Raw genomic sequence first — 228,498 nt, 5'->3', positions numbered from 1 at the left:
CTCCTGTCATGACAAACAACGCATGTCGGGAGCTTATATAGTGACTGCTTTGCGGGTTTGAAGCTTTTGATGCGCCGATCTTCATTGGCAGACGTCGACCCAGGTCGCCTGGGTGAGTTCGGCCAGGCGCTGCGTCGATATGCGAACGGCCGAATTGGTGGAACCGGCCGCCGGCACGACCTCATCGAATCGCCTCAGCGAGACGTCGCAATAGATCGGCAACAGCGTCGGCAATCCGAAGGGACAGACACCACCGACCGGATGGCTGGTAACCTCCACGACCTCTTCGGGCCCAAGCATCCGGCCCTTGCCTCCGAAGGTATCCTTGAACTTCCTGTTGTCGAGCCGTGCCAGACCGCCGGCCACGACCAGCATGGTTTCCTCCCCGACACGCAGGCAGATCGTCTTGGCGATCTGAGCCGGATCGACCCCATGCGCCTCTGCAGCCAGCGCCACCGTCGAAGAGCTTTCAGCGGTTTCGATGATCTCGATATCGGGAGCATGTGCGCTGAAAAACGCGCGGACGGTTTCTAGACTCATGCGTAAAAGCTAGCGCAGGATCCGATGCAATTGAACCCTAAATTCAAGAGCGTCTATCCATGCGCTGATCCGGTCTCGATCAACTTCACGCTGTTTTCCTGACAGAGGCGACGGATCGACGGCGTAATGCACCGGTCGGTGATGAACGTATGCACCTGCGAAAGCTGCGCGATGCGAACGGGCGCAGTGCGCTCGAACTTCGTCGAATCGGCCACCAGAATGACATGCCGAGCATTGGCGATGATCGCTTGCGCGACCTTCACTTCACGAAAGTCATAATCGAGCAGCGCGCCATCCTCATCGATCGCGGATGCGCCGATAACAGCATAGTCCACCTTGAATTGCCTGATGAAATCGACCGCCGCCTCGCCCACGATGCCACCATCGGAGCCGCGCACGACCCCACCTGCTATGACGACCTCGATGGTTGGAAGCAGCCTTAGTCGGTTGGCAACGTTGATGTTGTTGGTAATGACCATCAACTCGTGATGGTTCATCAGCGCCTCGCCAACGGCCTCCGTCGTCGTGCCGATATTGATGAAAAGCGAAGCGTTGCTGGGGATAAGCCCGGCGGCGGCTACACCGATCGCCTGCTTTTCGGTTGCTGCGATCTGGCGTCTCGCCTCATACTTCACATTCTCGGTGCCGCTTGGAAACGTGGCGCCGCCATGGACGCGCGTCAAAATCTGCGCGTCGCAGAGATCGTTCAGATCCTTGCGGATCGTTTGCGGTGTGACGGAGAAATGGGCAGCCAACTCCTCGACGAAAACGCGGCCGCTCGATTTCGCCATTGCGACTATTTCCGTTTGGCGGTCGCTCAGGAACATGGGGTCGGTCTCTTTCACTTGCGTTTCGTTTGGCAGGGTGAGAATGCTAAACAGAGGCTCACGCGTCTGCAAGCGATCATGACGCTTCAAGGCAACGCACATCTTGTGTTTGAGTGCCGCCAATGCCTGCTTTACCAGCGAGCACGGCCAAGCCAGAACGAAACTGGCCGGAATTTGAACCACTGGGTAGATATCGGGCTTGCAAGGAGCGTCAATACGAAGATAGGAGACAGTTGCGTTGAATTTGCAACTGCACAGGACGCGCCCCGACCATTCGCGTTTGCCGTGGTCGAAGCATGGTCGCTGCCGCCACAATTGTGGATACACACGCAGAAGCTGTTGTAGATAAGAATGGTCGGAAATAAGATCCGTTCAAGTTAATCGAAAGCGGTCGGCGCCGGTTGCGGGTCTCCTTTAGGGCCCTAAAAGCAGAAGGCAGGGTAAGGGTCAAAGAGTGCCACTAGTAACGCGGATCAGATGCTCAAATTGAAACCGGCAACAGGGACGAAGCGTTTGCAGCGTTTGATCGGTGCCTACGTGATCAACATGGACAGCTCTTCAAAGCGATGGGCGGAAGTTTCGTCGCAGGCTGCCGTGGCCGGGATGCAGATCGACAGAGTTCCAGGCGTGGACGGACGTTCGATCCCTGCGGCAGAAAGATCCGGGTTTAACGAGAGAGAGTTCCTGCGTCGGAACGGCCGGCAGATGCTGCCTGGGGAATACGGCTGCTATCGTGCTCATATGAAGGCATTGGAGGCCTTTCTTTCAAGCAGCTACGAAAACGCCATTATCATGGAAGATGACGTGGAATTGCGTGAGGATTTCACGCTGAGGGCAGCTGCGATATTAAGAGCAGTCCCGTGCGCCGAGGTGGTGAAGTTGCTCAATCACAGGTCAAAATGGTGCCGGACAGTAGCCATCTCGGAGTACGGAGATGTTATCGGGCGCTGTTTGCACGGTCCGCAGGGCTCTGCGGCCTGCTATCTGATCACGCGCGAGGGCGCCCGAAAACTGCTTGAAGGCGCAGGCAAGATCGAATTCCCCTTCGATATGACCCTTGAGCGCGGATGGAAGACCGGCGTCAACATCTATACCGTTCGGCAAAATATCGTCGAACTGTCCGAGCGCTCGGCCGAGAGCCAGATCGCCAACCGGGCTCAGTACCGTGCGGTGAAGCTGCGAGGTGTCCGCAAAATGGGAACGCACTTTCTCCGCTTGATCGAATATGCGCGCCGAATAAGGTATGCACTCTCATGACAATATCGATACCTCGCGGTCTGACGGCGGCGGCAACCCGCAACGTCGTCATCGCCATATTATGGCTAGCGATGATGTCCGTCACATTGGTAGAAAGCGATGTCTATCGATATGCTGCCATCCTGCTCATGGTCTTCACCCTTACCCTTCGCAAGGTGCCTCTTCGCGCATCGTTGACCGACTGGTTGGCGATCGTCTGCGTGGCCTGGGGTTTTTTGGCCTTGTTCAGGTTTCTCTTCGGGTTGATCGTGGAGGGTGAAAAAGGCGCCTCGGAGTGGCTTTACGCTTTCGCGATCTTTTTTCCTGCGATGGGCGTGGCGCTGCATACGAGCTGGAGCCTCGTCAGGCCAATTTTACTGACTTTCTTCTGCGGCGCGCTCATCGTCTTGATCATCTCGACGCCACTGTCGGCGATCTTGGCAGGGGAGCGAAACTCCCCGGCTTTCCATCATAATTCGATTCACGGCGCGGTCGGATGCGGTTTTGTCTTTATCGGGGCGTTTTACTGGGCCCTGCATCAATGGGAGATCGGCTCTTCTGCCCGGACCAAAGCGATTGTTTCGGCGATTGCCGTGATGGTGATCGGTCTGGCGGTTCTCAATATCTACGGTGCCAAGTCCAAGGGCGTATGGTTGGCGCTATTGCCGGCTCTTGGCCTGATGGTTGCCGCGACACTTTTCTACCTCCGACGAAAGACGGTACTCGTCGCCGCTGTCAGCGGCCTTCTGGCTCTGTCCTGGGGGATCTACGAGGTTCGCGACAACCTGGCGCACTTCGGGGCAGCGACGCTTTCTTCGACGGTCGGGATCATTGGAAAGCTCGATAGTGCGGCTTCCCTGGATCGCGTCATGCACGATGCGATCGTGTCTCCAGACACGCCGGCATCCCTGGACGAGCGGCTGCAATTGTGGGCCGATGCAATCGACGTCATATCCGTCGCACCGGTTATCGGTAGCGGCAACTCCTGGCTCACCCTCTGGCAGACGACCCCTTATCGCGACGTCACTTACACGTTGATGCATAATGGCTACCTCGAGATCCTCATCCGGTATGGTTTTTCCGGTCTCGCGATATTGGCGCTGATCGTTGTTGCATCCATCCATCGTGTTTATCGGGCTTCCTCGAAAGGCGTGATCAGCAAGAGTGCTTTTGCGTGCTATCTGACATTCGCGGTCTACTTTGCCTTCACCATCCTCAGCAATTCGAATAACCGGCTTGCTCTGGGCGAATGCTATTCCCTGCTGTTTGCGGCCACATGTTTTGCCTGTTCGATCAGACTGCGTTCAGGCTCCGTTGCCCTGAGCAGCGACATAGCTTTGCGCGCCGAAGGTCTGTCTGGCGCAGTTCCCGCCCGCGCAGAGGGATAGGGCAGATGCGAGCGGTTTCCGACAGGTACGTTCGAAGCATTCTCGATCTGCCACGGCCGGCGAAACGGGTGTTGGCCCTGCTGGTCGATTCATGCCTTTGCATCTTGACCATCTGGCTCGCCTTTTGCTTTCGCCTGAATGACTGGGTGACGCTCACAGGGATGCAGCTTGTAACGATCCCGGTGTCGCTTCTTGTTGCCCTGCCGATCTTCATCACGATGGGCCTTTACCGGGCAATCTTCCGTTTTCTCGGTTGGTCGGCATTCATCACGGTCATCAAGGCGATCACGATTTACGGCCTTGCGTTCATGGCCATCTTTACCGCCATCAGCTTTCCGGGAATACCACGCACGATCGGCATCATGCAGCCTTTGTTGTTAATGCTGGCGATCGGCCTGTCCCGCTTCACGGCAAGATATTTTCTGAGTGAGGCCTACAAGCGGATCCTGCGACAGAACACGCAAACGAACATGCTCATCTATGGCGCCGGATCCGGAGGCAGGCAGGTCGCCGGCGCGCTCAGCGGCAGTGCTGATTTCAAGGTCGTCGGCTATCTTGACGATGACAAGAGCCTGCATGGAAGCCTCATCGGCGGCATCGTCGTCTACGATCCCGAGAAAATCGTTGAGCTGAGCGCGCGCCTGAACGTACGCACGATCCTCCTGGCTCTTCCCAAGATCGATCGCTCACGCCGCAACGAGATCCTGGAGCAGCTTCGTGGGGCCCGTGTTGCCGTTCGCACCGTCCCTGACCTCAACGCTCTGGCCGGCGGCCAGGCAGAGTTCACCGACCTGCAGGAACTGGATATTGAGGATCTGCTCGGCCGCACGCCGGTTCGCCCGGATCAGGCACTGCTGGAACGCAACATTCGCGGTCGGGTCGTCCTCGTAACGGGCGCTGCCGGCTCGATCGGCAGCGAACTCTGCCGGGGACTGGCGCGGCTGAAACCGGCAGCATTGCTGATCCTCGACCAGAATGAATACGGGCTTTATGCCTTGGAAAACGAATTGCTCGGCAGCAACACGGATAGCGGGCTGCAGATCGTGCCCCTGCTTGCAAGCGTTTGCGACGAGCTTCGCATCCAGAAGATCATGGAGACCTGGCGACCAAACACCGTCTACCACGCCGCAGCCTACAAGCATGTGCCGCTTGTCGAAAAGAATCCCGTAGAAGGGGTAAAGACAAACGTTTTCGGCACTGCTGCGGTCGCGCGAGCAGCGATCAGGACAGGCGCCGAACGGTTCATACTGATCAGCACGGACAAGGCCGTCAGGCCGACCAATGTCATGGGCGCGACCAAGCGACTGGCGGAAATGGCGCTTCAGGGATTGGCGGCAGAGGGCGCCACGACCGTCCTCACCATGGTGCGGTTTGGCAACGTGTTGGGATCGTCCGGCTCGGTTGTTCCCTTGTTCCGCCAGCAAATTCGCCAGGGTGGCCCCATTACGCTGACGCATCCCGAGATCATTCGCTATTTCATGACGGTGCCGGAGGCAACGGAGCTGGTGGTCCAGGCAGGCTCCATGGCCAAAGGCGGCGACGTCTTCGTCCTCGACATGGGTGAACCTGTGAAGATTATCGATCTCGCCCGGCGCATGGTAGAGCTATCCGGCCTGACCATCAAAGACGACCGAAACCCGTCTGGCGACATCAGCATTGTCACGACTGGCCTGCGTCCGGGAGAAAAACTGTACGAAGAACTGCTGATCGGAGACAATCCCGAGCCGACCGAACATCCCAAGATAATGCGTGCACGTGAACGCTTTATCACCTGGGAGACCCTGTCGCCGAAGCTTCGGCAATTGGGCCTTGCGGCCGACGGAGGAGATGTCGAGGAGCTGCGCCGCATCCTGAGCGAGCTTGTGCAGGACTATCGCCCATTCGACGGGGTGGTTGATCTCGTCTCCCTTCGCCAGGGCGTCTCCCAATGACGGCCGGCGCCAAGGGATCATGTTGCCTATTGCCGTCGGTTCGGGGTTGAATAATGCTCCTCGTTACCGGCGCGACCGGCTTTGTCGGCCGAAATCTCCAGCAGGCACTTCGCACCCGCAATGTCGCCTATAGGGCTGCTTGCCGTTCAGCTCAGCCGGGATGCGCCACCATTGGGGAGATTGATGGCGCAACCGATTGGACGGCGGCCTTGCCTGGCATCGATTGCGTCATCCATCTCGCGGCAGCAAACCAGAACGTCATCGATGCACCAAGCATTGCGGCCGACATTTTCCGGCGGGTGAACACCGACGGGACGATCAACCTTGCCAGGCAAGCGGCCGCCTCAGGTGTCAAACGGTTCGTCTTCATCAGCACCATCAAGGTGAATGGAGAACAATCGATCAAAGGGCGTCCGTTCACACCGCATGATGTGCCGGATCCGGCTGGCGAATACGCGGCCTCAAAGCTTGAGGCCGAACGAGCGCTGATTGCACTCTCCAGGACGTCTGGCATGGAGATCGTCATCATTCGTCCGCCGCTGGTTTATGGGCGAGGAGCAGTCGGAAGCTTCCGAGCTCTGACGAAGCTTCTTCAAAGCGGAATTCCGCTGCCCGTGGCGTCAATCGACAATCGACGATCCATGGTGCATGTGGAAAATCTTGCCCATCTCATCATGACCGCAGCATTTCATCCGGCGGCAGCCGGACAGATATTGCTGGCAAGCGACGATGAGGCAATCTCGACACCGGAATTGTTAAGGCGGCTCGCGGCGGCGATGGGCCGTTCGGCACGACTGGTTCCGTTTCCTCCTGCCATCCTGCATCTGCTGGGCCGGGCAACTGGCAAAGGAGATCTGGTAAGCCGCCTTACCGATTGGCTGGAGGTGGACATGTCACATACGCGCGCGCTATTGGACTGGACGCCGCCCCTTGACATGCAAACAGCCCTGAAGCGCTCGTTTTGAGAGCTTTGGCGATAAAGTCTGATGTAGGAACTTGAATCTCCCGATGCTCAACGGCTTTAACAGATCTCTGAAGCGACTGTTTGATATCTGCGCTGCAGGCCTCGGACTTATCGTTCTGTCTCCGGTCTTCATTGTCCTCGTGCTCCTTGTACGCAAGTCGTCGCCTGGCGGCGCGCTTTTTCTTCAGGAACGCGTGGGCATGAGCGAGGTACCATTTGTCTGCATCAAATTCCGGACAATGGCAGCCGGTTCTCCCAACGTCGGCTCTCATGATGCTGCCTCGTCCTGGATCACGCCGCTCGGTCGCAAGCTGCGAACCTACAAGCTCGACGAACTGCCGCAACTTATCAACGTCTTGCGCGGCGACATGAGCTTTGTCGGACCTCGCCCGTGTCTGCCGTCGCAACATGAGGTCATTGCCGCGCGACGCAAACGGCAGGTATTTTCGGTGAGGCCCGGCATAACCGGACTGGCCCAGCTTCAGGGTATAGACATGTCGACGCCTGAGGCTCTCGCGGAAGCCGATGCCCGCTACATTCAAAAGGCTGGCTTCTGGCAAGATGTTATGCTCGTACTTGGCACTCTGGCCGGCCGCGGAACTGGAGACGCTGCCGCAAAATAGCTGCCAGCCAAGGTCGCGCCGGCGACCGACCTTAAGCTATCCCGGGCTATCTGCGTCAGAAGATGAGGAATAAGGAGTAGCGGAGGATAGAATTGCCATGGCCATGGACGAAATACAGCAACCCATTTCGAATATAACCCGCGGTTCTTGCCATTGCGGAGCGGTTCACTGGGAGTTTCGAGGCGCCATCCCTGATGCCACGATCTGTAACTGCACCGTTTGCCGGCGGTACGGCGTTTTGTGGGCTTATGAGTATGACGGCCAAGGAATTCACGTCGAAGACAAGACCGATGCACTCACGGCTTATGTTTGTGGTTCGCGGACCCTTTCCTTCAACTTCTGCCGTCATTGCGGCAACCTCGTCAGCTGGCGCGCCTTGAGGCAAAGCAACAACGGCCAGACAAGAATTGCAGTCAACCTTCGCCTCGCCGAACCTGAAGACGTCGCCGATATTTTCCTGCAACGCTTCGATGGTCTTCATAGTTTCGAGGATCTGTCGCCAGACGCACGCAAGGTGGCCGATGTTTGGTTCTAGGCCAGGGTCGTCAGTCGCCAGGCAAGGTAAAGACGGCGCAGGGCTCGGCAATTCCCCTCAAGGCATGCTTGCCGAGGGGAACCAAGGTCGCAGAGACCTCCGCTGCGACCGCGCCGGACAGCAACACGGTGTGCCCAAGCGGTTTGCATAGCCCCTCAAGCCGGCTGACCAGATTGACCGCCGGCCCGATCGCGGTAAAGTCCAGCCGGTCGGCAGCCCCAATATTGCCCCAGAGAATCTCCCCGAAGTGAAGCGCCACGCCAAAGGGAAGTGACGGCAATCCTTGGCCCTGACGGACGATATCGAGGTGGGCCATGCCGGCGCGAGCCGAACCGACCGCACGCAATGCTGCCTCGCACGCGTTTCCTGGCGTGCCTGTCACCGGAAAAATTGCCAGCACGCCATCCCCCATGAACTTCAAAACCTCGCCGCCGAAGGCGTGGACTGCACCTGCAATTCGATCAAACCAGCTATCAAGTGTCGCAATCATCACCGCCGGTTCTGTGGCTTCCGAAAGCGCCGTGAAGTCGCGCAGATCTGCGCATAGCAGCGCGGCACGTATCGTCTCACCCGAGCCGCGAGACAAAGCGCCGGCCTGCACCCGCAAAGCGCTCCGGCGGCCGAGATAGGCCTCGAGAAGCGCCCCCAATCCTGCGCGTGCCGCAAGTGCTGCCAAGGAAGGAGCGGCAAAGCGTGCCGCCAGGCGCAACTCGTCTATCTCTTCAGGGCTAAACGCTCGTGTTCCCGCCCATCCGAGCAGCGGCCCATCCGGCGCCAGACCCACAGTGTCTTCCTGGACCGGTCCAAGCCCGCTCAGCCATTCATGCGCTGCCTCATTGGGCACGGTATCGACGAAGCTCAGCGCCTCGATAACAGCGCCGGTTTCGGCCCGCCACAGCCATGTACGGCGGGCGATGATCGGGTGCGGCGCCACAAGCGTCAGAGCGCCGCCCGCCAGCGGCAATCCATCCACCATGAGCCGGGCTCCGATTTCGGCCAGAAACCTCTCGGGATCGGGCGATGTGCCAGCTTCATCGACCAGCCATGCGAGCGAGGTGGGCAATTCCATGCCGGGATCATGCCATTTTGATTGAAAACTGTCACCGGCGGCTCTCTCTCGTCAGCGCCAGGCCGGAACATGGCTACGACGTGCGACCGGCAAAGCGATCTGGACCGGGATCGCGTCCAGCTGCGTATTCCGCCAATCTGCCAATATAGTGCTCCCAACCTTCGGCATGGCCTGCACATTGCTCGGCATTCGGCAGCCCGCTATGGGTCAGGCGCAACAGGGTTCCGTCCGGCTTTTCGATCAGATCGATCTCCACAAGACTTGAGCCGGGCGGGACAATCTCGCTTCCATCCCACCCAAAGCTGTAAGCAAGCCGGTGGACAGGTACAACCTCCCGGAAAGAGCCGCGCGCGAAGCGAGCACCGGTGACATTGACGAGATAAAGGCCTCCCGGCTGCGGCTCGACTTGTGCCTCGGTTCCCATCCAGCGCAGGATCTTTTCCGGATCCGTGAGCAAGGCAAAGACTGCCGAGGGCGGCGCCGAAATATGCGTCTCACGGCGGACGACAAAAGGCTCGGACATCAACTTCTCCTTCGACCGCAACGCGCCACCACGCCGATGGGCCAATCGGCGCCGCTCTGAGACCTGTCAATGAAAAGAGGTAGGAACGAAGGCTCTGCCAGCAAGTGCGCACTCATGTGAAAATGGCACCGTCTTGACAAAATCAATCGGAGATTGATCTCAGCCGTGGCGTGAAGGTTGTGCGACAAAATTGAAACGACGGTGGAAGGCGATGTTACCGGGCTGACATGGGCCACGAATAAAGAGGCTGCGACAAGCGACGCCGTGGCCGGCCACCAGCATCCGGTTTTCGATACCGGACGGGGAAGAAGAAAAGACCGAGTTGGTGATGCTCGGGATGAGAACCCCGATAACAGGACGTCTGCCGGCCTTGCCAACGGCGGGCGTTGATCGATAGCCAAGCTCGGCAGCGGCACGCCGAACACGCCGGTTCATCGTATCGCTCACGCACCCCTTGAGACCAAGGGCTCGGCTTGCGGTGGCGAGTGACAACCCGCTCTTGCCGCCACTTGCTGTAAGGCGGTCATGCTCGTTTTTCCCAGTCACAAAGCAGCCTCAATGCTTGAGGCTATTTCGGCCTTTGAGATGAAGGTTTTATGTCGGCGGAAACGCTCACGGCGTGGTAGGAAAAGAATCCCGCCAACGATCGCTGCTAAAATGCTTGCCCAAGCGATCGGAACGGCGCGCTTGACGAGGTCTTCGGTTGCGGGGGAGTAGACCGACGGGCCGGGTTGTGGCGTATTCTTCGAAGGGATTGTGAGGACCTGAAGGATGAACTCGGAAGTGGCCTTGCCGCAACGCCCCAGGTTGGAACTCGTGCGCCGGGAATGGCTGCTTGCCGCCAGCATCGCGACCAGTGTCGTGTTCTTCCTTTTCAGCGACGCGATCTTTGGATTGCTTTCAAATCCCCTATGGCTGGCGGCCATCTTCACATGGCTTTTTTCAATTGTGCTTGGTTGCGCATTGTCAGTCGTGCGTCACGCCGATCACCTTGCGGAGCGACTGGGAGAGCCTTACGGGACGCTTATTCTGACGCTTGCAATCACGTCGATCGAGGTGATGGCTATTACGGCGGTCATGCGGCATGGCGAAAACAACCCGACGCTGGTGCGCGACACTCTTTTTGCTGTCGTGATGATCATCTTGAATGGCATGGTCGGCCTGTCCCTGCTCGTCGGTGGCTGGCGACGGCACGAGCAGCACCACAATCTGCAGGGCGCCAACGCCTATCTCGGCGTCATCGTGCCCCTTGCAACGCTCAGCATGATCATGCCGAATTTTACGCATCCGGCAAACGGACCGCCCTATTCAAACGTCCAGCAAACGGTGCTTGCCTTCATATCCGTCGGGCTCTACGGCGTGTTCCTGACCCTGCAGACCGGTCGCCACAGAGGCTTCTTCATCGATGATGCGGGTGAGACGACGGGAGGGCACGTCAAAACCGCAGAAGGACCTCTGTGGCTTCCTGTCACTCTGCTTGTTGCCTATATGGCGCTCGTCGTTTTCCTGGTCGAGCAGCTGGCCGCGCCCGTCGACTACTTCATCGAGACCCTTCATGCCCCGGCAGCACTGGGCGGCGTCATGATGGCTGTCCTTGTCGCGACACCGGAGGCAATCAGCGCCGTGCGAGCCTCGGTCGCCAACCATCTGCAACGGTCGGTCAACATCTTCCTCGGATCCGTCCTGTCCACGATCGGGCTGACCGTACCCGCGATGCTGGTCATCAGCCACCTCACGGGGCATCACGTCGTGCTCGGCCTGGAGCGCACCGACACCGTGATGCTCGTTCTGACACTCGCTCTCAGCATCATCACCTTTGCGAGCGGTCGTACGCACCTGATGCAAGGTGCCGTCCATCTCGTTCTCTTCGTGGCCTATGTCCTGCTGATATTCGAAGTTTAGCGAGCCGGTTCCGATCACCGCCTGTCAGTCCGATCACCGCCTGCCAGCCTGCGCCACACCAACACGACCGCACCTTCGCGATCAGTGCCGATCGCGCGTCAAGACCCCACGGTCATCTGGCGGTGGGTGGTCAGTTCAGATGCCCACCGCCGCGGCGACCGGATCATGTCTGGCCTAAGCGTGGGCGTGCGGATGATGAACGTCCCAGACTGCCCACAGCGACACGGCAGCAACGAGCACACCGAGCACGACGACCGTCCACATCGCACTCGCACTGGCCGTAAAGCCAAGCAGCCAGGGCGACGCAATCAGCCAGAGGCCGAGCACGAGATTTGCCCATTCCTCCCATTCGGAAAATACCGACAGTGCTGCTGTGGCCAGCGCACCAAGCATAACGGCAACGATCCAGGCGTTCCAGCTCGGCATTGCTTCAGCCGCAAACCCCATGACCCATGGCGAAACGAACAAGCAAACCGCCAGAACCAGGTTAGCCCAATCCTGCCTTTTCCTTCCTTCCATCAGAGTGATTGCCATGATGACCTCCTATTATGAAGCCTGTTAGGCGTCGCGTGAAGCTTCACGCTTAAGTATATGATTTGGTGAGCTGTATGGCTTAAATCAAGACATCACCGGATAATAGTTGAGGCGCCGCATATGCGCTTCACGGCCGCGCAAGGCATTGCATCAGAGAAAGTTGCAACGCGCAGCCTGAAACAACCCTTGGAAGGCCATTTCGACGATAGAAATACGAGCGCAACCAGGAGCGCCTGGACGGCATGCCCCTCGAATCCGGCCGAACCGCAATGCCACCGATCAGGCGTGAACGGCGCGTTTGTCCCGTCGATGATCGCCAAGCGCAAGAGCTTGTCGCTTTGCCAGTTCGATCAGCCTTTCGCGCGCCGGCTGCGGTGTCAGATTGTGGTCGGCGTCAGGAAACAGATGCAGTTGCACGTTCGGGTAAGCGGACAGTTTTTCGCCCGCGGTGCCGAAGTTTACCCGGAACATTTCCTGCCCCTCGTCTCCTTCGGTATAGATGATCGACAACTGCGTGCCACGGCTGGCGAGTAGATGAAAATCACCATGCACCTGTCTTGTGAGCTGCGTGAGCGGCCTGGCCGGCGCAAAGACGGGAGACAGGCTACCCGCCATCCGGTCGACCAGACGCATGGAGATGTTCCTGGTCACCGCCGCAAGATCCACGTCGCCTGCCCACAGGCGGCGAACCGTTTCGAGATCCAGCACATTTCTGAGATAGGCTTTCAGGGTCTTCGGCAAGCCTTTGAAACGCCAGCGGAAAGCCACGGGATTGACGATCAGGCAGGCATCCCAGCGCGGATCGTCAACTGTACTTCTGAACGCAACATAGGCACCACTGCAGCGTCCGATCAGAAGGGTGCGTTGGCTACTGCCGAGGCTGTCAACATAGTCTCGAGCGATTGCGACATCGGCAATTTGGGCCTCGTCGTAGAGGACCTGTTTGCGCCGCCATGAGACCGGGGGGCTGTCCCCGACACCGGCACTATCAAAACGCAAGGACGCGACGCCAACCGTTGCGAGCTCGCGTGCAAGCTCGACGGCGGAACGGGCCCAACCGGCCGTATGATCGTAAGCAGTCGTTAAAATCACGGCGCTCACGCCGGCGGATCCGCCAGTCGGTTCGCACAAGACCCCGTAAAGCCGGTCATCTGGCCCGAAGCGAACGGATGTTTCGCGAATTCGCCCCAGCCGGACCGATGCATTCGAGCTGGGCTTTTTTGCCGGCAGTGCACTGCGGCCCCGATATTGCGGCAGCGATTGCAGCCAGTCGATCAGCGCGTCAACAAGTGCGCCGGGAATATCCTGGTTCAGCGGGTTGGAAACGAGCGCATCATATCCCGCAAAGGCTATCGCGCGAAGCTTGCAGCCGGCAGCCTCCAGCTTGTCGCGAAACGTGGTATCGGCCTCGAATCCCGGCCGCTCGGCAAGGAAAATGGCGGGCTTGTTGGTGATCTGGAGGCCGTTGAGGTCGATTGCCTTGATATCGTCTGCAACGGCGCGCGGCATGCGTAATCCAGCGATTGATCCGGCTGCGCTGTCACGCAGCTCCGGCTTTATGCCAAGTCCATCGTCGATGAGCCTCGAAAACAACGAAAGCTCGCGCAGATAGACACGCCCTTTCAATACCGGCGCCAAAAGGGCAATCGCTATAAGAGATGGCTCGCAATGGGCCTGCATGAGAGCAAGACTGGCACCAATGCCCTGACCGACAAAAATCACGCTGCGGGCGCCCGAAAGCGCCTTGAGTTCGAAGGCGGCCTTGCCGATCACCTCTGACCACGCCGACAGTCCGCGCTCGGTTGCGGTGTCGTCGAGCGAATTTGCTGTTCCCGGATAATCGAAGCGCAGACTTGCAACACCGATGTCGGCGAACCGTTCGGCCAGGATGCGGTAGAACCGGCGTGTGCACATTTCCTCCATGCCCCAGGGGTTGAGGAGAAGCACCGCAACATCGCTCTTGGCTGCGTCACGACCGGCTGCCGTAAACAGGCCAATATGCGACCCGAAGGCAGTCGGCTGCGAGGCGGAACGCCCCTTGCCTTCTTCCTGGTTCATAGCCGTCTGTTTCACCATCACCTTACCCTGCAAAGCGTCCCGATCGAATGCCGGTCGAATGTATTCCTCACTGATATACTTGATGCGTTAAGAAATTAGGAGAATCTGATGGGTGTTATTCTGGCTATCGGTTGGTCATAGACCGTATTTCCAATCAGGCTGGCCGCAGCCGCCGGGTCAGCGCCAGGCGGACGCCGGACAGATTGAGTGCGAATGCGGCAGATGCGTAAACGACGACACCCGTCACGATCGGCACGCTCAGGTCGAAAACGGCATTGCCGGTCGGATGCCTGCCGACGATGAACGTCGGCACCGCCATTGTTGCGGTTGCGAGACTGACCTTGACGATCGGACGAAGTTCGAGCGGCAAGCGATGGGCACGATAGGAGAGGAAGTAGCCGGCGATGACGCCCCCAATTTCAGCAATCAACAGCGCCCATGCGGCGCCAACCAGTTGGAACCGTGGAACGAGGACGAACATGCCGATGATGTTGATCGCCAGAATGATCATACCCTGCGCGCCCATCAGGCCCGGTTTCTTTGCCAGCTGGAAGCTCACATGCACGAACTGATAGGAGATCGAGCGAAATAGCCAGGCAAAGACCAGGATCGGGATGAGGGTTGCCGCGGCATCACGAAACTCGGCGCCAAGGATCAGACTGGCAAAGCCCGGCGCGACCAGCGCCAGTCCGACGACCATCGGCATCAGCACCGTCAACAGCACCTCGGCTGTTTCCATCAGATGCCGGTTGGTGGCCTTGTGGCCCTCCTGCGCCAAAAGACGGATCGCCACGGGAATGGTTGCCGAACCGATCGCGACACCGGGAAACAGGATGATCTGCCGGACCAGATCTGCTGCCGCACCATAGACGCCGGCGGCCGTCTCACCGATATAGGTCACGATGATCATGCGGTCGAGAACCGTGTGCAGCACGAAGATGAAGGACGAAGCCGTCATCGGCAGGCCAAAGCGCAGCATATCCTTCAGCAATCCGGTATCGAACGGATGGCGCGGTCGGCGCCACACGCCAGGCGCATATACCAACAAGGTCACGAGATAAGAGCAGGCGACGCTCGCAAGCAGGCCCTGCCCCCCCATGCCGAACACCATGACCAGGGCTGTGGAGAAGACGAGGGTCAAGACCGCGCGCAAGATGACCGACCACATGTAGGCGCCGGTCTCTTGACGGGCGCGGAACACTTCCTGCACAAATTCGAAAAGTCCGACCATGAAGGCAACGAAGACGGCAGGTACGACATAGGTCGAGGAATCCTCGGCGATCAGCCAGGTTGCCAGAATGACAAGCGGACTGAAAAGCATCAGTCCGATATAGCCACAGAGCGCGGTGGTGCGGACGTCCTTCGATCCACCCTCGGAATCGAAACGCAGCACCGAGAATTTTATCCACCCGAACAGCAGGGTCGTTATGACGCCGGCAACGCCTGTGCCCACGACATAAATACCGTATTCGTGAGGGCTCAGCATGCGGGTGAAGAGCACGACTGAAACGAACCCGAACAACGCCGAAACGGCGTTGGCAATCATATAAGTCGAGATCTGGCGAAACATCATTCGGCCGCACGCGTGAATTCGTCGATTACCGTCATCAGCGCCTTGGGCCGACATCCGGCATCAAGCGGCAGCGGACGGTTGGGCTTGCCGTCATCGCGCTTGAACCACATCGGCACCCAGGTATAGCGATCGGTGATGCCCCAGGTCAGGATGGCACTCGGCCGTGCTGCGTCAAAGATTGCGCCGAGGAAGTCGTGCGCTCGTGCGGCAACAAGCTGGTCACGGTCATATTCGAGAGCCGGCAGCTTGTTGTCGATCACATCAAGTTCGGTCACGAGAACCTCGAGCTGCATTGCCTTCACCGCTTCGACGAATTTCGAAAGGCCCTCCTTGTCGATTTCCATGTCACCCGGCAGATGGCCCTGGATGCCAACGGCATGGAGCGGCACGTCGCGATCCTTGAGATCGCGCAGGAGGTCGAGCAACGCCTGGCGCCGGTCACGGCATTGCTGCGTCGGGTTTTCGATATTGTAGTCGTTGATGACGAGCTGTGCGGAGGGATCAATCGCGGCCGTCGTGCGCAGTGCAAGCTCGATGTAGCGCTTGCCGAGACGCTCCTGCCAGATTGAACCACGGATCGTCGCGCCGCTCTCGGGATGTTCGGCGATCGCCTCGTTGACGACATCCCAGCTTGGAATCCGACCCTGGTAGCGTGCGACGACCGTGGTGATGTGATGGACGAGTTCGCGCTCGGCTTGCGCCGCGCTTGCGATGGTCTGCGTCCATTCCGGCATGGCGCCGTACCAGGCAAGCGTGTGACCACGCATTTTCATGCCGTTCTGATCGGCAAAAGCAATCAGCCGGTCAGGCTGGTCGAACACGAACTGGTCCTGGCTGGGGCGCAAATCGAACCACTTCAGCCCACCCTCGCCGACGACAAGCTGGCAATGGTCGACAATCGCCGCCTTGTAGTCATATTCCGTATCGAGAAGATCGGTGCGCACCGCCGCACCGTAAGGAATGCCCCCTCTTGCATAGGCTGCCCTGGCAGTTCGCTCAGTTCGGACAAAAGGGTCGAGTGCGCCGGAGGATGCCAGTCCGGCACCCAATGCGCCGAGAACGAAATCCCGCCTGCGCATGAATGGATATCCTTGAGATTGCTTATAAATGAACCAGAATTTCGACCGCGCGCGCGGGCAAGACCTTCATTGTCTACTGTTTAGTCGAGACTTGCTTCGCGCGCACGCGACAATTGAAATCGCTATTAATGGATACTTAAGGAAAATCAGGTCTCTTAACCATGGATTTGCGCTTTCGCGCCGTGTCAATCAGAACCCGCCGCCAGAACCCGCCCCCATGTACGAAGCTGCCCCCCGACATCAGACTCCGGTCATCAGTACACGAGGCTGGACGAGGAGCCGGGAGCCACGCGATGACGTTGTCACGCAACCGCGGCCAGTCCTCAAGCTTGCCGAGCCGCCTGCGAGCCAGGACAGCTCCATTGTCTTCCAGGAACTCTTTCGGTTCGACCTCACACGCGTCCTCGATTGGTTGCGCCGGGGTCTCGTCTGGATCGTTGCCTTTGCCATTCTCGGCATGGTCGCGGGCTACGCCGTGGTGTTTGTGATCAAGCCGCGCTTTATGGCCGGGATCGATCTTCTCGTCGACCCGTCGAACCTGCGGGTGGTCGCCGACGACATCTTCTCCGAAAGCATGCAGAGGGATACGCAGCTGCTCGATGTCGAAAGCAAGTTGCGGGTTTTAACGTCGGGCAACGTCTTGAGCCGCGTGATCGGCGATCTGAAGCTTACCGCTGATCCGGAGTTCGTTGCACCGAATTCCAAGGACCCGGCCGGCGACGCACTTCGTACACTTGCAAAGCGCGTGACGGCCCGGCGCGACGAACGCTCTTTCATCGTCAACATTGCCGTGTGGACACAAGACGCCGCCAAGTCCGTCGCCATCACCAATGCTATTGCCAGCGCCTTCCAGGAAGAACTCGCCAGGGCCGAATCGGAAGGTGCCGGGCGGGCGGCGAACTCGCTGTTTGCGCGGCTCGGGGATCTGAAGACAGAGGTTGCCAAGGCAGAGGCTGCCGTCGAGGCATTCAAGCGCGAACAGGGGTTGCAGTCGAGTTCAGGCGAGCTTGTCAGCACGCTGATGTCAAACCAGACGAATACGCAGCTGATCGACGCCAAAGCGCGCGTCATACAGGCGCAATCACGTTATAACGAGCTCATATCGACCAATCCGAGGAACCGGCTGAACGCCTCTGCGCTGCAATCGGAAACGATGACCATGCTGCGCACGCAATATTCGACGCTGCGACAACGCGTAACCTCTCAATCCGCCGTGCTTGGGCCACGCCATCCAATGATCCTGTCGCTGCAGCCCCAGTTGAAAGCGCTGGAAGGCCAGATCGATGCCGAGACGGCGCGCATTGTGCAAGCCGCGAAAGCCGAACTCGATCAGGCAAGGTCAGCCCTTGACGCCTTGAACGCCGAAGCCAACCAGATGAAATCCTCGGTCTTCCAGGATACCGCCGCGCAGATCCATCTGCGCGAACTGGAACGCGAGGCACGCGCCAAGGCGACAGTGTACGAAACATTCATGGCGAGGGCTGGAGAAGCTGCCGAACGCCAGCAGATCGACACGACCAATGTGCGGATCGTGTCGCCGGCAGTCGTCCCGACGGCCCGCAGCTTCCCGCCACGCGGCTATGTGCTGGCCGGCGCCGGTGGCGTTGCAGGCCTCGGGCTCGGCATTGCCATCGCAGTCCTGTCCGGGCTTTGGCGCGACTATCGTCGGCTGAGCACGGCGCCGGGCCAAGCCGATGGCTGACACGGGCAAGACTGCCAAGCTTGAAAGGAGGGCTGCCTTCGCAGCCTTTTTGTTCCTGGCCGTCTTCGGCTACTTCTGGGTCGGATTGAACCCGTTTCCCGATCCGAACGCCACCAGCCTTTCGACGCCGTACGGCGGCACTTCGAACGTCCTCAACCAGTTGATCGTCATCGCCATGTCGGCCGTGGTGCTGCATACCGTGCTTCAAAGCCCGGCCCGCCATCTGCTGCTGCGCCCCTATGGCTTGCTGATCTGCCTGCTCGTCTGGCTGCTCTTCACCGGCCTTTTTGCCGGCGATCCAAGTGCCGCATTCCGACGCATTGTCTTTGCGATCCTGGTCTGCCTCTGCGCAAATGCGGTGCTGCTCATTCCAAGAGATGGTCAGCAGTTTGCAAAGCTCATGTGCATCGGCCTGACCATCACTACCGGGCTTTCCTATTTTGGCGTCATCGCGCTTCCACACCTTGCCATCCACCAGGCAACAGATGCACTGGAGCAGTCGCTTGCGGGCGACTGGCGCGGTCATTTTGGCCACAAGAATGTTGCTGCTGCCGCAATGGTCTATGCCGTTTTCTTCGGGTTTTACATCGCAAAGGCAGGACAGGGACGGCTTGGGATACTGATTGCGTTGTCTGCCGGCTTCTTCGTTCTTCATGCAGGGGGCAAGACCTCGGCTGCGATGCTTCCGGCAATCCTGCTGCTTGCCTGGATTTTTGAACGCTGGACCGGTTTCGGAACGCTGCTCCTGGTCGGCGGCCTCGTGAGTTTGAATGCTATGTTGCTGACTGCGGCCATGTCTTCGAGTTTCAGCGCTCTGCTTGCCTCAGCCGGCATTGATCCGACCTTCACCGACCGCGGCTCGATCTGGCGTCTGGCCCTTTCGGCAATCGCCGAGCGACCGATCCTCGGCTACGGCTTTCAGTCGTTCTGGCAGACCGACGCGCTGTTTAACAGCGGCCAGGCGATGACCACGTGGGCGGTGACCGCCGCCAATTCCCACAACGGCTACGTCGAGCAGCTGATCAATGGCGGCATCCCGGCGCTGGTAATGGTCGTCATCTGGCTGGTGATCCTGCCCATCGGCTACGCTCGCCGCGCGCTTGCCGGCAAAAACGACGTCGCATTGACGCGCCTGTTCTTGCGGATCTGGCTGTTCTCGCTATTTCTTGCCTGCCTTGAAAGCCCGTTTTTCGGCAACAGCGGACCGATCTGGTTCACCATGCTGATTGCCGTCTTCGGCCTGAGATTGCAGGCCAATGCCGGTCTCGTGGTCAGCGCGCCGTCATCGCCGGCACTCAAGGCGAGCCTCGATCCCTCATCCCCGGTCGACGCACTGGTCATTCTGAAGTCGCGTTAACCTCATGCTCAGCCGTCAATTGTAGAATGCGCGCCAGCCATTTACAGCTTCACCGCCGATTGTCGGCGACGTTGCCCTGTGCGGCAACGACAACCCGCCGATTGAGGTTTGGATGATGCAGCAAAGCAAAGGGTCCGTTGAGGCAGTCGTCTGCGTCCCGACTTTCCGTCGGCCGGCATGGCTTCAACGCACGCTGACATCCTTGGTCGACCAGGTTACCGATTTTGGCTTTGCCATCGTCGTTGTCGACAACGACGCGGCCAACCCGGCCGGCGCGGTCTATGCCCGCGAATTCCTCGCCACAGCAGACCGGCCATTCCTGGTCCTGACGGAGGAACGACAGGGCAATTGCTACGCCATCAACCGTGCTTTCGGCGAGGCAATGGCGGCGTTTCCCGACGCCGAGTTTCTTCTGATGATCGACGACGACGAAATGGCCCTTCCCGGCTGGCTTGGCGCAATTGTCGGTACGGCCAAACGCGAGAGCGCCGACATCGTCGGAGGACCGGTCGTACGGGAGTTCGAAGTGCCGGTGTCCGACGCTGTCACGCGCCACCTGCTCTTCGGCTCGATTGAGGGCTCGACGCGCGCAATCGACCAGATCCACGGCTCCGGCAACTGCCTGATCCGCCGGCGCGTATTTGCCGGTCTCGCCTCGCCGCTCTTCGATGTCCGCTTCAACTTTCTAGGCGGCGGCGACATGGAGTTCTTCACCAGATGCCGCAAAGCCGGTTTCAAGACCTGGTGGTGCGCGGAGGCGGTGATCCGCGAGTTCGTACCGCAGGAGCGTGTGTCGGCCCGTTTCCTGATGACGCGCTCGCTGCGCACCGGAAGCATCAACTATGTCATTGATCGGATCCACAGTGCGTCAGCAACACGTGTTCTCGCAAAGAACGCTCTCAGTATTGGCGCCGGCTCACTGCGATCGATAGCGCTGTTTTTGCAGACCCGGCGACTGCTGCCGGCAAGTCATCCGCTTTTGGTGTCGCTCGGCCGCACACTGGCAAGCCTCGGGTTCTTGCCGACCCCTTACCAGGCCAGCAATTAGGCTGCATCAACCAAGCGCAACCTCGCGGATCACCTTAATTGGTGTGCGCGTATGCGACTGAACGGCGATCGTTGTCTGCCCGGGCTTCAACCCATCCATGAACGCGGCCAACCCGGCCGCGTCGAGCGCCGGCCCCTCCCAGTAAGTCAGGCACGGGCTTTGCGAAACACGTTCGTGCCTTTCGGCAAGCTCAGGGTCATTGGCCACTGCGACACCATAAAGCAGATATTCGGAAAAATGCCTTACGCGGGCGAGCGCATGCCACCAGGGAAGGCCGCTTGTACCTTCGATGCGCTTTACCATGGAGGCGACCGTGCGCTGCTCCCACACCACCATCTGGCTTATGAAATCGTCACCCGGCAGCGCCGGCGCCCGCAGGCCAAGCAGCCGATGGGCATTTTGCCACCAGCGGACATGGCTCGGCCGTGATGGATTGACATCGCCCGGCGCTACATAGTGCGCGAGCTTCGGTGTCGAGGCGATCACGCTCAGGTCGAGCGGACGGCAGAAACAATTGTCGGAATCGATGCACATCACACGTTCGCTCGGCTGCGCCAGGGTCATGGCGATCTTGCGCATCTGCTGCAGGTGCCAGCCGTAGACGGGCAAGCGAAGGTGCGGTGCCCACCAGTAACGTCGTCCGCGCCACTTTGGCAACGACCAGAGTGGTGGAAGCAGGGTGGACGAGACGATGACCTGGCGCCTTTTTCCCTCGAAGGAGGCAAAGGCTTCAGCATCCTCGTCACCGATCACGATGTAGTGCATATCGTAGCCGGTGACGTATCGGTCGATCGAGTCACTCAGAAGACGGCAGCTCTCAAGGTCGCCGCGATAGCTCGGTGTAATCAGCGAAATTGAAGGGTTCATGATCGTCGTCCCGATCAACGACCTGCAGACAAGGCCCGCAGCGAATGGCGGAGCATCGCATAGATGGCAACCGGATTGGTGGTCAGATAGCGCGTTGTCAGCCGACGCGGCTCAAGGAGCATGCGGTAGAGCCACTCAAGGCCCATCTTCTGCATCCAGTCAGGTGCGCGTCTCTTGCTGCCGGCCAGGAAGTCGAACAGACCGCCGGAGGTCTTGATCAGACCGACATTGTGCAATTTGTGGATGTTTCGCACGACAAACTGCTGCTCCAGCGGTACGCCGAATCCGATCCACAGAATGTCCGGAGCGGCCGCATTGATCGCCTGGACAACAGCCTCCTCCTCGGCGCGGTCGAAATAGCCGTTGCGCCGGCCGGCAAAACGAAGCCCGGGATAGGCCTTGGACATGTTCTCGACTGCTCGGGCGTTCACCTCCTCGCTGGCACCGAGGAAGTAGAAACTGACCCCGGCCTGCGCGGCGCGCTCCGCAACGGCATGCACGAGATCGGTCGTGGCGACACGCTCCGGCAATGGTTCGGCAGACGATAGTCTCGAGAAGATCACGACCGACATGCCGTCGGCATGAATCTGGTCGGCCTGACGCGTCATCGAGCGAAAATTGGCATCGTGTTCACAAAGCGCGATCACCTGACCGTTTGCCGAGGTGGAATAGAAGGGGCGCCCACCGGCGCCCCTGCGCTCGAGCGCGAGCCGAATGAAGGCATCGGCGGAATCCTCCATCCCGGCCCGCACGATCGGCAGGCTTCCGAGCCGGTTGGTCGGCCACTCGTTCATCGAATAACTCAGACGCGCTGACGCACTGCTATGCCTAGTCATTCACGCACCTTCGAAACGGGGATCAGTTCAGGAACAGAGCCGATAGTTAGCCGTTTCGGCGAAGGATCGCTGCAAAACCTCTTCGTATAGTTAACCCCTGATAGACACGTGATAATCGCAGGAACTCCGGCTGAAGATGGGGCAGGCTCGAGGCAAAAAAATTGTAAGCCGGCCTTTACGAAAAGACGGTATCAACGCTGTGTGGCACGCCCGTTGCCCATCTGTTGAAAAGGTCCCCTATGGCGAAACGTCGCTATCTCGCACTGGTCTCCGACGCAGCCCAAACCTGCGGGGTCGAGGAGTTTGCGCGGCAGACTGGTCTGCGGCTTTGCGAACGGGCTGACCGGCATGTGCTTGACGGCGATATCCGTCGGCTCAAGGCGGCGCTTGTCGATGCGGACGCCGCCATCCTCAACTTCCCTGTTGTGGCCTGGAAGAAGAAACTTGCCGAACCGATTGTCGCAGCGCTCAGCACGCGGCTGCATCAAAAGGAACTCATCGTAGTGCTTCACGAATGGGATGCTCTCGATTGGAAACGCCGCCTGGTTTTGGTCCCGGTGGTGATGCTCGCGACACGGATCCTGTTTTCAGCGCCTGAAGTAGCCGCCGAATTTGCCAAGAGCCCGCTGTCTGCCTTGTCAACCCGACGGCGCGGCGTCATTCCCATCCCGCCGAACCTTGCCTTGCCCGACAAGCCGCATGATGGCTCTGTTGCCCGCACGCTCGATGAACAGGGCAAGGCCGGACGACTCATCCTTGGACAGTTCGGCTCGATCTACCCGAAGAAGCAATCCACGGCGGTTCTGGAAATTGCCGCGCGCCTTTTGGCCCTCGGTCACGATGTCGGCGTCGTGTTTGTCGGATCGTTCATCCGCGGCAGCGACAATGTGGAGCGCGATTTCTATGCGCTGGCCGACAAGCTCGGCATTTCCGGCCGCGTCGCGGTAACGGGCTATGTTGCCGGCGCCGAGGAGCTGTTTGGCATTTTCAAGCACGTCGACGTCTTCTGCTATTTGTTCTCCGAGGGGCTGACGGCACGTCGGGCAAGCGTGCTGGCGGCGAGCTTTTCGGGAAAGCCCGTCGTCGTCAACCGGCCGCAGCGGCACGATGCCCTCTCGCACCACAGCCTCTTTCGCAAGCTGGTCGACGGTGGTGCGATACGCCTGGTCGACACCCATGCCGACGCAGCCGCGATGGCCGAGGCCGTGTTGGAGGCAAGCCGGAGCAATGTCGCATCGATTGACGCCAAGGCGGAAGTCGACGCCTTGTGGGGCGCCGTCATCGACGCGCTTGATGAAGAGCGGGTGACCCAGCTTTCTTGAGCATTCTGCCGATACTCTTGAGGGAACAATGGCTCGCGAGGATCGTTTCCTGGTTAAGCGACAAATGCGTCGCCAAGCCAGCTGAAAGGACGTGATTCGACATGGAAATGACGGAGGGCCGCCGGATTGCAGAAGAATATCTCCGGCTCGGCGGGAAGAGGCGCGTCAAGATCGACGACAACCAGCAGACTGTGCGCGCATGGGAGGCGGATCCGCCTGCCGCAGAAAAGTTCTGGCATGATCGTGTCGAGGGTTTGGAAGCACGCCGCCGCAGAGAGGTCGAGTTCTTCCTGCCGTCGATCAATTCCCCTTAACCGGCGTGGGGAGCCGGAAGGCTACTGCATGTCTGGCCCGGACAGCCGATCCCGGCCAGAATAATAAGCTATTGCCGTGGCGAAAGGCGCATCCAACCGGGATGAAACCCCTTGATCTGACACCAGTGATCTGACACCGGCACACCAACCGTCCGCGGCGACGGGCACAGCGATCAACACGTCTTCGAAAACCGGGGGCGTCAGCTATTGAAAGGGTGGATGCCCTTCATTGACGCCCCCGGCCTCAAGAGGGCAGTCGCGTCCTAAACCATGAACGCCTGCGCCTCTGCCTCCTCGCTTGCGAAGTCCGGGTACTGGAAATCAGCTGACGGTGGCAGCTGGGGCTTCATTGCGTCGACAAACTGATCCTTGGTGATCGACCCGGCGCCGTCCGTATCCATGCTTTCGAACAATGCTGTTGCCTGCTCCTCGCTCACATCGTCGGGCCGTCCGGCAGCAAACTCTGCCTGGCTGATGACGCCGTCGCCGTCCGTATCCAACGAGCTGAACAGGTCGGAAAGTGAATCGTCCGACGACGACGGCGGCGGAGAGCCAGCGCCGATCGGCGGCGCATTTGCCGACATTGCCTCCTGCAACCGGTCGGCCGTCAGCGAGCCGGAACCTTCCGTGTCAAAGCTGTTGAAGAGATTTGCCGCCTGCTCCTCGCTTACATCGGACGGACGCCCTGCAACGAACTCTTCCTGGCTAACGACACCGTCGCCGTCCGTATCGAGTGAGGTAAACAGATCAGAAGACGACCCGTCCGACGAGGATGACGATGACGACCGCGCAGGCGGAGGTCCTGCGCCCATCGGCGGCGCATTTGCCGACATTGCCTCCTGCAGCTGATCGACCGTCAGCGACCCCGAACCTTCCGTGTCAAAGCTGTTGAAGAGACTTGTTGCCTGGTCCTCGCTTACATCAGATGGACGCGCTGCAACGAATTCGGCCATACTGACCTGACCGTCGCCGTCCGTGTCCATTGATGTGACGCGATCATCTTGCGCCGTGTCGGTGCCGGGCTGGTCGCCACCGGATGTGGTTTGGCCTTGCTGCATACTCATCAGCATGGACATCAACTGAGACAGCAGCTTTTGCGCGCTGTCGATCGACGCGCTGTCGTCCGACGCTGTGGAGGAAACTCCGCCCGAGCTCCCGGCAGCGGCAACATTAGAGGAAATTGATTGACTTTCAGTGGTAGCCGAAGCGAGTTTCGTGTACCGGTAGGACGTGGTGGCCGATGTCGACGCGATTGTTGTCATAGAGCGCTCCTATGCGACGAAGATGGGTGGGGCGACGCATTACAGAACTAATGAGTTCTCTAATGGGAGTCGGTTCAACTCGCAACAACAAGGCTGCTGGCAAGAAGTCGTAGTTGACATTGCCGGCTCAGGCGAGCCGCCGATTCGGGAGCCGAAATTCTGTAGGCCGGTGATTTATATGGATGATTCAGGCAATTTCCCTGCAATTGGACAACTGGCTCGACCCCGGGGTCGACCGAAGGTCTCCAGCGATGAAGACAAGAGGACCCTCATCGTCGAGGAGGCACGCAAGGTTTTTGTGGAGCATGGTTACGCCGGCACGACGACGGCACTGGTCGCGCGTCGTTGCAACATCTCCAAGCAGACGCTGTACAAGCTCTTTACCAGCAAGGAAGAGCTCTTTGCCGCGATCGTTGTGGCCCATCGTAGAATGATGTTGGCGCTCCCCCGCCCGCAGGAGGAAGACCTGCCAATCGCCGAAGCGCTTCATCAGATCTTCATGATCGACATCGGGGATGCGGAAGACGAGGAGCGCGCTGCATTCATCCATCTCGTGATGCGCGAGTTTGGACAATTTCCCGAGCTGCGCGATGTCCTTCACGAGGAAGGAATGATCCGGTCAAGGCAAATGCTGGCGCAGTGGCTCGCCGAACAGGAAGCGCGCGGCAAACTGAAAATAGCCGATCACGAAAGCGGCGCGCGCATGCTGATGGACATGATCTTTGGAGGCATGGGGCCGCCGGAGGGACAGGCACAGGCCTGGCCCGACCGCAACGCACGCAAGGCCCATTTGGAACGATGCATAAGCATATTTGCGCGCGGCGCCGCTGCGCGGTGATTCGGTATTAGCTTAAGTGCCGCCAACAATTGCCGCCGCGGTTTCCACAAATACAGAACCAATTCGTACTAAAAATTATTCCTTTTTCGTCGCAAAGCCATAAAATTCAGTCTTTTCAATCTGAAAGGCAGCTATTTTAACGATCTGTTTAATCCTATGGAGGATCGTCTCGCCAAGGCCTTTCAATCCGGTGAACATGATGTCCACTCTTCTTATTCGGCATGATCAGCGACTTGTCGCGATCTTGAACTTGCAGCAGGCGCGACGATCTGGTCGCTGCCCCAGCCCATATCCCGGCCCGGCGTTGCGTTCAGGGCCAATCGTGCGGCCGAACTAGTCCGCACGGAAGCTTGCATCCCCAACCGTCCATTCAACGCTGCAGGGTTTGCGCATGCAGCGAGGGCATCTTTTTCCTTCTTGAGGCACTCATGACCCGCCATTCTGGGAATCCGAATATCAAATCAATGGCCGAGCACCTGTCTGTACTCGGAAATGCGAACCGTCTGGCCATACTCGACCATCTCGCCTCCGGCGAGCTTCACGTCAGCGCGCTTTCCAAGATGCTGAACCTTGGTCAGTCGGCATTATCCCAGCATCTCGCCATCATGAGAGCCTGCCAGTTCGTCACACCACGGCGGGTATCACAGGCAATATTCTATTCGGTTCGCAAGGACCCCATCCTGCTCACGCTCGAGCGCACGCGTGACCTATTGCTTCGCCAATCTGGCGATTACGCTGACGAAGGGCATGCCGACGCAGCCTTCGAAGACAACGCAATGCTATGATAAGAAATGCTGGCGATCCGTCAGGGAATCATTTATAGAACCAATGGGTTCTGTAATGAATTACAGGCTGTGCGCCTTGATGACGATCGTGTCTTTCTGGCGCCTGCTCGGCCAATGCAGCGGCCACCCAAGCATTGAGCATACGGCAGGTGAACATGAAGCCCCGGCAACGCCTTGCGGCGGCAGCCGCGCCGGCTTTTGCGTTGGCCTGCTCTGTCCGGGGGGGTCATGGTTTCTACCTATCTCAACTATCTTAGCGTCACGAACAATCTGAGCAAGACGCTTTCGGCGGTAGCCTCGAAAGGTGCGGTTGCGAACGAGACCGCCTACTACAAGGAAAACATCGGCAAGGTGACCACCGTCGATGAATTCATGGATAACTACCGCCTCTATTCCTATGCAATGAAGGCTTATGGTCTCGAAGACATGACCTATGCCAAGGCCTTCATGAAAAAGGTCCTTGAAAGCGACCTTAGCGACTCATCGAGCTTCGCAAACACCTTGAGCGATAGCCGCTATACGCAATTTGCTGCGGCATTCAAATTCGTCGGCGAGGACGCGACTGCCCAGACCGATGTGCAACAGACTTCCCTTCTTGACGACTACGAGAGTTCGTTCGACGAGGAGACGGAAGCGACCGCCACGGAAACCGACTATTATGACAGCACGATCGACGAGGTGACCTCCGTCGATGAGCTTCTCGGCAGCAGCCGGCTTCGCAACTACGTGCTGAAGGCGTTCGGCCTTAGCACCGACTACACCTCCACCAGCTTCCTGCGCAATGTTTTGACCAGCGACGTCGACGATCCCGATAGCTTCGTCAACCAATTGGACGATGACGTGTACGTCAATCTCGCCAAGGCGTTCAATTTCGACACCGACGGTACGGCAGGCGATCCGGTGCAGAGCGATGACCAGAAGTCTCAGGTCGAAAGCATGTATGCGATTTCCGTATCGACCTTCGCATCGAGTTCGGTCGGCGACGCCTATACCACCTACTTTGAAGACACGATCGGCAACATCACGTCCGTCGCCGACTTGATGGCCGACGACAAGCTCGTCGCGTACCTGCGCACCGCTTATGGTGTGAGCGATTCGGATCCCGACAACTACATCTCGGCGGCATTGAAGAGTTCGTCGCTTGCGACGGCCATTGGGCTCAGCGATCTGCATGATGCGTTCAATTTCGATTCCGACGGTGAACTGGCAGACGGAACGACAGCCCAAACCAGCGATCAGACCTCAGAGACAACGGCTGCCTTCTCGGAAAATTACGTCACCAGTATCGACAGCTGGATTGATGGTTCGGTTGACAACTACAAGAGCCGCATCGCGGACGTCACCAGCATCGACGACTTCCTGACGTCGAACGCCGATGATGATGACGACGACAACGACGATGACGCCGAATTGTGGCAGATGGCGCTACGCGCCTTTGGAATCGACTCGTCCGAAGTCACAAAGACCCAGTTCCGAAAAATACTGGAAAGCGATCTGGACGATCCGAGCAATTACGTGAACCAGCTCAATGATGACAGGTTCACGGCGCTGCGCGCTTCATTCAATTTCGATTCCGACGGCAACACCGAGGTTCCGCACCTCGCCATGTCGCAATCGGTCATCGACGACTTCGTTGCCGACTACAAGGAAAACAAGATCCGATACCTCACCGGCACGGAAGCGACGGACGCCTCGGACGCTGCTGACACCGAGATGACCTATTTCAACACGCAGATGGCAACATTGAAGACGGCCTCTGACGTGTTGGCGGACGACCGTCTCGTGAATCTGATCCTGGTAGCAAAGGGCATCGATCCTGATGATGTGACGGACGACGAGTTGGAAAAGATGTTCGCATCCGATCCGGACGACCCCGACAGCTACGTCAATAGCCTGTCTGACAATCGGTTCGCGGAGATCGTTGCCTCGTTCAACTTTGACACGGACGGGAACCTGTCCTCCGACCCGGAAGGGACTGTCCAGCAGCGTGGCGACGTGCTTGAGACCGTGAACAACTATATCCGGCAAACGCTGGAGAGCGATCAGGGAGACAGCAATACCGGCGTGCGCCTGGCCCTTTATTTCGAGCGCAAGGCGCCGACGATTTCCAGCGCCTACGACATCCTCGGCGACGACGCGCTGTTTGAGTTCTTCACGACGACCTTCGGCCTTTCGAGCTACGTCTCGAACATGGATGTCGACAAGCAGGCCGACATGATCACGAATTTCATCGACATCGATGACCTGGGCGATCCCGACAAGGTCCAAGATCTGATCAAGCGCTTTACCGCGATGTACGACATGAGCAACGGGACCACGACCTCGAGCGCGGCAACCATCCTCAGCGGCAGCGCCACGTCGATCAGCGCGGACACGCTGCTTGCTGTTGCTCAACTCAAGAGTTCTTAAGAGGCAGCGCATGATGTCCAATCGGAACCTGGATTTGGTGATGACGCAAGAAGAGGACCTGGAAGGCGCGGTTCGGCTTGCCTCCGATCTCATCGATCTCTTGCCGTTCTCAGGTCAAAAGTCTCACCCGCTGCAAAAGCGCGCATGGCCTCGCACCGGTGTGTTTGACGCGCAGGGCGACGAGATTGTCGGAATTCCGCCCGAGGTCGAACGTCTATGCGAAGCGATCGTTACATGTTTGGTCGCAGATATCTGCTTCGATATGCAGACGCTGTCGGCCGCTATCGCCCCACTGCTGAAGGGCGATTGCGCAAGCGCCCGGCTTCATTGATGAAAGTGACAGGCGAAGTGGCTTTGCCTGCCAAAGTCAGTCTGCCTGCGACAGTGCCCTTGCCAACTGGGCCTGTATCGCCATCAGACCGGTCAGAAAGTCGACATCATCCTGGCTGAGGCGGCGACTTTTGGTCGCTTCCCAAAGATCGGCAATCTGGAGCGCGATGCTATTGGCCCGACGGAACAGCTCAAAAATTTCATTGTGGTTTTCCCAGGTCACGACGACTTGAGAGACCTCGGCGTGGATTGACGGAAATTCACAGGAAAAGGCCGGCCGCGCCGCGTCGCGTCGCTGCGACGAAATGGCAGTGAAATGCAACACGTCGTCCAAGGACAGGTCTCCTTTTCTCCGGGCCACGCAACTTGCTGTCTGCTTGTTGGTCGTAGATAAATGGGAAAAAATCCCATTTGTCAAGAAGTCAGCAGTTTGCCGACGCCAGCGTCAATGCCGACAGGACGGTGACGTGAGAGATGTTGGCGGTCAGTCAGGCGGTGGACCTGGTGGTGGCCCAGGAGGATCGCCCATTTGCGACGGCGCCCCCTGGGGCGGGGGCCCGCCCGCTCGGTCAGGCATCGAACGTCCCGTCCCCGGTTGTCCCGGTGGTGGGCCGCCCGGTCTGTCCGGATCGAACCGGGGAGGTCCGTCGGGCCGACCAGGTCCACGTGAATGAGGCTCGAAAACGCCACCCGAAATCGGCACATCGAGGAATGCGCGCCCATTGTCTGATAAAGCGCCTGCACCCCTTTCGCCCACATGGATCCCGAGCCCTGCCCGCATGCCAGAACCGTTGCGCTCGACAAAGGTCTCGACATTGACGCTACCAGCGGTCAGGCCCGGCACAACCTCTTCTGCGTCAACACGTTCTGGTCGCCACTCTCCGCTGATTATGGAGAACCCCACGACGACACGCCGTCCAATCAATTGAGTTGAACGTCGCCCGATCGGAAATCCGGCAACGCGAACCTGTCCGTTCTGACGCTCCGCAACACCCCTCAGTAGCGGAGCGGCAAACCGCTTACGCTTTTCGATCCGGCTCGCGACAATGGTGCCGTCCGGCTTTCGAATTCCAAAGACCGCGACGACCTGTCCTGGCTTCAGACGTGGCAGGGGCAGCGCCTCGCTCAAATCGATCCGCTGCGCAAGGACGGTCATCTGCCGCTTGTTGATCGCTGACACAGGCCCAACGACCTCACTGGTGATGTGGATCGCCTGAGCATTCGGTCCACCAAGCAGCACGCGAACGACGTGGCCGACGCGCATCTCGTTCGGATCGACGCGCCGACCGTCGATAAAGACCGGGACGTTGCGCGCATATGGAATACGCCGGCCATTGACGATGATGCTGCCGAAGCCCTGGATGGTGCCAACGATACCGGTCCCGCCGATGCCATGATCATCACCACCGACGATGGATTGACCGGTTCCTCCGATACCATGATCGTGAGGCCTAGGCTTTTCGGCGGCGTTGGCCGCCTGCGTGATCGGCAGGCAAGCAACCCCCAGCAAGAATTGACGTCGCAACAGGATCGACGGCTTCATTCGTCGACCTCGCCTGCGACCGGGCCGACCGGGCTATCTTGCGCTTGCATGACATAAACACCGGCGATCCAGCGCCGATCTCCGCCGGGATCGCCCTCGATCGCCTGATTGGCGAGCCGATTGAGCCGGAGAAGCATCGCCATGGCTTCTTCTCGGCTTGCCTTGTCCAGACGTTCGGCGAGCGCTTCGGAAATGTTGTTGTAGTGGACGGCCCGCTCGAAAAACGGGGGCGCGTCGGCAAGGATGTTCTCCACGGCTGCGGCGGCATGGTCGTGAAGATTGCGCGTAAAATAGTGCCGCTGCGCTTCCGCATCTGTGTTGGAAATGAGCGAGGCGGCGCTGAGGTGGACGCGATCCTCTTCATCGATGATTGCAAGTCCGCGATCGACCCATTCATCCAGGACAGCTCTTGGATGGACATCCTTCGTAACAGCCGCAACGAGACGCTCGAAGGAAAACTCTCCGTCGGACGAAACGCGCGGCAGCGCCTTGGCAATACCCGCCTCGTCGCAAGCGCGCGAATCAGCAAGCCAGCGAGCGATGATCCGGCTCGTTCGCGAGGCCGGCGCGGGCAAGGGTTCGACCGTCATTTCGCTTGTTCGAAGACGGCTGACGTCCTTGCGGTGGATGCCGGTCAGTAAGGATATGCGGCTGTCGGTTTGCTTCTTGTCCTTGAGAGCAAAGTCTTCTTCTGCAACGTCAATGAAGAGGCGCCGCATCAGGGCAGAAAATGCCACAAAGTTCAGGCCGCTCGCCAGGCACAGCCGCACGATCGGCCTGAGGACCCGCAGGAGGGTGCGCTGAAGCGCCGCTTCTGAAAAGGGAGCCCTGGGTCGCTGCTTCACTCTCTGACCGCTCTTTGCATGCGTTGCAGCCCTCGACGATCAGCGGGCCAAAGCCTCCTGAACGCTCACAAAGGGGTTTAGTACCTATACGTACCGAAAATCAAGGGACCGCGCCCCTCAGGAAGACCTTAATGCACAGCCCAAGATGTTCCCGCTTCCTTTCGGGACTGCTCCATCCGTCAGGTGGGTACATTCCCCCAAACATCATGTCCATCAACAGGCGCGCAGCACTTGGCGGATCGTCAAGGTAAAGCAGGCCTTTTTCGACCTGCGCACCTAGCCAGTCGGCAAGATCATGCCTGGCGAGAAAAATCGCGTCTCTGCTTGCTTGCGCCAATTCCGGAGCAAGAGACGAGTCCCTGATGATCGTCCGGACAAATGTGGCCCGATCATCCTCAAGATCATCACCCTGCTCGGTCTTGAATATCCTGGCGATCGTCTCCTCGATCGACGCTTGCTCATCCATCGGTCTTGGTAGCGCCAGGAGTGTCTGTTCTGAGACTTTGGCTGCAGCAACAAACAGCTCCTGCTTGCTGGGAAACAAGCGGTACAGGGTCTGCTTCGATATCTGACAGCGCGTGGCGACCACATCTGTGGTTGTGCCTGCATAGCCAAGTTCAGCAAATGTCTGCCGCGCAATTTCTATGACCTGCATGCGGCGCGTTGCATCATCGGAACTCGGAGGACGACCCCGGGGCCGTTTTTCTTCCTGTCGTTCAAGTTTCTGTTCGGGCACGTTCACAAGCTCAGTCAATCCGGGCGGATACATTGGCACAAAGTGATTGGCGCGGGATGCGGCAGCTCGTCGCCCAGGCATAGCGCACAGCTTACAGATCACAGTCTTGCGAGCAGCGTCAACCACTTACAGCTAAATAAGCAAACGCCGCCAGAGCTTTCCACGGCTTTGCGCTGTCGCTCGATCGAACCAGAGCTCACGAGCCTGGCTAGAGCAAATCATTGATGATTTCTAGGGTTGAAGAAGTTAGCGCCATGTTTACGGTACCCTTAAGTTCTGTAATGATTCACCGCTGCACATTCCGACACGGGCAGATCCAGCGGTGCGTGCGGATGATCCGCAGCGAACTCGCCTAGTCCTCATCGCGCCTTGGGCCATCACACACGGCACACGTTTGCCGTGCGGCCTTGCGCGCGCCCTGCGGACGGCATGTCCCCTTGACGTCTCACGAAAGGAAAAATGCCATGAGCATCTTCGGCAGCATGAAGACCGCGGTATCGGGAATGACGGCCCAGGCGAACCGCTTGAGCACGGTTGCGGATAACATAGCCAACGCCAATACGGCGGGCTATAAATCGGTGTCGACGTCCTTCTCGTCGCTCGTTCTCCCCTCTACATCCGGCAACTACAATTCTGGCGGCGTACAGACGTCGGTGCGTCAGGCCGTCGCCGAACAGGGCGACATCTCCTACACGACCTCCGCTTACGATCTTGCGATTTCCGGTGACGGCTTCTTCATCGTCACCGGTGCGGACGGAACACCTGTGCTGACACGTGCCGGAGATTTCTCTGTCGATTCGAGTGGCAATCTCGTCAACAGTGCAGGTTACACGCTGATGGGCTACTCCTATGACTCGGGCGCGCCGGCGGTCGTCGTCAACGGCTTCGATGGCCTTGTGCCGGTCAACGTATCCCAGTCCGCTCTCAGCGCGATCGCTTCGACCTCGGCCTCTTTCAGCGGCAACCTGGATTCAAGCGCCGAAGTCGTGTCGGACACGACCACGCTACCGAGCGCCAATGACGCGACGACCATCACCGACGATACCAAGAAGATGTCGCTTGTCGCCTACGACAGCCTCGGCAATACGGTGCAATACGACTATTACTTCACCAAGACCGCTGAAACGACAGACGCAAATGGGGCCATCACCGGCACCACCTGGGAAGTTGCCGTTTACCGCAACGCGGACGCCACCACCGGTGGCACGACGTCCTTCCCCTACTCCTCGAGCGCCGTCAGCGTCGCCAGCCTCAGCTTTGATGCTGACGGCCAGCTGACCTCGGCAACCAATACCGACATTGTCGATCCGGTGACCGCCAAGACGATTACGATGGACTATTCCGGCTTTACCCAGCTCTCGTCGGACTTCGCCGCAACGGGCACCGCCGACGGTCAGGCGGCAAGCACGGTCAGCTCCGTCAGCATCGGCACGGATGGCGTCGTCACGGTCGCCTATTCGAACGGAACGACAAAACCGCTTTATCAGATCCCGCTTGCAACCGTTGCCAGCCCTGACAATCTCACATTGCTGAGTGGCAACGTTTATAGCGCCAATGGCGCGTCGGGGGTGACGGTCACCGGCTTCCCGCAATCGAATGGCCTTGGCTCCATCCAATCCGGTGCTCTGGAAAGCTCGAATGTCGATCTCGCCGGGGAATTGACCGAAATGATCGAATCCCAGCGCTCCTACACGGCCAATTCAAAGGTGTTCCAGACCGGTTCCGATATCATGGACGTCCTCGTCAACCTGAAACGATAAGGGCGAGCCGCCATGTCACTGTCTGCTTAGCAACACGACGAAAGGCATATTCAGCACGACGAGCTATCAAAGCAGCATCGTTTCAACGAATATCGCCAACTCGAGCAATACCGACTACGTTCGACGAGAGGCCTCGGTTACCACCTCGCTCAATGGCGCGCAGGTGGTAACCGTCTCGCGCGCGCAGGAAGATCAACTGCTGAAACAATATCTGCCCGCAAGCGCGACCGACAGTGGCCGACAGACCTTGCTCGACGGACTGCAAGAGTTGAAATCGATACTTGGGGCCAACGGTTGAAGAGAGCTTCATGCCCGTTGGAGCCGTGAGCGTGAACGGCGAACGGTTACCGCGCCAGCCATCCGCCATCGACGGGCAGGACGATGCCGTGGACATAGTCGGAGGCCCGTGATGCCAGAAAGACCGCTGAGCCGCCGAGTTGCTCAGGATCACCCCAATGGCCGGCCGGGATGCGGGCAAGGATGGCGGCATTGCGGTCCGGATCCTCTCGCAAGGCCGCAGTATTGTTGGTCACGAAATAGCCCGGCGCAATGGCATTGACGTTGATGCCCCTGGCCGCCCACTCGCAGGCCAAAAGACGCGTCAATCCGGCAAGTCCACTCTTCGAGGCCGTATAGGAGGGAATGCGGATGCCGCCCTGGAAGGACAATAGCGAGGCGATGTTGATAATCTTGCCGCCACCTCGTTCCAGCATATGCCGGGCAGCAGCCTGCGACAGAAAGAAGACGCTCTTCAGGTTGATGTCGATGACCGCATCCCAATCGGCCTCGGTGAAGTCGATGGCGTCGGCGCGGCGGATAATGCCGGCATTGTTGACCAGGATGTCGAGCTTCCCGAAGGTCGCCACCGTTTCGTCGACGATGGCCTTTACCGGCTCGATCGAGCCGAGATCGGCCCTGATGGCGTGAAAGCCTGCACCGGTCTTGCGAACCGCAACCTCGGTTTCGTCCATCGCCGAGCGGCCGACGGCAACGATCGAAGCACCGGCTGCAGCCAGCGCGACAGCGATCGCCTGGCCAAGGCCGGTATTGGCACCGGTGACCACTGCCACCTTACCGGAAAGGTCGAACATCGTCATCTGAGCTTCACCTCAGGAATTCGGCGCGATGCGGTGTGAAGGTATCGATCAGCCGGCCCTTTTCCAGCGCCTTGACCCCATGCACGAGGTTGGGAGGAACGATGAAGCTTCCACCCTGATCAAGGATTTCGGTGCGGCCATCGATCGTCACCTCGAAACGGCCTTCGGCCACATAGCTTGCCTGAATATGCGGATGCGAATGCTGTGCCCCGACGGCATCCTTTTCGAAGGCGACCTCCACCATCATCATCTCTGGCAGATAGGTCATGACGCGGCGGGTAACACCCGGTTCCGGATTGACCCACTTGACGCCCTTAGCCGATACGAACAGATCACTCGCTGTCATCATCTATCCTCACTTCAGATCTTCGATGGCGACGAGATCGACGTCGGTGTAGTCGACATTGTCGCCGGCCATTGCCCAGATGAAGGCGTAGCTCGACGTGCCGGCCCCGGAATGGATCGACCAGCCAGGCGACAGGATGGCCTCCTCGTTCTTGACGATGAGGTGGCGCGTCTCGTCAGGCTCGCCCATCAGATGCAGGACGCGGGCCTTTTCCGGCAGATCGAAGTAGAGATAGGCCTCCATGCGTCGGTCATGCACATGGCAGGGCATGGTGTTCCAGACCGACCCCGCCGCAAGCGTCGTCATGCCGACGACGAGCTGACAGGTTCTGGCGCCCTCTGGATGGATGAACTGGAAGATCGAGCGTTCGTTGCTGGTTGCCTGCGAGCCCAGATCGACCCGCTTGGCAGCGGCGATGCCGATGTGTTTGTGAGGGTGGCGGACATGGGCCGGAGCGCTCAGCAGGTAGAACTTTGCCGGCTGCTCGGCGGCAAGCGACTGGAACGTCACCGAACTCCCCATGCCGGCATAGACCATGTCCCGGGTGTCGGCCCGCAACGCCTCGCCGTCGACGGTAACGATACCCGCACCGCCAATATTGACTGCGATCAGCTCGCGCCGGGCAAGTAGCGCGTCGGTGCCGGCCGGCTTGATCGTTTCCAGTGCCAGTGGAGCAGAAGTCGGCATCGCGCCACCGACAATCATCCGGTCGTAGTTGGTGTAGTGCAGCTGAATGCGCCCTGGCACGAAGAGCGGCGGCAACAGGAAATTCTCGCGCAACTCGGCTGTGCTGAACCTTGCCGCCGTCTTCGGGTCGATCGCGAAGCGGCTGGTAAAATCGGTGTGGTCCATCATGCCCTCCCGGAACCCTCGGTTAAATTCATCATACATATTGATCACAACTTGGCAACCGATCGCTCAAACTGCATCCGAAACGAGATTGGCACCCCATCGATGCGTACCTATTGATTATATTTTATATTTTCGCGACAGGCCTTTTATGTGACAATTTTTGTATGATGACTTTCGGAGAAGTTGTCTTGATCGGTCGATCGGGGTATACTGCGGCATCATTCACGAACATGACGACGCCCTTGAACACCGCACCCCCTCCGGTCGACTTTAGTCCATCCCGAAGACAGAAGCTTTCCGAGCGAATTGCCGGTTCGCTTCGCCAGGATTTTCTCTCGGGCCAGATCGCCCTTGGCCAGAAGTTGCCGACAGAAAGCCAGCTTGCCTTGACTTTCGATGTCAGCAGAACCGTCATTCGCGAAGCAATCGCCGCGCTTGTGGCCGATGGATTGCTGGAGACCAGACAGGGTGCCGGCATCTTCGTGGTCGGCCATCAGCCGTTAGGCCCAATCTTGAGGCCGGACAGATCAAGCAACATATCGCACGCGTTAAACGTGCTGGAAGTTCGCATCGCGCTTGAGGCTGAAAGTGCGGCGCTGGCTGCAGCCCGCAGAAATGCGTCGCAGGAAGCGCAGATCCAGGAGAGCTTTTTCGAATTCGATCGCCTCCTTCAGCTTGGCAAGCCGACGGGCCAGGCTGACTTCGCCTTCCACCGGTCGATTGCCGAGGCGACCAACAATCCTTTCTACGTCGAGGTTCTCGACGCGCTCGGCGAGCGAACCATTCCGTGCGACGTCAATTCGCCCCACGCCACCGACGATGTACTCTCGTTTGGCTATCAGGCCGGATTGCAGAGAGAGCATCTCGCAATATTGAACGCAATTTCTGCAGGCGACGCTACGGGTGCGCGCGATGCCATGCGCGCTCATCTGTCGGCAAGCCAGGAGCGATATCGCGAACGCCTGCGTGATCGGCGAACGCGATATCAAAGCGTTGTCGACGCGACCTGACAGACCGCCGCGCTCGAACGGTCCCAGTCAACTTGCCTGATCGTGATCAGACGGCCGGGAACGGTCCATCAAATATGCCAATCAGTGCCTGCACCGGCCTCGGCGGTCGCCTGCACCGGACTGTCAGCAAGCGCATAGGCCCTGATGTAGTCGATGTGCATTTCCGAACCGTTCACCAGGCCGTTCGACGGCGTTCCCGCAGACCCGCCGACAGCGAGGTTGACCAGCATGTACATGGGATCGTGCATGTCCGCTGGCGTGTCCGTTTGCGCAACGGCGACATCGTCGAAGTACCAGGTGATGTGATCCTCGTCCCAGAGGACACCATAGTTGTGGAACCCTTCCGTGCTCGCCACCTTGACAGGAAAGGACGTCATCGTATGCGCGCCGCTGTGGTCGCTGTGGACCGTGACATTGACGGTGTTCGGGTCCTGTCCGCGCATCTCGACGACATCAAGTTCTGGCGGCCAGGACCCATCCTCCGGGAGGAGCCAGAAAGCCGGCCAGACACCCTGCTCGGTCGGCATATCGGCGCGAATTTCGAAGTAGCCATAGGTCTGGGCAAAGGATGAATGTGTGTTCAAAAGACCGGATGTGTAGTCATAGCCGTCGATCTGCGATTGGATCGCCTGCGAGGCCGGCTCTGCCGAGATCGTCAGTACGCCGTTGCTGACCGAGAACGGATTTGCCGCTGCGGTCGGCGCGTAGGACGGATTGATGTACCACTGAAGCTCGCCATTGCCCGTCAATGAGCTGCCGCGTTCCGGCGCCCACCAGAATTTCGCATCCCATGTCCCTTGATCGCCGCTGCGCAAGGACAGGCTATTGAACTCGTCGTCGAAGGTCAGCGCCAGATTGGAACGGTCGAGCGTCAATTGAAATTGGCTGGCATGCAGATCCGATGCCTGGGTATTGGCGAAAACGAGGTTCTCGCCACCACCGAGATCCAGCCGCAAATTGGCGCCCTCTTGAGTGGTATGAGCCAGAACCTGTTCAAACGACGAAAACCCGTAGCTGTTCAGCCGCACGGTATCGTCACTGCTGAAATCGACGATGAGATCGCTCCCGTGGCCCCTCGTGACGATGAAGGTATCCGCCCCGCCTCCGCCGATCAGCACGTCGTTGCCGGCGCCGCCGTCGATCGTCTGGCTTCCCGAAGCTCCGGAGATGATGTTGTCCAGCGCGTTACCGAAAGCATAGCGCCCGTTGCCTGTCACGGTCAGGTTCTCGAAATTCTCAGGCAAGGTATAGCTCATCCAGGTGTTGATCGTATCGACCCCTGCGCCGGGTTCTTCGACCGCACGGTTGATGCTGGAATAGAGATAGTAGATGTCATCGCCTGTTCCTCCGTGCATCGTCACGTTGACAGAACTGTCACCCCATATGGAATCGTTACCCGACGTGCCGTTGAGCACGGGGCCTGAACCGGTCGCGGAGAACCATGCGGTTGAGGCGCCACTGTAAAACAGCGGCTGGCCGACGGCGTTTTGTATTGACTTTGCCATTATCAACTCCTTCAGGTTTTGATGCGTCTCGAGGTCTTCCTCCTCCTGTGGCTGTCGCTACTCCTCCCGAAATGCACGGGCCAACTGGTCCGTGAACGGCTTTGCGAGATAGCCGAGCGCGGTGCGCTCGCCCGTCTCGATGAAGGCTTCGACCGGCATTCCGGCAACCGGCGCCAGCGCGCCAAGTCTTTGCCATTCGCTCTTAGGCACCGCCACGCGAAGCGTGTAGTAGGATTGACCGGAACGTGTGTCCGTCGTCAGGTCAGCGGAGATGGATGCAACGCGCCCCTGCAGTTCGGGCGTGGTCCGATAGCTGAAGGCGGTAAACCGCAGGCTGACTTGCTTGCCGACGGCGACCTGGTCGACGTCCTGCGGCGACAGCTTCAGTTCGGGTGTGAGCAAGTCATGATCGGGGACGATCTGCATAATGGCTTCAGCGGGCGCGACCACTGCGCCCGATGCATGGACGGCGAGCTGATGGACGATCCCGTCCTGCGGTGCCCTGATGTCGACGTGCCGCAACTCGTCCTCCATCGCAACGCGCCGTTCCTGATATTCGCCACTGTCGCCCTCGGCCTGTCTGAGCTGCTCGGACACCTCGCTGCTGTTATCGTCACCTACCTGGATGATCTGCAGCTCCGTTTCGGCGATCTTTCCCTTGATTTCGGCCGTGGAGGCAACGAGACTGCCAAGCTCTCCGGTCAAATCGGCCGCATCGCGTTGCAGCGAATAGACCCGTGTCGCCGGGATGACGCCCTCTCGAAGCAGCGGCTCCAGACTTGCAAGTTCCTTGTTGATGATGGCGATCGCGCGGCGCTTGCCCTCCTGCTGGGCTGTCAGGCCTTCTGCCTGCTCATCAAGCTGGTGAACCCGCTCGCGCAGTTGCGCCGTCTTTCCCCTCAGCGATGCGCGACGGTCATTAAACAGCCGCTGCTCGGCACTCACGAGGGCTGCAGCCTGCGTCGCATCGGTGGCGCTTACCACAGCCGGAAACAGGATGGCATCACGGCCGTCGCGCTCTGCCGAAAGCCTTGCGGATCGCGCCGCGAGCTCCCTTATCCGCCGCGATATGATCGCCAGATTCGCCTTCGCCTGGGTGTCGTCGAGATGGACGAGGATCTGGCCAGCCCTGACGCGATCACCATTGCTGACGAAGACCTGCCCAACCGTGCCACCCTTCTGATGCTTCACCGGCTTGACGTAGCTGTCGACGACCAGCGTGCCCTGTGCAATTACCGCGCCGTTGATGCGGATCGCCGAGGCAAGTCCGCCAAGCACGCCGACAAGGAGGATCCCGGTGGCAACGGCAAGCAGAGTGAGGCGGCGGATCGCCTTTTCGGTCGATGTTGCGGCAGCTCTGATCATGACGACGCCCCCTCGCCCGCGCGCAACAGTCGGACGAAGGAACCAGTGGCGGCCACTGGCTTTGGTCCCGTCTTGAGAACATCGCCCTTTGGACCGAATGCTTTGGCGCGACCACCCTCGAGAACCAGCACCTTGTCGACGACAGAAAGTGCGCTCGGCCGGTGGGCGATGATCAACACCACCCCTTGACGCGAGCGAACACTTTCGATCGCCTGTGCGAGTGCCAGCTCACCTTGAACATCGAGATTGGAATTCGGTTCGTCGAGCACGACGAGGAACGGATCGCCATAGAGTGCCCTTGCCAACCCGATACGCTGCCGCTGGCCGGCCGATAGCGCCGCGCCCTGCGCGCCGATCAGTGTGTCGAAACCATCGGAAAAGCCGACGATCATGTCATAGACGCCTGCTGCCCGGGCAGCTGCAATGACCAACTGCGAAGACGCTTGTGGATCAAAGCGGGCGATGTTGTCGGCGATCGTCCCCTCGAACAACGATACGTCCTGTGGCAGATAACCGATGTGGCGCCCGAGGGCTGCCGGCGTCCATTGCGAAAGCGACGCTTTGTCCAGCCTGATATCGCCGCCAAAGGCCGACCATAGCCCGACGACACCGCGCGCCAGCGAAGACTTGCCCGATGCACTCGCACCGATGATGCCAACGGCTTCACCCGCTTTGACCTCGAACGACACGCCGCGAATGATCGGGATTTTCGAGCCTGGAGCTCCAAGGTGAAGGTTCTCCACTGTCAGCGATTGCCGAGGTGCGGGCAGCGCGACGTCACGCGGCCTCTCCTCAGAGAGGTGGACCTCGCGCTCGAGCCTGGACCAGGCCTGACGCGCAGCAGCAAAACCTCGCCAATGTGCGATGGCAAGCTCGATCGGGGCGAGCGCGCGGCTCACGAGAATGGAACTTGCAATCATGATGCCGCCGGTTGCTTCCTGGCGAATGACCAGTATGGCGCCCACCGCCAGCACGGCCGACTGCAGCAACATGCGCGCGGAGCGCGACAGCGTTGAAAGCGAGTTGACGACAGCGGCAGTGCGCAAGTGACTGTCGAGGTGGCGCAGGTTGACCTCAGCCCAACGTGTCGAAAGCGCTGTAGCAAAGCCCATTCCGACCACCGCTTCGGAATTGCGCCTTGCAGTTTCGGCAAATGCCATTCGCTCAGCCAGGATCGTGACCGTCTCCCTCGTCGGTTGGCGCGACTTGAGCTCGGCAAGCAGCGCCAGGCCCGTCAGGATCAAGGCGCCAGCTGCGGCCGTGGCGCCAATCCAGTGATGAAACAGCAAGCAGAGGCCAAGATAGAACGGCATCCACGGCAGATCGAACAACGCTCCCGGACCCGGACCGGACAGAAATCCCCGAACGGTATCGACATCGCGGATCGTCTGCAGACCATCTCCCTGTGACGGCTTGCGCGATGCTGACAGCGCGACCGAGAGAAAGGCGCGCCCTGAGAACCGCTCGTCGACTGCCCGTCCGATCTGTCCCAAAAGCAGGGATCGCGTCAGATCAAGCAGCCACTGGAAGGCAAAGAGGGCCACAACGATGACGATCAAACCGACAAGCGTCGGCAGGCTGCGGCTCGGAATGACCCGATCATAGACCTGCAGCATGAAGAACGAACCGGTGAGCGCCAGGACGTTGACGAGGCAGCTGGTCACGCCAAGTCCCAGAGCGCCGACACGCAACGACGAGAAGAGGCCAAAGAGAGGTCGAGGCTGTGAAAGGGGGCCGGTTTCAGACAAATGGGCTCCTTGGGGTCATGTCTCGGACGCACCGTTGCCGAAGCGCTGGTGATCCACAAAAATCGAGATCATTTGCCTAGACTGAGCCAAAAGGGATCGGATGACGACCGCAAACAGCGGCTTCTGTTCCACTTTGCGCTAAACCGCCAAACCAGGCGTTAAGCGCAAAGTGAGGTACCAGTCACGTCGTTAATCAACTGTCTTCTTCCGAGTGAAGGAATGTGATTGCCGCCCGATCGGTCAGTAGTTGGTGGCACACTTCAGGACGTGAATAAAATTACGGTTGCATTTGCGCTTGGATATGCGTTTCAAACCGAGGTTTCGAGGCCTCGCAAGTTTCGCCGGGAGCAATCTCGCTCAAATGATCTGCGCGATGCAGCGTCGGCGAGCAACAAACGTCAACAGGCAAGCGATTGAACAGGTCAAGCAGCATTGAACCAAGTATCGCGCTGTATCGCGAAGCCTTCGCTTAGCGATTGTTGGCCGCGGCACCGACATGCGGTCGAGACCTTTGCTTCGGTATCCGGCCCCTCGCCAGGTTCCACCACGCCGGCTCTGCGAAAAGTGATCCTCGCTTCGACGCAAAGGCTCTTGTTGCCAAGCATGCCGAAAGGCTGGTCGAGAGCGTTTCGCCTTGCTGACGCTCCACGGGCTGCTGGGTGATCTGCTCGGCGATTTCGCGCGATATTGGGTGTGATCATGAAGCCCGCTTGCGCCCACTGTTAACGACGTTGAAGAATCGTTACTCGACTCGTCCCTCACGCCAGTAGTTCAATTCGAAAACAGGGGTGGGAGGTCAGGTCGATGAGATACGAACGGGATGAGGCTCGGGCTTATGCCATCAAGATAGTCTCGGTACTTTTGGCATCAGCCGTGACGGCCGGGGTTCCAACCTGGATTGTCGCCAGAGCCATGGGGTTTTGACAGACGGCAATGCCGAACTTGAAGCCTTGCCAGCAAGGCGGGAACCGGCTAGGCCGCAATCCGCCACAGCCCCGCTCTCAACTCGACCTGCTGGCCGGGCCAGCAAGCTTGCTCCTGCGGCTTCCCACTAATATTACTATTTACTAATTAAGATTCTTGTATACCGTCGAAGGGCGATCGGCAGCCGTGCCAGACGTCGCCTCGCGACGGGCCCTTGGGGGCGCATTTGGCCGGCCGCAAGCCGCGAACGGGCCCTCGCAATTGCGGCCTTCGGGAGGTGTATTATGAAACAAATGAAACGTAAAAATGCAGCCCTGTTCTTCGCCGGGTTGATGCTGAGTGTGGCACCTGTGGCTGCATCCCACGCTGCCGACAAGCCGACGCTCGCATTCGTCGTCAACGGAGCGTCCGACTTCTGGAAAGCCGCCGAGGCGGGGGTGAAGAAGGCGCAGGGCGAAATGCCGGACTACACCATGGAGCTGAAGTATCCTGAGCAGGCGGCCGTCGCCATTCAGCAGCGCCTCATGGAAGATCTCGTCAGCGCCGGCGTCAAGGGGATTATGGTTTCCGCCGTCGATCCCAAGACCCAGACGGACGGCCTGAACAAGATCGGCTCGCAGACGGCTCTCTTCACCACAGACAGCGACGCGCCGAAGACCAACCGCGTCGCCTACATCGGTTCTTCGAACATCGATGCCGGCAAGCAGGCCGCCGAAATCGCCAAGAAGGCGATGCCGGACGGCGGCAAGTGCATGGGCTTCGTCGGTTTGCTGGGTGCCGATAACGCTCGCGAACGCATCGAAGGCATGAAGGAAGGGCTCAAGGGGACCAAGATCGAGCTTGTGGATGTTCGCGGGGACGACATCGACCAGACCCGTGCCAAGAAGAACGTTGAGGATGCGCTGGTAGCCAGCCCCGATCTGACCTGCATGGTAGGCTTCTATTCATACAACACGCCGCGCATCTATGAGGCGCTGCGCGACGCAGGCAAGCTCGGCCAGATCACCGTCGTCGGTTTTGATGACGACCCGATTACGCTCGGTGGCGTCAAGGAAGGCACGATCGCCGCGACCGTCGTACAGCAGCCGTTCGAATGGGCCTATCAGGGAATGAAACTGATGGCAGCCTACCTCAAGGGGGACAAGTCCGGCGTTCCCGCCAACGGCTTGATCATTATCCCCACGGTAATCATCGGCAAGGATGACGTTGACAAGTATGCTGCCAACCTGAAGGCCATGGCTGGAAAATAACCCGCCTTCGCGGCAGCGGCCCTCGCCGTTGCCGCCGATCACGTCGACACTTACGAGCAGTCATGGCCGGGCGATGAATCACAACTGCGACATCCCTTCACCGGACGTGCCCTCAACGCCGTTCCTTTCGCTTTCCGGAGTTGGCAAGACCTATCCAGGCGTCGTTGCGCTCGAGGGTCTGTCAATGGACATCGTGCCGGGCGAGGTCATCGGCCTTGTCGGTGAAAACGGGGCCGGAAAATCGACGCTGATGAAGATTCTCGGCGGCGTGATTGCCCCCGATCGGGGCACGATCCTGCTCGACGGGACAGAGCATCGTTTCCTCACCGTGGAATCGAGCATTTCGTCCGGCATCGCCTTCGTGCATCAGGAACTCAATCTCTTTGAGAATCTCGACGTCGCCGCCAATATCTTCCTGGGGCGGGAACCACTGAAGGCGGGACCTTTTCGGCTCGTCGATCGCGATCGACTAAGAGACATGGCGAAGCCGCTTCTGAAGCGCGTGGGCGCGCATTTTTCCGCCGACACACCTGTGGCGTCACTCTCGCTTGCCGAGCAGCAGATGGTGGAAATTGCCAAGGCGCTATCCATCAACGCAAGGCTGGTAATCTTCGACGAACCAACGTCCAGCCTTCCGTTGGCGGAAACCGAGCGGCTGCTCAGCATCATCAAGTTGCTGAAGGCCGATGGCATCAGTGTCATTTTCATCTCGCATCGCCTCCACGAGGTTGAACGCGTCGGTGACCGGGTCGTCGTACTGCGCGACGGTGCGCTTGTCGGCACGCTCGCCAAGAAGGACATCCGTCACGATCAGATGGTCAAGCTGATGATCGGCCGGGAGCTTGCGGCCCGTACCGCAAAGCCGCAGCGCTCGCCGGGCTCAGTTGCGCTGAAAGCACGTGGCGTGCGCACCGCGGCCTATCCCGGCCGCCCCGTTGATCTTGAAATACGGTATGGAGAAATCCTCGGGCTTGCGGGACTCGTCGGGTCGGGCCGCACCGAGCTCGCAAGGGTACTCTTCGGCATAGACCGCAGTTACGGCGGAGCTATTGTGCAGGACCGACAGGAAATCGTGCTTCGTTCCGCGCGGGACGCCGTTGCTCGCGGCATTTTCCTGGTCCCGGAGGATCGCAAGCGTAACGGCATACTTCTTGATTTCCCGATCGCCCAGAACATAACCCTTGCCGACCTCCCCACGCTCGCCAGCCGCTTCATGCTTTCCGCCGAGCGGGAGATGGCGGCGGCCGAAAAGCAGCGCGTTCGCCTCGGCATCAAGGCCCCCTCCGTTTCAGCCCGCACCGGCACTCTGTCGGGCGGTAACCAGCAGAAAGTTGTGCTTGCCAAATGGCTGTCGATGAGCCCGAAGGTGATGATTTTCGACGAGCCGACGCGCGGTATCGATATCGGCGCGAAGAACGAGATCTACGGCCTTATGCGGGCGCTCGCCGATGCCGGAGTTGCGATCCTGATGATCTCCAGCGACATGGAGGAGGTGATCGGCGTTTCTGACCGCATTGCCGTCATGCATGAGGGCCAGATCGCCGGCATTCTCGATGAGGACGAGTTCAGTCAGGAAAGCGTCCTTTTGCTTGCTGTCGGCAAAAGCGTAAAATAGCAGCTGCGGCAATATAATCAGGTCTCGGGAATGGATCTCGAATGGTCAAAAAAGATCTTGGACTGCTGCTTCTGATCGTCGTCGTCGGTATCGTCGTCGCCATCATCAATCCGCGCTTCCTGCTGCCAATCAACCTGGCGAATACCGCCAACCTGATCGGCCTGTTCGGCATCCTGTCGATCGGCCAGGCCTACGTCATCATTACGGGCGGTATCGAACTTTCCGTTGGTTCGCTCGTAGCCCTTCTTGGCGTGCTGTTTGTCGATTTCGTCGCGGTCCAGCACATGTCATGGATGCTGGCGCTGCCGCTCATTCTCGTGCTCGGCGCGGCCATAGGTGCCATTCACGGCTTGCTGATCACCCGACTGAACCTGCAGCCCTTCGTCGTCACCCTCTGCGGCCTCCTTATCTATCGGGGGGCGGCGCGCTTCTATACGGCCGACGGAACGGCGGGGTTTGCATTCGGTCAGACTTTCCCAGACCTTGAATTTCTGACGGCCGGACGATTCTATGGCGTTCCCAACACCTTCATTGCGCTCGTCATCATTTCCGTGGTCATGTGGGTGTTACTGCATCGCTCCATCTTCGGGCGTTATCTCTACGCGATCGGCAAGAACGAGGAGGCGGCGCGCTATTCCGGTATCCGTACCGGCCGGATGGTGATGTCGGCCTATGTCATCTGCGGACTGCTTACGGCGCTTTCGGCGATCTATTTCGCCATGTATACACGCTCGATCTCGCCGGCCAGCCATGGCCAGTTCTATGAACTCTACGCGATTGCCGCTGCCGTACTCGGCGGCTTTTCGCTCCGCGGCGGCGAGGGTTCGATCGTTGGCGTCGTGCTCGGAACGGTCCTGCTCCAGGAGTTGCAGAACCTCGTCAATCTGCTTGGCATCCCCTCGTCGCTAAATTTCGCTGTCATGGGTGGTGTGATCCTCATTGGCGTCCTCATCGACCAACAATGGCACGCAATCCGCGCACAGCGACGCCTCGTGTCAGCAGCCAGGCAGACCGAGGCCCATGTTCCGGACGAAGGCACATTGCCGGTGGTTGCCAATCAGGACTAGGCCGGCAGATGGGATGAACATATAGGGCTGCAGCTGGCAAACCATGCAGCCTCTTCTGCCTGGCATGCAGATGCCACCGCCGGCTGCCAGACCTTCGGCAAAAAAGAGCATCTCACCAACCGTCGCATCGCCAATCTTGAAAATAAGACCGGCGTCGCAACGCACCATGCAACAAGCCTCGTTGTCGGTCGGCTCATCGACAGAGCATGTTCCGACCGCTCCGGTATGCGAACCGGCAAGCTTGGCCCATCGAGCAGGCGGCTCGACTTCCTGTGCAAGCGCGGGCAATGCCGCAAGGCACGCGCCAAACACACAGGCTGCCACGCCAATCATGCCGGCGACTGCCGGTCTGTTAAGCTTGCGCCAGAGTGCCGCCGCTTTACGGTCCGCTCAAGGGGAAGCCTAGTAGGTCACAAGTAGCCATGTCAGTGGCTTCATAGCAAACAAACGTGGTTACATTTCAATGCTAAAGTTCAAAACATGCTATGGAGCCTCGCACACCCTGTAAAAATTCTCGAACTAACAGGCGTCGGCAAGTCTCATGCAACCGCTGTTGTGGTAGTTGCGCGATGACGATTCGCCTCCTTCCTCGGAGCCAGTCCTGCAATGACCGATTTCGTCCTTGTTCTTTTCGGGCTTACTTATGTTGGAATGGCGCTCGGGCGCGTGCCTGGCCTTCGCATCGACCGAGCCGGCATTGCGCTGACCGTCGCCGTTGTGCTGGTCGCCGTCGGCGCGGTTCCAAGCAATGGCATGGACGAAGCCATTGACTTCCCGACGCTGCTGCTGCTCGGGGGATTGATGATCGTATCCGCAAGGGTCGGCGCCAGTGGGTTTTACGACGCGCTCGCCATGTGGATCGCCACTCAGGCCGGGCGCCCGCGCCGCCTGCTTGCCCTTACAATAGCCATCGGCGGCATCCTTTCCGCCTTCCTCGTCAACGACATCGTTGTCTTCGCAATGACCCCGCTGCTCTGCTCCGGACTCGCCGCGCGCAAGCTCGATCCTCGCCCATTTCTGTTCGGCCTTGCCGCGGCGAGCAATGCCGGCTCGGCCGCGACCTTGATCGGCAATCCTCAAAACATCCTCATCGGGCAGGCGGGTGACCTTAGCTTTTGGGGTTATTTCACCGACGCGGCCATCCCGTCGCTTGCGGCTCTAATCATCTGCTACGCATGCGTGGCCTACATTTGGCGCATCAGCCTCGGCGCACCTGCGGCGGACGCTGCAATCGAGATAATCCGCTTCGATCGGTTCCAGGTAGGAATTTGCGGCGGGGCAATCGCCGTATTGCTCATTCTGTTTGCGACCCCGATCCCGCGGGAGATCTCAGCGCTTCTGGTGGCCGCCTGCCTGATCGTCAGTCGAACGCTGCCGACCAGACAGCTCCTTGATGAGATCGACGTGCCGCTGCTTATCCTATTTGCGGCCCTTTTCGTGATAAACGACGCATTCGCCCGAACAGGGTTTCCGGAACAGGCGGTACAGACCTTGACAACCTACAACCTGTTGCCGGACCGCGTCTCATCCCTGGTGCCAATTTCTCTGCTTCTCAGCAACACGATCGGCAACGTTCCTGCCGTCGTGATGATTCTGAAAGTCTGGCATGGGATTCCGGAAGGAAATTTAGTTGGGCTTGCCATGCTTTCAACACTTGCCGGCAACCTGTTCCTCGTCGGCAGCCTTGCAAACCTTATAGTCGCCGAGCGAGCTGCCGTCCAAGGCGTGCAACTGACGTTTCGCGATCATGCCAAAACGGGCGTGCCAGTCACCATCCTCTCGATGCTGTTTGCCGGGCTTTGGCTCTGGATCGGTGGCTACATGCCGATGTAATCAAAACGGACAGAGGCTCGAGTAAACAACGCTCGTCGCATGGCGGGCGTGGCATTCTGGGGATGCGTGCTATACCTCTACTCATGACGGGCTGCAGCGTCTGCCGTGGCTAAGATGTACTCCCCTTGGCTGGTTATGACTTACTGCTTGCGCAGGCGGCATAGTGCTGCAGCCGCACTCCAAGCGGCGGAACGCTGCGCTGAACTGATGTGTGGACCGGCTTGGCTTCGGCCAATGTCTAGGGGCCGATGAGGTGGAAGCGCGCGAAAATCCATCGGGGCTCGCGGCAACGATTTATCAAGCCGCATTATGAAGCCGGATATACGTCAGTTGTGACCGTCGATCCTGATCTTGGTCAACCTTTGCAATCGGGCGGGGTCCATATACGTCATACATATTATGGGTTGATCGTGGAAGATCCGGCGCCGGCCAGGACGCCATCACAATCGAGGAGGATTGGGTTGCTTCCGTAGGAATGAAGGATCCCCCGCACGCCTATCGAACCTGCGCCAGTTTCTCGCCTCCTCAGCAGCGACGATCGTTCTCCGACGAGCCGGTGAGAAGGTTTCACCGTCGCACTCGTGTTGAGCCGGGCGGCCGCCGCCCGGCTCTTTCGGGTCTATGCCGGTAGAACACCGCTCTTCTTTGCCGTCCAAGTGGCAATGTAATCCATCAGGCCAGGTGAGAGGCAGTCGTAAGGTGTAAGGTCCAGTTCGGTGAGGCGCGCACGGATTGCGCCCATCTTTGAGGGGTCATACCCGACCTCGATGATCGAGGACACGAACGCGGCAAAGCTGGGCTCCGCCCATCCTTCTTCCTCAAAACGCTCGGGATGGATGAAGGACAAGCCTTTGAACGGATGATCCCGCTCCACCGGTCCATACATATGGACACCGCACTCCTTGCAGGCATGTCGCTGGATCAGGGCATTTGCATCGACGACCGCGAGCTTATTGCCGTTCTCAACAACCTCGACGGCCTCCGTGGGTGACACCGCAACGATGGAGAAATTTGCCCCCACCGGCTTCCAGCACTTGGTACAGCCGCAGGCATGATTGTGGGCAATATCGCCCTTGATCTTCACCTTAACCGGATTCGTGGTGCACTCGCAAACGAGAGTGCCTCCAGGGAACGGAGCGCCGCCCTTCCTCAATCCCCCATCGACATGGGGGTGTATGCCGACACTTGCCATTGCTTCTTCCTCCTATTTGGCCGGGCACCACGCCCGACCCTCAGAACGGCGGGTGACCGATTAGCGATTGAGCCGCTCCGCATGCCACCTCAAATGATCTTCCATGAACGTCGAAATGAAGTAGTAGGAATGCCCATAGCCTTCCTGCATCCGCAGGCTCAGGCGAATGCCTGCCTGGTCGCATGCCTTCTGGAGTTCCGATGGACGCAAACCGTCCTCCAGGAATAAATCGGCAGTCCTTGATCAACGAGAAGTTCCGGAAACCGGAAGCCATCTTCGATGAGCGCACAACTGTCGTATTGTCTCCAGGCCTCTTCATCGGTTCCGAGATACCGTTCGAATGCCGGACGGGACCAACCCGCCGCCATGGGCCGCGAGATGGGTGCAAACGCAGAGCAGCTCCGAAAGCGGTCAGGGTGCTTCAGCGCGAGCGTGATCGCGCCATGCCCGCCCATCGAATGTCCAAAGACGCCTTGCCGAGACATATCCGCCGGGAATTCCGACGCAATAAGACGTGGAAGCTCCTCAGAGATATAGGAGTACATGCGGTAGTTTGCGTCGAATGGAGGGCAGGTCGCGTCAAGGTAAAACCCCGCTCCACTGCCGAACTGCCAATTGTCGCGATCGTCCGGCACCCCTTCACCCCTTGGACTGGTGTCAGGACAGACGAGGATCAATCCGAGAGCGGCGGCCGCTCGCCTGTATTCGCCTTTTTCCATGACGTTGGCGTGCGTGCAGGTCAGCCCCGATAGATACCAAACGATCGGGCACGGGTGCTCATCCGCCTGCGGAGGCAAATACAGGGCGAAGGTCATATTGCAGTCGCAGGTGCTCGAATGGTGGGCGTAGACGCCTTGCGTCCCTCCATAGGACCGCTCGAGCGAAATGGTCTTCATGTCGCAATCCTTTATCGCCCGCCGCCGCGCCACAGTCACTGGGGATGAAATTCAGCCTTTCAGTGACTTCATGAAGCTGCCGATATGGGGAAACAGCTCCTTGAAAGGCGTATCCGAGCGATGCCTCAGGAGAACTTCAGCGAACAGTTTCAGTCCAATCGTAAACTCGGCCGCGTCGTCTAAGGGCAGCATCTGTCTCTCGCGCACCATCGATAGGACCTTGAAAAGGTCGTCATGATTGGTCGCTTCGAAGACGAGGGCCTTGTCGGCGGCCGAGGGGGCATCCCCCTCAAGCCGCTCGACGGTGATCCGGTAGGTATAGGCCAAGTGGAACTCCGCTACAGTTCGACGGCGTAGTAGGTGAAGCCGCCTTCGTCCTTTCCGACACCGGAAATGGCTTCATTGATCCTCTCCAAAGGCCACACCATTGGCGACATGACCGACATGTCGATGATCCCCGCTTCGACCATCGCCGCAATCTCCATGCCTTCTGCGGCCGTGAACCATACCGAGCCGATCAATTCCATCTGCTCGTCCATCCACCATTTGACGTCGACGGGCAAAGCCCCGGACGTGCCACCGATGTTGACGATGCGGCCTCCCCGTTTGACGCCGCCCATGGCGTCCAGCATGGAGTCGAGCGGCGCCTTGGCGCCGAGCGTATCGAGCATCAAGTCCGCCCCGCTGCCATTGGTCTGCGCCTTGACGAAGGCTCCTGAGGATCCCTTCACGTTCGAGAAGGTAACGATGCGGTCCGGCGCGATGGCTTTCAGCCGTTCAAGAAGCCCCTCGCCCCTGGCCACGGCGTAGATCTTCGCAACGCCCATCGCCAACGCGAACAGCGTCGCACCCAAGCCCAGTGTCCCGGTGGCGCCGTTGATGATCAAAGTCTTGCCCATAAGCGGACCGCATTTCTTGAGGGCGGCGTAGGAGGTTCCGAGATAACCCATACGGGAACCCTGGACGAACGTCATGTTGTCGGGGATCTTGATGACCTGCGCCTGCGGCGCGAGCATGAATTCGCCGAATCCCCCGTAGGGATAGCGGGCGAACATTTCCATGCTTTTTTGATTGTAGCCGAAGTAACCGCCAAGCGTCCAATATTCGCAGGCCTGCGGCTTGCCTGAAGAACAATGATGACACGCACCGCAGAAACGTCCGGGATTCACATAAACCCTGTCGCCGGGCTTGATGCTGACGACCTGGGGACCGACCTCGTGGACCACGCCACTCGGATCGAGGCCGTGAATCGCCGGCCGCGGCGGCAGCGGCATCTGCGGATACCAGGTCTCCCAGTTGGCCAGAACGTTCGCGAGATTTGGAACCATTCCGCAGGCTTTCACGCGGACGATCACGTCGCTGCCGGTGGCCGTTGGCCTCTCGACCTCATCGATGCTCATCGGCTGACCCACGGCATGAAGCCGCGCGGCACGCATCAGTTCCATCGGTATTCCTCCCAAACTCAAAGATTGCGTCGCATTGACATTCCATTTGGATTGTGAATACCGTTTAGTATCTGAAAAGGCAAGCGGGGAATGCCAACTATCCTCGCCGACCCGGCGGAGGCCGGCGTCAAGGAGGAGAAATGGATTTCGTTTTGGTTGACTGGCTCCGCATTCTCTGCGGTGCCTGGTTCATTCCACATCTCATCGGCAAGGGTCTGCACTATGAGAAAGCCGGAGGAACATTCGAAGCCGCGGGTTTCAAGCCCGGCAGGTTCTTCGTCGGGCTTACCATGGTTGCGGAGGCGTGCGCCGCAGCGGGCATGACGTTTTCTGTCTACCCCAGGGTTGCAGCCGTGTTCGGTGCTTTGGTATTGCTCGGGGCAGGCTACGCGGTCGTGAAGATCAACGGCATGAATTGGCGCTGGCAGAAGATGGGGCCGGAGTATCCAATCTTCTGGGCACTCATTTGTCTGCTAACGGCTCTTGTATGATCGCTGCATTTTGAGGTACGCCTCGGTGTCTGGATACGCGAGAACGGGAATTGCGAATGGCACGGCTGACACGTGAGCAAAGTCAGGCTCGAACGAAAGAGAAGCTTCTAGCGTCCGCTTATGAAGTCATGGCACGGTACGGTTATGCTGGGGCTTCGATTGAACGTATCGCCGAGGAAGCCGGCTATTCAAAGGGGGCGTTCTATTCGAATTTTGCCAATAAGGAAGACATCTTCCTCCAGCTCCTTGCCGGCAATGCCGGTGGCGACGTGGTTCAACTGACGGAACTTCTAGGGAACTGTGATGATCCCATGGAGCTCATTGACGTTCTCGCGACGTGGGCGAACAACCGCGGAGATGACCGGCGATGGGGCATGCTGGCGATCGAACTGCTGCGTATGGCACAGCACGATCACACACTGGGAGATCGTCACATAGGGCTCTTCCGTAATCAGTGGGAGGGCATTGGCAAGATCCTCATCGACAAATTGGATCTCGTTATGCAGCCTCCTGCAAGCCCGTTCTATATCGGCGGTATCGTTCTCGAGCTCACTTATGGCGGTATTTCGAGCTTCCTCAAGGACGGCGCGCCTGGGGACATGGTCCGGGTCGTCTTACGAGACATGTACCGATCGTCGCGGGCAACCAAATCTGGTGTCCCGGTAAAAGCCTGACAGAACCATCGGCTACACAGTATGCGCAACGGGCGGCTCTGACTTCAGTCGTCCCACGCGCACTCAACCTTGGAACATTCTATCGATCATCGAGGCTGCCACGCAGCGGGGACAAACCACCCGCTTTTGCGTCCATAGCGCGCTTGACATCTGAAAACTCAAAGACTACCTTTCATTCAAAGACTAAATAGTATGTGGAAACTATCTAGTATTCGAATCGCAGGCTGCGGCGACCGCTGTTGAGGAGCAAGCGGGCTATGGGGGGATTATGAGTAACGGTAAGATGACAATGGGCTGTCGAAGCACGCAAGCCGGAGGCTAGGGCGCCGGCTTTCTTGGTGCCGGGTGCCATGCGTCAGCGTGCCGGCCCTGCAGGATATACATCTCGCAATTCGGAAAATTCGCATGCTTGGATTTGGCAACTCCCCGCAGGAGGCGCTGGCCGCGTCCCTGCTCGCCATGATGCTCGTCAGCATTTTTGCGTCGGGCTTGATGCGCTGGCGCGGCCCGATACGCCTGACCGATCTCCTAATGCCTGCTGCATTGCTGGCAGCCTATTGGCTCGTCTACAACAAAGTGCCGGCTTTTCCGCCTGTCGGGGCGGTCAACAAGGTGTTCTATGTCATTGTTATCGGGACGATGGTCGGCTTCGCGGTCGAGATCGCTGCCCAACCCGCGGTTCGAGTTGTTTCCCTTTTTCAGCCGGTTGCGGCCGCGGTTTATATTGGCCTGCCCCGCTTGGGAGTGGCGTCCTGGGAAGTGGTGGCTGCAGCGGCAGCCGGCGTGGCTATAATGTGGCTCATCTTGCGCGGGGCGACGGCTCGCCCGGAAGATGACGTGAAGCGGGGCGGCGTTGTTGCCGTGCTCGCGCTTGGCTTCGCGCCGATAGCCCTTCTGGGTGCGTCGTCCTCCTCGTTTCAGCTCTGTCTGCTGTTTGCAGCGGGTTGCTTTGGCATTCTCCTCATACACGTCGTCAACCCCGTTTTCCGCTTCGGCGGCGCCTCATCGACCGCCGCATTGGGTGGACTGATTTCCGTGGCATACACAGTGGTACTGATCACGCGCAACGCCGATCCCATCGCCATTGCGATCCTCGCCCTCTGCGTCGTTCTGCCGGTGTTCTCGGAGCGTGTCTGCCGGATGTTTGCCGCATCTCGGCCGTTTCCGCGTCTTTTCGTCCATATCGGCCTGGCCGTTCTTCCGGCCGCGTTGGCGGTCGCCGTGGCGTTCCTGGACTATGGATCGAGTTTTCCAGCTTAACTGAGGAGGAGAATGAAATGAAACACAGACTTGCAGCATTGTTGCTTTCGGTGGCGCCGCTCGCCGGGGCAGTGTCACCCGCCTGGGCCACCAAGTTCGACATCGACCCGGTCCATTCAGGAATCGCGTTTTACATCGACCACCTGGGCTTCTCGAAAGTGATTGGCGTCGCGCAGCAATTCTCAGGCGCTTTCCAATTCGATGCCGCGAAGCCCGAGGGGAGCAACCTTGATGTCAAAGTCGCGGTCGGTTCGATCTCGACGAACAACAAGCAGCGCGACAGCGACATCCAGGGCGCCGATTGGTTCAATGCTACGGAATTTCCGGAAATCACCTTCGTCGGCAAGGAATTCAAGAAGATCTCTGACACCACGGGACAAATTATTGGCGACCTGACGATTGCCGGCGTCACGAAGTCCACTGCGCTGGACGTCAAGTTCAACAAGGAAGGCCAGAACCCGTGGGACAAGAGCCACGTCGTCGGCTTTAGCGCGACAACCAAGGTGAAGCGGAGTGATTTCGGCATGAAGGCAGCGCTCGGGATGATAGGCGATGAGGTTGATCTCGTGATTCAGGTGGAAGGCCGCGAGCACCAAGGCTGATCGAACGCAATCCCGACCGCAAGGTCACTTCGCGATAAAGGTACCGCCGCAGCGCGACGGTACCTTTCAGTATGGGCTCATCAGAAAACGCTTAGCCCAGAACGCATAGCCGCTTCACCGGCCGCTTCGCAGCTTCCATACCCGCCCGGCCCGAGGGCGGGCGGCTAGGTGAAATTTCTAGCTTTTTCGGATACTTTTTGGTATGCAAATTCCAATAAGTATGTTAACGAAGATCAATGCGGCTGGAGGGCGGAGATAAAACCATAAGCGCGCATCGGGAGGATCTATCATGCTTTCGCCTGCAATCTCGTTGCTTTGCGGTACACCCGCGCGGCCAAGCTCGCCCGTTTGTGGGACACAAACCTCCAGTCGACGCACTCCTTATTCTTCCGCGACCTGACACTCGCAATCAAGGCCGCACCGCGCAAATCTGGCAATCATCGAAAGGAAACCTTAATGGACGTACGCGCCGCCGTAGCCGTTGCCGCCGGCAAGCCGCTTGAAGTGATGACCGTTCAGCTGGAGGGACCGCGGGCCGGCGAAGTGCTGGTCGAGGTGAAGGCGACGGGCATCTGCCACACCGACGACTTCACGTTGTCGGGCGCCGATCCGGAGGGCCTGTTTCCGGCGATCCTCGGCCATGAGGGTGCCGGCATCGTCGTCGATGTCGGCCCGGGCGTGACCTCGGTGAAGAAGGGCGACCACGTCATTCCGCTCTATACGCCGGAATGCCGCGAATGCCCGTCCTGCCTGTCGCGCAAGACCAATCTGTGCACCGCCATCCGCTCAACGCAAGGGCAAGGCCTGATGCCGGACGGCACCTCGCGGTTTTCGATCGGCAAGGACAAGATCCATCACTACATGGGCTGCTCGACCTTCGCCAACTACACGGTGCTGCCGGAGATTGCCGTTGCTAAGGTCAATCCGGACGCCCCGTTCGACAAGATCTGCTATATCGGCTGCGGCGTCACCACCGGCATCGGCGCCGTCATCAACACCGCCAAGGTGGAGATCGGATCGACGGCCATCGTCTTCGGGCTTGGCGGCATCGGTTTGAACGTCATCCAGGGCCTCAGGCTTGCTGGCGCCGACATGATCATCGGCGTTGATTTGAACAACGACAAGAAGGCCTGGGGCGAGCGCTTCGGCATGACGCATTTCGTCAATCCGAAGGAGGTCGGTGACGACATCGTTCCCTACCTCGTCAACATGACGAAGCGCGGTGCCGACCAGATCGGCGGCGCCGACTACACCTTCGACTGCACCGGCAACACCAAGGTGATGCGCCAGGCGCTGGAAGCCAGCCATCGCGGCTGGGGCAAGTCAGTGGTCATCGGCGTTGCCGGCGCCGGCCAGGAGATCGCCACCCGCCCCTTCCAGCTGGTCACCGGCCGCTCCTGGATGGGCACCGCCTTCGGCGGCGCCCGCGGCCGCACCGACGTACCAAAGATCGTCGACTGGTACATGCAGGGCAAGATCGAGATCGATCCGATGATCACCCACACCCTGGCCCTCGAAGACATCAACAAGGGCTTCGAGCTCATGCAATCGGGGACAAGCATCCGCAGCGTTATCGTGTACTGACACATCGTATTCTGAAAATGGGGAGTGACATGTTTATAGGTTCGCCACGAGAACGGCTTGAGGGGGAAGCACGCGTCGCGATGACGCCGGACAGCGCCACCCAGCTTCAGAAACTCGGATATCAATGTGCCATCGAAACCGGCGCCGGTAAACTTGCCGGCTTCTCTGACGACGCCTATCGCGCAGCCGGCGTCAGGATCGTCGACAGCGTTGAAGCACTTTTTGCAAGCGTGGACGTCATCGCCAAGGTGCGCCCGCCTGAGCCAAGCGACATAGCAAGGCTTTCGAGCAACAAGACGCTGATCTCATTCTTCTATCCTGCGCAGAATAAGGAGCTTCTTGAGCAAGCGAAGGCGACAGGCGCAAACGTGATTGCCATGGACATGGTGCCACGCATTTCGCGCGCCCAGAAGATGGACGCGCTGTCCTCCATGGCCAACATCGCAGGCTATCGCGCCGTGATCGAGGCCGGCAATAATTTCGGCCGCTTCTTCACCGGCCAGGTGACCGCGGCCGGCAAGATCCCGCCGGCCAAGGTTCTGATCATAGGCGCTGGCGTCGCTGGTCTTGCCGCCGTCGGCACCAGCGTTTCGCTCGGTGCCATCACCTACGCATTCGACGTTCGCCCGGAAGTGGCCGAGCAGATCGAATCGATGGGTGCAGAATTCGTCTTCCTCGACTTCAGGGAACAGCAGCAGGATGGCGCGGCAACGGGTGGCTATGCATCCCCGTCGAGCCCGGAATTCCGCGAAGCGCAGCTAAAGAAGTTCCGCGAAATCGCGCCTGATATCGACATTGTCATCACCACCGCACTAATCCCGGGCCGCGACGCGCCGAAGCTTTGGCTTGCAGACATGGTCGCTGCGATGAAGCCGGGCTCCGTGGTGGTCGACCTTGCGGCCGAACGCGGCGGGAATTGCGACCTGACCATTCCGGATCGGAAGATCGTTTCTGAGAACGGCGTCACCGTCATCGGCTACACCGATTTCCCGAGCCGCATGGCGGCACAGGCATCGACCCTTTATTCGACGAACATCCGCCACATGATGACGGACCTCACCCCGAAAAAGGATGGCGTTCTCGTCCATAACATGGAAGACGATGTCATTCGCGGAGCCACTGTAGCCTTCGAAGGCGAGATCACCTATCCGCCACCGCCGCCAAAGATCCAGGCGATCGCAGCCCAGAGGCCAAAGGAAAAGACCAAGGAGTTGACGCCGGAAGAACGGCGTGCCGCCGAAGCTTCCGCATTCAAGTCGGCTACGCGGAAGCAGGTCGGCCTGCTCGTCGTCGGCGGCCTTCTGATGGCGCTTATCGGCGCCTATGCGCCGGCGGCCTTCGTGGGCCACTTCATCGTCTTCGCGCTTGCCTGCTTCGTCGGCTTTCAGGTCATTTGGGGTGTCAGCCATTCGCTGCATACACCGCTGATGGCCGTGACCAACGCGATTTCCGGGATCATCATCATCGGTGCGCTGCTGCAGATCACCGCGGGCGGCTGGCTGGTGACAGCCCTTGCCGCCATTTCGGTGGCGATTGCCACTATCAACATCGTCGGCGGCTTCATGGTCACCCGGCGCATGTTGAACATGTTTCAAAAGTCGTGACGCCGGCCGGGGAATCAAAATCATGTCTATCGGTATCCAGACCGCGGCCTACATCGCCGCATCCGTTCTCTTCATCCTTTCGCTCGGCGGCCTTTCCGGTCAGGAAAGCGCCAAGCGCGCCGTGTGGTACGGCATATCAGGCATGGCAATAGCCGTACTCGCGACCATCCTCGGACCAGGTGTCGGGCTTTCCGTCGTCCTGATCATCATGCTTGTCGTCGGTGCTGTCGTCGGCACGTTGTTGGCGCAGCGTGTCGAAATGACCGGCATGCCGCAGCTCGTGGCGGCGCTACACTCCTTCGTGGGCCTTGCTGCAGTGCTGATCGGCCTCAACTCCGACATGACGGCGCATGAGTTCGCCACCAATGCGGAAAAGATCATCCATGAAGCGGAAATCTTCCTCGGCGTGTTCATCGGCGCGGTGACCTTCACCGGCTCGATCATCGCCTATGGCAAGCTTTCCGGTCACATCGGCGGCAAGGCACTCATCCTGTCCGGCCGGCACATCTTCAACATCCTGATGGTGCTCATGTCGCTTGCCCTCATGGTCATGTACATGAATGGCGCCGGTTCGTGGACACTCTACCTAATGACGCTGATCGCCTTTGTTATCGGCGCTCATCTGGTCATGGCCATCGGCGGCGCCGATATGCCGGTCGTCGTTTCGATGCTCAACTCCTATTCCGGTTGGGCGGCGGCGGCGACAGGCTTCCTGCTCGGCAACGACCTTTTGATCGTAACCGGAGCGCTCGTCGGCTCGTCGGGCGCGATCCTGTCCTACATTATGTGCAAAGCGATGAATCGCCAGTTCCTATCGGTCATTCTCGGCGGCTTCGGCAATGCCTCAGGCCCGACGATGGAAGTCCTGGGCGAACAGGTTGCCATCGATGCCGAGGGCGTTGCTGCGGCGCTCAACGACGCCGACTCCGTCATCATTGTTCCAGGCTACGGCATGGCGGTCGCGCAGGCTCAAAGTGCGGTTTCGGAACTCACCCGCAAGCTGCGCGCAGCCGGCAAGAACGTGCGCTTTGCGATCCATCCGGTTGCAGGCCGCCTGCCTGGTCACATGAACGTCCTGCTCGCCGAAGCCAAGGTGCCCTACGACATCGTGTTGGAGATGGACGAGATCAACGACGATTTCCACGAGACCGATGTCGTCATCGTCATCGGCTCGAACGACATCGTCAATCCGGCCGCACAGGAAGATCCGAACTCACCGATCGCCGGCATGCCTGTGCTCGAGGTCTGGAAGGCCAAGCAGGTTTTCGTCTCCAAGCGCGGCCAGGGTACCGGCTATTCCGGGATCGAGAACCCGCTGTTCTTCAAGGAAAACACCCGCATGTACTACGGCGACGCCAAAGAATCGGTCAGCGGCCTGCTTCCGAAGCTGGCCTGAGAGCTTGATGATCTCCGCTTTCGACCGGAGGAGATTTTCTCAAAGAAACACGTTCCTCGGCAGCCATAAGACCTTCACCGGCAGGCTGCCGTTGCGCACTGCGGATAGTTCATGCGAGGTCGCCGACCATATGCCGCGCGATAGGTTGTCGAGACGGGCACGCCCATATGCGTCTAAGACTGCTCGAATGGTTTGCGCCATATCGCGGGATCGCCTGCAAATAAGAAGGCGATCCGTGTTACCGAATGAATGAGCGGAATGACGTAACGCCCATGGCTATGAGTGCCATGGGCGCGGTCGGGGCCTTGGTTGATGCTTTTTTAGCCCGAAATTCAGCCATGAAATATCTGACTGGCTGGAACGCTCTTGACTATCGCTTAGAGCATCCGGTTCGAGTGCGACTGAACCGTGATTTTGGATCGCCACTCAGTGTATGATCCTCGAGGTCCGCCTGTGACGCGAGCGGATCGATTGTCATTCTTCGGGGGCAATGCGAACGACGATTCCACTGAGAGTTTCGTCAAAGAGGATCTGACAGGAAAGTCGCGAGCTCTCTTGGCGGTAGTCGGAGCCCTCCAGCAACTCACTCTCGTCGATCGAGGGTGCTGCCAGGCTTGCGGTCTTTGGCAATTCCTCGACGTAGAGGTGGCAGGTGGCACAGGAAAGGCACCCGCCACACATTGCAAGCAGCTCATCAAAGCCCGCGCTTCGGATATTCTCCATCAGCGAAGTACCCAATCTTCCCTCGAAACTATGCAGCTCTCCGTCCCGCGTACGCACTGATATCATAGACATTTTTTCCTCCACGTTATTCCGGGCCCCGAATGCCTCACAGCGCCTCGGGGCTAAGTTCCTTGAGTTGTTGCGATGTATCGGCCAGCGCGTCACGGTCGACCCTCGCCGAGCTATCGACAAGCTTTCGTCCTTGCACGTAGTCGCGGGATGCGTTGACGCAATCGAGAGCCAGGACCGCCCCGTTCTTCAGGTAGATAACGCTGAAGCTCCGGCTGGCGGGATTACCCCGTGTCACCACGCTGTCGAAGCCGTAGTTGAGACCGATGGTCTGCATCCGCAAATCGTATTGATTGGACCAGAACCAGGGCGTCGCCTCGTAGGGCTTGAGTTCGCCGCAGATCGCTTTGGCGGCGGTCGTCGCCTGATCCGTCGCGTTCTGCACAGATTCGATGCGAATGCCGCGGCCATGTCTCAGCCGGGCGCAGTCTCCGATGCAGTAAATGTCCGGCAGGGACGTCTGGCAAAACTCATCGATATCGACACCGTTTGAGCCTTCCGCGCCCGCCTCGATCAGAGGGCCGGCCGAAGGGATAATGCCTATACCGACCACGATGATATCTGCTGGGACCTTCTCGCCGGTGGCAAGCACCACGTTCTTGACGCGGCCGTTGGAACCCTCCAGAGAGCCGACACCGCAGTTGAGGCGGATGTCGACGCCATGTGCGCGATGCTCGGCTTCGTAGAATCTCGATACCGGCTCGCCTGCCACGCGGGCGAGTACGCGGTCGAGCGCCTCGACCAAAGTGACCTCTTTGCCGATCTCTCGGAACACGGCTGCCGCTTCGAGCCCGACATAGCCGCCGCCGACGATCACGATCCTTTCGGCGCCAGGAAGGACTTCGACGAGCGCGTCGCAATCTGCCTTGCTGCGGATATAGCAGATTCCGGCCAACTCGCTGCCGGGGCAGGAAAGCTTCCTCGGTTCGCCACCGGCAGCCCAGACGAGCTTGCCGTAAGAGAAGCGTTCCCCCAGGTCCGTGACGACGACATGGGCTGCCGCATCGACGGTGGTCACATGCCTGCCCAGCATCAGTTCCACCTGCCGGGAGGTCCAGAAATCCTCCGGCCTGAGACGCATCCTCTCGAAGGATTTCTTGCCTGCGAGATATTCCTTCGAAAGCGAAGGGCGGTCGTAGGGGACTTCCGGCTCAGCCCCGATCAGCGCAATGCGTCCCGTGAACCCGGACTGCCTGAGCGCTGCCGCTGTCTGCGAGCCGCCATGTCCACCGCCGACGATGATGCAGTCGAAGAAGCGATTGTTGTCCGCCCGCACCATTGTCATGCCTCTCTTTCGGCACCGATGAGGACGAAGCACATCGTCGCGGGCTTGTCGCCCTTGTTGCGCCAGGCGTGGCGCGTGCCGCATTGGACGACGACGTCGCCCTGCTTCAGCAGCGTTTCGGCGCCGTCATCGAGTTCGAGCCAGACCTCGCCATCGAGGACAATGTCGTAATCCACTGTGTCGGTGGTGTGCATACCGGGGGCATTGGGCTCGAACGCCTCGATCAGGCCAGGGATATGCACCGCCTGTTCCTCGAACGCGGCCGCCGGGTCGACGGTCGCGAATACCGAGTCCGGCGGGAAGACGACGATCATCAGCTTCGTCTGGCCCGGTTCGGGGGTGATCATGATTTGCGGCGGCGCCTGCTCCGCATGACTCTGCGGAAGGCTGGGTTTCGCCGACGTGGCATAAAGGACCGAGGTCAAGTGGCCTGGCACGGAAGCGTATGCGTGGGCATTGGGTGCCGGGCCGTCGCTGATGAACACCGACTTGCCATTGCTAATCCCTGTGACGACGCGCCGGAGTCTGCGCAGTTCCATTGCCCTATTCATAGATCAAGCCTTTCGCTTCAAGCTGCGGACGCATGTTGTTGATGTCGAGGCTTAGTTGGCCTCGCTCGTAGAGACCGCGCTTTTCGTCTTCCATTTTCTGGCGTTTGCGCGCTTTTTCGAGGACCGACGCCGCCTCGTCACGTTTGACAACGCAAACGCCATCGTCGTCGGCGACGATGACATCGCCCGGCTCGATGTAGGCTCCGGCGCAAACCACTGGGATTTGAACGTTTGCAAGCGTTTCCTTGACTGTGCCCTGGGCCGATATTGCCTTCGACCAGACGGGAAAGTTCATGGACCGCAGGTCGAAGACATCGCGTACGCCGGCATCGATCACCAGTCCCAGAATTCCGCGAGCCTTGCACGATGTCGCGAGAAGATCGCCGAAATATCCGTCCGTGCACGGCGAGGTTGGTGTGACGACCAGGATGTCGCCGGGCTGTGCGACCTCAAGGGCGACGTGGATCATCCAGTTGTCACCCGGCGGCACCTCGCATGTGAGCGCCGTGCCGCCGATGCGAGCGCCCTCGATTATGGGGCGCAGATGCGGGGCCAGCAATCCCTTGCGACCCTGTGCTTCATGGACTGTGGCGACACCCAGCTTGCCGAGGGCTTCGCATATCTCGCGATCCGTCCGCGGGGTCTTGGTCATTACCTTCATTGGGAACCTCCCGAGATGCAATCAAACGTATTTCAACCAGCCGACCGCGCCCTGAAGGAAGCTGCGCTCAAACACGCCTGCGGCGCCGGATCTGGCTGCCTCGTCAAGCAGGTTGGCGCGGATCATCAAGTCGACCGTGGCATTCATCGCACCTTGCGGAATGGAGAGATCGCCGGGCCACATGCCCATGTCGCGCATGTAGCGAAGGCCTCGCGAAGCGAGTTCGGCGTCGTCTTTCGTGGTAATTCGCTGGAAAATCGGAAGCGTGATGTCTTCGCGGCTCGGGTCGTTTGTTATCGAATAGGCTTCGAACAGCGCCTTGAGGAATCGGCCGACGACATCGCGGTTGCCGTCCAACCAGCTTTTGCGGCCGATGACAGCGGCGAAGACGATCTCGGGGATGACATCATTGATCTCGCCGATCAGGTTATAGCCTTCGCGTTCAGCCAGGAAATTCCATGGCGCGGGCTGCGGGGCGCAGTCAATTTCCCCCGCTTGCAGGGCTTCCCAGCGCTTGGTGTGGATGCCGGCGAGTTCGAATTCGTAGTCGCCGGGATACCGCAGGCCTTCCTTGGACAGCAGCATTTGGGTGTAGATTGCCGTGCCCTCTGTCAGAGACGAGGTGCCAACCTTTTTGCCCTTGAGGTCCTTGATCGTCTTGATCGAAGGTTGAGCGACGAGTGACATCGGCAGGCGATTGGAATTCGAGGCGATGACCCTGAGCTCGCCGCCTTTGACGAAGTTCGAGACGGCACCTTCAGGTGGGGTTATCGCGAGATCGGCCTCCCCTTCGACAACGGCGGTGGTCGCCTTGTCGACGGTGCCCATCTTCTTGTATTCGATCACCAGCCCGTGCTTGGCGAAAATTCCATGCTCTTCGGCCACGAAGACCGGGAGCCAGTTGAAGCCTTGCGCCCCGCCCGCGAGGCTTAGATGTTGGCTGGAAGCCATATGATTTCTCCCTGATATTCGTGAGGCTTCAAAGTCCGCGCCCGCGCAGCCTTTCGTCCAAAAGCGGATAGACCCGTCGCGCGTTTCCTCCGAAAACCGCGTGTCTCTGGCTATCGTCGAGGGCGAGATGGTCAATGTATCTCTTGGTGTCGTCGAACGGGTGCCCGGTCTCCGGATCGGTCGCCTTCACAGCGCCGAGCAGCTCGGAGCCGAACAGGATGTTCTTGGTGTCGACGACGCGGAAGAGCGTATCGATGCCCGCCTGGTGATAGACGCAGGTGTCGAAGAACACATTGTTCATGAGGTGCGTGTCGAGGCCGGGCTTTTCGAGCATGATCGCCAGGCCGCGATAGCGGCCCCAGTGGTAAGGCGCTGCCCCGCCTCCGTGCGGTATGATGAGCTTGAGTTCCGGATGACGCTCGAACAGGTCTCCCTGAATCAACTGCATGAACACCGCCGTATCCGCGTTGATGTAGTGCGCACCCGTCATGTGAAGGCAGCGCTCGCAGGAACTCGAGACGTGGATCATCGCGGGAACCCTGAGGGCAACCATGGCCTCCCACATCGGATCCCACCACGGATCGTAGATCGGCGGCGCACTCCAACGCCCGCCCGATGGGTCGGGGTTGAGATTGCAGCCCACAAAGCCGTTTTCGACGCAGCGCTCCAACTCCTCGATGACATCAGACAGGTCGCCGTCGACTGTCTGGGGAAGCTGGCAGACGGCCGCGAAATTATCCGGGAACATGTCGACGATCCGGCCAACATTGTCGTTCGACAGGCGTGACCACTCCTTGGCGACCGATAGTCCCGGCACGTGGTGTCCCATACCCGAGGCACGCGGGCTGAGCAGCGTGACATGCGAGCCGCGCTCGCGCTGAATTTTAAGCTGGTTCGCCTCGATGATGTCGTGCAACTGCTTGTCGGGGATTCCCGGATAGACGGGGAGCTCGGAAGACTTTCCTTCCGCATAGGCGACTTGCGCCGCGCGGAAGGCATGGTGCTCCGGCGGTTCGGTCGTGAAGTGGCCGTGGCAGTCGATGATCAGCGACATCACGCATTCCACTTCGCAGGAAGGTCGGATATCCCACGGAACCGCCAGCCCTTGCCCTTAATCTCCCGCGACGTATCGAGACGAAGATCGGGCAACTGCCGGAATACCTCGGCAAGCGCAATCTCGCCCATCGCACGGGACAGGAAGTGGCCGGAACAAAAGTGCGGGCGGAAACCGAAGGACAGGTGCTGCTTCTTCTTGCGGAACATGTCGAAGCGGTCGGCGTCTTCGAAACGTGTCTCATCGCGGTTGGCCGACCCCATGACGATGGCGACGGATGATCCCTGAGGGATGACCGTGCCGGCGATCTCGAAATCTTCTTTGGCGATGCGCGGCGTTACGCCGATCGGGGCGATCCAGCGCAGCCCCTCGTCGAAGGCGCGCATCGCGTTTTCCTGCGGCTGCTCCGCCATGAGCTTCGCCTGGTCGGGATTTGAAAGAAGACCCGTGCAGGCGTTTGCCGCTGCATGGCCTGGCTCCTGGAGGCCGCCGAGGATGATGACGCGCATGGTGGGAGAAATCTCCTCCCAGCTTCGAACCTCACCCTTTGGCATGCCGCCATACATGACATGGCTGAGCAGCGAGTGGTTCGGCTTCGACAGGCACGCCTGGTAAAGATCGCCCATCTGCTTGTCGATGTCGGCGAGCGCGTCGTCCAGTCGCTTCCATATGGCCGGATCATTGCTGACGTTCTGCAGGCCCAGCGCCATCGCATGAAACCACTCGACGAGAGTTTCGTTTGGCGTCTCCGTCAGGCCGATGACGTCGCCAATGCACCGCACCGAGATTGGCTCGAAGAGTTCCGTCGTCAGGTTCGCTTCACCATTCTTCTTCAAGGAGTCGATGTAACGCTGCACGACCGGGCGTGTCAGACCTTCGACGAAGGAGCGCACGCGTTCCTGCGTGAGATTCTCGTCGATACCCTGGCGGAGGCACTGGTGATCTTCACCAGACATGGTCAAGACGTTCGGCATACCCATGACGCGGGCTTCAGGACGGTCCGCCGAGCCTGAAGGTCCGAACACCTTGTCGTTGCCGCCGATCGTGCGGCAGTCGTCGAAGCGCGTAATGAAATATTCTTTCGTCCCTTCGAAGAAGGCCACAGGCTCCTCCGCGCGTAGCCGCGCGTAGACGGGATAAGGATCGTGATAGAGATTTTCGCCCGTCAGTTCGGTGTGCGTTCCAGTCATTGATTTCCTCCCTCACCCTGCTTTGCGGGGTTTTCACTAATCCCGCCGCCATGTTCTCCAACCCGACGGCATGCATTCTCAGGACGTTCCTTCGGAGCAATCGCCACGCGATTGACGCTTGACATACCGAAACGTCTTCGGATACTGATAGGTATCCAAAGCGGGGTTGGCTGTCAACAAGAGAAATGGACAAGCCGTGGAGAGACCGCTTCGGAAGGGAGGAAATCAGTGAGCAACAGCAGCAGCAGCGCCGAGGTGCGCCTTGTGCTTGAGGCACGAGATGTCTCCGTGCAGTTTGGCGGCGTCAAAGCCCTGACCAATGTGTCGGTTTCCGTGAAGGCAGGAGAAATCTGTGGCTTGATCGGGCCGAATGGAGCAGGCAAATCGACCTTTCTCAACGCGGCGACCCGGCTTGTAAATTACACAAGCGGATCGATCATGCTTGGCGGTCAGCCACTCGAAGGCGTGGGTTCGCGCGAGATGATCGGAATGGGCATCGCGAGGACCTTCCAGAATCTCGGCATCTATGCCTCGATGACCGTTCTGGAGAATGTCATGCTCGGGGCGCATCATCGGTTTGGCGGCAAGTTCGCTCAAGCGATCTTCGCTCCATCCCGGGCAAGGGCTGTGGAACGGTCCGCGCGCGAAAAGGCAATGGCGGTGCTTGAAGAGGTCGGCATGGCCGAGCTCGCACCGCGCACCGCCGGATCGCTTCCCTATCCCCTGCAGAAGCGTATGGAGATTGCCCGCGCACTTGCTGCCGAGCCCAAAATTCTTCTGCTTGACGAACCTGCCGGCGGACTAACGCACGGCGAAGTCCACGAATTCGGCTCGCTCATCAACGGCATCAGACGCAAACGGAACCTCTCCATTCTTCTCATCGAGCATCACATGGGGTTGGTCATGAGCCTTTGTGACCGGATCGTTGTGTTGCACCTGGGCCGCAACTTGGCCGAAGGCACCCCTTCCGAAATCAAGTCCAACGACGCGGTGATTACCGCCTACCTCGGGAAGGCGGCATGACGCTGGATCTCAAGAATCTCTCCGTGTTCTACGGCAAGACGCAGGCGCTGTTCGACTGTTCGTTCTCAGTGGGCGAAGGCGAGTTTGTCGCCCTGCTCGGCTCCAACGGGGCCGGGAAGACAACGCTGCTGCGCGCCGTCTCGGGACTGCTTCCATTCAAGGGTTCGGTTGCCTTTTCTGGAAAAGCGCTAGACAAGATCGTGGCGCAGAAGCGCCTCGCGCTCGGTATCGCTCACATACCCCAGGGGCGAGGGACTTTTTCCGAGTTTACGGTCGATGAAAACCTGTCGCTCGGAGCGACGATCGTGTCCAACCGATCACAGGTGCGGGAGGACAAGGAACGCTGGTACGAGACATTCCCGCGTCTGCGCGAACGGCGCAATCAGCTTGCAGGAAATCTTAGCGGCGGAGAACAGCAGATGCTGGCCGTTGCCCGCGCGCTCATGTCCCGACCGAAGCTTCTGATGTGCGACGAGCCATCGCTCGGGCTCGCCCCTTCGATCACCCAGGAAATCCTCGCGATTTTCAAGACGCTCAACAAGGATCACGGCATGACGCTGCTCGTGGTCGAGCAGAATGTCGACATCACCCTTCAATATGCCGACCGGGCCTTCGTCATCGAGGCCGGCCAGATCGTCGCGAGCGGTGCGGCAACGGAGCTGATCGGCAATGAAGACATCAAGAAATCTTATCTGGGAGTTGCCTGATGAGCCTCTTCTTCCAGCTCGTCGTCAGCGGCTTGACCACGGGTGCAATTTACGCGGCGCTGGCCCTGGCGCTCGTCCTCATCTTCAGGGCAACCAATGTCGTCAACTTCGGCCAGGGCGAGATGGCGACCTTTTCCGCCTATGTCGCCTGGCAGTTGATGCAGTGGGGGGCGCCGCTCTGGCTCGCCGTCCTCGCGAGCCTCATTGTGGCGTTTGCTATTGGGATTGTGACTTTCCGCCTGATTATCCGACCGATGATGAGCGCTCCGGTAGAGGCAATCGTCGTCATCACCCTTGGCATCCTCGTCCTCTTCCAGGCCGCGTGCATGTGGATGTGGGGTGCCGAACAGCTCGCGTTCCCGAGCCTTTTCCCTGACGGTGGCTTCGATATCGGCGGGGTTCGCGTGCTCTCTTCCGCCATCGGCACACTAACGATCCTTCTTGTTATTGCTTTGGCAATGGGCTTCATTTTCCGGTTCACAAGGCTTGGCCTGTCGATGCGCGCGGCGGCTTTCGACCACGCTCGAAGCGTGCTTGTCGGCGTCAACGTCGAACGCATGCTTATGTTGGGATGGGGCTTTGCCGCTGTCATCGGGGCGCTTGCCGCCACCCTCATCGCCCCCCGCCTGTTCCTCAGCCCGACGATGATGACGCCAATTCTCTTTTACGGGCTCGCTGCAGCGACGCTCGGCGGCTGGGACAGTCCGCTTGGCGCAATCGTCGGCGGCCTCGCCGTCGGTGTCGCCGAGAGCTTGGGTGCCAGCTACCTCTCGTTCATCGGCGCCGACATGCGCATCGCGGTGCCGATCGCCCTCACCCTGGTCATCCTGCTCGTGAAGCCCGTTGGCCTGTTCGGTTCCTATAAGGTGACTAAGCTATGAATGATGATGGATTCCGCGCGGCCGCTCTCAAGTTCGCTCTCTTCGCGATCGTCGCGATCCTGATCCCAGTCTTAGCGCCGGGATACGCGCTGCAGCAGGTGGCGATTGCTATCGCCTATACCATCGCCATCCTCGGTTTGAACCTGCTGATGGGCTTCGCCGGGCAGATTTGCCTTGCACAGGGAACGCTGTTCGGCGTCGGCGCTTACGTCACCGCGATCCTCAACGCCACCTACGGCGTCTCACCGCTCTTGACGCTGCCTGCCTCTGCCGCGGTGGCGGCCGCGATTGGGCTGGTCATCGGCCTTCCAGCACTCAGGCTTCAAGGCTTGCAGTTGGCCATCGTTACATTCGGCATCGCGGCTGCGTTCCCGCAACTGCTGCTCAAGATGGGAAGCCTTACCGGCGGCGTGTCAGGACTTCCGATCGAAGCCCCCGAAGCTCCGAGTTTCTTATCGGATAGCCCTGAATTGTGGCTCTACATCATATCGCTTACATGCGCGGGCATCGGTGCCCTGCTTGTCTCGCGGATGCTCTTTGGCGACAACGGGCGCTCCCTTAGGGCACAGCGGGATAATCCACAGATTGCCCAGGCGCTCGGCGTCAACCTGACACGCACCCGACTATGGGCGTTTGCCGCAAGTTCGGCGCTCGCGGGACTCGGCGGTGGAGTGTTCGGGATCATCAGTGGCTTCATCAGCCCGGAGTCGTTCCTGGCAATCCTGTCCATCAACATCGTGATCGGCAGCATTGTCGGCGGCGCCACCAGTATCGTCGGAGCGTTTCTCGGCGGTCTGTTCATGGTCTTCGTCCCGACCTGGGCATCCGACATCAACCTGAGCCTCGGCAACCTGATCTACGGTCTCGCGCTGATCCTGATCATGATGGTCGCGCGCAACGGGGTCACTGGCTTCATCGAAAAATGGCTCTCGATGACTTTTCGGAGGATGGCGAGTAGCCGGCGCCAAATTGAAACAAGGGAGGAACTGATATGAGATTTATCTCTGTACTAAAAGGATGCGCAATGCCGCTGGCTGTCGCGGCACTGCTCGCGGCAAGCAATGCCAATGCTGCAGAACCGTCGCCGGGCGTCACCGACGACACCATTAAAATTGGTGTCACGGGACCGCTGACTGGACCGGTCGCCGTCGTCGGCGGCGTCGCCGAAGGCATACGTGCGCGGGTCGAACAGGCCAACGCCGGAGGCGGCGTCAAGATGGGCGACGGCAAGACCCGCAAGATCGATCTCATCATCGAAGATGATGGCCTTGATCCCCAGCGCACCTTGGCGAATGTCCGCAAGATGGTCGAGAAAGATCAGGTATTTGCTCTCGTCGGTACCGCAGCCACGCCAAACAATCTGGCGATCGGCCGTTATATCACGCAGAAGAAAGTGCCGAACGTTTTCATGTATTCCGGTGTTATCTCCCTGAATGCACCCGAATGGGAAGTCGGCTTCGTACCGTCGTTTTCAACCGAAGCAGACTCATTTGCTGCGTACCTTCAGATCAACAAGCCCGACGCAAAGGTGGCCTTCCTGTATCTGAACACGGAGACGGGCCAAACCTTCATGAAGGCCTTCGATAGCGCAATCGACGGAACGAACATCAAGGTGATCGAACGCCAGCCGGTGACATCGCAGGACCCCACCGTCGAGACCCAACTCAACACCCTGAAGGCTTCCGGCGCTGACACCCTGGTGATTATCGCTGCTCCGCGCCAGGGAGGCGAAGCCATCCGCTTCCAGTCCGAAAGCGGTTGGAAGCCTTTGACCCTGGTCACTAACTTGTCGTCGGCATATCCGGTCCTCCAGTCGGTCGGCCTGGAAAATGCCAAGGGTATTATCACCTCCGACATCCTAAAGCCTATCACCAGCGATCAGCAGTCAGGCGACGAAGGCGTCGATAACTATCTCGACGCCATAAAAGCAGCCAAGGTGAATTTCGTCTTCGCCAATACGATCGGCCAGACGGGATATGCCATCGGCGACGCGCTCATCCAGTCCCTCGAGAAGCTCAAGGACCCCACCCGCGAAGAGCTGATGAAAGTCGTTCACAACATGAACGGGTGGAAGAACCCATTGCTCCAAGAAGGCATCACAATGACGACCAAGGCGGGATCCGACATCTACCCTGTGGAGGCACTCCAGCTATATCAGTTCGATGGCCAGGCATACGTACCGCTCGGCGGCGTTTTGGACTTTGAGGGCACAACACACGAATAGCCCTGCTTGCGCCGGGGTGCCGGGAACCCGGCGCCCACACTGGCGAGGCAGACGGAACGAGATAGGCAGTCCCAGGACGACCTAAATTAGCGATGCTCAGACACTATTTCAACAGGATGATTTAGGCAGAAACGAACCAACATTAACATTTAATATCAGTTACTTATGGCATGACGTGTCCCAAAACGGCGAATATCGCCTTCGCGCAGTTGCATTAGCGTATCGCCTCTTCCGAAGGAATGCCCGGCGCTCTGTTATTCGAGTTTGACGACAACTGGCGGCGCAAGATGAGGGGGAGGACCCCGCCGGCGCGCAAGATCTCGATTTCCGCCATGGTTTCGATTGCGGCCGTTGTTTCAAAGCTGATGACATCACCTTTCGATCGTTGCACCTCGACTTCGACCACACCGCGCGGTGAGATTGCAGCTTCGTCAGCATGGACGATTACAACATCTCCCGCGCGCAATGCGAGGATGTCGGATGAGAGTTTGCTCGGGAGCCTCAACGGGAGAACCCCCATTCCAATCAGGTTCCAGCGGTGGATGCGCTCGAAGCTCGCAGCAAGCACCGCGCGCGCGCCCAAAAGCGCCACGCCCTTGGCAGCCCAGTCGCGGGATGATCCCATTCCATAGCGCTCGCCAGCTACCACCACCACGGACTTGCCCTCCGCATTGTAAAGCTGTGCGGCAGCCCATAGCGACATGACGCGTCCGCTTGGAACATGCACCGTCGATCCCGGCGGGATGTTGCCGGCAATGAGGTTGCGTACCGTCTTGTTGGTAAAGAGACCTCGGGTCATCGCCTCCCAGTTTCCTCGCCGCGAGGAGAAGACGTTGAGGTCGGTCGGGTTCTCGCCGCGTTCGATGAGGTAGCGACCGGCGTCGCCCGCTGGCGGGATCGCTCCGGCAGGCGAAATATGATCCGTAGTGACGTCGTCGCCCAGGACGAGGATAGGATGTGCGCCATAGACGCCAAGCCGAGAGCCCTCCCCCAGGCTCGCAAACGGCGGCCTGCGGATGTAGGTTGAGGCTTCGTCCCATGGGAAGATTGTGGTCGTCGGAGCCGCCAGATCCTTCCAGGTTCGGCTCGCTTCGGCCGCATCGTACGCCGGTGCAAAGTCCGCGATCTTCGACGCCGCCCCAAGCGCCTCGTCGATCTCAGCTGCAGATGGCCAGACGTCGGCTAGCATGACCGGATTTCCGACGTTCGATGTTCCGATCGGATCCTCCATGATATCGATGTCGACGGTCCCCGCCAGTGCGAACGCAACCACCATCGGCGGCGATGCCAGGAAGCCCGCTTCAAGCTGCGGATGAACGCGGCCGGGAAAGTTGCGGTTGCCCGACAGCACGGCGACGGGAAGGATGCCCCGTTCCGCCATTGCCGTGGTGACCGGCTCGGTCAACGGGCCTGAGTTACCGATGCAGGTCGTGCAGCCGTACCCCACGATTCCGAAGCCGATGGCTTCGAGATCGGCGAGGAGACCGGCACGACGAAGATACCTCTCTGCGGTTGGCGAGCCCGGAGCGAGCGACGTCTTCACCCATTTCGACGGGTGAAGCCCGAGCGCGGCCGCCTTGCGTGCCAGCAGACCGGCAGCAACAAGGAGCCGGGGATCGGAGGTGTTCGTGCAGCTCGTGATCGCTGCAATCGCCACCGCGCCATCGTTCGGGCCGCCTTCTATCGAAGGAGCGGCGGGCTTTCCCATCGCGGCGATCGCCGATCGGGTTCCGCTGACCGGAATTCTATCCTGCGGCCGGCGTGGGCCGGCGAGGCTGGGTTCCACAGTTGTCAGATCGAGTTCGATGACCGACGAATAGCGCGGCGTCGCTTCCGGATCGAACCAGATGCCCACGCGCTTCGCATAGGCTTCCACAAATCGGGCATGCTCTTCTGTCCGGCCCGTACGCAACAGGTAGTCGACCGCAGCCCGGTCGATGGGGAAGTAGCCGCTGTTCGCACCGAATTCGGGCGTCATATTGGCAACCACAGCACGGTCGCCGGCCGTGAGGCAGGAGACGCCGGGACCGTGGAACTCGACAAATTTGTCCTGCAGATCGATCTGTCGAAGCAGATGCGTGACCACGAGCGCAAGATCTGTCGCCAGCACGCCATCGCGCAAAGAGCCAGTAAGCCTGACGCCGACCACATCGGGAACACGCAGGGTGACGGGCATGCCAAAGAAGACGCTCTCCGCCTCGAGGCCACCGACGCCCCACGCAAGGACGCCGATCCCATTGATCATCGACGTGTGGCTGTCGGTGCCGATTAATGTGTCTGGCGCCGCCCAGAGGCGACCGTCGCGCTGCAGAGCGGTAACAGTCGTTGCGAGCCGCTCAAGGTTCAGGGTGTGCATGATTCCCGTTCCCGGAGGATGGACCCGGAAACCGCTCAGCGTGTTCGTCGCCCACTTCATGAAGCTGTAGCGCTCGGCATTGCGCTCGTACTCCCTCTTCATGTTGGTCGCGAGAGACGCAGACGTCCCGAAAGCGTCGACCGCCACCGAGTGGTCGGTCGAGACGTCGACCGGGACCACCGGATTGAGAAGTGCCGGGTCTCCGCCGGCCTCGGCGAGGGCCGAGCGCATTCCTGCGATATCGACGAGTGCCGGTCCGCAGGTCGTGTCGTGCATGAGAACGCGGTTGGGGAGAAAGGGAATTTCGATCTCGCTCTGCCCGGTCTTCAGCCATTCGAGCATGGCGTCCTTCGAGCGCCGCGCATCCGCGCCACCGGTCCGCAGCACATTCTCCAAGAGGATGCGATGGATGTATGGCATCCTGTCAAGGTCAGCGCCAGCTTCGGCCGGAAGATCGATGATGTCGTAGTCAACGCCGTTGAGTTCGACTTTGCCTGGCATGCTCTTCACCTTCTTCAAGCCTTTCACGAGATTGTGCGGGCGGCGTTGAACTGGCCGGTCGGGCCGTCCTCAGCATCAGAGTTCTGAAGCCGCATAAACCACGTCATGAAGAACGAGATGACGAGAAGAACCGCAAGGAAAAGCAGGCCGCCGAGCGCGCTTCCCGTCCAGGTCTTCGCCGCACCCATTGCGTAGGGACCAACGAAGCCGCCGAGATTGCCGATGGAGTTGATCGCGGCGATGGAGACGGCGGCTGTCGAGCGGGTCAGGAAGAGGCCGGGTAGTGACCAGAACGGCGACTTGAACGCGTAGATGCCTGCCAACGCCAGCGAGATCAAGGAGATGGCGACGTAGGGATTGTTGGTAAGGCCGGTGGCAGCGAGCGCGAGGCCGCCAATCAGCAGTGGGACGGCACTGTGCTTCTGACGCTCGCCCGTCCGGTCCGAGTTTCGCGACCAAAGGACCATCACGACGGTTGCGACCGCGTACGGGATCATCGCGATGAGGCCGATCTGGAAGTGCGTCAGGGATTCGCCAAAGCTCTGGATGATCTGCGGCATCCAGAGACCGATGCCGAGGTTGCCAACCTGGTAGATGAAGTAGATTGCCGAGAGGAAGAGAACCTTCGGATTCGATATGGCCTGCCATAGGCCGAGGTGCTTGACGTTCGCCCTCTTGGAGTGATCCGCCGCAAGCTCGGAAACGAGCCAGTCGCGCTCCCGCGTGGTCAGCCACTTCGCCTTTTCCGGGCGGTCCGTCATGTAGAAGTAATTGAAGACGCCGGCAGCGACAGCCGGCACGCCCTCGATGATTAGCATCCACCGCCAACCCGCAAGGCCGAAGCTGCTGACGTTGTCCATGATCCAGGTGCTAAGCGGGGCGCCAAGAAGATAGGAGACCGGAATGGCGGCGGTGAAGAACGCGACGGTGGTCGCCTGCTCCTTGGAGCGGAACCAGTAGGTCAGGTAAATGATGATGCCAGGAAAGAAACCGGCCTCAGCAACGCCGAGCAGGAACCGAAGACAGTAGAGCTGCCATGCGTTCTGCGCGAAGCCGGTCAGGACGGCTACGGCGCCCCAGGTCACCAAGATGCGCGAGATCCAGATGCGCGACCCGTATTTCTGCAGCGCAATATTGCTCGGAACTTCGAACAGGAAGTAGCCGATGAAGAAAATCCCGCCGGCAAACCCGAACGCCTCGGCAGACAATGCAAGGTCCTTGTTCATCTGCAACGCGGCGTATCCGAGGTTAGCCCGGTCGAGATACGAGATGACGTAGAGCAGAAACGTATATGGCACGATGCGCCAGAAGACCTTCCTCATGGTGGTCTTCTCGATTGAATTCTGTTCGGCAATCACTTCAGCTTCCTCCATGATAGATGTCAAAGCCTCCCTCGGCAGATGTTTTTTACATAATATGATTACAAAATGCAATTGCGGCTTGGATAATGCTGCTGTAAAAGAGCGATCGCATCGAGGAGGAGAAGATGGAGCTTCATTCAGGACTGGCCTATGTCGGCACACGCACCACGCGGGCCCGAAACGCCCGTGGCGACGGCCTCAACGTCTATCGGATAGGCCCCGATGCCTATTGGTCCCATGTCCAGTTGTTGGAAATGGAGAACCCGTCTTTTCTGGCGTTCGACCGAAGTGGACAGTTTCTCTACAGCGTCCACGGCGACTCCGATGGTGTCAGCTCCTTCGCGATCGACGACACCGGAATCCTCACCTTCCTAAATAGGAGTTCGACGCAGGGTCGAAACCCCGTCCATCTTTCGTTCGATCCGACCAATCGTTTCCTCGTCGTCGCAAACCACGTCACGTCGTCCCTCGCTTTGCTGCCCAGAAACCCTGACGGCTCGATTGGCGAGGTTTGCCACCTACTGCAGATCGAAGGCGAGGTCGGCCCGCATCGCATCGAACAGCCGTTTCCCAAGCCTCACCAGGTAGAGTTTGATCGGAGCGGCCGCTGGATCGTCGTTCCGGACAAGGGGATCGACCAGATTCTTGTCTATGAGATCGACGCGGCTGCGCGGAAGCTCAGGTTCGTCAGCGCATGCAAGGCGCGCGAAGGCGCCGGCCCGCGCCATGTGGCCTTCCATCCTGGAGGCCGGCTTGCCTACGCGATCAACGAGCTGGACTCGACGGTTGCCGCGCACCACTTCGACGTAACCTCGGGAAGGATGACGCCGTTCCAGATCGTCTCAGCGCTACCGGAGACGTTTACCGGCAACAGCCGGGGCGCCGAGATTGCGGTTTCTCCGGACGGGCGCTTCGTCTATGCCTCGAACCGCGGCAGCGACACGATCGTGGCGTTCGAAATCGCTGAGACGGGTACGCTGACGCTCGTCGGTCACCACGAAACTGCAGGTCGGACGCCGCGCTTCTTCACGATCCTGAAGAATGGCATTCTGCTTGCGGCGAACGAAGACTCCGACACAATCGTGGCGTTCGACACCGACGCTGACACGGGGATGCTTCTGCCGAAGGGGTCCGAGCTTGCTGTCGGGAGCCCGGTCTGCATCCTCGTGAAGAACCTGGACTAGACCACCTTCGGGCTCTTGATCCGTCTCGCGCCCATGATGTGGGTATAGAGAAACGCCGCCGCCTCCGTACGTCGTCCGTCCTCGATCAAGTCAAGGATCTGAAGATGCTCGCTCGTCTGCCTGGGCAGGCGGCTCCTGTCGATGGTGATATGATACTCGATCAACCGGCGGAGCCTGTTGATGCGTTTGATCGAGTCGAGGAAGAATTCGTTGCGCGAGCAGGCCACCAACATCTCGTGGAACTCGTTGTTCGCCTTGAAGATCTCGGCCCGCGACCAGGTCTCATAACCCCCGTTCCCAAGGTCAGTCTGTATCTGCCGGATTCGCTTGAAGCCTTCGGGATCAGGCTCGAAGGTTGGCAACAGCATCGCCTGCTGCTCGATTACGGCACGGAACACATAGCCGTCCTCGTAGCTCTTACGCGACGTCAGCGTTTCGCGGAATGCCCAGCCGTTTCCCGGCAGACGCTCGATCCAGCCCTCATCGGCGACGCGATGCAGGACCTTCAGGAGCCGGCTTCTTGGAACGTCATACATGCGCATCAGCTCGGCTTCGCTGACCCGCTCGTCAAGTTTGCCTGACAGTCTGTCTTCGGCCATTTTGAAGTAGATCACATCGTCGCCGGTCGCGTCTTCCTTCTCTTGTCCCGGCTCCGGATCGATCTTTTCCGCGTCGATTGCAAGGAAATAGCCACGATTCGGCTCAGCGCGGACAATGCCGCGTTCTTCCAGACGCTGAAGCGCGCTCATGACGGGCGCTCTCGAAACTCGGAAGTGGTCGGCCAGCATCTGAAGCGGCAGATGCTGGCCCTTTTGCATTTGACCAGCCCTCAAATAGTCGAGGATGTTGCTGCTGATCTGAGGTACCAGACTGTTCCTTGCCATCGGTCAAAACGCTCTCTTATCGCAATTGCCTGTTCCCATCTAAGGGACATCGCCGTGCCTTACCATAGCCCGGCGAAGGCTGGCGCGTCATCAGTCCTCGTCCTGCTGGAACCGGGACAGCCCACGGAATATGAAGGGAGCGACGAGTGCGACGACGGCGATCGCGATCATGATAGCCGAGCTCGGATGCTGGAGGAACACCATCGGATTGCCGAGGCTCATCTGCAGCGAGCGCCGCAGAGCGCTGTCTGCGAGCGGCCCCAGGATGAGGCCGACCACGGCAGGAGCGATCGGATAGTCGAAGCGCCTCATCAGGAACCCAACGACACCGAAACCCGTGAGGAGGAGCAGTTCCACGACCGATGGATTGGCTGCGATCGTTCCCATCGAGGCAAAGACAAGGATTCCGGCATAGAGCCAGGGCAGCGGAATCTTAAGCAGCCGCACCCACATGCCGACGAGCGGCAGGTTCAGGACCAGCAGCATGACGTTGGCGATGAACAGGCTGGCCACCAGACCCCACACCAGATCCGCATGCTGGGTGAACAGCAAGGGGCCGGGCTGGATGTTGTATTGCTGAAAGCCCGCGAGCATGACCGCCGCCGTCGCCGACGTCGGCAGGCCCAGCGTCAGAAGCGGCACGAGCGTTCCGGCGGCAGAGGCGTTGTTCGCCGCCTCAGGTCCGGCAACGCCTTCGATCGCTCCGGCACCGAACTCCTCCGGCTTTCGTGAGAGCTTGCGTTCGATGTTGTAGCTGAGGAACGTCGGGATCTCGGCGCCGCCCGCCGGAAGGGCGCCGATCGGGAAACCGATAACAGTGCCGCGAAGCCAAGGCTTCCAGGATCGCGACCAGTCCTCCTTCGTCATCCAGATCGAGCCCTTCACCGGAATGGGTTTCTCGGGCTTGTAGAGATGGCGCGACGCGACAAGCAGCGCTTCGCCGATCGCGAAAAGTCCCACTGCCAGTGTCGTCACCTCGACCCCGTCGAGTAGTTCGGGAACGCCGAACGTCAGTCGCGCCTGTCCCGTCAATTGATCAATGCCCATCAGGCCGAGCCAGAGGCCGAATGTCAGGCTGGTCAGCCCGCGAAGGGGAGACGAGCCGAAGGTTGCGGACACGGTCACGAAGGCAATCAGCATCAGGCCGAAATAGTCCCAGGGCCCGAACCGAACAGCGATTTTGACGAGCATCGGCGCCAGAAAGGCCAGACCGACCGTCGCGATCAGCGCGGCGACGAAAGACCCGATGGCCGCCGTTGCCAGAGCCGGTCCCCCTCGCCCCCGACGAGCCATCTGGTTGCCTTCGAGCGCGGTGACGACCGATGCGCTTTCGCCCGGGGTATTCAGGAGGATCGCAGTCGTCGATCCACCGTACATGCCGCCATAATAGATGCCGGCGAACATGATGATGGAGCCGCCCGGATCGAGCTTGAAGGTGACCGGTAGGAGAAGTGCCACCGTCAGGGCCGGACCAATGCCCGGGAGGACCCCGACCGCAGTGCCGATGACGACGCCGATGGCGGCGAAGAGGAGATTGGCGGGCTCGATAGCCGTCGCAAACCCCTGGAAAAGATAGATAAGAGAATCCATTGCCCGAGTCTCAAAACAGCCGCTCGAGCGGCCCCTGGGGCAGCGCGAGGGTCAGGAGCTTGTTGAACAGCAAGAAGACAGCGACGCCAATGATGGCGCCAAGCACGAGATCGGCAATCAGAGCTCTTCGACCGAAGGCGCGCGAGGTGAACGCAAAGAGGAGCGTCGAACCCAGGATGAAACCTAATCCAAGCCAGACCGAGCCAATCAACCCCGCCAGCGCGAGCGCGATCCACGCCACGGCCTTCCAGTCGGCGCTCTCATTCTCGAGATCATTCGGCTTGAAGGCGCTGACCATGTGACCCGCTGCAAGGGCGACGAACAGAAGACAGACGAAGTAAGAAGCGGCGCTCGCGCTCATCCCATAGGTGGCGCGGACGACCATGCGGCTCGCATCCCAGTAAGTCACTGCGGCCATAGCCAGAAGAACGACGGCAACCGCCGCTGCCGGGCGGTTCGGGACGGATATAGATTTGATTGACATGATTTCCTCGCAGCCGGAATGCAACGTCTCCGCCGCATTCCGGCACTTGATCGACTTCAGTTGGCCAGGCCGATCGATGTAAGAATGCCGCGGACGCGGTCGGTCTCGGAGGCGATGAACGATTTGAACTCATCCGACGAGGCATAATAGTCGGACCAGCCCCGCGACTTCAGAACGGCCTTCCACTGGTCGGACTTCACCGTCTTGTCGACGGCTGCCTTCAGCGTCTCGAGATCCTTGCCGTCAACACCCGGACCGGCGAAGACGCCGCGCCAGTTGACCAGTTCGATATCCAGTCCCTGCGCCTTCAGCGGCTTTGCCTCGATGCCTTCGATCGGCTCCGGATAGGAGATTGCAAGAGCACGAAGATCGCCTGATTTGATCTGCCCCTCCCATTCGCCATAACCAGAGACACCCGCCGTCGCCTGGCCGCCGAGCATTGCCGCAAGGGACTCGCCGCCGCCGGAATAGGCAACGTAATTGATCTTTGCGGGATCCGCGCCGGCCGCCTTGGTCACAAGCGCCGCGAGGATATGGTCTGCCCCGCCTGCTGAGCCGCCGACCCAGATCGTGTTGGCGACGTCCTTCTTGATGGCCGCCTGAAGATCGGCGATCGTCTGGATCGGCGAGTCCTTGGGAACAACGATAACGAGCGGATCGCCCGTCAGTCGCGCGAGCGGCGTGACCTCAGTCAGGTCGACGGGAGACTTGTTTGAGATGCTTGCGCCCACAAGCGTGATGCCTGCCACGAGAAGCTGATCCGGATTGCCCTTGGCATTGCCGATGAACTGAGCGAGACCGACGGTGCCACCAGCGCCGGGGACGTTGACGACCTGCACGCTCTTGGCCGCGCCTGTGGCCATCATCACCTCCTGCAGCGACCGCGAAGCCGCATCCCACCCCCCGCCAGCACCAGCCGGCGCGGTGATCGTCAGTTCGAGCTCTTGAGCAGCCGCGATTGTCGGCGCCGCCGAAAGGAGGCCACCGAGCAGAGCGGTTGCCAGGGTAAATTTCTTGAGTATGAGCATGACGACGTTCCTCCTTGTCGCTTGCGAACTCCCTCCTGAGTTCGATTGCAGCGAACTTGCATTATATAATTATAAAAGTAAATATTGCTCGCGCGTTTTTGACGATCAAGAAGAGGTTTGGCGGAAGATTTCGCACTAAGCTCTGGCGCTCCTTGCCGAAAACGAGCAGCCGTCTCTCCATGCCGGGCATCCCGGCGCGGGTCGCGAAGACGCACGAACGCAATACCGGCGTTCTGGCCACATCCACTGACGTTGAAGCCGTTGACAGCGACGGTCGAAGCAACCGCCCGCCTTGCTCCTCCAGCATGTACTTTGTGATGTCATCGAGGACGTTGCGTCCGTTCGCTTCTCGCGTCCGGAGGACCGATCTCTGTACGAATGCCTTGCCCTGATCTTCATAGTTCGATCCAAGCGCGGAGTGCTCTCGCGCCCGTCATTGATGCTAGGCAGCCGCCTTTACCTTCGAAGAGACCAAGGGAACCGCTTGCTTTCTGATGACGGCGCCAGGCACCACAACTTCCCGCGCGGGCTCCTACCCACATTTTAAATGTTGCGTCGTTCCGTGGTTTCTTACTGGTGATCGAAGGTCTGCGAGCTTGGACAGAATAGCAGTGGAAGAGGCGCTGCAGTGCCTTGCTGCCCCGCGCTATAGCCGGGACTGTCGCCTTTATAAGAGAGGGTCGACGGGGATCAACCGAAACAACTTACCTGAATGCTCTTGCAAGAGTACTTATACGTAGGTATCAGCCTCACCTGGGAGGCGGTCCTCCCTCCAGTGTCACTTAGTCGAAAGGTGTTCCGTGAAATCGATTCGTATCCATGGCTTCAACGGGCCAGCTGTTATCAACGAAGTTCCGATCCCGAAGATTGATGCCGATCAGATCCTGGTTCGCGTCAAGGCTACTGCGCTGAACCCGCTCGACATGGGGCTGATGGTAGGCTGGGCCGCACGATTTTTCCCGATCGCATTTCCTTACGCTCTTGGGAGCGACTTCGCCGGCGTGGTCGAACAGGTTGGCGAAGCCACCACCGGATTCAAGCCAGGGGACGCAGTCGTTGTGTGGGCCGATCCGCTAGCCGGCGGTGGCCTCTCTGAATATGCGGTGGTGAAAGCCGAAAATTGCGTTCAAATGCCATCGTCGCTTACTTTCGCGGAGGGAGCAACGATACCGACAGCCGGAAGTACAGCTTGGCATAGCCTGTTCTCTCAAGGCCATCTCAAAGCCGGCGAAACCGTTCTCATCCATGCCGCAGCCGGCGGCGTCGGCATGTTTGCCGTCCAGTTTGCGAAGAGGGCCGGTGCGCGGGTTCTGGCGACCGCGTCCGGAGACGGTGTCGATCTGGTGCGCTCGCTCGGGGTCGACGAGGTCATCGATTATAAACAGCAGGATTTTGCGCAGGTTTTTCACGACGTCGACCTGGTGCTGGACCTGGTCGGCGGAGAGACACAAGCGCGAAGCTATCCGGTTCTGAAGCGCGGCGGACGCCTGGTGTCGCCGACCAGCCCGCCGGATGAGGCCGTCGCCAAGGCGCACGAGGTGTCGGCGAGCATGATGTATGTCAAGCCCTACGCATCCCGCCTCAACGAGGTGGTTCAGTCCGTCGCTCAGGACGGGTTAAAGGTGCTGCTCGACACCTTGGTGCCGTTCGAGGCGTTCAGCGACGCGATCGAACGTCAAAGGTCCGGCCGCGCGCGTGGCAAGATCGTCATCACACAATCGTGAGCAGCCTCTCGAAGCGGGTGGTTGCCACATCTCACATTCGATACGGAAGGACAATGCGATGACTAACATCGGGAAGGCCGGCGTGTATAGCCTCGGCGACCGGCAGGTTAAACGGATGGGCTACGGCGCGATGCAACTCGCAGGCCCCCATGTATTTGGGCCACCGAAAGACCGCGACGCGGCTCTTGCAGTGCTGCGTGCAGCTCTCGACGCTGGTGTCGATCATATCGACACCAGCGATTTCTACGGCCCCCATATCACCAATCAGCTGATCCGCGAGGCGTTGCGTCCCTATCCTGACAATCTGGTCATCGTGACCAAGGTCGGCGCGAAACGTGGTGGCGACGGATCGTGGAGGCCTGCCCAGGCGCCGGACGAACTGAAGCAGGCTGTCTATGATAACTTGCGCAACCTCGGCCTGGACGTTCTGGACGTCGTCAATTTCCGAATACTCGGCGCAGGAATAGGTCCGTTGGAGGGCTACATCGAAGAACGCTTCACTGCACTTGCCGAACTACGCGAGCAAGGTTTGATCCGGCACCTGGGTCTGAGCAGTGCAACAGCCGCGCAGGTCGCCGAGGCGCAGAAGATCGCTCCTGTCGTTTGCGTTCAGAACGAATACAACATCGTAAAGCGCGCCGACGACGCCCTCATCGACGAACTGTCTGAGCAGGGGATCGCCTACGTCCCCTTTTTCCCTCTCGGCGGCTTCTCTCAATTGCAGAACGAAGCCTTGGGGGCTATAGCCAGGCGGCTCGGGGTGACGTCACGGCAGTTGGCTCTGGCGTGGCTGCTGGCGCGCGCACCTAATGTGTTGCTTATTCCCGGCACGTCGAGCGTTGCCCATCTCCACGAGAACCTCTCATCCGCCGAGCTTCAACTTTCGGCTGACGTTCTTGCTGAACTCGACGCACTCGACTAGTCGAAGGAGCGCGCCGGCCCGGTCACTTGCAGGTGTAATGGTGTCCCGGCCGGGTGTCGCCGGCGGGATTCAATAGCGTTTCGGTCGAGCTGGACGGCGAAGTCGATCTGCGCGGTCTTTTCAATGTCGATGATTCCGTTCGCCGGGGTTTCGCAACATCACCGGCATTGTGATCATCGACAGCCCTGCCACCGAAGAAGAGCTCAGCAGGCGCAAACAGATCGTCGATCAGCGTTGCCTCCGTAACGCTCGGCCTGAAACACGAGCCGGTCATTAAAGCGACACCGGCCGAATAACGCGTCCGGCGACCGGAAGGCAAGGAGCCGACGGGCGTCGCCATAACGCCCCCAGCCGGAACCGACCCGTAAAATGGCTGGCCTTACCGAACTCGTTTTCTTGATATCCCAGTCCGAGAACCAGAGGGAAGCTCCGAATTTCGGCCGGTCGAAGGCGCTATGCCCTAGTCCTGCTTTTTATATCTCTGACCGCCCTTGCCCGTGACCAACACTTTTTCCTTCCTGGCGCGTGGATTGTACTGATCGTCTGCTATGGCGGGTGCGAACGCCAAGAGCTCGGTCAGATAATCGACCTCCGCAGCAAGGCGGCGTTCGCTGTGGCGGAGTGCCCACTCTTCGATCAACCCTATGTAGGGAATGGCAGCCTCGATCATTTCGCGTCGCTCGGTCAGCAGCGTCTTCATCCGCTCCAGCCTGTCGGCTAAAAGGGCCATAAAAGCGTCGAGATCTTTCGCGTTCGCTTTTGTTAAGGCAAGATCGAATGGATCGTACTTGAACCAGATGTCGGTCAACCCTGAGATACGCAATTCCTCAAGAGCAACCATCCCTGCTTCGGTGATCTCATAAAGTTGCCTTGTTGGACGATTGCCCTGCCTTTCTTGTCCTGCTTCTCGCAAGAGACCTTCGGCGGCCAGTCGTTTCATCGCCCCGTACACTGCGCCGACCGGAATATCTGTCCAGAAGGGAACCCTTTTTTTGTCAGCCTCTATTCTCAAGCGGTGGCCGTGCATTGCCCCAAGCTCTGCAAACGAGGATAGGATGAAAAGACGGATCGAAGACATACGGCAGATTGCTCTCGCGCGATTAACTTCCTCCTACATAGAATGTCTCGCTCCGCATTGAAAGCGGCATGCTTTTCTGCGCTGTTTTGTTCCACGCGGTGGTTGCAATCGAAAAAATGTTGCAGAGCACGCCGGTCATCACCCTAAGGCTGGCCGATCTGCATTGAAGCCGCTTGGAGCCGAACGGCCGCCAGACTCTCGACAGTCCCACCCTCCCTTTTTAAGGCGTTCTGGAGGAACTCAGGCACGCCTTGCAAGCTAACTGGATGAGTGCATAGCGGCAATCATGGATGCGTTTCAGACGCTCGATGCTCGCGGCATCGCAATCGATATTCTCGTCAACAATGCCGGCATACAGTTCCGCAAACCGATGCTGGAGCTTGAAACCAAGGATTGGCGGCGCGTCATCGATACCAACCTTACAAGCGCTTTCATGATCGGCCGGGAAGCGGCGCGGCGCATGGCGGAACGCGGCTTTGGCAAGATCATCAACATCGGCTCCCTGACCAGCGAACTGGCCCGCGCCACCGTCGCCCCCTATACTGTTGCGAAGGGCGGCATCAAGATGCTGACCAAGGCAATGGCGGCCGAATGGGGCGAACTCGGCATCCACTCTGAGCACCTTCCCTCTCGACATTGCAAAAAGCTGTGGGGCGACCCGCATCATAAATGTGCGTGACGAACCGGACGCTCTCGCAGCCTACGCCGCAGCCAAGGGTTACTTCGACCTGTGTTTCGAAGCATCCGGAAGCGCTCTCGCTTTGCAGCGTGCGCTGCCGACGATGGTCCCTCAAGGAACAGTCGTGCAACTGGGGCTTGGCGGAGAATTTACGCTGCCGATTAACGCGGTCATCACGCGCGAAGTCCGACTGCTGGGATCCTTCCGCTTCCACGCCGACTTTGTCGAAGCCGTCAATTTACTCGGCAGTGGGATGATCGACGTTCGCCCGTTGATCACAGCCGTCTTGCCATTCGAAGAGGCGACAGCGGCGTTCAAGCTTGCCAGTCGGCGCGATAGTGCCCTCAAGGTGCAAATGGCATTCTAAGGCACGGTCGACCAGAGATTTGCGTAGGCAAGACCTGGCCGCGGACGCAGCGATGGACCTTGCCCCAATGACTTTCTTTATTCGGTCAGCGTCTGAATCCGACATACCGCAGGGGCTTACGGTGCCGCTTGGTTTGCGTCAGCCACTCACACTGAGATGTCGCTATTTGAACGCCAAGGCACAAAAAAAAGCTAGGCATTGGGACGAACGGGAACCCAATAGTTAGAGGGTATTTCGTATGGCTTTACCGGACACATTGCGACAGATGGACCGCGGCGTTTTTTGGCCCGCGATCGTCATCGCCTGCAGCTTCGCATTATGGGCGTGGTCTCGCTCGATTGCCTGGCTTCGACTGCGACCGCTGTTCTCAACTCGCCCAAAGAAGCGCGCTACAAGTAGCTTGGCTCTTTCGTCGTCAGACGTACCAATGCGCGATGCAGACGTGCCCTTACCGGCTTATCAAACCGCTCCAACAGCAAATGCGATAGACCAAGAGCGCCAAACAGCGTGAGCATTACAATCAATGGCAAAGGAATCATACCATTGGTCGCTCTCTGGAATTCTGCGGCCAATCGGATCAGCGGCTGGTGGATCGCGTAGAAGGGGTAAGATAGGCGACCAAGCTGGATCCCAATGGCCCTCGCCTCGCCTTCCGGAACCGCTGCCGCGAGCGTGACAACGGCAGGAATGACGACCGTGATGCTAACCAGGTCATACCAGCCTCTTAATTCCCAATCGGGAGGCAGCGGCGCGAAAAAGACCATGGCCAACAAGATAAGCGGGAGCTTGGGGCCAACCGCTTTTAACCGCGAGAAGAGATTCCACCGATAGATTAAAACTCCCGCGAAAAACGAGAAGCCTACTCTTGGGAACCCCGCGAAAAATCCAGACCAACTGGAAAAACCGGCACCTGAAATCGAGCCTCGGGTGTAGATCACCGTGCATAGCGCAACGGCGAGCAATCCTAAGAATGCGGCATCACGAAAAAGCTTCCTTCCGCCGGGCACAAAGCCATAAATGGTATTGGCGGCCAACTCGAAACTGAGAGACCAGAGGGGATTGTTGAGTGCGAAGGCCTCAAGGTTTCGGATTAAGCCGGTGGGCAACAAGAGCAATCCGCCAAACGTCAAGAGCGGCATGTCGTGGATTGCGAGGCTGTATGGCGCAGACGAAACAAGAGACGCGATGATCCCCAGGACGACGCCGATCACAATCATCGGGTACAGGCGGATCACGCGCTTCAGGAACAGCTCGCCGCCTGTCATCTGTCCGGATCTCAACTTCTCGTCATATGCGTTTGCCAGGACGAACCCGCTCAGGCAGAAAAAGAAATCGACGGCAATGTCCGCGCTGGAAAGGAGAGGAAAGGGGAAAATCTGCGCGGCATGAAGAACCGCAACAGACAATGCCGCGACCCCTCGAAGCTCATCAAGAAAGGTATAGCGTTTCTTCATACGACCCCCGTCAGCACCAATTACGATTGTACATTGCCATCGTAAATACAATGTAAGGATGTTAGGAGGTTGATTGATTTCACTATGGATACCGCTATGGCCACCGGGCAGCGCGCATCCAGGAGAGTGGTAGCCCCTGGCGAGGACCCATGGTATCCGCTCGCACCATGTTGCGAACGATCATCGGATAATGGACCGAAGGGCAGTGCCACGTGTTTGGGGCCCCGGCCGACCGCACTGTCGCGATCACCGACGGGCCTGGATATTGTACAGCGCCATGTTGGCGACGAGGCACGACACGGCGCGCGCAGGCGTCGGGCTTATACGATCGTGGATTGTCCTGATAAGGCCAATCCCGTATAACGTTTAGATGCGCAATCACCATGGAACCGCTACGATGGATGCGATTCTGACCGAAGGCTTTGACGCGGCTTTGACCCTGACCGACCATATCGAACACCTGCCGGACCGGAAGCGGCGCGAACTGGCGCGTATCCTCGAGATCCTGTTTGCCGAGGTCGAAGGCTTCCAGGCCAGCAAGCTGTCGACCAAGCGCAATTTCGGCAGGATCCTGAAGGTCGTGCTCTATGGTTCTTATGGCCGCGGCGACTGGGTCGAGGATCACCTGAGCGGCTATCGCTCCGACTACGATCTGTTGATCGTCGTCAACAGCAAGGCGTTTGCCGAGGAGCAGGAACTCTGGGAGAACATCGAGGAGCGGCTGTTGAAGGAGCAGATCGCGCATCGCATCGAAACCCCGGTCGTGCCGATCATCCACACGTTGGCCGATGTCAACGACCAGCTTTCTCGCGGTCGCCCCTTCTTCGTCGACATCGCCAGGGACGGCATTCCCCTCTACGAGGAGCCCGGCCATCCGCTGGCGCAGCCGAAGCCGTTGACGGCGAAGGAGCGGCACGCTGAAGCAAAGAGCTTCTTCGAGGAGTGGTTCACAAGTGCGGATGCCTTCACTGCGTCAGCTCTGTTCCTGTTCGAGCGGGGCAGCCTCAGAGAGGCTGCCTTCAATCTGCATCAAGCCACGGAACGCGCCTATCATTGCGTGCTGCTGACGCTTACCCTCTACAGTCCCAAATCTCATCGGATAAAGGTCCTGCGCTCCCAGGCCGAGGGGATGGATAATCGGCTGGTGGAAGCATGGCCGCGCGACAGCCGGTTTTCACGGCGCTGCTTCGAGTTGCTGTCGCGAGCCTATGTCGAAGCGCGATATTCGTCGAAATACTCAATCACCAGCGAGGAGCTCACCTGGCTGGTAGAGCGCGTGAGGGTATTGCAGGAGGTCGTAAAGGCAGTTTGCATGGAACGTATTTCAGTCTAGCCGCGAATGGCCGCCTTGAAAGGACTCGACCCGCCGATCTGTGACGTTGGCCTGGGCGGCTATGGCGTCAACTTCTGTAAATAAAGCCCATGTGTCCCAGCTACCCGCCTTTCACAAAATACGCCAGGACTGTCCTTGCGTCATACGCGCTTTGCGTTCATGCCACCGCTTGCGCGCCGGTGATTTCCACGAGTGAACCGCACATGAAGGCCGCTTCATCCGACGCAAGGAAGGCGACGAGCGCCGCGACCTCCTCCGGCTTGCCGATGCGGCCAAAGGGGACGAGCTTGTCGAGATCGGCGATCGTCCGGCCGGAGCGTTTCACGCCTGCCTCCAGCATCGGCGTGTGAATTTCGCCGGGGCAGACGGCATTGACACGGACCTTGTCGGGCGCATAGTCGCGGGCGAGGTTCTGGGTGAAGGCGGCGACGGCGGCCTTCGTCGTGTTGTAGGCGATGTGGTTCGGCGCGGGGTAGAGACCCCATTGCGAAGCGGTATTGACGATCGCTCCACCGCCGGCCGCAATCATGTGCGGGAGTGCCGCGCGGCAGAGATGGAACATTGAATCCAGATTGACCGCGAAGCTGACCTGCCAGTCCTCTTCCGAGAGCGACATGAGGTTTCCGCGCCGGTTGATGCCGGCATTGTTGACCAGCACATCAAGCCGCCCGTTGATCGCGAAGGCCTTTTCGATGAGGTCAAAGCAATCGGACTTGTGGGAGATGTCGGCCGCGATGGCGCTCGCCGATCCGCCCGCGGCCTCGATGAGCGAGGCGACTTCGGCCGCCGCTTGTGCGTTGGCATCTGTCACCACCACCAAGGCGCCCTCCTCTGCAAGCCTTCTCGATATGGCCGAGCCTATGCCGCCGCCTCCACCTGTGACAACCGCGACCTTGCCATGGAATCTCTTCATATCGAACCTCCTATCTGATGTAGCTGCCACCGTTGACGTCGAATGTCGCCCCGTTGACCGATGCTTGCGACGGGCGAAGCAGGAAGGCCACCAGCTCGGCGATCTCCGCCGTCTCGGCCATTTCGCCGATCGGGATGTCGCCGACCGCCGCATCTTTTCCGTGCTTCGTCACGAAGTCCTCGGCCATCTCGGTCCGCACCCATCCCGGCGCGATAGCGACGGCGACGACGCCGTCGCTGCCGAAGCTCCGCGCGATCGACTTGGTGAGGTTGATCAGCGCCGCCTTCGTCGCGCCATAGGCCATGGCATCGGCCGCATAACCGCGCTGTCCGGCCCGGCTTGCCATATTGACGATGCGCCCGCCGCCATTCTCTCGGAAATGCAGGAGCGCTTGCTTGCAAAGGTCGGCTGCGGCGAAGAAATTCACCTGGAACTCCTTCTGCCAGGCGGCCCGCCAGTCAGAGGGAGCGGCATCGATCGAAACTTCGGTGCGGATGCCGGCATTGTTGACGACGGCATGGATGCGCCCCGCCGCGGCGAGCGCATCGCGCCACAGCGCAAAGGCGCCGTCGGGACTGGAGAGGTCGGCCTGAACTCTCAGGCCGTTTCCGCCGATCTTGCGGAGCAGCGCTTCTGCGCCTTGCCTGTCGCGCCCGTAATGGATGATGGGCCGCGCGCCTTCGGCAGACAGGCGCTCAACGATGGCTGCGCCGATGCCGCCCGAGGCGCCTGTCACGAGGACGGTCTGGCCGGCGAGTGGTTGAGAATGAGACATGGCGGCTCCTAACCGAGCAAACCGACCTGGGGACCCCAGGTATCGGACAGGGCGAATCCGGCGGCGAAGGGATCGTCATCGGAGATGCGAAGCTGTTCACGGCCATAGACGAAGGCCTGGCCTGATACTCTCGGCAATACGGCGCGGCGGCCGCCGACCTCGGTCTCGCCGATCGCCTCGGCGAGGAACTCCCCGCCGATGATCGATCGCGACGTTCTGCGGTCGCCGACAGAGACCTCTCCGCGAGCATAGAGCGCGGCAAGGTTCGCCGAACTGCCGGTTCCACAGGGCGAGCGGTCGACGCGGCCGGGCTTCAGCGTCGTGCAGGTCCTCACCACACCATCGGCTTCGCGTCCGCGAAACATCACGTAAGCGATCTCATCGACGCCGCTCAGCACCGGATGGCAAACCGAAACCTGGTCTGCAAGCAGCGACTTGAGCTCGATTCCGGCTTCCGCCAGCCGCCGGGCATTGGCAGGCGCGATATCGAGGCCGAGCTGATCGACATCGACAAGCGCATAATAGACGCCGCCGAAGGCGACGTCGATCTTGATGCGGCCCCATTTCGGCGTCTCCACCTCCCGGTCCAGCACTTCCGCAAAACTCGGCACATTGTCGAGGCTGACGGACAGGCAGCGCCCGTCGCGGCAAGCGGCGCGCGCGACGATGAGGCCGGCCGGCGTATCCAGACGCACCACCGTCTCCGGTTCCGACATCGCCACCCGGCCGCTTTCGAGAAGCGCGGTGACCACGCAGATGCAATTGCTGCCAGACATGGGGTGGGCGCGGTCGGCCTGGAGAACGATGAAGCCCGCATCCGCATCGGCGCGCATAGGCGCGACCAGCAGGTTCACGGACATGGCGACATTGGCGCGCGGCTCGAAGGTCACGAAGCGGCGCAGGCTGTCGTCAATCGTATTGATATGGTTCATCTTGTCGAGCATCGTCGCGCCCGGTATCTCGGGCGCACCCGACAGGATGACCTTGCCGATCTCGCCTTGGCAGTGGACCTGCAGCAAGTCGAGGCTGCGGTTCCAGTTCATTCCGCTGCCTCCGGCTTGATGTACCAGCCCCAAGGATCTTCGCTGACGAAGCGGGTGATTTGCTTGGTCTCGAGATAGTTGTCGAGGCCCCAGCGCCCGAGTTCACGGCCGATGCCGGATTCCTTGTAGCCGCCCCAGGGCGCTTCGGTGAATGTCGGCTGCGAGCAATTAATCCAGACGATGCCGGCGCGGAAGGCGGCAGCGACGCGCTCGGCCCTGACATCGTCCTTTGACATGACGGCGGCCGCGAGGCCGAAACGGGAGTCATTGGCGAGTGCGATGGCCTCCTCTTCGGTCCTGAAGGGCCGGATGCAGACGACCGGCCCGAAGATCTCCTCCACCCAGGCGGCGTTGTCGAGCGGAACGTCGGTCAGAATGGTCGGCTGGAGGTAGTGGCCCTTCTCGAAGCCCTCAGGACGCGCTCCGCCGCAGGCAACGGTCGCGCCGGCCTGCCGCGCCTCTTCGATGGCAGCTACGACCTGCTCGTGCTGGCGCTTGGAAACCAGCGGCCCGAGCAGCACACCCTCGTCGAGACCATTGCCGATCTTGATCCTTTTCGTTTCCTCGATGAGGCGCGCGAGCAGCCGGGCGTAGATGGCGTCCTGCACGAGGACCCTTGATGTCGCCGAGCAGACCTGGCCCTGGTTCCAGAAGATGCCGAACATGATCCATTCGACGGCCTTGTCGATATCGGCGTCTTCGAAGACGACAAAGGGCGACTTGCCGCCAAGCTCCAGGCTGACGCGTTTGATGTCGCGGGCCGCAGCCGCCATGATTTTCGAGCCGACCGGCCCGGAGCCGGTAAAGGCGAGCTTGTCGACTTGCCTGTGATCGATGATCGCCTGACCGGCGACAGAACCGGCCCCGGTCAGGATATTCAGCACGCCGGGCGGCAGCCCGGCCTCGTCGGCGATGGCCGCGAGTTCCAGTGCCGTCAGCGATGTCAGCTCGGCAGGCTTCAGCACTACGGTGCAGCCGGCAGCAAGCGCTGGCGCAACCTTCCAGGCCGCCATCAGCAGCGGATAGTTCCAGGGAATGATCGCGCCGGCGACGCCGATCGGCTCGCGTACCGCCTTGGACGTGAAGCGTGCGTCCGGAAGAGAAATCGTCTCCTCGGGATTAGTGTAGAGCTGCTCGGCCAATCCCGCATAGAAATCGAAGCAGCCCGCCGCATCGGCGACGTCCCAGTCGGCCTCGGGGAACGGCTTGCCGTTGTCGAGAACTTCGAGGCGCGCGATCTCGGCCTGGCGGGCGCGGATGCCCTCGGCGATGGCGCGGAGATATCTGGCGCGCTCAGCACCCGTCAGCTTCGGCCAGCCGTCCTTGTCGAAGGCGCGGCGTGCTGCCTTCACGGCGATGTCGACATCTTCGGCCGTCGCGGCTCCAATCGTCTGGATCACCTCTTCGGTTGCGGGATTCGTGACCGTACAGGTGCCGCCCTTGACCGGCTTCGCCCATTGTCCGTCGATATAAAGTTCGCTTCGCATGTTCACTCCCTTTCGCCTTGCGCCGATCCGCTCAGAAGCGGTCGACGCGATAGGGTTTCATGTCCACGGGCGGCTTTACGCCCGTGATGAGATCGGCCATCAGCCGGCCTGTCGTGGCCGCATAGGTAAGGCCGAGATGTCCATGGCCGGTCGCGTACCAGACGTTGCGGCGCTTGGCGGACGGACCCATGACGGGAACGGTGTCGGGCAGCGCCGGGCGATGCCCCATCCACTCCGTCGCTCCTTCGACCCTAAGCTCGGGCAATGCCTCCCGAGCCCTCTTCACCAGGATCTTCGCGCGCCGATAATCCGGGGACGCGTCGAGGCCGGCCATTTCGACCGTGCCGCCAACGCGGATACCGCCCGCCGTCGGGGTGACCATGAAGGCGCGCGCCGGCCAGATGATCGAATGGCGCATCGAAATGCCGGGCTCCATGATCTGCGTGTGGTAGCCGCGCTCGGTTTCAAGCGGGATATGCTCCCACAGCAGCGCCGAAAGGCGGGCGGTGAAGGCGCCGGCCGCGAGCACAACCTTCTCCACTGCAAGGCTGCGTCCATCTGCCAGCCTGAGAGCGACGACGCCGCTCTCACCGTGCTCGAAACCGGCGACGTCGCCCCGAACGATCCGCCCGCCAAGCGCCTCGAACCTTTCGGCAAGGGCAGTGACGAGCCTGTAGGGATCGGTGATCGACCGGTTGTCGGGAAAGAGCACCGCTTTGCCGATCCTCGTCGTCAAAGCGGGCTCCAGATCCCGGATGGCGTTGGCGCCGAGGATTTCATGCCGGAAGCCGAAGCGCTCCAGGATCTCGATATGCTCGCGATCGGCCTTGAATTCGGCCTCGTCGGTGTAAAGGCTGAGGCAGCCCTCGGCCGTCAGCATGTGCGTCAGCCCGGCCTCCGCCAACAGCGCGCCGAGGTCTTCATAGACGCGCCGGCAGAGCACGGCACCGGCGGCCTCCAGCTCCCGCAGCTTCGAGGGACGGCTCGCGGCCAGGAACCTGAGGAACCAGGGCACCAGTTTCGCCATGTAACCGGGCCGGATGCGCACCGGCCCCTCCGGGTCGAGCAGCCATTTCGGCATTTGCGCCCAGATGCCAGGACGCGAGGCCGGCATGAATTCGGTGACGGCAATGCTGGCCATATTGCCGTAGGAAGCGCCCCGGCCCGGTGCCTCGCGGTCGACGAGCGTCACGGAAAGGCCGCGACGCTGGAGTTCGTAGGAGATGGCGACGCCGATGATGCCTGCACCGACCACCACGAGATTTCGATCAGAACTCATGACCCGCTCCGGCTTCAAACGGTGGCCATCCAGGTGTCGGCAACTGTGAAGCCGGTCTGATAGGGATCCGTGGGATCCATACCCATCTGGTAAAAGCCGCTGATCCAGGCCTGTCCCGCTATGGCGGGGATGACCGCGTCATAGCGCCCGACTTTGGCGAGCCCGTCGATCGTGCAGGTGAACTTGCTGCCGGTGATCGATTGATGGATGAGGGTTTCGCCCTCCTTCATGACGCCCCTGGCGTGAAGAAGCGCCAGTCGCGCTGACGAGCCGGTTCCGCAGGGCGAACGGTCGCAGCGCCCCGGAGAAACGACCACGCAGTTCTTTGCGACGAGCTGCCCGTTTTCCCGACGCAAGGGCGCCATGAATTGCGTATTGGTGATGCCGGGAATTTCCGGATTTTCAGGATGCTCCACCGCGAGCTGTTCGGCCGCCGCAGCCTTGAGCATCTGGCCGACCTCGCAGAGATCGCGGGCTTCGGACGGATCGATCGCAAAGCCGAGATCGGCGGCCTCCACCATCGTATAGGTCATGCCGCCATAGACGATGTCGACGCGAACCGTGCCCAGTCCCGGGACCTCGATGTTGCTGTCACGGTGGTAGCAGAAGGCCGGCTGGTTCACCAAGCGCACACTCGTCACCTTGCCGTCCGAGCATTCGCAACGGACGCGGATGAGGCCGGCCGGCGATTCAAGGATAAGATTGGTGACGGGTTCCCGCATCGGCAGGATGCCCGTTTCGAGCAGAACGGTCGCCACGCACATCGTGTTCGAGCCCGACATGGCCGGATATTCGGTGCTCTCGAGGATGACGTAACCCATATCCGCGTCAGGATGGTTCGACGGCAGGACGATATTGGCATTGTGCCACACCGCGCCGCGCGGCTCGAAGAGAACCATCTTTCTTATATCGTCCATATGAGCTTCGAGATGAAGCTTTTTGTCGAACATCGTCTTGCCCGGCACCTGGCCGACACCGCCGACGATCACCTTGCCGCTCTCGCCTTCGGCGTGACAATCGACGACGGAGAGAACTTTCTTGAAGCGCATCGCAAATACTCCTGCCTGCCGGATTTGTTCCGGCAGCCGAACGCTGCCGGATGGCCATCACCAGTTGAGGATCGGCTGCATCGCAGCCTTGAATTCGGCTTTTTCCTCCGCCGTCAGCTCGCCGAGCGGCGCGCGGCACTGGCCTACGGGCAGGCCCTGAAGCTCGCAGCCATATTTGATCTTCTGCACGAACTTGCCGCTTTCGAGGATGTTCATCGCCCGGTAGAGCGTTTTCATCTGCTCGCGCGCCTTGTTGAGATCCCCTGACTTGAACGTGCGGTCGAGATCGCAGCAGGCCTTGGCCATGCAGTTCGACGGTCCGCAGATCCAGCTTTGCGCGCCCCAGAACATGAAATCGAGCGCGATATCGTCGGAACCGCTGACGAGCTGGATCTTCCCCTCGTAGCGGCTGGCGATGTCGATCGCGCGCTGCAGCACACCCGAGCTTTCCTTGATCCCGATCACGCGCGGATTGTCGGCAAAATGATCCATCAGCTCGAAACTGATGTCCGAACCATCCTTGGCCGGATAGGAGTAGAGGACGAGGTTCACATCGACGGCGCAAAGGACGGCTTCGTAGTGCTTGATGAGCTCTTCTTGGGTCGGGCGCGTATAAAATGGCGGCGCCAGCAGGACCGTGTCATAACCGATGTCTCTCGCCAGCGCCGTCTGCTCGATCACCTCGCGGGTGGCGGGCGCATTGGTGCCTGCGATCAGCACTTCGCCCGGCCTGGCGAAATCCTTGACGAACTGCAGCACGTCGCGGCGCTCTTCCCTGGACTGGCTGAAATATTCTCCGGTCGACCCGTTCGGGACCCAGCCGGTGACGCCTGCCTCGCGCAGATGTGTGAGAAGCTTCTCGAAAGCCTTGAAGTCGATCCTGTTGTTGGCATCGAAGGGAGTGATGAGCGCGGGCATGACGCCGGAAAGTTTCATGGAATGTCTCCTGTCCTGGGAACGGCTGTTTCTAGATTGCGAGCTTCTTGAGAATGCGGCCCTCGATGAGGGAGACGGCCCGCGTGAGGGGGAAGGCGATGGCGAAGTAGATCAGGGCAACGACCGTCAGAACTTCGACCGGACGGGCCGTGTTGTTGGAGATGTTCTGGCCGACGAACATCAGGTCCGCCATGCCGACGGCCGAGACCAGGGCGCTCTCCTTGAAGAGGCTGACGCAGTTCGACAGCAGCGTCGGGATTGCGCGCAGCACCGCCTGCGGCAGCACGACATTGACGATCTGGGCCCTCTTCGGCAGGCCGAGGGCGACGCAGGCGTCCAGCTGCTCCCGGCCGATCGACTTGAGGCTCGCCCGGAAGGTTTCGCTGGTGATCGCGCCCATATAGAGCGTCAGCGCGATGACGCCGGAGGCGAGATTCGAGAGTTCGACGCCAAGCAGCAGCGGCAGGCAGAAGAAGATCCAGAAGAGCTGGATGAGAACCGGCGTGCCGCGGAAGAACTCGACATAGGCGCCGGCGACCACGCGAAGCACTGGATTGCGCGATGTTCTGGCCAGGCCGACGAGAAAGCCGAGGGTGCATCCGAGCACGATGCAGATCAGCGTCAGCTTGATCGTCATCCAGAGACCGAGCAGAAGCGCGTTTTCGAAGCGCAGCAGGATCGAGAAGTCGAGCGTCATCATCCTGGCCTCCTAGCTGACGAGGATCTGGCGGCGGCGTTCGAGCAGGCCGACGATCTGGGTTATCGGGAAGGACACGGCGAAATAGATGAGAGCCACCACTGTGAAGGTCTCGATCGGTCGGTAGGTCTCGGTGGCGAGCGTCTTGCCCTGGTACATCAGGTCCTGGATCGCGACGATCGCGACTAGCGCACTCTGCTGGAAGATGACGATGCCATTGGTCAGGAGCACCGGGATCGAAGCGCGGAAGGCGGTCGGGAAGACGATGTAGAGCACCCGCTGCAACGGATTGAGGCCGAGCGCGATACCGGCATCGAGCTGCTCGCGCGGAACGGCCTGGATGGAGGCGCGGTAGGCCTCGGCGTTGAAGGCCGTCAGATTGAGCCCGAGCGCCATGATGCCCATCGTCATCGGATCGAGGAAGACGTCGAACAGCATCGGCACGCAGTAGAATATCCAGACGATCTGGACGATGGCGGGCGTGCAGCGGAAGAATTCGACGAACAGCATGAAGGGCAGCCGCAGAACCCGGTAGGGGCTCATGATCAGAAGCGCCAGCGCGAAGCCGAAGACGATGCCGATGACATTCGCCGCCGCCGTCAGCTGCAGCGAAACCCACAGACCCTTGAGAAGTGGAGCAAGGGTGACTGCGTTGAAATCGAACGTGTAGTTCACGGCATGCCCTCCCTACTGCTTGATGTGGAAGACGCGATCGATGAATTCCTTGGTGCGCTCCTCGCGCGGGGCGCCGAGCACCTGCTCGGGAGGCCCGTCCTCGACCACCACGCCGCCGGCGCAGAAGATCACGCGAGAGGCAATGTTCCTGGCGAACCACATGTCGTGTGTGACGATCATCATCGGCATGTTCTGGGCGGCTAGCTGCAGGATCACCTGCTCCACCTCACTGACGAGCTCCGGGTCGAGCGCCGAAGTTACCTCATCGAACAGCATCAACTTCGGATCGAGCATGAGCGCGCGGGCGATCGCCACGCGCTGCTTCTGACCGCCGGAAAGCTGGGCCGGATAGGCCTTGGCCTTGGCTCCCAATCCGAACCGTTCGAGCAGCGCTTGCGCGCGGGCCGTCGCCGTGGCCTTGGCTTCGCCGCGCACCTTGCAGGGAGCGAGAGTGAGGTTCTGCGTGACGTTCAAATGGGGGAACAGCGTGTAGTGCTGAAAAACCATGCCGATCGAACGGCGGACGTGGGTGTCGATCTGGGTTTTCCTGGCAGCGCCGTCGGAAGAAATATAGGGCTTTCCGTCGAAATTGACCGACCCGCTGTCGATCTGCTCCAACCCCATCATCACCCGGAGCAGCGTGCTCTTGCCGCCGCCGCTGGGGCCGATGACGACGACGCGTTCGCCGGGCTTCATTTCGATGTCGATGCCTTTCAGCACCTGGATTGCTCCGTTGCCATAGCTTTTGTGGAGCGCCTGCATTTTCACGAGGGGAAGGCTAAAGGACGTGGTCATGGCCAATCTCCGATGATCGAAGCTGGAGAGGGCCGGCGCGGTTCCTGGCACCGGCCCGGCGAGATTACTTTGCGCCCTTGAGCACTTCGTCGACCGCCTTCTTGATCAGCTCGTCGATATGACCGGTCGCGACCTTCTCTTCGAGGAAGATATCGACCACCTCGACATCGGCAGCCGAAAGCTGATGCGGCAGACCGAAGGCGACACCCTGCTTGGCGAGTGCCGGCGTCGGGTTGAGCGCCACCGCCCAATCCGGGTTCGACTGGGTGAACAGCTGATTGGTGTCGGAGGCATCGACCAGGATGTCGGCGCGCTTGGAGGTCACCGCAAGGCGGGTCTCGTCGTTGCCGGGAAGACGCATGATCGTGGCGTTCTTCACCGCTGCGGAAATGGCCTTGTCCTGCGCCGTGCCGGACATGACGGCGAGCGTCACGCCCGCCTTGTCGATATCGGCCACCGAAGCGGCGCCGGCCGCGATTTTCGGATTGTTCTTGTTGTAGGCGAGCGAGATCTGATACTCCATGGCCGGGATCGAGAACTGTACGGCCATGGCGCGCGCCGGCGTGCGGTTCAGCGCCAGCGACAGATCCCATTTGCCGGCCTGCAGACCGGCGACGATATTGTCCCAGGTCGTATCGACGAATTCGGGCTTCACCTTCAGGACGTCGGCGAATTCCCTGCAGAGATTGGCAAAGAATCCGGAATATTCGCCTGTCGCCGGATCGCGCATGACATAGGGCGGCGCGACGGCCGCGCCGCAGCGCAGAACGCCCGCCTTCTGCACACCCTGCCAATATCCCTCGGCGTTCTCTGCTTGAGCGGCGGTTGCGGAAAGACCTCCCATGAGGGCGAGCGCGGGCAGCGCCCGCAAGGCGGACGTCATCAACTTCGAAAGCATCGGCATTCCTCTTTTGCTGTGCGCGAAGCGCGCGGTTCCACTCGTCGGCTGTAGCCGTTTCTGTTGTTTTTTGTGTCGGCTGCGTGTCGACTGGCTAAAATATGTCAACAGCGTGTCGACAAAGTCAAGCGGAAAAATTACATTGCCGACACGCTGTTTTTCTGGCCCAATGGACGGGCGTCGACAGAAAGGGACTTAAGTGTCTGAAGAATCGGAAGTGAAACGAATCCGCGGGACCGGCTGGAAGAACGTCTACGAAACGCTCCGCAACGAGATCCTGTCGCTCGCCCTGCCGCCCGGTCAGCTTCTTGACGAGACGACGCTTGCCGAACGTTTCGACATGTCGCGCTCGCCGGTGCGGGAGGCCCTGATCCGCCTCGGCGCCGACGAGCTGGTTGTGACGCTCGCAAACCGGAGCACCATCGTCGCCCCCATCGAAGTCGCGACCTTTCCGAAATATGTCGAGGCGCTCGATATCGCGCAGCGCATGAACACCCGTCTTGCCGCTGCGCTCCGCACCGAGGCCGATCTGAAGATCATCACCAAGCGGCTGAAATCCTTCGAAGCGGCTGTTAAAACAGGCAATCACCTCGCCATGTCGGAGGCCAACAAGGAATTCCACATGGCAATCGCCCATGCGGGAAAAAACCAGTATCTCGCCTCGTTCTACGAGAAGCTGCTGTCGCAGGGCCAGCGCATGCTACACCTGCATTTCGAATATCTGGAACGCACCCACGAGGGCTATCTTCTGACCGACGAGCATGCGCTCATGCTCAATGCCATCAGGGACAAGAATGTGGATCTCGCCGATGAGCTCGCCCACGCCCATACGCGCCAGTTCCAGGATAATTTCATCAACTTCATGCGCGAGAACTACACGACGGATGTCGCGCTAGGGCCGCTCAGAGCTGCGGAGTAATCAGGTGAACGTCAAGGATTCGTCGGACCGGCGTCATCACCGAGGCCATGGTTCGCGCGCTTCTGGCTGAACCGGCCTATGCCTTGAAGATTCACGCTTTCCACGGAGCGCCCACTCATGGCGCTCCTCCGGCGTTATGCTGTTTTGTAAAAACAGTATAACCGGCGATGGGGCAGGAACTGCAGCGGATACGCTAAAGCTTGGCGTAAACGGCCGGCGCCGTGCGTAGCGCCCAAATTCCCAGCTCGAACTCGGTAAGCTGATCTGCAGGCGTACGCGCTACCCATGGAGAGAATGCACGCGCCATCGCACCGGCGGCTGCAGTCAAGCCCATTCCTGCGGTGACGTGGGCTGCCACCCACTCTTTACCGGTCGCACAGAACGTGTCTGAAATCGCCTCAAACAGCTGCTGCTTGTGCTCAAAATGATAGTGGACGGTGCCAAGTGGAACCCGGAGAACGGTCGCTATCCTTCGCGTCGTTGTGGACGCCATTCTGCTGTATCGAACCGGTTCGGTGATATGCTGCCCGACTTCCCTCGCGGTCCTGTGACGCTGCGCTGGCGGCTAGTTGCCGGTGCCATCGTCGACGTTGTTCTCTTTGGATCCATTGTATTTCAGCAACCTCGGCAGAAGCAAAAGCCGCCTCGTGCAGCGGTCCCCCCGCTGCTTGTCTCCATCGTTGGACGGAATTCAACAGATCAGCAAAACCCCACTTTGATCGGAACGCAGCTCGATCTCGGTAAAGAATCTCATCGCGCGGCACGTTGGCACTTGGCCAACACATTCGTTGATGCTGACGTCAGCGGCTCGTCATTCGAAACGAGGCCCGGCCGTCAAGCGGCGCTGCATGTCGTCCAGGAGGTTCCGTCACTTCGGATCATCGACGATACCTTTGACAAGAAGTTAAGAGGCGGCAAGCAAACTGGCGCGCGGGCTGATGCGGAGCAGTCGAGTGTTTCCGGGGTATTCCGGGGCTACGGCATGATCACATGCTAGTGCGCGCGCGTGCCAAGAATCGGCGTTATCGTCTTGACGTGCGCGTCGATCCGCTCAAGCACCTTTATCGGAACGACCTCGCGCTCTGGCAGCGACCACCAGGTTTGGTTCACCCGCTCAACGGTTTCGGTCACCGCTTTGAGAACGGCAGCCTCCGGCAAGCGCGCACGATTAGCGAAGACTTTCCATCGTTGCACGTTCATCGCCTTGAAGGAACGCTCGCCACCTAACGACAGCGCCATGGCATCTGCCGGAATATAAGGAATGGTAGAGAGTACATCATAGACCGGCGCAAGCTCCGGCTTGTCGCCCGCCCCGCGATAGATCAGTGACCAGTTCTTCAGGTGCATGTCGCCATTGCCGGTGACGGCAGCCAGAGCCAGCCGGCGGACGAATTCGAGCGCGGCTGCGGAGGAGACGGCAACCCCCAGGGCTGCTGCGATATCGTGATAGGCCGCACCTTCGTATTTGCGGGAAGGATAAATGCCGAAGACCTGCGCGAAATCCTCAATATGTATCCGTTCAGCGCCAGCGCTGCGATCGAAGCGTTTGACGAGCAGGACTTTTCCATCCGAGAGCGTCTTGAATTCTTCCGGAATGCTTTCGAATTCCGATTGCTCGACAAGCTCGCGTTGCGGCACGTCCATGCCGATCGCTTCGGCCAAAGCGAGATTGGCATATTCATTCTCCGAGACGCCAGGAAACGACGTCGACGGAAACTTGGCGATGTACGAGCCCTGCTCGTCTCCTAACGGCAGGGTCAGGCCGCCGCCTTTGCCTGTGTTCTTGATGACTGAAAGCTTCATCTGCACGCCGGCGAGCGAAAACCGGGCCTTCGGTTTCGAACGTGACGGATCCTCGAGCGCAGGAGCTGCGCCTTTGCTGGGCACGATGCGGACAGCACCCGGAAGATCCGACCCGAGTGCGATGAGCAGATCGAAATCGTTACCGGCGCGAACGCTGCCAGCGTGGTGCTTCTCCATCGCCTCGCGCAGCTTGTCCTCTGGAAGAAGATTCGCAAAAAACGCCGGCAAGGCTCTGGCGACAGGCTTGGGATCTTTGCGCAAACCTCCGGTGACCGCGCGGAAGGACAGGCTCAGTACCGGCGAACCACCCGTCGCACGATAGCTTTCCTCGAAACTGAACGCATTGAAGTCGCCAGGCGTTCTGACAATCGTGCCGACCTTGAGATCGTTCAGCAGCACCTCAAGCGATGAGATTGATCTTGGATCGAGATGCGCCTCAGGCATCGATATCACCATTGGGTCTGGCGACGAAGGCAGGCAAATCGTCGCCGTCATCATGTGGCCGCGTCAGTGCATCGACCGCCGGAACCATCGCCTGCGGAATGAGCATCAGTTCGAGTCCGACGGCGCGCGCAATGTTGATCAGGGTCGTCGTGCGGGCAGCGCTGCTTCCTGCTTCGATCTCGCGGTAGCGTGGACGCGATATACCTGCCATTTCGGCGACCTGCTCTTGAGTAAGTCCCAATCCCTTGCGAGTCGTCTTCAAAAGCCGACCGATTTCCAGAAGCGCTTCAGACTCCGTTTTCATGTGATACCTAAACTTGCCATTCACCCTAGGATGATACCTATAAATATCATTTCCATTCGAGTTTTCAAGACTGGTGATAAGTATGCGGATCATTAAATATGACAAGATCCATTAACAGATCATGCGCAGAGCGAACTGTCGATGGAGGCGAGGCTTGGCGGACGGTAATCCAGATGGGATCTATATTCCCTATACCGGTCGCGGTGCCATAAAAGGCTTGCGGTTTCATGGGCCACATAACTTACGAGATATTCTCGCGACCCATATCCTAAAACAGATCCGACCGTCTTCCTCTAGGGAAGGGTTTGGGATCGACGCCCTCGAGGGGTGAATTCCACCAGCAAGGATTTCAGCTCGACCTCTCGAACGCGGCGTGCCGCCTCGTCGGGGCTGACCCAAGCCAAGCTGCGCTCGCCACGCTCCTTGAAGTTGTCGTGCGCCTTTTTGATCTCGATCTGAAAGATATCGACGATGCACGGCACCACGTCGCCGTCACCCTGGAGCTTGAGGTAGGTGTACCTCCCGACTGGCTTCTTCCTAACCTTGCCACGTACGCCCGCTTCCTCCCACGCTTCGATGGCAGCTGCCTCATGCGGCTCCTTGCGCTCCATGGGCCAGCCTTTTGGGATAATCCAGCGTCCACTGTCGCGCGACGTGACGACCAGTATTTCGATGGTTGTCTCGTCATCCTTGTAGCGGAAGCACAAAGCGCCATACTGCTGGCGAAACTTGCCGGTGAAAAGTTTCTCCGGCTTGGCCGCAAGCTGTTGCAGAAGCGATCGGGGTTTGTCCTGACGGGACTTTTCAGCTTTCTTTTTCGGCGCCATGCTTACTGCCAATATTGGTATGCCGCCTCGTAGACAAGGATGCTTCCCGGCGATTCTTACAGACGGCCTCGTTGTCCGGACCGCACCTGAAGCATCCCGCCCGCTCGCCGTCAGTAACGGCTAAAGAAATCTTCAATCCCTAACGTCCAAACCGACAAACAGCTGTTGTGCTAATTCATGCTTCACCCTCGCTGGATGAATGATCTTCTCGGCGATTTCGGGCGCTCGACCTGCCCTGGCCTCGCCAATGACTCCAATGACTGGGCCATATCGACGATGTCGTCGCGCGAGGCGGTTGGACCTTCCCTGTTCCATATGAGGACGGCTCCCACTTGCAAGCTTTTTCTGCAGATATTTTTGACCGGACCGCTTGCTTCCATATGTGCGGCCTTTGTGTGTGGTCGCACACGACCACCGGCCAAGACGGTTTCCGCAACGCGTGTTCCTGACAAGCAAACGGCCTTGATAGTCACTGGAACAGACGGGGTGTCACGCGTCTTGGATCGATCGCACCATCTGCTTCTTTCTTGCAAGTTCACTACATCAGCTCACCACGGTAGCTTTTTTATCGTGCTCGCCGTGGTTGGCCAATTCCTAAACAGCCTGTGTTTCGTGTTAGATATTTCTGTCAGCGCCGCTCTTCGACAGCGATGGCCAATGTGGCCATTCCAGCTTTGAGAGTTGGGTGGGTCATCCGCCAGAGCATCAATCCGTCGACTGGCGCAACAACCGGAGCCAATGGGTCCCCGAAAAGGCTATAAATGGTTCCTAGCTGCTGTCCCTTTGTAACCTGGCACCCCGGGTCCACCAAAGCGTGGAACTCCCCATCCTCCGGAGAATCCACCCAAATGTAATCGTCACAGGGGACGCGACCCCTCACAAACTGCGAGCGCGCTTCCGGAAGAACCCCGATGTGACGCGCAATATTTAAAACACCCGCCACGTGATATTCCACCGCATCATGCTCGACCATGCCATGAGAGCCCGCCTCGGACATTATCGAGAAACGGCGCTGACGAGCAAAACCCGTCGGCGGGCGTCCAGGCTGCTCCATATGCTTTGGCGGCAAGCCCACTACGATTTCTGCATCGAAACACATTGCGAGAGCACGCGCCTCGGCGTCGAAGTTGTCATCCCCTGTCCGTTGGTAAATCGAGAAGAATGCCACCTGTTCGCGCAAGTCTCCTCCATGCATATCGACGTAACAAGCTGCACCTTTAGTCCACTCGGTGGTAACGGCATCGCAAAGGGCTTCAGTGAACGAGCCATCCGGTTTGCCCGGGAATGAGAAATTGATGTTTCGCCCATCAATTGGGCACACGTACTCACTGTATTGAAACCGTGCCGGCTGGTTGATCAGCGGGATGATTTCGACAGAGCCGCGCATCTTCTGCGGGTCGAACAACTTCTGCAGGCGAACAGCAGCTTCGATCGCTGACACTTCGTTGACATGCACGCCTGCCGATATGCAGAGCCGGGGGCCCGGCTGGCTGCCACGTATCTCGCACAGCGGCCAGACATGGTCCGAGAGTTTGGGGTTCGAAAAGCGCAGAAGCCGGCGATGAATGCCGGGCGTAATACTTCCGTCTTGCTCTGGCAGTTGCTCAGGCATCGCGAATTCCTCGAAAGATATCGGCTAACAGGCAGCCCCTCGCGGAAGGGGCCGCCGCAAAGTGATTATGTTATTGCGACAACAGACTTACGCACTTTTTCAGGGCATTTTCCCAATTCGTCTTGCCATCCGCGTCGGTTTCATTCCACCAGGCGTAGTTCTGGAAAACCTGCTTTTCGGCAACGCCTGGTGCGCCCGGGAGCGCTTTACGCTGATCTTCGGGGATCAGGTCGTAAGCTTTCCTATTCACGGGCCCATAACCGATCAGTTCCGCGAAGGCGGCTTGCGGCTTTGCTGTGGCGATATATGCAAGGAGCTTATCTGCGTTGCCCCGATTGGGAGCACCCTTGGTGACGACCCAGTAATCGTACTGAAGCAACGACTGATCCCATGAAAAGGCTAGCGGGGCACCTTGCTTCTTTGCCGCGAAAATTCGTCCGTTATAAGCGTCGGCGATATCGACTTCTCCGTCAATCAAGCTCTGTGGCGCCTCGGCACCGGCTGTCCACCACCTGCTTACGTTGGGCTTAATCGCGGCCACTTTCGCGAATGCGCGATCGATATCGATCGGGTAGACATCCTTCGGCTGAACGCCATCACCCATCAACGCACCTTCCAACATGCCGCCGTCGATCATCTTTTCGCATTTGGGCAGGGTGCGCATGCCGGGAAAGGCACTTACGTTGTAAAAGTCACCCCAGTTCTTGGGAGCCGTTGACGGATCTTTGAACCGGGTTTCGTCATACGCGATACCGACTGAGTAGAGCAAAGCTCCGATGCCGTACTTGTTCTTGAGATTGTCCGGGATCGCGGAGAGCGTGTCTTTGTCGAAGAGGCCATAGTTGATTTCTTGCACGGCTCCCTTATTCACGAATCCAGCGAGGAACCCGCCCGGGATTGACGTCACATCCGCTTCCGGCTGTCCCACCTGGATAGAAGCAAGCAGCTTGGAATGGTCTTCCGGAACGAGAACGACTTTAATTCCGGTATCGCGAGTAAATGGTTCGTAGAAGGCTTTCTTTTGGGCCTCCTCCCATGTGCCGCCACCCGAAGTCACGACGACTTCGCCTGCGCCTTTGAGGTTCTCTGGGACAGCCTCCTGAGCGCTGACTGACTGCCCGGAAGCAAGCAGAATAGCGATGCCGCCCGCGATGAAGTTTATTGACCTGACGTTCATTTGAGTTCCTTTCGTCCTCTGAGGTTTTGGCGTTGAAACACGCTCTTTTGATTAGCCAAGCTGCAGCGGGAGATAGCCGCTGCAGCAGGTCGCGACCGGGCCCGTCATCGTGACACCATGTTCCTGCAGATCGATCCGCAGGGTCCCTCCAGGCAGGTGCACCGTTACCGAGTTCGTGCTGATGAAACGACGTTGACGGGCAACAAAGGCCGCGGCACAGGCGCCGGTTCCGCATGCCTGCGTAAGCATTCCCGGCCGCTCCCAAACAGCCAGTTTGATGGTGCAGGCGTCGACAATCTCACCGACGCCTACATTCGTTCCAGATTGAAAAATTGGGTGGTTCTGTATAGGCGGTGCAAACCTTGGAATATCGACATCCGCGAGTCTGTCGACGAAAAACACGGTATGTGGATTTCCTACGCTGACTGCGAAGCCGCCTTTGAGGGGACCGGATTCAATTGGCAAACACGACGTGTCTGCCGGCTCTGTCAACGGAACCTCATTCCACGCAGTGCCTATCGGCCCGAATTGCACACTGACAGCTTCATCTCCCGAAGCGCTGCATCGGAGTAAATCCGCAGCGGTTTCGATCGTAACCGTCTCGTGACCGCTTGCCCTCATGAGGTGATGGGCGACACATCTGGTTGCATTGCCGCAAGCGGACACCTCTGCGCCGTCGATGTTGTAGATGCGCATAAAGACATCTGCGCCACTTGAGCGTCCGGCATCCGTCGGCGGCTCAATGGTGAGCAGTTGCTCCGCACCGACGCCGGACCGCACGTCGCAAATACGCTGGACATCTTCAGCAGGAACCCTCTGGGGCGACCCTCGCAGATCAAGGATCACGAAACAGTTGAAAAGACCATGCATCTTGAGGAACGGGAAATCCGCCCGATGTTGTCGTGGATCAACGGTCACGTTCAACCTGCCTTCATGCTGAATGGCAAGCGGCTGGATACGGAACGCCATTTTGGATTTCGTTCGAGCGCGAGCAGTTCCTCGATAGGTTGACGGCGCCTGATGACGGCAAACCGGTCATCCGAGACGAGTACCTCCGGGATCAACGGCCGGGCGTTGTAGGTGGACGACATCGAAGCGCCATAGGCGCCCGCAGCCAGGAACGCGACAAGGTTTCCAGAAGAAAGCTCCGGAAGGTGGTCGAAGCTTCCAAAAGCATCAGAGCTTTCGCATACCGGGCCGACGATTCTGCACTTTCTTGATCCGCCTGCGGTTGAAGAAACCATCGCAACCGGATGTACCGCCTCGTACATGGCCGGGCGAAGGAGATCATTCATAGCTGCATCGACGATGACGATGTCGAAGTCCGCATGCGGTTTGGAGTACAGGACCTGTGTAACCAGAACACCCGCCTCACCAACAAGTCTGCGGCCAGGCTCAACAGTCAACTCCGCATTGAGGTCGCCGACAGTCTCACGGATAACCGATGCGAAGTCCTTCAACTCCAGTTTGAAGCCTGAACCATAGTCAATCCCGATACCGCCTCCCAGATCGAGCCGTGTGACACTCTGCCCGAGATCTCTGAGATGACGGGTCAGACCAGCTATGCGCGTATAGGCTTTGCGGTAGGGTTCCAAATCGGTAATCTGTGAACCGATATGCGTTGCAAGCCCAACAAGCCGAATGCCTCGCATTCCTGATGCGTGAGGGTAAAGGCTCGCGATCTCATCGATCGATATACCGAACTTGTCGCCTTTGCGACCGGTGGATATCTTGTCATGGCTAAGCGCGTCGATATCTGGATTGACGCGTAACGCAACTGGCGCCTCAACGCCATGACTTGCGGCGACGGCCGATATCAGCTCAAGCTCGGCGACAGATTCGACGTTAAACTGGTGAATTCCGGCGGCAAGCGCTGCCTCGACTTCCGCGCGTGTCTTGCCGACACCCGAAAACACGACGCCATCTCGGCTTGCGCCCGCCGCCACAACGCGCTGCAACTCCCCTCCCGATACGATGTCCATGCCGCATCCGAGTTCGGCGAGCAAGGCGATTACCGAGAGATTGCCATTGGCCTTCACGGCGTAGCAGACGCCGACGTCCAGTCCAAGCGCGGATCTGAAGTCCTGATAGGCGCCTGCAATTGTTCGCGAGGAATACGCATAGAACGGCGTTTCAACTGCTTCGGCAAGGTGGTCAAGCCGAACTCCCTCAATGCTGAGAACACCCGCGCTATCGCGATGAACGGTCTTCTGATGCAGCTTCTGAGAACGCTTGCCTTCTTCTGTCGTTGTCATGTTCATAATTGCCCCTGTGTTGGCGCAACTATTTCAGAAAAAGAGTTCCTAGAAAAATGCGTAGTTTTTTGCCTACTTATTCAAAACTGATATGCTTTCCCTTGAGCCCGGGTCTGGCCTTGCCACACTTCCGGCCGCCGAAGCTCAGCTGAGATCGTCTCACATTCCTGAACGATGAGGCGCGCGGCAGTGGCCGCAAAATCTGAAATCGGCCGCCCGAGAGGCCGACAAACCCCAACGACAAAAGGAATCGAGATCGAAAGAGGCCGCACGACTATTCCGCGCCCTGCGAAAGCGCGGGCCGTGATCGGATTAACCAGGGCTACTCCCAAGCCCTGCTGGACAAACGAACAGATCGCTTCTGCGGTTGTCGTCTCCAGTTTAACGTTTTTCGTGAAGCTCGTGGATTCGAAGAAACTCTGGAAGCGCTTATGATACGCGTCGTTCGACGTATAGCTTATGAGATCGACTTTCTCGAGATCGGAGGGGCTGATTATGCGCAGCGCGGCAAGTGGATGGCCCTCTGGAAGCACGCACACTTCTTCACCGACCGTCACCTCCTCAACATGCATCCCTTCGACTGCCACTCCAACCTCGACCAGCCCGAGCTCATAACGAAGCGCGAGGAGCTCACGCATCAGATCAGCGTGATCCAGCGGCACCATTGCCATGCGGCAGTTTGGATGCTCTCGGAGCAAATCGACGCTGATTTTCGGTACGATCGCGCTGGAAAAAAGAGGCAGACAGGCGATCCGCAGGTAGGACGTTGTATTATCACGTATCGCCTCTGCGGACTGCATCAGTTGTTGAAGTCCGGAGTAAGACCGCTGCACTTCCGCATGGAACAAGACCGCCTTTTCCGTTGCAAGAAGCCGACGCGAGCGTCTCTCAAACAAGGTAAAGCCTAGCAATCTCTCCAACGTCGCGATCTCGCGGCTCAACGTTGGCTGCGAGGTGTGCATAAGTTCAGCAGCCCTGGTGAGGCTCCCCGAGGTCATGACGACGTGGAAGACTTCGATGTGGCGGAGAGAAACACGCATGGCTGCCTCCATATCAGTTATGAATGCGTTATCAGCAAAATAGATATTTGCGCATAAAACAGAAGCTGCCACAATGCGAGAAAATAAGAACGGGAACGTGATGCGCCTTATGGAGGCAAACTGGGCAACTTGAACGTCCCTGGCGTCGCCAGGGTCAGCAGCTGCGCTAACCCCGCGCAGGGTGCATCGCTCCTCTCAACAAAGACAGTCTATGCGCGTCGAAAAGCGCGTCGGAGATTTTCCTCGGACACGTGCTCGATAGGCGCACAAATTGCTTGGTCAGGAAGACGACGAATATGCACTTGTCGAAGGAACTTCAGCACGAAGGGAAGAAGGCGTTGAACACGCCTTTCAAAGACTGGAAGCTGCTGCGCCGCCATAGAATGGTTGCACTCCAGTTGATGCCACTGGTCATGCTGATTGCAGCCTTCTTGATCGTTCCGTTGCTAAGCGCAGCGTGGCAGAGCGTCAATGGAGCGGCGCTGGACTTCAGTCGCTACGGCGCGATTTGGAACGACGGGATTTATTTGAGTGCGATCCTGCGTAGCTTGCAGATTGCGCTGACAACAACAATCATTTGTATCGTCATCGGCTTCCCGATCGCATATTACATGACCACACTCAGCAAACGCGGCCTCGCGCTACTGAGCATCGCCCTGCTGATACCGCTTTTCACCGCCTTCCTGATCCGGACGTACGGCTGGATGGTGATCCTCGGTCGGCGTGGTGTCCTCAATATCGCCTTACAGAATTTAGGTCTCATCGATCAGCCGTTGCGAATCCTGGGCACGAGCACAGCGGTCTACATCGGCTTGGTACACGTCCTCATGCCCATCGGCATTTTCGTTATGTATGGAAGCCTGACGCGTGTCGACCGTTCCCTTGTAACTGCGGCGCAGATCTTGGGAGCCCACCCGGTCAGGGCCTTTGCAAGCGTTCTTCTTCCCATGAGCCGACCGGCGATTTTGTCAGCCGCCATGCTGATTTTCATCATCTCGATTGGATTTTACATCGCGCCCGCACTACTCGGAGGACCAGCCGATACGATGATTTCACAGCTGGTAGTCACGCAAATCACGACGCTTTTGGATTTCCAGAGCGGATATGCGCTGGGTATCATCCTGCTGATGGTGACCATACTGGTTCTTGCGATCGGAAACCGTTTCGTTCCGCTTGAACAATTGTGGTCGGTCGAGGAAAGCGAACAACAGCCTCCGCTCGGAAAACCTCGCCGCGGGGGCGGCCGCGCGTCGGCAGCATCGAGAGCGTTCAAAGCGGCATTGACCTTGATAGAAGATGGCGTCTACCTCAGCCTGCGCCGTCCAACCTGGCTTGCTCCTTTGCTGCTCAAGGTCGCCCTTTGCCTTGTGGTCATGTTCTTGTTGGCGCCACTTGCGATCATTTACATCCTGTCATTCAGTTCTTCTCCGTTTCTCATATTCCCGCCCCCAGGCTTTTCGCTGCAGTGGTACGAGAAATTCCTCACAGACCCCGACTGGCGTGGAGCCCTTTTCCAGAGCTTTAAGGTCGGGGCAATCGTCGCCTTCTTAGCATTGCTAACCGGCACCATGGCCTCCTTCGCCCTGGTTCGAGCAAAGCTTGTCTGGAAGCGTGTCATCTTCCTCCTGGTTATTGCGCCACTTATGCTGCCAATTATTCTCCTCGCTCTTGGCCTGTATCTTTCGACGGCCAAACTCGGGCTGCTTGGGTCATTCCCCGGATTGATAATCGGACATCTGCTGGTTTGCGCACCTTATACGGTGGTAGTTCTTGTCCCTGCGCTGAGGGGTCTGGACCGAAATATCGAGCATGCGGCATCGACGCTCGGCGCCCCACCCCACCTGGTCGTTCGAAAGATAACGCTGCCGCTATTGTTGCCGGCGTTCATGGCCGCCTGGTTGATGGCATTCTTGCAGTCCTTCGACGAGCTCCTGATAACGCTCTTTCTGCTCGGCCGGCAGACGCAGACCCTGCCGATCAAGATGTGGAGCGACATCCGGATCCAGCTTGACCCGACACTCAGCGCCGCCTCCAGCGTCATCGTGACCGCGGTCATTTTCATCGTTGTGGCAACTCAATATCGAGCACTACTGCCTGCACGCAAAAAGACCGACGTCTCCGGAGCATAACCATGAGCACATCTGTTGAATTCCGCAATGTTTCGCGCAAGTACGGAGCGGGCTTCTTTGCCCTGCGCAACACCAGTATCAAAATTGCCGCAGAGGAGTTTGTTTCGCTGCTTGGGCCCTCCGGCTCCGGCAAATCAACGATGCTCAAGCTTCTCGCCGGCTTCGATGAGCCAAGCTCCGGCGACATCCTCGTTGACGGCCGCTCTATACTCTCTACACCACCCCATCTTCGGGGAATCGGCATGGTGTTCCAGAACTACGCGCTGTTTCCGCACATGAGCGTGGCGGACAACATCGCCTTCCCGCTTCGTGTCCGCAAGGCATCAGACGACATAGTTCGGACACGGGTCTCGGATGTACTTGGCATCACGAGGCTAGAGGCCCTCGCCGACCGGTTCCCGAGAGAACTATCCGGCGGTCAACAGCAAAGAGTAGCTCTTGCCCGCGCAATTGTCTTCGACCCGAAGGTCCTCCTGATGGACGAACCGTTGGGAGCGCTCGACAAACATCTGCGAGAACAGCTGAAATTTGAGATCAAGCGCATTCAGCAGCAATTCCGCATGACTGTCCTGTTCGTGACCCATGACCAGGACGAAGCTCTTGTGCTTTCGGATCGCATCGCGATCATGCGTGACGGCGCGATTGAACAACTTTCAACGCCGCAAGAACTCTATCACAAACCGAGAACCAAGTTCGTTGCCACATTCGTTGGAGAATCCAATCTGATCGAGTGCATAAATGACGACGGCCGCCTGCACAGCGATGGGACCAATTTTGCTACGGTTCCCGCGAAATCAGCACAGAACTGTGCGGTCATGATCCGACCCGAGTGCATTAGCATCTCCCGCCAGCCCAGCCCCGGAGCCATGACAGGTCGACTGAAAGAAACCGTGTTCCTTGGCGAGGCGACCCGCTACATCATCAATGCTGGCAAACATGAGATCATCGCGAAGCCAAGGCTCCTGCAGCACGAACAATATCGACCGGGCGACGAGGTTTTCTTGAGTTGGAAAAGCGACGATGTCGTTGTTCTAGACGGCTAGAACTTGGAAGCACAGATTTTCGAGCAACCGTGCGTCGTGGAAGATGCGGGCTGGTGGAGTTTGTCAGCCGAGCCTTTGAGATGCTGTGCAGTTGAAGGGAAAACCTACGATTCTATCGTCACAAAAGTCCTTCGCCTCAAATTGTCCAATAGCCTACATCAGCTTGACCTCGATGGATTGCCAATTTGCACCTGATTTCAATTTGTCGCCTTGCGAGACTCTCGGGAGCCGAGATCGCCGGTCCAACTTGAGCGGCTCACGCTTGACGGGTGGCTAGCAATAGGGATTGGCGTCTGCCCCACCAAATCGGCCGCTACCTATCGCCCTATGCCATTCTCAATGGACGTTCGAGACCCGCTTCAATGAAGAAATCCGCCGCTGCTCACCTGGCGAAAGGCTACCGCGGTCGATTTGATGTTTTACCTCGCCGATATGCCCGTATGATGTGATGGAGCAGGAGCTCGCAGGCAGGGTCAAGGGCGAGCCGACCGCCCCTCACCCCCAATCAAACGGCTATATCCCACCATGGCGATCATGGTCATCGAGGAAAACCGATTTCTTCGGCTCTCGAAAGCACGCTTCGATCTCCATCGATTCCGCAAGCTATGCGTTGCTGATCACGCTTCGGCGAGTTGGGACGCAGATGGCTGGGTGATGGCGAACACGATCAGGCCAAGAAACGTGAGGGCGAAGCCAGCCCAGACTGCAGAAAGGAGGCCAAATCCCGCCGCGATTGCCGCCCCGCCGGCCCAGGCGCCGATGGCGTTGGCAACATTGAGTGCCGCGAGGTTCATTGCGCCCATCAATGTCGGCGCTTCCGGGGCGAAGCTTGTTAACCTCACTTGGATCGTGGGGATCGCAATCATCATCGTAGTGCCGACACCGAAGAGGCCGATCATGAGCAGCACAACATTTCCACCAAAGGATGCGAGAATTGCGAGCACGATCAGCGCGCTGCCGAAACCGATGATGAGGCCCCTCGAGGGATGGCTATCGGCAAGCCTTCCACCAATGAGATTGCCGAGCGTCATGCCGATGCCGAAAAGAGCGAGCGCTAGGGGAATCCAGGCCCGGTCAATCACAGCAATATCGGTCACGAATGGTCCGATGAATGTGTAGACGGCAAAAATGCTGGCGATCCCCAGCGCGGCGACGAGCATCATGTTCCAGACAGATGCGCGGCGAAGCGAGCTCAGCTCCTGCGCGATCGGTCCGCCATTCAACGCGTCGGTCCGCGGTACCCATACCGAGAGCGCCAGGAACGCCAGCACACCTACGCCGGCAACGGCGAAATAGGTGTTCCGCCAACCGAGATTCTGCCCGAGGAAGGTAGCGACGGGCGAACCGATGATGGTTGCGACCGTAAGCCCTGTCATGACGAGCGCAAAAGCCTTGCCGCCGTGTCCAGGTCCAACAATGTAGGAGGCGACGACGGCGCCCGCGCCGAAATAAGCGCCTTGGGGCATCCCGCTGACGAAGCGGGCGAACGCGAACATGCCAAGATTGACTGCGATCGCCGAGAGCACGTTGCCGACGATGAAAATGCAGAGCAACGCCAGAAGCAGGGTCTTCCGGTTGAAGCGGGCAGCCGCCAGAGTGACGAGCGGAGCCCCGATCACGACGCCAAAGGCATAGGCGGTGATGGCGTTCGTCGCCACCGGTATGCTGATATCAAGGCTTTCGGCAAAGAGTTGCAAAACCCCCATGCTGGCGAATTCGGACGTTCCGATACAGAAGCTTCCAAGGGCCAGCGCAAACAAGGTCAGGCCCCGGCGCCGATGCTGCGCCTTGTCCGTGCAATGGGAGTTGACTGCCTTACATTGAGGTTCAAATGCTTTTTGGAGCATGTTCAAACTCCTGTGCACCGCTCGAGGGGTGGGTTGATGATTGCCAGCCTAGATCCGCGTCGAACACTCGCCAAATTCAGAGGTCCCAGCGCGGCTGCGATGCCGTCGGGCCGCCGCAGGGCATTAGAACTTCACGACCGCCCGTCCGACGACCTTATTGTCCCGCTGGAGATCGAGATATTCGTTGATCTCATCGAAACTGATAGTCTTGATGGGTGTGTTGAATTTTGCCTGCGGCGGCGAGCGCCATCACCTCGTTGAGGTCGGCGTTATTGCCCCAGAAAGACCCATGAAACGTCTGCTCGCCGGACACTCGTGGGAACAACGGAATGTCGATGCGATCGCCGATGAAGCCGACATCGGCATAGTGGCCACTGATCGCCAACAAGGCGAAACCCAGTTGCATCATCTCCCGCGCGCCGGCGCAATCGATGATCGCATCGAGCTTGTCCTGCCCGGTGGCCTTCTTGAGCTCCTTGCCGATATCGCCAGCGGACCTGTCCTTGATATCGACGGTGTGGTCGGCTCCATAGCTCTTTGCGACGGCAAGCTTTTCCGGATTGCGGGCGAACGCAACGACGGTCGAACCACCGCCAAGCAGCTTGGCATATTGGACCGCATAGGCACCGAGGCCGCCGATGCCGAACACGCCGACCACTCGATCAGGTCCGAGGCCACCGGCATCGCGGATCTTCTTGATGCCGCGATAGGGCGTCAATCCGGCATCGGTGAGTGGAGCCAGCTCTTCGAATTTCAAATGTTTCGCGACCTTGATCACGTAGCGTGCCGGAACGGGAATATATTCCCCAAACCCACCATAGGTACCGAAGCCTGGCCAACGCACGTTGGCGCAGATATGCGTGTTGCCGACCTGGCAATGGCGACATACGCCATCGCCCCATCCGGGCGCGACCACGACATGATCACCTTCTTCGAGCCCCGCGGCTTTTGCAACGACGTCGCCAATCTTCGCTATCGTGCCGGTGATCTCATGGCCCGGGATGACCGGTGGGGGAATATCGCCGTAGTTCTGGAAAAATCCGTCGACCAGAAGAACGTCGGAGCGGCACATCCCGCATGCCGCAACCTTGACCAGAACCTCGTCCGCCTTGATATCGGGAACCGCTATGTCTTCCAGGACGAGCGGCTTGTGATACTGGAGTATGCGCGCGGCTCTCATGTGTTTCTCGTCTCCTCGATAAGATTGGCTTCGTCGACGGCTGCCTCTGCCCCCGCAATATTCTGCGCAATCCTTCCGGCACTCTTCGTAAGGACGTTTAAGACGGTATGGGCGCAGTGTCCTAGTTCGCCGGCGCAGCCGCGCTGGCGATAAAGTCTGCGACGTCCTGCGGATGCGAAAGCATCACGGCGTGGCTGGAGTCGATTTCAATGACCTTGGCGCCAGCGCGCGCTGCCATAGAACGCTGCTGGCTGGACGGGATCATGTGGTCGTTCTTTGTCACCATGAAGTAGGTGGGCTTGTCCTTCCATGCCGGCGCCGTGACTTTGGCCTGCACAGCGCCGAGCCCCCAGGGAACTTGAGATTCGGCCATGAACCTGGTCTTGGCGGGGTCGACGTCCGCTGCGAAGGACGTCGGGAACTTCGCCGAGTCCACCAAGAGGAAACCGTCGCTTGGCGGAAGCAGAGGCGCCTTGTCTTCGCCGGGCGTCGGCGCCGTGGCGATGTCGTAGACTGACTCGCCTGCTTCAGGAGCAAATGCCGCCAGGTAAACCAGGCTCTTGACCTTGGGTAGGCTGCCGGCCTCGGTAATTACGGCTCCGCCATAAGAATGGCCAACCAGAACGACGGGTTTGCTGGCCCGGGCGATGACCCGCCTGGTGGCATCGACGTCACCCTTAAGGGTAACGGTCGGATTCTGTACGGCCAGAACCTCGTAGCCGTCGGCGGAAAGGATGTCGTGGACCTCCTGCCACCCCGAGGCATCGACGAATGCGCCGTGCACCAGCACGATGGACACAGGCTTGTCGGCTGCGTGGCCGACGACGGCGGAAGCGGTCGTGATCATGACAGTGAGCAATCCTGCTATCGCGCTTTTCATCGCATTCTCTCCAGTGGGTTAATCGACCTCGACCGGGTCGAGAGTGATCGGTGTTCGGTCGGCGAGATCGCCGATCCTGGCGGCATAGTCGTTGAAGTGCGAAGTATTGCGATGGGCGGCGACGGCTGCTTCGTCGACATAAAGCTCATCGAGTACGAAGCGGTCAGGATTGGCCTTGTCTCGCCAGATATCCCACCGCAGATTTCCTGGCTCGGCCCGGCTGCGTACTCGCATCGCCGAGAGAAACGCTCCGAGTTCGGATGCCTTGCCAGGGCGCGCAGTCAGGATACCCACGATCTTAATGTGAGTGGACATGGTTTATTCCTATCTGAGGCGCGAGCCGCGGAATGTCGGCTCCTGCCTGCAAGAGGGCGGCTCGCGACGACATGCCCGAGGTGCTCAGAGACCTACGCCAGCTCCTTCAAAGCGGCGAGCAGCTGTTTTGCAAGCGGTCCCGCCGACGCGGGATTCTGGCCGGTGATGAGGCGGCCATCCACGACAACATGAGGTTCCCAGTTGGACGCAGACGAGTACTCCGCGCCTTCCGCCCTCAATGCGTCCTCGAGTTCGTAGGGTACGTCATCTCGTGCATAGTCGTATTCCTCTTTTTTCGAGAAGGATGTGAGCTTCCTGCCACGCACGAACGGAGTGCCGTCACCGAGGTCCACGCCGAGCAACGAGCACGGGCCGTGACAAACAGCGGTCACGAGCTTGCCCGTGCTCCAGGAGCGCACGACGGCCTTCTGGACGTCCGTATTGCGCTGGATGTCGACCATCGGTCCGAGGCCGCCGGGGATCAGGATGGCGTCGTAGTCCGCGGCGTCCACCTCGGCTAACTTGCGGCTGTGATTGAGGCGACGAAAGGCCTTGCTCTCGAGAAATCCCTTCTGGGCAGGGTCCTTCTCGTCGTACGCGTCGTACGGCGTCCATCCGCCAGCAGGTGATGCGAACTCTACCGCGATTCCGGCCTTGTCGAGCACATCGAAAGGATGAGCGACCTCGGCGAAAAAGAAGCCGGTCTTGCGATTGTGCGGGCCGATCACGGCTGCGTTGGTGACAATAAATAAGACGTGTTTTGTCATGGCTCTCCCCTTGGAAATGATTCATTCGAGGATTCGGCCGAGGATTCGGCCGAGGATTCGGCTTGAGGGCGGTGTCCACCGTCTCGATGAAAGTGGCGACCTGGCTCGGATCCGACAGCATCACTGCGTGGCCGCTGACTAATTCCGTGGTCCGGCGCCTCTGCGCTTCGCCATCATTCACCGCGCGCTGGGCAATGCTGGGCCGATCCGCCCCATCGCCGCTTGGTGCCGTTGGACACCTAGCCCGCTCCCTGAGGGGCTGAATTCCTTAAATGACTTCTTTAAATGCTCGGCTGCCTGGGCTGCCACGATATTTCCGGCGCCTTCCGAGCCGGTCAGGCCACACTTTATAAGCGGCCATCCGCGAGCGGAGACGATCAATGCGTGGGACAACTGGGTCTTTCTTCACGCGGCGAGTCTACATGGGAATGCCGCGCGCCGCCCGTTAATCATGGTAAAATCTGGTTATGAGCTTCAAGCCTCCACGCGACCGTCGACGACGAGACCTCCCCGCCAGCCGGTACCGCTCCAATAGGCGCCGGTGCGGTCTGATATTTCGCCGATTGTCGCGGCCGAAACGCTTGGGCCGTCATTGCTATCTGAATCAGTTCCCGAATCGGCGTAGGATTGCCGGAGAACCAGAGCCGGTCGCAATACCGGCCGAGAACGATTATTGTAGATTGATTATTCGGAATTTATTTATGATCGTCCGAGTGCACCGGGTTTCGTTCGATCCGGTTCATCTGAGCAGCGCGCCGTGATCCGTTGAGCGGCTCGCGCGTTTCCGGTGTCTCGCGTGTGGATCGGTCGGGCAGAAAGCGTAAGCGCCTGCATTCCAGCGGGCGCGTCGAATAGCCTCATAAGCAGCCCCGCAATTGGCTGCTGCCCGCCTTTCGCTTCGGGGCCGGTCAGCAGACCGCTATTAAGTTTTGTTCGGCAAGAAGGAATTTCGAGGGAAAAGATTGTGACGAGCGACCTTGCCGAGCGGCTTTCCCGGTCCTTTTCCTTTGGGCCCTTCGTGCTCGTTCCCGAGCGCCAATTGCTCTTGCAAGGCGATGCCCCTGTTCGGATAGGAGGCCGCGCTCTGGACATCCTGACGATACTGGTCGAGCGCCCAGGTGAACTCGTGAACAAGCGCGAATTGATCACACGCGTTTGGCCAGACGTCGTTGTCGATGATGGAAACCTTAAGGTCAACATGGCTGCCTTGAGGCGAGCCCTCGGCGATGGCGTAGGGACGGCGCAATACATAGTGACCGTTACGGGGCGGGGCTATCGGTTTATTGCGCCAGTCGAAGTCAATCGATTGTTTGGCTTCGCGCCACCGTCGACGGCAGCAAGAATACGCAGCCACAATTTACCGATCGCGACAACGAGCGTGTTCGGGAGGGCCGATGCGATCGAAGCCATTCGACGCGAGTTGAATTCATCCCGGTTGGTGTCGGTTGTCGGTGCCGGTGGCATCGGAAAGACGACGGTTGCGCTGGCCGTCGCCGAGCAGACGATCGGGGTGTTTAGAGACGGGGTTTGGCTGATCGATCTGGCGCCGTTAAAGGATCCGTCACTCGTGCCCTATGCCGTCGCGGCGGCAATCGGTCTGGCAACGCACTCTGCGAATATGCTCGCTGCCTTAGGCAGCTATCTCCGCGATTGCGAAATGCTTCTCGTGTTCGACAACTGCGAGCACATCATTGAAGCGGCAGCCTTCTGTGCGGATCGGATTTTGGCCGAAGCACCATGCATCAGGATTCTCGCCACCAGCCGGGAGCCGCTCCGCATGAGAGGCGAACGCGTTCGCAGGCTATCGGGGCTCGACGCGCCGCCCGCTTCGTCTGACTTGAAAGCTGCCGAAGCGCTCGGGTATCCCGCCATTCAACTCTTCGTCAACCGTGCGACCGACAGGCTTGAGTCGTTCGAACTGAGCGACGCTAATGCACTGACAGTCGCGGAGATTTGCCGGCGACTCGATGGTCTTGCGTTGTCGATCGAACTCGCGGCGACGCGCGTCGATTCTTTCGGAATGGACGGTTTGCTCGCACATCTGGACGATCGATTTCGCCTGCTGAGCGGACATCGCGCCGGCCCCGAGCGCCATCGCACACTGACGGCGGTGATTGACTGGAGCTACGATCTTCTCTCGCAGAGCGAACGCGCGGTTGTGCGCCGGCTATCGGTCCTTGCCGGTTCGTTCAGTCTCGACTCGGCCTGCGCCGTCGCCGGTGAGGGTTTCGAACGGGTGCGGGTGATCGATGATGTGGCCAACCTCGTCGCAAAGTCTCTGTTTTCGGTCGATGTGGTTGCCGACAAGCTTGCTTATCGCCTCCTCGAGACGACGCGCGCATATTGTCTCGAACGACTGCAATTGAGCGGCGAGGAGGAGGTCGTCCGGCGTCGGCATGCGGAGCATATTTGTGCGGTTCTGGAACGGGCAGCAAGCGAGTGGGCCCTGCAGCCCGCCCCGGATTGGGCACGCGCTTATGGAGGCTTCCTCGGCGACCTGCGCTCGGCGCTCGACTGGGCCGGCGGGCCGGCCGCCGACAGATCGCTGTACACCCGCCTCTCTGTCGCGGGGTGCCTGCTCTGGAACCACTTCTCTCTTACGGAAGAATGCCGCGTTCGTGTCTCGCGGGCGCTTGAGGAACTGGACGCAGCAGGACTTGTCGGAACCGCCGCCGAGATGCAGCTTCAGGTGTCGTTCGCAGGCGCAACAATGTTCATGCGCGGCGCCATACCCCTAGCCATCAACGCTATGCAACGAGCGTTGGAAATTGCCGTTCGGATCGGCGACATCGATCATCAACTGCGTTGCCTACGGATGATCGGTACATATCAGTTGTTCGGCGGCCAACACGATGCCGGGATCGGGACGCTTGAAAGCTTCGTTTCAGTCGCCGCCGCAGCGGACCCTTCTGCGTTGTCGGCGGGCGAAACGCATTTGGCAGTAGCCGACCTATTCATAGGCCGGTTTGAAGGCGCCCGCCGACGCATCGAACGCTTTTATGGAAACTATTTGAGAGACTCCAACGACCCGCGGTTCGCGCGTTTCCTGTACGATAGAAATGTCGACGTCGGGAATATCCTGTCGCATATACAGTGGCTTATGGGTCTCCCCGACACGGCAGCGGGTACTGCGGAGGTGACAATCGCGCTAGCGCGAAAGACCGGGCATGAGCTTTCGCTTAGTAATGCACTCGCCTGGGCCAGCCTAACCTTCCTCATGAGCAGGCGTTATCAAGAATGTGGCCGCTTTGCCGCGATGCTTGACGATCAGATCGTACGGCATGGAATTGTGATCTGGCGGCCGGTTGCCACCTTCTGTCGCGGAGCAGTGGCATGTGCTCAAGGGGACATGGCGGCCGAAGGACTACGTGTGCTCGAGCAAGCTGTCGCGGAGTTTCGTGCCATAAGGCATCTGGCGCGGTTCCCCTTCTATCTCGGCGGCTTTGCGGAGGCATTGACCAAGTGCGGCCGCCTGGCCGACGCCGCCACCACCATCCAGGAAGCGCTCGATTGCGCCCACACGCAGAACGAGCAGTGGTGCGTTCCAGAGCTTCTGCGCATCCGGGCCTCCGTTCTTGCGGCCGAAGTCCGGCCTGATGAGGCGGAGACGCTCCTTGTCGAGTCGATCGCGCTGGCCCAGAAGATCGGTGCGTTGTCGTGGCAATTGCGATCAGCGTGCGATCTCGCAAAGCTCTGGCATGTACGACTGCGGGCGCATGATGCGCGCAAAATGCTGCAACCCATTTATAATGAATTCACTGAAGGGTTGGAAACGCACGACCTTGCCCTCGCAGCCGACCTGCTTGCCTCACTTGCGCACCTTGGTGAGGGCGACGGGGTCTAAAACCAATCTCGCCAACTTCGGTCCCTCAAACTGCATGCGAGGGCTAAAGGTGAGATGAAGTGGGTAAGGACGAAGATGACAGGTCAGCTGCCATTCTGATGTTTCGCTATGGCCGGCTGTCGGATTTTTCGGCCAAACCACAACTTTGCTAGAATCAGCGCATCGTGCCGGTTCCTTCGATCCGTCTCCTGTAAGTTTTGCAGTTGAAGGAACACGAACCGACGGCACGCCATTTCTATCGGGGATTGGTGGCATCGGCTATCGGCGTACCTTCTCGCCACGCTACGCGAGCGCGAGCTTGCCCGTGCAGGCGCGGAGATGCCTGCGACCAAGGGCCTGCCGTTTCGCGCCACCGCCGACGGCGAGACCGTCGTTCACCGGGACCATTCAGCTATCCAGCGGCAAGTTCGCTGTGGTCGAGCAGGCACGCGCGTTCACCCTTGTCCCGTGAGGTCCGGTCATAGACCGCCAGCTCGGCCGCGAGGTCAGCGGCACCCTGCATGGTGGATCGGTATCATGGCAGTTGGGGCGGCCGTGATATCGCTGGCCGGCTCACTTGGCGCCTATTTCGAGTGACGGGCGAGATAACGCCGTTTAGGATCGCCAGTTTTTCCTCTCTCGGCCGATCGAGCTGTTGAGCAATCGCTGCACCTCGGCATCAACCCGGCTCTGCGAAAGCCCGGCTATGCCGAACCTATCGTAAAGTGATGACAGCAATGGCAAAAGCAGTTCGGCCAAGCGGCCTTCCACGTTATCGGCCGGTAACGATGCCTCAAGCACGGCTTCGTCAGCCCGCGCCGGATGACCTTCGATGATCATATCGCTCAGTGGATTTGCCCATGAGCGAAGCACGCGACCTGTAAGCCCCGTAAACATGGCGCGAAAGTGGATCGTAACGGAACTGTCTGGCTCGCGGCGGAGGAGGGAAGCAAGCCGTTCTGCATGCAACAAGACTTCGCCCATCCGCCACAAAGGCAGGGTCGTATCGAGAATGCTACCTGCTGGAAAAGTCTCGCTACCATCTTCCTGATAGCCGCGGACCAGAAACATGTTCCCGGTCGGTGCGGCGCGCCAGAAATCGCAATGAGCGGGATCGCTAAATCCACGTTCGACGTCGTCACCTTGAGATGCGAGCCAACACTCTATTACGCCGTCGATCTCGTAAGGTCGGATGCCTTCTCGTGTTGGCAGCCAGAATGGCGGCCATCCCGTTTTGCGGACAACAGCCTTTTCGAGCGTTCGTTCGAAGGCGCCGAGGCCCGGTGCTTTGAGATCACCTTCGAGCCAATAGTCGATCTGATAGAAGCCGTCTGGAAACCGCGCGGGCGAGTCTGGCGGAAGGTTCGCCGTCAGTTGGCGCCAGCGCTCACGGGCTTGACGGACAAATCGTGACTGTGCGTCGCCTTCCACAGGTTCATCGACAAGACCGACAACCCTTAGGATATCGAGAGCCTTTGCCAGCGTCAGCGTCGTGTCGCCTCGTTCGAAGGCAGCCATCGTCGGATGACTGACGCCGGCAAGGGCCGAGTGGCCCTTTTGTGTGAGACCCTCGGCTTTGCGTCGGCGCAGGGCCTCTTCGACAATCCGCTGCCAGGAAAGCGGCGCTATGCTTCCAGAATTCTCAAACATGAGTTGTCCACGATCTCTTTGAATCGGTGCATGAAGCCATCCGGTGGCTCCACCTCCGGCGGTTGAATGATCGACGTGGCCTTTTCGACTTGCCGCTTCATTTGCTTGAAGGACTGATTGACGGCTGCCTCGGGCAATCCGATCGTCTTCCCAAACGACCGAAACAAACCTTGATCGGCAGCTTCCAAATGAACCTTGTTCCCACCAAATGAGAGCGCCAGCGTTTGGTCGAACCCGTCGTACAATGCAGTATTCACGACGTCATAAGCTGGCGACAGACGGAGGCCCGTCGGCGTTTCCAGCAATGAAAAATTTTTCAGATGACCGTCGCAATACGGCTCGCGCTCCGTCTCGGGCCAGCGCAGGCGCTTAAACCAGTTGTAGGCAGTCGCATCCCGCATCTTGGCGAGATCGAGCACCGTCAGCATTCAGCACTCTGGCGACAGCAGGAAATGCTGGCCCTTGGGCGTGCCTTCGGGGTCCGCCAAGGCTCAACTCTTCCGCGATCCGGAGGAACGCCGGGCGTATTTCCAAGCCTCCGCCCAAGGCACTGACGGCCAGCACCGCAGCGTGCGGTTGGACAGGGGTAGCGATGGCGTTGATGGATCATGTTCAGGCTCCAGAAGTCGACGGCAAGCACAGGGGATCGGCGGCCGAAAACGGCCGCAGGAAGATCAGAACTGTATGCGTATCATCCTGAACATGACCCACGTACTTACCTGGCATCTTCACAGGAGTCGATCGGAGCAGAATCGGATGGTAAACGTGCTCGCTTTCAAGCGGCGAGCGCCGCAGCCATCCGGCGCAGTTCTGGCATCATCTGCGGCTCTTCAGGTTCAACGATTTCAGAGCCAATATCCATCACGATGGATTTGACCAACGTTGTTTTATTCAACGCGCTTTTCTTGATGAGTTCGTCAAACTCGTCGCCAACGCGGGGGGTCACTTTCATGGAAAGACGTTTTGTCGGGGCATCGTGCCAGCTTTTCCACTTCGCTCGATGAACCTCCGCATTTCTGCGAAGTCGCTCGACCAAGGAATCATCATTTAGAGACCTGTGAACGAAGTAGGCGATCAGTTTTTTTCGGAGGAGTACGCCAGCAGAAGGATCAATGCGATAGGATGCCAAGTCCAACGTATCCAGAAACGGCGCAGCCACAATTACTTCCAAAGGTCTTGAAGCAATCTCACGAGCAACACGGATGGCTGGCGTCGACTGCGGTGGGATAGCCACAACGGTTCCACACTCGTCGCAGGTAGCCGCCATGATCTGCTTCGCCACCCCGATCCCGCTTTCGAAAGGCACGTCGTGGTAATCGAAAGTTGTCGCAACAAGCTTCTGACACTTTTCGCAGAGCGCCTTGCTCTTATCTCCAACATACCAGATTTTCATATTCGCCTACCTTGATGGATGTACACTTATGAAGACCGTATCCGGGTCAACGAAATAGAATTTTATGTACCATCCGTCTCGTTTGAGGATGCGGACTTGAACGCCCTTGAATTCATGGTGTTCAGAGCTTTCATGATGCGTGCCATTACACCTGTCGATGATTGTTATCAGTTGCTGCGGTGAGATGTCGCCAGTCATCAAGGCATTCTTGTCCTCGATGCTCCCACGACCCGCATGCAGATAAGTACCATCCTTCAGTGCCTTGATGACGGGACCTGACGCCCTTAAAAGCCATCTCGTCCTCAATATACGAAGATCTTCGTATAAATCAATGAGTGAGGCACGCTAAAAATGCTCGCATCAATCGGTACTGCGCAACCCTCAGTAAAATGGAAACGAGCAACAATCGCGCGAGGTACAGGAAGACGGACAGCGGCTCAGGGTAACCGAAAAAATTCGGCCGGAAGTACTCACTTATTCAGATGTTTAGACCGAATTTGGTGGTTTTTGCTACCTAACCATGAAATCGTACGTCGTCCGGCATTACCAGTCGTCGTCAACCTGACTACTAGTGAAGCCATGTATGGGCTGTAGATCGGCGGCAAATTAAAATCGAGGTATAGCTTCGTTTTTCCAATGGAGATTTCAAGAAATAATTTAAAACTTCATCGGCTTGGTCGCGGCCATGTATGTTGAAAAATATCAACCCATAAACGGACAACTAGCCACTCCTACATGTGCAATCGACCTAACCCTTCGATGCGCACGCCTAAGCTGGGGTCGAAGACGAACGCATTCCGGGGTCGCTTGCGGGAGGAAGAAGGACGCTCACAGCTGGACCGAAAGCCGTCCATTCATACTGGCGATCGGACGACTAGCTCCACGAGTAGCTCTATGAGGAACACTTTACTTGCAGATCGCTTCGGCCAGAAAGCCGCGCAGCGCCTCCCCAAAGGGCGGCCGCATCATGTATTCCGCCTCCACCATCCTGCTCTGATGATAGATGGCGCGCGGATGTGAGAAGGCGAGGAAGCCGAACTTGCCGTGATAGGCACCCATGCCGGAATGGCCGACGCCGCCGAAGGGCAGGCCTTCCGCCGTGACGTGGCTCATGCAATCGTTGACGGTCACGCCGCCAGAGGTCGTATTGTCAAGAACGCGACGCTCCTCTTCGCCATCCTGGCTGAAGTAATAGAGGGCGAGCGGGCGCGGCCGGGCGTTGATGCGATCGATAACATCGGCGACATCGCGATAGGAAAGAACCGGCAGCACCGGTCCGAAGATTTCCTCCTGCAGCGCGCGCATATCGTCGGTGGGATCGAGGATCAGGGTCGGCGGCATGCGGTGGGCCGATTGCTGCGAGAAATTCTCTCCCGCCGGATTGATCTCGACGATACGGGCGCCCTTGGCCCTGGCGTCGTCGACCAGGCCCTGCACACGGGCATGATGACGGCCATTGGCGATCGAAGTGTAGTCGGGATTTTCCTTCAGCGACGGATACATCGCACCGACCGCCGCCACCGCATGTTCGGCAAAGGCTTCGACGCTTTCCTCGGGCACGTAGACATGATCAGGCGCCAGGCAGATCTGGCCGGCATTCAGCGTCTTGACGGTCATGATGCGGCGTGCCGCGTCTGCGAGATCGGCCGAGCGACCAACGATGACGGGCGACTTGCCGCCGAGTTCGAGCGTCAGCGGCGTCAGGTTTTCCGCCGCAGCCCGCATGACATGATGGGCAACCGCCGTGCCGCCGGTGAAGATCAGATGGTCGAAGGCAAGCGATGTAAAGGCCGTGCCCGTCGCCGGTCCGCCCTGCACGACGGCGATCTCCGTTTCGTCGAAGGAGCGGGCGACGAGTTCGGCCATCAAGGCTGATGAAGCCGGCGTCACCTCCGACGGTTTGATCATCGCGCGGTTGCCGGCGGCGAGAATGCCGGCAAGCGGCGCAAGGGCGAGCTGGTACGGAAAATTCCAGGGGCTCAGGATGCCGACCACCCCCTTCGGCTGATAGACGACTTTGGCGACAGCATCCGGAAACAGTGCCTCGTGCTCTTCCGGCTTCAGCCATTCGGCCAGATGGGCCTTGGCATATTTGAGCGAACCGATGCAGGTAAAGACGTCGAGAAGCAGGCTCGCTTCGACGCTGCGGCTGCCGAAATCGTCCGACAGAGCCGCCGCAATCGCGTCCTTATGATCGACGAGAAGGGCGATGACGCGGTCGATACGATCGGTGCGGGTCTCGATATCAGGCGGCCCCTCCTTGAGGAAAGACGCCCTTTGCCGGGCAAGCAGCTCCTTCATGACGTCAGCACTGGTATCGGTGGCGATTGGGGTGACGGTGTTCATTGGTTCCTCCCTCGAACGATGTCAGGCGCCGGGCTGGCGCACGATCGGTTTCAGCACGATGCCACTTTCGGAGTCCTCCACCGCCCGGTTGATGTCGGCGAAATCGTAGAAGCGGACGAGCCTGTCGAACGGGAAGCGCCCCTGCCGATGGAGATCGATCAATAGCGGGATCAGCACGTCGGGATTGGAATCGCCCTCGACGATGCCGCGCACCCGGCGTCCGCCGGACAGGATATGGGTGAGGTCGAGCGTCAGCGTCGCACCATGCGGCGAGGCCCCGACGATGCCGCAGGTGCCGCGGGGCGCCAGCACCCGCACACACTGGTCGATGACGGCGGGCACACCCGAGGCATCAATCGCATAATCGACGCCGGCGCCGGTCAGCGCCATGATCGCGGCGACGGCATCGCTTGCCTTGCCGTCGACGATATCGGTCGCGCCGAGTTCGGCCGCAAGCGCCAACCGTGTCTCGTTGACATCGACGGCGATGATCCTGGAAGCGCCGACAATTCGCGCCGCCATCACGGCGGCCAGGCCGACCGAACCCATGCCGAAGACCGCGAGCACCTTTCCCGGTTCAACCTTCAGCGCATTCATCACAGCGCCGGCGCCGGTCTGGATACCGCAGGCGAGTGGCCCGAGCAGCGCCAGATCCGCATCATCAGGCACTTTCACGATATTGCGCTCATGGCACAGCGCATGGCTCGCAAAGGAGGATTGTCCGAAAATATTGCCATGAACCCGCTCTCCCTCGCATGAGAGCCCGCTCGAACCATCGGCGCGCGCACCGAAGAAATTGCGCGGGAAGAATTCGTGGCAATAGGTCTCCTCGTGATCGTTGCAGCTCGGGCAACGACCGCAAGAGTTGAAGGTCATCACCACGTGATCGCCCGGCGCCACCTTGGCGACGCCCGGCCCGACGCGTTCGACGATGCCGGCGCCTTCATGACCGAGCACGACCGGCTGCGGCACCGGCAGGTGTTGGTCACGCATGACAATATCGGTGTGGCAAACGCCGGTCGCTACGACGCGAACCAGGATCTCCCCCTCGCGCGGCTCCTCCAGATCGAGCCTTTCCAGTGAAAACGGCGTATGGGGCGCACGCGCCACCGCGGCGTGGATCTTCATTGCTTTCCTCCCTCCCAATGATCGGGTCGTAGATGACCGGCACCCGGATCTGTTCTCAGCGCTTGTAGGCGCCGAGCCCCGGCTGATAGGTCTTGTCGTCGAGGAACTGCTTCAGCCCCTCGTCGCGCCCCCTGGTCTTGTCGAGAAACAGCATCTGCTCCAGCTTGGCGTAGATGTAATCGTCGGCGAGATCCCACGGCAGGTTGCGCACACGCTTGTAGGTGTCCTTGGCGGCCTTCAGCGTCACCGGATTTTTTTCAAGCAGGCTGGCGCAGATCTTGCGCACGCGGGTTTCGAGCTCGGCGAGCGGTACGGCCTCGTTGACCAAGCCCATTTCGGCAGCCTTGCGTCCCCCGAAGAGTTCGCCAGTCATGATGTAGTAGAGGGCGTCGCGATGGCGCATCACCTCGGCGACCGCACGGGTGACGTTGCCACCTGGCAAGATGCCCCAGTTGATCTCGGAAAGCCCGAAATTCGCCTCTTCGGCGGCGATGGCGAGATCGCAGGAGACGAGCGGCGTGAAGGCGCCGCCAAAGCACCAGCCGTTGACCATGGCGATCGTCGGCTTTTCGAAATACATCAGCCGGCTCCACCAGCCGCCGGATTGGCGCCGCGCCTTCAGCGTGGCATCGCGCGGCTTATCGTCATTGTCGCGGAAATATTCCTTGAGATCCATTCCGGCGGACCAGGACTCGCCGGCGCCGCGCAGGACGAGCACACCGCAACGCTCGTCACCCTCGAGCTCGTCGAGCACCTCGAGCATCCGGGCATTCAAGGCCGGATTCATCGCATTGCGCTTTTCCGGACGGTTGAGGATCACGAAGGCGATGCCATTGTCGAATTCGACCAGAACCGGCGATTGGTTTTCAGTCATCAGATCACTCCATTGGTTTCGGCATGAAAGCCGGGGCCACTTCATCAGGCCTGTCGTTGAAGGGTTTCGTCAAAATGCAACTGGCGCAGAACATGTTTCTGCACCTTGCCGGAGGCGGTGCGGGGAATGGTTTCGACGAAGAAGATGCGCGCCGGACGCTTGAAGGCGGCCAGTCGTGCCGCGCAATGGCCGGCGATCTCCTCGCCCGTCACCACGGCACCCGGCCGCAGCACGACATAGGCGACGCCGCATTCGCCCCACCTTATGTCAGGAATGCCGACGACCGCGGTATCGAGGATATCGGGATGGCTTGCGAGTACGACTTCGACCTCGGCAGGATAAACATTCTCACCGCCGCTGATATACATATCCTTCAGTCGGTCGATGATGCGATAGAAGCCGTTTGCTTCGCGGCGACCGAGATCGCCGGTACGGTACCAGCCGTCGGTGAAGGCGGCGGCGGTTTCTACAGGCTTGTTCCAATAGCCTGGCGTCACTGCCGGTCCACGCAGCCAGATTTCGCCGATCTCGCCGCCGCTGACGTCGCGGCCACCCTCGCCGACAATGCGGATGTCGAGCAATGGTGCGGGAAGACCGACACTGCCGGGATTGTCCTGCACCGCGCGCCGATCGATCGGCACATGCAGCACCGTTCCAGCCTCGCTCATGCCGTAGCCGTTGACCAGCGCAACGCCGTCGTCGAGATAGCTTTCGATCAGCGCCTGCGTCAGCGGCGCGCCGCCAACGAAGAGCGCATGCAGGCCAGAGAGAGCCGCGGCGCTATAATCGGGGTCGTTGCGCAAGGCGAGTGCGATCTGCGGCACGGCGAAATAATGGGTGACGGCACGCTTCCGATCGGCAAGGGCTGCCAGCGTGCGAGCCGGGGTGAAGCGGTCGGAGATGACGAGCGTACCACCCAGCATCAATGTGGTTCGCGCCACGGCAATGAGCCCGATCGTGTGGAAGAACGGCAGATCGCAGAAAGCGACCGATGCCGGCCCGATCTCTCCGACGAAGGAAAAATTGACGGCGGCAAAGAAAGCATTGCGGCCGGTGATGACGACGCCCTTCGGCTGTCCTGTCGTGCCCGAGGTGTAGAGAAGGACGCACGCCCGATCGGCATCCCCTGACACCGGGTCGGCCGAGGCGCTCGCCTCGATGCGGGTGGCAAGCCCGGCTGGGCCATCTGCAGTCGAGATCACCGCCATGTCAGGATCGGCATCTGCAAGGCTCGCCACAACAGCCGAAAACTCCTCGTCGTGGACCACGAGCGCCGGCGCGCAATCGGCAAGGATCGGTCGTAGTTCGGCGGTGCTGAGACGCCAGTTGAGCGGCACATAAACGGCGCCGATGCGCTGGCAGGCAAAAGCCAGCACGATCGAATCGATCGAGTTGCGCGCCAGCATGGCGACCCGCGCCCCGTGCCGCCGCGCTCCGAGCATATCCTTCAGGAAACCGCCGCAGCGGGCAATCCGCATATCGAGCTCAGCATAGCTAAGCTGACGGCCGGTGGCGATTTCGAACAGGGCCTGACGATCCGGCGCCACATGGGCGCGATAAAGGATCGGATCGTTCGCCACCAGTCCGCAGTCGGCCGACGAAGACCTTGCGGAAAAGGAATGCGCCATTTTTTCCTCCCATGCCTGCCGCTCCTCCGCGGCCGGCAAAATTTGTATGTAACACATACTAATATTTTTTGGGCAGGATGCAAGAGGCTGCTTGCCCAAATCCCAATCGCTCCGGCAGACTCCGGGGAAATTGTTGCGCGGATATTGACTAACCTGCTGATTTTGATGGTTATGGCCCCTGGATCAGGCGAGAGCGAATGATGGCTGCAAAACCACCGCAGGATGATTTCGAGAGCGAGGATGCTGCGGCGACGCCGTCACTCGACGTCGGCCGGCTTGGCGATCTTCTGGGCTTTCATCTGCGTATGGCGCATGTCGCGATCTATCGCGACTTCGCTGAAACCATGGAGGAGCTGGCGCTGACGCAGAAACAGCTCGCGGTGATGGAGCTCCTTGCAGTCAATGCAGGCGCATCGCAGATCGACCTGGCCAATACGCTCGGCACCGACCGAGCGACGATGATGGCCCTTGTCAACCGGCTGGCAGCCCGCGACTTCGTCGAGCGCCGCCCTTCCACGGCGGACCGGCGCCGCCAGGAACTGCATCTGACGATGGCGGGACGCGCCATGCTTGCGCAGGCGCGCAAGCGGATCGATGCACACGAACAGCGTTTCATCGACCTTTTTTCGCACGACGAAATGGATGTTCTGCTGGCTGCGCTGAAGCGGATATATAAGCGCAACTGAAACCCGCTTTCGACTTCGCCGGTTGTGCCTGGGCAGCACCCGGGCCTATCGGATTTCTATTGGAAATTCCCATGCTTTCATCCCGCTCCTGGCGTCGTCCGCCATGGGTTATGCGGGCGGAGACTTTTCTGATGAGCGAAATCGAGCTGTCTTTGTCACCGTGCGGCAGATCTAAAAACGCATACGACGTGCCAAGCTGATGTTTGAGGTTGACGGACTTGCATCCCTCTGACCGGAGCTCCGCGCCCGTAGATGTTGGAGGCTTGGCAACGTCCGGCGATCCGATGCGCTCAAACCTAAGGCCAGTCCGCATAACCCGAGGAGAGCATGCTGTTTTCCGAGCCGGCCGAAGCGCGGGCGATCTCGCGGTAGCCGGTCGGGGAAAGGCCGGTCTTGCGCTTGAAGAAGTGGCTGAAATAGGTCGGGTCGCGAAAGCCGAGGCTGTCGGAGATTTCCTGGATATTGCGGGCCGAGCGCTCCAGTCTCAGCTTTGCCTCCTGCACCACGCGCTCGTGCAAAAGCTGGATCGGCGAGCGGCCGAGCGCCCTTTGGCAGATCGAGTGAAGCCGGTCGGCGGTGACGCCCAGTTCCGCGGCATAGTCGCTGATCGGCCGGTGCTGGCGAAAGCCCGCCTCGACCAGCTGGCGATAACGCTGCAGGATCGATCCGGTTTCGCCCCGTCCGCGTTGTTCGCTTCTTTCGCCGTCGCTGCCGCGCCACAGCGTCATCAGGATCAGCCTGAGATAGGCCGATACCACCATCCAGGAGGCCCGGGAGGGATCGCCGAGCTCCCGCACGAAGCCCGAAATCAGCGGGCTGATTTCAGCCACCAGCAAGGGGTCCCGTGCCTCGACCAGCTTGCGCTGCTCGGTGAAGATGCGCAGCGAATAGGATTCCACCTTGTCGCCGATCGCATCGACCATGATCTGCGCCGAGGCGCCGACCAGATGGGCAGTACTTCCCGCCGCAATCGACAGGTCGCAGCGCGCCTGCGGCGGCAGGAAGGCAAGCAGCGGCCCATGCAACGGCCGGTCCTCACCATTATCGAAATGAAGCTCGGCCGCTCCCTCGCCGAGCAGCAGGAAATGGTAGAAATCGGCATAGAGCCCCTTTTGAAGGCGGATACGCCGGTGCGACAGCGACGGCCCGTGCCACTCGCCCCTGGCATAATGATGAATGCCTCCGTCCGTCACCAACAACGCCTTTCCTCCGCTCCCGTCAAATAGTGCTGTTATCACCGGATAATTACAATATTAACCCAATAAATCGCATTCCATCCGCAATTGATCGGCGTAACCTTGTCGTCATCAGCCTTTGGGAGGAGGCATTCCGACAACGCAGGAACGGTTAGGCGGCCCTTGGGCCGGCGCGTCTGTTCGTCTTTCTCCCCATGGCAACGATGCAGGCGCCGGTTCTTGGGCACCAACACGTGACGAATTGGGTGAAACCGTGTTTTTGACGAAGCTGATGATCAACAACGAGGAGATGGACGCTTCCGAGGGGGCCACCTTCGAACGCCTCGATCCGCTGACCGGCGATGTCGCAACGATTGCCGCGGCGGGATCCGTCACCGACATGACCAGGGCAGCCAATGCGGCCGCTGCCGCCTTTCCCGAATGGTCGCAGACCGGCCCAGGCGAACGGCGCAGACTTCTGAATGCCGCCGCCGATCTCCTGGAGGCCCGCAGGCCGGAGCTCATCACCGCCATGACCGGCGAAACCGGCGCCACGACGCAATGGGCGGCGATCAATTGCGGGCTCGGCGCCGACATCCTCCGCGAGGCCGCAGCGATGACCACGCAAATCTCAGGCGAGCTCATTCCTTCGGGCATTCCGGGAAGCCTTGCCATGGCGGTGCGCCAGCCGGCAGGCGTCTGCGTCGGCATTGCCCCATGGAATGCGCCGATCATTCTCGGCACCCGCGCTGTCGCCATGCCGCTTGCCTGCGGCAACACCGTCGTCCTCAAGGCATCCGAGCTTTGCCCGAAGACCCACGGCCTGATCGGCGACATCCTGCGTGACGCTGGTTTTCCCCGTGGCGTCGTCAATGTCGTCTCCAATGCGCCGAGCGATGCTGCCGCCGTCGTCGATGCCTTGATCGCCCATCCGGCCGTCCGCCGCATTAATTTCACCGGCTCCACCCGTGTTGGCAGAATCATCGCCGAAACCGCGGCGAAGCATCTCAAGCGCTGCCTGCTCGAACTCGGGGGCAAAGCGCCATTCATCGTGCTTGCCGATGCCGACATCGACGAGGCCGTGCATGCGGCCGCCTTCGGCGCCTTCATGAACCAGGGCCAAATCTGCATGTCCACCGAGCGGATCATCCTGATGGACGAGATCGCCGACAGTTTCGTCGGCAAACTCCGGACGAAGGCTAAAACCCTCATCGCAGGCCATCCCGGAGACGGTAACACGCCGCTCGGAACGCTGATCAACGCCGAAGCGGCGCGCCGCGTGAAGTCGCTCGTCGACGATGCCCTGCAGAAGGGCGCGGTCCTCGTCTGCGGCGGCGAGGCACACGGCACGCTGATGGATGCGACCGTCATCGATCACGTCACGCCTGCCATGCGCGTTTACCGCGAAGAGAGCTTCGGCCCGGTGGCAGCGATCATCCGGGTCGGCAGCGTCGACGAGGCCGTGACAGTTGCCAACGACAACGAATACGGGCTTTCGGCAGCGGTTTTCAGCGCCGATGTCAATGCGGCGATGGCCATCGCCATGCGGCTCGAATCCGGCATTTGCCACATCAACGAAGCCACCGTTTCCGACGAACCGCAAATGCCGTTCGGCGGCGTCAAATCAAGCGGCTACGGCCGCTTCGGCGGAAAGACCGCAATCGATGAATTCACCGAGCTTCGATGGATCACCATGGCATCGGGAAAACGACACTACCCGATCTGAGGCCGGGACGAACAAGGAAAAACGGGCTGGGAGGCCCGCATCAAGAGGAGGAACGATTTCATGAACGGAAAACTCAATGCGGCATCGCTCACCCGCCGCTCTTTCATTGCATCGACAGTGGCAGGCGGCGCGGCGCTGGCGCTTTCCGGCCGCACGGCCTTTGCCGAGAGCGGCGATACGCTGAAGGTCGGCTTCATCAGCCCGCGCACAGGCCCTCTCGGTGGCTTCGGCGAGACGGATGGTTATGTGCTCGAACTGGCGCGCAAGGCACTGGCGAACGGCCTGCAGATCGGCGGCAAGACATGGCAGGTGGATATTCTCGACCAGGACACCCAATCCGACCCCTCGCGCGCCGGTCAGCTGGCGAAGGACCTGATCAACAACCAGGCAATCGACCTGATGCTCGCCGTCTCGACGCCCGAAACGATCAATCCGGTGGCCGACGCCTGCGAGGCAGCGGGCATTCCCTGCCTGTCGACAGTCATGCCCTGGGAAGCGTGGTATTTCGGCCGCAGCGCCAAGCCCGGAGCGCCCTCGCCGTTCAAGTGGACCTATCATTTCGGCTTCGGCGTCGAGGAATTCCACAAGGCCTATGTCTCGCAGTGGAATCTGATCGAGACCAACAAGAAGGTCGGCGTCATGTATCCCAACGATGCCGACGGCAATGCGATCCGCGGCCATTTGGCGCCTGCGCTCGCCAAGGCGGGCTTCATCATTGTCGATCCCGGCGCCTATGAAACCGGAACCACCGACTTTTCGGCGCAGATCGCTCTCTTCCGGCAAGAGGGCGTGGAGATCTTCAACTCGTTCCCCATACCGCCCGACTTCGCGGCCTTCTGGCGTCAGGCGGCGCAGCAGGGCCTCACCCAGCAGATCAAGATCTGCCAGGTCGCCAAGACGGGTCTCTTTCCATCAGACATCGAAGCGCTCGGCGATCTCGGCCTCAACATCGGCAGCGCCGCATACTGGCACAAGGCCTTCCCTTACAAATCCACGCTGACGGGCGTGTCCGGAACCGAACTCGCCGATGGCTATGAAGCCGCAAGCGGCAAGCAGTGGACGCAGCAGCTCGGCGCTACGCTCGCTCTTCTCGACGCCGGTTTCGATGCGCTGAAGGCGAGCACCGACGTCAAGAGCAAGGAGGCGGTGGCCAAGGCGCTAGCCATGCTAAAGACCACGACGATCGCCGGCAAAGTCGACTTCACCAGCGGTCCCGTTGCCAATGTGTCTCCCGGGCCGATCATCGGCACGCAATGGGTGAAAGCGCCGGAGGGCTCGAAGTTCGCTCTCGACTACGTCGTTACCGAAAACGCCACCGACCCCAATGTCCCGGTCGGCGCCAAGCTTATCGCTTACAACGGATAACGCACAGTGCGGCAGGAAGCTCAAAGACGGCCGGGGGAAGCTTTTCTCTCGGCCAAGGGGATCCACAAGCGGTTCGGCGCGCTGGTGGTGCTGGAGAATCTGGATTTTTCCATGTGCGATGGCGAGGCGGTCGGTATCGTCGGGCCGAACGGCGCAGGCAAGACGACGCTGCTCTCCGTGCTGGCCGGCGCCTTCCCTCCAAGTCAGGGCACTATCACCTTCGATGGCGCCGACGTCACCAACCGGACGGCGGCGGAGCGCTGCCGTTCCGGGCTCGTGCGAACACATCAGATTCCCAAGCCCTTCAGCGGCATGACGACCTTTGAAAATGTCTTCGTCGCCGCCTCGCACGGCAATGCCGCAAGTCGCGACGAGGCTTATGAGCGCGTCGTGGATTCGCTGTCGCTCTGCGGCATGCTTGGCGTCGCCAACCGCCCGGCCGACACGCTCGGTCTCCTCGATCGCAAACGCCTGGAGCTTGCTCGTGCGCTCGCCACGCAGCCGAGACTGCTGCTGCTCGACGAGATCGGCGGCGGCCTGACCGATGGCGAGGCGAGCGAACTCGTGGAAACCATCCTGGAGTTGCGCCGCCGTGGCATCGGCATCGTCTGGATCGAGCATATCGTTCATATCCTGCTGCAGGTGGCGGAACGGCTGATCTGCATGGATGCCGGCAGGATCATCGCCGATGGCGAACCGAAAACGGTCATGAGCAATGCGCAGGTGGTCAAGGCCTATCTCGGAGGGACACCCGCATGAGCCTCCTCTCCATCCAGAACCTCGACGTCCGCCACGGTCTGCTCCAGGCGGTGCGCCGGGTCAGTTTCGATATCGCCAAGGGCGAGGTGCTGGCGCTGGTCGGCGCGAACGGCGCCGGCAAGACGACGCTGCTCAGATCGATCGCCGGCGCCCACCTTCCATCCTCCGGCCACGTCCTTCTCAACGATGAGGATCTGGCCACCGTGCCCTCCCACAAGCGGATCGCCAAGGGCATCGCCCTGGTGCCGGAAGGCCGGCGCCTGTTTTCACAGATGACCGTCGAGGAGAACCTGCTTCTCGGCAAGAGCTGCGGGCGCAAAGGCGAGTGGAGCCTCGATCGCGTCCTCGACGCGTTCCCGAACCTGAAACCCCGCAGGCACGCCAAAACCGGGCACCTCTCGGGCGGAGAACAGCAGGCAACCGCCATCGGCCGGGCGCTGATGAGCAATCCCGACATTCTTCTCTTGGACGAAGTCTCCCTCGGACTGTCGCCTCTGGTCGTCGACCGCGTCTACGCCCAGCTGCAGGCATTGCTGACCTCGGGAACGACTATCGTGCTGGTCGAACAGGATCTCGCCCGGGCCATGGGTGTCGCAAGCCGCGTCATCTGCATGCTGGAAGGACGCATCGTCCTCGACAAGGCGGCAGCGGCCGTCACGCGCGACGAGGTCACCAAAGCCTATTTCGGATTGCACCGGGCAGCCGGCGAAAGGAGCGCATCATGATCAACACCCTGATCCAGGGCCTCCTGCTCGGCGGCTACTACGCCGTCATCGCCTGCGGCCTGTCCTTCATGTTTTCGGTCATGCGGATCATCAATCTCGCGCATGGCAGCCTGGCGGTCGCCGCCGCCTACGGGCTGTGGCTGCTCGCTGCCAAAGCCGGCGTCCCGCCTTTCGCCGGCCTGCTGATCGTGCTGCCCGTCATGGCGGTGATCGGCTGGCTGTTGCAGCGCTTCATTCTCGAACGCAGCGCCCGCGGCGGCACGCTGCTGCCGATTCTCACGACCTTCGGTCTGTCGATCGTCATCGACAATCTGCTGTTCGAACAGTTTGGCGCCGACACAAGATCGCTGGCACCCTTCATCGGCAACCTGTCCTATGCATCCTGGCAACTGCCGGGCCACATCTTCGTCGGCAAGCTTGCCGTCCTGATGATGGTGACCGCGGTCGTCATTCTCGGCGCGCTGCAGTTTTTCCTCAACCGTTTTGCGCTGGGCCGCGCCATCCGCGCCACGGCCGAAGATCCCGATACGGCAGGGCTCGTCGGCATCGATGCGCGCAGGGTGAACGCCGTCGCCACCGCCATCACCATGGTCACGATCGGAATCGCCGGCGCGTTTCTCGGGATGCGGGCGACCTTCAGCCCCTATGCCGGCGGCCCGCAGCTTCTCTTTGCCTTCGAGACCGCGGTCATCGGCGGAGCGGGCTCGCTGTGGGGCACACTTGCCGGCGGCATCGTTCTCGGCCTTGCCCAATCGCTCGGCGCGCAATTGCATCCGCAGGGCTTCCTGATCGGCGGCCATGCCGTGTTCCTGCTGGTGCTCTTCGCTCGGCTGTCCGGATTCGGCATGCCGGTTCTCGACAAACTTGGCGCATCTCTCAAATTTCGCGCCCGTCTCCGGAGCCCGACATGACATTCGTCTCCAATGGAATATCCATAGAACGCTGGACGAAATCGTCGCGGGTGGCGCTCGCCTCCATGGCGGCGGTGCTTGCCCTGCTGATCTTCGCCCCAGCCGTGCTCGGCGCTGGCGCGATCGACCGGATGACCGCCCTGTTCATCTACGTGATCCTTGCCGCGATGTGGAATGCACTTGCCGGGTTCGGCGGGCTCGTCTCGGTGGGCCAGCAGGTGTTCTTCGGCCTCGGCGCCTATTTCACCATTCGCCTCGCCGATGGTGGGCTCGATCCCTTCGTCTCCGTCCTTGCGGCAGCGATCGTGACCGGCGCATTGTCGATTCCGCTCTCGCTGTTCATGCTGCGTCTGAAGGGCGGCGAGTTCGCAATCGGCATGTGGGTCGTGGCCGAACTCGCACATCTGCTCGTCAACCTCGACCGCCTCATCCAAGGGGAAACGGGAACCTCGCTGATCTCGCTCAACGTCTATGACAGCGCTACGCGGCGGGCGACGATCTACTGGCTGGCCCTGGCGTCCATGGTGGCCCTGCTCGGCGCTCTCTTCATGCTGATGCGCAGCCGCGCAGGAACGGCGATGCAGGCGATCCGCGACAATGAAGAGGCAGCGACCTCGGTCGGAGTGCGCGTGATCGCGACCAAGAGGCTGCTCTTCGTACTCGCCGCCTTCGGCATTGCCATCGCCGGCGGCCTGTGGCTGGCGACCGCCACGACGTTCCAGCCGAAGACCTATTTCAGCGTCCAGTGGACGGCCTACATGATCTTCATGGTGCTGGTCGGCGGGATCGGCAAGTTCGAAGGCGCGATCCTCGGCGCCATCCTGTTCTTCGTCATCGAGACTTTCTTCGGCTCAGCCGGGGTCTGGTATCTGATCGGGCTTGGCGCTACCGCGCTGATTTTCTCGCTCTACCTGCCGCGCGGCCTCTGGGGCGAAGTCGAACGTCGCTACGACTTTCAGCTTCTGCCCGTCGGCTACCGGCTGAAATTGCCCGGCCCGAATAAAATCAAATGGGAAGAATGAACCGGCTTGCTTCCTGGTTTCTTGTGAAAGGTGAAATCCATGCTTTTTGGTAAAACGATCCTGGTGACCGGCGTGGCTTCGGGCATCGGCGCCCGGACGGCGGAACTGGCCGGCCAGATGGGCGCCGAAGTCATCGGCGTCGACGTGCGCGAACCAGCAAATGGAAGTGCCGTCTTCATCAAGGGCGATCTGTCCACGCCATCTGGCGTTGCCGAGATCGTCGCGCAGCTTCCGACGCGCCTCGACGCGCTCGCGAATGTCGCCGGGTTGTCGGGCAGTACCGGCATCGTTTCGACGCTCGCCGTTAATTTCTACGGGCTTCGCGCCCTGTCGGAAGCCGTGGCACCCCGCCTGCGCGAAGGCGGCGCCATCGTCAACGTCGCCTCGATCGCCGGCTACGGCTGGCGCGCCAATCTCGAACGGGCCAAGTCGCTTACGTCAATCGAAGGCTTTCCCGATGTGGCGGCTGTTGTCGCCGAACACGATCTCAAGGATGAGCAAGGCTACCCGCTCTCCAAGGAGCTGCTGCTGCTCTGGATCATGCGCGCGGCCCACCAGCCATTGTTCAAGAACCGCAGCATCCGCGTCAATGCGGTGAGCCCGGGGCCGGTGGAAACACCGATCCTGAAGCAGTTCCGCGCCGTGCTCGGCGATGCCAGGGTCGACAGCGACATCACCCGGGTCGGCCGTGCCGGTACCGCCGCCGATATCGCGCCCGCCGTGCTCTTTCTCTGCTCGGACGGCGCACGCTGGATCAACGGCGCCAATCTCGCCGCCGACGGCGGCCTCGAAGCATCCATCAACGCCGAAGTGCTCGGCTTCTAGTTCTTTTCAGGAGACCCACTATGAATATTTCTCTCCTCATCAACGGCGCGGACCGCGCAGCCTCCGGCGGCCGAACCTATGACCGCATCGACCCCTTCACCGAGAAGCTCGCAAGCCGCGCCGCCGCCGCAAGCCTGGATGACGTTGCCGCGGCCGTCGATGCAGCCTCCGCCGCCTTCGCCGGCTGGTCGAAGACCGGTCCCAGCCAGCGCCGCGCGATCCTGATGAAGGCCGCCGATATCATGGATGCCAAAGTGGGCGAGTTTACCAAGCTGATGATCGAGGAGACGGGCGCAACAGCGCCATGGGCCGGCTTCAACGTCATGCTCGCCGCCAATATCCTGCGCGAGGCCGGCGCCATGACGACGCAGATCGCGGGCGAAGTCATCCCTTCCGACAAGCCCGGCACGCTCGCCATGGGCGTTCGCCAGGCCGCCGGCGTGTGTCTGGCGATCGCCCCCTGGAATGCGCCCGTCATCCTCGCCACCCGCGCCATCGCCATGCCGATCGCCTGCGGCAACACCGTCATCCTCAAGGCGTCAGAACAGTGCCCCGGCACGCATCGTTTGATCGCCACCGCTCTCACCGAAGCGGGCCTGCCCGCCGGCGTCATCAATGTCCTCACCAACGCACCGGAAGATGCGGCTCAGATCGTCAACGCGCTGATTAGCCATCCGGCCGTCAGGCGCGTGAATTTCACTGGATCGACCAAAGTCGGCAAGATCATCGCCGAGACCTGCGGCAGGCATCTGAAACCCGCCCTTCTCGAGCTCGGCGGCAAGGCGCCGCTTGTCATTCTCGACGACGCCGATATCGACGGCGCCGTCAATGCCGCGATTTTCGGCGCCTTCATGCATCAGGGCCAGATCTGCATGTCGACGGAACGGATCATCGTCGACGAAACGATCGCCGATCAGTTCGTCGCCAAACTGGCCGCCCGCGCCGGCCGTTTGCCTGCCGGCGACCCGCGCGGCCACGTCGTTCTGGGCTCGCTGATCAGCCTCGACGCGGCGAAGAAGATGGAGGAACTGATCGCCGACGCGACGTCCAAGGGCGCGAAACTCGTCGCCGGCGGCAAACGCTCGGGCAGCGTGGTCGAGGCGACGCTGCTCGATCACGTGACGCCCGGCATGCGCGTGTATTCGGAAGAATCCTTCGGCCCGGTCAAGCCGATTATCCGCGTCTCCGGCGAGGAGGAAGCGATCCGCATCGCCAACGACACCGAATACGGCCTGTCCTCCGCCGTCTTCAGCCGCAATGTACAGCGGGCAATGGCCGTTGCGGCGCGGATCGAATCCGGCATCTGCCACATCAACGGACCGACATTGCACGACGAGGCGCAGATGCCCTTCGGCGGCGTCAAGGGCAGCGGCTACGGCCGCTTTGGCGGCAAGGCGGCGATTGCCGAATTCACCGATCTGCGCTGGATCACGGTGGAGGATTCCTCCCAGCACTATCCCTTCTGAGGGGCTTGGCAGCGCGTAAAAACCGGACGCTCGATGAAATGGTCGAGCCCCTGGAGGGCGTTCGCGAGTTCGCCCTCCATGCCACACCGATCAAATCTCAATCGTCTGATAGTCGCGCGGTCATATTTCAGATCGGCGATCCGGCCGGACCCGCCGGGGACCTCAATCGGGGGCTGAGCCCCCCGCGACATGTCAGAACTTGCCGTTCTGGTTCTTCCAATCGGCCTTGGCCGGAATGGACTCGATCGTGTCCCAGTGCTCGGCTATCTTGCCGTTCTCGACCCGGAAGAGGTCGTAGAACAACGTTAGCTTGTGGGCGAATGTGTTCGCTGACCGTCAGGACAAAGTCGCCCTTGCCGAGCACCTTATGGACCTTGACATACTTCATGGTGACGCCAGCTTCGGCCATCGCCTTCAAAGCTACACCCAGACCAGACAAGCCGTCGCCGATCTGCGGGTTATGTTGTGTATAGTTGTCGTCGTCGAAATAGCCCGCGAGCTTTTCCATCCGGCCGTTGACCAGAATGTCATCGACGAAGGCTGCAACTTGTCTATTTTAAAGCGTATCGCCGACAGATTTAAAACAGACGGCCGTCTAATTTAAAAGGAAACGTGATAAAACTCGGGCTGATCTGTCGCGATCGACTTCTTGAAGGGATTCGAACCGCAGGCCCTTCGATCGGTTTAAGGCTGAACGAGTGCTACCGTCTTGTTTTGATGATATGAGAGAGGGGTTCTTCCGGCTGCTGATGTGAAGGCTTAGCGCGGCAATTCATCGGGCCATCGCTGCGCGCCATGCAATACGCGCAGGATGCGGATGGTCTCGCCCACTATTTGATAGGCCGTTATATAAGGTGTCCCGATGACGACCAGTTCGCGGGTCCCCGCGATCCGACCGGGTCTGCCGCTTTCAGGGAGATCCCGTAGCCTCTGTGCGGTTGAAGTGATGCGCTCGTCGACCGCAATGGCTGCGACTACGTTCGTTCTGGGCCTCGATATGCGAAAAGATGCTGTCGCGGTCCGCGAGCGCGAATGCCGACCAAGTAACTTTCACGATTTCCGGTTACCTGCCCTGGCGCGTGCAGCAGCTCGACGGGCGGCAAAGTGTGCTTCCGCCTGATCTTCGGAAACGTCGGGCCTTGTGTCTTCCAGCGCTTCGAGCACCTTGGCACGAAACCAGGTGTCATGCTCCTCACTATTAGTGACGAGTTCAATCGGAAGCGCGCCTTCATTGGCGGTACGGGTCAACAGAATCCTAACCGCATCCGAAACGGTGAGGCCCATACTTTCGAGCACGGACGACGCACGATCCCGAATCTCCACGTCGATGCGCGTCTGGACAAGTGCATTTGCGGCCATGCTAGGCTCCTTTCACGAGGGATAATGTAATGCAATTGAATGGCGTGCGCCAGGCGATTCAAGTCGATTTTGCCGATGTCCCGATGACGAGGCAGCAGAGGATCGATTCGCGAGCAATTGTCGCTGAGCCGACAGGCTTCATCACTTGTTGATGCCTCTTCGAGCGCTTGACCGAGGGGGAATTGCCAGCAGCAAAAAGGTCAGACAAAAATGGCGGAGCTTGTTGCTGATCCACTGATCCAGCATGGCGATTTCAGGGGCTGAAAATCTCGTGCAGCATGGTGCCATCTGTTTGGGGCTTGTCACCGTCGCGGCCGACCGCACTGTCGCCATCACCGACGGGCCTGGATATTGTACAGCGCCATGTTGGCGACCCCATGGAGGCATGACACGGCGCGCGCGCAGGCATCGGGCTTCTACGATCGTGGATTGTTCTCATAAAGCCAATCCCGTATAACGTTTAGATGCGCAATCACCATGGAACCGCTACGATGGATGCGATTCTGACCGAAGGCTTTGACGCGGCTTTGACCCTGACCGACCATATCGAACATCTGCCGGACAGGAAGCGGCGCGAACTGGCGCGTATCCTCGAGATCCTGTTTGCCGAGGTCGAAGGCTTCCAGGCCGGCAAGCTGTCGACCAAGCGCAATTTCGGCAGGATCCTGAAGGTCATTCTCTATGGTTCTTATGGCCGCGGTGACTGGGTCGAGGATCACCTGAGCGGCTATCGCTCCGACTACGATCTGTTGATCGTCGTCAACAGCAAGGCGTTCGCCGAGGAGCACGAGCTCTGGGAGAACATCGAGGAGCGGCTGTTGACGGAGCAGATCGCGCACCGCATCGAAACCCCGGTCGTGCCGATCGTCCACACGCTGGCCGATGTCAACGACCAGCTCTCCCGCGGCCGACCCTTCTTCGTCGACATCGCCAGAGACGGCATTCCCCTCTATGAAGAACCCGGCCATCCGCTGGCGCAGCCGAAGCCGCTGACGGCGCAGGAGCGGCATGCCGAAGCGCAAACTAATTTTGATCAGTGGTATCAGTTGTCACTCGAGGCGCTCACGGGCGCTGAACTGATGCTCGAAAGAAACATCTGGCGCGACGGCGCGTTCATGCTGCATCAAGCCACGGAACGGGCTTACCACTGTACCCTGTTAACACTCACCCTCTACAGCCCCAAGTCTCATCGGATAAAGGTCTTGCGCTCCCAGGCCGAAGGGGTGGATAACCGGCTGATCGAAGCGTGGCCGCGTGACAACAGGTTTTCACGGCGCTGCTTCGAGCTCTTGTCGCGGGCCTATGTCGAGGCGCGATATTCATCGAAATACACAATCACCAGCGAGGAGCTCGCCTGGTTGGTCGAGCGCGTGAGGGTATTACAGCAGCTCGTAAAGGCAATTTGCACAGAACGGCTTGCAGTGTAGTCCGCTGCCCGGCCTGAGAGATAGGTGACGTTTTGTACCGGAGATGGGGTATTCGGCTTGCGCCCCATCTTCTGCGGTGATGCAGGGAGGTGCTGCGCTTCGAGCTGATGATAGAACGTGGTCTGTCCAAGCAGCCACAAGCATCAGGAAAGGAAGCGCAGCATGAAGCACTTTATTGGCCTCGATGTCTCGGTGAAAGAGACCGCCGTTTGCATTATCGACGAAGCCGGCAAGATCTGTCGTGAGGTGAAGGTTGTCAGCCACCCTGACGATCTCATTGCGGCGCTGAAGGGCCAGACCTGGAACGTCGAGCGGGTCGGACTTGAAGCCGGACCTTTGTCGCAGTGGTTATTCGAGGGGCTGGCCAGGGCGGGATTGCCGGTCATCTGCATCGAGACACGCCATGTGAAGGCATTCCTGAAGGCGCAGCCCAACAAGACGGATCGCAACGATGCGCGCGGCATCGCGCAGATGATGCGCGTCAATCTGTATCGCCCAGTGCATGTGAAGACACTGACGAGCCAGAAGCGGCGGGCGCTCTTAACGGCCCGCAAGCTGCTGCAGGAAAAGGCGATCGCCATCGAGAACGACATCCGCGGCCTTCTGCGCAATTTTGGGCTGAAGGTTGACGCCGTGAGAACGGCGAAGTTCGAAGAGCGCATTCGCGAACTCATCGAAGGCATGCCTGATCTCGCGGCGATCATGGAGCCATTGCTTGCCGCCCGAGCGAAGCTGCGTACCGAATTTGCGCGCCTGCACAGACAAGCCCTGGCGGTCGTGAAGGACGATGCCACCTGCCGGCGCCTGATGACAATCCCTGGTGTCGGCCCCGTGGTGGCGCTCGCCTATACCGCGACAATCGACATTCCGCAGCGCTTCAGAAACTCCAAGGCGGTGGGATCGATCCTGGGACTAACGCCGAAGCTCCACGAGTCCGGGGAAAGCAAGCGCGTCGGCTGCATATCGCTATGCGGGGACGGCACGATGCGCACTTTGCTCTATGAGGCTGCCCAGCTGCTGCTGACGCGCGTGAGGAAATGGTCGTGGCTGAAGGCCTGGGCGATGAAGATCGCCCAGCGGCGCGGCATGGCGAAGGCGAAAGTCGCACTCGCTCGTCGCCTAGCGGTCGTCATGCATCGCATGTGGCTCGACGGCACCGAATTCCGCTGGACGCGGGAAACCATGACATCAGCGAGCTGACAAAAGGCCGAAAGGAGAAAGACACACAGTTCCGCCAGTCGGCGGAAGGACGTCCTTCGCAGGACGATGGATGAGGCAAGTTCGAACCCATGTCTGTGCCGATCGCATCACGCGGCAATCACGTACCGGAGATTGAACCGCCTCATTCTCCTAACCCCATGCTGGGAGGGTGAAACGCCGATCCCGAAGAGAAGCGAGGACCTGCGGAAGATGTCATGCCCCGAAGAGGTGGAGACGCTCGTAAGCGCTTGACCCCAACACGCCGAATAGAGAAGACATGGGTAACAGTTTTCGCTTTTTGCGGGAGGTGTTGATGCCGTGGAGAGAGACTTCGGTCATGGACGAGCGTCTTCGATTTGTCGCCCGGTTGCTGGAGGGCGAAGGGATGAGCGAGGTTTGCCGGGAGTTCGGGATCTCGCGCAAGACCGGCTACAAGATCTTCAATCGCTACAAGGAGGAAGGACTGGAGGCCCTGACGGACCGGTCTCGGCGACCGGTGCGCTATGCCAACCAGCTGCCCGAGCCGGTCGAGGCGATGATCGTGCGGTGCAAGAAGGACAAGCCGCACTGGGGCGCGCGCAAGATCCGCGAGCTCCTGGTCCGCCGTCTGGCCGGCGACGTGCGCATCCCGGCCAGAAGCACGGTGCACGCGGTGCTCGACCGGTACGGCCTTGTGAGCCAGGCCCGCAAGAGGAACCGGGCGAACAAGGCCGTGGGCACGACGCTCTCGACAGCCATCGGCCCCAACGATCTTTGGTGCGCCGACTTCAAGGGCGAGTTCAAGCTGGGCGACAGCAGATATTGTTACCCCCTGACGATCACCGACCAGGCTTCGCGCTATCTCCTGTGCTGCGAGGCCTTCGAGACGACCCGCGAACGCGGCGTCTTCGATGCCTTCCGGCGTGTCTTTGCCGAGCGTGGGCTTCCGCTTGCCATTCGTTCCGACAACGGCCTGCCGTTTGCCAGCCCGAACGGGCTCTACAATCTCTCGAAACTGTCGGTCTGGTGGCTCAGACTCGGCGTCGCCTTCGAACGCATTCGCCCCGGCCACCCGCAGGAGAATGGCCGCCATGAACGCATGCATCTGACGTTGAAGAAGGAAGCCACCCGTCCGCCGGGACGCAATATTCTCCAGCAGCAAATGCGCTTCGACGCGTTCGTCAGCGAATTTAACACCGAAAGACCGCATGAGGCCCTGTCGATGAAGGTCCCAGCCGACGTCTACAAGGCTTCGCCGCGACCCTATGAGGGGCTGCCCGAGATCAGCTATCCCTTCCACGACCGCGATGCCATCGTCACCAACTGCGGCCGTCTGTGCATCCATCGCAAGAAGATCAACATCTCAACCGTCATGGCCGGTCAGAGGCTCGGCCTCAAGGAGGTCGACGACGGTATTTGGCTCGTCAGCTTCATGCACTATGATCTCGGATATATCGATCTGGAGCAGAGGACTTTGCAAACCATCGACAACCCGTTCGGCACGAGGTTGTCACCCATGTCTTAGGGACGATCTGTTACCTATGTCTCCGGGTCGGACACGCCACGCATGGCCGCCTTGATGGGACTCGAACTGCCAATGTGCCATTGTCATCACCTGAAATCCCGCGTCTTGACCCTGATCTATCATCTAGATGGAGATAAGGATCCAAGATCCGCGCGGGCGCGGCCCCCCTTCGGCAGCCCGCGCGGATCGAGTGTTGGAGATCCATCATGAAACTCATTGCCTCGTCAATGCCAGTCGCTCCTCGGCTCTCCCGAGAGGTCGGTCAGGCGAGGGCAACGAGACGCACCACCTGCCCTTCCCGCTGAATGCGGCCGTAGACGTCCGGCGGCTTCGAGCGCCTCCAGCATGCCCTCTTCGGAAAGGTGAGACGTCGCGGGGCGAGCGCCCTTCGTGTTTGCCTCGAGCTTTATGACGTGTGGCTGCTCGTCATCGGAAAACATATCTAGCTGTGATGCCATTCCAATCCGCTGGTTTGCCCGCATATTGATAGAGCGGAATTCTCAAGCGAAGTCTCGAAAGCACTTCGTCAGTGGCGAGCTTGACTGGCGCACAGGAGATTGCGGGGGAGACTTTGATTGGCATTAGATGCCATTGGTCTATCGGATAGAATAAGCGATCGGCGTGTCGTCAGCGTTGGCGGCGGCAGGCCCGCCGCCGGCAAGCGTCAGGTGGGCAACGCAGATCCGGTCGGATCGGGTTGACCATCGAAGAAGAGATAGATGGCGGCAATCTTCCCGTCTCTTGCAACGATGAAGTCGGTGCCAGCGTAGACCGGCGGCTTGCCCGGTTCTCCGGCCACCCACTTCACCCGTCCGGCCTGATCATGGAGGACCTCCGGCCCACCGAGCGGCGTGTATCTGAACGTCGGATGCGTTGCGCGGATGACCCCCGCGATGCGGACGATTTCATCCCTGCCGCTGTAGACGCCGTGTGGTTCGACGAAGACGGCGTCGTCATGCATGATGTCTTCGGCAACCTTCCCGCGGCGGGTATCGTCGCCCTCGCCGAAGATTTCCTGGAGGTTCCGTTCGAGCAGGGTTGCTATGTCTGCCATGGTCGTTCTCCGGTTCGCGCGTGGCTCAAATCTGGACGTGGCCGCCATCGACAAAGAGCTCGATGCCGTTGACGAAGGACGCGTCGTCCGAGGCAAGGAACATCACCGCCTTGGCGATTTCTTCCGGCTTGCCGATACGGCCGGCCGGGATGAGGCTGGCGAGGTAGTTCTTCGTGTTTTCGGCGCTTTCGCCATTGCCAAAAAGCTCGTCCACACCCGCGGTGTCGGTCACTCCGGGGCTGATCGCGTTGACCCGGATATGGCGATCCTTCAGATCGAGAATCCAGTTGCGGGCAAAGTTGCGGATGGCGGCCTTCGTTGCAGAATAGACGCTGAAGGCAGGGGTGCCGGAGATGCTGGTCGTCGAGGACGTGAGGACGACGGAGCCGCCGTCGCGCAGCAGCGGCAGCGCCTTCTGCACGGTGAACAATACGCCCTTGACGTTGGTGTCGAAGGTCTTCTGGTAGTGCTCTTCGGTGATCGCGCCGAGAGGGGCGAATTCGCCGCCGCCGGCATTGGCAAACACCACGTCGATATGGGCGTGCTTTTGCTGGACGGCATCATAGAGCCGATCAATATCGGCCAGCTTGCCCATGTCGCCCTGGACACCGGTCACCCGACCGCCGATCGCCGTAACGGCGGCCTCAAGCGCCTCCTTTCGGCGCCCGGTGATGAACACCGACGCGCCCTCCTCCGAGAAAGCCTTCGCGGTGGCCAGGCCGATGCCGCTTGTGCCGCCCGTTACGACCACAACCTTGTTTTCGAACTTCTTTGTCATTGTCCTGCTCCTTGTGTTCCGACGCGTTGCCGTTGACAAGAAGATGGCAGTAGAACGCTGATGCAAACAGTGAGCAAAAATGCTACCCAGCGTTCCAAAGGAAGAACGATGATGCGATACGACCTGAACGACTTCGTCTACTTCGTCGAAGTGGTTGCGCATGGCGGATTCGCCGCCGCGGGACGCGCCCTGCGTGAGCCCAAATCGAAGCTGAGCCGACGCATTGCGGGACTCGAAGCGCGGCTCGGCGTTCGGCTGATCGAGCGCTCAAGCCGCCGCTTCCGTGTGACGGATGTCGGCCAGTCATTCTACGAACGATGCAAGGCAATGGTGGCGGAAGCCGAGCAGGCGGAAGCGATGGCGGCCGAGGCCCAGTCGGAGCCGCACGGGCTGATCCGCATGAGTTGCCCGACTGGTCTGGTCGAGCCGATTTCGGCGCTTCTGAACAAGTTCCTGGAGCGGCATCCGAAGGTGCGCCTCCAACTCGTCGCCATCGACCGCCCGGTCGATCTGATTGAGGAGCGTATCGATGTTGCACTGCGCGTACGCACCTCGCTGGACGGCGACGCCTCGCTGACCATGCGCTCGCTGGGCAGCTCTGTCCGCATTCTTGTTGCCAGCCCTCAGATTGCCAGCCGGATCACCGGGATCGACGATCTCGGCAACCATCCGACACTCGCGAGCAGCGACGAGTTGGGCGACGTCGACTGGCATCTGGAGACCGAAGATGGCCAGAGACATGTGCTGAACCACGCCCCAAGGATGGGTTGCGCCGACTTCACGGCCGTGCGCGCCGCTGCAGTGGCGGGACTTGGCGTCGCACTTCTGCCGGATCACAACTGCAGACAGGCTCTGGATGACGGCAGGCTGGTCCGCGTCCTGCCCGCATGGCGCGGCATGCGGGGTCTCGTGCATCTCGTGTTCACCACACGCCGCGGCCTGCCGCCTGCGGTGCGCAAGTTCATCGACTGCCTGGCTGCCGGATTTCCGAAAGACGCACTGGCGCGATGATTTGTTTTTGCTTGGCTAGTTTGGAGATTCCGAAAAAGAGCGGTTGAACGGAGTTGAACGCACGACCACTAGAGCCGGATCGCCAAGCCACTGAAATCTATGATAAAGGACATTCTCATAGATAGCGCAACTCGCAATCCACCGGCAGCTTGGCATTCGAGTTAGGCGCGACATTTTATTCTGCAAGCGGCTCAAAGCTCGGTCGCAACGGAACGCCTCGCCCACCAAAGAAGCGCGCTACAAATAGTTTGGCTCTTTGCTTTTCTCCGTCCTTTTTAGCGATGCTACGACGACGGCCGGGGGGCGAAGGAGCCGAAGATGGCCTCGTTTACCGCATCATCGATATGGGCATCCTCGAGGACCAGCATCGGCGCCCCGCCGTCGACTTCAGATGGCGGCCGCAGAGCTCGCCGATGATCTCTGGGGTTCAGATTTTCCGATATTTCCTCGCCCCCAGTCTCTTTGATAGGCAAAATAATACCAGTAGAGGCGATCCATCCGACCCTAGGATTTTACCGGCGCGAGCACAAAATCGTGTTCGACCTTCCAGTATTTTCCTTCAAAGCCCATATCGCGGGCACCCGCCGGATCGTCGGCCAGTTCGAACTTGGCGAGCAGGCTTTCCTTCACCCCAAAGACCGCGTCTGAGTGAATATAGGGATCATCAGGATCGAAAATGTGGGTCGTCAGCGTCTCGAAACCATCAGCCTTGATGATGTAGTGGAGATGCGCCGGCCGATAGGGATGGCGGCCCAACGCCTTCAACATCTGGCCGACGGGACCGTCGTCCGGGATCGGATAGTATTTGGGTTTGATGGCGCGGAACCAGTAGCGGCCGTCTGCACCGGTGCGGAAGACGCCGCGCAGATTGAAATCCGGCTGGACGCCTTTCTGCTGCACGTCGTAGAATCCCTCGTCATTTGCCTGCCAGACATCGATGACGGCATCCTTGATCGGCCGGCCGTCGGTATCCAGGATAAGCCCGCCGATCACCATGTCTTCGCCTTTCTGGTCGAGGCAGATATTGGCGCCCATCGGCAGCTCAGGCGCATCGGCGACATGGAAGGGGCCAAGCACGGTGCTTTCCGAGGCGCCCGATGGTTTTCGGTTGTTGATTGCATCGACCAGCATCGAAACGCCGAGCACATCCGACAGCAGGATGAATTCCTGCCGCCATTCGTTGCACATGTGCCCGGTGCGGGTGAGGAATTGGATCGTATCCATCCATTCTTCCTGCGTCGGTTCGAGCTCTTTGACCGCTTCATGCAGCTTGCGGGTGAAGACCTCCATCACCTGCTTCAGCCGTTCACTGCTGGCGCCGGCATTGCGGCTGGTCACAACCTCGACGGAATTCTCTTCGGTAAAATAGCCATTTTCCTCGTGGGCCATGATGCACCTCACCGGTCCAGGATCGCATTAAGGACGCGGCGCAGCTCAACTTCGGGATCGGAAGTCGCTCCCTTGGCCCGCCACGCGACGTGATGATCCGGGCGCACCAGCAGTGCACCTGAATCGCGGATGTCGCAGGCGCGGGCCCAATCGCCGGTCAGGTCCTGCCAGGTCTGGCGCGGGCCGATCTTGTGAACGGTAATGGTGATGCCAAGCTCCTTCGAGAGCGCCTTGGCAGCGGAAATCCAGCCATCGCCGCCGATCCCGGTCAGCACGGTGAAGACGCCATGCCCGGTGAGATCGAGGCTCGACACTTTCTCGCCATTGGCGCCGAACAGCCATGCATGGGGCAGACGTGCGCCCGGCCAGGTCGTCTGCTGGAAATGCAGCTCCGCATCCTTCTCGAAAGCCGGCTCCGGCTGACCGTCCTTGACGATGGCGCTCGAAGCATAGCGATGGTTCATCTCGACGCCATGGGCGTCGAATTCGTAGACCTTGTGCGCGATGGCGGCGCGGATCGCGGTCCGCTGCCGCTCGGCATCGGCTGTGTCGTCACAGCGCGCATCCATGTTCTGCTGCATCTTCACGGGATCGACGGAATCGAGCAGACCGAGCGACTTGAAGATCGGCCCGAATTCCTCGATCGACTTGTTGGCGCGGGTGACGATCTGCTTGGCAACGGGAGCGCGCTCCGCCTGGTAACTGTCGAGCAGCCCCATGCCCGCCTGGCCCTTCAGCACCATGGCAAGCTTCCATGCAAGATTGAACCCGTCCTGGATCGAGGTGTTCGAGCCAAGCCCGTTGGACGGCGGGTGGCGGTGGGTCGCATCGCCCATGCAGAAGACACGGCCATTCGACATCGTCGTCGCGTACATGTTGTTGACCGTCCAAGTGGACACCGACTTGATCTTCGGTTCAATCTCCTGAACGCCAACCAGCTCGCGCACGACCTTGATGGCGAAGGCATCATCGACCTGCGGCGCCGGCTGGTTGATGTCGTAGCCCCAGACGATCAGCCACTCGTTCCAGGGCCGGACCATGCGCACCAGGCCCATACCGATGCCGCCGACATCAGCACCCGGCTGCAGCACCCAGTAGAGCACCGAGGGGCGATGCGCGACATAGCGGGAGAGATCCGCCTCGAACAGGATGTTCATCGATCCGGCGACACCCATCTTGCCTTCGAAAGTCAGGCCCGCATGCTCGGCAACCTTGGAATTGCCGCCATCCGCGCCGATCAGGAATTTCGAGCGGATGGTCAGTTCCTTGCCGGTCAGCCGGTCGAGGCAGGTGGTTGTGACACCCTCGGCATCCTGAACATGGCTCTTGTATTCGGTCGACATGCGCGGCTGCGCGCCGCGCGAACATGCCGTCTTGAATAGCAGCGGCTCCATGTAGGTCTGCGGCAGGTCGTTCATCCGGCCTGGAGACGAGAGAATGTGCTCGGCGCGAGACAGCGGATGATTGCCCCAACTCTGCATGCGGCCGATCTCTTCGCCGGCAACGGCCGTGCAGAAGACATTCTGCCCCATCAGATCCTGCTCGGTGGCGAACAGATAGGCCTCATCCTCGACGTCACGGCCGAGATCGCGCAGGACTTCCATTGTCCGCTGATTGGTGATGTGCGCACGCGGCGTATTGGCGAGCCAGCGGTAGCGGTTGATCACCAGCGGCTCAAGACCGTAGGTCGCAAGCAGCGCGGCGGTGGCCGAGCCCGCCGGCCCCGTGCCAATGATCAAAACGTCGGTGGTGATGTCAGCCATTCGGCCCTCCCTTGTCATTATCTCGAACGGCTCCGCCCTTCAGGATGCGGCGAACCGGAAAGAGTTCAAAGCCGGTGCGGTCGGATATCAGCCCCCAGAGCCCCCTGGGTGCAAACAGCATGGTTATGATCGCCAGCACGCCGAGCGCCAGGAGATACCAGGAGCCGTAGCTGGAAAAGGCATTCTGCAAAGCGAAGAACACGAGCACGCCGAGGATTGGGCCTTCGATCGTGCCGATGCCGCCAATGACGACGATGAAGATGACGTAAGCCGTCCAGTCCGTCAGCGAGAAGGCTGCATCTGGTGAGATCCGTGCCTTCTGCAGGTAGATCAACGCGCCAACGATACCGGTAACGAATGCGGTCAACAGGTAGACGAGCGTCTTCAGCCTGCGCGCATCGACCCCGAGGGCCCGGGCGGCGGTCTCGTTGTCACGCACGGCGGCAAGGCCCAGCCCATGCTTGCTGCGCAGCAGCTTGTAAATGAAGGCGATGGTCAGCGCCGCCAACGCCAGCACCAGCCAATAGGCCAACGCATCAGCCGCAGCCGGCGGGCGCATGCCGAACCAGTCGACGAGAGAGGAGACACCAAACATATCGCGCGTGGCGTTGCGCGGGAGCGACGTTCCGGTTCCTCCACCCAGTGTCTTCCACTGCGCCAGCAACAGGCGGCCAACCTCGGCGATCACCCATGTGCCGATCGCGAAATAGGGTCCGTAGAGGCGGAAGGCGAAAAAGGCCGTCGGCACCGCGACGAGCATGGCAAACAACCCGGCGAGCGGGACCGCCAGGATCGGATCGAACCCGAGCAGGATCACCAGACCAAAAAGTGCATAGGCGCCGCAGCCGACGAAGAGCTGCTGCCCGACCGAGATCAGACCGGCATAGCCGGCCAGCAGATTCCAGTTCTGCGCCAATGTCAGCATTGTCAGGATGAAGAAGAGATCCTGGACGATCCCGCGCGAGGCAACGAAGGGCGTGACCGCAAGAGCAATTGCGGCGGCAAGTGCGAGAAAGCCGAAGATGCGGGCAAGACGGGTGTGTGTCTCGATTCTCCAGCCTGCCGGCACATCGCTCTCGGGTGTCATCGTTTCGAAACCTGTGGTCATGGCGAGCCTCAATCCACTGCCCGCGGGAAGAGACCGCGCGGACGGAAAAGCAGGACGAGCAGGAAGGCGATGTGCCCGGCAAGGATCTGCCACTCGGGATTGATCGCTGCACCTAAGGTCTGCGCGATCCCGAGAATGACGCCGCCGGCAAGAGTGCCCCAGAGCGAGCCCAGCCCACCGATAATCACCGCCTCGAAGGCGTAGATTAGTCGTGCCGGTCCGGCGGTCGGATCAAAATTCGCACGCATGCCGAGATAGAGCGCGGCGATGGTGACGACCATCATCGCAAGACCGGTGGCAATGGCGAAGATCGAGTTCGGCCGGATCCCCATCAGGCTTGCGGTCACAACGTCGTCGGACGTTGCCCGGAAGGCACGGCCAAGTGCCGACCGGTAGATCAACTGGTTCAAAGCGACGATGACGACCACAGCCGATGCAAAGGTCATCAGCGGCATGAGCCCGGCATTGACGCCATCTATTTGCACCGACGCGGTCTCGATCGTACCGGCCGAAATCCTCCGGCTGTCCGCCGTAAAGGCCTCTAGGAGCCCGTTCTGGATGACGATCGAGAGCCCGAAGGTGACGAGCAGCGGCGGCAGCACATCCTTGCCAAGTGTGCGGTTGAGGAGATGGTATTGCATGAGCCAGCCGATGCCGAACATCAGCGGTGCGGCAATCAGCGCGGCGACAAACGGATCCAGACCGAAAGACGAGACGATCAGCAGGATGAGGAAGGCCGCTAGCACGATCAGATCTCCATGGGCAAGGTTCACCAGCCGCATGATGCCGAAGACCAGGCTGAGGCCGGCGGCAAAGAGTGCGTAGAGCCCGCCGAGCAGGATGCCCTGCAGGAGCGTATCAAGCCAGTTCATGGGTTTCCGCTCCGAAATAGGCAGAATGAATCTGGGCGCGTTCAAGCTCCGAGGGACGTCCCGTTAGCGTGATGCGACCCTCCATCATGCAATAGACCCTGTCGGCGACCTTGAGCGCCTGGGCAATATCCTGCTCGACGATGATGATGGCCGCACCGGAGGATTTGATCTTCGAAAAGGCGGCGTAGATATCCTTTATCACCACCGGCGCCAGGCCGAGGCTGAGTTCGTCGCAGAGCAGAACCTCCGGGTTCGACATCAGTGCTCTGCCGATCGCCACCATCTGCTGCTGACCGCCTGACAGAGCCGTTGCCGGATTGCGGCGGCGTTCCTTCAGGACCGGGAAGAGGTCATAAATGCTTTCGAGCGTCCACGGCCCATCGAGGCGTCGGCCATAGGCGCCGATCTGCAGATTTTCCTCGACGCTGAGCGACGGGAAGAGCTTGCGGCCCTCCGGCACGAGCGCGATGCCGCGGCGCACGACGTCGGGGGCGCCGAGCGCGCCGATCGCCGCGCCGCGATGCAGGACCATGTCGGGTTGGTTGGCGGTCACTCCGGCTATCGATCGCATCAGGGTCGACTTGCCCGCCCCATTAGCGCCGATAACCGCGATGGTTTCGCCAGCGTCCAGCCGGATATCAACGCCGAAGATCGCTTGGAAATCACCGTAGAAGGCCGTCATCCCTTTTGTTTCGATGAGGCTTGTCATCAGACCTCCATTCCAAGGTAGATTTCACGGACCTCGCGCGACGCCATGATGGCATCCGGTTCGCCGATGCCGATGACCCGGCCGAAATTGAGAACGAGGATGCGCTCGACGACCGCAATCAAGGCATGCAGCACATGCTCGATCCAGATGATCGCGATGCCGCGCTGATGCACACGCTTGATCGTCGCCACCAGCTGGCGGCATTCGCCCTCGGTCAGCCCTCCCGCGATTTCGTCGAGCAACAGAAGCTTCGGCTGAGTTGCAAGCGCTCTTGCCAGCTCCAGCCGCTTGCGCTCGAGAAGCGTCAGCGACGACGCGGGTCTGTTTGCCTTGGCAATCAGACCCGTCTCCACAAGGATATCAGCGCAAATGGCGGCGACGTCGCTCTCCCTTTGCCGAGTGCCGAAGGAACCGGCAACGAGCAGGTTCTCGTAGACCGTCAAGCGTTCGAAAGGCTGCGGAATCTGGAATGTGCGTCCCATGCCTTCGAGACAGCGCCGCATCGGGGGCACGTGAGTAACCTCGCGGCCGTCGAAATGGATCGATCCGCCGGCAACCGCGAGATTGCCGTTGATCAGGTTGAACAGCGTCGACTTGCCGGCCCCATTCGGACCGATGATGCCGAGGGCTTCGCCGGGCGCAACGGAAAAGCCGATCCCTTCGGCGACGACGAGCGCGCCGAAGGATTTCGAGACATCCTTGAGTTCCAGAATGGCCATGATTCTTCTCCGCATGCGACTGCCCGGCCCGAAAGCCGGACAGTTCTGCTGCCCTTACGCGAGTGCTTCGAGCTTGCCGCCCAGCGGCACGTTCGGCGCGAGACCGTTTTCGACGACCACCAGATCGTAACCACCGCCGGATTTCAGGCGCCACTGGCCACCGACCAGCGGCGTCTTGGCGACGTTCTTCTGGGCAAAGGGAGGCAGTTTCTCGTTGCCCCAGGCGATCGGTCCGACGAGAGTGTCGAGTTTCGTCTCACCGATTGCCTTGGCAACAGCGTCGCCGTCGCCAACATCCTCGGCGCGCTTCATGACGTCGACGGCAATCTCGAAGAGCGCATGGGCAAAGCCGATCGGCTGTGTCCAGGGTCGGTTCGTCGCCTTGGTGAAGGCACCGGCCACGGTCGCGGCAGTCTCGCCCGTCAGCGACGACTTGAACGGATGGCTCGGCGTCCACCAGACTTCAGTCGACAGGTTGTGACCGGCATCGCCCAGCGCCTCAACTGTCTGCGGGAAAAGAAGCGCTTTACCGATCGAGGCGATCTTCGGCTTCAGCCCCTGCTGTTTTGCCTGGTTCCAGAATGTCGTAAAGTCGGGCGGGATCATCACGCCGGTCAGGATGTCGGTGCCTGCCTGCTTGAAGGCGCTGATCTGTGCCGAGAAATCATCGGTCAGGTTCTGATAGCGGCCGGTATCGGTCAGACTATAGCCGAGCTTTTCCAGAACTGGCGGGAAGCCCACGACCTTGTCGCCCCAGGCATTGCCATCGCCATCATTGGGGAACAGGCCGCCGATCTTCTTGCTGGTTTCGATCTGTCCCCACATGCCGGTGAAGACGGCGATGATATCTTCGAGCCCCCAGAAGAAATGGTAGGCATAGTCGAATGGCTTCCATGAGACCGGGTCACCGGGATTGCCCTGCTGGCCAATGAACCAGGGTTGCCAGGGCGCCACCGTCGAAATGCAGGGCATCTGTTCGCCTTCGCAGGTGGTCGAAACCGGATTGGTCGTCTCCGGCGTCGACGACACCAGCATAAGGTTGACCTGATCGTCGACGATCAGCTCCTTAGCCACCTCGGCGGCACGGTTGGGGTTGGACTGGCTATCCTTGACCACGACCTCGTAATTCAGCCCGAGCTTCTTCGTCGTTGCCAGGAATGAGTCGATGACGAACTTGTCGGCCTCGCCGAAGCCCGCGAGCGGACCGGTCTGCGGGCTGACATAGCCGAGCTTGATCGCATTGTCCTGGGCGATTGCCGGCGCTGAAAGGCCGGACGCTGCGATAAGCGCGCCGCCGGCTGCGGTCGTCTTCAGAAAATCGCGTCTCGTAAACATGCTTCCTCCCATTTCACTCTCCTCCCAAAGAGCGCGCGGCGCCGCGTTCAATCAGCCGGGCGCCGGCCTTCCCAAGCATCCTGCAAAAGCATTTTGATCGAGTCCCGGTCGATGGGCCGGGGGTTCCAGTAGGGGTTCTCGACCGCAATCGATGCGGCGCGATCGAGATCGGCCTCCGTCAATCCAAATTCCTTGAGCGAAAGCGGGGCGCCGATCGCCTTAGCAAAATCCCAGAGCCCGCCCCCGATCGAGCCGCCGAAGATCTCGGCCGCGCCCGCAAGCTCCGTCAACGCAGCTATTGCGTTGAAAGCGGCCGTATGCGGCAGCATGACAGCGTGCGTTTCTGCATGGGGCATATCGAATGAACCGCCGAGCGTGTGGCAGATTTTGTGATGCAGGGCCATGCCGACAGTGCCGAGTACCGTGCCGCACAGCCAGGCTCCGTAAAGCGCGTCGCTGCGGGCTTCTTCGTCCTCCGGTGATTTGACGATCGTCGGCAGGCTGCGGACGAAGGCGCGCAGGCCTTCGAGCGCCATCAGCGTCGAGATTGGATTGCGATCCTGCGCATAGAGGCCCTCGATGGCATGCGCCATCGCGTTCAGCCCGCTGGTTGCGCTCATCGATGCTGGAAGCCCGTGCGTCAGCGCCGGATCGTAGATGACGATCTCCGGCAGGATCCTTGCGTCGCGCACCGTTGTCTTTCGCCCACGCTCCGTTTGCCCAAGAATCGGCGTTACCTCCGACCCCGCGTAGGTGGTGGGAACGACGATCTGCAGGATGTCGGTGCGATAAGCAATCGCCTTGCCGAGACCTGTCGTCGATCCGCCACCGAGTGAAACGACACAATCCGCACCGGTCTCGACAACGACTTTCATTGCCGCATCGGTGACGTCGACAGGCGTGTGCATGACTGCACCGGCAAAAACGCCGCAGGCGAGCTCTCCGATATCCCGCGCCAAGGCTTCCGCATCGGCCTTCTGATGCGGCGTTGAGAGAACCAGGGCGCGCCTGCATCCGGATTCGACGATCCACTCGCTGACCCTGGCTTTGGAACCGACGCCGAACACGATCCGTGCCGGACTGCCCGCAAAGGAAAACGTTCTGCTCATGACGCCCTCCCCGGCCTGGAACGCACCATCACGAAGGTCAGTTCGACCGCCCTGCCGCGCTGGCCGCCGACCTCGGCGGGCTCGAACCGGGCAACAAGCTCCGGCCGGACGCCGAAAAGCGCGTCCTCGCCAAGATGCGGATCACTGGAATCGTAGATATGCGTGGTGATCGTCTCGAAGCCCTTGGCGCGCACGACGAAATGCAGATGGGCAGGCCGGTGCAGCGGATATCCCGCTTCAAACAGCAGACGACCGACAGGGCCATCGCTCGGAACACCGTAACCTGCCGGCACCACGGATCGATAGTGGAGGCGCCCCTCGGCATCCGTGCGGAACAGCCCGCGCAGATTGTGCTCCGGCTGCAGATCCGGTTGCTGGTTCTCGTAGTAGCCCTCGGCATTGGCCTGCCAGGTGACGACCTCGGCATCGGTGATGGGCAAACCGTCGAGATCCTCTACGCGGGCCGAAACCGCAAGTGGCTCGCCCTTGCCGTCGATCGAGATCGACGATCCCGCCGCGCGCTCCGGCGCATTGTCGCGATAGAAGGGGCCACGGATAGTATTGGGGGTGGCGCCCTTGGGACGGCGCGAATTAATCTCCTCGACCAGGGCCGAAGCTCCAATCAGATCCGACAACAGGACCCATTCCTGGCGCCGCTCGTCAGAGGCGTGCCCGACTTCGGTCAGGAACAGCAGAACCTTGCGCCACTCGTCCTGACTGGGGCGGAATTCCTTGATCAGTTCGTGGACATGCGTGACGGCAGCCGCGATCAGTTCGGCAAGCTTGCCGTTTCTGCTCGCCTGAAAACGCTCGGCAAAGGCTTCCGACGACGTCGCCTCGCTGAATGTGAGCGCCCGGGTCTGCGCAGCCATGCTCATCTCCTCCCGATGACATGAAGCAACATTACCACGCAGAAATAGATGCATTGATGATTTAATTTCTATTCAATATAACAGATTGCTATGAAGCTCGACGAACGCCATCTCATGCAGCTTGCCGCCGTCGTCAAGGCCGGGGGCGTTACCGAAGGTGCTGCCCTGCTCGGAATGGCACAGCCTGCCGTCTCGCGGACGCTTTCGATGCTCGAAAAGCGCGTCGGGGAGCCGCTTTTCGTCAAGGGCCGCAGACCCCTGCAGCCGACGCCCTTCGGCCTATCTCTGGCCGAGCATGGGCTGGTGATGCTTGCCGCTTCCCGCAAGGCATCCGACCTGGTCGACAGCTTCCGGGTCGGCCGGAGCGGAACCGTGCGGGTCGGCGGCACCCCGTTCTTCATGGACGCACTGATCGCCCAGCTCTGCGCCGAATTCCAGCAGACCCATCCGGATGTGCGCATTGACCAAAGCTACGGCTACTTCCCCGATCTGAGGGCGGCGCTGAAGGCAGACCAGATCGACATCGCCATCTGCCCGATCGATATTCTCGACGAGGGATCAGGCCTCGAGTTCCAGCAGATCCTGCCGGGGCGCAACGTCATCGCATGCCGCTCGACCCATCCGCTGCTGCTGAAGCGCCGGCCACAGCCGAGCCATCTGCTCGAATTTCCCTGGATCGCGCCGCCACCCGGCAGTCCGCTGCTCGCCGACCTTCGCGCCTTGCTTCTCTCCTTCGGCGCCACCGAACTGAAGATCCGCTATTCAGGCGGCTCGCTGATGGGGGTCATAAATTATCTGAAGACCGCCGACGCGCTGACCGTCATGCCGCACAGTGTCGTGTTTGCGCAACGCAAGGAAAAGGCGATCACAGCGCTGCCGATCACCATCCCGCACCCGGAACGGGCGCTCGCCATCCTAAAGCGCACCGATGCCCCCCGTTCACCAGCCGTCGAGCAGTTCGCCGGCTTCATCCGCACCGGCTTCGAAAGCTTGCGCCATCTAATCAAGCGCCACGAAGAAGCGGTGATCTGGGGGCAGTAGCGGCGTCCTTCTACGCATACCTGGCTCCGAAAGGCTTTTTCCAAGAGCCTCCTGCATCGTGCTTGCCTCAAGCGCGACAGCGCTTGCTCGAGATAACCTTCGACTTCGTTGACGCTCTCGCGCTGGAGCAGGGCGATTTCGTCAACAGTCTTTCCCATCGACGTCCACCGAAGGCAGGTCTTTTCCTGTACCTGGGAGGAGGTTGTCCCCTGGTCGAACGCCAAAACATAGCCGGTCATCGAAGCCTCAAATCTTGTTGGCGGAAGGGGGCCGCCAGCGTCCTGGGAGGGAAGCGCTGGCGGCTGGCGGCGGAAGACTGCTAAGCCGCAGCGTTCTTCGCCTCTTGTGAGAAAATCGCTTCGACCTTCGCTGCAATTGCCTGGCCGAGCGTGTTGTTCGTCTCGGCGGAGAAGTGGATCCCGTCGCAGCCGTCAGTCTTGACGAACTCGCCGGCGTCAAGGAAGTCGACCTTCAGGAAGTTGGCGAGCGCCTTGTACTGCTTTTGGAGCTCGACGGACTTTTCGTAACCGCCACCGAACATGCCTTCGAACCATGGGTCAGGCATGGGTGCCAGCGGCGGCAGTGAAACAATCAGAAGCTTCGGAGCAGCGTAGGGAGTGCCGATACCGATCAGTTATCGATAGTAGTTGATCTGGAGTCGCAAATCAGCAATGTCAGTCATCGAGGATCGGCGGAAAAGCCGCAAATACCGGACCTTTTGCGGCCTTTTCATTTTGGATCGGTGGAAAGATTCTGCCTGATTGAGCGGAAATAAGCGCACCGAACCGATGGAGTTCCTCCCTCCCCTCCCACCTTTCGGCGTCAGAACCTGACCAAAAAGCCAGAGCTGGAGCCGACCCCTTCCAAAATAGCCGATTTCCCTGCGTTTCTGCCATGGATGCCCGCTGGCGTGCTTTCTAGGGCCACGATGGTCTGCGCCCATCTCACGTCAGAAAACGTATCGCCTCGCATTTCTATCATAAAACACGCGCATTCCTCATCTGTACAAAGCACCGGAAAACGCGCGAGAAAATCATGGCACAACGGCAAGTCGCCAATCCATCGCCGGCCCCCAAACGTCTTATCGGCTACGCACGCGTTTCGACCGACGATCAGCTCCATGACGCGCAGATGGACAGTTGCGCGCCGCCTGGCTGCGAGCGGATTTTTCAGGGGCACGGATCGGGCGCATCGCGGGCGCGGCCGGTTCTGACAAGATTGCTCAGTGACCTCACGGCCGGCGATGTGCTTGTCGTCGTCCGACTGGATCGCCTCGCGCGATCGGTCAGCCATCAGTTGCAAGTGATCGAAGATCTCGAAGTGCGCGGTATTCATTTCCGATCGATCCGTGATCCGATCGATACATCCACATCACAGGGAATGTTCTCTCTTCAGGTCCTTGGTGCCGTCGCACAGCTCGAGCGCGCGCTGATCGCCGAGCGAACCAAAGCCGGCATTAAGGCAGCAAAAGCTCGCGGCAAGCTGCCGGGCAACCCTGGTCTTCGCGAACGGCGGCCAGAAGCGATCAAGGCGGTTTCAAAAGCGCGCGACAAATTGTATCTCGACGAACTCATCGCGTCCGCGCAAACATGGCTGCCCATGGTGCGGAAACTCCGGTCCCAGCATAGCTGGGACAATGTCGTGCGGGTCCTCAATCGCCGCGGTCACGACTGGACCGTCGAACGTCTTCGCCGCGCCGCGCGCCAGAGGATCATCTGATGAAGCTCGTCGCGGCGATTGCCATTGCTGACCCCGGACTGTCGCTGCGCGACATTGCCACCCAGCTGGATCAGATGGGAGAGCGGCCAGCGCCTGGTGGTCGGAAGTGGCAGCCATCTTCCGTCAGAGCCCTGTTGGACGAGGCACATCGCTTCGGCCTCGTTCGCTAGGAGGGCCTGGCTCGTAAGACGCCCCACCCTCCCCTGCGGTGGGATCATCGAGCCGGTGTGATCAACCCGACGGTGGGGAAATAGGATCGGTACCGACCGACATCCCGCGTTAACAGCGGGAGCTGTTGAACTGCGGCATGGGCGCCGATAAAAAAATCCGGCAGCACGCCCGTACGCGAACCACCGGCTCGACGATACTGCGTGAAGACTTTTCCTGCGAGGAACAGTGCCGCTCGCGGAAAGGGTGTTACTACTAATCCCGCCTCGTCAATGAACGCGTCAAGTTCCTCGATCCGCTCGTAGCGAACCGCAAGTTCGGCATAGATAACGTCATTGATCAATAATGGACCGGCAAGACTGGCCGTTTCAAGTTGCTCGACGGACCAATCTGCCCAGATTGAGTCATTGGTCGCAAGATCGAGCAAGACATTCGTGTCGACAAGCGTCACGTTTCACCACGTGTCAGCGCCATGATCGCGTCGGTATCGAGCCCTTTTCCGGCATGCCCCCGAAGCTTTTGAAAGCGGCTAGCGGGTTGCCACCTGTCGGCCCTTGTCAGCACCACATTGCCATCCGCAGTTCGATGGAAGTCGACCTGGCTTCCGGGCACAATGCCAAGCAGTTCTCGAACCGCTTTCGGGATAGTGACCTGTCCCTTTGCTGTTACTGTTGTTGTCATGCCGGCGCCTCGTAATACCCTTGCTAAACTAGGTATTACCTTCGGATGCCGAATTCAAGGTATTTTTCCCATCTTGCGGTTAGCTGGCGGGAGACCTACTAAGCGCCGTAAAGGACCATGAATACGACGCACTTCAGATACGTGTACCTATCGAAAGTGTTGGTTTTTGTTGCGCATTCGCTCGAAAACAAGGCCAAACCACACTTAACGGCGCTCCGGCGCCGGCGCGTTGAAGGTGGAGGAGTTTTCTGCGCACGAGCTTCGGTCGGAGTGCCAAACGGAGACCGCGGCCGACCATTCCCCTGCCCTGGCCAGCCCCGGAAGCACTGCTGTTAATATTCGTGACACATCTCTTTTGGGATCCGTGCCGGCGCGACAGCGAGCGCAATCACGGCATGCTCCACGGGAGTTATGATGTTTTAGTACGAACATTATAACGAGTGTTGTCTGCGATGACCGGAGGCACCTTTTCGAGACGAAGACTGCCTACGAAGGGGCGCGATACCCCAGCCGCCGACCGAGCACGTCGCAGCGCTTCAGAAGGAAGAAACGTCGATCATGCAAGAGATCGACATGGTATATCGAATGATGTTCGTGGATCTGCGTGACTGCACCCGGTGCGCCTGCGGCGATCGCTTGATCTGGCAATGGCTAACCGCTAGGTTGCCGCCGCTCTCAATGGGCCAGAGCTTACTTCAAAATGGATTATTTCAACGGGGCAAGGTCATCTGGTTTCCAGCACAGTGATCTCGGATATATCGATCTGGAGCAGAGGACCTTGCAAACCATCGACAACCCTTTCGGCACGAGGTTGTCACCTGTGTGTTAGGTACAAGCTGTAACGATGTCTCCGGGCTGGACAATCAAATAAGCGTCGCCTTGATGGGAGTCGAACTTCAGACCCAGCTGTGGTCATTTGAAATTAGTTAACTCCAGAGACATGAAAGTGGTGCCGCAAGGAGGCGATCACCAAAGGGGAGTACCTTGTCACCGTCGTAAAGCACGACGCCTAGCCGGAAATCTCTACCAGCCGCTTGCGCCACCTTCCGCAAACCTTTGAAATCAGCGGGCGAAACCGTCGCCGATGCCTTCACTTCCAAAGCCACGAGCGATCCAACTTCATTTTCCATAATGAGATCGACCTCATCCTGATCCTTGTCTCGGTAATGCGAGAGCCGAACCTCTGTGCTGGACCAGCTCGCTGCCGTTCAACAGCACATCGGCCAAAAGAGCCCACCGGCAAGCCGGAGATTCACCCGAAATCAGACGTTCAATCCTGGGCTGTCGGTCGTATGACAATACTGCCAATGTCCACGTCGGCCGGCTGCTCGATCGCATAGACGATGCCCCGAGCGATCGAAGCCGGTGGGATAGCTACACTAGATGCACGTTCTCCAATTGCCGACTTCACGGCGGGATCGGTTATCGAGCTTGCAAAGTCGGTCGAGATCATCCCCGGCGAAATCTCGGTGACCCTGAGATGCGGTCCTGCTTCCTGCCTCAAGGCTTCGCTGATGGTCCGCACTGCGTTCTTGGTCGCAGCATACACACCCATGGTGGGCAGGATCTTGATGCCTGCCGTCGAGACGATGTTGATGACGTGGCCCGACTGTTGACGCCGGAAGACCGGCAATGCCGCAGCGACGCCGTAGAGCGTGCCACGCAGATTGACGTCGATCATGGCGTCCCAGTCCTCGACGCGGAGCGCATCGAAACGGGATATGGGGCCAATCCCGGCATTGTTCACAATGACGTCGAGCCTGCCGCCTTGCTCAATTGCCAATGCTACAAGCGCTTCAAGATCGCTCCGCTGGCGGACGTCGGTCGCCTTGTGCACGGCCTTGCCGCCTGCAGCGGTGATTTCGTCTGCGGTCGCTGCGAGCGCCTCCTCGCGGCGCGCGCCAAGCACGACAAAAGCCCCTCGTTCTGCGAGCAGTTTCGCCGTTGCGCGTCCGATCCCGCTACTTGCGCCTGTGATGGCGACAACCTTGCCTTCGATACCCAAAGCTATTCTCCTTCATTGAAGTCATCGGAGGAGATAGGCACTTGGTCCAAGATGAGCTATGCTAGAACATCCATGGATTTGTCGCGATCGTCTAAAGCTGTATCTGACCCCCTATCGGATGTCCTCAACGTCCTTGGCGCGAGGGTGAGCCGCCGCACCCGGCTGGAGGCGGCAGGACGATGGGCTCTCACATTTCCAGCGCTCGACCGGCTCAAGTTTGTGGCGCTGTTGCGGGGAACCGGCTGGATAATGCTACCGGCGCGAACGCCCCAGCTCATGAGCGCAGGGGATGTCTGCCTGTTGGGGCGCACTGCATATGCTATAGCCAGCGATCCGGAGGTACAGCCGCTCGACGGCCAAACCTTCTACGGCACCGGCGGCGATGTTGCGCGTCTTGGGGGTGACGTGACAGTTGCGATCGGGGGAACCGTCACGTTCGACCCCGGAAATGTGGACTTCCTGCTCGACACGCTGCCGGATTTCCTGTTCGTCCCTCGATCCTCGGCTGCATCGGGAGCGATGGCGACGATCCTTCGGCTGATGAATGACGAGGTCGAGCGCGACATCATCGGCAGCGAAATCGTCAATGCGCGGCTCGCTGATGTGTTGTTGGTGGAGGCGATCCGCGCCTATGCGGGGAGTATCGATGAGGTCGAGATCGGATGGCTTGGCGCTCTGTCGGATCCTCGGCTCGGTCGGGTACTTCGCCTCATTCATGGGGATGTCGCGCAGCCGTGGACGGTGGCCCAGCTCGCGAGTGTGGCGGGCATGTCGCGGGCTGCCTTTTCTGCGGAGTTCACGCGCCGTGTGGGACAGCCGCCACTCGCCTACGTGCGGGCCTGGCGTCTCACCATCGCTCGTGCGGCGCTAACTCGGAGTGATGAGACTGTCGCCAGTATCTCACGCAAGGTTGGCTATACGTCGCAGAGTGCATTCGGCCATGCTTTCAAGTCCGCCTTTGGCTCACCTCCAAAAGCTCATGCTCGATCGTGAAAAGCGGCAGCCTGCAATACGATGAGCCTGGAAGCGCGCGTCCCTTAGGGCAGCATTTCGGTCTCCACCTTTGGGAAATGATTGAATGGCAGCTTTTTGGGAAGCAGCGGCACAGGCCGCAATGGCAAAAAGGGGCGCGAAGCTGGCGTTTCAGCGTTGAGTCAGAGTGCCTAAACGATCATCAGGAAACGTTGCGGACTTAAGAGGACTGGCACAGGCTGCAGATCGTCAAAGAGCATATATTCGAGCGGCTCGGACATCGTCGTGACCTGACCTTGAGCGGGCTTCTGCAACGACAACTTCGATCGGCCGGGAGCCCGAAGAGCAGTCATTGCCTTGGGCTACAACGTCGGCTGCGCCTAGCTCGATTGCAACCGAGAGCACTCTGAGCAGCAGCTGAAAGTTCTTCCTTGCCCCCTGTCTCCCTGCTATCCTGAAAGTGAGGAGACGGCGCCATGAGCGAGATCCGAAAGCTGGCTGCAATCCTGGCTGCGGACGTGGTTGGGTACAGTCGGCTTGCCGGCGCCGATGAGGAACGCATCCTGGCGAGGCTACGGGCACTGCGCAGCGATCTCATCGATCCGACGATCGCCGTTCACCATGGCAGGGTGGTGAAGCGAACCGGCGATGGTGCGCTGGTCGAGTTCCGCAGCGTGGTGGACGCAGTGCGCTGCGCCATTGAGGTGCAGAACGGTATGGTTGAACGCAATGACGGCGTGCCGCAGGACCGTCGCATCGAATTCCGGATCGGTATCCATTTGGGCGATGTCGTCGAGGAAAGCGACGGCGATCTGATGGGCGACGGCGTCAACATCGCCTCGCGATTGGAGGGCGTCGCCGCGGCGGGGGCGATCTGCCTATCCGAGGATGCCTATCGCCAAGTCAAGGCGAGGCTGGACCTCTCGGTCAGCGATCTCGGCAACACGCAACTCAAGAACATAGCCGAACCAATCCGGGTCTATTCGCTGCAAGTCGGCAGCGCTGGAACCAAGGCAACCGCGGCCTCGGAAACCGCGAAGAGCCAACCGGCAGCGGCAGCGTCAGCGTCACCGAAGCTGTCGATCGCCGTTCTGCCCTTCGTCAACATGAGCGGCGACGCCGAACAGGACTACTTCGCCGACGGCATCTCGGAAGACATCATCACGGCGCTATCGAAGTTGTCGCAGCTCTTCGTTATCGCCCGCAATTCGTCGTTCACTTTCAAGGGCAAGAACGTCCATGTGCAGGAGGTGGGCACGAATCTCGGCGTGCGGTATGTTCTTGAGGGCAGCGTACGCAAATCGGGGAACAGGGTACGCATCACCGCGCAGCTTATCGACGCAACCACCGGCGGGCATTTATGGGCGGAGCGGTTTGATCGCGACCTGAACGACATATTCGCTGTTCAGGACGATGTAACGCAGCAGATCGTCGACGCGCTGGCGGTTAACCTGACAGAGGGCGATCGGAAAAGGCTGGCGCCGTGGCAGACCGGGCACCCCGAGGCGTATGACTGCTTCCTGCGTGGCCGGGAGCTGTGGCACCGGCTGACGAAGCAGACGAACAGCGACGCCCGCGACCTTTTGCAACATGCCGTCGAACTGGACCCGAACTTCGCCTCGGCGTACGCCTTCCTCGCCCTGACCCACGGGCTCGACTACCTGAACCGGTGGAGCGCGTCGCCGGAGCGCTCGATCGCGCAGGCCGAAGAGGCTGCGACGCTGGCGGTAGCGCGGGATAATAGCGATCCCGTGGCGCACTGGGCACTGAGTGTGGTCAGGCTTTACTCACGACAGCACGATAGAGCCATCAGCGAGGCCGAGCGTGCGATAGGTCTCAATCCGAACTTCGCCGAAGGGCAGGTCAGCCTCGGGGAGGCACTTCTCTATTCAGGCAGATCCGAGGAGGCACTCGCCTGTTTCGATCGGGCGAGGATCTTGAACCCGTACTTTCCGGATGTCGTTCTCCACTTTCAGGCCTGGGCCTGGTTTCAACTGCGAAGATACGAAGAGGCCGTTAAATTGTTGGTGCAGCGCGTGAGTCGCAATCCCGTCACCGACGTCTCGCGCGCGCTTCTGGCCGCCTGTTACGGACACCTCGGCCGTTTCGAAGAGGCTCGGGCGACGTGGCAAGAGGTCCTGCGCGTCAATCCCGACTACTCCTTGGAATACCGCCGCAAAGTGTTGCCCTTCAAGAACCCCGCCGATTTCGAGCTCGTCATGGAAGGGCTACGCAAGGCCGGTATCGTATAATGGTGGGTGATCAATGTCACCATTTCCACAGAAGATGAGCAATAGCCGATGCCGGCTTAACCACTACCTCCAGCGTAATCGCTAGCAAGGTCTGCTTCGAGGAGTCTGCAAAGCCCCCTCTACGGTCGGCATCCCATAAAAAAGTTGATCCTCCCCAAACACCTCCGGCAAAACATTTTCTACAAATATTGTAGAAAAGGAACGACCTGTCTTTCTCCCGCGTATTCGATCCTCTAGCCTCACGAACGTCAAAGGCAGTTCCGGAACGACTGTCAACCGCTGCGAGAGGGTGCAAAATCACTATGGCTTGATAGGAATTGAACAATTCGCAGGAGGGGGCGCACCCAGAACCTCCTGTGCTCGATCTCCCAAGCGCCAATAGCATGTTCACCCTTCATAAGCCGAGCCTTGCCAGCGCCCGTCCCTGAAAAGGGCTTTGCGTCCACTATCGCGAGATCTCCAACCCAAAGCAGTTCAATGAAAGAACCCATATCCGACCATATTATTAGATCCGCTGGAACGCTCTTTTACCGTGAAGGCATCCGTGCCGTCGGTATCGATCGGATCATCGAAGAGGCGAACGTTGCCAAGGCAACGCTTTATCGACATTTTCCCTCGAAGGACCATCTTGTGGCAGCCTACCTGAAAGATCGGCACGAACGCGTCATCCGCTCGCTGCACGAGGTCCTGGATGCGACGGAGCGTCCAAGGGACCGGATCAAACTCATCTTTGAGCGGCTGCATGAGAAAGCCGATAGCCCGGAATTTCGAGGCTGCGCATTTGCCCTTGCGGTTGCAGAGCACGGCGATTCCGAACGTGTCGTCGCAGTGGCGCAAACCCACAAGAAGTCGGTCGGCGACATTTTTCGTGCCATCGTGTCGAAAACAGATGTCAAGACCGACCAGATGGCTGCGCATCTTTCGCTTCTCTATGAAGGCGCGCTTGCGACCGTCGCCGTGGGACGCGATCCGCAGGCGGTCCTCATCGCCCGTGACTGCGCCCTCCTCGCGTTCGATGCGGCAGTTTCCTCGACCCAGCTCTTGAAAGCTTAGGCCATGGCAAAGACAATTGACTACTTCTTCGGCATCGGCTCTCCCTGGGCCTATATCGGCCTTGAGCCCTTTGCGGCCCTCGCTGCCAGACACGAAGCGACGATCCGCCCCTATGTGATCTCGCTGATCGAGGACAATGGAGCGATCTATTCTCGCAACCGACCGGAGGCACGCCGCGCCTACTGGACCAAGGACCTGAAACGTTGGGCGGCCCTGCGCGGCAAGGTGCTGAATTTTGAAAATCGCTCCAGCCTTTCCGATCCGACGCCGGCCGGCATGTTGGTGATTGCTGCCATCGAAAAAGGCGCCGACTGGCTGAAACTCACCGGCGCCCTTCAGGAGGCCTTCTGGACGCGCGGCGAGGACATCGGCAAGGCCGAAGTTCGTCAGGCGATTGCCGATGCAGCGGGACTGGACGCCACAGCGCTCGAAGGTTTTGCCCAGAGCGCTGCCGCCCAATCGATCTGGACGTCGAACATCGGGATTGCCAAGGCGGCGGGCGTCTTCGGCTTTCCGACCTTCCGCTTCGAGGATGAACTCTATTGGGGACAGGACAGCCTGCCCTTCCTCGAGCGCCACCTGAATGGCGAAAAGCTGGTCGCCTGATCGCCGTCTTATCGGTCCGGCGCGGCCATGGCTGCGCCGGATCACACAGTTGACCTGTCCAGACTGTATTGCGGAGTTTCCAATGCCCCTTCCCTGCCCGCCTCGCTCGTCTCCACCGAGTGGCTGGCTGCTGCAGTGCATCCCGGATACCGTTTCGGCGGCCCTTTGTTCGTTCGAGAGCGTCGAGCAAGCGGTCAACGCGGCGATCGCGATCGTGCAGCTCGCCATCCCTGTTGCCCGGATGGAACTGATGGACCGTGGCCTGATTTCCGCCACCAACGCTTATTCCGGTCTATCCCTCAAGATTGAAGATACCCTCGCCTTCGAGTTCCGCGGGTCCCCTGCCTCGGTTCAGGAGCAGGTCGAATTGGTTGGAGAAATCATGAAGGATCACGGTGGCAGGACTTCGAATGGGCCAATGCGCCGGAAGAACGAAACCGCCTCTGGAAAGCCCGCCACAACGCCTTCTACGCGATCGTTTCGCAACGGCAAAATGCCAGGGGCTGGTCATCCGATGTCTGCGTTCCGGTATCAGAACTCAGCGGCTGCATTCTCAAGACGCGCACGCTGTTGCAGGACTGCAGTGTTCCGGCTGCCATTCTCGGCCATGTCGGCGACGGCAACTATCATGTGGTCTTCGCCGTCGATCCGGAAAGCGAAGCGGAGATCGCGGTCATCAACAAGAAGATGGTGGAACACGCAATCTCCGTCGGCGGGACGTCGACCGGAGAACACGGCGTCGGCACCGGCAAGATCGGCTATCTCTGCCAGGAACACGGAGACGCCGTCGAACTGATGGCCCTGCTCAAGAGCTCCATCGATCCCAAAGGCATCATGAACCCCGGCAAGATCCTGCCCGCATAGGTGCTGCCGATTTTTCCACACCTTGCAGCGGGAGACGGTGCGATGGACGGCTTCAAACCCCACAGCTCTCATTGGGGCGCATTCTATGGACGGCATCAGGGCGAAGCGCTCGAAATCCGTCCGCATCCCGCCGACCCGCATCCATCTCCCCTGCTCGGCAATCTTCCCGCGATCGCCCATAGCCCCGCCCGCATCCGGCGTCCGGCCGTCAGACGAGGCTGGCTTGAAGGCAAGCCTGACAATACGAAGAAGCGCGGGAGCGACGTCTATGTTGAGGTCGCCTGGCCGGAAGCGCTTGATCTGGTCGCCAACGAGCTTCGCCGTGTTCACGCCGAAGCCGGACCGCAGGCCATCTTCGGCGGCTCGTATGGCTGGTCGAGTGCCGGACGATTTCATCACGCGCAAAGCCAGATCCACCGCTTCCTCAACGTGCTCGGCGGATATGTAAGATCGGTCAATACCTACAGTTCGGGCGCGGCGATGGTCATCATTCCGCATGTGCTCGGCCCCTACGATCATTTCGACCGGAAGAGCGTTACCTGGGAGGCGATCGAACGCAGCAGCGAGCTGATCGTTGCCTTCGGCGGCATGGCGGTCAAGAACACCGACGTCCATGGCGGCGGCATCAGCCGGCATATCGTGCGCCCGGCGCTGAGCGGCGCCCGTGCGCGCGGCGCCCGCTTCGTCCTCATAAGCCCGCTCAAGGATGATATTGCGAGTGATCTCGATGCGGAATGGCTACCGGTCATTCCCGGAACCGATGTCGCGCTCATGCTTTCAATCGCCTTCGTCCTTGTCAACGAGGGGCGGCATGATCGGGAATTTCTCGACCGCTTTACGGTCGGCTATCCGCGCTTCGAGGCTTATCTGCTGGGCCGCGAGGATGGTATTGAAAAGAGCCCGCAATGGGCATCGGGCATTTGCGGTATCTCTGTCCGGACGATTGTGGATCTGGCGCGGAGCATGGCGAATGCCCGAACGCTGATCACCGTCAGCCACTCGCTGCAGCGCGCCGCTTACGGCGAGCAGCCGGTCTGGATGGGGATCGTGCTGGCGGCCATGCTCGGCCAGATCGGGCTCGATGGCGGCGGCTTTTCCTATTCGCTCGGCGCCCTCGGCAATATCGGCAAGCGCCAGCTTGCGGTGCCCCTGCCGACGCTCAAGCAGTTCCACAATCCGGTGCCGGATTTTATCCCTGTCGCGCGGATCGCCGACATGCTGCTGAACCCGGGCGAACCGTTCCACTACAATGGTCAGGCTCTGCACTATCCTGACATCCGCCTCGTCTATTGGGCCGGCGGCAACCCGTTCCATCACCATCAGGATCTCAACAGGCTTCGCCAGGCGTTCAAGAAGCCGGAGACGATCATCGTGCACGAGACGGCCTGGACGTCGTCTGCACGCCATGCCGATATCGTCCTGCCCGCGACCACGACGCTCGAGCGCGACGATATCGGTGCGGCCGACCGCGATCCGATGATGATCGCCATGAAAAAGCTGATCGAGCCGGTCGGCGAAGCACGCTCCGACTACGAGATATTCGCTGATATTGCAGAGCGCCTCGGCAAGCGCGGCGAATTCACCGAGAACCGGTCGAGCCGTGAGTGGCTGGCTTTCCTCTTCGAGACCACGCGGACAGCACTCGCCGCTGTCGGTCATCCGGCGCCGGATTTCGAAACGTTCTGGGATAAGGGCGAGCTGCTGCTACCGGTAAAGCCTGACGATGGCGGGCCCGCGCGCGCATTCCGGGCCGATCCGGACGCCAATCCGCTGCCAACGCCATCGGGCAAGATCGAAATCTTCTCTGAAGCGATAGAGAGCTTTGGTTATGACGATTGCCGCGGCCATCCGCGCTGGTATGGACCGGACCCGAAGACGGAGGCGGCGGAGGGCCCCTATCCTCTTTATGTCGTCTGCAACCAGCCACACTCGCGCCTTCACAGCCAGCTGGACTATGGTGACTTCAGTCGTTCCACCAAGATCGGCGGCCGGGAGCCGGTACGCATAAACCCGGCCGATGCGGCAGAGCGCGGCATTTCGGACCGGGATATCGTCAGGCTGTTCAACGCCCGCGGCAGTTGCCTGGCGGCTGCGGTGATCAGTGGGGATGTAAGACCCGGTGTGATGCAGCTTGCCACCGGCGCATGGTTCGAGCCCGATAACGCCGAGGCTGCCACGGCCATGTGCATTCATGGAAATCCGAACATCCTCACCCGTGACGCTGGCACATCAAAGCTTGCCCAAGGCTCGACGGGCCAGCTGACGAAGGTCGATGTGGAGCGCTTTGACGGGGAACTGCCGCCCGTGCGCATTCTCGACGGGATGACGTTTATCGCCGGATAGACCGGCATCACGCAATCTCGCTCGCCAGGCGAGCGACCGGCGGAAATCCTGATCCTCGTGCTTCAGATTGCGCTGATAAAATAATCTATAAATTTGATAGAAAAAGAACAACCAGTCTTTCTCGAAACCGATCCGCTGCCATAGGCTCCTGTTCGTCATCAGCCCGGCAACCAACAGGACCGCTTCATGAACGACCGCTCTTTCCGCCCTCTTCTTTCCCGGCGTCGTCTGCTGACCGCCACCTCTGCACTGGCATTTGCCGCTCTGGTCGCAACAGCTGGTGTAACCCCGGCATTGGCTAAGGACGGCGCGCATGATGGCGGAGATGTCGTCTTCCTGATCGACTCGCTGGGCGACACCTGGATCCCCAACAACAGCGCGATCTCAAGCTTTCAGGGCCACATCTGGGGCCATGTCACCGACAAGCTTCTTTATGTCGATGCCGACGGCAAGGTCAGCCCGTGGGTAGCCGAGCGTTGGGAGCAGAACGACAATGCAAGCGAATTCACCCTGCATTTGAAGAGCGGCGTGACCTTCTCCGATGGCAGCCCGCTCGATGCGGCAGCCGTCGTTGCCAATCTCGACATCTGGTACGCCGGTCGCAAGAGCGAGGGCATCAACCCGATCGGCCTATTCCCCAAGACCTATGATCATGCCGAAGCCGTCGATGCGACAACCGTGAAGGTCTTCTTCAAGAAGCCGACGCTCGGCTTCATTCCGACGCTCGGCTACCACGGCTCGATCCTTGTCTCCCCGAAGACCATTGCCTCGCCGGCAAGCAGCCAGGCCGATCTCAGCAAGACCTCCGGCAGCGGCCCCTATGTCGTCGAGTCCTGGAAGGAAGGCGACTACGTCAAGCTTACCAAGCGCAAGGATTACAACTGGGGTCCTGCGGCAGTCGGCCAGACCGGTCCGGCCCATCTCGATACGATCACCTACAAGCTCGTCTCGGAACCGTCGCTGCGCGTCGCCGCCGTCCAGTCCGGCCAGGCCGACGTTGCCTATAACGCATCGCCGCAGGAACTCGAGTCCCTCAAGTCGGAAGGCCTCACGGTAGCGACGCCCCGCTATCTCGGCTTCGTCAACGGCTGGGCGATCAACACCAAGCTTGCGCCCTATGACGACGTGAAGGTTCGCCAGGCGCTCCAGGCCGGCATCAATCGCCAGGAAATCATCGACACCGTTTATACGCCCGACTGGAAGCTTGCGACGTCGTTTATCCAGAGCAACGTTCCGGGTGCGAGCGACCAGAGCGCGCTCCTCGCCTACAATCCAGAAAAGGCGGAGAAGCTTCTCGACGAGGCAGGCTGGAAGAAGGGAACGGGCGGCATCCGCGTCAAGGATGGCAAGCCGCTGACGCTGACGCTGAATTCCAACCCTTACCTCGCGACATCAAAATCGATCGATGAGCTGATTGCGCAGCAGCTCGGCAAGATCGGCTGGAAGGTCGATATCCGTGCCTATGACGTCGTCACCTTCGGGCAGAAGGTCAAGTATGGCGGCGCCGGTGTGCCGGCCTATGAGGTGACGCGCTCCTTCATCGACGCCGGCACCGTCGCCAGCATCCTGACGAATGCAAACAATGGCGAGAACTGGTTTGCGCTCGACGAGAGCGACAAGACCCTCAACGACCTGCGCGACAAGATCGCCGGCGCCGGCTCCATCGAAGCCCGCAAACCGCTGCTCGACGAACTGCAGAAATATGTCCTCGACCAGGGCTATTTCATTCCGCGAACGCAGATCGTCCAGCGCATCTACGTGCAGTCGCCGAAGCTCAAGGGTGAAGTCTACAACGGCGTCGCCTATGCCAGCTACTACACCGCCACGAAAAGCGAATAGGCCGGCCGCTCAACAGACGAAGAGGTGATGGGCATGAGCAAAGCCTATTTCGACTACGCCGGAAAGCGGCTCCTGCAGGCGATCGTCGTGATCCTGCTGTCTTATGTCTTCACCTTTGTCGTCGTCAGCATCCTGCCCGGCGATCCGATCACCAACGTCCTCAACAACCCTCAGAACGGCTTCACGCCGGATGAGATCAAGGAGATCATCGCTGCGCAGGGCCTGGATAAACCGATCCCCGTGCAGCTCTGGAACGCCTTTTGCGGCTTCGTGACGGGCGATCTCGGTCTGTCGATGCGGACCAACCGGCCGGTTGCGACGCTGATCGCGGAGGTTTTGCCGTCGACACTCGTGCTTGCCTCGGCGGGCCTTGCGGTCGCCCTGTTCCTGGCGGCAATCATCGCCTACGGCACGCAATTTCTGCCCCGGCGGCTCGGCCAGGGACTGCTCCGCGGCTTCCCGTCTCTATTTCTGTCTGTTCCGAACTTCGTGATCGGCCTGTTGCTGATCCATCTCTTCGGTTTTCAACTCGGCGTCTTTCGCGTTATCGAGCCCGACAGTTTCTGGGCAACGCTTTTCGCAGCGATTGCCCTCGGCATTCCGATCTCGGCACAAATCGCCGCAGTCCTGATTGCCAATCTCGACCATGAGTCCGCCCAGGACTATGCCGCCGTCGCACGCGGACGCGGGCTCGGCCAGATGCGGCTCTTCGTCATGCACCTGCTCAAGCCTTCCTCACTCCCGGTCATCACGGTCGTCGCTTTGACGATCGGCGAATTGCTCGGGGGGTCGCTGATCACCGAAACGGTGTTCGGGCGAAACGGGCTGGGCAGCCTGGTGCAGCGGTCAGTCAGCACGCAGGACCTGCCGGTGCTGCAGGCGGTCGTTTCGCTTGCCGCGGTGGTCTTTGTGGTCGTCAACCTGATCGCCGACCTGACCTACCCGCTGCTCGATCCTCGCGTCAAACTCCTTGGGACGCAGCAGCGCCGTCCGACGAGCGCCGACGACAGCTCTCTCCCCATCTCCAAGGCGGTGACTCCATGACGCTTGCCTCTGTTTCCTCCACCACCCCTCGCGTCACGGCGATCGGCCGTCTGACGGGCCTGCGCGTGCCGCCTGTCGTCATCCTTTCGTTCCTGATCGTTGCTCTGGCGATCGGCTGGTCTTTGGCGCCTGGCCTCTTTACCCATTACGATCCGGTGAACGGCACTCCCGCCCAAAAGCTGCTCGGCCCAAGTGCGGCGCACTGGTTCGGTACCGACCATCTCGGCCGCGACCTCTACGCCCGCGTCGTCTATGGCACGGCCTCATCGGTGGCGAGCGCACTGATTGCGGTCACCATCGGCGTCGTCGCAGGCGGGGTTGTCGGACTGCTGGCCGGCTTCTTCGGCGGTTGGGTGGACACGGTCTTTGCCCGGCTCGTCGATGTGTTGCTGGCGATCCCCAAATTCCTGCTGGCGGTCATCGTCGTCACCGCGATCGGTTTCGACACGACGAATGCGGCAATCGCGACGGGCGTCTCCGCCGTTGCCCTGTTTGCCAGGGTGATGCGCTCCGAAGTCATCAAGACCCGGCAGGCAACATTCGTCGAATCGTCCTTCCTCCTCGGTGGCTCGCGCTGGCACATTCTGTGGCGCCATGTGCTTCCGAACGCATCGCGATCGGTGCTGCCGCTTGCCGTCCTGCAGTTCGGCGATTCCATCCTGGTGATCGCCAGCCTTGCCTTCCTTGGCTACGGCGACCCGCCACCGGCCTCCGACTGGGGCCTACTGATCTCGATCGGCAAGGATTACCTCAAATGGCCGTGGCTGGTTTACGCCCCGGCCCTCGTCACGATCGCAACCGTCCTTTCTGTAAACAGGATCAGCCGATGGCTCCGCAAGACAGACTGACCACGCTTTCAAACCGCCTGTCGACACCGCTGTTGCGGGCCGAAGGATTGTCGGTCGCCTACGGCACCCACAGGGTCGTGAGCAATGTCGGCTTCGAGCTTCAACGCGGCAAGGGTCTCGCGCTGATCGGCGAATCCGGATCGGGCAAGTCGACCATCGCCCGCGCCGTCCTGCGGCTGCTTCCCGCAGCGGGACACGCCTCCGGCCGCGTCGAATTCGAGGGCCAGGACCTTCTGGGGCTTCCGGAGCGCCGCTTTCGCCCATTCAGGGGACGCAGGATCGGCTTCGTGCCGCAGGACCCCGGCAACTCCCTGAACCCGGTCCGCACGATCGGCGCGCAGGCAATGGAGGCGGCCGCACTGCTGGACCAACCGGACAAGGCGCTTCGCAAGGCACTCGTTCTTGAGACATTCGCGCAGGTCGGGCTCGACAATCCGCAGCGTGTCTACGACTCCTATCCGCATCAGCTTTCGGGCGGCATGCTCCAGCGCGTGCTGATCGGTCTCGCCGTTCTGCCGCGGCCCTCGCTGCTGGTCGCAGACGAGCCGACCTCCGCGCTCGATGTGACGATCCAGAAACGTATTCTCGACCTGTTGTCGAAGTTGCAGAAGGAATTGCAGATCAGCCTTCTCCTGATCACCCATGATCTGGCAATCGCAGCCGAGCGCGCGGATTCCATCGTGGTCCTCAAGGACGGCGCCGTCCAGGAAGCCGGCAGTATCGCTACGGTATTCTCCGCCCCTTCCTCGTCCTATGCCAGAAAGCTTCATGGCGACGTGCCCGCCCTCAATCCGGACCGGTACCGGCAGTTGCGAGAGCCCGGTTTCCGGCACCACGACGCTGGGCGCGCGAAGACACCAAAGATCGAGGTTGCCGGCGTAACGAAGACCTTCACCGTCGACGGCAAGGTTCTGACCGCCGTCGACGACGTCTCGTTCGACGTTCAGGCGGGAACGACGCATGCGCTGGTCGGGGAATCCGGATCTGGAAAGACAACGGCGGTCCGGCTTCTGCTCGGGCTTGAGCAGCCCGATACCGGGAAGATCGCGGTCGGCGGCGAACAGGTCAACGGCAGGTCACCCGAACAGCTGCGCTCTGTCTGGCGGCACCTGCAGCTCGTCTATCAGAACCCGTTCACGTCCCTCGACCCGACCTGGACAGTCGAGAAAATCGTGCGCGAACCGCTGGACCGCTTCAAGATCGGGACACATCACGAGCGGGCGCTTGCGGTGCGCAAGGCGTTTGCAGATGTCGGGTTGGGGGAGCATCTGCTGCCTCGCACGCCCGCCGCCTTGTCCGGCGGGCAGCGCCAGCGCGTTGCCATTGCCCGCTCGCTCGTCCTCAAACCCGATGTGATCGTGCTTGACGAGCCCACGTCGGCGCTCGACGTCAGCGTTCAGGCCGATATTGTCGAGGTGCTGCTGTCGCTGCAGGTCAAGCTCGGCCTCACCTATATCTTCGTGTCGCATGATCTGGCGCTCGTGCGCCAGCTTGCCCACACCGTCTCGGTCATGCAGCGCGGACGCATCGTCGAGCACGGCACCGTCGGCGAGATCTTCGACACGCCCCGCCAGCCCTATACGCGCTCGCTGCTGGAATCGATCCCGTCGGGTGCTGCACGTTCCGCACGCGCCCAGCCCCTACACCGGCGACAGATCTTCAATGAGGAAAAGATCGCATGACCGTCATCGCCCCCGCCCCGGCACCGTCAGCGTCATTCCGTCCGAAGACGCGGCTTGGCTTCAACACGCGCGTCTCGTTCAACGATGAAACCGGCCCCGCCCACGGTTTGCTGGAGGGCATCGAACTTTTCAAGGCGGCAGAACGTCTGGGCTACCAGTCGGGTTGGGCCTATCAACGCCATTTCGACCATTATCTGTCCTCGCCGCTTCCCTTCTTTGCCGCAGCCGGCCAGCATACCAGCCATATCGTGCTCGGCTCGGCCGTCATTCCGATGCGCTATCAGGATCCCATCCTGCTGGCGGAAGCCGCCGGCACGACAGACCTCTTGATCGGCGGCCGGCTGGAACTGGCGATCTCGACCGGCTCCAACGCCGCCTTCGATGCCGTCTTCGGCACGGTCGAAACCGATGCCCGAACGGAAGCCAAGCGCCGTCAGGCCCGTTTTCTGTCCGCGATCGCAGGCGAAGTTCTGCACACCGTCGCAGAATCCGGCCAGGGGGCCGCGGAGGGCAGCCAACTGAGGGTGACGCCGCATAGTCCGACCCTTCGCTCGCGCATCAGACAGGGTTCCGCCAGCCTTGGATCGGCGATACAAGCCGCCGAACTCGGCATCGGGCTGATCGCCGGAACCGTGCAGCATGACCACGCCGAGGGTGAGAGCTTCGGAGCCTACCAGGCCCGCTGCATCGAGGCTTTCCGAGCCACCTGGCGAAGGGAACGGACAAGCGAGCCGCCGCCTGTTGCGGTGGCAGCGTCGATCCTGGTCGGCACAACGCCGGAACTTCGCGAACAATACGCCGCCTATGATCTCGAGCGTCGCACCCAAGGCATTGCAGCATCGCGCCCGAAGGGCGCGCTTGAGCCGAGCGCGCGGACCAACCAGCCGCCGGGAAGCCAGATCTCACCCGTCTTCCACGGCACGCCGGACCAGGTCATCGAAGCCGTGTTCAGTGATCCCGGCCTTGCCGCAGCCGACGAGGTCGTCCTCTTCCTGCCGCCCGCCTTCGGGCTCGCCGAGAACATCCGGCTCCTCACCGATCTCGCCGGAACAATCGCTCCGAGCCTCGGCTGGTCTCCCGACTGGTAAGCCGTCGCTCAGCCAGTCCTTCCGCGCGAGCGATTAGAGAATATTTTCTATAGTTTCAATTGAAATAGAAAGACCTGTCTTCCTTACCCCCTAGCTGCCGCCTAACTTTCGTCCAGCATTCGACAATCAGAGGAGCTCCCATGTCCGCGGAATTCATCAGCGTTAGCTTTCCCAACGCCTCGAACGATCTCGATCCCATCCCGGACGCTCCGGTCGATCCCCGCTATCTCGAGCGCTATGCGCGCGCTCTCGATGACTACGGCTTCAACTATACGCTGATCCCCTACTCGTCCTCTTCCTTCGACCCCTTCACCATCGGCGCCACCGTCCTTGCGCATACGAAAAACATCAAGATCATCGTCGCGCTCAGGCCCAATACCGTCTATCCGACGGTGGCGGCCAAATCGCTTGCCACGCTTGACCAGTTGAGCGGCGGGCGGGTGGTCGTTCACTTCATTGCCGGCGGCAGCGATGACGAGCAGGCGCGCGAGGGCGACTTCCTCAACAAGGAGCAGCGCTACGAGCGGCAGGAGGAATATATCCGTATCCTGCGTCTTGCATGGAGCTCGACCGAGCCCTTCGATTTCGACGGCGAATATTACCAATTCAAGCAGTTCCGCAGCGCCGTTCGTCCGACGAATGGAACGATCCCCATCTCGGTCGGCGGGTCGTCGGACGCCGCCTACCGGATCGGCGGCTCGCTCGGCGATATCTTCGGACTATGGGGCGAACCGCTGGCGGAAACCAAGCAGCAGATCGAGCGGATCTACGCCGAGGCAGCAAAGGCCGGCAGGACCGACCGGCCCCGGATCTGGGTGACGTTCCGTCCGATCGTTGCGGAAACCGACGAGCTGGCTTGGGAAAAGGCTCACCGGGTCCTCGACCGCCTCAAGGACAACCGGGAAAAAGGCCTTCATCGCGTGGCCCCCACCGCCCCTCGCCCCGCCAATGTTGGATCGCAGCGGCTTCTCGACATTGCTGCACGCGGCGACGTCCATGATCGCGCCCTGTGGTATCCAACGGTCACGGCGACCAATGCCTCCGGGGCGACCACCGCGCTCGTCGGATCGCCGCGCACCATTGCCGATTCGATCCTCGACTATATCGATCTCGGCGCCGACCTGATCTCTATCCGCGGCTATGACAACTTCAACGATGCCGTCGACTACGGCCGCTACATCCTGCCGCTGGTGCGCGAGGGCATACGCGAGCGGGAAGAAGCAAAGAAGAAGGCCGCAGCCTGATGATCGCGCGCGACACAGCCTTCGATTCAAGTCTGCTGAGCGCAACGACGCGTGCTCTTGCGGATGCAGCTCCCGAGGCGGACCGGACGGGGGACTTTCCATGGGCAGGCATCCGTGCGGTTCATGAAAGCGGCCTGCTCGAAAGCACCGTCGCGGCGAGATATGGAGGCGCTGGCGCAACGCTCCACGAGGCCGCAACGATTCTCGCAGCACTCGGTCGGGGTGATCCGTCGGTTGCGCTCATCAGCGCGATGACGATCTTCAACCACCTCGGCCAGGCAACGAAAAGCCATTGGCCGGAGGATCTCTACAGGCGCCTGCTTGCGCAGGCCAAAGAGCATCCGCTGCTCATCAACGCCGCGCGTGTCGAGCCGGACCTTGGTTCGCCCGCCCGCGGCGGCCTGCCGGCGACACTCGCGCGCCGCACCGCCTCCGGCTGGTCGATCACCGGCCGCAAGCGGTTCGTCACCGGCGCCCACGGCCTGACGCATTTTCTGGTCTGGGCGCACACCGATGAGGCGCCGGCCCGCGTCGGAACATTTGTCGTGCCGAACAAGCTCCCGGGCATCCGCGTCATCGAGAACTGGAACAGCCTTGGCATGCGCGCCTCCGGCTCTCACGACGTCGAATATACAGATGTCGAGATCCCGCTCGACAACGTTATCGATCTCGTCGATCCGTCCGTTGCCGAGCAGGATAATCGCGCGCACGCAGCAATCACGCTGGCGCTGACTGCACTCTATCTCGGGGTGGCCGAAGCCGCTCAGGAAGCATTCATCCGCTTTGCCCACGAGCGGGTTCCGACCAACCTTGGCCATCCGATCGCCCGCACGGAACGCTTCGTGACGCTCTCCGGCGAGATCGATCTGCTGGTTTCCAGTGCCCGGCAGATCATTTTCGATGCCCTGACGGACAAGCATGCCGATGCAGAGAAGCACATAAGGGCCCGGTTGATCGCAGGCCGGCAATTGCGCGACGCGGTCCAGCTTGCTGTTCGCGGGATCGGCAATCCCGGTCTCGGAAACGAGCTGGGGCTGGAGCGCCATTTCCGCGACATTCAGTCGGTGCTCGTCCATGCCCCGCAGGAGGACACGTCCATCTCGATCCTCGGGCGCGCAGCCTTCGAACGCTGGAAGAGCGAAAAGGACACGCTGTCGGCTCCACCGCTCAATCTCACCGTATTGAAAACGGCCTGATCATGACACGCTACATCATCATCGGCGCCGGTGCAGTCGGCGCGAGCCTTGCGGCCGAGTTCGAAACCCACGCCATCCCCTATGTCCTGGTGGGGCGTGGCGCCCAGATCGCACATATTGCGACGCACGGTCTTTCCTATCGCCGCGCAACGGAAAACAGGATCGTGCGGCTCAATACCGCCGATACGGCCGCACCGCCGGCGCTCCGGCGAGGTGATATTCTCATCCTCGCGGTCAAGGCGCAGGATGTCGAGGCCACGACCGAGTTCTGGGCCTGGCGGGATGTCGAGGGGTCAGGCTTCGCATCAGAATTGCCGCTCGTGACGCTGCAAAATGGACTGGCTGCGGAAGATATCGCCCTGCGACGCTTTGATCGCGTTTATGCGGCAAGCATTCGCATACCGGCGCGCTACACGGTCACCGGCGAGGTCGTCGTCGGCGGCGAGCCGAATCTCGGCATCGTCGCCCTTGGATGCTACCCTGCAGGGCTCGACGATACCGCCCTGTCGATCGTCGCGGATCTTACGACGGCCGGCTATCTTGCCGAAGCGCGTCCGGATATCCGCCGATGGAAGGCTGCCAAGCTGGAGCACAACGTCACCAATGCGGTCGAACTGTTCGCCGGTCACCCTGAGCTTCGTTCAAAAGCCGCAGCAAGCCTTGCGAAAGAGGCACGCGCTGTTCTCGTGGCCGCCGGCTATGATCCGGCCGCACCTTCGGAATGGACGATCGACATCTCGTCCTGGCGCGTCGCGCCAGAGAGCGGCATAGAGCCCGGCCAGCAATCGACCTGGCAAAGTTTCACCCGTGGCACCTCAAGCGAGGTCGATTACCTAAACGGCGAAATCGTCAGGCTCGGCCGCATCCATGGCATAGCGCCTCCTCTCAATGCAGCCTTCCAGCAGGCGGCGGCGAGGCTTGTGCTCGAAGGCCGTCAACCGGGCACGAGGGATATCGCCGAAATCTGTGGCGAAGATATTGCTGCGCTACTGGATTGAGGGGAAGAGCATGGGAACGCGAAAGATCGTCGGCCTAGCCGGGAGCTTCAGCCGGCCCTCGAAAACCGGATCGCTCGTCCGGCATGTCGCCGAGCTTGTCAGCAAACGGTATGAGTGCGAGAGCGCCGTGTACGACATGATCGACGTAGGTCCATCGCTTTCTGCGGGCGTTCGATATCCCAGACATTTGCGTGGCGTATCATTGAGCCGATTGCAGAGGTCGAGATCCTTCGCGAAGGAGGCATCCTGCCACTTATTTTGCGAGGAGCGCTGAGCCGCTCCAAGGAGATCAAGCAATCGTTGGTATAAGGCAGGTCTTGCTACGATCTTGACTTTGCAAGGTAAGTTGGCCGAGCTGAAAGCGTGGCCAGCTCATATGGCTGAGTTTCGTGCCACCCTGCCACGGCGCGCAGCAGCGGCAGGCGGTACCATCGGGCGCTTACTCACAATCTCGGAAAGCTCTTTCTGCTCATCTTCCGTGTAGGGCTTCGCGCCGAATTCGCTGATCGGTTTGAGAGGCGTGCGGTCTCCCGCTGAAAGCGAAGCGTCGCCCGGTTCCTTCTGCTCCACCTTGAATTTCTGAAGACGGAGCATGTCGTCGGTAATCTCGACGTCAGGTGGGACTTCGCGGTTTGGAAGAAGACGGGACAGCCAAGCGCCGTAGGCTGAGAGTTTTTCGAGACCCGTATCGTCCAGCTCCATGATTTGTGAGATGAAGCTGTAGAAGCGGATGTAGCTGCGCAGGAGCTGGCGGAACTCCTTCTGCCGTCCCTCGTCGTCAGCCTCGAAGCGCGTAACACCTTGGCGGACCAGGCCCTCAAGGCGGGCCGGGTCGCTGCCATCCAGCGGCCCTTTGAAATATGTTTGAGTGAAGTTCTCAATCTCTTCTCTGTCGCGATAGCCAAATTTAAACAGGCGACCCTCAAGGTCGTCGACAAGATTGGGATCAGTATTGGCCTCCAGCGCCGTCGCCTCATAATAGGGCCGGAAGGCTTTCTGAACGTCTTCAATGGTCCGTGGTGATCATCGCCGCCGACAGGGTCGTGACGAAAGCAGTGACAGGCCAGAAAAACCACGCATACGTACAACGAAGCGGCCTGTCAGTGTTCATAATCCCGCTCACTGGCTGCGATCGTGCGATCGCGGATATGAGCCGCAGATTGAAATCTCCATAGCCTTCAACTGTGGCCCGCGGGTTCCTTCCTCGGGGACTTTCGTACGCCTGCCCGCGCCCGAAACTCTTCACGAAAGCCCTCTGTCGGCTTCCGGGCTCCGATTTTCGAAAGCAGACCTTGAGCCTGGCGGGCGCGTGATCTGACACGAAGTGGACGTTCGGTCGCCCTCGGCCGAACGCACGCGCCGACGACCCCTTCGTAAGTCGGAAATCCTTGGTTTCAGTCCCATCATTTCAGTTATAAGGTGGGAGATATCGCCCAAAGGGGATTCCAGGCCAATGCCCCCAGAGAAGAAGGACCGTTCGCCTGTTGCGCTGGAACAGCGCGACGAAAGCGCCGACCAGCGCATGTTCTCGCCTTCCGTTGCGCGAAATTCGGCGCCGATCCTCGTGGTCCTAAAACGTGTCCTTCCAACACAGGGCGCCGTGCTGGAGATTGGATGCGGAACCGGCGAGCACGCCGTGTGTTTTGCGGGAGCCATGCCCAACCTCACCTGGCAGCCGAGCGATCCGGATGCCGACGCCCGCACCAGCACGTCTAGCTGGATCAAATTCGCAGGGCTGAAGAATGTGCTGCCACCGCGGGATATTGATGTGTGCTCAGGACAATGGGGCGTCGAACAAACGGGGCATTTTGACGCGATCGTGTCGTTCAATATGATCCATATCGCGCCATGGGCGGCAAGCTTAGGATTGTTCGCAGGAGCTGGCCGTTTGCTTCACGCTGGTGGGCTTCTTCTTCTCTACGGCCCATTCATGCGCGACGGGGCACACAACGCCCCCTCGAACGCTGCTTTCGACGCGGCTCTAAAGGAGCGCAACCCATCCTGGGGTGTGCGAGATATCGCCGATCTTGAACAAGTGGGTGAGGCCACTGGACTTAATCTCCGCGAGATGATCGAGATGCCTACCAACAATATGTTGCTGGTCTTCTCCAGCGGTGGTGCCTGAACGACAAGCGGGCGCGAAAGAGACGTAGGCCTATAACAGCATTCGGGCCCTTTGCTGCCGTCGAGGTCGATCCGAGGAACGTGCGGTATGTGCTAGAATGCGGCCCGAATACGACAGACGCACTGCGAGGGGAGGTGTGATCGAACCGGAATTCGCACGACCGAGAACCGACGTTGTGCTCTTGGAAACGGAGACGACGTGGGTTTGATCTGGAGCAAGTCGCTTCATACCAGCGTGCGCTACTTTTTCGTCTGAGTCTGCCTCAGTGGAGGAGTCTAATCTGGACCGAGCCTGCCAATGAAGTCTCTGCGGGTCGTTGTTCGCCACTATGGCGGACCTGAAGTTCTGGAGATCGTGGAGGAAGACGCGCCCCATCCGGCATCGGGTGAGCTGCGGGTGCGAACAATCGCCGCCGGCGTCTCCTTCGCAGAGCTATTGATGCGGGAGGGGATTCATCCGGAAAAGACGATCCTGCCATTCACGCCAGGATGGGACATTGTAGGCATCGTTGACGAGGCCGGAGAGGGAGCGTCCCATTCGATGGTTGGTAAAATGGTTGCGGCGCTGCCCGTTCATGGTGGCTACGCCCAGTTCATCTGCCTGCCGGAAGATGAACTCACTCCGGTTCCCACAGGTGTTGATCCCGCCGAGGCAGTTAGCCTCGTGCTGAATTACGTTACGGCCTATCAGATGATGCATCGGCTTGGGCATGCCTCACCGGGACAACGGGTCCTTATTCATGGCGCGGCCGGCGGAGTGGGCACGGCTCTGCTGCAACTTGGTGGCCTGGCAGGTCTGGAGATGTATGGGACTGCATCTCTTGCAGCTCATCAGATCGTATCCGATCTCGGGGCCACGCCGATCGACTACGAGCGGGCCGACTTCGTCAAAGAGATCCATCGCCTAACAAACGACGGCGTGGATGTCGTCTTCGACGGGGTCGGCGAAGCCAATGTCTGGCGTTCGTTTCGGACTCTGAGGCCTGGTGGCCGCGTCATAGCCTATGGCTTCACTTCATTTCTGCAAAAGGGCCAACTGGCAGAGGGCTTACGTTACCGTCTTCGCGGGATATTGCGACCCGCGTGGTACGCGGTCCGCGCTTTCATTTCACCAGGCCGACGACGCATACTCCCTTACAGCATACAATATTTGAAACGGTGGAAGCTCGCTTGGTTCCGCGATGATCTCGGCGCCTTGCTCGAGCTGCTTCGCGACGGGAAGATCAAGCCGATGGTGGCCGAGCGGATGCCCTTGACCGAGGCTCGTCGCGCCCAGGAGCTGCTCGGTCAGGGAGGCGTCAAAGGCAAGCTCGTGCTGATGGCAGCTTCCAGATAACTGTCAACGCGGTCTGAGTGACCGAAATGGCAAGCGGAAAGCATTTCCGCCACGGGGCCGAAGAACGAACCCGCTGCGCGACACCCGACAGGAAAAGCGGACATCCGAGTTCTTGCCGCCAGGTCTGGGATCGTCCTTTGCAGCCGCCCATCATTGCTGGCGCCATAGCTCGAATTGACCCCCTTCGGCCATCCCCGGTCCTGTGCAACTGCGCCTGGCCTTCTTGGGCAAGGGTCCTTCCGGCAGTTGGCCGACGTTCCCGAGACGGCAGCAACTGAGTGACGACCCTGGCGATCTTTATCGTCTGTGTTTGAGCTCAACCATTCCCGCGCCCTGACGCGACAATTTACAGCCCGACAAAAACAGCGCACCGTAGCATTGCGAGACCCGGGGCCTTGATCCGGGCGTCGACGTCGTCGCAGGGAGGATGCTATGCCGACAATTATTGGCTATCACGACATCACAAAGGGCGCGCAACACTGGCTTACCTCACCGAAGCGCAAGGAGCTTTTCGGTCCGCTCGGGGTGACCAACATCCGAACGTTTGTTGACCCTCAAAATCCGACTCGCGTGGCGGTGATGATGGACGTTCCGGATATTGATGCCTTGCAGGCGGCGATGCAGAGCAAGGCGGCCGCCGATGCCATGGCCTTCGACGGGGTGGTGCCGGAATCTCTGGTGATCCTCGTCGAATCGAAGGGGTAATCGCTCCGCCGATATAAGCTCCTTCGCAGGGCATGTTCAAACTTCGCTGGCGCGGAACTGAGGCGCTCCGCCGAGATCCGCCATGACTATCGAATAGGAATTGGTACATGGCCGAAAGAGTCCAATCCGACCGACGACTTGCGGCGATCATCGCTGTGCGATCGCGGTAATCTGAGCCTTGCCGCCTTTCAACTGCACCAGGCGGCCGAACGCCTCTATCATTGTATCCTGCTGGTGTTGACGCTCTACAGTCCCAAATTTCACGGCTGACGTTTCTACGTTCCCAAGCCGAACGCGTAGCGCCCCAACTCATAGGCGTGTGGCCGCGCTATACAAAGTTCGCCAAACGCTGCTTTACTCGCCTCGATCGCGCCTATGTCGATGCCAGGCATTCATCTTTTTATGAAATCACCGACGAAGAATTGGTGTGGCTAATCGATCGAGTTAAATCTCTGCAGGCACACGTTGAAGCAATTTGCAGAGAACGGCGTGCCCGTATAACACGCGAGTAATTTGCTGCTCTTGATGGGACTCGAACCCCGGGTGCGTCTTGCGCACAAGCCATTAATTTCAGACCGATAGCAAATCTTCTGTTTCAGAGCGGATTGAAATAGTTCGAGAAATTGCTGTTTCAAATGAATGAGCTCCTCCTCTACTGCGAGGAGACCACCCTATGTTCTCAAAAGTAGGACAGACCCGGCACTTCGGTGTGACGCCATAAGGGATGGCGGCCCGCATTGGGAAGACACGCGGTGCTTCAGCTCTGCCAAAAGCGCCCCTGAAGGGGGTGCTGCCCAGCTCTTGCTTTGAGATCGATGCGTGTGGCCAATTTTGAATTGACAAATTTCAATCTTCGTAAAGCTTGACTCGCGCGCGCTTTAATTTCATGCCATAATGTCAAATATGAGTGGACAACCGGAAACAAAGCTAAAGCAGCTCCTCCAGCAAGTCCCCCCTGGTTTCCTGGTGGATTCGGGGTGGATGACTCGGCACGCCATCTCGCGGCAGTCCGTCTCAGGCTATGTCAAACAAGGCTGGCTCAAGCCAGTCATGTCGGGCGTGTACCGCCGTCCGTTTTCCTCGGACACCAACCCAGAAGCCGTCGGAGGCTGGAAAATACCCCTGCTCTCAGCCGTCTGGCTTATGCGGCATAAATTTCATGTCGGTGGAGCAAGTTCCCTCTCCTTGCGGGGACATGCTCATTACCTGTCGTTCGGCGGCGAATTCGCCCTCTATCTCTACGGATCCGATATCCCGGCATGGCTATCGAAGCTGCGGACGGACGCCGACGTGAAGACCAGGAGCAACGTCCTGTTCGGCGAAGGAGCGACTGGCGTTGAAGACGCGGATTTCGACCTTTCCAACGATGAGGGTCCGGAGCTGGCACAAAGCCCATGGCACTGGCCAATGCCGATGTCCTCACCCGAACGCGCGATCCTCGAAATGCTCGACGAGGTCCCAAAGGGCGAAAGCTTCCACAAGGTGGACATGGCGTTCGAGAGCCTTGCCAATCTGCGCCCGAGACTGCTGACGACGCTCCTTACCCTATGCCGAAGTGTCAAAACGAAACGCCTATTCTTCGTGTTTGCCGACAAGCATAATCATGCCTGGCGCCGGCACATCGACATCTCCTCCGTCGATCTCGGCAAGGGTGACCGGGCGCTGACGCCGGGCGGCCGGCTGCATCCTATCTACCGCATCACAGTCCCGGCCGACTTTATGCCAAAGGAGACCCCGAATGGCCCGTGAACAATACATGCGCCAGGTCGACCTCCTGGTGCGTACCCTTCCTTTCATCGCCCGCCACGAGGCCTTCGCCCTGAAGGGTGGGACTGCGATCAACCTCTTCTATCGCGACATGCCGCGGCTCTCGGTCGATATCGATCTGACCTATCTGCCGATCGAGGACCGTGAAACGACGCTGAAAAATATCGACACGACACTGGAGCACATCCGTGAAGACTTGATCCGCAATCTGCGCGGTGTGAGCGTCCAGAGGATCGCCGGCGGCGGGAACAACGACACACGCGTTCTCGTCCGGCAGGGAAATGCCGAAATCAAGATCGAGACGTCACCCGTTGCGCGAGGAACGGTCCATCGCCCGAACGCCGACGTGTGAGCGCGGCCGTCGAGGACGCATTCGGGTTCGCCGAAATGCAGGTCGTCTCGTTCGAGGACCTGTTCGGCGGCAAGCTGCACGCGGCGGTGGACCGGCAGCATCCGCGAGACCTGTTCGATGTGAAGCTGCTATATGAAAACGAGGGGCTGACCGACGCCCTGTTCCAGACTTTTCTGATCTATGTCGCCAGCTCCGGGCGCCCGCCGCACGAACTGGTCAGGCCTTCTCTCGCAGACCTCGACGAAGCCTTCGTGAAGGAATTCGACGGGATGACGATCGATCGCGTCGGCCTCGACGATCTTAAAACAACGAGGACTCGGATGACGGCGAATATCCTCGCGAAGCTCGACGACAAGGCGATGCGCTTCCTGCTGTCACTCCACGATGCCGAACCGGATTTCAACGCAATCGGCCTGCCCCAGGCAGCCGAGCTGCCCGCCGTCCGCTGGAAGCTTCTCAACCTCGAAAAGCTGAAAGCCCAGAATCCAGAAAAACATGCGGAGCAGCGGCGTGAGCTCGAGGAGATCGTGCCACAGGCTCGCAAGGATCCCCGAGCGGATAAGATCTGACCTATGGGTACCTCAATTGAACTGATGGTGAGTGGCATCCCTCGACCATCCGCCGGCGCAGGTGATTTGGAGCAATTTCAAGCGCGAGATTGGATTGTGGCACGGCACCTTGGAGCATAAAGAATCACAGTGGAATGCTCGCAAAAACAATCGTTTAGCGCCGATCCGTGCGGATCGAAGCAAATCATGGCCGCGGCCGTGAGTGATGCCGATTTAAGGATGAGCTGATGCCGCTATTCGCTTCTTGGTGTCGCCCGATGCCGCTGCGACCGGGCCAGTTCGATGAAGCGGCGCTTCACCTCGCTGAACAGCGCCGGCGGCAAAGGTCCGATATACCCCGTCTCGCCATCGACCGGTCGGATATCCGGACCCGGCCAGCCAAAGCGGTTGCTCTCGGTCAGCATGATCCAGGAACGATCGTCGTCGAGTCCAAGCCGTCGCTTTGTCGCCGGCGGAATCTCGATCGCGTCTTCGGCGTTGCCGGGCGGCGTGTGGGTGATCGGCAAAACACGAACCATCGGCGTGCCGTCGTCGAGATGCGCGACGATGGCCAGCACAAGCGCCGGGCGATCCTTGTCACCTTCTTCGCGGCCTTCGAGATGTTGCCAATGCCAGAGATAGGAGTAGCGAAAGACCCAACCGACCTTCGGCTCAATCGGCAGCATGCTTGCCGGTCAGCTCGGAGTTGAGATGATCCAAGCCATCACCCATCTCGGAAGCCTCGATCGCTGCCAGGTCGTTGTCACTGAGCGACGACGTCAGCTCGACACGCCTATCCCGCTTCGTCAGACGCATATAGTCTTCGTAGGCGATCAGCACCGTTCTCGGACGGCCGTTCTTGGTGATGATGACGGGATCGCGGACAGCCGCATCCTGATAGGTGCCGAAATTCTTCGAGACAACGGCAGCCGTGACAGTGGAGGTCATGTCAAAACTCCTTTTCCGGAATATACGGACTTTCCGGAAGTTTTGCAATGCCGAACCCAAGGTAAACGATAACGCAGACCGCCAGACGTGAGAGGGTTCACGAAGATCGACACCTTGTCAGTTGCATAGGCGTATCAAGCAAAGGAAAGCTATATGCGCATAGTGATCGAGGCGGACGAAGCGGCCGAATGGTTGGAGGAGCATCTGGATCTGATTGTGCCGAAAGACGAAGTAATCATTTGCCTTGATGGCACTCCTGTCGCTGTCCTCACGGCGATAACCAAAGGCGAGCCCAGCAAGTATGAGCGCCAATCATTGGCCGGCGAAACCTCGAGCGGCGCCGAGAGTGTCAGCACGCTGGATACGATCTTTAAACTGGCCGCCGAAGGCCGTGCCGCTATCGATGGCCACACCACGTCGGACCATGACGATCTTTACGACGAACACGGTCTCCCGAAATGAACACCGCCATTGATCGTCGCGCCCAGGACCTCGACACGATCGCCGCGGTCTGCCGATCAAGCGACGCGATGAATTGGCTGAGCTGCTCACTGACCAGGACGTCGAAACGCTGCGCCATCTCGTCAACGAAGGCATGGGCGACAATACCTGCCGGCCGGGCCGGGGTCATTGCCTTAAGCGGTGAACAGCACCGCGTCACGGAGCGCGGCTGCGTCCTCGCCGCGGCCCAGCAAGCGCACGGCGGCCGCGGCGCATGTCAACGCCTGACGCGCGCGCCAGCAGCCGGCCCAGACGGGCCCGCTGCCCACCAGATCGTCGAGTGATTTCAAGACAATGCCGGCGGCCAAGATAGCGTCGACATCGTTTGCCTCGCGCCCGCGTGGCAAGGCCCAGCCGGGCAACTTGGCTGGCCAGATCGGTGGCGTCGGAGGTGCGGCGGCAAACGAATCCATGCGGCAGAGCATAAATGATCTGTGCGGTTGTGCCAGTCGTATGGGCTCAAACCGCACAGCCTGTTGCGGACATAAAACGTCCGATAATTTTGCCTTATCGGACGTTTCTTTCTTCTATAGAGAGGCCACCGAATCAGGCCGAAATTAGCCTCGATCGGTCGAAATTTGCGCTTTCACCCGCTGGAAAGCAGGTGTATATAGCTAGACAGTCTAGCTAGTTTGGGGCGAAACAATGGAATGGCAGCTACAGGACGCCAAGAACCACTTCTCGAAAGTGGTGCAGAAGGCGCGACACGAGGGGCCGCAGATCGTCACGCTTCGTGGAGAGCGCACGGCCGTGGTGCTGTCCGCCCACGACTATGACGCTCTGCGCGCCGGCCGACCGACGCTGGTCGACGATCTGCTCGGCGGTCCCGCTTGGGACGATGAGCTCGCCGATACGGTCGAGGCGCGCGCCAAGACGCCAAGCCGCGACGTGGCCTTCTGATGTATCTGGTTGACACCAACATCGTTTCGGAGGCGCGACGCGGCACGGCGCAGGCGGTTTCTTGGCTGCGCTCGGTCGACCCGCTCAGCATCCATCTGAGCGCGCTGACCCTCGGCGAAATCATGCGCGGCATTGCGCTGAAACAGAAGTCGGATCCAAAGGCCGCCGCTCACCTCACCGAATGGCTGCGCAAGCTGCGCCACGACCATGGCGACCGCATCCTGCCGGTGACCGACCAGATCGCCGTCGAATGGGGCCGCATCGCCGCGATCCAGCCGCGTGGCGATATTGACGGGTTGATCGCCGCGACCGCGATCGTCCACGACCTGATCCTCGTCACGCGCAACGTCAAGGATTTTGAAGACACGGACGCATCTGTGATCAATCCTTGGGAGACACCGGCGTGAGCGGCTAAGCGACGGGCTCGGAACCGCAAAAAGTCGATCTCTCCCACCCGGGTGGTGTAACGGTCGACACGAACCCTGGTGGCACTACACTCCCCTCTCCTGTTCCAGAAACGAGCGCCGCCCTGCCGGCGCACCTCGAGCACCTCGCCGATCGGACCCGCGGTTATGTCGAGGCCTCCAGCTCCGCCAACACCCGCAAGGCCTACGCCTCCGACTGGAAGCATTTTACCGCCTGGTGCCGCCGGCAGAACCTTACTCCCCTCCCCCCGGATCCCCAGGTCGTCGGCCTCGATATAACTGCCTGCGCGTCAGGCGCCACAACGGCCGACCGCAAGCCCAACTCGGTCACAACAATCGAACGCCGTCTCTCTTCGCTGTCCTGGAACTACGCCCAGCGTGGCGGCGAGAAACTCGATCGCAAGGACCGCGCCATCGCCACGGTCATGGCCGGCATCCGCAACACCCATGCTGCCCCTCCCCGGCAGAAGGAAGCCGTGCTTCCGGAAGACTTGCTCGCCATGCTCGACACCCTCGACCGCGGTACGTTGCGGGGCTTGCGCGATCGCGCCATGCTGCTCATCGGCTTTGCCGGCGGCCTGCGCCGCTCGGAGATCGTCGGACTGGACCTTGGTCGCGACCAGACGGAAGACGGCCGCGGCAGGATCGAGATCCTCGACAAGGGCCTGTTCGTCACCCTGCGCGGGAAGACCGGCTGGCGAGAGGTCGAGATCGGCCACGGCTCGTCCGACACGACCTGCCCCGTCGTTGCCGTCGAGACCTGGATCAAGTTCGCCCGGATCGCCAGAGGTCCGCTCTTCCGCCGGGTCCGGGGCCAGGGCAAGGACGTCGGGCCGGACCGATTGAATGACCGGGAGGTGGCACGTCTCGTCAAGAAGGCGGCACTTGCCGCCGGTATTCGCGAAGATCTGAGCGAGGGTGATCAGGCCGAGAAATTCTCGGGCCCATTCGCTGCGTGCCGGCCTCGCGTCCTCGGCCGAAGTAGACGAGCGTTAGGTCCAGAAGCAGCTCGGCCAGGCCAGTGCGGAAATGACCCGCAAATATCAGCGCCGCCGCGATCGCTTCCGGATCAATCTCACCAAGGCCTCGGGGCTTTGAAGGCCCTCCCCTATCGGTGTTGCGAAATCGTTAGGTAAATTTCACGCGTCTGATTTTCAGCTTAGCGCTTCAATTGAAATCGGGAAGTAAAAGCCACACCCACTCACGGCCATTGGACGCAGGGAGTCCGCGGAAGAAGTCAGGGGGTTTCGCGCGGGCGGACGAAGAAATTTCAGGACAAATTCAACGTGATGCCATAGTTTCGCGTCGGAGCAGTACGCGCTGCTTTGGAGCGTCGAAACCCCTGCTAGCGAAGATAGAGACCGTCCCTGTAACCCGATCAAGTGCTCGCCCTGTTGAACACTGGGCCAGGGACCTTCATCGCAAGCTATGATATCATCGAGACCATTGGACCAAAGGCATAAGCAGTCGAATATTTGGGCCTTCATGCCGATCTCAGATGAAGTCGACGAGGCTTACGCGAAGATCGTTGATGACGGTGGCGAGGCCCGGCGCTCCAATCAATGGTACGACGCGCGCAGCCGACAATTTCGAGATGGCGCGGTCAAAGATCGCGAGGTTCGTATGTCCATTCAGACGGGACGGATAGATGATGCCATCCGGCACGGATCGGTGCTCATGGAAAGCAAGCGACCACGTCCGCGCGAGGGTTTGGCGGGAGGATTTCGCGACATCCGTCGGCACTCCCATCCTGATTGCGTGGTCCTCGCGGAGATCAACAAGGCGGAGATCCGCAATCGTCTCAATCTCTGCATAGCGCCGCGCATAGATCTCCTTCTCCTCGATCGGGAGATCGCCCACGAGGCCATCGCGCCGATCACGCAGGACCGCTTCCAGGAAGCAGACCTTGAGCGTGTCGCCCAAATAGACGACGCCAAACCGCCTTACAGGGTCACGCCGGCGGGGGTCACTGAACCGGCTCGGCGTCTTTCCATATCCTAACGGATCGGGAAAGGCGCTCGCATAGATACGTCCAAATCGACGACCGGCAGGAATGGTCTCGATATCGAGCGCGGAATTCTCGAAACCCGCGGGTGGCTTGATTGCAGTCATTCAGCGAAAATCACCGCGGGCGACACTCGCGGCCGCTGCAACCACTTCGTCGTCCTGACCGCGTTTCAGCGCGTCGAGACCCGTCCGGCCATCCAAAGCGCCGTGCGGCGTAACAACGAAGCGGTAAACCGCCCATGCACCGCCCAGGACCTCGTGCAGTTTCGCAAGCGCAGCATAGGGCCGACCGTCCCGATCGAGTTGCCATGACGGAAAACGGAAGCCCCGCTTGGCGCCGTCGAGACCGAGAACCTGCCCGTTCTGGCGCTTTGTGTTGACGGTGACGCGCGAAACGCCGAGCAGGTCCGCGAACGCTTCCGCGCTCAGCATATCGTCCTCCGCGAGAATCTCCGCCACGCGACGCCGGCCACGTTCCCGTGCGGCCGCCAACGCTGTCTGCAGTTCGTTATCCGGCTCTGGCACCTCTTCTACCGGAAACACATCCTGATGAGACAGCGGTTCTTCTTCAACGGCTGAAATCGTCTGCGCTCCGGCCAGCGGATCCACGACGACGCGGAAACTGACCTGATGGCCGGCCTTTCGGCTCAGCTTAACCGCCTTGGCGTATTGTCTGATCAGCGCCTTCTCGAAATCGGCTGTCCGTGGCAGTTTCATCGAGAGCGCAATGTTGGGAGAATCGTTTCGGGGTTCGTTGGCTAGAGTTTTCGTAGCGGGCATGGTCTTCGGCCTCCTGCGCTATAACTTAGGCAGAATACGACAGTTCGTCAAGTTCGTTAAGTTCGTTAAGTTTATAAATCTCAGCCAGTTTTTCGGCCGGATCCAGTGAGCCCGACTCTACGATTTTTCCAAGATTTTAGAAGGAACTATGAAGACCGTGCCCTTAGAGGAATAGTACCAACGCCCCTCATGTTTCTAAACATTGAGGCGCGTAACACACTGAAAAGGCGAGGTCTGAGGCGTAAGTCTATGATGGAACTATCTAAAGATAGGCTAGCCGAGGCTGGCACGGTACACTGAGCGCGCAGCGATCAGACCCAAAAATGGGGGCGGCCAGCGGAACATGCCCCACTGATGGCAACCGGCAGCGCGAATAGAGATGCAGGACCCGAAGCGACCAGAATCTCACTTTGCGTAAAGGGCGCTCGATCGTTCGAGGTGTTTCAGGATCGCAGTTTCCGAGCCGTCGACATCATTCGCTTCCAGCCGATTCACGATTTCCTCGTGTTCGGCCAGCGTGAACTTCTCCTTGCCCGTCCAGATCAGCATTTCCGTGTGGTATTCCTTCAGCCAAGCAAGCATCGCTTCGCTGACAGCGACATAGATCGGATTGCCGGAAATCTGCGCGATGCGGGTGTGGAAGCCCATGTCAGCATTTATGAACTCCTCGGCATGACCAAGGCAGTCGCGCTGGCGCTCTATGATCTCCCTAAGATCGCTGATGTCTGTCGCCGAGGCCCGTTGTGCGGCTTCGCGTGCCATGCCTCGCTCGAAGAATATCCGCGCGCTCTTGAGATGCTCAAGCGAGTCCGACGATTGCGAGAGCATGATCTTCGCCGTCAGGTCGACCTGCTGAAATATGGACCTGGCCGTAAGCTTCAGAACCCTCGCGCGTTCTCCGTGCGAAATGTTGACCAGCCCCTTGTTGGCAAGCGACTGCATGGCCTCACGGATGGCCGGTCGGCCAACCCCAAAGCGCTCCATTAGAACACGCTCGGAAGGCATCTCGTCGCCCGGCTGCAACTCGCCCGACGTGATCATCCGCTCTAGTCGATCAAAGACCTCGTCGGACAGCTTCCGACGTACGATCTGTTCGATGGGTTGGCTCATAAGCTCTCGCTGACTCAAGTATCACCTCCTCCTACTACTTTCCGCGCTTTGCGCAAAGCGCCCCAATTTCCGTTTGTGAAATTTCGCTTCCCATCATATGGAATACTCATTATACCAGATCACGAGTTGACGCCATGACAAATTGATCTGGCGAGAGGAGCAACTGGCACTTCATGATGATCACGCTGACTTACCGCATCGAGACCCCTGGCAGTATCGACGCCATGGCGGACAAGATCGCAAGCGATCAGTCGACGGGAACCTTCGTTCCGGTCCCGGGAGAGACCGAGGAACTGAAGTCGCGTGTCGCCGCGCACGTGCTGGCGATCCGCCCTCTTGATGACAGCACCCAGCCGACCTGGCCCGAGGCTTCCCCCGGCACGCGCCTTGGTCGCGCCGACGTCGACATCGCCTTTCCCCTCGATGCAATCGGAACCGATCTGTCGGCCCTGATGACCATCGCGATCGGCGGCGTCTATTCGATCAAGGGCATGACCGGCGTCCGTATCGTGGACATGAAGCTGCCTGAAGCCTTCAGAGCAGCACATCCCGGACCGCAATTCGGCATTCCCGGCAGCCGCCGCCTGACCGGTGTCGAAGGGCGCCCGATCATTGGAACGATCGTCAAGCCGGCACTCGGACTTCGTCCGCACGAAACCGCAGAACTCGTCGGCGAACTCATCGAATCTGGTGTCGATTTCATCAAGGACGACGAGAAGCTCATGAGCCCGGCCTACTCGCCGCTCAAGGAACGCGTCGCTGCCATCATGCCGCGGATTCTCGATCACGAGCAAAGGACCGGCAAGAAGGTGATGTATGCCTTCGGCATCTCGCACGCCGACCCCGACGAAATGATGCGCAATCACGACATCGTCGCCAAGGCCGGCGGCAACTGCGCGGTCGTCAACATCAATTCGATCGGCTTCGGCGGCATGAGCTTCCTGCGAAAGCGGTCAAATCTCGTGCTGCATGCCCACCGCAACGGTTGGGACGTGCTCACGCGGCATCCCGGCGCCGGCATGGACTTCCGGGTCTACCAGCAATTTTGGCGCCTGCTCGGCGTCGACCAGTTCCAGATCAACGGCATCAGGGTCAAATATTGGGAGCCGGACGAGAGTTTCGTTTCGTCGTTCAAGGCTGTCAGTACGCCCCTCTTTGATGCATCGGACTGCCCGCTGCCGGTGGCCGGTTCCGGCCAGTGGGGTGGACAGGCGCCCGAGACGTATCAACGAACGGGCCGCACCACAGATCTCCTCTATCTCTGCGGGGCTGGCATCGTCAGCCATCCAGGTGGCCCGGCCTCCGGCGTCCGCGCTGTGCAGCAGGCCTGGCAGGCGGCTGTGGCCGGCATCCCGCTCGAGACCTACGCACAGGACCATCCTGAATTGGCTGCCTCAATCGCCAAATTCAGCGACGGAAAGGGCGCCTGACCGCGATGGAAGACCTTCTCGTGAGCTATTATGGCGATGACTTCACCGGTTCAACCGACGTCATGGAGGCGTTGGCCTCGCACGGTGTTGCAACCGCGCTCTTTCTCGACATCCCCTCGCCCGAAATGATTGCTCGCTTCAAGGACTGCAAGGCGATCGGTCTTGCCGGGACGAGCCGCAGCCAGACGCCGGAATGGATGCAGTCGCACCTCACCACCGCCTTCGAATGGCTGAAGTCGCTTCGGGCGAATTTCTGTCACTACAAGGTCTGCTCGACGTTCGACTCCAGTCCCGAGACAGGGAGCGTCGGAAAAGCCATCGACATTGGACGCGAAACTTTCGGGCAGACCGTCGTGCCGGTCGTCGTCGGCGCACCGCAACTGAAGCGGTACACGGCGTTCGGTAATCTTTTTGCCGCCTACCAGGGCAGCGTCTATCGTATAGATCGTCACCCGGTCATGAGCCGCCATCCGGTCACCCCTATGGGAGAGGCAGATCTGGCTGTTCATTTGTCCAAGCAGACCCGACTGCCTGTTGCCTTGGCGGACCTTGCAACGATCGCGTCGGCCGATGCCGACCTGCGCGTTGATCGATTGGCCGCGGAGGCAGGCGGAATCCTTCTCATCGACGTGGATTCGGAGGCGACGCAAGCTGCCGCGGGTCGCCAGCTCGTTCGCCTGGCAAGTCAGTTCGGGAGCTTCCTCGCTGGGTCGTCCGGAATTGAGTACGCGCTTCTCAATGCCTGGCGACAAAGCGGCGTCATTGCCGGAACTTGGGATTTTCCCGACGTTGGCCCGGTCGACCGCCTCGCGGTTGTTTCCGGAAGTGTGTCGCCCACGACTGAACGTCAGATCAGACAGGCGAAGGAAGACGGCTTCGCAGACATTGCGCTCGATCCTCTGGCACTCGTATCGGAGGACGGCGAACGCGCGATCGACGCGGCCGTCCAAAATGGCGTCGAGAGGCTCAAGGAGGGACGGAGCGTCATTCTCCATACAGCCCTCGGCCCTTCAGCTGATGTCGGCGGCGATATCGACAGGATATCCGGTGCCCGCCACGCCCTTGGGCGAGCGCTAGGTACGATACTGCGCCAGATGGTCGAGCGCGAAGGACTTTCTCGCGCGGTCATCGCCGGCGGCGATACGTCAAGCCATGCCCTAAGGCAGCTGAAGGTAGAGGCGCTGACCACCCTCCTCCCGCTTCCTCAGACACCTGGTTCACCGCTTTGCCTGGCGCACGGAAGCTACCCGCCAACCGACGGGCTTCAGATCGCGCTCAAGGGCGGCCAGATCGGAACGGACGGCTATTTCGCGCAGATCCGCAACGGAAGGACGAGCTGAAATGGCCTTTTGGGTCGGTACAAGCTTCAAGATGAACAAGACCCTGGCGGAAGCACTCGCTTTTGCCAGCCGCCTGGCGGAGGCTGATCGCGACAGCGATCCCCTGATACAGCGGTTCGTCATCCCACCCTTCACAGCGGTGCGCGAAGTCAAGCGAGCTCTTTCGGGCACCTCCGTCAAAGTTGGCGCGCAGAACATGCACTGGGAGGATGCGGGTGCATGGACTGGCGAGGTTTCCGCGCCGATGCTCAAGGACTGCGAACTAGACCTGGTGGAGCTTGGCCACTCGGAACGCCGGGAACACTTCGGAGAAACTGACGAAACCGTCGGCTTCAAGGTGGCTGCCGCCGTTCGCCATGGCCTGACGCCCCTGATTTGCATCGGCGAGACATTGCACCAGCGCCAATCCGGGCAGGCCGACGTCGTCTTGCGAAAGCAAGTTGAGGCGGCCCTGGCACCTGTAGCCGACATGGCCCACGCGCAAGTCCTGCTTGCCTACGAGCCCGTCTGGGCGATCGGCGTCAATGGCATTCCGGCCACGGCAGACTACGCATCTGAGCGCCACGGCAAGATCGCCGATGTTGCCATGGGGGTCCTGGGCCGCCAGGTGCCTGTCCTCTACGGCGGCAGCGTCAATCCGCAAAACTGCGAGGAACTGATCGCACAGGCACATATCGATGGCCTGTTCATAGGCCGGTCGGCTTGGTCCGTTGACGGTTATCTCGACATTCTGCGCCGCGTCGCCGCGGCAATCGAACGCTGATCCATTTGCCCCACGGCTAGTGAAAGGAAACTGCCATGAAGATCGCAATTGGCGCCGATAGCGCCGGCAAGCCGCTGCTCGACGTTATCGCCGCTCACCTTGCCGGCAAGGCCGACCTGGAAGTTCACGACCTGAGCCAGTCCGGCTTCTATGCTGACCTGTCGCAGAAGCTCGCACAGACGATCGTCGACGGTGAGCATCACCGCGGTATCCTGATCTGCGGCACCGGCATTGGGGTTTGCATCTCCGCAAACAAGGTCCCGGGGATCCGTGCCGCCCTTACTCATGACACCTACTCGGCTGAACGCGCGGCCAAGTCGAACAACGCCCAGATCATCACGATGGGTGCGCGCGTCATCGGACCCGAACTCGCCAAGTCGATCGTCGATGTCTGGCTTGCGGCCGAGTTCGACCCCAAGGGCGCCTCGGCGGGAAATGTCGAGGCCATCGATCGGCTCGACGCTCAGAAAGCGCCTCACAACTAATGTTACGCTGATATGGTGATTGACTCATCATACCAGATTATGCTCCTATCCAGATCACAGAAAAGGTGAGGAAACATGACCACAATTGCCCTCTTCGGCGCCGGTGGCAAAATGGGCTACCGTCTTGCAAAAAACCTGAAAGGTTCGCGCTTCGACGTCCGCCATATCGAGGTTAGCGACACCGGCAAGGCGCGGTTGAAAGACGATCTCGGCGTCGATTGCGTCGCTCCCTATGCTGGTCTCGAAGGGGCCGAGGTCGTCATCCTGGCTGTCCCCGATACGGCGATTGGCAAGGTGGCCTCGGGCATCGTCGACAAGCTGAAGCCGGGGACCATGGTCGTAGCCCTCGACGCGGCAGCTCCCTTCGCGGGCCATCTGCCGAAGCGGGACGACCTTACCTACTTCGTCACCCATCCCTGCCACCCGCCGATCTTCAATGATGAGACGGAGATGCAGGCCAAGAAGGACCACTTTGGTGGCCTCTTTGCAAAGCAGCACATTGTATCGGCCCTGATGCAGGGACCGGAAAGTGCCTATGGCCTTGGAGAAGAAATCGCCAAGGTCATCTGGGCTCCGGTCATGCGGTCGCACCGGGTCACCGTCGACCAGTTGGCGATGCTGGAGCCGGGCCTTTCGGAGACCGTCTGCGCCTCGCTCCTCGTCGTCATGAAGCAGGCCATGGACGAATGCGTTGCGCGCGGCGTGCCTGAAGAAGCTGCCCGCGACTTCCTGCTTGGACACATGAACGTTCTCGGCGCGGTGATCTTCGGTGAGGTCCAGGGCGTGTTTTCGGATGCCTGCAACAAGGCCATCGAATTCGGAATCCCTGCCCTGATGCGCGACGATTGGAAAAAAGTCTTCGAACCAAAGGAGATCGCCGAAAGTATCCGGCGCATCACCTGACGCAAATTGGGGAGGCAGCAGCCTCCCCTTCAACCGCCCCATGGGAGTTGGGGTCCATTCATACTCGGGAGGACAAACATGAGACTGACACGCAGACTGACACTTGCCGCCTTTGCTGGTGCGCTGGCGCTTGGAACGGCCATTCCGGCCTTCTCCGCGGACTTGATCGCCATCATCACGCCCGCCCATGACAACCCCTTCTTCAAGGCGGAAGCCGTGGGGGCTGAAGCCAAGGCCAAGGAGCTTGGCTACGAAGCTCTCGTCATGACCCATGACGATGATGCCAACAAGCAGTCCGAAATGATTGACACGGCGATCGGTCGTGGAGCCAAGGCAATCATCCTCGACAACGCGGGTGCGGATGCATCGGTCGCTGCCGTCAAGAAGGCGAAGGATGCAGGCATCCCCTCCTTCCTGATCGACCGCGAAATCAATGCCACTGGCGTGGCTGTCGCCCAGATCGTCTCCAACAACTACCAGGGTGCCCAGCTTGGCGCTCAGGAATTCGTCAAGCTAATGGGTGAGAAGGGCAACTATGTCGAGCTGGTCGGCAAGGAGTCCGATACGAACGCCGGTATCCGCTCCCAGGGCTATCACGACGTCATCGACGACTATCCGGATCTGAAGTCGGTTGCCAAGCAGTCGGCGAACTGGAGCCAGACAGAAGCCTATTCGAAGATGGAAACCATCCTGCAAGCCAACCCTGACATCAAGGGCGTGATCTCAGGCAACGACACAATGGCCATGGGCGCAATCGCAGCCCTGCAGGCAGCCGGCCGCAAGGACGTGATTGTCGTCGGGTTCGATGGCTCGAACGATGTCCGTGACTCGATCGGGGCTGGCGGCATCAAGGCCACCGTGCTGCAGCCTGCCTACGCTCAGGCACAGCTCGCTGTCGAGCAGGCCGACGCCTACATCAAGAACAAGACGATGCCAAAGGAAGAGAAGCAGTTGATGGACTGCGTTCTCATCAATTCCGACAACTCTGGCAAGCTCGAGACTTTTGCCCTCACGAACTGATCGTTGCTTAATCCAATGGAGAGGGCGTCGATGGCGCCCTCTGCGCGTTGTTGCTGTTATCGGGGCCTGTCGCATGTGGAGAATGAAGGGCGCTTTGCTCGCCGCGGTGATTGTTGCGGCGCTGCCTGGCTGCAAGATCATCAAGACACCGACTGCGGAGGAAAAGGCCGCGGCCGCTGCCAAGGACGCCTTTGATCCGAAAGCAAGGGTCGACGCGATCTGGCAGCCGCAGGTCGTTCCCTACTTCGAAAAGAAGGCGGGAGAGCTGAAGGATGTCACGCAGCTTGCGACCTCCAGCCCGGATCAGGCCGGTGAGAAATATGGCAACCCACGCAAGCAAAGCAGTTCACCTTGGACCTATGCGGTCAAGTTCACCGGAAAGGTGATCACCGCTGATACCGCCTCACGCGCGGCAACACTTGATGTCGATACCAACGGTGACGGCAAGGCTGACGCGAAGGTCCAAATCGGCCCGGCACTTCGCGGCACCGCCTTGCGCGACACGCTGGACTTCGTCAATTTCAACGAATTCAAAAACCAGATCGAATGGGCCCAGTTCGGCAAGGCATTCAACGAGAAGGCCAACGCGGCCTTCCTTGCCGCTGTGCCGCGCGACGGGCTGGTCGGCAAGACCGTAACCGTCATTGGAGCATATCCCTTACCTAGCGAAGGGCAGCCTCCGCTTGTCACACCTTCGGAACTGACGGTGGGATCATGAGCGTGAGCGAGATATCCAAGGACGATATCATCCTGCGTCTCGAGGACGTGTCGAAGGTCTATTCGGGCATCGTTGCAGTCAAGCGCGCCCATCTCGAGCTTCGTCGTGGCGCGGTAAACGTCCTGGTCGGCGAAAACGGCGCCGGCAAGTCGACGCTGATGAAGATCATCGCTGGTGTCGAGCGTCCGACGCTCGGCAAGATTATCCTTGATGGCGAACAGGTCGCCTTCGACAGCCCGGCCGACGCTCAGGCGCACGGCATCGGGATGATATTCCAGGAGCTCAATCTCTTCGCAAACATGTCTGTCGCAGAAAACATCTTCGCGACCCGCGAGATCACCCGCGGCCTGCGCGGCATCGACCACAAGGCGCAGGTCGAGAAGGCGAGCGCACTTCTGAAACGATTGGACGCCGGAATTAACGCGGAAACGATGGTCGAGGACCTTCCCATCGGCCAGCAGCAACTCGTTGAAATCGCCAAAGCGATATCGCTCAATGCGCGCATCCTCATCATGGACGAGCCGACATCGGCGCTCTCGGCTGCAGAGGTCGAGATCCTCTTCAAGGTGATCGCGGAGTTGAAGGCGCAAGGCGTCGCCATCGTCTATATCTCGCATCGCCTGGAAGAGCTGATGCGGATCGGCGACTATATCACCGTGCTGCGTGATGGCCAGATCACCGGCCAGGCTGTGGTCCGTGACATCGACACGCGCTGGATCGTGCGCTCCATGATCGGTTCCGACGCCAAGGACTTCGCAAAATCCGTGGATCATGCGGTCGGCAAGGAGATGTTCCGTGCGGAGGACATCAGCCTCCCCCGACCGACGGGAGGCCTTGCTGTCGATCATGTCTCGCTTTCAGTCAAATCAGGAGAGATCCTTGGAATCTATGGCCTGATGGGCGCTGGACGCAGCGAGTTCTTCGAGTGCGTGCTCGGGCGCCACATGCACTCGACAGGGAAGATCTTCATTGATGGCGAAGAGATCCACGCGCGCGACGTCACCCGCCGCATCCGCAAGGGGCTGGCGCTGATCCCTGAAGACCGGCAGCGGGAAGGCCTGGTCCAGGTCCTGTCGATCGCCGGCAACCTGTCGCTTGCGAGCCTCAACCGCTTCGCGCGGTTTTTCCACATCAATGCGACGGCAGAGAAGGATGCCATTCGCGACGCCATACGGGAACTATCGATCAAGGCGCCCAATCCGGACTTCGAGGTGACGTCGATGTCAGGTGGCAACCAGCAGAAGGTGGTGATCGGCAAGGCCTTGATGACCAATCCGAAGGTCCTGCTCATGGACGAGCCGAGCCGGGGTATCGACGTCGGCGCCAAGGCTGACGTCTTCCGCACCATGCGCCGGCTGGCGGCCGAAGGACTAGCCATTCTGTTCTCGACCTCGGACCTCGAAGAGGTCATGGCGCTTTCTGATCGCATAGCAGTTCTGAGCAACGGCCAACTGGTCGACGTTTTTAACAGGGCCGAGGCGACGGAGGACGCGATCATCGCGGCTTCGGCCAAGGGACACGGACATCAAGGGAAACGCGCGTCATGACGGCCGCCACATCATCCACTTCCGCACAGGCCAGCGCGAACGGCTCTGTTCTTCTCACTCTGATGAAGCTTAGAACCTTCATCGCACTTTTCGCGGTTATCATCTTCTTTGCGATCTTCGCCCCGAACTTCACGTCAACGGCGAACATGATCCTGATGTCGAAGCATGTGGCGTTGAATGCCTTCCTCGCCATGGGGATGACCTTCGTGATCATCACCGGCGGCATCGACCTGTCCGTGGGATCGATCGTCGGGCTTTGCGGCATGGTGGCCGGCGGATTGATCCTCTACGGCATCGAGCTTCCTATCGGCTATACGATCTACTTCAATCTTTTCGAGATTGTGCTGATCACGCTATCGATCGGGTTACTGATTGGCCTCATCAACGGTCTGCTAATTACCAAGCTGAATGTCGCTCCCTTTATCGCGACGCTCGGCACGCTCTACATTGCCCGGGGCCTCGCTCTGCTCTCCTCGGACGGGCAGACCTTTCCAAACCTCGTTGGTCGCCCTGAATATGCGACGACCGGCTTCGACTTCTTCGGTGCAGGGCGCATCCTCGGACTGCCGGTATCGATCTGGATCCTGATTGCGTTGGCGTTGCTGGCTGCCTACGTCGCGCGTTCCACCCCGATCGGGCGCCACATCTTCGCCGTCGGGGGCAATGAACGCGCAGCCCGCATGTCGGGCATCCGCGTCGATATCGTGAAGATCTTCGTCTACATGTTTTCCGGGCTCTGCGCGGCAATCGTCGGCGTCATCATCTCTTCGGAGCTGATGGCTTCCCATCCGGCGACGGGCGAGAGCTTCGAGCTTAACGCGATCGCGGCAGCCGTCCTTGGTGGCACCTCGATGTCGGGTGGTCGCGGAACTATCGGCGGGACCATCATCGGCGCCTTCGTCATCGGAATCCTGTCAGACGGTTTGGTGATGATGGGCGTTTCGTCCTTCTGGCAGATGGTCATCAAGGGGCTGGTTATCATCATCGCTGTTGTCGTCGACCAGGCGCAGCGCCGCCTGCAACAGCGCGTTACTCTGATGCAAATGGCAAAGGCAGGTTGAAATGTCTGACTTGAACGGCGCATTGATCGGTTGCGGATTCTTCGCGATCAACCAGATGCACGCCTGGAACGATGTCGACGGCGCCAAGATCGTTGCGATCTGCGATCGCGATCCTGAAAGGCTGAAGATCGTCGGCGATCAGTTTGGCATTGAGCGGCGCTACAGTGACGCGAACGCCTTGTTCTCGGACGGCGGCTTTGATTTCGTCGACATCGCCACGACGGTTCAGAGCCATCGGATCCTTGTTGAAATGGGGGCGCAGCACAAGGTGCCCGCGATCTGCCAGAAGCCGTTCGCCAAGACGCTCGCCGATGCCAAGGCAATGGTTGCAGCCTGCCGCGCCGCAGGTGTTCCGCTGATGGTCCACGAGAACTTTCGCTGGCAGAGGCCGATCCAGGCTGTCCGCAAGGTTCTGGACGAGGGATCGATCGGAACGCCATTCTGGGGCCGCTTCTCCTTCCGTTCCGGCTACGATGTCTTTTCGGGCCAGCCCTATCTGGCTGAGGGAGAGCGGTTCATCATAGAGGACCTCGGAATCCACACGCTCGATATCGCCCGCTATATCCTTGGCGACGTGCGCAGCGTCACGGCCCGGACCAAACGCGTCAATCCGCGGATCAAGGGCGAGGATGTAGCGACGATCCTCCTCGATCACGAAAGCGGCGCGACATCGATTGTCGACGTCAGCTACGCTACGAAACTTTCCAAGGAGCCCTTCCCCGAAACATTGATCGAAATCGATGGTTCCGAGGGAACAATCCGTCTGACGCAAGGCTACCAGCTCGAGGTAACAAACGCCAACGGGACTGCGACCGATGACGTATCTCCGATACTACTGTCGTGGGCCTCGCGCCCCTGGCACAACATCCAGGAAAGCGTCTATGCGATCCAGCAGCACTGGGTCGACAAACTGAAGCAGGGTGCGGAGCATTCGACGTCAGGGGCAGACAATCTGAAGACGTTTGCCCTTGTCGAAGGAGCGTATGAAAGCGCAGCCAGCGGTCAGACCGTAGATGTCGGAGCAATGCTGCGATGACCGGCGACCCCTTCCTTCTTTACGGCACCCGTGACGCCGAGACAACACCGGTCCGGCTCAGTGCCAAAAAGCTCGAAGTCGACCTCGTCGGCGGTAACCTTCGAACGATCCGTTACGATGGAACAGAGGTGCTGCGGGCAGTCTCCTACCTTGTTCGTGACCGCGACTGGGGTACGTACAGCCCGGAAATCGTAGATCTGGCGATCGTACAAGACGGAGGTGCGTTCGAAGTAACCTATCGCGCTCGATGCCAAGGACCGGGGGATACCGGCCTCGTCGTTGACGTCCGTATCGTTGGACAGAGCGACCGCCTCGACTTCGAAGCCGAAGCTGCGTCGGAAACCGGCTTCGAGACCAACCGCTGCGGCTTCTGCATTCTTCATCCGATCGTAGGATTGGGCGGCGCACCCGCCACGGTAGAACACGTCGACGGCGCGACGGAGGTGACGCGGTTTCCTGACCTCATCGAACCTTGGCAGCCGTTCAAGGACATGCGCGCCATTACCCACGTGGCGATACCCGGCGTCAGCGCCGAATGCCGGATGGAGGGCGACACCTTCGAGATGGAGGACCAGAGAAACTGGTCGGATGCGTCCTACAAGACCTACGTCAGACCGCTTGCCCTTCCCTGGCCCTATCAAATACCCGCTGGTCAGCCCGTCCGGCAGAAGATATCGCTGATCATCAAGGACAGCCGCCCAGTAGGGCATCCCACGGCTGGCGCCTCGGCAGAAGTGGTCAAACTCCATTTTGGCGGACGGACCGGCGCGATGCCGGCGACCGGCCTGATCATCACGCCCGAGGAGGCCGAGGCTTGTCTGTCGGCGCAACGTTTCCTCGCGGAGATAGCCCCTCAGGAGCTGCTCTTCCATTTCGATCCAGTTGCTGGTCATGGGGTGGAAGCGCTGAAGCGGTTCGCTGACATCGCCGCGACGCACCCCGGTCGCTCGACGTTGGAGATAGCGCTTCCGTGCAGGCAAGCCCCGGCGGATGAAACGGCGACCATTGCACGAGACATGCGCTCGGCCGGCTTCAGGCCGGACGCGATCATGATCTCGCCCTCTGTCGATCGGCAGTCGACGCCGCCTGGAAGCAAATGGCCCGACTGCCCGCCGCTGGAAGAGGTCTACGCTGCGGCCCATGCCGCATTTCCGGGCATCCGGATCGGCGGCGGCATGCTCAGCTACTTCACCGAACTCAACCGCAAGCGTGTGCCGGAGGGGCAGCTTGCGTTTATCAGCCATTGCACGAATCCCATCGTGCATGCGGCCGACGATCTCAGCGTGATGCAGACGTTGGAGGCCCTGCCCTTCATTACCCGCTCGGTGCGTGCGATCTACGGCGACAAGCCCTACCGGATCGGTCCTTCGACAATCCCGATGCGGCAGAATCCCTACGGCAGCCGTACAATGGAAAATCCGTCGGGCGGGCGTATCCCGATGGCCAACCGTGATCCTCGGCACAATGGACAGTTTGCCGCTGCCTTTGCCCTAGCCTATGCGGCAAGCGTTCTGGATGCGGACCTGGAGTGCCTCACGCTCTCTGCGCTGACGGGACCGTTCGGATTGATCGCAGGTGCGGACGAACCAGGCAGAAAAGGCGATCCCCGTCCATTGTTCGGCGCCGTTCGCACGCTCGCAGCGTTGGCGGGAACAAAATGGCAAGAATGCATCTCGAGCTCCCCTTCCAGGGTTCTTGCGTTCGCCAGCATTGGCCCGGCGGGCTCGCAGCTCCACGTCGTCAACGTGACAAGCAACGAACAGGCGGTGGAATGCGACGGCCTGAAGCCCAGGCTGCCGCCGTTCGGCACCGTTATCCTTTCGCTGTCCGATTGACCTCGAGCGCGGCGGCTGCATCTATCGTATCGGAGCTCGATCGGGGGAGGTTGGCGTGAAGACCAAGAAACTAATAAATTCCGGTGCGGATGCCGTCGACGAAATGCTGGAGGGCATCCTGGCGGCTCATCCCGAGCACCTGTACGCGGTTGAAGACATGCCTCGTGCAATCGTCGCCAGGAACGGCCCCCGCAAGGGCAAGGTCGGACTGGTCATCGGCGGCGGCTCCGGCCATGAGCCGACTTTTCTCGGATTCGTCGGCAAGGGGCTTGCTGATGCCGCGGCCGTGGGCAACATCTTCGCATCGCCACCGCCCGACCCGATCATCGCATGCGCGAAGGCGGTCGACGGAGGCGCTGGCGTGCTTTTCATGTACGGAAACTATGCCGGCGACGTTATGAATTTCGACATGGCGACCGAGCTTCTTGGCTTGGACGATATCGAGGCACGAACTGTCCTGACCACGGACGACGTGGCCTCTGCGCCTTCCGACCAAGTCGAGAAGCGGCGCGGAGTCGCTGGCAACGTCTTCATCTTCAAGGCGGCCGGCGCTGCCTGTGACCTGATGTACTCCTTTGACGACGTGGAACGCGTCGCTCGTTACGCGAATTCCCGAACCTATACGATGGGCGTCGCCCTCTCGCCCTGTTCGCTTCCGCAAACGCTCAAACCCAACTTTCTGATCGGCGAAGACGAGATGGAGATCGGCATGGGCATCCATGGCGAACCCGGTGTGGCTCGCGGTCCACTGAGATCGGCCGACGAGGTCACCGACCAGTTGCTGGACGGCATTCTCGGGGAGATGGGCGCCGCGGAGACCGGTGATCGTGTAGCCGTGCTGGTCAACTCACTCGGTTCGACGCCGATGATGGAGCTCTACATCATGATGCGACGCGTGAAGGCCCGTCTTGAAGACGCCGGCCTGCTGATCCACACATCACTTGTTGGAAACTACTGCACATCGCTCGAAATGGCCGGGGCATCGATCACGGTGATGCACCTCGACGACGAGCTGCAGGAATTGATCGATCATCCCTGCGACTGCGCAATGTTTCGAAAGTGAGCAGATGGCGATAGCGACCAGAGAACTGCAGCAAATGTTTTCGCTGACCGCGGAGGAAGTCGCGAAGAATCGCGACCGGCTGTGCGAATTGGACGGTGTCATCGGCGATGGAGATCATGGTCTCGCCATGGATGCCGGCTGGCAAGCGGCATCCAAGGCCGTTCTCCAACTCGACGAGGTCGAAGTCGCCCCGACATTTCTTTTCAACACCGCGGCGAAGGCATTCTTGAATGCAGTCGGAGCATCCTCTGGTCCGCTGTATGCGACCGCATTCATGCGTGCAGGAACTGCCGTTAAGGACAAGCATACGCTATCGGACGACGACTTCCTGGATGCTTTCAGGGCCATGGCACAGGGAATTCAGGACAGGGGCAAGGCCGAGACAGGCGAGAAGACCATGATCGACGCCTGGAGGCCAGCGGCGGACGCCGCGATGGAAACGAGGCGGACGGGGGCGAACATCTCGGCATGCCTTGACGCGGCGGTTCGTGCGGCACGCGATGGCTGCGAAGCAACCCGTGACATGGTTGCCGCAAAAGGGCGTTCCTCCCGACTAGGCGACAGGGCGTTGGGGCATATCGATCCAGGAGCCGCCTCTGCGGTCATCGTGATCGAAGCAATTTCAGCCTTTCTAACCCGGCACGATGGTTAGCTCATCATACCAGTTGACATGTCAATCACTATCTGTAAGAAGGTCCTCAGCTTACAAGAGGAGGACGGTAATGCTGACCCTAACTGCAAAATTGAAATCTGCGAGCATCGTTGCAATGGCTGTTGCCGCGCTATCGGCGACGCCCGCACTGGCCGAAGACATCACCCTCTGGACGCTTAACTTCGATAACAACGCCGCAAACGTTGCCCTCAAGAAAATCGCCAGCGATTTCGAGGCCGCCAACCCCGGAACTCATGTAGAAATCGTCCAACGCGCCGTGGACGAGCATAAGACGGCATTGCGCGTGGCTGCGGGATCCGACAAGGGCCCGGACATCTATTTCAGTTGGGCAGGGCTTGGCCTTGGCGGCGAATACGTGAAGGCCGGTCTCTCGTTGCCTCTCGACAAGTACTACACGGAATACAAGTGGAACGACGAACTGCTCCCGTCCGCCGCGGCTTTCGCTGACCTCTACCCCGGCGGCAAGCATGGCGTTCCGTTCACCTTCAAGGGCGAGGCCGTCTATTATAACAAGAAGCTCTTCGAGCAGGCCGGCATCAAGGAGGAGCCGAAGACCTATGAGGATCTCCTTGCCGCTGCAGAGAAGCTGAAGGCTGCGGGCATTCCTGCCTTCACGTTCGGCGGAACAGTCAACTGGCACGTCATGCGCCTGATGGACGTTATCCTCGAAACCAAGTGCGGCGCCGACAAGCACGATGCTCTGAAGGCGATGAAGGTCGACTGGACGAAGGAGCAGTGCGCAACCGACGCGTTCGCCGAATTCGCCAAGTGGACGAAGGACTATACGCTGCAGCCGTTCATGGGCATCGACAACAAGCAGTCCTATAGCCTCTTCACGGCCGGGCGTGCGGCGATGATGCTCGAAGGTGACTGGCTCGTCAGCCAGCTTGACGGCAGCGGCGCAAACCTTGACGACTACGGCATCTTCCCCTTCCCGACGAACACCGATCGTCTCTATGGCTTCGCCGAGTACAACTATGTCAGCACGAAGAGCAAAAGCCCTGACATGGCGGCCAAGTTCCTGGATTACTTCCTGTCCGACAAGGTTCAGCAGGATCTGGTTGGCCAGATCAGCTCGATCTCGGTCAACAAGAACGTGCAGTACACGAACCAGAAGCCTCTTGAAGCCGAGTGGCTCGACATCTTCAAGAAGTACGGCAAGGTCTACATGAACGGCGACCAGGCCTTCCCGCTTGATGTCACGACGGAGTACTTCCGCATCATCAATGAAGTCGCCTCCGGCAATGTTGAGCCGGCCGACGCTGCCAAGCAGCTCCAGAGCTTCATCGCCAGCCGGACCTAGTTCCTCCCAGCGCGCCAGCCGATTTGACTGACCGTCGATCGGCTGGTGCACCGTTCAATGAGCTGGCGGGGTCGCTTCGCTGCCAGGAGGAGAACATGTCACTACGTCACACGACACACAATCCGCGGGCTCAAGCGGTCATTCTGCTCGTTCCAGCATTGGCAATCTACGCGGTATTCGCGCTCTATCCGATGCTGAACGTCGTGCTTCTGAGCTTTCAGAAATGGAACGGTTTGGATGCGAACCGCCAGTTCGTCGGACTTGCCAACTACACGGCAATCTTTACCCGCGACCCCGTCTTCTGGGTTGCCTTCCGCAACACGGTGATCTGGACCTTGATGAGCCTGGTCTTTCCGCCGATGGTCGGGCTACTTCTTGCACTTAGCCTCAATCAGAAGATCTTCGGACGCAACAGTCTCAGAGCAATCTTCTATCTTCCCGTCATCATCGCCCCTATTGCTGTCGCGACCATGTGGAAGTGGATGTATGACCCGTTCTTCGGTCTTTTTAGCCAGATGCTGACCTCCTGGGGCATGCAGGCCTGGATCAAGGACTGGCTGGGAAACAAGGACATTGCCCTCTACTCCGTCTTCGTCGCCTACATCTGGCAGACTGTCGGCTTTTCGATGGTCCTGTTCCTCGCTGGCCTGCAAAACGTTTCCCAGACGCTCGTTGAAGCCGCACGCATCGATGGCGCGGGGCGCTTTGCCGTGTTCAAGCACGTGACGCTGCCGGCCCTGCGTCCGACCATCACCATCGTACTCGTGCTATCGATCATCTCGTCCCTCAAGGCCTTTGACATTGTTTACGGTCTGACAGGTGGCGGTCCGGCCCAGTCCACGCAGATGCTGGCGTTGTGGGCGTTCACGCAGGCCATGCAGATCTTCGATTTTGGTCGCGGCGCAGCCATCTCGGTAGTCCTGCTGCTGATCACGATGGCGGTTGTCATCCCCTACCTTCGATGGACACAGAAGCACGAGGAGGTTGAATCGTGACAGCAATCCCGACCGATCCCGCTGTTGTGCACATGGAAGCGAAACCATCTTCGATGAAGCGCGATCCCATTCTGATTGGCCTCTGTATCGCCCTGGTGATCGTAGCGCTGATCTGGGTCGCACCGTTCGTGTTCATCGTCTTCACATCGCTGAAGACGCCTGCTTCGGTGACGAGCACTGGCGCGTTCATGCCGCCGACCGAGCTTGCTTTCGACAACTACAGCGGCGCCTGGAGCCGGGGCAACTTCGCGAACTCGTTCTTCAACAGCGTCATCATCACCGTCATCAAGGTGCCGCTCGGACTTATGCTGTCGGCGATGGCGGCCTATGCGCTCGCCAAGATCAAGCTTCGATTCAGCAAGGCTTTATTGCTGCTCGTCGTATTCGGTACGATGATCCCCTTCCAGGTCATGCTCGCGCCTCTGTTCACTTTGGTGAATTCGTTCGGGCTGATCGACACCTATCCGGGCGTCATTCTTCCCTATATCGCCTTCGGCGTTCCCTATCAGGTCTTCATCCTGCACGGCTTCTTCAAGGGGATTCCAAAGGAGCTGTCGGAAGCCGCCCTCATCGACGGAGCGACGCACTTCACGATTTTCAGACGGATATTCCTTCCGGTCTGCCTACCAGTTCTCGCGGCCCTGCTCATCCTTGATTTCGTCTCCACCTGGAACGAATTCGCCATGGCACTGGTCCTTCTGCAAGACCAGAAGATGTGGACGCTGCCACTCGGCCTCATGTCCTTCCAGGGGCAGTTCTCGAGCAACTACGGGCAACTCAACGCAGCCATCGTCATGACCGTCCTGCCGGCGACGATCGTATACCTGATGTTTCAGCGCTACTTCGTGTCCGGCCTCACGTCCGGTGCGGTAAAGGGTTGAGGCCACAAGCTTATTCTACGAGGAGAGAATTCAATGTCCAATGCAACAGTCGAAAAATGGGGCGTGTTCGAGGCCTCTTTCCAAGGTCCCTCCGACGGCAACCCCTATCTCGACGTGGCATTCGATGCCATCTTCACGCACAAGAGCCGGGAGGTCAGGGTTCCAGGCTTTTACGACGGCAATGGGACCTATCGCGTTCGCTTCATGCCTGATATCGAGGGCGAATGGTCCTTCCGCACCCGCTCGCAGACCGCAGCGCTTGATGGAAAGACTGGGGCCCTGGTCACCACAGCACCTTCGTCGGGCAACCATGGCCCTGTCCGGGTGCGCAACAAGTTCCACTTCGCTTACGCGGACGGGACGCCCTTCTTCTCGTTTGGCACGACCTGCTATGCCTGGACGCACCAGCCGCTTGAGATGCAACAGCAGACCCTCGATACGTTGAAGAAGACAAAGTTCAACAAGATCCGCATGGGCGTCTTCCCGAAGGACTATCCCTACAACGTCAACGAGCCCCTTTATGCCTGCTTCGAGAAGGGCGCCGATGGCAAGGAAAACTTCGACCGTCCAAATCCGGCGCTCTTCCAGCATTTCGATAGGCAGGTCGCAGCCTTGTGCGCGCTGGGCATTGAAGCCGACATCATCATGTTCCACCCTTACGACCGCTGGGGCTATGCGGACATGTCCGCCGAACAGGACTACCGCTACGTCGCCTATCTTGCGGCGCGCCTGTCAGCCTACAGGAACGTCTGGTGGTCGCTTGCCAACGAGTACGACTTCCTGATCGACACCAAGCCGATGGCGCAGTGGGATCGCTACTTCCACATTCTGGAGGAAAACGATCCCTACCAGCACCTTCGCTCGATCCACAATGGCGACGTCAACTCAATCTACGATCATCGCAAGCCATGGGTTACCCACACCTGCATCCAGAACCCGGACGTCAAGCGTACCCAGGAATGGCGTGACACTTATGGCAAGCCCGTGGTGAACGACGAGCCCGAATACGAAGGCGACATTCTGGAGTCCTGGGGCAACCTCACTGCTCAGGAACTCGTTCACCGCTACTGGATCACGGCGACACGCGGCGGCTACACGGGCCACGGCGAGACCTATTCCCATCCGGAGGACTTGATCTGGTGGGCGAAGGGCGGCGAGCTTCATGGCGAAGCATGGAAGCGGATCGGTTTCCTTCGCGACCTTCTCGACGCCGATGTCAAGAACGGCCTCGACCCGATCGGTCCGGTCACGCAGTGGCCGTGGTCGCGCGTGTCTGGCGCGCGTGATGGCGACGGCGATTTCCGCCTGATCTACTTTGGCGAACATCAACCGGTGATCTGGTCGTCCGGGCTGCCCATGGACGGCGACAGCTACGAGGTCGACCTCATCGATACCTGGGATATGACGATCACTCCCGCCGAAAAGGTCAAGGCTCCAGTGACGCATCCTGTGCGACACGGTGCGGTGACACGCGGAGGAAAGCCGGACGCTGCCTTCGGTGTCGTCATCCCGCGCAAACCGCATCAGGCGCTGCGCGTTCGCGCAAAGCGCTAGTTTAGTGCCCGTCCATAAACGGTAAGCTACTGAAAATATTGGATGAATCGCTATATTTCTGCGAGCAAAGCCCGGCGGTTTCAGGTACACTTTAGATCAAGCGACTGATTCTAAAGGGAAACCCGTAACCGCCGGAGCCGACAATGCGCCAAGAACGCACCGTCCAGGCCAGATCCTATGAGGAGGGTGGATAGCGACCTACGCTGTGGCAAAGTGCGGTTGCTTGGACACAAACACCCTACCCTTGGAGGCAAGCATGCTCGTTGCAGCTCACCGATCCGAAGCGCCGACCGCCATCCGCACCGATCTTTGCGCAATTTTCGTCTCATTGGAATTGAGTCGCTCGAAATGGCTGATCACCTCGCTGTCGCCGGGTGGCGGCGAGAAGATGTCGAAACATATGGTGGCGGCCAGCGACGTCGCCGGCATGCTGGCGCGCTTTGCCGAACTCAAGAGGAAGGCGCGGGCGCGAACCGGACGGTGCTTTCCGATCATTGTCATCCAGGAAGCTGGGCTCGACGGCTTCTGGATCCATCGGGTGTTGGAGGCCGAGGGGATCGAAAGCTACGTCGTCGATCCGGCATCGATTGCAACCTCGCGCCGGCGGCGGCGGGCCAAGACCGATAGGATCGACGGCGAAGCGCTGGTTCGGGCATTGCTCGCCTATCAGCGGGGCGAGCCGCGGGTATGCGCCATGCTCCACGTTCCGACGCCCGAGGAAGAGGACCAGCGCCGCCTCTCGCGTGAGCGCGAGGCCTTGACGAACGAGCGCATACGACACGTTAACCGCATCAAGGGCCTACTGTTCAGCCAGGGCGTATCCGACTACGAGCCGCTGCGCCGCGATCGACGCAAGCGACTGGAGGAGTGCAAGACCGGCGACGGCCGTCCGCTGCCGGGACATTTGAAGGCGCAGATCGGCCGCGAACTCGATCGGCTGGAACTGTTGCTCGAGCAGATCAAGACTATTGAGGCCGGCCGCGACGCCATGCTCGCTGCCACGCAGGTCGTCTCGCCAGCACCGACGATGCTGCTCACCTTGAAAGGCATCGGGCCGGAGTTTGCCGCCGTGCTGTGGTCGGAAGGGCTGTCGCGTCACTTCGACAACCGACGACAGGTTGCCGCCTATGCCGGCCTTGCGCCGACACCCTGGCAGAGTGGCTCGGTCGATCACGACCAGGGGGTCTCAAAATCCGGCAATCCAAGGCTGCGAACGACGCTGATCCAGATGGCCTGGCTGTGGCTGCGTCATCAACCGCACGCGGCGCTGACCGTGTGGTTCAAGGATCGGGTCAAGCAGAACGGCGGCCGTCTCAAGAAGACGACGATTGTCGCGCTAGCCCGCAAGCTGCTCGTTGCGCTGTGGAAATATGTCAATGCCGGCGTCGTTATCGAGGGCGCGGTCTTAAAGACCGTCTGATCGGTTACCCGAACTGAATTCTGCAATCTTCCAGGACCCGATCAGTCCTGGCGGATCCAGGTGGGACGAACCGAGAATATGCATGGCCCTGAAACGGCCGTAGGCTAGAATGGTCTCGTCCTCCTGAGCCCTTGTCCGCCGCAAGCGGGATGTTGGTGCCGCTGTTTCGAACAGCGACCGTATATAAGTTGGATCTGGCTTGGCAACGAGCCGCGTCTTGCAATCGGGCTCAGACCGTGGACGCCGTAACAACCGACGGAGTGCAAGAAATGTCACCCTGACGACAGTTCCACATTGACGCTCCTCATATAAGCATATTCGATCTTTTCGCCGAACACGAGATTGGCCGTGAACTGAAAGCGATGTCGCAGTGGCTGGACGAGCATCCCGAGCTGCTGAGCCAGGTGACGCAGGATCTGCGCCGACACGGCATCAGGGAAACCGGCCGCGAGGGCCTGCCGACGGAGGCGGTGCTGCGCTGCGCGCTACTCAAGCAATATCACCAGTTGAGCTATCAGGAGCTGGCGTTCCATCTGGAAGACTCCGCCTCGTTCCGGGCTTTTGCCCGGCTGCCGAGGGGGTGGAGCCCGAAGAAGTCGGTCTTGCACAAGACGATCAGCGCGATCCGGGCGCAAACCTTTGAAGAGATCAACCGGGTGCTGCTGGCGAGCGCCCGACAGGAGAAGCTGGAAAGTGGCAAGGTCGTGCGTGTGGACAGCACCGTCACCGCCGCACTGATCCATGAGCCGAGCGATAGCAGCCTGTTGTGGGACGCCGTGCGGGTGATGGTGCGGCTGTTGCAGCGGGCCGATGCACTGGGTAGCGCCATCCCATGGCACGACCACCGCCGCGCGGCAAAGAAATGGGCTCGGGCGATCAAATATACCCGTGGCCGCCCCAAACGGATCAAGCACTACCGCGCACTGCTCAAGATCACGCGCACGACCGTGAGTTATCTGCAGCAGGCGAGTGAACAGTTGCCCCTGGCGGCGGGCCCGGGCGGCGAACTGTGGCAGGCCCAGCTCCGCCACTACCGGCCGCTGATCGCACGGATCATCGCCCAGACCGAGCGGCGGGTCCTGGCCGGGGAGCCGGTGCCGGCCGATGAGAAGCTGGTGAGCTTGTTCGAGCCGCATGCCGACATCATCGTCAAGGGTAGCCGCGACGTCGACTACGGCCACAAACTCAATCTGACCACCGGCAGAAGTGGACTGATCCTCGACCTCGTCGTCGAAGCCGGCAACCCGGCCGACAGCGAGCGATTCTTGCCGATGCTGGAACGCCACATCGCCTTCTATGGCCAGCCGCCGCGTCAGGCGGCGGCCGACGGCGGCTATGCCAGCCGCGCCAATCTGAGTGGAGCCAAAGCCTGCGGCGTCCGTGACATGGCGTTCCACAAGAAGTGCGGCCTCAGCATCGAAGACATGGTCACAAGCCGCTGGGTCTATCGCAAGCTGCGCAACTTCCGCGCCGGCATCGAGGCTGGCATTTCTTGCCTGAAACGCACTTATGGCTTGGGGCGCTGCACCTGGCGCGGGCTCGACCACTTCAGGGCTTATGTCTGGTCCTCGGTCGTCGCATACAATCTCGCCCTCTTCGCCCGCCTCAGGCCGAGCTGACGCCCGTCATCCGGCAGCGTTCAGAGCACGCCCGGCGAGCGTCGGGATACCCCATGACCCCATTGCCGCCAGATCGCTCTTCGGGCCACAACCCGCATGGCCTTGTGCCATCTCGCGTCCAAAAAACACCCTTCAGTGGACAAGCAACCTTGAAAACCACAGAAAAACAGCCGTTTATGGACGGGCACTAGTTTAGGGGTTCCGAAATGTCTGGATTGAACATCAAGAACGTCAAGAAGTCCTACGGGGCGGTTGATATCATCCACGGCGTCGACGTCGACATCGCCAATGGCGAGTTCGTCATTCTCGTCGGTCCTTCCGGCTGCGGCAAGTCGACGTTGTTGCGCATGATCGCCGGCCTCGAGGAGATTTCGTCTGGGCAGATCAGCATCGACGGCAGGGTCGTCAACGATCTGCAGCCAAAGGATCGCAACATCGCGATGGTCTTCCAGAACTATGCGCTCTATCCGCAGATGACGGTTGCCCAGAACATGGGCTTCGCCCTCGAGCTTGCAGGTGTGAAGCGACCGGAGATCGACAAGAAGGTCAGCGAGGCGGCAGCCATCCTTGGACTGCAGCCTCTGCTCGAGCGGAAGCCCGCGCAACTGTCTGGTGGTCAACGACAGCGCGTTGCCATGGGGCGCGCCATCGTCCGCGATCCCAAGGTGTTTTTGTTCGACGAACCTCTCTCGAACCTTGACGCCAAGCTCCGTGTCAAGATGCGCGCGGAGATCAAGGCGCTTCACCAGCGCCTGAAAACGACGATCGTCTACGTCACGCACGATCAGATCGAAGCCATGACCATGGCCGACAAAATCGTTGTTCTACAAGGAGGGCGCGTCGAGCAGATCGGCAGTCCACTCGAGCTATATGATCGACCGCGAAACGTATTCGTCGCTGGTTTCCTGGGATCACCTGCAATGAATTTCCTGGAGGGAATTCTACAGGACTCCGGCAGCCCTGCTTTGACCCTCGCAGGCGGTTCGCGGGTAAGCCTTTCGCGCGCTCCGAGCGCATCTGCGGGCAAGCCTTTGGTGCTTGGAATTCGTCCGGAAGACATCACGCTTGGCGGTGACGATGGGGTCGACGCAGTCGTGAAGGTCGTCGAACCGACCGGTTCCGAGACCCACGTAGCTGTGGAAGTCGAAGGCAAGGAACTGACATGGGTGGTCCGCGAGCGTGTCGAGCTTGTTCCCGAGCAACGCGTGAAGCTTTCGCTCGGAACCTCCAAGGTTCACTTCTTCGACCAGCAGACCCAGCAACGGCTAGACGTGTAGCCCGGCTCGAAAGGCGGAACTGCGTTGACCAAACCGGAGCTTTTGCTGCTGTGTCCATACCCCGCGTGGGATATGGAGCCGCTCCAAGCCTCGTTCTTAATCCATCGCGGTTGGGAAGAAGACGATCTCTGGACTGGGCGGAAAATAATGGCCAAGGTATTCGAGCCATGGCCATATCGGGAGGCATTGGCGCCTCTCGGGAGCTGATGGCGCGGCTCTGATCCTGGCCGAACGGCTCGAATGCAGCGCGCAGCCAGGAGCGAGATTGTCGGCTTCCTCGAAAACGATCGCCACGATGAAACCGTCCCGGACTGGCGAGTGCTACCGTACTCGCGCTTAGGTGCGTCGGGCCGAATCTGGCCTGCGTGCGGCGTCCATTGTTATGCCGTCGGCGTCATCAAGGCTAAGAACGAATGGCAGGGGGATATCCAGCTGCGCACGCTCCCAGACGAGGTGGTCTATCTCACGGGTCGGCCGGTCGCGGCGTTGAATGCCTGGCTCGACGCCGCCAGGATCGACAAGGGCAGTGTCTTTCGGGCCATCGATCGCTGGGGCAACGTTTCGAGGCGAACGCTCGATCCGAAATCGGTAAACGACATTGTCAAGCAGCGGGCGGCTCTTGCCGGTCTGGAGCCAGGAGAGTTTTCCGCGCACGGGTTGCGTTCGGGCTATCTGACGGAAGCCGCCAATCGGGGGATTCCTCTTGTCGAAGCGATGGAGCAGTCGCGCCACCGATCCGTGCAGCAGGCATCAAGCTGCTACAACAACGCGACGCGGCGCAGTGGCCGGGCGGCCCGCATGCTTTGACCGCACGCCGCTCGGCGATTGATTTCGTGTCGCAAAACGGCGAAAGTCGCCTTCGGATACAGACCGCAAAGCGTTCAAAAGCCGCTGATAAAGAGCCGTCGCCTTGCCGCCACGCTCGTATTCTCCATAGGTAACAAGCCCCACAAATGCGGCAACAAAAGCTGGCGCGCTCGAAAGTGTTAAAAATCCCACGGATTGAGGAGGCCGAGACCTGTCGTTTCGAAATCCTTGAGATTGCGCGTGGCCAAGCGTCCGCCGTTCACGCGAGCTATCGCAGCGATCATCGCATCCGGTGCTGACATTGCGTGACCCTGACGAGCCGCCTGCCCCATGATTTCACCGTAAGCGAGCGCGGCTTCTTCTGTGAGACCAAACATTCGATCGGCAAACCGACGACGCCATTCCGCCAGTCCCTGTTCCAAACGATCGGCCCGCTGGTCCGGCCTGATCTTTTGAATGCCGAAAGCGATCTCGGCGATTGTCACAGTGGGCAGTGCCAATTCCGCGTCGAACCGAACCAGCCAGGCCATGACGGCTTCGTTAGGGTCCTTCCGCAACGTCTCCGAGACGACGTTCGTATCGAGAAAGATCAAAGCTCGATGCCCTGATGAGGACGACGGCTTTCACGGATGATGGTATCCAGGTCGATATCTGTGGCAGCTTGCGCGTTGACGCGTCGGTAGAAGCTCGCCGCCGGTTCGCGACCCGCCTCGCGTGTTTCGTAGGCTTCAAGCGCGCGTTCGACCACTTCGGCAATCGAACGATTTTCACGGCGAGCCAGTCGGTGAGCCAGATCCCTTGCCTTGGAGCTTCGGACAGAGAGTTGTGGTGCGGCCATTGCAGTCTCCTTTACTGAGAATATAGGCTCATAGTGCGCTGCCATCAAGATGGCAGATGCCGGCTTGCCATCGCGCGGTGCCACTTTGGGGTCTCGGCAGGAGGCATCACGCTACGCCCCGTCTATACATTGACATGCCGATATTGAGCTCCTATCTGTTACATGTAACATCCTTCGCCGAGGTGATGATGGCAACTCCAGTCAATGAAAGAGTTCGAAAGCGCCGCCAGGCCTTGCAGGCCGCAGGGCTGCGTCCAGTACAGATATGGGTTCCCGATACCCGTCGCCCCGGTTTCGCCGCCGAATGCCATCGTCAGTCGGTTCAGGCAGCCCTTTCCGATGCTGACGATCACGATTTGCAAGATTTCCTTGATGCAGCTCTTTCCGACGTGACCTCCGACGGTGAAGCGTGAGGCGTGGTGACATTGTAACCGTTGCAATCACAGGCGACTTCGGCAAGCCTCGTCCGGCACTGATCATCCAGGCGGATCAGTTCGACGCGACCGGTACAGTTACCGTATTGCTGATTTCTGGCACGCTGATCGATGCGCCGCTCATTCGACCAACAATTGAGCCAACGGAGCTCAGCGGTTTTCGCAAAGTCTCGCAGGTGATGGTGGACAAAACAATGTCCGTGAAACGAGATCGGATTGGTTCGATAATCGGCCGTTTGGAAGACGATGCTCTCTTGGCAGTCACAAGATCACTCGTTGTTTTTTTGGGTATCGCCTGAGGCGAATTCAGACGCAGTCCTCCACGAACGAGCTGATCGCCATGAAGAAATTCGCCGCGGTCGGAGCCGCGCCCGAGCCGAGCTTCGATCTCTTCAAGCTGAGCCTTGAAGGGTGGGATGCAGGCAGCGGGAATAGGGCTGCGTCGCCCTTGCCTTGCCGCCGGCCGAAGGCGCTGGGGTAAGTTGGCGGTTCTCGATAACCGTACTGTCGACGAGATTCTGGGCTATGACGAAAACGGACTTCCCGGCTGATGATAATCGACATCCGCGGGTCGTGGCGATCGCCTTTAGCGAGCCGGAAGCCGAAGCACTCGAGGCAAAGATTGTTGATGCTCCACGGCGCTTCATGACAGCGGCTCCGTCCTCGAGTTGGCAATTGTGATAGAAGCGCGCATGGGTGAGGCAGGCGCTGCGGAACTCGATTTATGGCTTCACAAAACCGGCGTCGAAATCGTCTCGGTCGACACCGACCAGATCGCGATTGCGCGACGCGTTTGGCGTGCGGTAAAGGACGTCATCCGGCAGGTTTGAACTATGGCGACTGCTTCTCGTATGCGCTGGCAAAGACCCGTGGCGAGCCGCTCCTTTTCAAGGGCGATGATTTCTCGCGAACAGACATCGAAACAGTGTGAAGTGGTTCGGTGACAAGCCCGCGAGGGCTTTGAGGGCCTACCAATCAGATCAAAGTTGGACCACAACAGCGCGTACGCACAACTCAACGCGCCGGGGCAACTTTGCCCGACACCCCTGAAGAAATTCTGAAAGGCACCTGATGGAAATCGAAACAGTCACGATCGAAAGCCGGAATGATTTCGCGCAATGGGCAATCGAGCGGGCGCGCGCGATCGTCGCCGAGCAAGGCGGAGACCTGGCGATTGCGGCGCGCGATATGGACGAGCAGGCAATCGCGGCGAGCGGAAACGCACTCGGAAGCGCCATAACCGAGGCTCTCCTCGAAATATTCGACGCTCTGGTGCCAGAAGGCGACGATTAAGCTCAGCGCCCCGTGCGACTATCTGGCGAAGAGATCCTGGGAAAAACCCTCGGTTAGATTGAAGCTCAGCCCGATCTCAAGCAAATTCTCCGGAAACCAAGGAGTTTTCACAAATGCAGTCCGGCTTGGCGACCGTCATTATTGCGGATGACGGCTACAGCGAACATGTCGCCTTTGAGCTGACGAACAGATCTGGGCTGATCTTCGCCCGCCAGGAGTTTCTCGTGCGCGCGAAGAACGCCAGGAATGTGCGCCTGTCACTTTTGACCGCCCGCTCAGAACATACCATTCGCATCGGTAATATCGATGCAAGCTGCGCCAGTTTCTCCATCCTTCAGGACCTTACGCCCTCCTGAAAATCTGCACAGCCGGTCGATACGCTCACACGACTGGAAGAATCCTGTCCGCAAAGGCCATTGACAGCTTTTCGATGCCACTCAAGATCGTGGCCGCACGCTCAGGATCGCGGCGGCTCAACGTTTGAGCGCCGCGCCGCTTCTCGAACACGTCGCGACACTAAACCGCAAATCGCTGTCATCGATTGAGGAAATCCACTTTTTGACGTTGGCATTCCCCCGTGTGCCCCGAGCTCTCGGATGACGTTTTCATCTAAAAGATAGGCGGTCACGGGATCAACCGCGGTGAAACTTCATCATTATCAGGACCGATATCGAAAGCGCCGAAGCTTCTGAAGACGTTGTGTCAGATCCTCATCAATTGTTGCCAGATCCAGAACGACTTCGCCGAGCGCTACTTTATGGGCATCGGAAAAGAGTTGCGTGATAGCTTTATTAGAGGCTGCGCCGCCCAGCCGGAGTTAGGTCGCGTCCCAGCCCGTCGGACGGCTGGCATTCTTCCTGTCGACCCCGGAAAATGCTCGCCATGCGCTTCCCGTGGAGAAAATCGCTCCGAAGTCCGAATAGGTTCATATATGTCTGGCCGAACGTTCGGTCATCCAAGAGCCCGTTATCCGGCGTACGTTGCGTCGCTCCGAGATCTTTCCCACCGACCATGTCAGCCGCGGACCGGCCGTGCAGCTCGGCTGTGGAAAGGCCAAAGCCACCCAGAGACTGAGCGAGAAGAGCGTTTCGCGTTCGATCGCTTCGGTCCAGAAGAGTGCGTCCTCACGTCCGCTTACCCAATATCGAAAATCCCAGCCTCTGAGATTGGCATTGTGCGTGCCGCTGGAGCGTAGTTAATTCTTGCGCTGTCCATTGGATGGTCGCTAAACATGCTTCCATGTCTGTGAGCTTTGGTGGCCGACAAGCGAACCCGGTCTAACCGAATTAGAGAATCGAAAAAGCAGTATGGTGACCCGACATCTTTCTCTTCCGCGCGATCGGATTTCCGTTCTTCTGCTTGAAGGCGTGAGCCAGAGCGCTGTGGACTACTTTTCGTCATCCGGCTACGTCAACCTGACCCATTTGCCGAAGGCTCTGGATGACAAAGATCTCAAAAGTCAGATAGCCGATGCGCATATTGTCGGAATTCGTTCGCGCACCCATCTCACGGAAGAAATATTCAGTTCCGCCAAAAAGCTCATTGCCGTCGGTTGTTTCTCTGTAGGGACAAATCAGGTCGACCTGGATGCTGCCCGCCGGCGCGGAATCCCCGTATTCAACGCTCCTTACTCGAACACTCGCTCGGTCGCCGAGCTTGTGATCGGTGAGATCATTATGCTGACCAGGCGGATTTTCCCGCGTTCGGCTTCCGCTCATGAAGGTGGGTGGGATAAAACCGCCGAAGGTAGTCGTGAGGTGCGCGGCAAAACGCTGGGCATCGTGGGCTACGGCAATATCGGTTCGCAGCTAAGCGTTCTTGCCGAAAGCATGGGCATGAACGTTCGCTATTTTGATCCTTCAGACAAGCTGCGCCATGGCAATTCGGAGTCGATGGCAACGCTCGGCGAACTCCTTGAAATCTCAGATTTTGTGACGATGCATGTTCCAGAAACCAGCTCGACGCAAAACATGATAACTGAGGCCGAACTGCGCAGGATGAAAAAGGGAGCCATTTTCATCAATAATTCCCGCGGAACCGTCGTGGATCTTGAAGCGCTTGCGACGGCTTTGAAAGAAGGACATCTCGCAGGCGCGGCTGTGGACGTATTCCCGAAGGAGCCGGCATCAAATAAAGAACGTTTTGAAACACCGCTGCAAGGTTTGGATAATGTCATTCTGACCCCGCATATTGGCGGCTCGACGGAAGAAGCCCAAGAGCGAATTGGAAGAGAGGTCTCGAGGAAGCTTGTCGAATATTCGGACGTCGGCTCGACGCTAGGCGCTGTCAACTTTCCCCAGGTTCAACTGCCGCCACGTCCAAACGGCACGCGTTTCATCCACGTTCATGAAAATCGCCCTGGCATTCTAAACAATCTGAATGCGATCTTTTCGTCCCGTGGACTTAATATTGTCGGTGAGTTCCTGCAGACGTACGGCGAAATGGGTTACGTCGTCATTGAAGCTGAGGGCGTTGGTCAGACAGCGGGTGGCATACTTGATGCGCTTCGCCAGATTCCGGGAACGATACGAGCTCGATTGCTTTACTGACACCGGTTGGCATTCTTGAATGCCTCTCGCGCACTTTCATCGCCGTCAGCGATCAAATTAGGTCGAGATTTCACGCAATGAGGGCGACTTTCGCCAAAGTGCTATTCAGGCGTGAAGCGATCCGAACCGGCGTCCTGCAAATTCAATCTCGAGGGCGCGACATTGATTTATGGAGCATCGACGACCAACCGATCTCATTGCGTGATATTTACATCGGCAGAGTAATTGACTCAGGCGCTCATGGCACGGTGTTCGAGGGAACAGAAGCGGCACTTGAGAGGAAGGTAGCCGTTAAAGTGTGGTATCGACCGGTTATCGGAAGTGAGATGTACAGATAACTTGTACGTATGCTTTGGCGATGGTACCGTTGCCGCAAGAGCAAAATTTGGGGGCCACGATGCCACAAACCAGCTACAAGATCAGCGAGGCGCGCAAGAAGTTTGCCGAAGTCCTCGAACGCGCCAACCAGGGCGAGGAAATTGTGATCATGCGCGGCACGCAAGTCTACGCCCGCATCGGCCCGGCCGACCCTGGCGGCAAACGGCCGTTCGGGCTGTTGCGGCAACACGGCCTTCCAGACGATCTGTTCGATGACCACGACTCCGAACAGGCGGGGATCGACGCCGGCGACAGGAACGACGATGTTGGCGTCTGGCAAGGCAAGCCTGACGACCGCGACAAGCGCTCGTGAAGGTGCTGCTCGATAGCCATGCAGTCTATTGGTGGACCATCGGCAGCTCCCGCCTGTCCGGGAAGGCCCGGTCGCTGATCGAGGACAAGGCCAACACCATCTTCGTCAGCGCCGTCTCGTTCTACGAGCTCGACAACAAGATGCGCCTGAAGAAGCTCGACTTGAAGCCGCAGGAATTACGCGCCGCCGTGACCGCCAGCGGACTGCAGACGCTCGCCATCAGCGATCTGCATGCCGAACTGGCGGCCGCCTTCGACTGGGACCATCTCGATCCCTGGGACCGGATCCTGGCGGCCCAGGCACGACTGGAACATTGCGCTTTCGTGTCGAGCGATGTGGTGTTCGACGCGCTCTTGCACGAGCGGGTCTGGTAAGGGGCAACGGCGATGAAGATTTGCGTCGAAATTGCCGAGGCAGCGGAACGTCTTGAAGAATTGATCGACCTTGCTCTGCGCGATGATGAGGTGATCATCTGCCGTGCCGGGCAGCCCATCGCGGTCCTCACCGCGATTCCGAAGGCGGACAAGAGAACGATCGAGGCTGTTTGGGCGCTTGTCGCCGAGCAAAGACCGACTGATGGAGACCAGACTTCGAACCACGACGACTTCTACGACGACAACGGTCTGCCAAAATGAGCAAGCCGTCGTCACCGTCGATCGAAAAACGTGCCGTGGAACGCGACACGATCGCCGCGGTGCTGCCGATCGAGCGGCGCGACGAACTGGCCGAACTCTTGACCGACCAGGATGTCGAGACCCTGCGGCATCTGGTCAACGAGGGCATGGGCGACAATACGCTGCGGGCCCTGACCTCCGACCTCGCCTACCTGCAGGCCTGGTCGCTGGCCGCCACCGGCGATCCCCTGCCCTGGCCGGCGGCGGAGGCGCTGCTGTTGAAATTCGTCGCCCATCTTCTCTGGGATCCGCGACAGCGCGAAACTGAACCGGACCACGCCATGCCGGCGGGCGTCGAGCACAGCCTCCGCGATCAAGGCTTTCTCCGATCGGCGGGACCGCACGCACCGGACACGGTGCGCCGCCGATTGGCCAGCTGGTCGACGCTGACCAAATGGCGCGGACTAACAGGGTTCTTCGCCTCCCCTGCGCTGAAGTCGGCGATCCGCCTCGCAGTCCGCGCCACGCCGCGGCCGCGTCGACGCAAGAGCGCGAAAGCGGTGACGGCCGATGTCCTCACGAAACTGCTGGCGACCTGCACTAGCGACAGTCTGCGCGACATCAGGGATCGGGCAATCCTGATGGTGGCGTTTGCCTCCGGCGGCCGTCGTCGCAGCGAGGTGGCCGGCCTGCGCACGGAGCAACTGACGGCCGAGGCGCCGGTTGCGGGTGAAGACGGCACGCCCCTGCCCTCGCTCGCCATTCACCTCGGCCGCACGAAGACATCGCGCGCCGATCAGGACGAGGTGGTGTATCTGACCGGCCGGCCGGTCGAGGCGCTGAACGCCTGGCTGGCGGCCGCCAGGATCGAGAGCGGCAGCGCGTTTCGCAAGATCGACCGCTGGGGCAACCTGTCGAAGCGCGCGCTGGATCCGAAATCGGTGAACGACATTGTCAAGCAGCGGGCAGCGCTGGCCGGCCTGGGGCCGGGCGAGTTTTGCGCGCATGGGCTGCGGTCGGGCTATCTGACCGAGGCCGCCAACCGGGCATTCCGCTCCTCGAAGCGATGCAGCAATCATTGCACAGATCGGTGACGCAGGCAGCGCGTTACTACGACAATGCCGAACAGAAGAATGATCGTGCGGCACGTTTGGTCATTTAGCCGGTAATATCTCTATCTTCGGGGCGATTTCGAGTGAGCGATCGGCTTCGATTGACGACCTCCGGCATGTTTGGAGACAGCTGTGCAATGACTCTACGCGAAGGGTAATGCGGGATGGACGACGCGGCTCGGCCTTGAAATTATCCCTGCAAATCTGGAATTACTCTCCATAAATGCAAGGATGATTGAGCGCCGACCGCGGGCTTTGCAGCATTTCCGCCGCACAGGGCCGCTGACGCGCTCGCTGCGACCGGCATGCGGCGTTTTGTGTCCGCGACCAGAAAACGCAGCTGACGATCGCGATTTGCGAGATTTCCGTGATGCCTCTCTTTCCGACGGGCAGCGCTTAAGGGCGAATTCAGACGCAGTCCTCCACGAATGAGCTTGATTCCCATGAAGAAATTCGCCGAGGTTCGGAGCCGCCGCCGATCTGGGCTTCGATCTGACTGGTCCCTTCCCAGTTTTCTTGAAGCTGAGCCCTTCAG

203 protein-coding genes and 19 pseudogenes are annotated in these 228,498 nt (G+C 59.9%); 118 read left to right on the top strand and 104 right to left on the bottom strand.

The window, feature by feature from the left end:
* Nucleotides 1-81: 81 nt before the first annotated feature.
* Nucleotides 82-540 carry a YbaK/EbsC family protein gene (locus NBG89_RS23090; protein ID WP_431324407.1) on the bottom strand — a complete coding sequence of 153 codons (459 nt, stop codon included), beginning with the start codon at nt 538-540 and terminating at the stop codon, nt 82-84.
* Between the two features lie 53 nt (nt 541-593).
* Nucleotides 594-1,367: a DeoR/GlpR family DNA-binding transcription regulator gene (locus NBG89_RS23085; RefSeq protein WP_431324528.1), complete on the bottom strand. Its 774-nt coding sequence runs from the start codon at nt 1,365-1,367 to the stop codon at nt 594-596.
* A gap of 477 nt (nt 1,368-1,844) precedes the next feature.
* Here NBG89_RS23085 and NBG89_RS23080 point away from each other — a divergent pair, with 477 nt between their 5' ends.
* Genes NBG89_RS23080 through NBG89_RS23060 form a run of 5 tightly spaced genes read left to right on the top strand, consistent with a single transcriptional unit; the run spans nt 1,845 to nt 7,509 of the window.
* Nucleotides 1,845-2,624 carry a glycosyltransferase family 25 protein gene (locus tag NBG89_RS23080; RefSeq protein ID WP_431324406.1) on the top strand — a complete coding sequence of 260 codons (780 nt, stop codon included), beginning with the start codon at nt 1,845-1,847 and terminating at the stop codon, nt 2,622-2,624.
* On the top strand, nt 2,621-3,991 hold the full coding sequence (locus NBG89_RS23075) for an O-antigen ligase family protein (protein ID WP_431324405.1): 1,371 nt from the start codon (nt 2,621-2,623) through the stop codon (nt 3,989-3,991). The genes NBG89_RS23080 and NBG89_RS23075 overlap by 4 nt, the downstream gene beginning before the upstream one ends.
* 5 nt (nt 3,992-3,996) lie before the next feature.
* A complete protein-coding gene (locus NBG89_RS23070; protein ID WP_431324404.1) occupies nt 3,997-5,922 on the top strand; it encodes a polysaccharide biosynthesis protein in 1,926 nt (641 codons plus the stop codon).
* Nucleotides 5,923-5,975: 53 nt separating this feature from the next.
* Entirely contained in the window at nt 5,976-6,887 is a 912-nt protein-coding gene (locus tag NBG89_RS23065) for an NAD-dependent epimerase/dehydratase family protein (protein ID WP_431324403.1), read from the top strand.
* Nucleotides 6,888-6,930: 43 nt separating this feature from the next.
* The gene (locus tag NBG89_RS23060; RefSeq protein WP_431324402.1) at nt 6,931-7,509 is read left to right on the top strand and encodes a sugar transferase; all 579 of its coding nucleotides are present in this window, start codon (nt 6,931-6,933) and stop codon (nt 7,507-7,509) included.
* Nucleotides 7,510-7,564: 55 nt separating this feature from the next.
* Here NBG89_RS23060 and NBG89_RS23055 read toward each other — a convergent pair whose 3' ends face one another.
* From NBG89_RS23055 to NBG89_RS23040, 4 genes and pseudogenes are all read right to left on the bottom strand, one after another.
* Entirely contained in the window at nt 7,565-7,990 is a 426-nt protein-coding gene (locus tag NBG89_RS23055; RefSeq protein ID WP_431324401.1) for a hypothetical protein, read from the bottom strand.
* A 64-nt stretch (nt 7,991-8,054) separates the two neighbouring features.
* Nucleotides 8,055-9,113 carry an adenylate/guanylate cyclase domain-containing protein gene (locus NBG89_RS23050; RefSeq protein ID WP_431324400.1) on the bottom strand — a complete coding sequence of 353 codons (1,059 nt, stop codon included), beginning with the start codon at nt 9,111-9,113 and terminating at the stop codon, nt 8,055-8,057.
* A gap of 73 nt (nt 9,114-9,186) precedes the next feature.
* Nucleotides 9,187-9,636, bottom strand: a complete 450-nt coding sequence (locus NBG89_RS23045) for an SRPBCC family protein (protein WP_431324399.1) — start codon at nt 9,634-9,636, stop codon at nt 9,187-9,189.
* 258 nt (nt 9,637-9,894) lie between these two features.
* A pseudogene (locus NBG89_RS23040) lies at nt 9,895-10,163 on the bottom strand (LacI family DNA-binding transcriptional regulator); the annotation flags it as partial.
* Between the two features lie 244 nt (nt 10,164-10,407).
* On the opposite strand from NBG89_RS23040, the gene NBG89_RS23035 reads away from it, so the two are divergent.
* On the top strand, nt 10,408-11,538 hold the full coding sequence (locus NBG89_RS23035; RefSeq protein ID WP_431324398.1) for a calcium:proton antiporter: 1,131 nt from the start codon (nt 10,408-10,410) through the stop codon (nt 11,536-11,538).
* Between the two features lie 174 nt (nt 11,539-11,712).
* On the opposite strand, the gene NBG89_RS23030 is transcribed toward NBG89_RS23035, so the two are convergent.
* The 4 genes from NBG89_RS23030 to NBG89_RS23015 all read right to left on the bottom strand — a co-directional run bounded on the left by NBG89_RS23030 (nt 11,713) and on the right by NBG89_RS23015 (nt 16,782).
* On the bottom strand, nt 11,713-12,072 hold the full coding sequence (locus NBG89_RS23030; protein ID WP_431324397.1) for an SPW repeat protein: 360 nt from the start codon (nt 12,070-12,072) through the stop codon (nt 11,713-11,715).
* A gap of 279 nt (nt 12,073-12,351) precedes the next feature.
* Nucleotides 12,352-14,148 carry an alpha/beta fold hydrolase gene (locus tag NBG89_RS23025; protein WP_431324396.1) on the bottom strand — a complete coding sequence of 599 codons (1,797 nt, stop codon included), beginning with the start codon at nt 14,146-14,148 and terminating at the stop codon, nt 12,352-12,354.
* A 136-nt stretch (nt 14,149-14,284) separates the two neighbouring features.
* A complete protein-coding gene (locus NBG89_RS23020) occupies nt 14,285-15,703 on the bottom strand; it encodes a lipopolysaccharide biosynthesis protein (protein WP_431324395.1) in 1,419 nt (472 codons plus the stop codon).
* On the bottom strand, nt 15,700-16,782 hold the full coding sequence (locus tag NBG89_RS23015; RefSeq protein WP_431324394.1) for an endo-1,4-beta-xylanase: 1,083 nt from the start codon (nt 16,780-16,782) through the stop codon (nt 15,700-15,702). Before NBG89_RS23015 ends, NBG89_RS23020 begins: the two co-directional genes overlap by 4 nt.
* Before the next feature lie 217 nt (nt 16,783-16,999).
* Between NBG89_RS23015 and NBG89_RS23010 the strand changes: the two genes are divergently transcribed.
* The 3 genes from NBG89_RS23010 (at nt 17,000) to NBG89_RS23000 (ending at nt 20,889) form a co-directional block, all read left to right on the top strand.
* The gene (locus NBG89_RS23010; RefSeq protein WP_431324393.1) at nt 17,000-18,484 is read left to right on the top strand and encodes a GumC family protein; all 1,485 of its coding nucleotides are present in this window, start codon (nt 17,000-17,002) and stop codon (nt 18,482-18,484) included.
* Nucleotides 18,477-19,841, top strand: coding sequence for an O-antigen ligase family protein (locus NBG89_RS23005; protein WP_431324392.1), 1,365 nt, complete (start codon nt 18,477-18,479; stop codon nt 19,839-19,841). The genes NBG89_RS23010 and NBG89_RS23005 overlap by 8 nt, the downstream gene beginning before the upstream one ends.
* Nucleotides 19,842-19,956: 115 nt before the next feature.
* On the top strand, nt 19,957-20,889 hold the full coding sequence (locus NBG89_RS23000) for a glycosyltransferase family 2 protein (RefSeq protein ID WP_431324527.1): 933 nt from the start codon (nt 19,957-19,959) through the stop codon (nt 20,887-20,889).
* 6 nt (nt 20,890-20,895) lie between these two features.
* On the opposite strand, the gene NBG89_RS22995 is transcribed toward NBG89_RS23000, so the two are convergent.
* Together NBG89_RS22995 and NBG89_RS22990 are read right to left on the bottom strand one after the other, a co-directional pair.
* Nucleotides 20,896-21,756: a DUF6492 family protein gene (locus NBG89_RS22995; protein ID WP_431324391.1), complete on the bottom strand. Its 861-nt coding sequence runs from the start codon at nt 21,754-21,756 to the stop codon at nt 20,896-20,898.
* A 14-nt stretch (nt 21,757-21,770) separates the two neighbouring features.
* Nucleotides 21,771-22,550: a WecB/TagA/CpsF family glycosyltransferase gene (locus tag NBG89_RS22990; protein WP_431324526.1), complete on the bottom strand. Its 780-nt coding sequence runs from the start codon at nt 22,548-22,550 to the stop codon at nt 21,771-21,773.
* 281 nt (nt 22,551-22,831) lie between these two features.
* Between NBG89_RS22990 and NBG89_RS22985 the strand changes: the two genes are divergently transcribed.
* Both NBG89_RS22985 and NBG89_RS22980 read left to right on the top strand, forming a co-directional pair.
* On the top strand, nt 22,832-23,914 hold the full coding sequence (locus NBG89_RS22985; RefSeq protein WP_431324390.1) for a glycosyltransferase: 1,083 nt from the start codon (nt 22,832-22,834) through the stop codon (nt 23,912-23,914).
* A gap of 101 nt (nt 23,915-24,015) precedes the next feature.
* A complete protein-coding gene (locus tag NBG89_RS22980) occupies nt 24,016-24,228 on the top strand; it encodes a hypothetical protein (RefSeq protein ID WP_431324389.1) in 213 nt (70 codons plus the stop codon).
* Nucleotides 24,229-24,491: 263 nt separating this feature from the next.
* Here NBG89_RS22980 and NBG89_RS22975 read toward each other — a convergent pair whose 3' ends face one another.
* Nucleotides 24,492-25,490, bottom strand: coding sequence for an EF-hand domain-containing protein (locus tag NBG89_RS22975; protein WP_431324388.1), 999 nt, complete (start codon nt 25,488-25,490; stop codon nt 24,492-24,494).
* A 178-nt stretch (nt 25,491-25,668) separates the two neighbouring features.
* Between NBG89_RS22975 and NBG89_RS22970 the strand changes: the two genes are divergently transcribed.
* The 4 genes from NBG89_RS22970 to NBG89_RS22955 all read left to right on the top strand — a co-directional run bounded on the left by NBG89_RS22970 (nt 25,669) and on the right by NBG89_RS22955 (nt 29,853).
* Nucleotides 25,669-26,328 (top strand): TetR/AcrR family transcriptional regulator, encoded by a 660-nt coding sequence (locus tag NBG89_RS22970; protein WP_431324525.1) that lies wholly within the window; start codon nt 25,669-25,671, stop codon nt 26,326-26,328.
* A gap of 428 nt (nt 26,329-26,756) precedes the next feature.
* Nucleotides 26,757-27,113 carry an ArsR/SmtB family transcription factor gene (locus NBG89_RS22965; protein ID WP_431324387.1) on the top strand — a complete coding sequence of 119 codons (357 nt, stop codon included), beginning with the start codon at nt 26,757-26,759 and terminating at the stop codon, nt 27,111-27,113.
* A 228-nt stretch (nt 27,114-27,341) separates the two neighbouring features.
* The gene (locus tag NBG89_RS22960) at nt 27,342-29,522 is read left to right on the top strand and encodes a DUF1217 domain-containing protein (RefSeq protein ID WP_431324386.1); all 2,181 of its coding nucleotides are present in this window, start codon (nt 27,342-27,344) and stop codon (nt 29,520-29,522) included.
* A gap of 40 nt (nt 29,523-29,562) precedes the next feature.
* Nucleotides 29,563-29,853 (top strand): hypothetical protein, encoded by a 291-nt coding sequence (locus tag NBG89_RS22955; RefSeq protein WP_431324385.1) that lies wholly within the window; start codon nt 29,563-29,565, stop codon nt 29,851-29,853.
* 36 nt (nt 29,854-29,889) lie between these two features.
* Here the strand turns inward: NBG89_RS22955 and NBG89_RS22950 are convergent, their stop codons facing one another.
* The 4 genes from NBG89_RS22950 to NBG89_RS22935 form a co-directional block, all read right to left on the bottom strand.
* Nucleotides 29,890-30,186, bottom strand: a complete 297-nt coding sequence (locus NBG89_RS22950) for a hypothetical protein (protein WP_431324384.1) — start codon at nt 30,184-30,186, stop codon at nt 29,890-29,892.
* A 150-nt stretch (nt 30,187-30,336) separates the two neighbouring features.
* On the bottom strand, nt 30,337-31,395 hold the full coding sequence (locus tag NBG89_RS22945) for a DUF5666 domain-containing protein (RefSeq protein ID WP_431324383.1): 1,059 nt from the start codon (nt 31,393-31,395) through the stop codon (nt 30,337-30,339).
* Nucleotides 31,392-32,240: a DUF6502 family protein gene (locus NBG89_RS22940; RefSeq protein WP_431324382.1), complete on the bottom strand. Its 849-nt coding sequence runs from the start codon at nt 32,238-32,240 to the stop codon at nt 31,392-31,394. Before NBG89_RS22940 ends, NBG89_RS22945 begins: the two co-directional genes overlap by 4 nt.
* A 100-nt stretch (nt 32,241-32,340) precedes the next feature.
* Entirely contained in the window at nt 32,341-32,895 is a 555-nt protein-coding gene (locus NBG89_RS22935) for a TetR/AcrR family transcriptional regulator (protein WP_431324381.1), read from the bottom strand.
* A gap of 545 nt (nt 32,896-33,440) precedes the next feature.
* On the opposite strand from NBG89_RS22935, the gene NBG89_RS22930 reads away from it, so the two are divergent.
* Together NBG89_RS22930 and flgK are read left to right on the top strand one after the other, a co-directional pair.
* Entirely contained in the window at nt 33,441-34,736 is a 1,296-nt protein-coding gene (locus tag NBG89_RS22930; RefSeq protein ID WP_431324380.1) for a flagellar hook protein FlgE, read from the top strand.
* Between the two features lie 22 nt (nt 34,737-34,758).
* A pseudogene (gene flgK, locus NBG89_RS22925) lies at nt 34,759-35,028 on the top strand (flagellar hook-associated protein FlgK); the annotation flags it as partial.
* Between the two features lie 52 nt (nt 35,029-35,080).
* Here the strand turns inward: flgK and kduD are convergent.
* The 3 genes from kduD to kduI are packed head-to-tail and all read right to left on the bottom strand — an operon-like array spanning nt 35,081 to nt 37,031.
* Nucleotides 35,081-35,833, bottom strand: a complete 753-nt coding sequence (gene kduD, locus NBG89_RS22920; protein WP_431324379.1) for a 2-dehydro-3-deoxy-D-gluconate 5-dehydrogenase KduD — start codon at nt 35,831-35,833, stop codon at nt 35,081-35,083.
* 7 nt (nt 35,834-35,840) lie between these two features.
* Nucleotides 35,841-36,179, bottom strand: coding sequence for a cupin domain-containing protein (locus NBG89_RS22915; protein WP_431324524.1), 339 nt, complete (start codon nt 36,177-36,179; stop codon nt 35,841-35,843).
* A gap of 9 nt (nt 36,180-36,188) precedes the next feature.
* The gene (kduI, locus tag NBG89_RS22910) at nt 36,189-37,031 is read right to left on the bottom strand and encodes a 5-dehydro-4-deoxy-D-glucuronate isomerase (protein ID WP_431324523.1); all 843 of its coding nucleotides are present in this window, start codon (nt 37,029-37,031) and stop codon (nt 36,189-36,191) included.
* A 230-nt stretch (nt 37,032-37,261) separates the two neighbouring features.
* Here kduI and NBG89_RS22905 point away from each other — a divergent pair, with 230 nt between their 5' ends.
* Nucleotides 37,262-38,041 carry a FadR/GntR family transcriptional regulator gene (locus tag NBG89_RS22905; protein ID WP_431324378.1) on the top strand — a complete coding sequence of 260 codons (780 nt, stop codon included), beginning with the start codon at nt 37,262-37,264 and terminating at the stop codon, nt 38,039-38,041.
* Nucleotides 38,042-38,109: 68 nt separating this feature from the next.
* On the opposite strand, the gene NBG89_RS22900 is transcribed toward NBG89_RS22905, so the two are convergent.
* From NBG89_RS22900 to NBG89_RS22890, 3 genes are read right to left on the bottom strand one after another with little or no spacing between them, the layout of a single operon-like run.
* Complete coding sequence (locus tag NBG89_RS22900; RefSeq protein ID WP_431324377.1) at nt 38,110-39,546, bottom strand: family 16 glycosylhydrolase; 1,437 nt, start codon at nt 39,544-39,546, stop codon at nt 38,110-38,112.
* A 57-nt stretch (nt 39,547-39,603) separates the two neighbouring features.
* Nucleotides 39,604-40,911: an HlyD family type I secretion periplasmic adaptor subunit gene (locus tag NBG89_RS22895; RefSeq protein WP_431324376.1), complete on the bottom strand. Its 1,308-nt coding sequence runs from the start codon at nt 40,909-40,911 to the stop codon at nt 39,604-39,606.
* A complete protein-coding gene (locus tag NBG89_RS22890) occupies nt 40,908-42,659 on the bottom strand; it encodes a type I secretion system permease/ATPase (protein WP_431324375.1) in 1,752 nt (583 codons plus the stop codon). The genes NBG89_RS22895 and NBG89_RS22890 overlap by 4 nt, the downstream gene beginning before the upstream one ends.
* A 1,208-nt stretch (nt 42,660-43,867) precedes the next feature.
* Between NBG89_RS22890 and NBG89_RS22885 the strand changes: the two genes are divergently transcribed.
* From NBG89_RS22885 to NBG89_RS22870, 4 genes are all read left to right on the top strand, one after another.
* On the top strand, nt 43,868-44,833 hold the full coding sequence (locus tag NBG89_RS22885) for a sugar-binding protein (protein WP_431324374.1): 966 nt from the start codon (nt 43,868-43,870) through the stop codon (nt 44,831-44,833).
* A gap of 73 nt (nt 44,834-44,906) precedes the next feature.
* Nucleotides 44,907-46,448 (top strand): sugar ABC transporter ATP-binding protein, encoded by a 1,542-nt coding sequence (locus NBG89_RS22880; RefSeq protein ID WP_431324373.1) that lies wholly within the window; start codon nt 44,907-44,909, stop codon nt 46,446-46,448.
* 41 nt (nt 46,449-46,489) lie between these two features.
* Nucleotides 46,490-47,515, top strand: a complete 1,026-nt coding sequence (locus NBG89_RS22875; RefSeq protein ID WP_431324372.1) for an ABC transporter permease — start codon at nt 46,490-46,492, stop codon at nt 47,513-47,515.
* Between the two features lie 606 nt (nt 47,516-48,121).
* Nucleotides 48,122-49,348, top strand: a complete 1,227-nt coding sequence (locus tag NBG89_RS22870) for an SLC13 family permease (protein WP_431324371.1) — start codon at nt 48,122-48,124, stop codon at nt 49,346-49,348.
* A gap of 619 nt (nt 49,349-49,967) precedes the next feature.
* Here the strand turns inward: NBG89_RS22870 and gfa are convergent.
* From gfa to NBG89_RS22850, 4 genes and pseudogenes are all read right to left on the bottom strand, one after another.
* Nucleotides 49,968-50,540, bottom strand: a complete 573-nt coding sequence (gene gfa, locus NBG89_RS22865; protein ID WP_431324370.1) for an S-(hydroxymethyl)glutathione synthase — start codon at nt 50,538-50,540, stop codon at nt 49,968-49,970.
* 60 nt (nt 50,541-50,600) lie between these two features.
* A pseudogene (gene fghA, locus NBG89_RS22860) lies at nt 50,601-51,436 on the bottom strand (S-formylglutathione hydrolase).
* Nucleotides 51,437-51,487: 51 nt separating this feature from the next.
* Complete coding sequence (locus NBG89_RS22855) at nt 51,488-51,763, bottom strand: DUF3861 domain-containing protein (RefSeq protein ID WP_431324369.1); 276 nt, start codon at nt 51,761-51,763, stop codon at nt 51,488-51,490.
* 11 nt (nt 51,764-51,774) lie between these two features.
* The gene (locus tag NBG89_RS22850) at nt 51,775-52,881 is read right to left on the bottom strand and encodes an alcohol dehydrogenase catalytic domain-containing protein (protein ID WP_431324368.1); all 1,107 of its coding nucleotides are present in this window, start codon (nt 52,879-52,881) and stop codon (nt 51,775-51,777) included.
* A 140-nt stretch (nt 52,882-53,021) separates the two neighbouring features.
* Between NBG89_RS22850 and NBG89_RS22845 the strand changes: the two genes are divergently transcribed.
* The 7 genes from NBG89_RS22845 to pntB all read left to right on the top strand — a co-directional run bounded on the left by NBG89_RS22845 (nt 53,022) and on the right by pntB (nt 60,492).
* Nucleotides 53,022-53,372, top strand: coding sequence for a DoxX family protein (locus NBG89_RS22845; RefSeq protein WP_431324367.1), 351 nt, complete (start codon nt 53,022-53,024; stop codon nt 53,370-53,372).
* A gap of 56 nt (nt 53,373-53,428) precedes the next feature.
* Nucleotides 53,429-54,046 (top strand): TetR/AcrR family transcriptional regulator, encoded by a 618-nt coding sequence (locus NBG89_RS22840; protein ID WP_431324366.1) that lies wholly within the window; start codon nt 53,429-53,431, stop codon nt 54,044-54,046.
* Nucleotides 54,047-54,451: 405 nt separating this feature from the next.
* A complete protein-coding gene (locus NBG89_RS22835) occupies nt 54,452-55,306 on the top strand; it encodes a hypothetical protein (RefSeq protein WP_431324365.1) in 855 nt (284 codons plus the stop codon).
* A 17-nt stretch (nt 55,307-55,323) separates the two neighbouring features.
* Complete coding sequence (locus tag NBG89_RS22830) at nt 55,324-55,908, top strand: YceI family protein (protein WP_431324364.1); 585 nt, start codon at nt 55,324-55,326, stop codon at nt 55,906-55,908.
* A 456-nt stretch (nt 55,909-56,364) separates the two neighbouring features.
* Nucleotides 56,365-57,492: an S-(hydroxymethyl)glutathione dehydrogenase/class III alcohol dehydrogenase gene (locus NBG89_RS22825; RefSeq protein WP_431324363.1), complete on the top strand. Its 1,128-nt coding sequence runs from the start codon at nt 56,365-56,367 to the stop codon at nt 57,490-57,492.
* Between the two features lie 29 nt (nt 57,493-57,521).
* The gene (locus NBG89_RS22820) at nt 57,522-59,096 is read left to right on the top strand and encodes a Re/Si-specific NAD(P)(+) transhydrogenase subunit alpha (protein WP_431324362.1); all 1,575 of its coding nucleotides are present in this window, start codon (nt 57,522-57,524) and stop codon (nt 59,094-59,096) included.
* Between the two features lie 22 nt (nt 59,097-59,118).
* Nucleotides 59,119-60,492, top strand: coding sequence for a Re/Si-specific NAD(P)(+) transhydrogenase subunit beta (gene pntB, locus NBG89_RS22815; protein ID WP_431324361.1), 1,374 nt, complete (start codon nt 59,119-59,121; stop codon nt 60,490-60,492).
* A gap of 474 nt (nt 60,493-60,966) precedes the next feature.
* Here the strand turns inward: pntB and NBG89_RS22810 are convergent, their stop codons facing one another.
* Genes NBG89_RS22810 through NBG89_RS22780 form a run of 7 tightly spaced genes read right to left on the bottom strand, consistent with a single transcriptional unit; the run spans nt 60,967 to nt 66,976 of the window.
* On the bottom strand, nt 60,967-61,287 hold the full coding sequence (locus tag NBG89_RS22810; protein WP_431324360.1) for a 2Fe-2S iron-sulfur cluster-binding protein: 321 nt from the start codon (nt 61,285-61,287) through the stop codon (nt 60,967-60,969).
* A gap of 34 nt (nt 61,288-61,321) precedes the next feature.
* Nucleotides 61,322-62,569, bottom strand: a complete 1,248-nt coding sequence (locus NBG89_RS22805) for an NAD(P)/FAD-dependent oxidoreductase (protein ID WP_431324359.1) — start codon at nt 62,567-62,569, stop codon at nt 61,322-61,324.
* Complete coding sequence (locus NBG89_RS22800) at nt 62,566-63,120, bottom strand: cupin domain-containing protein (protein WP_431324358.1); 555 nt, start codon at nt 63,118-63,120, stop codon at nt 62,566-62,568. The genes NBG89_RS22805 and NBG89_RS22800 overlap by 4 nt, the downstream gene beginning before the upstream one ends.
* Nucleotides 63,113-63,781, bottom strand: a complete 669-nt coding sequence (locus NBG89_RS22795) for a 4-carboxy-4-hydroxy-2-oxoadipate aldolase/oxaloacetate decarboxylase (protein WP_431324357.1) — start codon at nt 63,779-63,781, stop codon at nt 63,113-63,115. The genes NBG89_RS22800 and NBG89_RS22795 overlap by 8 nt, the downstream gene beginning before the upstream one ends.
* Nucleotides 63,782-63,802: 21 nt before the next feature.
* Complete coding sequence (locus NBG89_RS22790) at nt 63,803-64,732, bottom strand: ABC transporter substrate-binding protein (RefSeq protein WP_431324356.1); 930 nt, start codon at nt 64,730-64,732, stop codon at nt 63,803-63,805.
* 28 nt (nt 64,733-64,760) lie between these two features.
* On the bottom strand, nt 64,761-65,780 hold the full coding sequence (locus tag NBG89_RS22785) for an amidohydrolase family protein (protein WP_431324522.1): 1,020 nt from the start codon (nt 65,778-65,780) through the stop codon (nt 64,761-64,763).
* A gap of 5 nt (nt 65,781-65,785) precedes the next feature.
* Entirely contained in the window at nt 65,786-66,976 is a 1,191-nt protein-coding gene (locus NBG89_RS22780) for a cytochrome P450 (protein ID WP_431324355.1), read from the bottom strand.
* Between the two features lie 228 nt (nt 66,977-67,204).
* Between NBG89_RS22780 and NBG89_RS22775 the strand changes: the two genes are divergently transcribed.
* The 5 genes from NBG89_RS22775 to NBG89_RS22755 are packed head-to-tail and all read left to right on the top strand — an operon-like array spanning nt 67,205 to nt 71,811.
* Nucleotides 67,205-67,999, top strand: coding sequence for an ABC transporter ATP-binding protein (locus tag NBG89_RS22775; RefSeq protein ID WP_431324354.1), 795 nt, complete (start codon nt 67,205-67,207; stop codon nt 67,997-67,999).
* Nucleotides 67,996-68,706 (top strand): ABC transporter ATP-binding protein, encoded by a 711-nt coding sequence (locus NBG89_RS22770; protein WP_431324353.1) that lies wholly within the window; start codon nt 67,996-67,998, stop codon nt 68,704-68,706. The genes NBG89_RS22775 and NBG89_RS22770 overlap by 4 nt, the downstream gene beginning before the upstream one ends.
* Complete coding sequence (locus NBG89_RS22765) at nt 68,706-69,587, top strand: branched-chain amino acid ABC transporter permease (protein WP_431324352.1); 882 nt, start codon at nt 68,706-68,708, stop codon at nt 69,585-69,587. Before NBG89_RS22770 ends, NBG89_RS22765 begins: the two co-directional genes overlap by 1 nt.
* A complete protein-coding gene (locus NBG89_RS22760; RefSeq protein WP_431324351.1) occupies nt 69,584-70,582 on the top strand; it encodes a branched-chain amino acid ABC transporter permease in 999 nt (332 codons plus the stop codon). Before NBG89_RS22765 ends, NBG89_RS22760 begins: the two co-directional genes overlap by 4 nt.
* 29 nt (nt 70,583-70,611) lie before the next feature.
* Nucleotides 70,612-71,811, top strand: a complete 1,200-nt coding sequence (locus NBG89_RS22755; RefSeq protein WP_431324350.1) for an ABC transporter substrate-binding protein — start codon at nt 70,612-70,614, stop codon at nt 71,809-71,811.
* Between the two features lie 214 nt (nt 71,812-72,025).
* On the opposite strand, the gene acnA is transcribed toward NBG89_RS22755, so the two are convergent.
* Together acnA and NBG89_RS22745 are read right to left on the bottom strand one after the other, a co-directional pair.
* Complete coding sequence (acnA, locus tag NBG89_RS22750) at nt 72,026-74,668, bottom strand: aconitate hydratase AcnA (protein ID WP_431324349.1); 2,643 nt, start codon at nt 74,666-74,668, stop codon at nt 72,026-72,028.
* A 23-nt stretch (nt 74,669-74,691) separates the two neighbouring features.
* Complete coding sequence (locus tag NBG89_RS22745; protein WP_431324521.1) at nt 74,692-76,041, bottom strand: MFS transporter; 1,350 nt, start codon at nt 76,039-76,041, stop codon at nt 74,692-74,694.
* Between the two features lie 113 nt (nt 76,042-76,154).
* On the opposite strand from NBG89_RS22745, the gene NBG89_RS22740 reads away from it, so the two are divergent.
* Nucleotides 76,155-77,213 (top strand): lactonase family protein, encoded by a 1,059-nt coding sequence (locus NBG89_RS22740; protein WP_431324348.1) that lies wholly within the window; start codon nt 76,155-76,157, stop codon nt 77,211-77,213.
* Here the strand turns inward: NBG89_RS22740 and NBG89_RS22735 are convergent.
* The 4 genes from NBG89_RS22735 to NBG89_RS22720 all read right to left on the bottom strand — a co-directional run bounded on the left by NBG89_RS22735 (nt 77,210) and on the right by NBG89_RS22720 (nt 81,199).
* Nucleotides 77,210-78,097 carry a GntR family transcriptional regulator gene (locus NBG89_RS22735; RefSeq protein ID WP_431324347.1) on the bottom strand — a complete coding sequence of 296 codons (888 nt, stop codon included), beginning with the start codon at nt 78,095-78,097 and terminating at the stop codon, nt 77,210-77,212. The genes NBG89_RS22740 and NBG89_RS22735 overlap by 4 nt on opposite strands.
* A gap of 90 nt (nt 78,098-78,187) precedes the next feature.
* Nucleotides 78,188-79,687, bottom strand: coding sequence for a tripartite tricarboxylate transporter permease (locus NBG89_RS22730; RefSeq protein ID WP_431324346.1), 1,500 nt, complete (start codon nt 79,685-79,687; stop codon nt 78,188-78,190).
* 10 nt (nt 79,688-79,697) lie between these two features.
* Nucleotides 79,698-80,171 (bottom strand): tripartite tricarboxylate transporter TctB family protein, encoded by a 474-nt coding sequence (locus tag NBG89_RS22725; protein WP_431324345.1) that lies wholly within the window; start codon nt 80,169-80,171, stop codon nt 79,698-79,700.
* Nucleotides 80,172-80,227: 56 nt separating this feature from the next.
* Nucleotides 80,228-81,199: a Bug family tripartite tricarboxylate transporter substrate binding protein gene (locus tag NBG89_RS22720; RefSeq protein ID WP_431324344.1), complete on the bottom strand. Its 972-nt coding sequence runs from the start codon at nt 81,197-81,199 to the stop codon at nt 80,228-80,230.
* A gap of 800 nt (nt 81,200-81,999) precedes the next feature.
* Between NBG89_RS22720 and NBG89_RS22715 the strand changes: the two genes are divergently transcribed.
* Together NBG89_RS22715 and NBG89_RS22710 are read left to right on the top strand one after the other, a co-directional pair.
* Nucleotides 82,000-82,923, top strand: a complete 924-nt coding sequence (locus NBG89_RS22715; protein ID WP_431324343.1) for an NADP-dependent oxidoreductase — start codon at nt 82,000-82,002, stop codon at nt 82,921-82,923.
* 58 nt (nt 82,924-82,981) lie between these two features.
* Nucleotides 82,982-83,845: an oxidoreductase gene (locus NBG89_RS22710; protein ID WP_431324342.1), complete on the top strand. Its 864-nt coding sequence runs from the start codon at nt 82,982-82,984 to the stop codon at nt 83,843-83,845.
* 460 nt (nt 83,846-84,305) lie between these two features.
* On the opposite strand, the gene NBG89_RS22705 is transcribed toward NBG89_RS22710, so the two are convergent.
* Nucleotides 84,306-84,923, bottom strand: a complete 618-nt coding sequence (locus NBG89_RS22705) for a PadR family transcriptional regulator (protein WP_431324341.1) — start codon at nt 84,921-84,923, stop codon at nt 84,306-84,308.
* A gap of 277 nt (nt 84,924-85,200) precedes the next feature.
* On the opposite strand from NBG89_RS22705, the pseudogene NBG89_RS22700 reads away from it, so the two are divergent.
* Nucleotides 85,201-85,539: pseudogene (locus tag NBG89_RS22700) on the top strand (SDR family NAD(P)-dependent oxidoreductase); the annotation flags it as partial.
* A 55-nt stretch (nt 85,540-85,594) separates the two neighbouring features.
* Complete coding sequence (locus tag NBG89_RS22695; protein WP_431324340.1) at nt 85,595-85,969, top strand: zinc-binding dehydrogenase; 375 nt, start codon at nt 85,595-85,597, stop codon at nt 85,967-85,969.
* Nucleotides 85,970-86,358: 389 nt separating this feature from the next.
* On the opposite strand, the gene NBG89_RS22690 is transcribed toward NBG89_RS22695, so the two are convergent.
* A complete protein-coding gene (locus NBG89_RS22690) occupies nt 86,359-87,423 on the bottom strand; it encodes an acyltransferase family protein (protein WP_431324339.1) in 1,065 nt (354 codons plus the stop codon).
* Nucleotides 87,424-87,820: 397 nt separating this feature from the next.
* Here NBG89_RS22690 and NBG89_RS22685 point away from each other — a divergent pair, with 397 nt between their 5' ends.
* Nucleotides 87,821-88,756 (top strand): HEPN domain-containing protein, encoded by a 936-nt coding sequence (locus tag NBG89_RS22685; protein ID WP_431324338.1) that lies wholly within the window; start codon nt 87,821-87,823, stop codon nt 88,754-88,756.
* A gap of 157 nt (nt 88,757-88,913) precedes the next feature.
* Here the strand turns inward: NBG89_RS22685 and NBG89_RS22680 are convergent, their stop codons facing one another.
* From NBG89_RS22680 to NBG89_RS22630, 11 genes are all read right to left on the bottom strand, one after another.
* Nucleotides 88,914-89,669, bottom strand: a complete 756-nt coding sequence (locus NBG89_RS22680; RefSeq protein WP_431324337.1) for an SDR family NAD(P)-dependent oxidoreductase — start codon at nt 89,667-89,669, stop codon at nt 88,914-88,916.
* A gap of 10 nt (nt 89,670-89,679) precedes the next feature.
* Complete coding sequence (locus NBG89_RS22675; protein WP_431324336.1) at nt 89,680-90,444, bottom strand: SDR family NAD(P)-dependent oxidoreductase; 765 nt, start codon at nt 90,442-90,444, stop codon at nt 89,680-89,682.
* Nucleotides 90,445-90,452: 8 nt separating this feature from the next.
* A complete protein-coding gene (locus tag NBG89_RS22670; protein ID WP_431324335.1) occupies nt 90,453-91,487 on the bottom strand; it encodes a proline racemase family protein in 1,035 nt (344 codons plus the stop codon).
* Nucleotides 91,484-92,974 carry an aldehyde dehydrogenase family protein gene (locus NBG89_RS22665; RefSeq protein WP_431324334.1) on the bottom strand — a complete coding sequence of 497 codons (1,491 nt, stop codon included), beginning with the start codon at nt 92,972-92,974 and terminating at the stop codon, nt 91,484-91,486. Before NBG89_RS22665 ends, NBG89_RS22670 begins: the two co-directional genes overlap by 4 nt.
* A 31-nt stretch (nt 92,975-93,005) precedes the next feature.
* Nucleotides 93,006-94,253 carry an NAD(P)/FAD-dependent oxidoreductase gene (locus tag NBG89_RS22660; RefSeq protein ID WP_431324333.1) on the bottom strand — a complete coding sequence of 416 codons (1,248 nt, stop codon included), beginning with the start codon at nt 94,251-94,253 and terminating at the stop codon, nt 93,006-93,008.
* 14 nt (nt 94,254-94,267) lie between these two features.
* Complete coding sequence (locus tag NBG89_RS22655; protein WP_431324332.1) at nt 94,268-95,302, bottom strand: proline racemase family protein; 1,035 nt, start codon at nt 95,300-95,302, stop codon at nt 94,268-94,270.
* Between the two features lie 57 nt (nt 95,303-95,359).
* Nucleotides 95,360-96,238, bottom strand: coding sequence for a 4-hydroxy-tetrahydrodipicolinate synthase (gene dapA, locus NBG89_RS22650; protein ID WP_431324331.1), 879 nt, complete (start codon nt 96,236-96,238; stop codon nt 95,360-95,362).
* 31 nt (nt 96,239-96,269) lie between these two features.
* Entirely contained in the window at nt 96,270-96,938 is a 669-nt protein-coding gene (locus tag NBG89_RS22645; protein WP_431324330.1) for an amino acid ABC transporter permease, read from the bottom strand.
* Between the two features lie 9 nt (nt 96,939-96,947).
* A complete protein-coding gene (locus NBG89_RS22640; protein ID WP_431324329.1) occupies nt 96,948-97,610 on the bottom strand; it encodes an amino acid ABC transporter permease in 663 nt (220 codons plus the stop codon).
* 12 nt (nt 97,611-97,622) lie between these two features.
* Nucleotides 97,623-98,405, bottom strand: a complete 783-nt coding sequence (locus NBG89_RS22635) for an amino acid ABC transporter ATP-binding protein (RefSeq protein ID WP_431324328.1) — start codon at nt 98,403-98,405, stop codon at nt 97,623-97,625.
* A 64-nt stretch (nt 98,406-98,469) separates the two neighbouring features.
* Nucleotides 98,470-99,303 carry a substrate-binding periplasmic protein gene (locus NBG89_RS22630; protein WP_431324327.1) on the bottom strand — a complete coding sequence of 278 codons (834 nt, stop codon included), beginning with the start codon at nt 99,301-99,303 and terminating at the stop codon, nt 98,470-98,472.
* A 199-nt stretch (nt 99,304-99,502) separates the two neighbouring features.
* On the opposite strand from NBG89_RS22630, the gene NBG89_RS22625 reads away from it, so the two are divergent.
* Entirely contained in the window at nt 99,503-100,222 is a 720-nt protein-coding gene (locus tag NBG89_RS22625) for a GntR family transcriptional regulator (RefSeq protein WP_431324326.1), read from the top strand.
* Nucleotides 100,223-100,415: 193 nt separating this feature from the next.
* Here the strand turns inward: NBG89_RS22625 and NBG89_RS22620 are convergent, their stop codons facing one another.
* Nucleotides 100,416-100,715, bottom strand: a complete 300-nt coding sequence (locus tag NBG89_RS22620) for a TetR family transcriptional regulator (protein WP_431324325.1) — start codon at nt 100,713-100,715, stop codon at nt 100,416-100,418.
* A gap of 27 nt (nt 100,716-100,742) precedes the next feature.
* Here NBG89_RS22620 and NBG89_RS22615 point away from each other — a divergent pair, with 27 nt between their 5' ends.
* Entirely contained in the window at nt 100,743-101,219 is a 477-nt protein-coding gene (locus tag NBG89_RS22615; protein ID WP_431324324.1) for a hypothetical protein, read from the top strand.
* Here the strand turns inward: NBG89_RS22615 and NBG89_RS22610 are convergent.
* The 8 genes from NBG89_RS22610 to NBG89_RS22575 all read right to left on the bottom strand — a co-directional run bounded on the left by NBG89_RS22610 (nt 101,216) and on the right by NBG89_RS22575 (nt 109,684).
* Nucleotides 101,216-102,469, bottom strand: coding sequence for a type II toxin-antitoxin system HipA family toxin (locus NBG89_RS22610; protein ID WP_431324323.1), 1,254 nt, complete (start codon nt 102,467-102,469; stop codon nt 101,216-101,218). The two genes, NBG89_RS22615 and NBG89_RS22610, sit on opposite strands and share 4 nt — an antisense overlap.
* On the bottom strand, nt 102,462-102,773 hold the full coding sequence (locus tag NBG89_RS22605; protein WP_431324322.1) for a helix-turn-helix domain-containing protein: 312 nt from the start codon (nt 102,771-102,773) through the stop codon (nt 102,462-102,464). Before NBG89_RS22605 ends, NBG89_RS22610 begins: the two co-directional genes overlap by 8 nt.
* Before the next feature lie 293 nt (nt 102,774-103,066).
* Nucleotides 103,067-103,600, bottom strand: a complete 534-nt coding sequence (locus tag NBG89_RS22600) for an NUDIX hydrolase (protein WP_431324321.1) — start codon at nt 103,598-103,600, stop codon at nt 103,067-103,069.
* A 628-nt stretch (nt 103,601-104,228) separates the two neighbouring features.
* On the bottom strand, nt 104,229-105,212 hold the full coding sequence (locus tag NBG89_RS22595; protein WP_431324320.1) for a succinylglutamate desuccinylase: 984 nt from the start codon (nt 105,210-105,212) through the stop codon (nt 104,229-104,231).
* Between the two features lie 70 nt (nt 105,213-105,282).
* Nucleotides 105,283-106,269 carry an ABC transporter substrate-binding protein gene (locus tag NBG89_RS22590; protein WP_431324319.1) on the bottom strand — a complete coding sequence of 329 codons (987 nt, stop codon included), beginning with the start codon at nt 106,267-106,269 and terminating at the stop codon, nt 105,283-105,285.
* Between the two features lie 171 nt (nt 106,270-106,440).
* On the bottom strand, nt 106,441-107,358 hold the full coding sequence (dapF, locus tag NBG89_RS22585; protein WP_431324318.1) for a diaminopimelate epimerase: 918 nt from the start codon (nt 107,356-107,358) through the stop codon (nt 106,441-106,443).
* A complete protein-coding gene (lysA, locus tag NBG89_RS22580) occupies nt 107,310-108,644 on the bottom strand; it encodes a diaminopimelate decarboxylase (protein ID WP_431324317.1) in 1,335 nt (444 codons plus the stop codon). The genes dapF and lysA overlap by 49 nt, the downstream gene beginning before the upstream one ends.
* Nucleotides 108,645-108,724: 80 nt before the next feature.
* The gene (locus tag NBG89_RS22575; RefSeq protein ID WP_431324316.1) at nt 108,725-109,684 is read right to left on the bottom strand and encodes a LysR family transcriptional regulator; all 960 of its coding nucleotides are present in this window, start codon (nt 109,682-109,684) and stop codon (nt 108,725-108,727) included.
* A 302-nt stretch (nt 109,685-109,986) separates the two neighbouring features.
* Here NBG89_RS22575 and NBG89_RS22570 point away from each other — a divergent pair, with 302 nt between their 5' ends.
* On the top strand, nt 109,987-111,813 hold the full coding sequence (locus NBG89_RS22570) for an ABC transporter permease subunit (protein WP_431324315.1): 1,827 nt from the start codon (nt 109,987-109,989) through the stop codon (nt 111,811-111,813).
* Nucleotides 111,814-111,815: 2 nt separating this feature from the next.
* The gene (locus tag NBG89_RS22565; protein ID WP_431324314.1) at nt 111,816-112,856 is read left to right on the top strand and encodes an ABC transporter ATP-binding protein; all 1,041 of its coding nucleotides are present in this window, start codon (nt 111,816-111,818) and stop codon (nt 112,854-112,856) included.
* 617 nt (nt 112,857-113,473) lie between these two features.
* Here NBG89_RS22565 and NBG89_RS22560 read toward each other — a convergent pair.
* From NBG89_RS22560 to NBG89_RS22540, 5 genes and pseudogenes are all read right to left on the bottom strand, one after another.
* Complete coding sequence (locus NBG89_RS22560; protein ID WP_431324313.1) at nt 113,474-114,703, bottom strand: MFS transporter; 1,230 nt, start codon at nt 114,701-114,703, stop codon at nt 113,474-113,476.
* 123 nt (nt 114,704-114,826) lie between these two features.
* Nucleotides 114,827-115,883: pseudogene (locus NBG89_RS22555) on the bottom strand (NAD(P)-dependent alcohol dehydrogenase).
* Between the two features lie 121 nt (nt 115,884-116,004).
* Nucleotides 116,005-116,763 carry an alpha/beta hydrolase gene (locus NBG89_RS22550; RefSeq protein WP_431324312.1) on the bottom strand — a complete coding sequence of 253 codons (759 nt, stop codon included), beginning with the start codon at nt 116,761-116,763 and terminating at the stop codon, nt 116,005-116,007.
* An 18-nt stretch (nt 116,764-116,781) separates the two neighbouring features.
* The gene (locus NBG89_RS22545; protein ID WP_431324311.1) at nt 116,782-117,078 is read right to left on the bottom strand and encodes a putative quinol monooxygenase; all 297 of its coding nucleotides are present in this window, start codon (nt 117,076-117,078) and stop codon (nt 116,782-116,784) included.
* Between the two features lie 92 nt (nt 117,079-117,170).
* The gene (locus NBG89_RS22540) at nt 117,171-117,845 is read right to left on the bottom strand and encodes a type 1 glutamine amidotransferase domain-containing protein (RefSeq protein WP_431324310.1); all 675 of its coding nucleotides are present in this window, start codon (nt 117,843-117,845) and stop codon (nt 117,171-117,173) included.
* A 964-nt stretch (nt 117,846-118,809) separates the two neighbouring features.
* Here NBG89_RS22540 and NBG89_RS22535 point away from each other — a divergent pair.
* Both NBG89_RS22535 and NBG89_RS22530 read left to right on the top strand, forming a co-directional pair.
* Complete coding sequence (locus NBG89_RS22535) at nt 118,810-121,689, top strand: ATP-binding protein (RefSeq protein ID WP_431324309.1); 2,880 nt, start codon at nt 118,810-118,812, stop codon at nt 121,687-121,689.
* 270 nt (nt 121,690-121,959) lie between these two features.
* Nucleotides 121,960-122,227, top strand: a pseudogene (locus NBG89_RS22530) (DUF3363 domain-containing protein); the annotation flags it as partial.
* A gap of 56 nt (nt 122,228-122,283) precedes the next feature.
* On the opposite strand, the gene NBG89_RS22525 reads toward NBG89_RS22530, so the two are convergent.
* The 7 genes from NBG89_RS22525 to NBG89_RS22495 form a co-directional block, all read right to left on the bottom strand.
* Complete coding sequence (locus NBG89_RS22525; RefSeq protein WP_431324308.1) at nt 122,284-123,318, bottom strand: helix-turn-helix domain-containing protein; 1,035 nt, start codon at nt 123,316-123,318, stop codon at nt 122,284-122,286.
* The gene (locus NBG89_RS22520; RefSeq protein WP_431324307.1) at nt 123,294-123,746 is read right to left on the bottom strand and encodes a HipA domain-containing protein; all 453 of its coding nucleotides are present in this window, start codon (nt 123,744-123,746) and stop codon (nt 123,294-123,296) included. Before NBG89_RS22520 ends, NBG89_RS22525 begins: the two co-directional genes overlap by 25 nt.
* 347 nt (nt 123,747-124,093) lie before the next feature.
* The gene (locus NBG89_RS22515) at nt 124,094-124,711 is read right to left on the bottom strand and encodes a hypothetical protein (RefSeq protein WP_431324306.1); all 618 of its coding nucleotides are present in this window, start codon (nt 124,709-124,711) and stop codon (nt 124,094-124,096) included.
* Between the two features lie 906 nt (nt 124,712-125,617).
* The gene (locus NBG89_RS22510; RefSeq protein WP_431324305.1) at nt 125,618-127,057 is read right to left on the bottom strand and encodes a coniferyl aldehyde dehydrogenase; all 1,440 of its coding nucleotides are present in this window, start codon (nt 127,055-127,057) and stop codon (nt 125,618-125,620) included.
* Nucleotides 127,058-127,078: 21 nt separating this feature from the next.
* On the bottom strand, nt 127,079-128,185 hold the full coding sequence (locus tag NBG89_RS22505; protein WP_431324304.1) for an NAD(P)-dependent alcohol dehydrogenase: 1,107 nt from the start codon (nt 128,183-128,185) through the stop codon (nt 127,079-127,081).
* A 55-nt stretch (nt 128,186-128,240) separates the two neighbouring features.
* Nucleotides 128,241-129,059 (bottom strand): p-hydroxycinnamoyl CoA hydratase/lyase, encoded by an 819-nt coding sequence (locus NBG89_RS22500; protein ID WP_431324303.1) that lies wholly within the window; start codon nt 129,057-129,059, stop codon nt 128,241-128,243.
* 44 nt (nt 129,060-129,103) lie between these two features.
* Entirely contained in the window at nt 129,104-130,687 is a 1,584-nt protein-coding gene (locus NBG89_RS22495) for an AMP-binding protein (protein WP_431324302.1), read from the bottom strand.
* A gap of 200 nt (nt 130,688-130,887) precedes the next feature.
* On the opposite strand from NBG89_RS22495, the gene NBG89_RS22490 reads away from it, so the two are divergent.
* Nucleotides 130,888-131,373, top strand: coding sequence for a MarR family winged helix-turn-helix transcriptional regulator (locus NBG89_RS22490; RefSeq protein WP_431324520.1), 486 nt, complete (start codon nt 130,888-130,890; stop codon nt 131,371-131,373).
* Between the two features lie 296 nt (nt 131,374-131,669).
* Here the strand turns inward: NBG89_RS22490 and NBG89_RS22485 are convergent, their stop codons facing one another.
* Nucleotides 131,670-132,569, bottom strand: a complete 900-nt coding sequence (locus NBG89_RS22485) for an AraC family transcriptional regulator (RefSeq protein ID WP_431324301.1) — start codon at nt 132,567-132,569, stop codon at nt 131,670-131,672.
* Nucleotides 132,570-132,810: 241 nt separating this feature from the next.
* Between NBG89_RS22485 and NBG89_RS22480 the strand changes: the two genes are divergently transcribed.
* The 8 genes from NBG89_RS22480 (at nt 132,811) to NBG89_RS22445 (ending at nt 141,347) form a co-directional block, all read left to right on the top strand.
* Complete coding sequence (locus NBG89_RS22480; RefSeq protein WP_431324300.1) at nt 132,811-134,274, top strand: aldehyde dehydrogenase; 1,464 nt, start codon at nt 132,811-132,813, stop codon at nt 134,272-134,274.
* Between the two features lie 60 nt (nt 134,275-134,334).
* Nucleotides 134,335-135,639 (top strand): ABC transporter substrate-binding protein, encoded by a 1,305-nt coding sequence (locus NBG89_RS22475; protein WP_431324299.1) that lies wholly within the window; start codon nt 134,335-134,337, stop codon nt 135,637-135,639.
* A 111-nt stretch (nt 135,640-135,750) separates the two neighbouring features.
* Entirely contained in the window at nt 135,751-136,398 is a 648-nt protein-coding gene (locus tag NBG89_RS22470) for an ABC transporter ATP-binding protein (RefSeq protein ID WP_431324519.1), read from the top strand.
* Nucleotides 136,395-137,123, top strand: coding sequence for an ABC transporter ATP-binding protein (locus NBG89_RS22465; protein ID WP_431324298.1), 729 nt, complete (start codon nt 136,395-136,397; stop codon nt 137,121-137,123). Before NBG89_RS22470 ends, NBG89_RS22465 begins: the two co-directional genes overlap by 4 nt.
* A complete protein-coding gene (locus NBG89_RS22460; protein ID WP_431324297.1) occupies nt 137,120-138,034 on the top strand; it encodes a branched-chain amino acid ABC transporter permease in 915 nt (304 codons plus the stop codon). Before NBG89_RS22465 ends, NBG89_RS22460 begins: the two co-directional genes overlap by 4 nt.
* The gene (locus NBG89_RS22455; protein ID WP_431324296.1) at nt 138,031-139,056 is read left to right on the top strand and encodes a branched-chain amino acid ABC transporter permease; all 1,026 of its coding nucleotides are present in this window, start codon (nt 138,031-138,033) and stop codon (nt 139,054-139,056) included. The genes NBG89_RS22460 and NBG89_RS22455 overlap by 4 nt, the downstream gene beginning before the upstream one ends.
* 39 nt (nt 139,057-139,095) lie before the next feature.
* A complete protein-coding gene (locus NBG89_RS22450; protein WP_431324295.1) occupies nt 139,096-139,881 on the top strand; it encodes a coniferyl-alcohol dehydrogenase in 786 nt (261 codons plus the stop codon).
* Between the two features lie 20 nt (nt 139,882-139,901).
* Nucleotides 139,902-141,347 (top strand): aldehyde dehydrogenase, encoded by a 1,446-nt coding sequence (locus NBG89_RS22445; RefSeq protein WP_431324294.1) that lies wholly within the window; start codon nt 139,902-139,904, stop codon nt 141,345-141,347.
* 192 nt (nt 141,348-141,539) lie between these two features.
* Here NBG89_RS22445 and NBG89_RS22440 read toward each other — a convergent pair.
* From NBG89_RS22440 to NBG89_RS22430, 3 genes and pseudogenes are all read right to left on the bottom strand, one after another.
* Nucleotides 141,540-141,894 (bottom strand): annotated as a pseudogene (locus NBG89_RS22440) (nuclear transport factor 2 family protein); the annotation flags it as partial.
* A 212-nt stretch (nt 141,895-142,106) separates the two neighbouring features.
* Nucleotides 142,107-142,401: pseudogene (locus tag NBG89_RS22435) on the bottom strand (type II toxin-antitoxin system RelE/ParE family toxin).
* Nucleotides 142,398-142,706: a type II toxin-antitoxin system RelB/DinJ family antitoxin gene (locus NBG89_RS22430; protein ID WP_431324293.1), complete on the bottom strand. Its 309-nt coding sequence runs from the start codon at nt 142,704-142,706 to the stop codon at nt 142,398-142,400. The pseudogene NBG89_RS22435 and the gene NBG89_RS22430 overlap by 4 nt, the downstream one beginning before the upstream one ends.
* A 491-nt stretch (nt 142,707-143,197) precedes the next feature.
* Here NBG89_RS22430 and NBG89_RS22425 point away from each other — a divergent pair, with 491 nt between their 5' ends.
* The 3 genes from NBG89_RS22425 to NBG89_RS22415 all read left to right on the top strand — a co-directional run bounded on the left by NBG89_RS22425 (nt 143,198) and on the right by NBG89_RS22415 (nt 146,837).
* Complete coding sequence (locus tag NBG89_RS22425; RefSeq protein ID WP_431324292.1) at nt 143,198-144,133, top strand: HEPN domain-containing protein; 936 nt, start codon at nt 143,198-143,200, stop codon at nt 144,131-144,133.
* A 162-nt stretch (nt 144,134-144,295) separates the two neighbouring features.
* Nucleotides 144,296-145,333 (top strand): IS110 family transposase, encoded by a 1,038-nt coding sequence (locus tag NBG89_RS22420; protein WP_431324291.1) that lies wholly within the window; start codon nt 144,296-144,298, stop codon nt 145,331-145,333.
* Nucleotides 145,334-145,646: 313 nt separating this feature from the next.
* The gene (locus NBG89_RS22415) at nt 145,647-146,837 is read left to right on the top strand and encodes an IS481 family transposase (RefSeq protein WP_431324290.1); all 1,191 of its coding nucleotides are present in this window, start codon (nt 145,647-145,649) and stop codon (nt 146,835-146,837) included.
* A 224-nt stretch (nt 146,838-147,061) separates the two neighbouring features.
* On the opposite strand, the gene NBG89_RS22410 is transcribed toward NBG89_RS22415, so the two are convergent.
* The 3 genes from NBG89_RS22410 to NBG89_RS22400 form a co-directional block, all read right to left on the bottom strand.
* The gene (locus NBG89_RS22410) at nt 147,062-147,295 is read right to left on the bottom strand and encodes a hypothetical protein (protein WP_431324289.1); all 234 of its coding nucleotides are present in this window, start codon (nt 147,293-147,295) and stop codon (nt 147,062-147,064) included.
* Nucleotides 147,296-147,501: 206 nt separating this feature from the next.
* A complete protein-coding gene (locus NBG89_RS22405; protein WP_431324288.1) occupies nt 147,502-147,891 on the bottom strand; it encodes a nuclear transport factor 2 family protein in 390 nt (129 codons plus the stop codon).
* Nucleotides 147,892-147,916: 25 nt separating this feature from the next.
* A complete protein-coding gene (locus NBG89_RS22400) occupies nt 147,917-148,669 on the bottom strand; it encodes an SDR family NAD(P)-dependent oxidoreductase (protein WP_431324287.1) in 753 nt (250 codons plus the stop codon).
* A 111-nt stretch (nt 148,670-148,780) separates the two neighbouring features.
* On the opposite strand from NBG89_RS22400, the gene NBG89_RS22395 reads away from it, so the two are divergent.
* A complete protein-coding gene (locus NBG89_RS22395) occupies nt 148,781-149,680 on the top strand; it encodes a LysR family transcriptional regulator (protein WP_431324518.1) in 900 nt (299 codons plus the stop codon).
* A 504-nt stretch (nt 149,681-150,184) separates the two neighbouring features.
* Here the strand turns inward: NBG89_RS22395 and NBG89_RS22390 are convergent.
* Genes NBG89_RS22390 through NBG89_RS22350 form a run of 9 tightly spaced genes read right to left on the bottom strand, consistent with a single transcriptional unit; the run spans nt 150,185 to nt 159,556 of the window.
* Entirely contained in the window at nt 150,185-151,069 is an 885-nt protein-coding gene (locus tag NBG89_RS22390; protein ID WP_431324286.1) for an intradiol ring-cleavage dioxygenase, read from the bottom strand.
* 8 nt (nt 151,070-151,077) lie between these two features.
* Nucleotides 151,078-152,832, bottom strand: coding sequence for an FAD-dependent oxidoreductase (locus NBG89_RS22385; RefSeq protein WP_431324285.1), 1,755 nt, complete (start codon nt 152,830-152,832; stop codon nt 151,078-151,080).
* Nucleotides 152,825-153,940, bottom strand: coding sequence for a branched-chain amino acid ABC transporter permease (locus NBG89_RS22380; protein WP_431324284.1), 1,116 nt, complete (start codon nt 153,938-153,940; stop codon nt 152,825-152,827). Before NBG89_RS22380 ends, NBG89_RS22385 begins: the two co-directional genes overlap by 8 nt.
* A gap of 8 nt (nt 153,941-153,948) precedes the next feature.
* Complete coding sequence (locus NBG89_RS22375) at nt 153,949-154,812, bottom strand: branched-chain amino acid ABC transporter permease (protein ID WP_431324283.1); 864 nt, start codon at nt 154,810-154,812, stop codon at nt 153,949-153,951.
* A complete protein-coding gene (locus NBG89_RS22370) occupies nt 154,799-155,521 on the bottom strand; it encodes an ABC transporter ATP-binding protein (protein ID WP_431324282.1) in 723 nt (240 codons plus the stop codon). The genes NBG89_RS22375 and NBG89_RS22370 overlap by 14 nt, the downstream gene beginning before the upstream one ends.
* A complete protein-coding gene (locus NBG89_RS22365; protein ID WP_431324281.1) occupies nt 155,521-156,240 on the bottom strand; it encodes an ABC transporter ATP-binding protein in 720 nt (239 codons plus the stop codon). Before NBG89_RS22365 ends, NBG89_RS22370 begins: the two co-directional genes overlap by 1 nt.
* Before the next feature lie 54 nt (nt 156,241-156,294).
* A complete protein-coding gene (locus NBG89_RS22360) occupies nt 156,295-157,575 on the bottom strand; it encodes an ABC transporter substrate-binding protein (RefSeq protein WP_431324280.1) in 1,281 nt (426 codons plus the stop codon).
* Between the two features lie 47 nt (nt 157,576-157,622).
* The gene (locus NBG89_RS22355; RefSeq protein ID WP_431324279.1) at nt 157,623-158,684 is read right to left on the bottom strand and encodes a maleylacetate reductase; all 1,062 of its coding nucleotides are present in this window, start codon (nt 158,682-158,684) and stop codon (nt 157,623-157,625) included.
* Complete coding sequence (locus NBG89_RS22350; RefSeq protein WP_431324278.1) at nt 158,681-159,556, bottom strand: dioxygenase; 876 nt, start codon at nt 159,554-159,556, stop codon at nt 158,681-158,683. Before NBG89_RS22350 ends, NBG89_RS22355 begins: the two co-directional genes overlap by 4 nt.
* A gap of 90 nt (nt 159,557-159,646) precedes the next feature.
* Between NBG89_RS22350 and NBG89_RS22345 the strand changes: the two genes are divergently transcribed.
* Nucleotides 159,647-160,597: a LysR family transcriptional regulator gene (locus NBG89_RS22345; RefSeq protein WP_431324277.1), complete on the top strand. Its 951-nt coding sequence runs from the start codon at nt 159,647-159,649 to the stop codon at nt 160,595-160,597.
* A 319-nt stretch (nt 160,598-160,916) separates the two neighbouring features.
* Here the strand turns inward: NBG89_RS22345 and NBG89_RS22340 are convergent, their stop codons facing one another.
* The gene (locus tag NBG89_RS22340) at nt 160,917-161,162 is read right to left on the bottom strand and encodes a hypothetical protein (RefSeq protein ID WP_431324276.1); all 246 of its coding nucleotides are present in this window, start codon (nt 161,160-161,162) and stop codon (nt 160,917-160,919) included.
* Between the two features lie 470 nt (nt 161,163-161,632).
* Here NBG89_RS22340 and NBG89_RS22335 point away from each other — a divergent pair.
* Nucleotides 161,633-162,486, top strand: a pseudogene (locus NBG89_RS22335) (recombinase family protein).
* Between the two features lie 44 nt (nt 162,487-162,530).
* On the opposite strand, the gene NBG89_RS22330 reads toward NBG89_RS22335, so the two are convergent.
* Both NBG89_RS22330 and NBG89_RS22325 read right to left on the bottom strand, forming a co-directional pair.
* The gene (locus tag NBG89_RS22330; protein ID WP_431324275.1) at nt 162,531-162,935 is read right to left on the bottom strand and encodes a type II toxin-antitoxin system VapC family toxin; all 405 of its coding nucleotides are present in this window, start codon (nt 162,933-162,935) and stop codon (nt 162,531-162,533) included.
* Nucleotides 162,932-163,165: an AbrB/MazE/SpoVT family DNA-binding domain-containing protein gene (locus NBG89_RS22325; RefSeq protein ID WP_431324274.1), complete on the bottom strand. Its 234-nt coding sequence runs from the start codon at nt 163,163-163,165 to the stop codon at nt 162,932-162,934. The genes NBG89_RS22330 and NBG89_RS22325 overlap by 4 nt, the downstream gene beginning before the upstream one ends.
* Before the next feature lie 299 nt (nt 163,166-163,464).
* On the opposite strand from NBG89_RS22325, the pseudogene NBG89_RS22320 reads away from it, so the two are divergent.
* Both NBG89_RS22320 and NBG89_RS22315 read left to right on the top strand, forming a co-directional pair.
* Nucleotides 163,465-163,563 (top strand): annotated as a pseudogene (locus NBG89_RS22320) (integrase); the annotation flags it as partial.
* A gap of 335 nt (nt 163,564-163,898) precedes the next feature.
* A pseudogene (locus tag NBG89_RS22315) lies at nt 163,899-163,994 on the top strand (transposase); the annotation flags it as partial.
* A 97-nt stretch (nt 163,995-164,091) separates the two neighbouring features.
* On the opposite strand, the pseudogene NBG89_RS22310 reads toward NBG89_RS22315, so the two are convergent.
* Both NBG89_RS22310 and NBG89_RS22305 read right to left on the bottom strand, forming a co-directional pair.
* Nucleotides 164,092-164,304: pseudogene (locus tag NBG89_RS22310) on the bottom strand (ATP-binding protein); the annotation flags it as partial.
* A gap of 131 nt (nt 164,305-164,435) precedes the next feature.
* Entirely contained in the window at nt 164,436-165,170 is a 735-nt protein-coding gene (locus NBG89_RS22305) for an SDR family oxidoreductase (protein ID WP_431324273.1), read from the bottom strand.
* A gap of 144 nt (nt 165,171-165,314) precedes the next feature.
* Here NBG89_RS22305 and NBG89_RS22300 point away from each other — a divergent pair, with 144 nt between their 5' ends.
* The 14 genes and pseudogenes from NBG89_RS22300 to NBG89_RS22235 all read left to right on the top strand — a co-directional run bounded on the left by NBG89_RS22300 (nt 165,315) and on the right by NBG89_RS22235 (nt 183,199).
* Nucleotides 165,315-166,163, top strand: a complete 849-nt coding sequence (locus tag NBG89_RS22300) for a cupin domain-containing protein (RefSeq protein ID WP_431324272.1) — start codon at nt 165,315-165,317, stop codon at nt 166,161-166,163.
* A 455-nt stretch (nt 166,164-166,618) separates the two neighbouring features.
* On the top strand, nt 166,619-168,394 hold the full coding sequence (locus NBG89_RS22295; RefSeq protein WP_431324271.1) for an adenylate/guanylate cyclase domain-containing protein: 1,776 nt from the start codon (nt 166,619-166,621) through the stop codon (nt 168,392-168,394).
* Between the two features lie 477 nt (nt 168,395-168,871).
* Complete coding sequence (locus NBG89_RS22290; RefSeq protein ID WP_431324270.1) at nt 168,872-169,447, top strand: TetR/AcrR family transcriptional regulator; 576 nt, start codon at nt 168,872-168,874, stop codon at nt 169,445-169,447.
* 3 nt (nt 169,448-169,450) lie between these two features.
* Complete coding sequence (locus NBG89_RS22285; protein WP_431324269.1) at nt 169,451-170,053, top strand: 2-hydroxychromene-2-carboxylate isomerase; 603 nt, start codon at nt 169,451-169,453, stop codon at nt 170,051-170,053.
* Between the two features lie 139 nt (nt 170,054-170,192).
* Nucleotides 170,193-170,917: pseudogene (locus NBG89_RS22280) on the top strand (FAD-binding oxidoreductase); the annotation flags it as partial.
* 42 nt (nt 170,918-170,959) lie between these two features.
* Nucleotides 170,960-173,260, top strand: a complete 2,301-nt coding sequence (locus NBG89_RS22275) for a molybdopterin guanine dinucleotide-containing S/N-oxide reductase (RefSeq protein ID WP_431324268.1) — start codon at nt 170,960-170,962, stop codon at nt 173,258-173,260.
* 186 nt (nt 173,261-173,446) lie between these two features.
* The gene (locus NBG89_RS22270) at nt 173,447-175,099 is read left to right on the top strand and encodes an ABC transporter substrate-binding protein (protein WP_431324267.1); all 1,653 of its coding nucleotides are present in this window, start codon (nt 173,447-173,449) and stop codon (nt 175,097-175,099) included.
* 33 nt (nt 175,100-175,132) lie between these two features.
* Entirely contained in the window at nt 175,133-176,143 is a 1,011-nt protein-coding gene (locus NBG89_RS22265; RefSeq protein ID WP_431324266.1) for an ABC transporter permease, read from the top strand.
* Nucleotides 176,140-176,991: an ABC transporter permease gene (locus NBG89_RS22260; protein WP_431324265.1), complete on the top strand. Its 852-nt coding sequence runs from the start codon at nt 176,140-176,142 to the stop codon at nt 176,989-176,991. Before NBG89_RS22265 ends, NBG89_RS22260 begins: the two co-directional genes overlap by 4 nt.
* Nucleotides 176,970-178,673: an ABC transporter ATP-binding protein gene (locus tag NBG89_RS22255; RefSeq protein WP_431324264.1), complete on the top strand. Its 1,704-nt coding sequence runs from the start codon at nt 176,970-176,972 to the stop codon at nt 178,671-178,673. The genes NBG89_RS22260 and NBG89_RS22255 overlap by 22 nt, the downstream gene beginning before the upstream one ends.
* Nucleotides 178,670-179,761 (top strand): LLM class flavin-dependent oxidoreductase, encoded by a 1,092-nt coding sequence (locus tag NBG89_RS22250; RefSeq protein ID WP_431324263.1) that lies wholly within the window; start codon nt 178,670-178,672, stop codon nt 179,759-179,761. The genes NBG89_RS22255 and NBG89_RS22250 overlap by 4 nt, the downstream gene beginning before the upstream one ends.
* A gap of 140 nt (nt 179,762-179,901) precedes the next feature.
* The gene (locus NBG89_RS22245) at nt 179,902-181,005 is read left to right on the top strand and encodes an LLM class flavin-dependent oxidoreductase (protein ID WP_431324262.1); all 1,104 of its coding nucleotides are present in this window, start codon (nt 179,902-179,904) and stop codon (nt 181,003-181,005) included.
* A complete protein-coding gene (locus NBG89_RS22240; RefSeq protein WP_431324261.1) occupies nt 181,005-182,201 on the top strand; it encodes an acyl-CoA dehydrogenase family protein in 1,197 nt (398 codons plus the stop codon). The genes NBG89_RS22245 and NBG89_RS22240 overlap by 1 nt, the downstream gene beginning before the upstream one ends.
* Before the next feature lie 2 nt (nt 182,202-182,203).
* Nucleotides 182,204-183,199 carry a ketopantoate reductase family protein gene (locus NBG89_RS22235; RefSeq protein ID WP_431324260.1) on the top strand — a complete coding sequence of 332 codons (996 nt, stop codon included), beginning with the start codon at nt 182,204-182,206 and terminating at the stop codon, nt 183,197-183,199.
* Nucleotides 183,200-183,571: 372 nt separating this feature from the next.
* Here NBG89_RS22235 and NBG89_RS22230 read toward each other — a convergent pair whose 3' ends face one another.
* Nucleotides 183,572-183,901, bottom strand: a complete 330-nt coding sequence (locus tag NBG89_RS22230) for a hypothetical protein (RefSeq protein ID WP_431324259.1) — start codon at nt 183,899-183,901, stop codon at nt 183,572-183,574.
* 751 nt (nt 183,902-184,652) lie between these two features.
* Here NBG89_RS22230 and NBG89_RS22225 point away from each other — a divergent pair.
* The 5 genes and pseudogenes from NBG89_RS22225 (at nt 184,653) to NBG89_RS22205 (ending at nt 190,052) form a co-directional block, all read left to right on the top strand.
* Entirely contained in the window at nt 184,653-185,324 is a 672-nt protein-coding gene (locus NBG89_RS22225; protein ID WP_431324258.1) for a DUF938 domain-containing protein, read from the top strand.
* Between the two features lie 297 nt (nt 185,325-185,621).
* The gene (locus tag NBG89_RS22220; protein ID WP_431324257.1) at nt 185,622-186,659 is read left to right on the top strand and encodes a medium chain dehydrogenase/reductase family protein; all 1,038 of its coding nucleotides are present in this window, start codon (nt 185,622-185,624) and stop codon (nt 186,657-186,659) included.
* A 432-nt stretch (nt 186,660-187,091) separates the two neighbouring features.
* The gene (locus tag NBG89_RS22215) at nt 187,092-187,364 is read left to right on the top strand and encodes a hypothetical protein (RefSeq protein WP_431324256.1); all 273 of its coding nucleotides are present in this window, start codon (nt 187,092-187,094) and stop codon (nt 187,362-187,364) included.
* 903 nt (nt 187,365-188,267) lie between these two features.
* Nucleotides 188,268-189,113 (top strand): type IV toxin-antitoxin system AbiEi family antitoxin domain-containing protein, encoded by an 846-nt coding sequence (locus NBG89_RS22210; RefSeq protein ID WP_431324255.1) that lies wholly within the window; start codon nt 188,268-188,270, stop codon nt 189,111-189,113.
* A pseudogene (locus tag NBG89_RS22205) lies at nt 189,103-190,052 on the top strand (nucleotidyl transferase AbiEii/AbiGii toxin family protein). Before NBG89_RS22210 ends, NBG89_RS22205 begins: the two are co-directional and overlap by 11 nt.
* A gap of 233 nt (nt 190,053-190,285) precedes the next feature.
* Here the strand turns inward: NBG89_RS22205 and NBG89_RS22200 are convergent.
* Together NBG89_RS22200 and NBG89_RS22195 are read right to left on the bottom strand one after the other, a co-directional pair.
* The gene (locus NBG89_RS22200; RefSeq protein WP_431324254.1) at nt 190,286-190,717 is read right to left on the bottom strand and encodes a plasmid maintenance toxin (PemK-like); all 432 of its coding nucleotides are present in this window, start codon (nt 190,715-190,717) and stop codon (nt 190,286-190,288) included.
* Nucleotides 190,704-190,979 (bottom strand): type II toxin-antitoxin system Phd/YefM family antitoxin, encoded by a 276-nt coding sequence (locus NBG89_RS22195; RefSeq protein WP_126924910.1) that lies wholly within the window; start codon nt 190,977-190,979, stop codon nt 190,704-190,706. Before NBG89_RS22195 ends, NBG89_RS22200 begins: the two co-directional genes overlap by 14 nt.
* Nucleotides 190,980-191,132: 153 nt before the next feature.
* Between NBG89_RS22195 and NBG89_RS22190 the strand changes: the two genes are divergently transcribed.
* Both NBG89_RS22190 and NBG89_RS22185 read left to right on the top strand, forming a co-directional pair.
* The gene (locus NBG89_RS22190) at nt 191,133-191,441 is read left to right on the top strand and encodes a prevent-host-death family protein (RefSeq protein WP_431324253.1); all 309 of its coding nucleotides are present in this window, start codon (nt 191,133-191,135) and stop codon (nt 191,439-191,441) included.
* Nucleotides 191,438-191,595: pseudogene (locus NBG89_RS22185) on the top strand (integrase); the annotation flags it as partial. The gene NBG89_RS22190 and the pseudogene NBG89_RS22185, both read left to right, overlap by 4 nt.
* A 19-nt stretch (nt 191,596-191,614) precedes the next feature.
* Here the strand turns inward: NBG89_RS22185 and NBG89_RS22180 are convergent.
* Complete coding sequence (locus tag NBG89_RS22180; RefSeq protein WP_431324252.1) at nt 191,615-191,893, bottom strand: DUF1403 family protein; 279 nt, start codon at nt 191,891-191,893, stop codon at nt 191,615-191,617.
* 232 nt (nt 191,894-192,125) lie between these two features.
* Here NBG89_RS22180 and NBG89_RS22175 point away from each other — a divergent pair, with 232 nt between their 5' ends.
* From NBG89_RS22175 to NBG89_RS22165, 3 genes and pseudogenes are all read left to right on the top strand, one after another.
* Nucleotides 192,126-192,380 carry a type II toxin-antitoxin system Phd/YefM family antitoxin gene (locus NBG89_RS22175; protein WP_431324251.1) on the top strand — a complete coding sequence of 85 codons (255 nt, stop codon included), beginning with the start codon at nt 192,126-192,128 and terminating at the stop codon, nt 192,378-192,380.
* Entirely contained in the window at nt 192,380-192,787 is a 408-nt protein-coding gene (locus NBG89_RS22170) for a type II toxin-antitoxin system VapC family toxin (RefSeq protein ID WP_431324250.1), read from the top strand. Before NBG89_RS22175 ends, NBG89_RS22170 begins: the two co-directional genes overlap by 1 nt.
* Before the next feature lie 122 nt (nt 192,788-192,909).
* A pseudogene (locus tag NBG89_RS22165) lies at nt 192,910-193,903 on the top strand (site-specific integrase).
* 396 nt (nt 193,904-194,299) lie between these two features.
* Here NBG89_RS22165 and NBG89_RS22160 read toward each other — a convergent pair.
* From NBG89_RS22160 to NBG89_RS22150, 3 genes are all read right to left on the bottom strand, one after another.
* Complete coding sequence (locus NBG89_RS22160; RefSeq protein ID WP_431324249.1) at nt 194,300-194,917, bottom strand: RES family NAD+ phosphorylase; 618 nt, start codon at nt 194,915-194,917, stop codon at nt 194,300-194,302.
* Nucleotides 194,918-195,592, bottom strand: coding sequence for an XRE family transcriptional regulator (locus NBG89_RS22155; RefSeq protein WP_431324248.1), 675 nt, complete (start codon nt 195,590-195,592; stop codon nt 194,918-194,920).
* A gap of 405 nt (nt 195,593-195,997) precedes the next feature.
* Nucleotides 195,998-196,702 carry a transcriptional regulator NanR gene (locus tag NBG89_RS22150; protein WP_431324247.1) on the bottom strand — a complete coding sequence of 235 codons (705 nt, stop codon included), beginning with the start codon at nt 196,700-196,702 and terminating at the stop codon, nt 195,998-196,000.
* 173 nt (nt 196,703-196,875) lie between these two features.
* Between NBG89_RS22150 and oiaX the strand changes: the two genes are divergently transcribed.
* The 21 genes and pseudogenes from oiaX to NBG89_RS22045 form a co-directional block, all read left to right on the top strand.
* Complete coding sequence (gene oiaX / locus NBG89_RS22145; protein WP_431324246.1) at nt 196,876-198,132, top strand: 3-oxo-isoapionate-4-phosphate decarboxylase OiaX; 1,257 nt, start codon at nt 196,876-196,878, stop codon at nt 198,130-198,132.
* Between the two features lie 5 nt (nt 198,133-198,137).
* On the top strand, nt 198,138-199,472 hold the full coding sequence (locus tag NBG89_RS22140; protein ID WP_431324245.1) for a four-carbon acid sugar kinase family protein: 1,335 nt from the start codon (nt 198,138-198,140) through the stop codon (nt 199,470-199,472).
* Between the two features lies 1 nt (nt 199,473).
* Nucleotides 199,474-200,235, top strand: coding sequence for a triose-phosphate isomerase (locus NBG89_RS22135; protein ID WP_431324244.1), 762 nt, complete (start codon nt 199,474-199,476; stop codon nt 200,233-200,235).
* A 35-nt stretch (nt 200,236-200,270) separates the two neighbouring features.
* Entirely contained in the window at nt 200,271-200,720 is a 450-nt protein-coding gene (locus tag NBG89_RS22130) for an RpiB/LacA/LacB family sugar-phosphate isomerase (RefSeq protein ID WP_062370011.1), read from the top strand.
* 75 nt (nt 200,721-200,795) lie between these two features.
* Nucleotides 200,796-201,623 carry a phosphogluconate dehydrogenase C-terminal domain-containing protein gene (locus NBG89_RS22125; protein WP_431324243.1) on the top strand — a complete coding sequence of 276 codons (828 nt, stop codon included), beginning with the start codon at nt 200,796-200,798 and terminating at the stop codon, nt 201,621-201,623.
* 78 nt (nt 201,624-201,701) lie between these two features.
* A complete protein-coding gene (locus tag NBG89_RS22120; RefSeq protein ID WP_431324242.1) occupies nt 201,702-202,643 on the top strand; it encodes a D-ribose ABC transporter substrate-binding protein in 942 nt (313 codons plus the stop codon).
* Between the two features lie 73 nt (nt 202,644-202,716).
* Nucleotides 202,717-203,361 (top strand): DUF2291 family protein, encoded by a 645-nt coding sequence (locus NBG89_RS22115; RefSeq protein WP_431324241.1) that lies wholly within the window; start codon nt 202,717-202,719, stop codon nt 203,359-203,361.
* Nucleotides 203,358-204,908 carry a sugar ABC transporter ATP-binding protein gene (locus tag NBG89_RS22110; protein ID WP_431324240.1) on the top strand — a complete coding sequence of 517 codons (1,551 nt, stop codon included), beginning with the start codon at nt 203,358-203,360 and terminating at the stop codon, nt 204,906-204,908. The genes NBG89_RS22115 and NBG89_RS22110 overlap by 4 nt, the downstream gene beginning before the upstream one ends.
* On the top strand, nt 204,905-205,969 hold the full coding sequence (locus NBG89_RS22105; protein WP_192241438.1) for an ABC transporter permease: 1,065 nt from the start codon (nt 204,905-204,907) through the stop codon (nt 205,967-205,969). Before NBG89_RS22110 ends, NBG89_RS22105 begins: the two co-directional genes overlap by 4 nt.
* Nucleotide 205,970: 1 nt before the next feature.
* Nucleotides 205,971-207,005: a Gfo/Idh/MocA family protein gene (locus NBG89_RS22100; protein ID WP_431324239.1), complete on the top strand. Its 1,035-nt coding sequence runs from the start codon at nt 205,971-205,973 to the stop codon at nt 207,003-207,005.
* Nucleotides 207,002-208,840 carry a D-apionate lactonase gene (gene apnL, locus NBG89_RS22095; RefSeq protein WP_431324238.1) on the top strand — a complete coding sequence of 613 codons (1,839 nt, stop codon included), beginning with the start codon at nt 207,002-207,004 and terminating at the stop codon, nt 208,838-208,840. Before NBG89_RS22100 ends, apnL begins: the two co-directional genes overlap by 4 nt.
* A 55-nt stretch (nt 208,841-208,895) precedes the next feature.
* On the top strand, nt 208,896-209,903 hold the full coding sequence (locus tag NBG89_RS22090; RefSeq protein ID WP_431324237.1) for a dihydroxyacetone kinase subunit DhaK: 1,008 nt from the start codon (nt 208,896-208,898) through the stop codon (nt 209,901-209,903).
* Between the two features lie 4 nt (nt 209,904-209,907).
* On the top strand, nt 209,908-210,555 hold the full coding sequence (dhaL, locus tag NBG89_RS22085; protein ID WP_431324236.1) for a dihydroxyacetone kinase subunit DhaL: 648 nt from the start codon (nt 209,908-209,910) through the stop codon (nt 210,553-210,555).
* 70 nt (nt 210,556-210,625) lie between these two features.
* The gene (locus NBG89_RS22080; protein WP_431324235.1) at nt 210,626-211,879 is read left to right on the top strand and encodes an extracellular solute-binding protein; all 1,254 of its coding nucleotides are present in this window, start codon (nt 210,626-210,628) and stop codon (nt 211,877-211,879) included.
* A gap of 95 nt (nt 211,880-211,974) precedes the next feature.
* The gene (locus NBG89_RS22075) at nt 211,975-212,874 is read left to right on the top strand and encodes a carbohydrate ABC transporter permease (RefSeq protein WP_431324234.1); all 900 of its coding nucleotides are present in this window, start codon (nt 211,975-211,977) and stop codon (nt 212,872-212,874) included.
* Nucleotides 212,871-213,755 (top strand): carbohydrate ABC transporter permease, encoded by an 885-nt coding sequence (locus NBG89_RS22070; RefSeq protein WP_431324233.1) that lies wholly within the window; start codon nt 212,871-212,873, stop codon nt 213,753-213,755. Before NBG89_RS22075 ends, NBG89_RS22070 begins: the two co-directional genes overlap by 4 nt.
* A gap of 33 nt (nt 213,756-213,788) precedes the next feature.
* Nucleotides 213,789-215,309, top strand: a complete 1,521-nt coding sequence (locus NBG89_RS22065; protein ID WP_431324232.1) for a DUF5060 domain-containing protein — start codon at nt 213,789-213,791, stop codon at nt 215,307-215,309.
* A gap of 256 nt (nt 215,310-215,565) precedes the next feature.
* Complete coding sequence (locus NBG89_RS22060; protein ID WP_431323304.1) at nt 215,566-216,729, top strand: IS110 family transposase; 1,164 nt, start codon at nt 215,566-215,568, stop codon at nt 216,727-216,729.
* A 293-nt stretch (nt 216,730-217,022) separates the two neighbouring features.
* The gene (locus NBG89_RS22055; RefSeq protein WP_431324517.1) at nt 217,023-218,348 is read left to right on the top strand and encodes an ISNCY family transposase; all 1,326 of its coding nucleotides are present in this window, start codon (nt 217,023-217,025) and stop codon (nt 218,346-218,348) included.
* 206 nt (nt 218,349-218,554) lie between these two features.
* Nucleotides 218,555-219,625, top strand: coding sequence for an ABC transporter ATP-binding protein (locus NBG89_RS22050; protein ID WP_431324231.1), 1,071 nt, complete (start codon nt 218,555-218,557; stop codon nt 219,623-219,625).
* Between the two features lie 447 nt (nt 219,626-220,072).
* Nucleotides 220,073-220,432: pseudogene (locus NBG89_RS22045) on the top strand (tyrosine-type recombinase/integrase); the annotation flags it as partial.
* Between the two features lie 179 nt (nt 220,433-220,611).
* On the opposite strand, the gene NBG89_RS22040 reads toward NBG89_RS22045, so the two are convergent.
* Together NBG89_RS22040 and NBG89_RS22035 are read right to left on the bottom strand one after the other, a co-directional pair.
* Nucleotides 220,612-221,025 (bottom strand): type II toxin-antitoxin system VapC family toxin, encoded by a 414-nt coding sequence (locus tag NBG89_RS22040; protein WP_431324230.1) that lies wholly within the window; start codon nt 221,023-221,025, stop codon nt 220,612-220,614.
* Nucleotides 221,022-221,270, bottom strand: coding sequence for a type II toxin-antitoxin system VapB family antitoxin (locus NBG89_RS22035; protein ID WP_431324229.1), 249 nt, complete (start codon nt 221,268-221,270; stop codon nt 221,022-221,024). Before NBG89_RS22035 ends, NBG89_RS22040 begins: the two co-directional genes overlap by 4 nt.
* A gap of 188 nt (nt 221,271-221,458) precedes the next feature.
* Between NBG89_RS22035 and NBG89_RS22030 the strand changes: the two genes are divergently transcribed.
* The 10 genes and pseudogenes from NBG89_RS22030 (at nt 221,459) to NBG89_RS21985 (ending at nt 228,013) form a co-directional block, all read left to right on the top strand.
* On the top strand, nt 221,459-221,683 hold the full coding sequence (locus NBG89_RS22030) for an antitoxin MazE family protein (protein ID WP_431324516.1): 225 nt from the start codon (nt 221,459-221,461) through the stop codon (nt 221,681-221,683).
* Entirely contained in the window at nt 221,680-222,003 is a 324-nt protein-coding gene (locus NBG89_RS22025) for a type II toxin-antitoxin system PemK/MazF family toxin (protein WP_431324228.1), read from the top strand. Before NBG89_RS22030 ends, NBG89_RS22025 begins: the two co-directional genes overlap by 4 nt.
* Nucleotides 222,004-222,229: 226 nt before the next feature.
* Nucleotides 222,230-222,635, top strand: a pseudogene (locus NBG89_RS22020) (type II toxin-antitoxin system VapC family toxin).
* Between the two features lie 140 nt (nt 222,636-222,775).
* Nucleotides 222,776-222,997, top strand: coding sequence for a hypothetical protein (locus tag NBG89_RS22015; protein ID WP_431324222.1), 222 nt, complete (start codon nt 222,776-222,778; stop codon nt 222,995-222,997).
* A 113-nt stretch (nt 222,998-223,110) separates the two neighbouring features.
* On the top strand, nt 223,111-223,353 hold the full coding sequence (locus NBG89_RS22010; protein ID WP_431324227.1) for a hypothetical protein: 243 nt from the start codon (nt 223,111-223,113) through the stop codon (nt 223,351-223,353).
* Nucleotides 223,354-224,307: 954 nt separating this feature from the next.
* Nucleotides 224,308-225,546 (top strand): phosphoglycerate dehydrogenase, encoded by a 1,239-nt coding sequence (gene serA, locus NBG89_RS22005; protein WP_431324515.1) that lies wholly within the window; start codon nt 224,308-224,310, stop codon nt 225,544-225,546.
* Between the two features lie 397 nt (nt 225,547-225,943).
* Entirely contained in the window at nt 225,944-226,237 is a 294-nt protein-coding gene (locus NBG89_RS22000) for a type II toxin-antitoxin system Phd/YefM family antitoxin (protein ID WP_431324226.1), read from the top strand.
* Complete coding sequence (locus NBG89_RS21995) at nt 226,234-226,611, top strand: type II toxin-antitoxin system VapC family toxin (protein ID WP_431324225.1); 378 nt, start codon at nt 226,234-226,236, stop codon at nt 226,609-226,611. The genes NBG89_RS22000 and NBG89_RS21995 overlap by 4 nt, the downstream gene beginning before the upstream one ends.
* A 12-nt stretch (nt 226,612-226,623) precedes the next feature.
* Nucleotides 226,624-226,872: a type II toxin-antitoxin system Phd/YefM family antitoxin gene (locus tag NBG89_RS21990; protein WP_431324224.1), complete on the top strand. Its 249-nt coding sequence runs from the start codon at nt 226,624-226,626 to the stop codon at nt 226,870-226,872.
* Nucleotides 226,869-228,013 (top strand): annotated as a pseudogene (locus tag NBG89_RS21985) (tyrosine-type recombinase/integrase). Before NBG89_RS21990 ends, NBG89_RS21985 begins: the two are co-directional and overlap by 4 nt.
* Nucleotides 228,014-228,498 lie beyond the last annotated feature (485 nt).

Source organism: Rhizobium sp. YTU87027 (genome assembly GCF_050644135.1).
GTDB lineage: Bacteria > Pseudomonadota > Alphaproteobacteria > Rhizobiales > Rhizobiaceae > Rhizobium.
The sequence above is the reverse complement of the archived record's forward strand: the minus strand, read 5'-3'. Positions and strand labels throughout refer to the sequence as shown.

What these genes read in the sequence shown, in the direction of transcription:
- NBG89_RS23090 (WP_431324407.1), bottom strand. Translation starts at nt 540, where the DNA reads ATGAGTCTAGAAACCGTCCGCGCGTTTTTCAGCGCACATGCTCCCGAT.
- NBG89_RS23085 (WP_431324528.1), bottom strand. Translation starts at nt 1,367, where the DNA reads ATGTTCCTGAGCGACCGCCAAACGGAAATAGTCGCAATGGCGAAATCG.
- NBG89_RS23080 (WP_431324406.1), top strand. Translation starts at nt 1,845, where the DNA reads ATGCTCAAATTGAAACCGGCAACAGGGACGAAGCGTTTGCAGCGTTTG.
- NBG89_RS23075 (WP_431324405.1), top strand. Translation starts at nt 2,621, where the DNA reads ATGACAATATCGATACCTCGCGGTCTGACGGCGGCGGCAACCCGCAAC.
- NBG89_RS23070 (WP_431324404.1), top strand. Translation starts at nt 3,997, where the DNA reads ATGCGAGCGGTTTCCGACAGGTACGTTCGAAGCATTCTCGATCTGCCA.
- NBG89_RS23065 (WP_431324403.1), top strand. Translation starts at nt 5,976, where the DNA reads ATGCTCCTCGTTACCGGCGCGACCGGCTTTGTCGGCCGAAATCTCCAG.
- NBG89_RS23060 (WP_431324402.1), top strand. Translation starts at nt 6,931, where the DNA reads ATGCTCAACGGCTTTAACAGATCTCTGAAGCGACTGTTTGATATCTGC.
- NBG89_RS23055 (WP_431324401.1), bottom strand. Translation starts at nt 7,990, where the DNA reads ATGAAGACCATCGAAGCGTTGCAGGAAAATATCGGCGACGTCTTCAGG.
- NBG89_RS23050 (WP_431324400.1), bottom strand. Translation starts at nt 9,113, where the DNA reads ATGGAATTGCCCACCTCGCTCGCATGGCTGGTCGATGAAGCTGGCACA.
- NBG89_RS23045 (WP_431324399.1), bottom strand. Translation starts at nt 9,636, where the DNA reads ATGTCCGAGCCTTTTGTCGTCCGCCGTGAGACGCATATTTCGGCGCCG.
- NBG89_RS23035 (WP_431324398.1), top strand. Translation starts at nt 10,408, where the DNA reads ATGAACTCGGAAGTGGCCTTGCCGCAACGCCCCAGGTTGGAACTCGTG.
- NBG89_RS23030 (WP_431324397.1), bottom strand. Translation starts at nt 12,072, where the DNA reads ATGGCAATCACTCTGATGGAAGGAAGGAAAAGGCAGGATTGGGCTAAC.
- NBG89_RS23025 (WP_431324396.1), bottom strand. Translation starts at nt 14,148, where the DNA reads ATGGTGAAACAGACGGCTATGAACCAGGAAGAAGGCAAGGGGCGTTCC.
- NBG89_RS23020 (WP_431324395.1), bottom strand. Translation starts at nt 15,703, where the DNA reads ATGATGTTTCGCCAGATCTCGACTTATATGATTGCCAACGCCGTTTCG.
- NBG89_RS23015 (WP_431324394.1), bottom strand. Translation starts at nt 16,782, where the DNA reads ATGCGCAGGCGGGATTTCGTTCTCGGCGCATTGGGTGCCGGACTGGCA.
- NBG89_RS23010 (WP_431324393.1), top strand. Translation starts at nt 17,000, where the DNA reads ATGTACGAAGCTGCCCCCCGACATCAGACTCCGGTCATCAGTACACGA.
- NBG89_RS23005 (WP_431324392.1), top strand. Translation starts at nt 18,477, where the DNA reads ATGGCTGACACGGGCAAGACTGCCAAGCTTGAAAGGAGGGCTGCCTTC.
- NBG89_RS23000 (WP_431324527.1), top strand. Translation starts at nt 19,957, where the DNA reads ATGCAGCAAAGCAAAGGGTCCGTTGAGGCAGTCGTCTGCGTCCCGACT.
- NBG89_RS22995 (WP_431324391.1), bottom strand. Translation starts at nt 21,756, where the DNA reads ATGAACCCTTCAATTTCGCTGATTACACCGAGCTATCGCGGCGACCTT.
- NBG89_RS22990 (WP_431324526.1), bottom strand. Translation starts at nt 22,550, where the DNA reads ATGAACGAGTGGCCGACCAACCGGCTCGGAAGCCTGCCGATCGTGCGG.
- NBG89_RS22985 (WP_431324390.1), top strand. Translation starts at nt 22,832, where the DNA reads ATGGCGAAACGTCGCTATCTCGCACTGGTCTCCGACGCAGCCCAAACC.
- NBG89_RS22980 (WP_431324389.1), top strand. Translation starts at nt 24,016, where the DNA reads ATGGAAATGACGGAGGGCCGCCGGATTGCAGAAGAATATCTCCGGCTC.
- NBG89_RS22975 (WP_431324388.1), bottom strand. Translation starts at nt 25,490, where the DNA reads ATGACAACAATCGCGTCGACATCGGCCACCACGTCCTACCGGTACACG.
- NBG89_RS22970 (WP_431324525.1), top strand. Translation starts at nt 25,669, where the DNA reads ATGGATGATTCAGGCAATTTCCCTGCAATTGGACAACTGGCTCGACCC.
- NBG89_RS22965 (WP_431324387.1), top strand. Translation starts at nt 26,757, where the DNA reads ATGACCCGCCATTCTGGGAATCCGAATATCAAATCAATGGCCGAGCAC.
- NBG89_RS22960 (WP_431324386.1), top strand. Translation starts at nt 27,342, where the DNA reads ATGGTTTCTACCTATCTCAACTATCTTAGCGTCACGAACAATCTGAGC.
- NBG89_RS22955 (WP_431324385.1), top strand. Translation starts at nt 29,563, where the DNA reads ATGACGCAAGAAGAGGACCTGGAAGGCGCGGTTCGGCTTGCCTCCGAT.
- NBG89_RS22945 (WP_431324383.1), bottom strand. Translation starts at nt 31,395, where the DNA reads ATGAAGCCGTCGATCCTGTTGCGACGTCAATTCTTGCTGGGGGTTGCT.
- NBG89_RS22935 (WP_431324381.1), bottom strand. Translation starts at nt 32,895, where the DNA reads ATGCAGGTCATAGAAATTGCGCGGCAGACATTTGCTGAACTTGGCTAT.
- NBG89_RS22930 (WP_431324380.1), top strand. Translation starts at nt 33,441, where the DNA reads ATGAGCATCTTCGGCAGCATGAAGACCGCGGTATCGGGAATGACGGCC.
- kduD (WP_431324379.1), bottom strand. Translation starts at nt 35,833, where the DNA reads ATGACGATGTTCGACCTTTCCGGTAAGGTGGCAGTGGTCACCGGTGCC.
- NBG89_RS22915 (WP_431324524.1), bottom strand. Translation starts at nt 36,179, where the DNA reads ATGACAGCGAGTGATCTGTTCGTATCGGCTAAGGGCGTCAAGTGGGTC.
- kduI (WP_431324523.1), bottom strand. Translation starts at nt 37,031, where the DNA reads ATGGACCACACCGATTTTACCAGCCGCTTCGCGATCGACCCGAAGACG.
- NBG89_RS22905 (WP_431324378.1), top strand. Translation starts at nt 37,262, where the DNA reads ATGACGACGCCCTTGAACACCGCACCCCCTCCGGTCGACTTTAGTCCA.
- NBG89_RS22900 (WP_431324377.1), bottom strand. Translation starts at nt 39,546, where the DNA reads ATGGCAAAGTCAATACAAAACGCCGTCGGCCAGCCGCTGTTTTACAGT.
- NBG89_RS22895 (WP_431324376.1), bottom strand. Translation starts at nt 40,911, where the DNA reads ATGATCAGAGCTGCCGCAACATCGACCGAAAAGGCGATCCGCCGCCTC.
- NBG89_RS22885 (WP_431324374.1), top strand. Translation starts at nt 43,868, where the DNA reads ATGAAACAAATGAAACGTAAAAATGCAGCCCTGTTCTTCGCCGGGTTG.
- NBG89_RS22880 (WP_431324373.1), top strand. Translation starts at nt 44,907, where the DNA reads ATGAATCACAACTGCGACATCCCTTCACCGGACGTGCCCTCAACGCCG.
- NBG89_RS22875 (WP_431324372.1), top strand. Translation starts at nt 46,490, where the DNA reads ATGGTCAAAAAAGATCTTGGACTGCTGCTTCTGATCGTCGTCGTCGGT.
- NBG89_RS22870 (WP_431324371.1), top strand. Translation starts at nt 48,122, where the DNA reads ATGACCGATTTCGTCCTTGTTCTTTTCGGGCTTACTTATGTTGGAATG.
- gfa (WP_431324370.1), bottom strand. Translation starts at nt 50,540, where the DNA reads ATGGCAAGTGTCGGCATACACCCCCATGTCGATGGGGGATTGAGGAAG.
- NBG89_RS22850 (WP_431324368.1), bottom strand. Translation starts at nt 52,881, where the DNA reads ATGGAACTGATGCGTGCCGCGCGGCTTCATGCCGTGGGTCAGCCGATG.
- NBG89_RS22845 (WP_431324367.1), top strand. Translation starts at nt 53,022, where the DNA reads ATGGATTTCGTTTTGGTTGACTGGCTCCGCATTCTCTGCGGTGCCTGG.
- NBG89_RS22840 (WP_431324366.1), top strand. Translation starts at nt 53,429, where the DNA reads ATGGCACGGCTGACACGTGAGCAAAGTCAGGCTCGAACGAAAGAGAAG.
- NBG89_RS22835 (WP_431324365.1), top strand. Translation starts at nt 54,452, where the DNA reads ATGCTTGGATTTGGCAACTCCCCGCAGGAGGCGCTGGCCGCGTCCCTG.
- NBG89_RS22830 (WP_431324364.1), top strand. Translation starts at nt 55,324, where the DNA reads ATGAAACACAGACTTGCAGCATTGTTGCTTTCGGTGGCGCCGCTCGCC.
- NBG89_RS22825 (WP_431324363.1), top strand. Translation starts at nt 56,365, where the DNA reads ATGGACGTACGCGCCGCCGTAGCCGTTGCCGCCGGCAAGCCGCTTGAA.
- NBG89_RS22820 (WP_431324362.1), top strand. Translation starts at nt 57,522, where the DNA reads ATGTTTATAGGTTCGCCACGAGAACGGCTTGAGGGGGAAGCACGCGTC.
- pntB (WP_431324361.1), top strand. Translation starts at nt 59,119, where the DNA reads ATGTCTATCGGTATCCAGACCGCGGCCTACATCGCCGCATCCGTTCTC.
- NBG89_RS22810 (WP_431324360.1), bottom strand. Translation starts at nt 61,287, where the DNA reads ATGTCTATGATATCAGTGCGTACGCGGGACGGAGAGCTGCATAGTTTC.
- NBG89_RS22805 (WP_431324359.1), bottom strand. Translation starts at nt 62,569, where the DNA reads ATGACAATGGTGCGGGCGGACAACAATCGCTTCTTCGACTGCATCATC.
- NBG89_RS22800 (WP_431324358.1), bottom strand. Translation starts at nt 63,120, where the DNA reads ATGAATAGGGCAATGGAACTGCGCAGACTCCGGCGCGTCGTCACAGGG.
- NBG89_RS22795 (WP_431324357.1), bottom strand. Translation starts at nt 63,781, where the DNA reads ATGAAGGTAATGACCAAGACCCCGCGGACGGATCGCGAGATATGCGAA.
- NBG89_RS22790 (WP_431324356.1), bottom strand. Translation starts at nt 64,732, where the DNA reads ATGGCTTCCAGCCAACATCTAAGCCTCGCGGGCGGGGCGCAAGGCTTC.
- NBG89_RS22780 (WP_431324355.1), bottom strand. Translation starts at nt 66,976, where the DNA reads ATGACTGGAACGCACACCGAACTGACGGGCGAAAATCTCTATCACGAT.
- NBG89_RS22770 (WP_431324353.1), top strand. Translation starts at nt 67,996, where the DNA reads ATGACGCTGGATCTCAAGAATCTCTCCGTGTTCTACGGCAAGACGCAG.
- NBG89_RS22765 (WP_431324352.1), top strand. Translation starts at nt 68,706, where the DNA reads ATGAGCCTCTTCTTCCAGCTCGTCGTCAGCGGCTTGACCACGGGTGCA.
- NBG89_RS22760 (WP_431324351.1), top strand. Translation starts at nt 69,584, where the DNA reads ATGAATGATGATGGATTCCGCGCGGCCGCTCTCAAGTTCGCTCTCTTC.
- NBG89_RS22755 (WP_431324350.1), top strand. Translation starts at nt 70,612, where the DNA reads ATGCCGCTGGCTGTCGCGGCACTGCTCGCGGCAAGCAATGCCAATGCT.
- acnA (WP_431324349.1), bottom strand. Translation starts at nt 74,668, where the DNA reads ATGCCAGGCAAAGTCGAACTCAACGGCGTTGACTACGACATCATCGAT.
- NBG89_RS22745 (WP_431324521.1), bottom strand. Translation starts at nt 76,041, where the DNA reads ATGGAGGAAGCTGAAGTGATTGCCGAACAGAATTCAATCGAGAAGACC.
- NBG89_RS22740 (WP_431324348.1), top strand. Translation starts at nt 76,155, where the DNA reads ATGGAGCTTCATTCAGGACTGGCCTATGTCGGCACACGCACCACGCGG.
- NBG89_RS22735 (WP_431324347.1), bottom strand. Translation starts at nt 78,097, where the DNA reads ATGGCAAGGAACAGTCTGGTACCTCAGATCAGCAGCAACATCCTCGAC.
- NBG89_RS22730 (WP_431324346.1), bottom strand. Translation starts at nt 79,687, where the DNA reads ATGGATTCTCTTATCTATCTTTTCCAGGGGTTTGCGACGGCTATCGAG.
- NBG89_RS22725 (WP_431324345.1), bottom strand. Translation starts at nt 80,171, where the DNA reads ATGTCAATCAAATCTATATCCGTCCCGAACCGCCCGGCAGCGGCGGTT.
- NBG89_RS22720 (WP_431324344.1), bottom strand. Translation starts at nt 81,199, where the DNA reads ATGCTCATACTCAAGAAATTTACCCTGGCAACCGCTCTGCTCGGTGGC.
- NBG89_RS22710 (WP_431324342.1), top strand. Translation starts at nt 82,982, where the DNA reads ATGACTAACATCGGGAAGGCCGGCGTGTATAGCCTCGGCGACCGGCAG.
- NBG89_RS22705 (WP_431324341.1), bottom strand. Translation starts at nt 84,923, where the DNA reads ATGTCTTCGATCCGTCTTTTCATCCTATCCTCGTTTGCAGAGCTTGGG.
- NBG89_RS22690 (WP_431324339.1), bottom strand. Translation starts at nt 87,423, where the DNA reads ATGAAGAAACGCTATACCTTTCTTGATGAGCTTCGAGGGGTCGCGGCA.
- NBG89_RS22685 (WP_431324338.1), top strand. Translation starts at nt 87,821, where the DNA reads ATGGATGCGATTCTGACCGAAGGCTTTGACGCGGCTTTGACCCTGACC.
- NBG89_RS22680 (WP_431324337.1), bottom strand. Translation starts at nt 89,669, where the DNA reads ATGAAGAGATTCCATGGCAAGGTCGCGGTTGTCACAGGTGGAGGCGGC.
- NBG89_RS22675 (WP_431324336.1), bottom strand. Translation starts at nt 90,444, where the DNA reads ATGTCTCATTCTCAACCACTCGCCGGCCAGACCGTCCTCGTGACAGGC.
- NBG89_RS22670 (WP_431324335.1), bottom strand. Translation starts at nt 91,487, where the DNA reads ATGAACTGGAACCGCAGCCTCGACTTGCTGCAGGTCCACTGCCAAGGC.
- NBG89_RS22665 (WP_431324334.1), bottom strand. Translation starts at nt 92,974, where the DNA reads ATGCGAAGCGAACTTTATATCGACGGACAATGGGCGAAGCCGGTCAAG.
- NBG89_RS22660 (WP_431324333.1), bottom strand. Translation starts at nt 94,253, where the DNA reads ATGAGTTCTGATCGAAATCTCGTGGTGGTCGGTGCAGGCATCATCGGC.
- NBG89_RS22655 (WP_431324332.1), bottom strand. Translation starts at nt 95,302, where the DNA reads ATGCGCTTCAAGAAAGTTCTCTCCGTCGTCGATTGTCACGCCGAAGGC.
- dapA (WP_431324331.1), bottom strand. Translation starts at nt 96,238, where the DNA reads ATGAAACTTTCCGGCGTCATGCCCGCGCTCATCACTCCCTTCGATGCC.
- NBG89_RS22645 (WP_431324330.1), bottom strand. Translation starts at nt 96,938, where the DNA reads ATGATGACGCTCGACTTCTCGATCCTGCTGCGCTTCGAAAACGCGCTT.
- NBG89_RS22635 (WP_431324328.1), bottom strand. Translation starts at nt 98,405, where the DNA reads ATGACCACGTCCTTTAGCCTTCCCCTCGTGAAAATGCAGGCGCTCCAC.
- NBG89_RS22630 (WP_431324327.1), bottom strand. Translation starts at nt 99,303, where the DNA reads ATGCTTTCGAAGTTGATGACGTCCGCCTTGCGGGCGCTGCCCGCGCTC.
- NBG89_RS22620 (WP_431324325.1), bottom strand. Translation starts at nt 100,715, where the DNA reads ATGGCGTCCACAACGACGCGAAGGATAGCGACCGTTCTCCGGGTTCCA.
- NBG89_RS22615 (WP_431324324.1), top strand. Translation starts at nt 100,743, where the DNA reads ATGCTGCCCGACTTCCCTCGCGGTCCTGTGACGCTGCGCTGGCGGCTA.
- NBG89_RS22610 (WP_431324323.1), bottom strand. Translation starts at nt 102,469, where the DNA reads ATGCCTGAGGCGCATCTCGATCCAAGATCAATCTCATCGCTTGAGGTG.
- NBG89_RS22605 (WP_431324322.1), bottom strand. Translation starts at nt 102,773, where the DNA reads ATGAAAACGGAGTCTGAAGCGCTTCTGGAAATCGGTCGGCTTTTGAAG.
- NBG89_RS22600 (WP_431324321.1), bottom strand. Translation starts at nt 103,600, where the DNA reads ATGGCGCCGAAAAAGAAAGCTGAAAAGTCCCGTCAGGACAAACCCCGA.
- NBG89_RS22595 (WP_431324320.1), bottom strand. Translation starts at nt 105,212, where the DNA reads ATGCCTGAGCAACTGCCAGAGCAAGACGGAAGTATTACGCCCGGCATT.
- dapF (WP_431324318.1), bottom strand. Translation starts at nt 107,358, where the DNA reads ATGGCGTTCCGTATCCAGCCGCTTGCCATTCAGCATGAAGGCAGGTTG.
- lysA (WP_431324317.1), bottom strand. Translation starts at nt 108,644, where the DNA reads ATGACAACGACAGAAGAAGGCAAGCGTTCTCAGAAGCTGCATCAGAAG.
- NBG89_RS22575 (WP_431324316.1), bottom strand. Translation starts at nt 109,684, where the DNA reads ATGCGTGTTTCTCTCCGCCACATCGAAGTCTTCCACGTCGTCATGACC.
- NBG89_RS22565 (WP_431324314.1), top strand. Translation starts at nt 111,816, where the DNA reads ATGAGCACATCTGTTGAATTCCGCAATGTTTCGCGCAAGTACGGAGCG.
- NBG89_RS22560 (WP_431324313.1), bottom strand. Translation starts at nt 114,703, where the DNA reads ATGCTCCAAAAAGCATTTGAACCTCAATGTAAGGCAGTCAACTCCCAT.
- NBG89_RS22550 (WP_431324312.1), bottom strand. Translation starts at nt 116,763, where the DNA reads ATGAAAAGCGCGATAGCAGGATTGCTCACTGTCATGATCACGACCGCT.
- NBG89_RS22545 (WP_431324311.1), bottom strand. Translation starts at nt 117,078, where the DNA reads ATGTCCACTCACATTAAGATCGTGGGTATCCTGACTGCGCGCCCTGGC.
- NBG89_RS22540 (WP_431324310.1), bottom strand. Translation starts at nt 117,845, where the DNA reads ATGACAAAACACGTCTTATTTATTGTCACCAACGCAGCCGTGATCGGC.
- NBG89_RS22525 (WP_431324308.1), bottom strand. Translation starts at nt 123,318, where the DNA reads ATGTTTGAGAATTCTGGAAGCATAGCGCCGCTTTCCTGGCAGCGGATT.
- NBG89_RS22520 (WP_431324307.1), bottom strand. Translation starts at nt 123,746, where the DNA reads ATGCTGACGGTGCTCGATCTCGCCAAGATGCGGGATGCGACTGCCTAC.
- NBG89_RS22515 (WP_431324306.1), bottom strand. Translation starts at nt 124,711, where the DNA reads ATGAAAATCTGGTATGTTGGAGATAAGAGCAAGGCGCTCTGCGAAAAG.
- NBG89_RS22510 (WP_431324305.1), bottom strand. Translation starts at nt 127,057, where the DNA reads ATGAACACCGTCACCCCAATCGCCACCGATACCAGTGCTGACGTCATG.
- NBG89_RS22505 (WP_431324304.1), bottom strand. Translation starts at nt 128,185, where the DNA reads ATGAAGATCCACGCCGCGGTGGCGCGTGCGCCCCATACGCCGTTTTCA.
- NBG89_RS22500 (WP_431324303.1), bottom strand. Translation starts at nt 129,059, where the DNA reads ATGACTGAAAACCAATCGCCGGTTCTGGTCGAATTCGACAATGGCATC.
- NBG89_RS22495 (WP_431324302.1), bottom strand. Translation starts at nt 130,687, where the DNA reads ATGGCGCATTCCTTTTCCGCAAGGTCTTCGTCGGCCGACTGCGGACTG.
- NBG89_RS22490 (WP_431324520.1), top strand. Translation starts at nt 130,888, where the DNA reads ATGGCTGCAAAACCACCGCAGGATGATTTCGAGAGCGAGGATGCTGCG.
- NBG89_RS22475 (WP_431324299.1), top strand. Translation starts at nt 134,335, where the DNA reads ATGAACGGAAAACTCAATGCGGCATCGCTCACCCGCCGCTCTTTCATT.
- NBG89_RS22470 (WP_431324519.1), top strand. Translation starts at nt 135,751, where the DNA reads ATGTGCGATGGCGAGGCGGTCGGTATCGTCGGGCCGAACGGCGCAGGC.
- NBG89_RS22465 (WP_431324298.1), top strand. Translation starts at nt 136,395, where the DNA reads ATGAGCCTCCTCTCCATCCAGAACCTCGACGTCCGCCACGGTCTGCTC.
- NBG89_RS22460 (WP_431324297.1), top strand. Translation starts at nt 137,120, where the DNA reads ATGATCAACACCCTGATCCAGGGCCTCCTGCTCGGCGGCTACTACGCC.
- NBG89_RS22455 (WP_431324296.1), top strand. Translation starts at nt 138,031, where the DNA reads ATGACATTCGTCTCCAATGGAATATCCATAGAACGCTGGACGAAATCG.
- NBG89_RS22450 (WP_431324295.1), top strand. Translation starts at nt 139,096, where the DNA reads ATGCTTTTTGGTAAAACGATCCTGGTGACCGGCGTGGCTTCGGGCATC.
- NBG89_RS22445 (WP_431324294.1), top strand. Translation starts at nt 139,902, where the DNA reads ATGAATATTTCTCTCCTCATCAACGGCGCGGACCGCGCAGCCTCCGGC.
- NBG89_RS22430 (WP_431324293.1), bottom strand. Translation starts at nt 142,706, where the DNA reads ATGGCCGCAAATGCACTTGTCCAGACGCGCATCGACGTGGAGATTCGG.
- NBG89_RS22425 (WP_431324292.1), top strand. Translation starts at nt 143,198, where the DNA reads ATGGATGCGATTCTGACCGAAGGCTTTGACGCGGCTTTGACCCTGACC.
- NBG89_RS22420 (WP_431324291.1), top strand. Translation starts at nt 144,296, where the DNA reads ATGAAGCACTTTATTGGCCTCGATGTCTCGGTGAAAGAGACCGCCGTT.
- NBG89_RS22415 (WP_431324290.1), top strand. Translation starts at nt 145,647, where the DNA reads ATGCCGTGGAGAGAGACTTCGGTCATGGACGAGCGTCTTCGATTTGTC.
- NBG89_RS22410 (WP_431324289.1), bottom strand. Translation starts at nt 147,295, where the DNA reads ATGGCATCACAGCTAGATATGTTTTCCGATGACGAGCAGCCACACGTC.
- NBG89_RS22405 (WP_431324288.1), bottom strand. Translation starts at nt 147,891, where the DNA reads ATGGCAGACATAGCAACCCTGCTCGAACGGAACCTCCAGGAAATCTTC.
- NBG89_RS22400 (WP_431324287.1), bottom strand. Translation starts at nt 148,669, where the DNA reads ATGACAAAGAAGTTCGAAAACAAGGTTGTGGTCGTAACGGGCGGCACA.
- NBG89_RS22395 (WP_431324518.1), top strand. Translation starts at nt 148,781, where the DNA reads ATGCGATACGACCTGAACGACTTCGTCTACTTCGTCGAAGTGGTTGCG.
- NBG89_RS22390 (WP_431324286.1), bottom strand. Translation starts at nt 151,069, where the DNA reads ATGGCCCACGAGGAAAATGGCTATTTTACCGAAGAGAATTCCGTCGAG.
- NBG89_RS22385 (WP_431324285.1), bottom strand. Translation starts at nt 152,832, where the DNA reads ATGGCTGACATCACCACCGACGTTTTGATCATTGGCACGGGGCCGGCG.
- NBG89_RS22380 (WP_431324284.1), bottom strand. Translation starts at nt 153,940, where the DNA reads ATGACCACAGGTTTCGAAACGATGACACCCGAGAGCGATGTGCCGGCA.
- NBG89_RS22375 (WP_431324283.1), bottom strand. Translation starts at nt 154,812, where the DNA reads ATGAACTGGCTTGATACGCTCCTGCAGGGCATCCTGCTCGGCGGGCTC.
- NBG89_RS22370 (WP_431324282.1), bottom strand. Translation starts at nt 155,521, where the DNA reads ATGACAAGCCTCATCGAAACAAAAGGGATGACGGCCTTCTACGGTGAT.
- NBG89_RS22365 (WP_431324281.1), bottom strand. Translation starts at nt 156,240, where the DNA reads ATGGCCATTCTGGAACTCAAGGATGTCTCGAAATCCTTCGGCGCGCTC.
- NBG89_RS22360 (WP_431324280.1), bottom strand. Translation starts at nt 157,575, where the DNA reads ATGTTTACGAGACGCGATTTTCTGAAGACGACCGCAGCCGGCGGCGCG.
- NBG89_RS22355 (WP_431324279.1), bottom strand. Translation starts at nt 158,684, where the DNA reads ATGAGCAGAACGTTTTCCTTTGCGGGCAGTCCGGCACGGATCGTGTTC.
- NBG89_RS22350 (WP_431324278.1), bottom strand. Translation starts at nt 159,556, where the DNA reads ATGGCTGCGCAGACCCGGGCGCTCACATTCAGCGAGGCGACGTCGTCG.
- NBG89_RS22345 (WP_431324277.1), top strand. Translation starts at nt 159,647, where the DNA reads ATGAAGCTCGACGAACGCCATCTCATGCAGCTTGCCGCCGTCGTCAAG.
- NBG89_RS22340 (WP_431324276.1), bottom strand. Translation starts at nt 161,162, where the DNA reads ATGCCTGACCCATGGTTCGAAGGCATGTTCGGTGGCGGTTACGAAAAG.
- NBG89_RS22325 (WP_431324274.1), bottom strand. Translation starts at nt 163,165, where the DNA reads ATGACAACAACAGTAACAGCAAAGGGACAGGTCACTATCCCGAAAGCG.
- NBG89_RS22295 (WP_431324271.1), top strand. Translation starts at nt 166,619, where the DNA reads ATGAGCGAGATCCGAAAGCTGGCTGCAATCCTGGCTGCGGACGTGGTT.
- NBG89_RS22290 (WP_431324270.1), top strand. Translation starts at nt 168,872, where the DNA reads ATGAAAGAACCCATATCCGACCATATTATTAGATCCGCTGGAACGCTC.
- NBG89_RS22285 (WP_431324269.1), top strand. Translation starts at nt 169,451, where the DNA reads ATGGCAAAGACAATTGACTACTTCTTCGGCATCGGCTCTCCCTGGGCC.
- NBG89_RS22275 (WP_431324268.1), top strand. Translation starts at nt 170,960, where the DNA reads ATGGACGGCTTCAAACCCCACAGCTCTCATTGGGGCGCATTCTATGGA.
- NBG89_RS22270 (WP_431324267.1), top strand. Translation starts at nt 173,447, where the DNA reads ATGAACGACCGCTCTTTCCGCCCTCTTCTTTCCCGGCGTCGTCTGCTG.
- NBG89_RS22265 (WP_431324266.1), top strand. Translation starts at nt 175,133, where the DNA reads ATGAGCAAAGCCTATTTCGACTACGCCGGAAAGCGGCTCCTGCAGGCG.
- NBG89_RS22260 (WP_431324265.1), top strand. Translation starts at nt 176,140, where the DNA reads ATGACGCTTGCCTCTGTTTCCTCCACCACCCCTCGCGTCACGGCGATC.
- NBG89_RS22255 (WP_431324264.1), top strand. Translation starts at nt 176,970, where the DNA reads ATGGCTCCGCAAGACAGACTGACCACGCTTTCAAACCGCCTGTCGACA.
- NBG89_RS22250 (WP_431324263.1), top strand. Translation starts at nt 178,670, where the DNA reads ATGACCGTCATCGCCCCCGCCCCGGCACCGTCAGCGTCATTCCGTCCG.
- NBG89_RS22245 (WP_431324262.1), top strand. Translation starts at nt 179,902, where the DNA reads ATGTCCGCGGAATTCATCAGCGTTAGCTTTCCCAACGCCTCGAACGAT.
- NBG89_RS22240 (WP_431324261.1), top strand. Translation starts at nt 181,005, where the DNA reads ATGATCGCGCGCGACACAGCCTTCGATTCAAGTCTGCTGAGCGCAACG.
- NBG89_RS22235 (WP_431324260.1), top strand. Translation starts at nt 182,204, where the DNA reads ATGACACGCTACATCATCATCGGCGCCGGTGCAGTCGGCGCGAGCCTT.
- NBG89_RS22230 (WP_431324259.1), bottom strand. Translation starts at nt 183,901, where the DNA reads ATGGAGCTGGACGATACGGGTCTCGAAAAACTCTCAGCCTACGGCGCT.
- NBG89_RS22225 (WP_431324258.1), top strand. Translation starts at nt 184,653, where the DNA reads ATGCCCCCAGAGAAGAAGGACCGTTCGCCTGTTGCGCTGGAACAGCGC.
- NBG89_RS22220 (WP_431324257.1), top strand. Translation starts at nt 185,622, where the DNA reads ATGAAGTCTCTGCGGGTCGTTGTTCGCCACTATGGCGGACCTGAAGTT.
- NBG89_RS22215 (WP_431324256.1), top strand. Translation starts at nt 187,092, where the DNA reads ATGCCGACAATTATTGGCTATCACGACATCACAAAGGGCGCGCAACAC.
- NBG89_RS22210 (WP_431324255.1), top strand. Translation starts at nt 188,268, where the DNA reads ATGAGTGGACAACCGGAAACAAAGCTAAAGCAGCTCCTCCAGCAAGTC.
- NBG89_RS22200 (WP_431324254.1), bottom strand. Translation starts at nt 190,717, where the DNA reads ATGCTGCCGATTGAGCCGAAGGTCGGTTGGGTCTTTCGCTACTCCTAT.
- NBG89_RS22195 (WP_126924910.1), bottom strand. Translation starts at nt 190,979, where the DNA reads ATGACCTCCACTGTCACGGCTGCCGTTGTCTCGAAGAATTTCGGCACC.
- NBG89_RS22190 (WP_431324253.1), top strand. Translation starts at nt 191,133, where the DNA reads ATGCGCATAGTGATCGAGGCGGACGAAGCGGCCGAATGGTTGGAGGAG.
- NBG89_RS22180 (WP_431324252.1), bottom strand. Translation starts at nt 191,893, where the DNA reads ATGGATTCGTTTGCCGCCGCACCTCCGACGCCACCGATCTGGCCAGCC.
- NBG89_RS22175 (WP_431324251.1), top strand. Translation starts at nt 192,126, where the DNA reads ATGGAATGGCAGCTACAGGACGCCAAGAACCACTTCTCGAAAGTGGTG.
- NBG89_RS22170 (WP_431324250.1), top strand. Translation starts at nt 192,380, where the DNA reads ATGTATCTGGTTGACACCAACATCGTTTCGGAGGCGCGACGCGGCACG.
- NBG89_RS22160 (WP_431324249.1), bottom strand. Translation starts at nt 194,917, where the DNA reads ATGACTGCAATCAAGCCACCCGCGGGTTTCGAGAATTCCGCGCTCGAT.
- NBG89_RS22155 (WP_431324248.1), bottom strand. Translation starts at nt 195,592, where the DNA reads ATGCCCGCTACGAAAACTCTAGCCAACGAACCCCGAAACGATTCTCCC.
- NBG89_RS22150 (WP_431324247.1), bottom strand. Translation starts at nt 196,702, where the DNA reads ATGAGCCAACCCATCGAACAGATCGTACGTCGGAAGCTGTCCGACGAG.
- oiaX (WP_431324246.1), top strand. Translation starts at nt 196,876, where the DNA reads ATGATGATCACGCTGACTTACCGCATCGAGACCCCTGGCAGTATCGAC.
- NBG89_RS22140 (WP_431324245.1), top strand. Translation starts at nt 198,138, where the DNA reads ATGGAAGACCTTCTCGTGAGCTATTATGGCGATGACTTCACCGGTTCA.
- NBG89_RS22135 (WP_431324244.1), top strand. Translation starts at nt 199,474, where the DNA reads ATGGCCTTTTGGGTCGGTACAAGCTTCAAGATGAACAAGACCCTGGCG.
- NBG89_RS22130 (WP_062370011.1), top strand. Translation starts at nt 200,271, where the DNA reads ATGAAGATCGCAATTGGCGCCGATAGCGCCGGCAAGCCGCTGCTCGAC.
- NBG89_RS22125 (WP_431324243.1), top strand. Translation starts at nt 200,796, where the DNA reads ATGACCACAATTGCCCTCTTCGGCGCCGGTGGCAAAATGGGCTACCGT.
- NBG89_RS22120 (WP_431324242.1), top strand. Translation starts at nt 201,702, where the DNA reads ATGAGACTGACACGCAGACTGACACTTGCCGCCTTTGCTGGTGCGCTG.
- NBG89_RS22115 (WP_431324241.1), top strand. Translation starts at nt 202,717, where the DNA reads ATGTGGAGAATGAAGGGCGCTTTGCTCGCCGCGGTGATTGTTGCGGCG.
- NBG89_RS22110 (WP_431324240.1), top strand. Translation starts at nt 203,358, where the DNA reads ATGAGCGTGAGCGAGATATCCAAGGACGATATCATCCTGCGTCTCGAG.
- NBG89_RS22105 (WP_192241438.1), top strand. Translation starts at nt 204,905, where the DNA reads ATGACGGCCGCCACATCATCCACTTCCGCACAGGCCAGCGCGAACGGC.
- NBG89_RS22100 (WP_431324239.1), top strand. Translation starts at nt 205,971, where the DNA reads ATGTCTGACTTGAACGGCGCATTGATCGGTTGCGGATTCTTCGCGATC.
- apnL (WP_431324238.1), top strand. Translation starts at nt 207,002, where the DNA reads ATGACCGGCGACCCCTTCCTTCTTTACGGCACCCGTGACGCCGAGACA.
- dhaL (WP_431324236.1), top strand. Translation starts at nt 209,908, where the DNA reads ATGGCGATAGCGACCAGAGAACTGCAGCAAATGTTTTCGCTGACCGCG.
- NBG89_RS22080 (WP_431324235.1), top strand. Translation starts at nt 210,626, where the DNA reads ATGCTGACCCTAACTGCAAAATTGAAATCTGCGAGCATCGTTGCAATG.
- NBG89_RS22075 (WP_431324234.1), top strand. Translation starts at nt 211,975, where the DNA reads ATGTCACTACGTCACACGACACACAATCCGCGGGCTCAAGCGGTCATT.
- NBG89_RS22065 (WP_431324232.1), top strand. Translation starts at nt 213,789, where the DNA reads ATGTCCAATGCAACAGTCGAAAAATGGGGCGTGTTCGAGGCCTCTTTC.
- NBG89_RS22060 (WP_431323304.1), top strand. Translation starts at nt 215,566, where the DNA reads ATGCTCGTTGCAGCTCACCGATCCGAAGCGCCGACCGCCATCCGCACC.
- NBG89_RS22050 (WP_431324231.1), top strand. Translation starts at nt 218,555, where the DNA reads ATGTCTGGATTGAACATCAAGAACGTCAAGAAGTCCTACGGGGCGGTT.
- NBG89_RS22035 (WP_431324229.1), bottom strand. Translation starts at nt 221,270, where the DNA reads ATGGCCGCACCACAACTCTCTGTCCGAAGCTCCAAGGCAAGGGATCTG.
- NBG89_RS22030 (WP_431324516.1), top strand. Translation starts at nt 221,459, where the DNA reads ATGGCAACTCCAGTCAATGAAAGAGTTCGAAAGCGCCGCCAGGCCTTG.
- NBG89_RS22015 (WP_431324222.1), top strand. Translation starts at nt 222,776, where the DNA reads ATGGAAATCGAAACAGTCACGATCGAAAGCCGGAATGATTTCGCGCAA.
- NBG89_RS22010 (WP_431324227.1), top strand. Translation starts at nt 223,111, where the DNA reads ATGCAGTCCGGCTTGGCGACCGTCATTATTGCGGATGACGGCTACAGC.
- NBG89_RS22000 (WP_431324226.1), top strand. Translation starts at nt 225,944, where the DNA reads ATGCCACAAACCAGCTACAAGATCAGCGAGGCGCGCAAGAAGTTTGCC.
- NBG89_RS21990 (WP_431324224.1), top strand. Translation starts at nt 226,624, where the DNA reads ATGAAGATTTGCGTCGAAATTGCCGAGGCAGCGGAACGTCTTGAAGAA.